At 38.9% G+C, this 230,686-nt stretch carries 198 protein-coding genes and 1 pseudogene (2 of these 199 cut by a window edge); 77 read left to right on the top strand and 122 right to left on the bottom strand.

Features of this window, described 5'->3' with window-relative positions; genetic code table 11:
- Window positions 1-1,144: the 5' portion of a methyl-accepting chemotaxis protein gene (locus tag ABXG98_RS04015; protein ID WP_353537389.1), read on the bottom strand. 23 nt of this gene lie to the left of the window's left edge; only the first 1,144 of its 1,167 coding nucleotides appear in the window; its start codon is at window positions 1,142-1,144; the stop codon falls past the left edge of the window.
- Between the two features lie 157 nt (window positions 1,145-1,301).
- Here ABXG98_RS04015 and ABXG98_RS04010 point away from each other — a divergent pair, with 157 nt between their 5' ends.
- Entirely contained in the window at window positions 1,302-1,466 is a 165-nt protein-coding gene (locus tag ABXG98_RS04010) for a DUF2897 family protein (RefSeq protein ID WP_353537388.1), read from the top strand.
- Between the two features lie 13 nt (window positions 1,467-1,479).
- Here the strand turns inward: ABXG98_RS04010 and ppiC are convergent, their stop codons facing one another.
- Window positions 1,480-1,758, bottom strand: a complete 279-nt coding sequence (gene ppiC, locus ABXG98_RS04005; RefSeq protein ID WP_353537387.1) for a peptidylprolyl isomerase PpiC — start codon at window positions 1,756-1,758, stop codon at window positions 1,480-1,482.
- Window positions 1,759-1,914: 156 nt separating this feature from the next.
- On the opposite strand from ppiC, the gene can reads away from it, so the two are divergent.
- Window positions 1,915-2,520, top strand: coding sequence for a carbonate dehydratase (gene can / locus ABXG98_RS04000; RefSeq protein ID WP_353537386.1), 606 nt, complete (start codon window positions 1,915-1,917; stop codon window positions 2,518-2,520).
- 88 nt (window positions 2,521-2,608) lie between these two features.
- On the opposite strand, the gene hppD is transcribed toward can, so the two are convergent.
- The 5 genes from hppD to ABXG98_RS03975 form a co-directional block, all read right to left on the bottom strand.
- Complete coding sequence (gene hppD / locus ABXG98_RS03995; protein ID WP_353537385.1) at window positions 2,609-3,688, bottom strand: 4-hydroxyphenylpyruvate dioxygenase; 1,080 nt, start codon at window positions 3,686-3,688, stop codon at window positions 2,609-2,611.
- Window positions 3,689-3,961: 273 nt separating this feature from the next.
- Window positions 3,962-5,767 (bottom strand): DEAD/DEAH box helicase, encoded by a 1,806-nt coding sequence (locus ABXG98_RS03990; protein ID WP_353537384.1) that lies wholly within the window; start codon window positions 5,765-5,767, stop codon window positions 3,962-3,964.
- A 457-nt stretch (window positions 5,768-6,224) separates the two neighbouring features.
- On the bottom strand, window positions 6,225-8,132 hold the full coding sequence (locus ABXG98_RS03985) for an MFS transporter (RefSeq protein WP_353537383.1): 1,908 nt from the start codon (window positions 8,130-8,132) through the stop codon (window positions 6,225-6,227).
- 195 nt (window positions 8,133-8,327) lie between these two features.
- Window positions 8,328-10,721: a Lon protease family protein gene (locus tag ABXG98_RS03980; RefSeq protein WP_353537382.1), complete on the bottom strand. Its 2,394-nt coding sequence runs from the start codon at window positions 10,719-10,721 to the stop codon at window positions 8,328-8,330.
- A gap of 122 nt (window positions 10,722-10,843) precedes the next feature.
- Complete coding sequence (locus tag ABXG98_RS03975) at window positions 10,844-11,329, bottom strand: zinc ribbon-containing protein (protein WP_353537381.1); 486 nt, start codon at window positions 11,327-11,329, stop codon at window positions 10,844-10,846.
- A gap of 209 nt (window positions 11,330-11,538) precedes the next feature.
- Here ABXG98_RS03975 and leuS point away from each other — a divergent pair, with 209 nt between their 5' ends.
- The 10 genes from leuS to ABXG98_RS03925 all read left to right on the top strand — a co-directional run bounded on the left by leuS (window position 11,539) and on the right by ABXG98_RS03925 (window position 22,839).
- Entirely contained in the window at window positions 11,539-14,169 is a 2,631-nt protein-coding gene (leuS, locus tag ABXG98_RS03970; protein ID WP_353537380.1) for a leucine--tRNA ligase, read from the top strand.
- 1 nt (window position 14,170) lies between these two features.
- The gene (locus ABXG98_RS03965; protein ID WP_353537379.1) at window positions 14,171-14,722 is read left to right on the top strand and encodes an LPS-assembly lipoprotein LptE; all 552 of its coding nucleotides are present in this window, start codon (window positions 14,171-14,173) and stop codon (window positions 14,720-14,722) included.
- A 31-nt stretch (window positions 14,723-14,753) separates the two neighbouring features.
- Complete coding sequence (gene holA / locus ABXG98_RS03960; RefSeq protein WP_353537378.1) at window positions 14,754-15,815, top strand: DNA polymerase III subunit delta; 1,062 nt, start codon at window positions 14,754-14,756, stop codon at window positions 15,813-15,815.
- 2 nt (window positions 15,816-15,817) lie between these two features.
- On the top strand, window positions 15,818-16,477 hold the full coding sequence (gene nadD, locus ABXG98_RS03955; protein ID WP_353537377.1) for a nicotinate-nucleotide adenylyltransferase: 660 nt from the start codon (window positions 15,818-15,820) through the stop codon (window positions 16,475-16,477).
- A 127-nt stretch (window positions 16,478-16,604) separates the two neighbouring features.
- The gene (gene rsfS / locus ABXG98_RS03950) at window positions 16,605-16,928 is read left to right on the top strand and encodes a ribosome silencing factor (protein ID WP_353537376.1); all 324 of its coding nucleotides are present in this window, start codon (window positions 16,605-16,607) and stop codon (window positions 16,926-16,928) included.
- Window positions 16,929-16,946: 18 nt separating this feature from the next.
- The gene (rlmH, locus tag ABXG98_RS03945; RefSeq protein ID WP_353537375.1) at window positions 16,947-17,417 is read left to right on the top strand and encodes a 23S rRNA (pseudouridine(1915)-N(3))-methyltransferase RlmH; all 471 of its coding nucleotides are present in this window, start codon (window positions 16,947-16,949) and stop codon (window positions 17,415-17,417) included.
- A gap of 112 nt (window positions 17,418-17,529) precedes the next feature.
- Window positions 17,530-19,500 (top strand): penicillin-binding protein 2, encoded by a 1,971-nt coding sequence (gene mrdA / locus ABXG98_RS03940; RefSeq protein ID WP_353537461.1) that lies wholly within the window; start codon window positions 17,530-17,532, stop codon window positions 19,498-19,500.
- Window positions 19,500-20,615 (top strand): rod shape-determining protein RodA, encoded by a 1,116-nt coding sequence (gene rodA / locus ABXG98_RS03935; RefSeq protein WP_353537374.1) that lies wholly within the window; start codon window positions 19,500-19,502, stop codon window positions 20,613-20,615. The genes mrdA and rodA overlap by 1 nt, the downstream gene beginning before the upstream one ends.
- 51 nt (window positions 20,616-20,666) lie before the next feature.
- Window positions 20,667-21,485: a septal ring lytic transglycosylase RlpA family protein gene (locus tag ABXG98_RS03930; RefSeq protein WP_353537373.1), complete on the top strand. Its 819-nt coding sequence runs from the start codon at window positions 20,667-20,669 to the stop codon at window positions 21,483-21,485.
- A 163-nt stretch (window positions 21,486-21,648) separates the two neighbouring features.
- Entirely contained in the window at window positions 21,649-22,839 is a 1,191-nt protein-coding gene (locus tag ABXG98_RS03925) for a serine hydrolase (RefSeq protein WP_353537372.1), read from the top strand.
- Between the two features lie 55 nt (window positions 22,840-22,894).
- Here the strand turns inward: ABXG98_RS03925 and ABXG98_RS03920 are convergent, their stop codons facing one another.
- From ABXG98_RS03920 to ABXG98_RS03900, 5 genes are all read right to left on the bottom strand, one after another.
- On the bottom strand, window positions 22,895-24,013 hold the full coding sequence (locus ABXG98_RS03920) for a beta-ketoacyl-ACP synthase III (RefSeq protein ID WP_353537371.1): 1,119 nt from the start codon (window positions 24,011-24,013) through the stop codon (window positions 22,895-22,897).
- A 234-nt stretch (window positions 24,014-24,247) separates the two neighbouring features.
- The gene (gene rraB, locus ABXG98_RS03915) at window positions 24,248-24,598 is read right to left on the bottom strand and encodes a ribonuclease E inhibitor RraB (RefSeq protein ID WP_353537370.1); all 351 of its coding nucleotides are present in this window, start codon (window positions 24,596-24,598) and stop codon (window positions 24,248-24,250) included.
- A gap of 1 nt (window position 24,599) precedes the next feature.
- Entirely contained in the window at window positions 24,600-25,322 is a 723-nt protein-coding gene (locus ABXG98_RS03910) for a 1-acylglycerol-3-phosphate O-acyltransferase (RefSeq protein ID WP_353537369.1), read from the bottom strand.
- A 154-nt stretch (window positions 25,323-25,476) separates the two neighbouring features.
- Window positions 25,477-25,971 carry a YcxB family protein gene (locus ABXG98_RS03905; protein WP_353537368.1) on the bottom strand — a complete coding sequence of 165 codons (495 nt, stop codon included), beginning with the start codon at window positions 25,969-25,971 and terminating at the stop codon, window positions 25,477-25,479.
- Between the two features lie 118 nt (window positions 25,972-26,089).
- Entirely contained in the window at window positions 26,090-26,899 is an 810-nt protein-coding gene (locus tag ABXG98_RS03900) for a crotonase/enoyl-CoA hydratase family protein (protein ID WP_353537367.1), read from the bottom strand.
- Between the two features lie 305 nt (window positions 26,900-27,204).
- On the opposite strand from ABXG98_RS03900, the gene nagB reads away from it, so the two are divergent.
- Window positions 27,205-28,011, top strand: coding sequence for a glucosamine-6-phosphate deaminase (gene nagB, locus ABXG98_RS03895; RefSeq protein ID WP_353537366.1), 807 nt, complete (start codon window positions 27,205-27,207; stop codon window positions 28,009-28,011).
- Between the two features lie 202 nt (window positions 28,012-28,213).
- On the opposite strand, the gene ABXG98_RS03890 is transcribed toward nagB, so the two are convergent.
- The 6 genes from ABXG98_RS03890 to rppH all read right to left on the bottom strand — a co-directional run bounded on the left by ABXG98_RS03890 (window position 28,214) and on the right by rppH (window position 34,218).
- Entirely contained in the window at window positions 28,214-28,738 is a 525-nt protein-coding gene (locus ABXG98_RS03890) for a hypothetical protein (protein WP_353537365.1), read from the bottom strand.
- A 22-nt stretch (window positions 28,739-28,760) separates the two neighbouring features.
- Window positions 28,761-29,612: a thymidylate synthase gene (locus ABXG98_RS03885; protein ID WP_353537364.1), complete on the bottom strand. Its 852-nt coding sequence runs from the start codon at window positions 29,610-29,612 to the stop codon at window positions 28,761-28,763.
- Window positions 29,612-30,469: a prolipoprotein diacylglyceryl transferase gene (gene lgt / locus ABXG98_RS03880; protein ID WP_353537363.1), complete on the bottom strand. Its 858-nt coding sequence runs from the start codon at window positions 30,467-30,469 to the stop codon at window positions 29,612-29,614. Before lgt ends, ABXG98_RS03885 begins: the two co-directional genes overlap by 1 nt.
- Window positions 30,470-30,522: 53 nt before the next feature.
- On the bottom strand, window positions 30,523-31,314 hold the full coding sequence (locus ABXG98_RS03875) for a sulfite exporter TauE/SafE family protein (protein WP_353537362.1): 792 nt from the start codon (window positions 31,312-31,314) through the stop codon (window positions 30,523-30,525).
- Window positions 31,314-33,617 (bottom strand): phosphoenolpyruvate--protein phosphotransferase, encoded by a 2,304-nt coding sequence (gene ptsP / locus ABXG98_RS03870; protein ID WP_353537361.1) that lies wholly within the window; start codon window positions 33,615-33,617, stop codon window positions 31,314-31,316. The genes ABXG98_RS03875 and ptsP overlap by 1 nt, the downstream gene beginning before the upstream one ends.
- A 73-nt stretch (window positions 33,618-33,690) precedes the next feature.
- A complete protein-coding gene (rppH, locus tag ABXG98_RS03865) occupies window positions 33,691-34,218 on the bottom strand; it encodes an RNA pyrophosphohydrolase (protein ID WP_353537360.1) in 528 nt (175 codons plus the stop codon).
- Between the two features lie 140 nt (window positions 34,219-34,358).
- Here rppH and mutH point away from each other — a divergent pair, with 140 nt between their 5' ends.
- Window positions 34,359-35,039, top strand: coding sequence for a DNA mismatch repair endonuclease MutH (gene mutH / locus ABXG98_RS03860; RefSeq protein ID WP_353537460.1), 681 nt, complete (start codon window positions 34,359-34,361; stop codon window positions 35,037-35,039).
- 66 nt (window positions 35,040-35,105) lie between these two features.
- Here the strand turns inward: mutH and ABXG98_RS03855 are convergent, their stop codons facing one another.
- Window positions 35,106-35,984 (bottom strand): D-hexose-6-phosphate mutarotase, encoded by an 879-nt coding sequence (locus ABXG98_RS03855; protein WP_353537359.1) that lies wholly within the window; start codon window positions 35,982-35,984, stop codon window positions 35,106-35,108.
- A gap of 185 nt (window positions 35,985-36,169) precedes the next feature.
- Window positions 36,170-37,012, bottom strand: coding sequence for an HDOD domain-containing protein (locus ABXG98_RS03850; RefSeq protein WP_353537358.1), 843 nt, complete (start codon window positions 37,010-37,012; stop codon window positions 36,170-36,172).
- Between the two features lie 254 nt (window positions 37,013-37,266).
- Here ABXG98_RS03850 and trhP point away from each other — a divergent pair, with 254 nt between their 5' ends.
- The 3 genes from trhP (at window position 37,267) to ABXG98_RS03835 (ending at window position 39,386) form a co-directional block, all read left to right on the top strand.
- Complete coding sequence (trhP, locus tag ABXG98_RS03845; protein ID WP_353537357.1) at window positions 37,267-38,685, top strand: prephenate-dependent tRNA uridine(34) hydroxylase TrhP; 1,419 nt, start codon at window positions 37,267-37,269, stop codon at window positions 38,683-38,685.
- 10 nt (window positions 38,686-38,695) lie between these two features.
- The gene (locus tag ABXG98_RS03840; RefSeq protein WP_353537356.1) at window positions 38,696-38,944 is read left to right on the top strand and encodes a YfhL family 4Fe-4S dicluster ferredoxin; all 249 of its coding nucleotides are present in this window, start codon (window positions 38,696-38,698) and stop codon (window positions 38,942-38,944) included.
- Window positions 38,945-39,053: 109 nt separating this feature from the next.
- Entirely contained in the window at window positions 39,054-39,386 is a 333-nt protein-coding gene (locus ABXG98_RS03835) for a GIY-YIG nuclease family protein (RefSeq protein WP_353537459.1), read from the top strand.
- On the opposite strand, the gene ABXG98_RS03830 is transcribed toward ABXG98_RS03835, so the two are convergent.
- Window positions 39,383-40,006 carry a LysE family translocator gene (locus tag ABXG98_RS03830; RefSeq protein WP_353537355.1) on the bottom strand — a complete coding sequence of 208 codons (624 nt, stop codon included), beginning with the start codon at window positions 40,004-40,006 and terminating at the stop codon, window positions 39,383-39,385. The genes ABXG98_RS03835 and ABXG98_RS03830 overlap by 4 nt on opposite strands.
- Window positions 40,007-40,188: 182 nt before the next feature.
- Here ABXG98_RS03830 and ABXG98_RS03825 point away from each other — a divergent pair, with 182 nt between their 5' ends.
- Window positions 40,189-40,860, top strand: coding sequence for a cyclic nucleotide-binding domain-containing protein (locus tag ABXG98_RS03825; RefSeq protein WP_353537354.1), 672 nt, complete (start codon window positions 40,189-40,191; stop codon window positions 40,858-40,860).
- A gap of 35 nt (window positions 40,861-40,895) precedes the next feature.
- Here the strand turns inward: ABXG98_RS03825 and ABXG98_RS03820 are convergent, their stop codons facing one another.
- Window positions 40,896-41,717: a M90 family metallopeptidase gene (locus ABXG98_RS03820; protein WP_353537353.1), complete on the bottom strand. Its 822-nt coding sequence runs from the start codon at window positions 41,715-41,717 to the stop codon at window positions 40,896-40,898.
- A gap of 245 nt (window positions 41,718-41,962) precedes the next feature.
- Here ABXG98_RS03820 and ABXG98_RS03815 point away from each other — a divergent pair, with 245 nt between their 5' ends.
- Together ABXG98_RS03815 and ABXG98_RS03810 are read left to right on the top strand one after the other, a co-directional pair.
- Window positions 41,963-42,931: a DUF438 domain-containing protein gene (locus ABXG98_RS03815; RefSeq protein ID WP_353537352.1), complete on the top strand. Its 969-nt coding sequence runs from the start codon at window positions 41,963-41,965 to the stop codon at window positions 42,929-42,931.
- Window positions 42,932-42,934: 3 nt separating this feature from the next.
- Window positions 42,935-43,837: a radical SAM protein gene (locus tag ABXG98_RS03810; RefSeq protein ID WP_353537351.1), complete on the top strand. Its 903-nt coding sequence runs from the start codon at window positions 42,935-42,937 to the stop codon at window positions 43,835-43,837.
- 195 nt (window positions 43,838-44,032) lie between these two features.
- On the opposite strand, the gene ABXG98_RS03805 is transcribed toward ABXG98_RS03810, so the two are convergent.
- The 6 genes from ABXG98_RS03805 to ABXG98_RS03780 form a co-directional block, all read right to left on the bottom strand.
- Window positions 44,033-47,173, bottom strand: a complete 3,141-nt coding sequence (locus ABXG98_RS03805; RefSeq protein WP_353537350.1) for an efflux RND transporter permease subunit — start codon at window positions 47,171-47,173, stop codon at window positions 44,033-44,035.
- Window positions 47,170-48,717 (bottom strand): efflux RND transporter periplasmic adaptor subunit, encoded by a 1,548-nt coding sequence (locus ABXG98_RS03800; protein WP_353537349.1) that lies wholly within the window; start codon window positions 48,715-48,717, stop codon window positions 47,170-47,172. The genes ABXG98_RS03805 and ABXG98_RS03800 overlap by 4 nt, the downstream gene beginning before the upstream one ends.
- Window positions 48,717-50,228 (bottom strand): TolC family protein, encoded by a 1,512-nt coding sequence (locus tag ABXG98_RS03795; RefSeq protein WP_353537348.1) that lies wholly within the window; start codon window positions 50,226-50,228, stop codon window positions 48,717-48,719. Before ABXG98_RS03795 ends, ABXG98_RS03800 begins: the two co-directional genes overlap by 1 nt.
- The gene (locus ABXG98_RS03790; protein ID WP_502901525.1) at window positions 50,228-50,764 is read right to left on the bottom strand and encodes a DUF411 domain-containing protein; all 537 of its coding nucleotides are present in this window, start codon (window positions 50,762-50,764) and stop codon (window positions 50,228-50,230) included. Before ABXG98_RS03790 ends, ABXG98_RS03795 begins: the two co-directional genes overlap by 1 nt.
- Before the next feature lie 170 nt (window positions 50,765-50,934).
- Window positions 50,935-51,351: a CopL family metal-binding regulatory protein gene (locus ABXG98_RS03785; RefSeq protein WP_353537347.1), complete on the bottom strand. Its 417-nt coding sequence runs from the start codon at window positions 51,349-51,351 to the stop codon at window positions 50,935-50,937.
- Window positions 51,352-51,434: 83 nt separating this feature from the next.
- Window positions 51,435-52,814 carry an ATP-binding cassette domain-containing protein gene (locus ABXG98_RS03780; protein ID WP_353537346.1) on the bottom strand — a complete coding sequence of 460 codons (1,380 nt, stop codon included), beginning with the start codon at window positions 52,812-52,814 and terminating at the stop codon, window positions 51,435-51,437.
- Window positions 52,815-53,046: 232 nt separating this feature from the next.
- Between ABXG98_RS03780 and ABXG98_RS03775 the strand changes: the two genes are divergently transcribed.
- Window positions 53,047-53,409, top strand: a complete 363-nt coding sequence (locus tag ABXG98_RS03775) for a DUF2750 domain-containing protein (protein ID WP_353537345.1) — start codon at window positions 53,047-53,049, stop codon at window positions 53,407-53,409.
- Window positions 53,410-53,481: 72 nt separating this feature from the next.
- Here the strand turns inward: ABXG98_RS03775 and ABXG98_RS03770 are convergent, their stop codons facing one another.
- The 6 genes from ABXG98_RS03770 to ABXG98_RS03745 all read right to left on the bottom strand — a co-directional run bounded on the left by ABXG98_RS03770 (window position 53,482) and on the right by ABXG98_RS03745 (window position 60,695).
- A complete protein-coding gene (locus ABXG98_RS03770; protein ID WP_353537344.1) occupies window positions 53,482-53,700 on the bottom strand; it encodes a hypothetical protein in 219 nt (72 codons plus the stop codon).
- Between the two features lie 23 nt (window positions 53,701-53,723).
- Window positions 53,724-54,185, bottom strand: coding sequence for a hypothetical protein (locus ABXG98_RS03765; protein WP_353537343.1), 462 nt, complete (start codon window positions 54,183-54,185; stop codon window positions 53,724-53,726).
- 209 nt (window positions 54,186-54,394) lie between these two features.
- Window positions 54,395-55,786, bottom strand: a complete 1,392-nt coding sequence (locus tag ABXG98_RS03760) for a diguanylate cyclase (protein ID WP_353537342.1) — start codon at window positions 55,784-55,786, stop codon at window positions 54,395-54,397.
- Between the two features lie 246 nt (window positions 55,787-56,032).
- Entirely contained in the window at window positions 56,033-57,094 is a 1,062-nt protein-coding gene (locus tag ABXG98_RS03755) for an ACP S-malonyltransferase (RefSeq protein WP_353537341.1), read from the bottom strand.
- Window positions 57,094-59,370, bottom strand: coding sequence for a dehydrogenase E1 component subunit alpha/beta (locus ABXG98_RS03750; RefSeq protein WP_353537340.1), 2,277 nt, complete (start codon window positions 59,368-59,370; stop codon window positions 57,094-57,096). Before ABXG98_RS03750 ends, ABXG98_RS03755 begins: the two co-directional genes overlap by 1 nt.
- A gap of 140 nt (window positions 59,371-59,510) precedes the next feature.
- On the bottom strand, window positions 59,511-60,695 hold the full coding sequence (locus tag ABXG98_RS03745; protein WP_353537339.1) for an acyl-CoA dehydrogenase: 1,185 nt from the start codon (window positions 60,693-60,695) through the stop codon (window positions 59,511-59,513).
- Window positions 60,696-60,875: 180 nt separating this feature from the next.
- Between ABXG98_RS03745 and ABXG98_RS03740 the strand changes: the two genes are divergently transcribed.
- Together ABXG98_RS03740 and ABXG98_RS03735 are read left to right on the top strand one after the other, a co-directional pair.
- Window positions 60,876-61,706, top strand: a complete 831-nt coding sequence (locus tag ABXG98_RS03740) for a LysR family transcriptional regulator (RefSeq protein WP_353537338.1) — start codon at window positions 60,876-60,878, stop codon at window positions 61,704-61,706.
- A 76-nt stretch (window positions 61,707-61,782) separates the two neighbouring features.
- Window positions 61,783-62,904 (top strand): HD domain-containing phosphohydrolase, encoded by a 1,122-nt coding sequence (locus ABXG98_RS03735; RefSeq protein WP_353537337.1) that lies wholly within the window; start codon window positions 61,783-61,785, stop codon window positions 62,902-62,904.
- Between the two features lie 36 nt (window positions 62,905-62,940).
- Here ABXG98_RS03735 and ABXG98_RS03730 read toward each other — a convergent pair whose 3' ends face one another.
- The 3 genes from ABXG98_RS03730 to ABXG98_RS03720 all read right to left on the bottom strand — a co-directional run bounded on the left by ABXG98_RS03730 (window position 62,941) and on the right by ABXG98_RS03720 (window position 65,363).
- Window positions 62,941-63,633 carry a substrate-binding periplasmic protein gene (locus tag ABXG98_RS03730; protein ID WP_353537336.1) on the bottom strand — a complete coding sequence of 231 codons (693 nt, stop codon included), beginning with the start codon at window positions 63,631-63,633 and terminating at the stop codon, window positions 62,941-62,943.
- 268 nt (window positions 63,634-63,901) lie between these two features.
- The gene (locus ABXG98_RS03725; RefSeq protein ID WP_353537335.1) at window positions 63,902-64,156 is read right to left on the bottom strand and encodes a hypothetical protein; all 255 of its coding nucleotides are present in this window, start codon (window positions 64,154-64,156) and stop codon (window positions 63,902-63,904) included.
- 241 nt (window positions 64,157-64,397) lie between these two features.
- The gene (locus ABXG98_RS03720) at window positions 64,398-65,363 is read right to left on the bottom strand and encodes a Gfo/Idh/MocA family protein (RefSeq protein ID WP_353537334.1); all 966 of its coding nucleotides are present in this window, start codon (window positions 65,361-65,363) and stop codon (window positions 64,398-64,400) included.
- A gap of 554 nt (window positions 65,364-65,917) precedes the next feature.
- Between ABXG98_RS03720 and trpB the strand changes: the two genes are divergently transcribed.
- Window positions 65,918-67,120, top strand: coding sequence for a tryptophan synthase subunit beta (gene trpB / locus ABXG98_RS03715; RefSeq protein WP_353537333.1), 1,203 nt, complete (start codon window positions 65,918-65,920; stop codon window positions 67,118-67,120).
- A 150-nt stretch (window positions 67,121-67,270) separates the two neighbouring features.
- Here the strand turns inward: trpB and ABXG98_RS03710 are convergent, their stop codons facing one another.
- A complete protein-coding gene (locus ABXG98_RS03710; RefSeq protein WP_353537332.1) occupies window positions 67,271-69,310 on the bottom strand; it encodes an oxidoreductase in 2,040 nt (679 codons plus the stop codon).
- A 182-nt stretch (window positions 69,311-69,492) separates the two neighbouring features.
- Between ABXG98_RS03710 and ABXG98_RS03705 the strand changes: the two genes are divergently transcribed.
- Window positions 69,493-70,107 carry a TetR/AcrR family transcriptional regulator gene (locus tag ABXG98_RS03705; RefSeq protein ID WP_353537331.1) on the top strand — a complete coding sequence of 205 codons (615 nt, stop codon included), beginning with the start codon at window positions 69,493-69,495 and terminating at the stop codon, window positions 70,105-70,107.
- A gap of 167 nt (window positions 70,108-70,274) precedes the next feature.
- Here the strand turns inward: ABXG98_RS03705 and ABXG98_RS03700 are convergent, their stop codons facing one another.
- Entirely contained in the window at window positions 70,275-73,319 is a 3,045-nt protein-coding gene (locus ABXG98_RS03700) for an EAL domain-containing protein (RefSeq protein WP_353537330.1), read from the bottom strand.
- Window positions 73,320-73,523: 204 nt separating this feature from the next.
- The gene (locus ABXG98_RS03695) at window positions 73,524-74,012 is read right to left on the bottom strand and encodes a helix-turn-helix transcriptional regulator (protein WP_353537329.1); all 489 of its coding nucleotides are present in this window, start codon (window positions 74,010-74,012) and stop codon (window positions 73,524-73,526) included.
- 155 nt (window positions 74,013-74,167) lie between these two features.
- Between ABXG98_RS03695 and ABXG98_RS03690 the strand changes: the two genes are divergently transcribed.
- The 5 genes from ABXG98_RS03690 (at window position 74,168) to ABXG98_RS03670 (ending at window position 80,727) form a co-directional block, all read left to right on the top strand.
- Window positions 74,168-75,244, top strand: a complete 1,077-nt coding sequence (locus ABXG98_RS03690) for an efflux RND transporter periplasmic adaptor subunit (protein WP_353537328.1) — start codon at window positions 74,168-74,170, stop codon at window positions 75,242-75,244.
- On the top strand, window positions 75,245-78,319 hold the full coding sequence (locus tag ABXG98_RS03685) for an efflux RND transporter permease subunit (protein WP_353537327.1): 3,075 nt from the start codon (window positions 75,245-75,247) through the stop codon (window positions 78,317-78,319).
- The gene (locus ABXG98_RS03680) at window positions 78,312-78,614 is read left to right on the top strand and encodes a DUF3240 family protein (RefSeq protein WP_353537326.1); all 303 of its coding nucleotides are present in this window, start codon (window positions 78,312-78,314) and stop codon (window positions 78,612-78,614) included. Before ABXG98_RS03685 ends, ABXG98_RS03680 begins: the two co-directional genes overlap by 8 nt.
- A 30-nt stretch (window positions 78,615-78,644) precedes the next feature.
- Window positions 78,645-79,358, top strand: a complete 714-nt coding sequence (locus tag ABXG98_RS03675; RefSeq protein WP_353537325.1) for a cytochrome b/b6 domain-containing protein — start codon at window positions 78,645-78,647, stop codon at window positions 79,356-79,358.
- 100 nt (window positions 79,359-79,458) lie between these two features.
- Window positions 79,459-80,727 carry a valine--pyruvate transaminase gene (locus tag ABXG98_RS03670; RefSeq protein WP_353537324.1) on the top strand — a complete coding sequence of 423 codons (1,269 nt, stop codon included), beginning with the start codon at window positions 79,459-79,461 and terminating at the stop codon, window positions 80,725-80,727.
- A 95-nt stretch (window positions 80,728-80,822) separates the two neighbouring features.
- Here ABXG98_RS03670 and ABXG98_RS03665 read toward each other — a convergent pair whose 3' ends face one another.
- Window positions 80,823-81,887, bottom strand: a complete 1,065-nt coding sequence (locus tag ABXG98_RS03665; RefSeq protein ID WP_353537323.1) for a branched-chain amino acid aminotransferase — start codon at window positions 81,885-81,887, stop codon at window positions 80,823-80,825.
- A 339-nt stretch (window positions 81,888-82,226) separates the two neighbouring features.
- On the opposite strand from ABXG98_RS03665, the gene ABXG98_RS03660 reads away from it, so the two are divergent.
- Window positions 82,227-82,685, top strand: coding sequence for an Lrp/AsnC family transcriptional regulator (locus tag ABXG98_RS03660; protein ID WP_353537322.1), 459 nt, complete (start codon window positions 82,227-82,229; stop codon window positions 82,683-82,685).
- A gap of 98 nt (window positions 82,686-82,783) precedes the next feature.
- Here ABXG98_RS03660 and ABXG98_RS03655 read toward each other — a convergent pair whose 3' ends face one another.
- The 8 genes from ABXG98_RS03655 to ABXG98_RS03620 all read right to left on the bottom strand — a co-directional run bounded on the left by ABXG98_RS03655 (window position 82,784) and on the right by ABXG98_RS03620 (window position 94,704).
- Window positions 82,784-83,239, bottom strand: coding sequence for a methylglyoxal synthase (locus tag ABXG98_RS03655; protein WP_353537321.1), 456 nt, complete (start codon window positions 83,237-83,239; stop codon window positions 82,784-82,786).
- Between the two features lie 121 nt (window positions 83,240-83,360).
- Window positions 83,361-83,990 carry a bifunctional 4-hydroxy-2-oxoglutarate aldolase/2-dehydro-3-deoxy-phosphogluconate aldolase gene (gene eda, locus ABXG98_RS03650; protein WP_353537320.1) on the bottom strand — a complete coding sequence of 210 codons (630 nt, stop codon included), beginning with the start codon at window positions 83,988-83,990 and terminating at the stop codon, window positions 83,361-83,363.
- Between the two features lie 3 nt (window positions 83,991-83,993).
- Window positions 83,994-84,944, bottom strand: a complete 951-nt coding sequence (locus ABXG98_RS03645) for a sugar kinase (protein ID WP_353537319.1) — start codon at window positions 84,942-84,944, stop codon at window positions 83,994-83,996.
- A 126-nt stretch (window positions 84,945-85,070) separates the two neighbouring features.
- On the bottom strand, window positions 85,071-86,369 hold the full coding sequence (locus ABXG98_RS03640) for an MFS transporter (RefSeq protein WP_353537318.1): 1,299 nt from the start codon (window positions 86,367-86,369) through the stop codon (window positions 85,071-85,073).
- Window positions 86,370-86,373: 4 nt separating this feature from the next.
- Window positions 86,374-86,715 carry a cupin domain-containing protein gene (locus ABXG98_RS03635; RefSeq protein ID WP_353537317.1) on the bottom strand — a complete coding sequence of 114 codons (342 nt, stop codon included), beginning with the start codon at window positions 86,713-86,715 and terminating at the stop codon, window positions 86,374-86,376.
- Between the two features lie 12 nt (window positions 86,716-86,727).
- On the bottom strand, window positions 86,728-88,869 hold the full coding sequence (locus ABXG98_RS03630) for an alginate lyase family protein (RefSeq protein ID WP_353537457.1): 2,142 nt from the start codon (window positions 88,867-88,869) through the stop codon (window positions 86,728-86,730).
- 120 nt (window positions 88,870-88,989) lie between these two features.
- Window positions 88,990-91,266: a polysaccharide lyase 6 family protein gene (locus ABXG98_RS03625; protein WP_353537316.1), complete on the bottom strand. Its 2,277-nt coding sequence runs from the start codon at window positions 91,264-91,266 to the stop codon at window positions 88,990-88,992.
- An 87-nt stretch (window positions 91,267-91,353) separates the two neighbouring features.
- Complete coding sequence (locus ABXG98_RS03620; RefSeq protein ID WP_353537315.1) at window positions 91,354-94,704, bottom strand: TonB-dependent receptor; 3,351 nt, start codon at window positions 94,702-94,704, stop codon at window positions 91,354-91,356.
- Between the two features lie 338 nt (window positions 94,705-95,042).
- Between ABXG98_RS03620 and ABXG98_RS03615 the strand changes: the two genes are divergently transcribed.
- Window positions 95,043-95,777 (top strand): FadR/GntR family transcriptional regulator, encoded by a 735-nt coding sequence (locus ABXG98_RS03615; RefSeq protein ID WP_353537314.1) that lies wholly within the window; start codon window positions 95,043-95,045, stop codon window positions 95,775-95,777.
- A 190-nt stretch (window positions 95,778-95,967) separates the two neighbouring features.
- On the opposite strand, the gene ABXG98_RS03610 is transcribed toward ABXG98_RS03615, so the two are convergent.
- From ABXG98_RS03610 to ABXG98_RS03575, 8 genes are all read right to left on the bottom strand, one after another.
- Entirely contained in the window at window positions 95,968-96,849 is an 882-nt protein-coding gene (locus tag ABXG98_RS03610; RefSeq protein WP_353537313.1) for an NAD(P)-dependent oxidoreductase, read from the bottom strand.
- 147 nt (window positions 96,850-96,996) lie between these two features.
- On the bottom strand, window positions 96,997-99,897 hold the full coding sequence (locus ABXG98_RS03605; protein WP_353537312.1) for a TonB-dependent receptor: 2,901 nt from the start codon (window positions 99,895-99,897) through the stop codon (window positions 96,997-96,999).
- Window positions 99,898-100,932: 1,035 nt separating this feature from the next.
- Window positions 100,933-101,334: a hypothetical protein gene (locus ABXG98_RS03600; RefSeq protein ID WP_353537311.1), complete on the bottom strand. Its 402-nt coding sequence runs from the start codon at window positions 101,332-101,334 to the stop codon at window positions 100,933-100,935.
- Window positions 101,335-101,465: 131 nt separating this feature from the next.
- Window positions 101,466-101,765, bottom strand: coding sequence for a type II toxin-antitoxin system RelE/ParE family toxin (locus ABXG98_RS03595; protein ID WP_353537310.1), 300 nt, complete (start codon window positions 101,763-101,765; stop codon window positions 101,466-101,468).
- Complete coding sequence (locus ABXG98_RS03590; RefSeq protein WP_353537309.1) at window positions 101,753-102,010, bottom strand: type II toxin-antitoxin system Phd/YefM family antitoxin; 258 nt, start codon at window positions 102,008-102,010, stop codon at window positions 101,753-101,755. Before ABXG98_RS03590 ends, ABXG98_RS03595 begins: the two co-directional genes overlap by 13 nt.
- Before the next feature lie 821 nt (window positions 102,011-102,831).
- Window positions 102,832-103,089 carry a type II toxin-antitoxin system RelE family toxin gene (locus ABXG98_RS03585; RefSeq protein WP_076420536.1) on the bottom strand — a complete coding sequence of 86 codons (258 nt, stop codon included), beginning with the start codon at window positions 103,087-103,089 and terminating at the stop codon, window positions 102,832-102,834.
- Window positions 103,061-103,240, bottom strand: a complete 180-nt coding sequence (locus ABXG98_RS03580) for a hypothetical protein (protein ID WP_353537308.1) — start codon at window positions 103,238-103,240, stop codon at window positions 103,061-103,063. Before ABXG98_RS03580 ends, ABXG98_RS03585 begins: the two co-directional genes overlap by 29 nt.
- Window positions 103,240-103,509, bottom strand: a complete 270-nt coding sequence (locus ABXG98_RS03575) for a hypothetical protein (protein ID WP_353537307.1) — start codon at window positions 103,507-103,509, stop codon at window positions 103,240-103,242. The genes ABXG98_RS03580 and ABXG98_RS03575 overlap by 1 nt, the downstream gene beginning before the upstream one ends.
- 692 nt (window positions 103,510-104,201) lie before the next feature.
- On the opposite strand from ABXG98_RS03575, the pseudogene ABXG98_RS03570 reads away from it, so the two are divergent.
- From ABXG98_RS03570 to ABXG98_RS03555, 4 genes and pseudogenes are all read left to right on the top strand, one after another.
- A pseudogene (locus tag ABXG98_RS03570) lies at window positions 104,202-104,602 on the top strand (transposase); the annotation flags it as partial.
- A 251-nt stretch (window positions 104,603-104,853) separates the two neighbouring features.
- Window positions 104,854-105,108 carry a DUF4172 domain-containing protein gene (locus tag ABXG98_RS03565; protein WP_353537306.1) on the top strand — a complete coding sequence of 85 codons (255 nt, stop codon included), beginning with the start codon at window positions 104,854-104,856 and terminating at the stop codon, window positions 105,106-105,108.
- 255 nt (window positions 105,109-105,363) lie between these two features.
- A complete protein-coding gene (locus ABXG98_RS03560; RefSeq protein ID WP_353537305.1) occupies window positions 105,364-105,612 on the top strand; it encodes an Lrp/AsnC ligand binding domain-containing protein in 249 nt (82 codons plus the stop codon).
- A gap of 198 nt (window positions 105,613-105,810) precedes the next feature.
- The gene (locus tag ABXG98_RS03555; protein ID WP_353537304.1) at window positions 105,811-106,464 is read left to right on the top strand and encodes a TetR/AcrR family transcriptional regulator; all 654 of its coding nucleotides are present in this window, start codon (window positions 105,811-105,813) and stop codon (window positions 106,462-106,464) included.
- A 135-nt stretch (window positions 106,465-106,599) separates the two neighbouring features.
- Here the strand turns inward: ABXG98_RS03555 and ABXG98_RS03550 are convergent, their stop codons facing one another.
- From ABXG98_RS03550 to ABXG98_RS03500, 11 genes are all read right to left on the bottom strand, one after another.
- Complete coding sequence (locus ABXG98_RS03550) at window positions 106,600-107,781, bottom strand: FAD-binding oxidoreductase (RefSeq protein ID WP_353537303.1); 1,182 nt, start codon at window positions 107,779-107,781, stop codon at window positions 106,600-106,602.
- A complete protein-coding gene (locus ABXG98_RS03545; protein ID WP_353537302.1) occupies window positions 107,781-109,391 on the bottom strand; it encodes a phytoene desaturase family protein in 1,611 nt (536 codons plus the stop codon). Before ABXG98_RS03545 ends, ABXG98_RS03550 begins: the two co-directional genes overlap by 1 nt.
- A 360-nt stretch (window positions 109,392-109,751) precedes the next feature.
- Complete coding sequence (locus ABXG98_RS03540; protein WP_353537456.1) at window positions 109,752-110,096, bottom strand: type II toxin-antitoxin system death-on-curing family toxin; 345 nt, start codon at window positions 110,094-110,096, stop codon at window positions 109,752-109,754.
- A 41-nt stretch (window positions 110,097-110,137) separates the two neighbouring features.
- Entirely contained in the window at window positions 110,138-110,722 is a 585-nt protein-coding gene (locus ABXG98_RS03535; RefSeq protein ID WP_353537301.1) for a virulence RhuM family protein, read from the bottom strand.
- A 548-nt stretch (window positions 110,723-111,270) separates the two neighbouring features.
- Window positions 111,271-114,201 carry an aminomethyl-transferring glycine dehydrogenase gene (gene gcvP, locus ABXG98_RS03530; protein ID WP_353537300.1) on the bottom strand — a complete coding sequence of 977 codons (2,931 nt, stop codon included), beginning with the start codon at window positions 114,199-114,201 and terminating at the stop codon, window positions 111,271-111,273.
- A 204-nt stretch (window positions 114,202-114,405) separates the two neighbouring features.
- Window positions 114,406-114,792 carry a glycine cleavage system protein GcvH gene (gcvH, locus tag ABXG98_RS03525; protein WP_353537299.1) on the bottom strand — a complete coding sequence of 129 codons (387 nt, stop codon included), beginning with the start codon at window positions 114,790-114,792 and terminating at the stop codon, window positions 114,406-114,408.
- Between the two features lie 94 nt (window positions 114,793-114,886).
- Window positions 114,887-115,975 (bottom strand): glycine cleavage system aminomethyltransferase GcvT, encoded by a 1,089-nt coding sequence (gcvT, locus tag ABXG98_RS03520; RefSeq protein WP_353537298.1) that lies wholly within the window; start codon window positions 115,973-115,975, stop codon window positions 114,887-114,889.
- Between the two features lie 346 nt (window positions 115,976-116,321).
- Complete coding sequence (locus ABXG98_RS03515) at window positions 116,322-117,608, bottom strand: FAD-dependent monooxygenase (protein ID WP_353537297.1); 1,287 nt, start codon at window positions 117,606-117,608, stop codon at window positions 116,322-116,324.
- Between the two features lie 110 nt (window positions 117,609-117,718).
- Window positions 117,719-118,978 carry a 2-octaprenyl-6-methoxyphenyl hydroxylase gene (gene ubiH, locus ABXG98_RS03510; protein ID WP_353537296.1) on the bottom strand — a complete coding sequence of 420 codons (1,260 nt, stop codon included), beginning with the start codon at window positions 118,976-118,978 and terminating at the stop codon, window positions 117,719-117,721.
- A 35-nt stretch (window positions 118,979-119,013) separates the two neighbouring features.
- Complete coding sequence (gene pepP, locus ABXG98_RS03505; RefSeq protein WP_502901533.1) at window positions 119,014-120,336, bottom strand: Xaa-Pro aminopeptidase; 1,323 nt, start codon at window positions 120,334-120,336, stop codon at window positions 119,014-119,016.
- 86 nt (window positions 120,337-120,422) lie between these two features.
- A complete protein-coding gene (locus ABXG98_RS03500) occupies window positions 120,423-121,016 on the bottom strand; it encodes a UPF0149 family protein (protein WP_353537294.1) in 594 nt (197 codons plus the stop codon).
- A 193-nt stretch (window positions 121,017-121,209) separates the two neighbouring features.
- Between ABXG98_RS03500 and ABXG98_RS03495 the strand changes: the two genes are divergently transcribed.
- Window positions 121,210-121,518, top strand: a complete 309-nt coding sequence (locus ABXG98_RS03495) for a cell division protein ZapA (protein WP_353537293.1) — start codon at window positions 121,210-121,212, stop codon at window positions 121,516-121,518.
- A gap of 665 nt (window positions 121,519-122,183) precedes the next feature.
- Here the strand turns inward: ABXG98_RS03495 and ABXG98_RS03490 are convergent.
- Window positions 122,184-123,074 carry a LysR family transcriptional regulator gene (locus tag ABXG98_RS03490; RefSeq protein ID WP_353537292.1) on the bottom strand — a complete coding sequence of 297 codons (891 nt, stop codon included), beginning with the start codon at window positions 123,072-123,074 and terminating at the stop codon, window positions 122,184-122,186.
- 193 nt (window positions 123,075-123,267) lie between these two features.
- On the opposite strand from ABXG98_RS03490, the gene ABXG98_RS03485 reads away from it, so the two are divergent.
- Together ABXG98_RS03485 and ABXG98_RS03480 are read left to right on the top strand one after the other, a co-directional pair.
- Complete coding sequence (locus ABXG98_RS03485) at window positions 123,268-123,846, top strand: cytochrome b (RefSeq protein WP_353537291.1); 579 nt, start codon at window positions 123,268-123,270, stop codon at window positions 123,844-123,846.
- On the top strand, window positions 123,827-124,411 hold the full coding sequence (locus tag ABXG98_RS03480) for a YceI family protein (RefSeq protein ID WP_353537290.1): 585 nt from the start codon (window positions 123,827-123,829) through the stop codon (window positions 124,409-124,411). The genes ABXG98_RS03485 and ABXG98_RS03480 overlap by 20 nt, the downstream gene beginning before the upstream one ends.
- 108 nt (window positions 124,412-124,519) lie before the next feature.
- Here the strand turns inward: ABXG98_RS03480 and ABXG98_RS03475 are convergent, their stop codons facing one another.
- Entirely contained in the window at window positions 124,520-124,870 is a 351-nt protein-coding gene (locus tag ABXG98_RS03475; protein WP_353537289.1) for a winged helix-turn-helix transcriptional regulator, read from the bottom strand.
- Between the two features lie 126 nt (window positions 124,871-124,996).
- Here ABXG98_RS03475 and ABXG98_RS03470 point away from each other — a divergent pair, with 126 nt between their 5' ends.
- The 3 genes from ABXG98_RS03470 (at window position 124,997) to ABXG98_RS03460 (ending at window position 127,318) form a co-directional block, all read left to right on the top strand.
- Complete coding sequence (locus ABXG98_RS03470; RefSeq protein ID WP_353537288.1) at window positions 124,997-125,779, top strand: SDR family NAD(P)-dependent oxidoreductase; 783 nt, start codon at window positions 124,997-124,999, stop codon at window positions 125,777-125,779.
- Window positions 125,780-125,809: 30 nt separating this feature from the next.
- Window positions 125,810-126,454, top strand: coding sequence for a cupin domain-containing protein (locus tag ABXG98_RS03465; RefSeq protein WP_353537287.1), 645 nt, complete (start codon window positions 125,810-125,812; stop codon window positions 126,452-126,454).
- A 63-nt stretch (window positions 126,455-126,517) separates the two neighbouring features.
- Window positions 126,518-127,318 carry a thioredoxin domain-containing protein gene (locus ABXG98_RS03460; protein ID WP_353537286.1) on the top strand — a complete coding sequence of 267 codons (801 nt, stop codon included), beginning with the start codon at window positions 126,518-126,520 and terminating at the stop codon, window positions 127,316-127,318.
- 22 nt (window positions 127,319-127,340) lie between these two features.
- On the opposite strand, the gene hemF is transcribed toward ABXG98_RS03460, so the two are convergent.
- The 5 genes from hemF to ABXG98_RS03435 form a co-directional block, all read right to left on the bottom strand.
- On the bottom strand, window positions 127,341-128,282 hold the full coding sequence (gene hemF, locus ABXG98_RS03455; protein ID WP_353537285.1) for an oxygen-dependent coproporphyrinogen oxidase: 942 nt from the start codon (window positions 128,280-128,282) through the stop codon (window positions 127,341-127,343).
- 145 nt (window positions 128,283-128,427) lie between these two features.
- A complete protein-coding gene (locus ABXG98_RS03450; protein ID WP_353537284.1) occupies window positions 128,428-129,468 on the bottom strand; it encodes a phospholipase effector Tle1 domain-containing protein in 1,041 nt (346 codons plus the stop codon).
- Between the two features lie 23 nt (window positions 129,469-129,491).
- On the bottom strand, window positions 129,492-129,917 hold the full coding sequence (locus tag ABXG98_RS03445; RefSeq protein WP_353537283.1) for a TM2 domain-containing protein: 426 nt from the start codon (window positions 129,915-129,917) through the stop codon (window positions 129,492-129,494).
- Between the two features lie 38 nt (window positions 129,918-129,955).
- Entirely contained in the window at window positions 129,956-130,210 is a 255-nt protein-coding gene (gene yidD / locus ABXG98_RS03440) for a membrane protein insertion efficiency factor YidD (RefSeq protein WP_353537282.1), read from the bottom strand.
- Between the two features lie 8 nt (window positions 130,211-130,218).
- Entirely contained in the window at window positions 130,219-130,440 is a 222-nt protein-coding gene (locus ABXG98_RS03435; RefSeq protein WP_353537281.1) for a DUF4177 domain-containing protein, read from the bottom strand.
- Between the two features lie 242 nt (window positions 130,441-130,682).
- On the opposite strand from ABXG98_RS03435, the gene ABXG98_RS03430 reads away from it, so the two are divergent.
- A complete protein-coding gene (locus ABXG98_RS03430) occupies window positions 130,683-131,408 on the top strand; it encodes a YebC/PmpR family DNA-binding transcriptional regulator (protein ID WP_353537280.1) in 726 nt (241 codons plus the stop codon).
- 93 nt (window positions 131,409-131,501) lie between these two features.
- Here ABXG98_RS03430 and ABXG98_RS03425 read toward each other — a convergent pair whose 3' ends face one another.
- From ABXG98_RS03425 to ABXG98_RS03395, 7 genes are all read right to left on the bottom strand, one after another.
- A complete protein-coding gene (locus ABXG98_RS03425) occupies window positions 131,502-132,869 on the bottom strand; it encodes a sigma-54-dependent transcriptional regulator (RefSeq protein ID WP_353537279.1) in 1,368 nt (455 codons plus the stop codon).
- Between the two features lie 30 nt (window positions 132,870-132,899).
- Entirely contained in the window at window positions 132,900-134,753 is a 1,854-nt protein-coding gene (locus ABXG98_RS03420) for a sensor histidine kinase (RefSeq protein ID WP_353537278.1), read from the bottom strand.
- Between the two features lie 78 nt (window positions 134,754-134,831).
- Complete coding sequence (locus ABXG98_RS03415) at window positions 134,832-136,229, bottom strand: TRAP transporter large permease (RefSeq protein WP_353537277.1); 1,398 nt, start codon at window positions 136,227-136,229, stop codon at window positions 134,832-134,834.
- The gene (locus ABXG98_RS03410) at window positions 136,229-136,909 is read right to left on the bottom strand and encodes a TRAP transporter small permease (protein ID WP_353537276.1); all 681 of its coding nucleotides are present in this window, start codon (window positions 136,907-136,909) and stop codon (window positions 136,229-136,231) included. The genes ABXG98_RS03415 and ABXG98_RS03410 overlap by 1 nt, the downstream gene beginning before the upstream one ends.
- A 106-nt stretch (window positions 136,910-137,015) precedes the next feature.
- Window positions 137,016-138,005: a TRAP transporter substrate-binding protein gene (locus ABXG98_RS03405; RefSeq protein ID WP_353537275.1), complete on the bottom strand. Its 990-nt coding sequence runs from the start codon at window positions 138,003-138,005 to the stop codon at window positions 137,016-137,018.
- 99 nt (window positions 138,006-138,104) lie between these two features.
- The gene (locus ABXG98_RS03400; protein WP_353537274.1) at window positions 138,105-139,145 is read right to left on the bottom strand and encodes a porin; all 1,041 of its coding nucleotides are present in this window, start codon (window positions 139,143-139,145) and stop codon (window positions 138,105-138,107) included.
- Between the two features lie 280 nt (window positions 139,146-139,425).
- On the bottom strand, window positions 139,426-141,138 hold the full coding sequence (locus ABXG98_RS03395; protein ID WP_353537273.1) for an RluA family pseudouridine synthase: 1,713 nt from the start codon (window positions 141,136-141,138) through the stop codon (window positions 139,426-139,428).
- Window positions 141,139-141,461: 323 nt separating this feature from the next.
- On the opposite strand from ABXG98_RS03395, the gene ABXG98_RS03390 reads away from it, so the two are divergent.
- The 4 genes from ABXG98_RS03390 to ABXG98_RS03375 all read left to right on the top strand — a co-directional run bounded on the left by ABXG98_RS03390 (window position 141,462) and on the right by ABXG98_RS03375 (window position 145,632).
- The gene (locus tag ABXG98_RS03390; protein ID WP_353537272.1) at window positions 141,462-142,508 is read left to right on the top strand and encodes a DcaP family trimeric outer membrane transporter; all 1,047 of its coding nucleotides are present in this window, start codon (window positions 141,462-141,464) and stop codon (window positions 142,506-142,508) included.
- A 29-nt stretch (window positions 142,509-142,537) separates the two neighbouring features.
- Window positions 142,538-143,602, top strand: a complete 1,065-nt coding sequence (locus tag ABXG98_RS03385; protein ID WP_353537271.1) for a TRAP transporter substrate-binding protein — start codon at window positions 142,538-142,540, stop codon at window positions 143,600-143,602.
- Window positions 143,603-143,692: 90 nt separating this feature from the next.
- The gene (locus tag ABXG98_RS03380) at window positions 143,693-144,241 is read left to right on the top strand and encodes a TRAP transporter small permease subunit (RefSeq protein WP_353537270.1); all 549 of its coding nucleotides are present in this window, start codon (window positions 143,693-143,695) and stop codon (window positions 144,239-144,241) included.
- A gap of 2 nt (window positions 144,242-144,243) precedes the next feature.
- Window positions 144,244-145,632: a TRAP transporter large permease gene (locus ABXG98_RS03375; RefSeq protein WP_353537269.1), complete on the top strand. Its 1,389-nt coding sequence runs from the start codon at window positions 144,244-144,246 to the stop codon at window positions 145,630-145,632.
- 137 nt (window positions 145,633-145,769) lie between these two features.
- Here ABXG98_RS03375 and ABXG98_RS03370 read toward each other — a convergent pair whose 3' ends face one another.
- Window positions 145,770-147,677, bottom strand: coding sequence for a methyl-accepting chemotaxis protein (locus ABXG98_RS03370; protein ID WP_353537268.1), 1,908 nt, complete (start codon window positions 147,675-147,677; stop codon window positions 145,770-145,772).
- 458 nt (window positions 147,678-148,135) lie between these two features.
- On the opposite strand from ABXG98_RS03370, the gene ABXG98_RS03365 reads away from it, so the two are divergent.
- Entirely contained in the window at window positions 148,136-149,809 is a 1,674-nt protein-coding gene (locus tag ABXG98_RS03365) for a methyl-accepting chemotaxis protein (RefSeq protein ID WP_353537267.1), read from the top strand.
- Window positions 149,810-149,926: 117 nt separating this feature from the next.
- Here ABXG98_RS03365 and ABXG98_RS03360 read toward each other — a convergent pair whose 3' ends face one another.
- From ABXG98_RS03360 to ABXG98_RS03335, 6 genes are read right to left on the bottom strand one after another with little or no spacing between them, the layout of a single operon-like run.
- Entirely contained in the window at window positions 149,927-150,547 is a 621-nt protein-coding gene (locus ABXG98_RS03360) for a response regulator (protein WP_353537266.1), read from the bottom strand.
- Between the two features lie 20 nt (window positions 150,548-150,567).
- Window positions 150,568-151,971, bottom strand: a complete 1,404-nt coding sequence (locus ABXG98_RS03355; protein WP_353537265.1) for a cache domain-containing protein — start codon at window positions 151,969-151,971, stop codon at window positions 150,568-150,570.
- A gap of 39 nt (window positions 151,972-152,010) precedes the next feature.
- Window positions 152,011-154,863, bottom strand: a complete 2,853-nt coding sequence (locus ABXG98_RS03350) for an FAD-binding and (Fe-S)-binding domain-containing protein (RefSeq protein ID WP_353537264.1) — start codon at window positions 154,861-154,863, stop codon at window positions 152,011-152,013.
- A 23-nt stretch (window positions 154,864-154,886) separates the two neighbouring features.
- Window positions 154,887-155,576 carry a LutC/YkgG family protein gene (locus ABXG98_RS03345; protein WP_353537263.1) on the bottom strand — a complete coding sequence of 230 codons (690 nt, stop codon included), beginning with the start codon at window positions 155,574-155,576 and terminating at the stop codon, window positions 154,887-154,889.
- Window positions 155,577-155,580: 4 nt separating this feature from the next.
- Window positions 155,581-157,068, bottom strand: coding sequence for a LutB/LldF family L-lactate oxidation iron-sulfur protein (locus ABXG98_RS03340; RefSeq protein WP_353537262.1), 1,488 nt, complete (start codon window positions 157,066-157,068; stop codon window positions 155,581-155,583).
- Window positions 157,068-157,847 carry a (Fe-S)-binding protein gene (locus ABXG98_RS03335; protein ID WP_353537261.1) on the bottom strand — a complete coding sequence of 260 codons (780 nt, stop codon included), beginning with the start codon at window positions 157,845-157,847 and terminating at the stop codon, window positions 157,068-157,070. Before ABXG98_RS03335 ends, ABXG98_RS03340 begins: the two co-directional genes overlap by 1 nt.
- Window positions 157,848-158,004: 157 nt before the next feature.
- Between ABXG98_RS03335 and ABXG98_RS03330 the strand changes: the two genes are divergently transcribed.
- Window positions 158,005-158,907, top strand: coding sequence for a LysR family transcriptional regulator (locus ABXG98_RS03330; protein ID WP_353537260.1), 903 nt, complete (start codon window positions 158,005-158,007; stop codon window positions 158,905-158,907).
- Window positions 158,908-159,021: 114 nt separating this feature from the next.
- The gene (locus tag ABXG98_RS03325; RefSeq protein WP_353537259.1) at window positions 159,022-161,331 is read left to right on the top strand and encodes a peptidase U32 family protein; all 2,310 of its coding nucleotides are present in this window, start codon (window positions 159,022-159,024) and stop codon (window positions 161,329-161,331) included.
- Window positions 161,332-161,371: 40 nt separating this feature from the next.
- Here ABXG98_RS03325 and ABXG98_RS03320 read toward each other — a convergent pair whose 3' ends face one another.
- The 6 genes from ABXG98_RS03320 to ABXG98_RS03295 are packed head-to-tail and all read right to left on the bottom strand — an operon-like array spanning window position 161,372 to window position 174,583.
- Window positions 161,372-162,985 carry an HD domain-containing phosphohydrolase gene (locus ABXG98_RS03320; protein ID WP_353537258.1) on the bottom strand — a complete coding sequence of 538 codons (1,614 nt, stop codon included), beginning with the start codon at window positions 162,983-162,985 and terminating at the stop codon, window positions 161,372-161,374.
- Window positions 162,986-162,991: 6 nt separating this feature from the next.
- Window positions 162,992-165,205, bottom strand: a complete 2,214-nt coding sequence (locus ABXG98_RS03315; protein ID WP_353537257.1) for a CHASE2 domain-containing protein — start codon at window positions 165,203-165,205, stop codon at window positions 162,992-162,994.
- Window positions 165,195-166,049 carry an MBL fold metallo-hydrolase gene (locus ABXG98_RS03310; RefSeq protein WP_353537256.1) on the bottom strand — a complete coding sequence of 285 codons (855 nt, stop codon included), beginning with the start codon at window positions 166,047-166,049 and terminating at the stop codon, window positions 165,195-165,197. The genes ABXG98_RS03315 and ABXG98_RS03310 overlap by 11 nt, the downstream gene beginning before the upstream one ends.
- A 24-nt stretch (window positions 166,050-166,073) precedes the next feature.
- Window positions 166,074-171,995 (bottom strand): cadherin-like domain-containing protein, encoded by a 5,922-nt coding sequence (locus ABXG98_RS03305; protein WP_353537255.1) that lies wholly within the window; start codon window positions 171,993-171,995, stop codon window positions 166,074-166,076.
- Window positions 171,996-172,011: 16 nt separating this feature from the next.
- Window positions 172,012-173,247: a FecR family protein gene (locus tag ABXG98_RS03300; protein ID WP_353537254.1), complete on the bottom strand. Its 1,236-nt coding sequence runs from the start codon at window positions 173,245-173,247 to the stop codon at window positions 172,012-172,014.
- 10 nt (window positions 173,248-173,257) lie between these two features.
- Window positions 173,258-174,583, bottom strand: a complete 1,326-nt coding sequence (locus tag ABXG98_RS03295) for a tetratricopeptide repeat protein (protein WP_353537253.1) — start codon at window positions 174,581-174,583, stop codon at window positions 173,258-173,260.
- 351 nt (window positions 174,584-174,934) lie between these two features.
- Between ABXG98_RS03295 and ABXG98_RS03290 the strand changes: the two genes are divergently transcribed.
- The 4 genes from ABXG98_RS03290 to ABXG98_RS03275 all read left to right on the top strand — a co-directional run bounded on the left by ABXG98_RS03290 (window position 174,935) and on the right by ABXG98_RS03275 (window position 180,028).
- Window positions 174,935-175,471 (top strand): hypothetical protein, encoded by a 537-nt coding sequence (locus ABXG98_RS03290; protein ID WP_353537252.1) that lies wholly within the window; start codon window positions 174,935-174,937, stop codon window positions 175,469-175,471.
- Window positions 175,471-177,240: an OmpA family protein gene (locus ABXG98_RS03285; protein WP_353537251.1), complete on the top strand. Its 1,770-nt coding sequence runs from the start codon at window positions 175,471-175,473 to the stop codon at window positions 177,238-177,240. Before ABXG98_RS03290 ends, ABXG98_RS03285 begins: the two co-directional genes overlap by 1 nt.
- A gap of 87 nt (window positions 177,241-177,327) precedes the next feature.
- A complete protein-coding gene (locus ABXG98_RS03280) occupies window positions 177,328-177,846 on the top strand; it encodes a Rab family GTPase (protein WP_353537250.1) in 519 nt (172 codons plus the stop codon).
- Complete coding sequence (locus ABXG98_RS03275; RefSeq protein ID WP_353537249.1) at window positions 177,827-180,028, top strand: sensor domain-containing protein; 2,202 nt, start codon at window positions 177,827-177,829, stop codon at window positions 180,026-180,028. Before ABXG98_RS03280 ends, ABXG98_RS03275 begins: the two co-directional genes overlap by 20 nt.
- Before the next feature lie 5 nt (window positions 180,029-180,033).
- Here ABXG98_RS03275 and ABXG98_RS03270 read toward each other — a convergent pair whose 3' ends face one another.
- From ABXG98_RS03270 to ABXG98_RS03260, 3 genes are all read right to left on the bottom strand, one after another.
- Window positions 180,034-180,549: a GFA family protein gene (locus ABXG98_RS03270; RefSeq protein ID WP_353537248.1), complete on the bottom strand. Its 516-nt coding sequence runs from the start codon at window positions 180,547-180,549 to the stop codon at window positions 180,034-180,036.
- Window positions 180,550-180,756: 207 nt separating this feature from the next.
- Window positions 180,757-183,900 (bottom strand): efflux RND transporter permease subunit, encoded by a 3,144-nt coding sequence (locus ABXG98_RS03265; protein WP_353537247.1) that lies wholly within the window; start codon window positions 183,898-183,900, stop codon window positions 180,757-180,759.
- The gene (locus ABXG98_RS03260) at window positions 183,900-185,138 is read right to left on the bottom strand and encodes an efflux RND transporter periplasmic adaptor subunit (protein ID WP_353537246.1); all 1,239 of its coding nucleotides are present in this window, start codon (window positions 185,136-185,138) and stop codon (window positions 183,900-183,902) included. Before ABXG98_RS03260 ends, ABXG98_RS03265 begins: the two co-directional genes overlap by 1 nt.
- Window positions 185,139-185,253: 115 nt before the next feature.
- Between ABXG98_RS03260 and ABXG98_RS03255 the strand changes: the two genes are divergently transcribed.
- The gene (locus ABXG98_RS03255; protein ID WP_353537245.1) at window positions 185,254-185,862 is read left to right on the top strand and encodes a TetR/AcrR family transcriptional regulator; all 609 of its coding nucleotides are present in this window, start codon (window positions 185,254-185,256) and stop codon (window positions 185,860-185,862) included.
- Window positions 185,863-185,865: 3 nt separating this feature from the next.
- On the opposite strand, the gene ABXG98_RS03250 is transcribed toward ABXG98_RS03255, so the two are convergent.
- Window positions 185,866-186,474 (bottom strand): hypothetical protein, encoded by a 609-nt coding sequence (locus tag ABXG98_RS03250; protein WP_353537244.1) that lies wholly within the window; start codon window positions 186,472-186,474, stop codon window positions 185,866-185,868.
- A 206-nt stretch (window positions 186,475-186,680) separates the two neighbouring features.
- Between ABXG98_RS03250 and ABXG98_RS03245 the strand changes: the two genes are divergently transcribed.
- The 15 genes from ABXG98_RS03245 (at window position 186,681) to ABXG98_RS03175 (ending at window position 198,710) form a co-directional block, all read left to right on the top strand.
- Complete coding sequence (locus ABXG98_RS03245) at window positions 186,681-187,169, top strand: DUF2878 domain-containing protein (RefSeq protein ID WP_353537243.1); 489 nt, start codon at window positions 186,681-186,683, stop codon at window positions 187,167-187,169.
- On the top strand, window positions 187,159-187,713 hold the full coding sequence (locus ABXG98_RS03240; RefSeq protein WP_353537242.1) for a chalcone isomerase family protein: 555 nt from the start codon (window positions 187,159-187,161) through the stop codon (window positions 187,711-187,713). The genes ABXG98_RS03245 and ABXG98_RS03240 overlap by 11 nt, the downstream gene beginning before the upstream one ends.
- On the top strand, window positions 187,710-188,294 hold the full coding sequence (locus tag ABXG98_RS03235) for a DUF3833 domain-containing protein (protein WP_353537241.1): 585 nt from the start codon (window positions 187,710-187,712) through the stop codon (window positions 188,292-188,294). The genes ABXG98_RS03240 and ABXG98_RS03235 overlap by 4 nt, the downstream gene beginning before the upstream one ends.
- The gene (locus tag ABXG98_RS03230) at window positions 188,294-188,878 is read left to right on the top strand and encodes an LON peptidase substrate-binding domain-containing protein (RefSeq protein ID WP_353537240.1); all 585 of its coding nucleotides are present in this window, start codon (window positions 188,294-188,296) and stop codon (window positions 188,876-188,878) included. Before ABXG98_RS03235 ends, ABXG98_RS03230 begins: the two co-directional genes overlap by 1 nt.
- A gap of 64 nt (window positions 188,879-188,942) precedes the next feature.
- Entirely contained in the window at window positions 188,943-189,587 is a 645-nt protein-coding gene (locus tag ABXG98_RS03225) for a sigma-70 family RNA polymerase sigma factor (protein ID WP_353537239.1), read from the top strand.
- Entirely contained in the window at window positions 189,580-190,266 is a 687-nt protein-coding gene (locus tag ABXG98_RS03220; protein ID WP_353537238.1) for a ChrR family anti-sigma-E factor, read from the top strand. The genes ABXG98_RS03225 and ABXG98_RS03220 overlap by 8 nt, the downstream gene beginning before the upstream one ends.
- A 12-nt stretch (window positions 190,267-190,278) precedes the next feature.
- Window positions 190,279-191,238, top strand: coding sequence for a YbgA family protein (locus tag ABXG98_RS03215; protein WP_353537237.1), 960 nt, complete (start codon window positions 190,279-190,281; stop codon window positions 191,236-191,238).
- A 19-nt stretch (window positions 191,239-191,257) separates the two neighbouring features.
- Window positions 191,258-192,634 (top strand): deoxyribodipyrimidine photo-lyase, encoded by a 1,377-nt coding sequence (gene phrB, locus ABXG98_RS03210; RefSeq protein ID WP_353537236.1) that lies wholly within the window; start codon window positions 191,258-191,260, stop codon window positions 192,632-192,634.
- Between the two features lie 92 nt (window positions 192,635-192,726).
- Window positions 192,727-193,206, top strand: a complete 480-nt coding sequence (locus ABXG98_RS03205; protein WP_353537235.1) for a nuclear transport factor 2 family protein — start codon at window positions 192,727-192,729, stop codon at window positions 193,204-193,206.
- Window positions 193,203-193,922 (top strand): SDR family NAD(P)-dependent oxidoreductase, encoded by a 720-nt coding sequence (locus ABXG98_RS03200; protein WP_353537234.1) that lies wholly within the window; start codon window positions 193,203-193,205, stop codon window positions 193,920-193,922. Before ABXG98_RS03205 ends, ABXG98_RS03200 begins: the two co-directional genes overlap by 4 nt.
- The gene (locus ABXG98_RS03195; protein ID WP_353537233.1) at window positions 193,919-195,199 is read left to right on the top strand and encodes an NAD(P)/FAD-dependent oxidoreductase; all 1,281 of its coding nucleotides are present in this window, start codon (window positions 193,919-193,921) and stop codon (window positions 195,197-195,199) included. Before ABXG98_RS03200 ends, ABXG98_RS03195 begins: the two co-directional genes overlap by 4 nt.
- On the top strand, window positions 195,189-196,007 hold the full coding sequence (locus tag ABXG98_RS03190) for a DUF1365 domain-containing protein (RefSeq protein WP_353537232.1): 819 nt from the start codon (window positions 195,189-195,191) through the stop codon (window positions 196,005-196,007). Before ABXG98_RS03195 ends, ABXG98_RS03190 begins: the two co-directional genes overlap by 11 nt.
- A gap of 55 nt (window positions 196,008-196,062) precedes the next feature.
- Complete coding sequence (locus tag ABXG98_RS03185; RefSeq protein ID WP_353537231.1) at window positions 196,063-197,304, top strand: class I SAM-dependent methyltransferase; 1,242 nt, start codon at window positions 196,063-196,065, stop codon at window positions 197,302-197,304.
- Between the two features lie 51 nt (window positions 197,305-197,355).
- A complete protein-coding gene (locus tag ABXG98_RS03180; protein WP_353537230.1) occupies window positions 197,356-197,913 on the top strand; it encodes a hypothetical protein in 558 nt (185 codons plus the stop codon).
- Complete coding sequence (locus tag ABXG98_RS03175; protein ID WP_353537229.1) at window positions 197,910-198,710, top strand: MipA/OmpV family protein; 801 nt, start codon at window positions 197,910-197,912, stop codon at window positions 198,708-198,710. Before ABXG98_RS03180 ends, ABXG98_RS03175 begins: the two co-directional genes overlap by 4 nt.
- A gap of 227 nt (window positions 198,711-198,937) precedes the next feature.
- Here the strand turns inward: ABXG98_RS03175 and ABXG98_RS03170 are convergent, their stop codons facing one another.
- The 3 genes from ABXG98_RS03170 to ABXG98_RS03160 are packed head-to-tail and all read right to left on the bottom strand — an operon-like array spanning window position 198,938 to window position 201,387.
- Complete coding sequence (locus ABXG98_RS03170; RefSeq protein ID WP_353537228.1) at window positions 198,938-200,248, bottom strand: DUF6575 domain-containing protein; 1,311 nt, start codon at window positions 200,246-200,248, stop codon at window positions 198,938-198,940.
- Window positions 200,248-200,652 (bottom strand): hypothetical protein, encoded by a 405-nt coding sequence (locus ABXG98_RS03165; RefSeq protein ID WP_353537227.1) that lies wholly within the window; start codon window positions 200,650-200,652, stop codon window positions 200,248-200,250. The genes ABXG98_RS03170 and ABXG98_RS03165 overlap by 1 nt, the downstream gene beginning before the upstream one ends.
- Window positions 200,653-200,655: 3 nt before the next feature.
- Window positions 200,656-201,387, bottom strand: a complete 732-nt coding sequence (locus ABXG98_RS03160; protein ID WP_353537226.1) for a DNA-methyltransferase — start codon at window positions 201,385-201,387, stop codon at window positions 200,656-200,658.
- A 142-nt stretch (window positions 201,388-201,529) separates the two neighbouring features.
- Here ABXG98_RS03160 and ABXG98_RS03155 point away from each other — a divergent pair, with 142 nt between their 5' ends.
- The gene (locus tag ABXG98_RS03155) at window positions 201,530-202,057 is read left to right on the top strand and encodes a hypothetical protein (RefSeq protein WP_353537225.1); all 528 of its coding nucleotides are present in this window, start codon (window positions 201,530-201,532) and stop codon (window positions 202,055-202,057) included.
- Between the two features lie 541 nt (window positions 202,058-202,598).
- On the opposite strand, the gene ABXG98_RS03150 is transcribed toward ABXG98_RS03155, so the two are convergent.
- The 17 genes from ABXG98_RS03150 to ABXG98_RS03070 all read right to left on the bottom strand — a co-directional run bounded on the left by ABXG98_RS03150 (window position 202,599) and on the right by ABXG98_RS03070 (window position 220,036).
- The gene (locus ABXG98_RS03150; protein ID WP_353537224.1) at window positions 202,599-202,790 is read right to left on the bottom strand and encodes a hypothetical protein; all 192 of its coding nucleotides are present in this window, start codon (window positions 202,788-202,790) and stop codon (window positions 202,599-202,601) included.
- Window positions 202,791-202,959: 169 nt separating this feature from the next.
- Window positions 202,960-203,286, bottom strand: coding sequence for a YbaB/EbfC family nucleoid-associated protein (locus ABXG98_RS03145; protein ID WP_353537223.1), 327 nt, complete (start codon window positions 203,284-203,286; stop codon window positions 202,960-202,962).
- A gap of 128 nt (window positions 203,287-203,414) precedes the next feature.
- Complete coding sequence (dnaX, locus tag ABXG98_RS03140; RefSeq protein WP_353537222.1) at window positions 203,415-205,742, bottom strand: DNA polymerase III subunit gamma/tau; 2,328 nt, start codon at window positions 205,740-205,742, stop codon at window positions 203,415-203,417.
- Between the two features lie 57 nt (window positions 205,743-205,799).
- Complete coding sequence (gene apt / locus ABXG98_RS03135; protein ID WP_353537221.1) at window positions 205,800-206,345, bottom strand: adenine phosphoribosyltransferase; 546 nt, start codon at window positions 206,343-206,345, stop codon at window positions 205,800-205,802.
- Window positions 206,346-206,427: 82 nt separating this feature from the next.
- The gene (locus tag ABXG98_RS03130; protein ID WP_353537220.1) at window positions 206,428-206,811 is read right to left on the bottom strand and encodes a response regulator; all 384 of its coding nucleotides are present in this window, start codon (window positions 206,809-206,811) and stop codon (window positions 206,428-206,430) included.
- A 124-nt stretch (window positions 206,812-206,935) separates the two neighbouring features.
- Window positions 206,936-208,564 carry a glucose-6-phosphate isomerase gene (gene pgi / locus ABXG98_RS03125; RefSeq protein WP_353537219.1) on the bottom strand — a complete coding sequence of 543 codons (1,629 nt, stop codon included), beginning with the start codon at window positions 208,562-208,564 and terminating at the stop codon, window positions 206,936-206,938.
- Window positions 208,565-208,587: 23 nt separating this feature from the next.
- Window positions 208,588-209,487: a UTP--glucose-1-phosphate uridylyltransferase GalU gene (gene galU, locus ABXG98_RS03120; protein WP_353537218.1), complete on the bottom strand. Its 900-nt coding sequence runs from the start codon at window positions 209,485-209,487 to the stop codon at window positions 208,588-208,590.
- Window positions 209,488-209,599: 112 nt separating this feature from the next.
- Entirely contained in the window at window positions 209,600-210,463 is an 864-nt protein-coding gene (gene rfbD, locus ABXG98_RS03115) for a dTDP-4-dehydrorhamnose reductase (RefSeq protein WP_353537217.1), read from the bottom strand.
- A gap of 442 nt (window positions 210,464-210,905) precedes the next feature.
- Window positions 210,906-211,967 carry a dTDP-glucose 4,6-dehydratase gene (gene rfbB / locus ABXG98_RS03110; RefSeq protein WP_353537216.1) on the bottom strand — a complete coding sequence of 354 codons (1,062 nt, stop codon included), beginning with the start codon at window positions 211,965-211,967 and terminating at the stop codon, window positions 210,906-210,908.
- Between the two features lie 41 nt (window positions 211,968-212,008).
- Window positions 212,009-212,557, bottom strand: a complete 549-nt coding sequence (rfbC, locus tag ABXG98_RS03105) for a dTDP-4-dehydrorhamnose 3,5-epimerase (protein WP_353537215.1) — start codon at window positions 212,555-212,557, stop codon at window positions 212,009-212,011.
- The gene (gene rfbA / locus ABXG98_RS03100) at window positions 212,557-213,435 is read right to left on the bottom strand and encodes a glucose-1-phosphate thymidylyltransferase RfbA (protein WP_353537214.1); all 879 of its coding nucleotides are present in this window, start codon (window positions 213,433-213,435) and stop codon (window positions 212,557-212,559) included. Before rfbA ends, rfbC begins: the two co-directional genes overlap by 1 nt.
- A 39-nt stretch (window positions 213,436-213,474) precedes the next feature.
- Complete coding sequence (locus ABXG98_RS03095) at window positions 213,475-214,227, bottom strand: glycosyltransferase family 2 protein (RefSeq protein WP_353537213.1); 753 nt, start codon at window positions 214,225-214,227, stop codon at window positions 213,475-213,477.
- A complete protein-coding gene (locus ABXG98_RS03090; protein WP_353537212.1) occupies window positions 214,220-215,284 on the bottom strand; it encodes a glycosyltransferase in 1,065 nt (354 codons plus the stop codon). The genes ABXG98_RS03095 and ABXG98_RS03090 overlap by 8 nt, the downstream gene beginning before the upstream one ends.
- Complete coding sequence (locus tag ABXG98_RS03085; protein WP_353537211.1) at window positions 215,281-216,054, bottom strand: hypothetical protein; 774 nt, start codon at window positions 216,052-216,054, stop codon at window positions 215,281-215,283. The genes ABXG98_RS03090 and ABXG98_RS03085 overlap by 4 nt, the downstream gene beginning before the upstream one ends.
- Before the next feature lie 293 nt (window positions 216,055-216,347).
- The gene (locus ABXG98_RS03080; protein ID WP_353537210.1) at window positions 216,348-217,589 is read right to left on the bottom strand and encodes a glycosyltransferase family 4 protein; all 1,242 of its coding nucleotides are present in this window, start codon (window positions 217,587-217,589) and stop codon (window positions 216,348-216,350) included.
- A gap of 60 nt (window positions 217,590-217,649) precedes the next feature.
- A complete protein-coding gene (locus ABXG98_RS03075) occupies window positions 217,650-218,900 on the bottom strand; it encodes an oligosaccharide flippase family protein (protein ID WP_353537209.1) in 1,251 nt (416 codons plus the stop codon).
- An 11-nt stretch (window positions 218,901-218,911) separates the two neighbouring features.
- The gene (locus ABXG98_RS03070; protein WP_353537208.1) at window positions 218,912-220,036 is read right to left on the bottom strand and encodes a CDP-glycerol glycerophosphotransferase family protein; all 1,125 of its coding nucleotides are present in this window, start codon (window positions 220,034-220,036) and stop codon (window positions 218,912-218,914) included.
- Between the two features lie 336 nt (window positions 220,037-220,372).
- On the opposite strand from ABXG98_RS03070, the gene ABXG98_RS03065 reads away from it, so the two are divergent.
- The 6 genes from ABXG98_RS03065 to ABXG98_RS03040 all read left to right on the top strand — a co-directional run bounded on the left by ABXG98_RS03065 (window position 220,373) and on the right by ABXG98_RS03040 (window position 227,111).
- Window positions 220,373-220,906 (top strand): hypothetical protein, encoded by a 534-nt coding sequence (locus tag ABXG98_RS03065; protein ID WP_353537207.1) that lies wholly within the window; start codon window positions 220,373-220,375, stop codon window positions 220,904-220,906.
- A gap of 183 nt (window positions 220,907-221,089) precedes the next feature.
- Window positions 221,090-222,265 (top strand): hypothetical protein, encoded by a 1,176-nt coding sequence (locus ABXG98_RS03060; RefSeq protein ID WP_353537206.1) that lies wholly within the window; start codon window positions 221,090-221,092, stop codon window positions 222,263-222,265.
- A 159-nt stretch (window positions 222,266-222,424) separates the two neighbouring features.
- Window positions 222,425-223,732, top strand: coding sequence for a TolC family protein (locus tag ABXG98_RS03055; protein WP_353537205.1), 1,308 nt, complete (start codon window positions 222,425-222,427; stop codon window positions 223,730-223,732).
- The gene (locus ABXG98_RS03050) at window positions 223,707-225,176 is read left to right on the top strand and encodes an HlyD family secretion protein (RefSeq protein WP_353537204.1); all 1,470 of its coding nucleotides are present in this window, start codon (window positions 223,707-223,709) and stop codon (window positions 225,174-225,176) included. The genes ABXG98_RS03055 and ABXG98_RS03050 overlap by 26 nt, the downstream gene beginning before the upstream one ends.
- An 11-nt stretch (window positions 225,177-225,187) precedes the next feature.
- A complete protein-coding gene (locus ABXG98_RS03045; protein WP_353537203.1) occupies window positions 225,188-225,895 on the top strand; it encodes an ABC transporter ATP-binding protein in 708 nt (235 codons plus the stop codon).
- Window positions 225,885-227,111: an ABC transporter permease gene (locus ABXG98_RS03040; protein WP_353537202.1), complete on the top strand. Its 1,227-nt coding sequence runs from the start codon at window positions 225,885-225,887 to the stop codon at window positions 227,109-227,111. The genes ABXG98_RS03045 and ABXG98_RS03040 overlap by 11 nt, the downstream gene beginning before the upstream one ends.
- 206 nt (window positions 227,112-227,317) lie before the next feature.
- Here the strand turns inward: ABXG98_RS03040 and istB are convergent, their stop codons facing one another.
- From istB to ABXG98_RS03025, 3 genes are all read right to left on the bottom strand, one after another.
- Window positions 227,318-228,073, bottom strand: coding sequence for an IS21-like element helper ATPase IstB (gene istB / locus ABXG98_RS03035; protein ID WP_502901532.1), 756 nt, complete (start codon window positions 228,071-228,073; stop codon window positions 227,318-227,320).
- A 6-nt stretch (window positions 228,074-228,079) separates the two neighbouring features.
- Entirely contained in the window at window positions 228,080-229,624 is a 1,545-nt protein-coding gene (gene istA, locus ABXG98_RS03030; protein WP_353537200.1) for an IS21 family transposase, read from the bottom strand.
- Window positions 229,625-230,101: 477 nt separating this feature from the next.
- Window positions 230,102-230,686, bottom strand: partial view of a bifunctional serine/threonine-protein kinase/formylglycine-generating enzyme family protein gene (locus tag ABXG98_RS03025; RefSeq protein WP_353537199.1) — the 3' portion only. 1,230 nt of this gene lie beyond the right edge of the window; only the last 585 of its 1,815 coding nucleotides appear in the window; its start codon lies beyond the right edge, outside the window — the gene reads right to left on this strand; it ends in the stop codon at window positions 230,102-230,104.

Here is a 230,686-nt window from a genome sequence, read left to right as displayed (position 1 = left end):
TACTATCAACCACCGCTGTTGTTTCTTGTTGCTTATTGGCGTGTTTCTCTACAGAAACTAATCCCTCATTAATATCGCGACTTAAGGACACTACCGCTACCATGCTGTCATTAATTGAGGCAGTTGAGTTTTGTTGCTCTTGAGTACCTTGTGCTATTTGCGAGGTTAAACTGTCAACCTGCTCAAAAGCATCACTTATTTGTTCTAACGCTGATACAACTTCTGCTGACTGATCTAAGCTATCCTGTGACAAGCGTTGGCCACGAGTTACCGCCGAAACAGCATCAATTGTTTTGGTTTGTAAACCTTCAACCATTGATTGTATCTCTACGGTTGACTCTTGAGTTCGGTGAGCTAAGGCTCTAACTTCATCAGCAACAACGGCAAAACCTCTACCTTGCTCACCCGCACGAGCAGCTTCAATAGCGGCATTAAGCGCTAACAAATTAGTTTGCTCTGCAATACCACGAATAACATCTAATACTGAACCAATGCGGGCGCTCTCCCCTTGTAACAATTCTAAATCATTGGCCATAGTGGCCACTTCAGTGGCAAAAGACTTAATGGTATTTTGGCTAGTATTTGAAGATGATATACCTTGTTTCAGTGTGGTCATCACCTCAGTAAAGGTTTCACTGACTTGCTCGGCATTACTTGATAGAACAGATGATGTAGTTGCAACTTCTTCAATAGATTGTGCCATTTGCTCGACTTGAGAAACTGATTCATCAACCGCCTTAGCTGAGGCTTGTATTCGCACAGCCAGTCGATTTGAGCCCTGACTTAATGCACTTGATTCATTTCTGATGTTGCTGATAATATCGGCCAAAGCGACAATAAAATCACTCAACTGGTTGGTAATTTCACCGAGTTCATCGGCGTTAGTATCGGTAAGTGGTCCTGAAGGGGCTTGCTCAGTGCTAACGACTAAGTCTAAATAGTGTTTTAATTTGCCTATTCGTTTAGTTAACTGCTGGTTAAAGTAGAATACGCTTAAACCCGCTTGGGTGGCAATCAACGCCAACATAATAGCCAAAACAGTGTATTTACTGAATGTATCTGCTGAAAATAAAATAACAAGACTAAAGACAATACCTACAACAACCATAGGTAAAATAAGTTTGATACTTAAATGTTTATTCATAATACGACCCTAGAAACTTTTTTTTATTATAATAGTATAATCCTAATTTGATAAGTTACCTGTAAATCATCTAATTTGCTATGATTATTACCAATTAACTAAGGTTTAGCGTAGGATTAACTAATGTAAACATAGCTAATCAAAAAGGAAGCGTCATATGTCATTTGTTGAATTAATGATCATCATTTTAGCTTTGGGCTCGATTATTGGCGCTATTATGGTCCTCAAAAAATCGGCAAAAAAGTTTGATCTTAGTGAAGAGCAACTAGCAAAAATCAAAAAGAGAAATGAAGATTTAGATCGAGAAGATCGAGAAAGTTGAGTCTTTTATAGCCTTAATTACGATACAAGGTTTTAATTAAATGGTAGCCAAATTTTGTTTTTATTGGCCCATGTACTGTTAATAACGCTTTTTTAAAGACCACATCATCAAACGCCTTTACCATCTGACCTTTGCGAAATTCACCCAAATCGCCTCCTTTCTTTTTTGATGGGCAAATGGAAAATTTTTTCGCTAATTGAGCAAAATCTGCACCGTTATCTAACTTTTGTTTTAACGCTATTGCTTCTTGCTGTGTTTTTACTAAGATATGAACTGCCGCCGCCGTTGCCATAGTTTTACTCATTAAATATAGTGTAAGGACTTATTATAGCGCTATATTAATTGACTGGTAATACCATAATTTACTTTTACTTAAGCTTTTTATGACATAAAATGTCACCAAGTCATTTTTGGCAACTGCATTTAATCTGATAGGCACTTTAATTTTATGAGCACAATAAAACATTTATTTGACAACAATAAACGTTGGGCAGACGAAATATTAGCCCAAGACCCTAGTTTTTTTAAAAACCTTTCTGAACAACAAACACCAAAATACCTATGGATAGGTTGTTCTGACTCGCGGGTACCTGCAAATGAACTGTTAGGTATGATGCCTGGCGAAGTATTTGTTCACCGTAATATTGCCAACCAAGTGATTCACACCGATCTTAACTGTCTTTCGGTAATTCAGTTTGCCGTAGAAGTTCTTAAGGTGGAAGACATCATTGTCTGTGGTCATTACCGCTGCGGTGGCATTCAAGCAGCCTATAATGACCAAAGCCTAGGATTAATTGATAACTGGCTACGTCATATTCAAAATGTTTACCGTTTTAATAAGAAAAAATTAGATGCTATTGAAGGTGATGCTGAGCGCTTAAACTTATTATGCGAGCTCAATGTCATGGAGCAAGTTGCCAATGTTGCTAATTCAACTATTCTTCGCAGTGCATGGGAAGCCAAACAGAACGTAACCGTTCATGGTTTGGTCTACAATGTCCATGATGGAATTTTGAAAGATTTAAATGTTTCTGTAAACGCGAACACTAAATAAAAAGCAATTATTATTTATCGCTAACAATAATGAGTTGGAAAAGCTTTAACACATTTTCCAACTCATATGCCACTAAGCAAATATAGTGCTATAGCACACCTCGCTCCATTTGATTTAATTCAATAGACTTAAACAGAGTCGAAAAGTTACCTTCGCCAAACCCTTGATCATTAACACGCTGAATCATTTCAATGAAAATCGGACCAAATAAATTTTTAGTGAAAATTTGTAATAAATAGGAGTTTTCACTTTGACTATCAACTAAAATTTGATGCTCTCTAATTTTATCTTTGTCTTCTTTCACCCAAGGTACGCGGTCAAAAATTTCATCATAATATTCAGGTACAATATGTAGGGTATCTATCACGCTGCGATCTAGCTTTTCTAACGAGCTAACTAAGTCATCGGTGATAAAGGCTAAATGCTGGACTCCGGGTCCATTATATTCCGACAAATATTCATCAATTTGATTATCCTTATTGCCTTTACCTTCATTAATTGGAATACAAAAAGTACCACATGGTGATTGCAGAGCGTAAGAAATTAGCGCCGTTTTAACCCCCTTTATGTCGAAATAGCGTACTTCAGTAAAGCCAAACACGTCTTTATAAAAATCAGCCCACCTAGTCATGGTTCCTTGATAGACATTATTGGTTAAATGGTCAACCGCTAAAAAGCCCTTGTCTTCTACCACAACAGGCTCATGGTGCGCTTCAAAGTCGGTGTCATAAATAACACCTTTATTTTTACCAACATTACTTTCATAAGGTGCAAAGTTTTCAATAAAATAAATTAAGCTATCACCTATCCCGTAAATAGCGGGATAAGGTAATTTATTGTCGGCATGTTCTGCGGATTTTGCACCACGTTTAACCGCTTGTTCAAACGCGAAGTTAGCGTCTTCAACACGCCAGCCCATTGAACATATTGCGGGACCATGGCTTTTGGCGAATTCTTTAGAGAAGCCTTGAGTTTCCCTATTTAGTAAAAAGTGGATATCATTTTGATTAAAATAATCAATATCACGGCCTTTAAATGTTTTAGTTTTTGAAAAGCCAAAACCATAAAAAGCTTGTTCCATAAAATCAGAGTCAGGGCTCGCATACTCGGTAAATTCTATACCACAAAGTTTTAATGGGTTATTGGTTGCAGGTTTAGCGTCAGTCATTTGATTATCTCTTCTACTATAATTCAACTTGTTATCGCTTTATTATCTAGATGTATTTGCAATTGCGAAAGCCTCTGTCAAATTGACAGCAAAATGGACATGTAAATGTATATGTACGACTAATAAGACGAAAAATGAACAGAAAGAAAGCAAGCCTATATACAGGCTTGCAGTGCGATGTAAGTGATTATTTACAGGCAAGAAAAAAGGCGCTAAAAGCGCCTTTTCATTATGCTATATCTAAACCTTAATAGGCTCAGTTTCATATAGTGGTTAGTTATGGCGTGAAGAACGCTCTTTATTGCGACGTGGAGCTTGTTGTTTCTCTATTCTCTCTTCTGAGGCACTAATAGCAATTGGTTGTCGACGAACACGCACGCCTTTTAACTGCTTGAATAAATCAGCTGGGATACCTTTAGGTAATTGCACAAAGCTATGCTTTTCATGTAAGTTGATAGCGCCAATGTAGCTGCTGTCTAGCGAAATTTCATTAGCAATAGCGCCAACGATATCACCTGGACGCGCACCGTGATCTTTACCCACTTCTAAACGATATGTCTGCCAATCAACATCATTACGGTTCACTCTTTCTTTACGTGGCTTATCATCACGAGCGCCACGGGCACCGGCACGTTCGCCACGACGATTATCACGACCACGATCGTTTCTATCTCGACCATTTCTATCGCGACTATTATTGTCGCGGGCTTCACGGCGTGGTTTCGGATCTTCTTTAGGCTGTAAAGGCTGTTTTAATTGCTTTTGATACAATAACGCAGCCGCAATATCTGTCATCGACATTTCTGATTCATTCGCCATAGATTCAACGATTTCACGCATGCTGGCTAAATCTTTAGACGCAACAATATTTGCCATATCATTGCGCGCACGTTCGATACGCTTTTTGCCAAGTTCTTGAATATTTGGCAATTCATACATTTCAACTTTGCCTGAGGTTAAACGCTCATAGTGACGAAGAGAATACATTTCACGTGGACGAACAAACGCAATAGACATACCTTCACGACCTGCACGGCCAGTACGTCCAATACGGTGAACATAAGCTTCATTGTCACCCGGCAGATCATAGTTTATCACTAAAGAAATACGCGGAATGTCTAGACCACGAGCAACCACATCAGTAGCCACCAAAATAGACGATTTACCCGATTTCATTTGTTCGATACAACGCTCACGTTGAGCTTGGTTCATATCACCATTTAACGCCAGTGCAGGATAACCTGCACTTTCTAGTTTCTCTGCTACATCAACCGTATCATTTCGAGTACGTACAAAAATAATCATCGCATCATAATCAACAATTTCAGCAATGCGTTCTAACGCAGTCATTTTAGTAATGCCGGTAACTTTCCACGCGAATTGACTGATATTAGCTTTTGCTTTTTTAACAGCTGCAATTTTAATATGCTCAGGATCTTTTAAGAAACGATTAGCTATCTTGCGAATTGCTGGCGGCATAGTCGCAGAAAATAAAGCCATCTGAGTTGTTTTAGGTAAATGATCCAAAATCCATTGAATGTCTTCTAAAAATCCCATATTCAACATTTCATCTGCTTCATCAAGCACACAAAAACGTAAATCTCCTAATTTTAAGCTTTTACGGCGTAAATGATCCATTAATCGACCCGGCGTTCCTACAACAACCTGCGCTCCGCGCTCTAATTGTTGAAACTGAGGTCCGTAAGATTGTCCACCATATAGGGTTGCTACACGTAGGCCTTTCATATTTTTACCGAAAGACTCTATTGCTTCTGCAACTTGCATTGCTAATTCACGTGTTGGTGCTAGCACCATTAACTGTGGCTTTTTAATTGAAGTATCTATTTGTGCTAATGCCGGTAAACCAAATGCCGCTGTTTTACCTGTACCTGTTTGTGCTTCACCTAATACATCTTTACCTGCTAATAAAGGTGGAATTGTCTGTGCTTGAATTTGTGTTGCAGAAGTAAAGCCTATTGAGGTTACCGCGGTTAATAAGTCGTTTGGTAAACCTAAGGTGTCAAAGCCAATGGTATTTAAGGCTTGGTCGTTTTTTTCAGTATTTATTTGTTCAGTCATTTTAATTTCATCTTTTTAGGCAGGTCTTGAAAAAATCTCTAAAAAGGAAAGGCAGCAAAAAATAAACAGCAAAAGATAGTTAGCCTTTAGACATAACAAACGTTATGAAAGCTTACTGAATTGGAATAAATTTTAATTGCTAAGTCTTAACCTGCGTACATCATACGAGGAAACCACCAGGAAGACTTAAAGCGCATAGCGTTTAGTACGCTATATTTCTGCTGGAAACGATATGTTCAGCTGGGCAAGTCTATTGGGCGGAAAACCCCCACTCATTTTCGGTGGGCGTATTCTTTTTTACTCTTAAGCTAAAAATACGCCTCGTGCTAGGGACAACTCTCAAGTAAGAGCCATCATGCGTTAGTTTACTCTAAAAACTAACATTCCTTCACCGAGGCGCGCATTATACACAAAGCATACCAGTTTGCAAGTAATAATGCGTTTTCGCCAATACTGTTTAACTCGTTAGGTAGTGAGAATGCTTTTTATCCGCCGTTAAAACATGCCCTGGAAACCATAATTTAAGCATTACCACGAGTTTTTTTAACTGGTTTTGATTGCATTGCTTCACCTTTTTCTGCCAGTCTAATATTTCTTTTTCTAACACTAAGTGACTTTGCTGGTGTGCATCAAAATCTGGACATTGATTGGCTTTAAGCAAGCTTTCTTCATAATCAAAATGTTGACGTGTCGAGACCACAAGCTCTTGTACAAGTGGTGCAAACTGCTCATAGCTTTCACCTTTGTTGACCGCAACATCAATGCGGTTAATTAAGTTCATTAAGTGCTTATGTTGCTCATCTATTGCTTCAACCCCCACACTAAACCTTTCATTCCAACTGAGTAGTGGCGATAAAAACTCATCTCCACCACCATTAAGCAAATGAGTAAACTTTTTTTCTACATCAAAAGGCACTTCTGCTTGCTTCATAATGCTGTGATGCATCCATGCAAGGCAAATTGTAGATATAGCAAACATAAACATCCATGCGCTAGTCCAAAGCCCAGTCCACTCTAGCAAATAACCAAAAATGATAGGACAAACAAAGCCACCTAAACCACCAAGGACACCCACCATACCACCAACAACACCCACCTCTTCAGGGAAATAATCAGGTATATGTTTATATACTGCAGCTTTACCTATGCCCCAAACACTACCTAATGCCACAACCATAACCGCAAAGATCCACACATTAGCCTGAAAATAGATGCGAGTAACGCCTTTAGCTAGTAATTCTTTTTTAGTGATTTCTTGACCAACGGTCACCACACTTTCTTGCCATATTTCTTTGGTTGGAAACACTAACATTTGTTCTTCTAAGTTTTCAAAACCTTGGGTTTTAACTTTTAACTGATAGACCCTGTCGTCAACCACTATTGCGTTTTCAGTGACTTGTGTCACCGTACCTGACGCCTTGGCCATGATACCTTGTCCGGTAGAGTACACTTCCATTTTCGGCACAGACAGCGCCATTGTCATAATGACTGAGAATGCCAACACCCAATACATCACTTTGCGGGCGCCCATTTTATCAGACATCCATCCGCCCAAGGCTCGAATCACACCTGAAGGAAAACTAAATAAGGCTGCTAAAATACCTGCTGTAACTAACGGCATATAATAAACATTAACAAAATACGGTACTAACCATTGCGAAAAAGCGACAAAACAACCGAACACTAAAAAGTAATATAAGCCAAAGCGCCACACACGAACGTTACTTAGTGGCTTAAGCATTTCACGCACTGGTTTATTATGTGTAGCAGGTTTTTTATTGGTGGTAAAAAAAACAAAAATAATACCCATCACGACCAAAACAGCAGCATACATTACCGGTAATTCACGCCAACCCTCAATATTTACGCCATTATCCGTCAAAGAATTCAGCATTGTCGGGGCTGTTAACGTGGTAATAGCAGCTCCCGCATTACCGGCGCCAAAAATACCTAGCGCCATTCCTTGTTTTTCTCTTGGATACCAAATCGAGGTGAAAGCAATCCCCACAGAAAAACTAGCCCCAGCTAGACCAAAGCCAAAACTACAAGCAGCAAAAAACCAGAAACTATCGGCGTGAGACAGCAGATACATTGGAATTGCACAGAAAAACAACAAACCAGCAAAGACAGGTTTACCACCAAACTTATCGGTTAAAATACCCGCAGGCAGTCGAAAGACAGCACCTGTTAAAACTGGAATACCCATCAACCAGCCAATTTCTACTGGCCCCCAGTTATACACTTGGTTTGAAGCTAAATATGTCACTAAAACGCCATTTAGCATCCACACAGCAAAACAAACTGTGAAAGCAAACGTGTTGATGAAGAGCATTTTGTGTGACTGGAAAGTTGCAGTTGTTTGCATAGCAATATCTCTTTTATTGAAGCACTATGATAAAAATGATTTAAATAGCTTTTTTTAAAAGCTTAGTATAAAAAAACAATCTAAAAACTGAAATACATGGGATGACAATTTTAGTTGAATTATTCCATGAGATTGTCAGTGTTCTATTAACAGGACAAAAAAAATCTGCTGTTAAAGCGCCAATTTGAACAAAGGCTATTCTTCAGCCCCTTCTAACAATTCAGCAAAATGAGATAGTTTAGCCAAAGCCAAACCATGAATAGATTTTTTCGGATATCTTCCCACACTATTGGTAACACCTGAGGTGGTATTCATTAACAATTCCAAGGCTTGATCGATAGTTTCAACCGCATAAATAGCAAACTCACCTCGCTCAACTGCCGCAATCACTTCGGTATTTAACATCAAGTTAATAACATTTGTTTGTGGAATGATCACCCCTTGCGTTCCGGTTAAGCCTTTGTCTTGACAAAGCTGGAAAAAGCCTTCTATTTTTTCATTAACCCCGCCAATAGATTGAACTTCCCCGTGCTGGTTAATCGAGCCAGTAATCGCTAATCCTTGATCGATAGGCAATAAGGTTACAGCTGAAATTAATGCGCACAGTTCAGCCATTGAAGCACTGTCGCCATCAATGTGTCCATAAGACTGTTCAATTGCAATGTTAGCAGAAATAGCCACAGGGAAATCTTGCCCGTATTTATGCCCTAAATAACCCGTTAAAAGTAACACCCCTTTAGAATGAATTGATTTACCTAAATCGACTTCACGCTCTATGTCTGTTACCCCTTGGCTACCGGCATAAACTGTTGCGCTAATTCTTGCAGGCGTACCAAAAACACTACCGCCAATTTCTAAAACGGTTAAACCGTTGACTTTACCGACACACTTTCCTTCTGTGCTGATCAAAACTTGCTGTTCTTTGATTTCATCGAGCCAGGTTTCGCTTAACCTGCCAGTACGGCGTTTTTTAGCTGTCAAAGCCATAGCAACGTGGGCTGCTGTTAAAGGCCCTTTTGCGCCAGTTTTTGACCAACAATAGTTAGCTTCGTCCAATAAATCATTAACTTGAACTATATTGGCAGAGATTTTTTGTTGGTGTTCGGCTCGTCTTAGTGCATAACGCACCAGCTCAAGCACCGCTTCATCTTCGATATCAGGGTAGTGATAATTAAATGCCCGTTGACGGATCAAATTACCAAAAGCGAGTAAATTGTCCTCAGTTTTTTCTAAATGGTGATCAAAATCAGCCAACACTCGAAACAGTTCAGTAAACTCTTGATCATAATCTTGTAAGGTGTAATAAATCTCAGCATCACCTAACAAAATCACTTTAACCTGTAGCGGTATTTTTTCTGGTTGTAAACTGTATGCGCCGGGTTGACTCATTTCAGTATAGGGGTTTTCTATGGTTATTTGTCCGGTTTTTAGCGCTAACTTCAAACGTGACCAAACTAACGGCTGAGTTAACAGCTTATCTGCATCAAGTAATAAATACCCCCCATTTGCCTTATGCAATGCGCCTGGGCGAATTAATCGATAGCTGCTATAGCTATTACCTTGAAAACTAGCAAAATCAACATGACCAAAAAGGTTTTGATAGGTTGGGTTTTGCTCATAAACCGTAGGGGCACCATCATCGATATTTCGCGGGACTAATAAGTTAGGTAAGAACCGCTCTACCATAAGTTTTCGTAATTCTTTATCGTTTAATGAGTCATCTTCATCATTCACTAAAATTTCGAGTGAGGCGTCAACAATATGTGCTTTAACTCGGCTTAAGTATCTGAGCACACCCTCATTTTCTTTAAACTCTTGCTCTAATTCGGTTAGATACGGTTTAATTGCTTGTTCAGCCGTGTCATATTTTAATTGTCGCAACTTATTCGACGATTCGCGTTTCCATAATGGTAGCTCAAGCAGTTGCTCTGCAAGCACCACTTCAAGCTCGGCTAATAATTGATAAAACTTAGCGCGATCTTTTTCATCTATACTAGCAAATTCTTTATCATTGAGTGGTTGACCGTTAACTAAAGGAGCAAAACCCACTTCACCATTTTCTTCATAGAGTGAAACATTATTGTTTAAAGCAATTTCCTCAACTTTAGCAATAGCTTCATCGTATTTTTTATTAAACTCACGATCAATGGCCGATTTTTGCCTTTGATAGCCTGGGTTATCAAAAATTTCAGGGAATAAGTCCATCAACTCATCAATAAATTTATTGATACGAGATAAAAGCTGCTTGCCGTCACCAGGGTTAACATATAGTTTGTGCGGCGCATGGTTTTCATCAAAATTATTGATATAACACCATTCAACCGGCGTAGCTTGGGTTTTAGCTAATTCATTTAACAATTGCTTAATCAAGGTTTGCCGGCCAATACCATGTTCGCCCATAGCAAACACATTAAACCCTACCGCTGTCATCGAAAGACCAAAGTCGAGCGCCTCTTTAGCACGATCATGACCAACAAAGGTTTGCGTTATTTTACTGGCATGGAGTTTTTGAGCGAAAAGCGCTGCAGATAACGTTGAGCTTAGTTGAGATGGTGATAGTTTACATTGCAAAGCAGGCGTTGTGGTCATGTATATCCTTGAGAAAAAATGCTTTTATTACGAGTACCTTGCTAAGTGTACTCGCTAAGCGCTTGACTAACAATAATAAGTCCAACAAATTGACTGATAACTAGCTAAAAAACAATTGAAAATTAAGGATCTAGCGGCAAACGGATAAAACTGTCACCACCGCATTCTGCACAGGCCGGCACCTCACTAAGATGGGTAATGGTTATTTGTTGATCACATTGCTGACACACTAATTCACCAAAACCAATAATATCATCTGTTTTATAGATGCCATCATGCTCAAAGTCATCCATAAGTTCAGCCCATTCCACCTGCGATTTGTCAGTTAATTGTGCTAGGTTTGACCACAATGTCTCATTTAATAACCCCAAGTAAATAGAATGTTGCGCTTGTGACTGATTTTGTTGATAAAAATCATGGAGATCATATTTCAAATTATCGGTAAATTGATTAACCTTCTCTTGCGACATGTTTTCAGCCGCCTCAATATACAACTTAGCCTGTTTAACAAGCTGAGTAATTTTCGGTTTTTGAATAGATTTCATCTCATCAAGCCAGTTATTTAACTCTTGATAAACCTCCATCAGATAGCCTTTTTTATTGCTCATAACCCCTTCCTATAACGTTTGGTTTTTATTCTTTTTATTAGTATAGACAAAATTACCAATTAAGCTTGTTGTTAACTAGTCAGATAAGGTATTCTATCGCGATAATTTATACTCTAAATATTGTGCTTTTTTATCTTCTGCTCAGCAAGAGTGATGTGAATAAACAAGTAAAATAACACCTAAATAATACAGCGTTCGAGATACCCTTAATGGAAGCCATTTATAATCCCCAAGCAATTGAAGAAACAGTTCAGACATTTTGGACTGAAAACGACACATTTAAAGCCGTTGAAGATGACAATAAAGAAAAGTTTTACTGCCTAGCCATGTTCCCGTACCCAAGTGGTCGATTACATATGGGGCATGTACGTAACTATAGTCTTGGTGATGTAATCGCTCGCTATCAGCGTATGCAAGGTAAAAATGTGATGCAACCTATGGGGTGGGATGCCTTTGGTTTGCCTGCAGAAAATGCCGCGATTAAAAATAAAAGCGCTCCTGGGAAATGGACTTATCAAAACATAGATTACATGCGCAACCAATTAAAATCACTAGGCTTTGGTTACGACTGGAACAGAGAATTAGCAACTTGTAAGCCTGATTATTATCGTTGGGAACAATGGTTTTTCACTCAATTGTTTGAAAAAGGCTTGGTATATAAGAAAAACGCGACGGTTAATTGGGATCCGGTTGATCAAACCGTTTTAGCAAACGAACAGGTCATTGATGGTCGTGGCTGGCGCTCTGGTGCGCTCATTGAAAAGAAAGAAATTCCACAATGGTTTATTAAAATTACCGATTACGCTCAAGAATTACTCGATGATTTAGATCAGTTAACTGATTGGCCAGAGCAGGTAAAAACCATGCAGCGTAACTGGATTGGACGCTCGCAAGGTGTTGATATGACCTTTGAAGTTGATGGACTCATTGAAGGCAAGACCCAAAGTTTTGATATATATACCACTCGTCCAGATACCTTAATGGGCGTTACTTATGTAGCCCTAGCGGCAGAGCATCCTCTAGCGGCCATTGCCGCGAAAGACAATACTGAGCTAGCGAACTTTATTGAAGAATGTAAAGGTAACCAAACTACCGAAGCTGATATGGCGGCAATGGAAAAAAAAGGCGTTGATACTGGCCTTAAAGCAATTCACCCGCTGACGGGTGAGTTAGTACCTGTTTGGGCAGCTAACTTTGTGTTAATGGATTACGGTTCAGGTGCTGTGATGTCAGTACCGGGTCATGATCAACGCGATTATGAATTTGCTAGCAAATACGGCCTTAAAATCACACAAGTTATCAGTAGCAGTTCAGAAAACGCCGAACAAGTGGATGATATTTCTAAAGCGGCGATTACTGAAAAAGGTACCTTGATTAATTCAGGTGAATTTGATGGTTTAAACTTTGAACAAGCGTTTGATGCTATTAGTCAACGATTAATTGATGAAAACAAAGGCAAAGTGACGACTAACTTCCGTCTTCGTGACTGGGGCGTTTCTCGACAACGCTATTGGGGAACACCTATCCCAATGATTAATCTAGCCAACGGTGAATCTGTACCTGTACCTGCAAAAGATTTACCTGTAGTTTTACCTGAAGACGTAGTCATGGATGGGGTAACGTCACCAATAAAAGACAACCCAGAATGGGCAAAAACCACCTACAATGGTGAAGCAGCATTACGTGAAACGGATACATTCGATACTTTTATGGAGTCATCTTGGTATTATGCTCGTTATTGCTCACCAAACGATGACACTCAAATGCTTGATCCTGCTAAAGCCAATTATTGGTTGCCGGTAGATCAGTATATTGGTGGCATCGAACACGCTATTTTACATTTACTGTATTCACGCTTTTTCCATAAATTACTGCGCGATGTTGGTTTAGTTAGCTGTAACGAACCGTACAAAAAATTACTGTGTCAAGGCATGGTGCTCGCTGATACTTATTATCGCGAAGCTGAAAACGGTGCTCAAGAATGGATTGCACCAAGTGATGTCAACGTAGACCGTGATGAAAAAGGCCAAGTAACTAAAGCTGTCAGTAAAATCGATGGTAATGCGGTGATTTCTGCCGGCATGAGTAAAATGTCAAAGTCAAAAAATAATGGTATTGATCCACAAGAAGTTATTAAAAAGTACGGCGCAGACACAGTTCGCTTATTTATTATGTTTACTTCACCACCAGAGCAAACACTAGAATGGTCTGACTCAGGGGTTGAAGGCGCGCATCGCTTTGTTAAACGAGTCTATAAAATCGTATTTGATTTTACTGAAACCATTAACGATGAACTGCCACCAGTACACGAGTTGAAATTAAATTCAGCGCAGAAAACACTTCGTCGTGAATTACATAAAACTATTGCTAAAGTAACTGATGATATTGGCCGCCGTAATACCTTTAATACTGCTATTGCCGCTATAATGGAGTTGATGAATCACTTAAGCAAAGCACCCATGGCTTCAGTTGAAGACCAAGCGGTTATGCTAGAATCACTTCACGCCGTTATTTTGATGTTAACGCCAATCACACCACATATGTGTCATTACTTATGGCAAGCTTTAGCGCAAAAAACTAACCGCAATCAAAATGAATCGGTTGAAAATGCGCAATGGCCAACTGTTGATGAAAACGCCTTAGTTGAAGACGAAAAGTTAATTATTGTTCAAGTCAATGGTAAGCTTCGGGCAAAAATAACAGTCGCTGCTGATGCAAGTAAAGAAACGGTTGAAACCTTAGGATTAAATGACGAAAATGTGGTTAAGTTCACTGAAGGTAACACCATTCGTAAAGTGATATATATTCCAGGTAAATTATTGAATATTGTGGCAAATTAACATGAGTTCACAACCGCATCCACGTGAAAGTCTCAAGGCGAACAAGCAGCTAAGTAAACTAGGGTTAATTATGCTATTAACCAGCTTTTTAACCGCCTGTGGCTTTCACATGCGTGGTAATTATTTACTCAGCGATGAACTACAAACAATATATGTGAGTTCAAGCGATGTTCATGGAGAGTTAACCCGTTTAGTCAAACAGCATTTATCACGTAATCAAGTCAATGTGCTTAACAGCAAAACGGCAAAATCACCTGAATTACGTATTGTTTCTGACAAACTTGATCGGAGAACCCTTTCACTATTTCAAAATGGACAAGTTGCTGAGTATGAATTGATTTATGCTGTGCATTACCAGCTTCGCTTTGCTACCAATAAACAAGGAGAGCCAAGTGATGAACGACAAGATTTTCATTTTGAATTAAACCGTGATTATCAAGACGATCCTAATTTATCATTAGCAAAATCTCGTGAGTTGTCGTTATTATTAAGTGAACTTAGGCAGTCTGCCGCAGATAAAATCTTACGTGACATGGCAAGAGTTCAACGATAACTAAATTTTTGTTTTATTGCACAAGGCTTACATGAAAATTTACCATAACAAGCTACAGCATACCCTAGCACAAGCATTTATGCCGGTATGGTTAGTGTTTGGTGATGAACCATGGCAAAAAAATGATAGCGTAGCAAGCATCATAAAACATGCTCAGCAGCAAGGCTTTAGTGAAATAATTCGTTTTAGTAGTGACAACAAGTTTGACTGGCATCAGCTCATTGACGAATATCAATCAATGAGCTTGTTTGCAAGCCAACGTATTATCGAAGTTGAATTTACAAGCATAAAAGTCGGTGATCACGGCAACAAAACCTTGTTAGCATTAAGTGAAATTCTTGAAAAAAATACAGCAATGCACGATGTTATTTTTATTTTTCATGGACCCAAGCTTGATGGCGCAAGTGCCAATCGTAAATGGTTTAAAAAACTCACACAATTAGGTTGCTACCTTCCTTTATATGATATTGACAACAAAAGCTTACCTCGATGGCTCCAAACACAAGCAAAAAGCCTAGCACTTAATTTATCGCCTGAACTCTCTTCATTATTGCTTACCCTATTTGAAGGCAATTTACCGGCTCTAGCACAAGAATTACAAAAACTTGCACTGTTGTTTCCAAATGTCCATCAAATCACCTTAGCCGATGCTGAGCAACTGGTGATCAATCAAGCAAAATTTAACCCCTTTCAACTGATGGATACGTTATTACAAGGCGATTGTCACAAGTGTATCGCCATGCTAGATCAGCTACAACAGGAAGGTGTTGCTATAAGTCAGCTAATGTGGGTGTTTCATAAAGAAATCAATCAACTTTATGCAATGTTAAATAAACTATCGCAAGGTACAACATTCAATGAACTCTATAAAGAATACCGTATTTGGGATAAACGAAAGCCTATTTACCAACACGCCCTAACAAATATGAACCTAGCAAATGTAAAACGGGCGATGGCACGGTTAGCCGACATTGATTTGATCAGTAAAAGCAGCAGTGAGTTTAATGCGTTTATTTTGTTGGCTGATCTGTGTTTGAGTCTTTATCATGGTGAAAAAATGCAACATTTTTCACTTAACTACGAATACAGTTAATCATGAAGCGGCTTGGCATTTTAGGGGGCACCTTTGATCCTATTCATCTTGGTCACACGCTACCAGCTAAAGTAGTTGCACAGCATTTATCATTAGATGAAATTTTGTTTATTCCTACCAGTATTCCTCCCCATAAAGCCTCACCAAGGGTAAGTGCTGCGCATAGAGCATCCATGGTTCAATTAGCTTGTACTGAAGAGCCACTTTTTAACTCTGATGAACGTGAGTTACATCGAGAAGGGTATTCATATACTGTTGATACTTTAAAAGCATTAGTACAAGAGTACCCACAAACACAGCTTTACTTTATTATCGGCCTAGATTCCTTATTAACCTTTACCACCTGGCATCAATACCATGACATTTTATCTTTGTGCCATTTAGTCGTTAATACCAGACCTAATTATCAACTAACTAACCTTAATCTGGCTACGCAAAATTTACTCAAACACCACAAAGTCGACGATATTGCTAGCTTAGCGACAACGAGAACAGGAAAGATATTTATACTCCCCAACGATTTACCCGACTATAAACAAGGGTTAGATCTCAATATTTCTTCTAGTGAAATAAGACAACGAATAAGCAGCCAGCAGCCCTGCGATCATCTTCTTTCAGAGAGTGTATGCGCTTTTATCAACAAAAATAAGCTTTATCGTTAACGAATACAGTAAAAAGTGTTATTATTTATCTCTTAATCTTATTTAATTGTAATTCAAACTTGGGTGCGGCAATTGTCGATGATTTACACCCAAATTAAACAATAAACCTGACACTAGGAAGAACACCTTGCAAACCGAAGAACTTAACGCATTTGTTATTGAAAAACTTGAAGACATGAAAGGCAGAGATATTGTTTCTCTTCATATTAGCGATAAAGCAAGCTTTGCCGACTATATGATAATCTGCTCTGGTAATTCCAATCGCCATGTCAAATCTATTGCACAATCAGTAGCAATGGAATGTCGAGCCGCTGGTGTAGAGCCACGAGGAATAGAAGGCAATGATGTTGGTGAGTGGTCTTTAGTAGACCTAAACGATATTATTGTGCACGTAATGACAGATGAGCAACGTGATATTTATAATTTAGAACAATTATGGGCTGAAGATTAAGTTTACTCGAGCTGATATATGAAACTCACTTTATATGCCGTTGGCACTAAAATGCCAGCTTGGGTGACCCAAGGTTTTAACGAATATGCTCGTCGCTTTCCTCGTGACTTATCGTTTAACTTAGTCGAGATTTGTGCAGGAAAACGCGGCAAGAATGCCGATATTGCGCGTATTTTAGAAAAAGAAGGTGAACAACTGCTTGCCGCTATTCCAAAAGGTAGCCATATTGTCACCTTAGAAGTAGAGGGTAAGCCTTGGACAACACCTCAACTTGCCCAACAACTTGAACGTTGGCAGTTAGACGGTCGTGATGTTGCATTACTCGTTGGCGGCCCAGAAGGATTAGCACCTGCTTGTATAAAAGCCAGCGCACAAAAATGGTCACTTTCACCGCTAACACTACCTCACCCCATGGTTCGAATTCTTATTGGTGAGAGTCTATATCGTGCTTGGAGTATTAATAACAACCACCCTTACCATAGAGAATAACCTTGGCGCCTCTTGATATGGTCATCAAAAATAATCGTAGTGTAAAACCTGTTCAAACTTACTCATCTAAGATGTTAGCCCTGCTGAATTATTGCCTGTGGTTTAAGGTCAAATAATGGCTCGTCGCGTTGTTATCAGGAACCATTCCGCCGAAGCAAACCTTTTTGCACGTCGCGCATTTATCGCTTTTTCCGGTGTATTGATTCTGCTAATAATATTATTTAGTAACCTCTACTCATTGCAAATAGCCTCGTTTGAAAAGTATCAAACCCGTTCAAATTCAAATCGGATCAAACTATTACCAGTAGCACCAAACCGCGGCTTAATTTACGATCGCAATGGCGTTATCCTCGCTGATAATAAACCGGTTTACAGTTTGGCTGTTATCCCTGAAGACACCAAAGACTTAAAAAATTCTATAACAGCAATTAGCCAATTATTGGAGATCAGTGCTGACAGGCAGAAAAAGTTTTTCAAATCGGTTAAAAGTAAACGCCGATTCAAACAAGTTGAATTGCATCCGCGTTTGAGCGAACAACAAGTCGCACTTTTTTCTGTCAATCAGCATAAATTCCCCGGGATCTTTGTTGATGCTCGACTCAAACGTTATTACCCTTTTGGCAAACTAACCACGCACAGCCTAGGCTATGTTGCTCGAATCAATCGTAAAGATGTCAATAAGCTTGAGCGTGAAGGTAAGTCAGAAAATTATGCTGCCACCCACGGCATAGGTAAGCTCGGTATTGAAAAATATTATGAAGATATTTTGCACGGCACCATTGGCCATCAAGAAGTTGAAGTGAATAACCAAGGTCGAATTATTCGCACTTTAAACTTTAACCCTCCCACCCCAGGTAAAGACTTGACCTTAACTTTAGATATCGAGCTACAAATGATCGCTAAACGTGCGCTCTCAGGGAAACGTGGTGCGGTTGTCGCTATGGACCCTCGCACTGGTGGCGTTTTAGCAATGTATTCTAACCCAAGTTATGATGGTAATTTATTTGTACACGGTATTAGCAATAAAGCTTACAACAAGTTACGCAACTCTAAAGATTCTCCTTTTATCAACCGTACTGTCCGAGGCTACCCACCAGCATCAACGGTTAAGCCTTTTCTCGCATTAACCGGATTAGAAGAAAACATCATCACCCCTGATACTAAAGTTTGGGACCCTGGTTGGTATCAACTCGAAGGACTGCCCAACAAATACCGAGACTGGAAACGTTGGGGTCATGGTTGGGTTAATTTAAATAAAGCCATTGAGCAATCGTGCAATACCTATTTCTTTAAATTGGCATTTGAGCTAGGTATTACCAAAATTAGTACTATGATGGAGCGCTTCGGCTTTGGCGATTACACCGGTATTGACATCCATGAAGAAAGTAAAGCCATCATGCCCAGTGTTTCATGGAAACGTGGTCGCTATAATCAGTCTTGGTATACGGGTGAAACACTCTCGGTAGGTATAGGTCAAAGCTACTGGACAGCTACGCCATTACAACTGACGCAAGCACTGACAACCTTGGTTAATCACGGTCACAAAAAAGTACCGCACTTTCTCCATGCCACTAGCGAGCTAGTAAGCACAGACGAAGGTGTCCAGAGTACCAATATTGAAGAAATAGTGTATGAAGAGCAGGCTCCTCTAGTGTTAAAACAAGAAAAAAATTGGAATGTAGTGCTCAATGCCATGCATCGCACAGTGCAAGTTTTTGGAGCTACTGGCCATGAAGCGTTTAAGGGAACACATTATGATGCTGCAGGGAAAACAGGTTCTGCGCAAGTGGCAAGCATTAAGCAAGATGAGGAATATGAGGCAGAAAAAACCAAAGAAAGCCAGCGAGATAACGCTATGTTTATCGCCTTCGCACCTTACAAAAACCCAGAGATTGTAGTTGCGGTCGCCATAGAAAACGTAGCAAAAGGTGGCGGCGGCACCAATGCTGGCCCCGTTGCAAGACAGATAATGGACCAGTACTTTGGTAACCGAGTCATTTCTGCTAACCAAGGTACCAACATAAAAAACAACCTGATGGTGAATCAACACCAACACTCTTCAGCAATAGTTAAGGTGCAATAATGCGAAGCCGCGGCCAAGATCACCAAAAAGAGCGAAGTTTATGGCAAAAATTACATATAGATCTACCGTTGACCTTAGGTATTCTCTCGTTAATGGCGCTAGGTTTATTTATTGTCTACAGTGCTGCCGGCCAAAGTATGGGCATCGTCTATCGCCAAGCCATTCGTTTAGGTATCGCTTTAGTGGTTATGTTACTGGTTGCACAAATTCCTCCATTATCTTATCGAAAATGGGCCGTTCCCGTTTTTATTGCCGGCCTATTGCTATTGGTTTCGGTATTACTCTTTGGTCATGTCGGTAAAGGTGCACAGCGTTGGTTAGATTTAGGTTTTATGAAGTTTCAACCTTCAGAAGTGATGAAGTTGATTGTCCCCATCATGATTGCATGGTTTGTCAGTCAAGATAATTTACCGGTTAAAATATCGACTATTTTAGTTGCGTTTATTTTAGTGTTGATACCGACACTGCTAATCGCTAGACAACCGGATTTGGGCACATCATTACTGATAGCAAGTTCAGGGATTTTTGTGATCTTTCTTGCTGGTGCCAGTTGGAAGCTCATCGGTATATGTATAGGTTTAGCCTCGGCATTCGCACCAATTTTATGGATGTTTTTGATGAAAGATTATCAAAGACAGCGAGTGATGACATTTTTAAATCCAGAACAAGATCCACTTGGCTCAGGTTATCATATCATCCAATCTAAAATAGCTATTGGCTCAGGCGGCATAAATGGCAAAGGTTGGCTGCAAGGTACACAATCTCAGCTTGAGTTTTTACCTGAGCCTCATACTGATTTTATTTTTGCAGTGTTTAGTGAAGAATTTGGTTTGATTGGTGTAGCGATATTACTGGCCGTTTATTTATTTATCGTCATGCGCGGCTTATGGATTGCTGTCAATGCACAGCATGCATTCACCAAGCTATTAGCTGGTAGTATTACCCTAACCTTCTTTGTTTATGTATTTGTTAACATTGGCATGGTTTCAGGCTTGTTGCCGGTAGTGGGAGTACCTCTACCGTTAGTGAGTTATGGCGGAACTTCAATGGTGACTTTAATGGCAGGATTTGGCATGCTAATGGCGATTAGCACACATCGTAAGTTTCACGTGTAGTGATTAATATTTTGCAATCTTAACCTTAGCCTCAACTTAAAGAGTCTCTAAATGAGCAGTATAAAAGCACTTTTAGTTATTATATCAATGACTTTGCTCTTTGCTTGTAGCACAGGACGATATCAACAAGCCCACGATAGTATTCCAACTAGGCTACCGAATCAGTCTGAATTAAAAGATGCAATCCCTCGAGCAGAACCCTACAGTCGCGGTGGCAACAAAGATTATCGTGTCCGTGGTATCGATTATAAAGTACTAAACAATGCGCTAGGCTTTGAGCAAACCGGCATAGCCTCTTGGTATGGTAATAAATTTCATGGTCATTTAACGTCAAATGGTGAAATTTACGATATGTATGCCATGAGTGCTGCCCATAAAAATTTACCTCTACCTACTTATGTTAAAGTAACCAACCTAAGCAATAACAAATCGGTTATTGTTAGAGTTAACGATCGGGGGCCCTTTCACCAAGGCCGAGTGATAGATTTATCCTACAGTGCTGCCTATAAACTTAATATGTTACAAACCGGTACCGCAGAAGTAAAAATTAGCGCAATTAACACCTTTGCTAATAAAACCACTCCAAATACAGCGGCCATTAACAATTCAACAAACGCTACGTCTGTAACAGCAAATCCCCATGCGGGTGACAAAAACTATATTCAGGTATTTGCCACCAGCAAACTTGAACTTGCTAAAAAGAAGGCTAAACTTCTTACTCAACGTTATAAGCATGCTGTTAACTATCCAAAAGAAAATGGCATTTACCGCATTCAAATTGGCCCTATATTAAATACTGAAACACTAAATCAATTATTAGAAACATTGAAGCAAAGCGACTACCCCAATGCTTACTTACGCAGTTTATAACTATTACTTTGTGGTAATGTGAGCCAATTAAAAATAATTTTACAATTAACTGCCTTTCAGCCATAGCCAAGGATATGAGAGATGGTATACTTTCTAACAATTTACTAGGCAACTATTCTCCTAATCATCTAATTGTTAAATAATTATGCTAATAAAACGACTAATGCTATCGAAAAAAACGGTTCACAAATTCTGCAAACAAGTGGCTATTTCACTACTGGGCTCAGCCTTAACTTTTTCCTCTTTGAGCTATGCCATAACGGTTACGCCAGATGCACCACAAATTAATGCTAAAGGCTTTATTTTAATTGACTTCACTACGGGCAAAGTGATCGCTGAAGGTAATGCTGACATGCAATTAGCGCCTGCTAGTTTAACCAAAATGATGACTAGCTACATCATAGGTAAAGAGCTAGAAACTGGCAATATTAGTAATAATGACAAAGTGATGATTAGCGAAAACGCTTGGGCAAAAAACTTCCCTGAGTCATCAAAAATGTTCATTGAAGTTGGAACAGAAGTGTCTGTAGATCTACTTAATCAAGGAATCATCGTTGCTTCTGGTAATGATGCTTGTGTCGCAATGGCAGAACATATTGCTGGCAGTGAGAGTGCTTTTGCTGATTTAATGAATGCTCATGCCGAACAATTGGGAATGTCTAGCTCATTTTTTGAAAATAGCCATGGCTTAGATAGCTCATCTCATATGACTACACCGCGAGATATGGCGACCCTAGCAAGCGCAATTATTCGTGAAGTACCAAACGAGTACGCAATCTATAAGCAAAAATCATTTACCTATAACAATATCAAACAATATAACCGTAACTCATTATTGTGGGATAAAAGCCTCAACGTTGATGGCATGAAAACCGGTCACACGTCGAATGCTGGCTATAGCTTGGTTACCTCTGCGACCAAGGGCGGCATGCGTTTAGTGACTGTTGTGATGGGTACAGAAAGCGAACGAGCGCGCAAGGTAGAAAGTAAAAAGTTACTCAATTACGGTTTCCGCTTTTTTGAGACCTTTACTCCTTACAACGCGGGACACAAATTTGCTACCAATCGCATTTGGATGGGTGACAAGCCAGAAGTTGATTTAGGTATAACCCTTGACACCCCAATTACTATTCCTCGTGGGCAACGTAAAAATTTAGAAGCTAATTTTGAATTAAATCAACAATTAACAGCACCTTTAGCGAAAGGAACCGTTGTTGGTAAGTTATATTTACAACTTGAAGGTGAAGATGTTGCTCAGTACCCGCTAGTGACGCTTCAAGAAATCAATGAAGGTAGCTTCTTTTCAAAGATAATGGATTACATCAAATTATTCTTCGCATCACTTTTCGAATAAATTGAATCACAAAAAAAAGAGCAGTAATGGGTAAACCATTACTGCTCTTTTTTATTTATACGTATTCTAAAATCAAACAACAAGCAGAATAGCCGGCACCAAACGAACACAACACAGCTTTATCGCCAGAGCTATAACCATCATGGTGCTTATGCAAGGCAATAATACAGCCTGCAGAGCTAGTATTAGCATATTCATCCAAGATAATCGGTGCCTCGCCTGCTTCAGGCTCTCTACCTAAAACTTTCTTAGCGATGAAGTTATTCATATTGATATTTGCTTGGTGTAAGTAAAGGCGTTTAATATCTTTTGGCGCTAATTCAACTTTAGCCATTTGCGTAGAGATTAAATTAGATACCATAGGTAAAACTTCTTTAAACACCTTACGGCCTTGTTGAATAAAGTATTTATCTACATCTTCGGCAGTATCAGGGCTACATTGATTCATATAACCAATATTACTGCGAATATTATTAGAAAATTCGGTTATTGGTTGCTCGGCAATAATTCTAAATTGGTGCTCACCTGTAGCCGTAGTTTCATCTTCGATAATGCTAGCTGTGGCCACATCACCGAAAATAAAGTGGCTATCTCTGTCACGATAATTAATTTGTGGGCTGAGGATTTCAGGATTAATCACCAATACGGTTTTAGCTGTGCCACTACGCACAGCATTGGCGGCATTAATAATACCAAAAGTTGCCGCAGAGCAGGCAACCAACATATCAAAACCCCATCCGGGACAACCAAGTGCTTGCTGAATTTCAATTGCCATTGCAGGGTATGAACGCTGAGTATAAGCACAAGCTACGATGACTAAATCAATATCTTCAGGAGTTTTATTAGCAGCTGCCATCGCTTGTTTTGCTGCGGCAACACCAATCTCAGCTTGCATTGACAATGCTTCGTTTGGTCGTTCAACAAAAAGAGGCTTCATTATATCAACGTTTAATATGGCATCTTTAGACATCACATATCGACTTTTAATACCCGATGCTTTCTCAATAAAGGCGCTGCTAGAATGCGCTAAAGCTTCGACCGAGCCATTTTCGATAGAAGATTGATTTTCTTGATTAAATTTATCAACATAATCATTAAAACAAGCGACTAGCTCATCATTGGAAATACTTTCAGGAGGGGTAAATAACCCAGTACCACTAATTACAACAGACATAAGAATTTCTCGACCAATACAGTAAGTTTGGATAAATCATAAGGTATGACCACTAGTGTATTTTATTTCACAAGATTTGTCGATTGTTGGTAATAGTTTGCCTTAATAACACTAGAGCAAAATGATGTTTGATAGGAAGGAAAACTAAAAATAACAGCCTTGAATGTTGGTAATACATCCAAGACTTAAGCATATACTTATTATAAGCTTCGCAACTGAGTAGCATGAGCATGACTACTCTTCAAAATAAGTGCCCCAGCCGTCATAGTCGACATTGCATTGCTGTGCTAACTCATACATTTTTTGTGTTTCTGCTCGCAATAAGTCAGCATTGAGCATTTGTTCAGTTACAATATCAAATGCGAAAACTTTATCGCCATTTTCGAGTTCAGCTTCTTCTGGCTCTTCCACTTCTAAACCTAGTTTAAATGCGGTAACCGCAGCCTTTTCTAGTAAGTTAAAGTCTTCACTAGCAAAATGATGCTCTATGGTATGATATACCTCATCATTGGTACCATCTTCAAGCAACTCACCCACCAAGGCATTGGTATGCTCAAACCAGCGCTGTAATTCTTCATCAATCATTTTACTTACCTTTTGCTATTTCTTCATCGAGTTGGCTAATTTTTTCTTTCATTACAGCATGTACTTGGTCGGCAACAGCACGTGCATTGGTGCTACTCTCATCGGTGATAAAAACAGGATCTAAAAGTTCAACGATAATTTTACCGTTGTCCCAACGCCCCATTTTAATGGTGCCTTCCTGATTACTGACACATACAGGTACAATAGGGACATTCGCCTGTATTGCAGTGCGAAAAGCCCCTGTTTTAAACGGTAATAGACCACGTCCTCGACTACGAGTACCTTCAGGAAACATCCAAACTGACAGTTTATTTTTAATAATTTTGTTGGCGGTAATATTTATAGTACTCATTGCCTTACTCGTGTTTTGCCGATCAATTAAGATATTACCTGTTAACCAATACATTTGGCCGAAAAGAGGAATCCACTTCAAGCTTTTTTTACCTACACTCACCGTCCCCGGTTGCACTGCACTCGCTGAGGTAAAAACATCATAATTATTCTGGTGGTTAGCTACATAAACAGCCGGACCTACATTTTTAACCGACTCAGGAATCCTGACTTCGACGTCAAATCCCAACAGCTTAGTGATTTTACCCAAATATCTAGAAGTATGATGAACATTATCACGGTGAAATGGCCTAAGTATGCTGTAAAAACAGGAAACAATACAAATAAGCAAAAAAGTAACGGACATCAAAATAAAGCGAAAAATAGTTAACAACGGGTAAGTCCTAGTAAAATCTTAGACCGCGAGTATAACAAATTAGCCCTTAGAGTTAATACTTTTATTATCAAGGTATTTGTTGTTGTGTTTGGTCTTCTGTTTGGTTGCTAAAGGCGTGGTGATTCAGTTAATAACCTAGTGACCTAATAACCTACTGACCTAATGGTTTTGAACGAATATAGTCTTGAGCTGGTGTAGATAAACAAGATTTAGAGATATAACGCTTACCTACGCTCTTACCTAAATTAAAATGTAATACAAAGCCTAAACTTGTTTCATCTATGGAGCTTATATCTTGCCATAAAATTCTATCATTTTGATAATAAGACTCGCTTAGTACGCCTTTTTCGTCAAGGGTTAAGCTAACTTCACTTCCCGAGGCTTTGCTTAGCATTTGTCTTACAACCCACCACGGCTGATGATAATACAGGCTTAGTGCTTCTAATATACCCAAGGCAACCACAAACCAACCCGCATAGGCATTGACTGGGGTAAATAATAAAATGACCATGCCAAACAAAATTAAAACACCCGATTTTAAAAAGGCGTTAGCACAAAGCTTTAGCGTTGCAGACTCGCTATAACACTCGTTAAAGTGAGCTTTATCTAGAGTAAACTTACTGGTGTAGGATACAGGTACGTTCATGAAAAAAGACTAGTGTAGTAAAAGAAAAAATATTCTAACAGAAATAACCAAGCAAAGTCATTACCTTAACCAAGCTGTCATCCCAGTACTACCGCTAAATGATAACAAGCACAACACATTAAAAACTAGTACGGTCTATAAAAGCATCGGGCTGTTTATTTTTTGACAATCCATTTTTCATGGCTATACGTTGGTTTTTCCTACCAAGCAAACGCAACTGAGTTATACGTTCCCAAAGTAATGCTGAACGTGTGTCTTTTTTCCAGGTTTTCTTAAACAAGTACTTAGCAGCAGCCACAGCATCAGGGCTTTGTTGGCAAATACTCTCTGCTAATTTTTTAGCCTCCGCTAACGGGGTATCACTTACTTTTGATACTAGGCCATATTCTGCCGCCTCAGTACCAGAGAAAAACCGACCTGTCATCGTTAGTTCTTGTGCAATATCAACACGAGTTAAACGTGACAGCGTCGCCATACCACTCATATCTGGAATCAAACCCCACTTCATTTCTAATATTGATAAGTTGGCATCTGGGGTGGCAATGCGATAATCACTCGCGAGTATAATTTGCATGCCTGCTCCAAAACAATTGCCATGAACCACTGAAATTACTGGCACTGATAAATCTCGCCATACATGAGCCACCCGCTGAAACATATTGTCTTTTCGCCAAGGCAGTTTGATAAAAAATTTAGCGATCATTGATGGGTGTTTACTGACATAGCTAAAATCCAACCCAGCACAAAAAGATGCACCAGCACCTTGTAAAATAACACAGCGTATACTTTTGTCTTTATTGATCCGTTTAGCTGCTTGAACCAAATCAACAATCATTTGCTTGTCTAAACCGTTGTGCTTTTCAGGTCTATTTAAAGTGACGTATGCTAGGTGTTGTTCAACGTTTAAGTGCACTCTTGGGCTAGTCATAATGTTTGCTTCTGTTTAAGGATTTGAGCATCAGTGTGACACATATCAACTGGTAGTACCACTATAAATTCGCCCCAACAAAAGCCGTAAAACACAAAAAATGACAACGCTGTCAATTTCGTGTTAAACTAACCTCACGCACCTAGAACAGCCTCATTGCAGTAATGCAGTTAATCAAAGATTAATCGCTTTAATAATAAATAATTTGCAATGATTTCAGATACCTTAGGATGATGTTCTTAGGGTATTTCTCCCTTAAGGCGAAAGCCACAGGGAGAGTAATTTAATTTTTCTAAGGATACACCATGCAAATTATTATTTTTGATAATACTCAAGACGTTGCCGAACATGCTGCCTTATGGGTAAAAGAGTTGATGTTAAAAAAGCCTGGCGCTGTACTTGGCTTAGCTACCGGAAGCACGCCCATAAGTCTTTACCAACAACTTGTTAGCAACCACAAAGCGGGACTACTCAGCTTTAAACACACCACCACCTTCAACTTAGATGAATACTTAGGCATTGCCCCAAACAACAGCCAAAGTTATCGCCACTTTATGAACAGCAACTTATTTGATCATGTAGACATAGATAAAAACAACACCTTTCTTCCAACCTGTAATACAGGTGAAAACCCAAGAGTACAAGGTCTGGCTTACGAAGAGAAAATCAAGCAGGCTGGCGGCATTGATTTACAAATTTTAGGTATAGGCGCAAACGGCCATATTGGATTTAATGAACCAACCTCAAGCCTTGCCTCACGTACTAGGATTAAAACATTAACTCAACAAACCCTAACCGATAATGCACGGTTATTTAATGCTGATGAATTTCAACCGACCCTAGCCATGACTATGGGTATCGCAACAATTTTGGATGCAAAATATGTATTACTTATGGCGACCGGTGAAAATAAAGCACAAGCGGTAAAAGACATGGTAGCGGGAGCAGTTTCAGCCATGTGCCCTGCCTCAGCATTACAAATGCACGAAAATACCATTGTATTACTAGATAAAGCAGCTGCGAGTCAATTAGCAGATCAAGAGTACTATCATTGGGCTAATGATCAAAATACTAAAATCAACCAAGAATTTGGTTTGTACCATAATTATTAGTTGCATCATATAGACTAAGCACAATAATCTTCCTCTGGATGAAAGAGCAACGTCGCATTGCTATAATAAAAAACTTCAATATAAAACCGGCTTATATTTAATGCCGGTTTAAACCCTACTGTTTAGGCTATCCTTGCTAAAAAATTGCCTCTGATTGCATTCGTTGGTGATAATGGAGACTCAAATGGTTCCATTAACATATCTACAGCGCTTTCAATCGAAGTGACTCAAAAGCTTTTTTATTATTAAAATAAGTCATATCGATAGTCAGTAAATCATCTGTCAAACTAATACTAGCTTTTTTGACATTTGAAAATTGTTTTAATTCTTTTCTAGCCACAAAAAGGAAAAACTTTCTTTCAAACTTTTCCAATTTAACAAAATTATCCGATGAGACAGCGCCATAGTCATAACGAATTAATGCAAAACTTACAACCGGGCTTAGTGCAACCTTAGATAAATATCTATTGTTACTAAATCCCCACATAGCTGTTTGATAAAAAACAAACATCATCCAAAAAGCAAATATACTATAAATTCTAGCTTTGGATACAATTAACCAAAGACCAAGAGAAAAAGCCCCAAAGCTAAAGACAGAGTATAACAAATCAAAGCGTTTGAAATTATCTTTTAGGAACCAAAAAAAATCTAGGTCAAACTTAAAAAAAGCGCTCCATATCACAATTGGATGTAATACCAGCGTTAACCCGATAACTTTATTTTTCATGCAAACCAATTCGAAGCATACTTTAAACCGCAAATGGGTATTTAATCGCATCGTGACATTGATAACCTTCTACCGCGAAATCATCCATAGTCACCCACGTTTCTAGATCTTTTAATGACTTAATTTCTGGATTTATAATCAACTTAGGTGAAGGTAACGGCTCACGTTTTAGCTGAACATCTCTCATTAAGGGCAGTTGGTCTTCATAAATATGAGCATTGACAATTTTATGATAGGCAATACCCGGTTTAAGCCCGGTGATCTGCGCCATAATAGCCAAAAAGAAGAACACTTGTACTTGATTAAAATTCAAACCAAGCGGCACATCACAAGAGCGCTGATAACTGGTTAAGTAAAGAGTACCATCTAAAATTGAAAAGTTATGAGTATGCATACAAGGGCGCAAACAACCCATGTGAAATTCACCCGGATTGTAAAAGGTCAAAATTTCAGCGCGATCGTCTATACCCTGACTTAAGTTATCAACTATTTTTTGCAATTGATCGAGCGCACCACCATCTGGCTTAGCCCAAGCTCGCCCTTGCACGCCATAAACGCGACCCATATCATCCTCACCTTTACGGTAAGTATTGTTAAGCCAAGCATCGTTTAAATTTGCATTAGCATCCCAAGTTTTAGTGCCTAACTTTCTAAAATCAGCGGCATTATCATAACCACGAATATAGCCGATAAACTCAGCAATTGCCGACTTAAAAAAGCTCTTACGCGTAGTGATCATTGGAAACTCATTCGCCGCAACATTATATTCTAGATCGGCATTAATAACGGTTAAACAACGTTTACCTGTACGGCTGTTTTCAACCCACTTGCCTTGCTCAACAATACGTTGACATAAATCTAAATAAGCGCGCATTATGCTTGTCCTTTATTTTTGATACCTTTGGTATTCACCATTTTTTCATTACTAATAGCTGACTTTTCTTGAATAACATAGCCGATGTAAATAATAAATATACCAGCTAAAATCATCGGAATGCTTAAGATTTGCCCTTTAGAGATAAACGAAAAATATAAACCTAAGTGGGCATCCGGCTCTCGGTAGAACTCAACGATAGATCGAAATACGCCATAACCAATTAAAAATATGCCCGACGCTAACCCAAGACTTCTTGGTTTGCGAGTAACAAAATACAGAATAATAAACAGCACTACCCCTTCAAGAAAAAACTCATAAAGTTGTGACGGATGACGCGGTAATTGTAATGAGTCCGTTGGAAATACCATGGCCCATGGTACATCGGTTTGTCGACCCCACAACTCAGCATTAATAAAGTTACCTAAACGACCCATACCTAAACCAATCGGCACAAGTGGTACAACAAAATCTCCGACAGATAAAAATGACTTATTAGCTTTACGCGCGAAAATAAACACAGCAGCTGTCACCCCTAGCAAGCCACCATGAAAGGACATTCCTCCTTGCCATATTTGGAAAAGATATAAGGGGTCTGCAAGAAAGTATTCCCATTGATAAAAAAGTACATAACCAACCCTTCCACCAAGCACAACCCCAAGAAAGCTATAAAATAATAAATCACTCACTTGCTCTCGGGTCCATAATCCGCCGCTTTTATCCGCGGCTTTATTTGCAATAAACATTGCAGCGATAAAACCAATAAGATACATCATGCCGTACCATCGCAATGCGACAGGGCCAATACTAAAAATAATAGGGTCAATCACGGGAAATTGTAAAAACTGTTCTGTCATTTGTTATCCAAAGTAGAAATTCGCGCAATCACGCACGAAGTAAAATTATATCGTTAGGTTAAAATCATCTTTATTGCGACTAGCATTAAAAATACAGCGAAAAACTTTTTCAACGTTTGCACCGGTAATTTAGCTGCGAACTTTACTCCGATTGGCGCAAATAAGGAAGAGGTTAGCACCACACCAAGCAAGGCAGGTAAATACACATAGCCTAAGCTCCATGGAGGTAATAAGGTATTATTCAATCCTGAGATGATATATCCGATAGAGCCAAAAAAGGCTACCATCACGCCACAAACAGTAGCAATGCCAATACAATGGCGAAGCGGCATACCAAAATAACTTAGCACTGGCACCAAGATAGCACCGCCAGCCATGCCCATTAAACTGGCAATCATGCCAGTACACAAACCAATAAATTGTAATACCATTTTTGAAGGCATAGCACGGTAACGTTGCACCCGAATTGACGCTAGCATATACGATGCAAGAACGATCACTGCACCTGCAAAAAAATTAGTCAGTGCCTGAGCTGACAGATGGTCGGCAATAAAAGCGCCTAACATCGCACCAAAGGCAACAATAAACATAAATGGCTTGGCTAAATCCCAAGGTATATTCAAATTTTTATGATGGGCAAGTGTTGCGCTTGACGAGGTCATAACAATCGCAGCCAATGAGGTAGCCAATGCCATTGGCATAATAACCTCATGACTAATTCCTAATTGAGATAACAAATAGACTAATGAAGGTACAACAATTAAGCCCCCTCCTATACCTAGTAAGCCAGCTAAAAAGCCTACTATTGCGCCTAGAAATACACAACTAATAAAAATAAATAACATTACATTCCAGCACGAGTAAAACCGCCCAAGCCCAGCATTTCAAGTTGTTCATTGAGATAACCATGGACTTGCTTGGCTGTGGTCAGTGTTAAGGTATGAGACAAAATTTGTTTTGCCACGTTAAAGTCAATATGACGAATAACCCACTTTATTCGCGCTATATTATGCCCATTCATACTGAGTTTATCAAAGCCCATTGCTAATAATAATAATGCACCCGCTGGCTGACCGGATAACTCACCACATAAACTTAATGGTACTGAATATTTTGCCGATTGCTTAGCTATTTGATCTAAGGCGCGAAGTACCGCCGGGTGATAAGCATCATGTAAATTAGCCACTTGCACATTATTACGATCAACAGCCAACAAGTACTGAGTTAAATCGTTACTACCCACAGAAAAAAAGTCAACCCGTTTAGCCAGCTCTTCTATTTGAAAAATTACCGAAGGCACCTCAAGCATTATACCCACTTTAGGCCGAGCTAATTTATTGACTACATGGTCATAATTCGGCCCCAATTCTGATTTTATTTCTGCTTGTACTTCAAAATAGGCTTGGTTAATTAACCGAATTGATTCATCGACTTCACTGACATTAGAAATCATCGGCAGCATAATTTCTAAGTTTTGGTGGGTTTGACTTGCTCGCATCATCGCCCGTACCTGCACCAGAAATATTTCAGGGTGATCTAAGGTAATACGAATTCCACGCCAACCTAAAAACGGGTTATCTTCAACAATAGGAAAATAAGGTAATGATTTATCCCCTCCCACATCTAAGGTGCGCATGGTTACCGTGTGTTGTGCACAACTAGCCAATATTTCAGCATATAACTGTGTTTGCTCATGCTCAGAAGGGAAGCAGTGACGGTTCATAAAAGGAATCTCGGTTCGATATAAACCTATACCTAAGGCTCCTAAATTTTCTGGCCGATCAAAACCGACAGACAAACCTGCATTAAGTTGTAACTCGATAACGTTACCGTCAGGAGTAATCGTGGGTAAATGAATTTCCTGCTGAATTTTTTCAGTTAATTCACGCTCTTGTGCGATCAAATGTTGATACTCTCGTTTCAACGTTTCATCAGGGTTAATAAAGAGCTCACCACTAAATCCATCAACAATGGCTTGTTGATGTTCAAGTTGAGCAAGCGGAACTGCTGTCAACCCCATAATAGCAGGCAATTCCAAGGCATGAGCTAATATCGCCGCATGAGAGTTAGTCGAGCCCGACATAGAAACAATGGCTTTAAGCCCTTTGTGTTGGTACTCAGCTAACATCGCAGGAGTCACATCTTGAGCGAGCAAAATAAAGGCCCCCGGCAGAGTTAATGTTTGTTTGTGCTCATTTTGAAAGTTAAGTAATACCCTATTGCCTAAGTCACGAATATCACTTGCACGTTCTCTTAAATAGCTATCTTCTATAGCTTCAAACTGCCTAACATAGTGTTCTATTACCAGTTTTAATGCACTTTCAGCCTGCCAACCCTGCGCTATTTTTTTTGACACTTCTTGGCGGATATCCGCCTGCTCAAGCAATTGAATATAAACGTCAAAAATAGCTAAGTTATCATCGGTAACAATACCCGTTAATTTTTGACTTAACTGCTCAAAGTCGAGCCTAGTTGTTGTTAGCGCCTGTTCGAAGCGCTTAACTTGCAGTTTTTGCTGTTCAGGGCTGACTTTTTGTAATGCCAAAGTAGATAAATCAGCTTTAGGCTGGCAAACCACAATTTGGCTCATCGCAATACCCGGCGCTCCGGGAATGCCGACCAGTTGTTTAACCCCGTGAACTTGCTCTACGCCTTGGCTAAATAATTTTTTCACCTCAGCATTAGCTAGGGCATTAGCTAACTGTGCAGCTAGGGTAACTAAAAAAGCCTCTTCATTTTCACTAAAGTGACGCGCATGTTGTTGTTGAATTGACAAAATCCCCAACACTTTACGTTGGTGAATAATAGGCGTACCTAAAAACGCATTAAAATGATCTTCTTTCACTTCTGGGGCATGCACATAATGCAAATGATTGCGTGCATTAGCGATGTTTAAAGGCTCTTCTCGTTGACCTACCAGACCAATCAAGCCTTCAGAAAAACCAATGGTGGTTTGTCCAAAAGAATCTTGGGCTAAACCGTCTGAAGCCATCAAAACAAAATGTTGTTGGGTATAATCGGCTAGATATATTGAGCAACAATCTGTTTTTAGGGCATTTTTGACTTGGCTAACCATACGCTCTAATGCACTTTGCATTTGCGTATCTTGACTAAACTCAAGAATGATACGGCGTAGTGTGGTTAACATAATGTCCTTTTTATATGGGTAAAAATAAAATGACCCACAATAAAGTAGGTCATTTTAAACATCATAGTAATAATTAGGCTTGTCGTTTACGTCGGTTAGCGTACTTGTCAGGACGCTTTTCAAATGAAAAAGCTAAAGCCGATGAAGCAAACTCTTTCATCACCCGACGATAAACATCACGCTTAAATGACACAACCTGTCGTACTGGATACCAGTAACTCACCCATCGCCAATCATCAAATTCAGGATGAGCGCTATGGAGTAAGTCAACAGCAGATTCAGGTGCGGTTAATTTTAATAAAAACCACTTTTGTTTTTGCCCAATACAAACAGGTTTACTGTCGTGTCTAATATAGCGTTTTGGCAATTTATACTTCAACCAATGCTTGCTTGATGCAATAATTTTCACGTGTTCAGGTTTTAAACCAACTTCTTCATGTAACTCACGATACATTGTCTGTTCAGCGGTTTCCCCTTCATCAACACCACCTTGTGGATATTGCCATGAATGTTGCCCAAACCTTCTTGCCCAAAATACTTGTCCCCTGCCATTTATTATTACTATGCCGACGTTGGCGCGGTAGCCTTCGGCATCGATCACAGGAACTCCTGGAAAACTAAAAAAATACTTGTATAGATTCAACCATATTAACGGCGACTGAGCAAATGATTACTTTGATTTTTTCACCTATTAACCCGATAATACTGCGCAATTAAAAAATGAACGGCGATTTTGCTACTATGACTATTCCTGCATCAGAACAAGAACTACTGGAAAGAGTGCAACACTTGGCGGGTTTAACATTAGCTGAAATCGCTGAAGATGCGGGTATAGAAATCCCCAAAGATTTAACACGAAATAAAGGATGGGTCGGTTTGCTACTTGAGCATGTTCTCGGGGCTAGTGCTGGCTCTCGACCTGAGCCAGACTTTCCAACCTTAGGCATAGAATTAAAAACCTTACCGATAACTAGCCAAGGAAAACCACTTGAAACTACTTTTGTCTGTGTTGCGCCTTTAACTGGCTTAGTCGGGGTTAATTGGCAAAACTGCTGGCTAAAACAAAAACTCTCTAAAGTACTCTGGGTGCCGGTAATCTGTACAAGTACTGACCAAAAAAAACTGCCTTTGGCTGAACGAAGAATTGGCAGTGCTTTTATGTGGACGCCCTCTCCCGAAGAAGAACAGCTTTTAGCCTTGGACTGGCAAGAGCTAACCGATATGATAGTGCTAGGGGAAGTTGAAAAAATCCATGGTAAGCATGGCCAAGTTTTACAGCTTAGGCCTAAAGCAGCTAACTCAAAGGCCAAAACCCAAGCCTTTGATAAGAGCGGCAAGCCCTTTATGACCTTACCCCGTGGTTTTTATTTAAAAATTCCCTTTACTCAACAGCTATTAAACAAAAAATTGCGAATAAATTAAACACGTACTTCCCTGAGTATTATCACCTAATACTATAGCTTCATTAGGCAATACATGAGCAACAACTCAGGTGCGACTGATAAATACCTCTTGCTCCATCGTCACAAATTGGCCTGCTTTAAGCAGTTGATTTTGTGTGTTAGCCGCTTCTAAACAAACAAACTCTTGTTCACCCTGAGGATGAATATCAGCCATGTTACTGGCGGTTTCCACACCGGGATTCCAAAAAACCCATTGATGAGTATTTTTTGCTTTCAAGACAATTTTACGTTGCCACAAGCGATCAACAATCGTCATAACATCACAAGTATGATAAATGCGATCAACAGGGCCAACACCATTTTCAATTGGTTGTGGCTGGGACAGTTTCCCGGTTAATTTATCATTAAAGGGCGCATGTTCTAAGGCCGCCACCTTTATATTTTCAGGTGAGCTAACTGAAAAATAACTGTGTAAAGCGCCGGTATAGTATGCATCTTGCTCACTGAGATTGTGCATTTTTAATGTTTGCTTAAATGAATCACCAAAAAATAAGCCTTGAGTTAACTGACATGGGTATGGCCAAAGTGGAGCCATATTTTCCCCTTGCCACAACAAAGATAGTTCGACCCCTTGTTCTGATATCTTAACAGCATCTAGCTGCCAAACTTGTGATCGGGCAAAACCGTGATTTCCCCATTGATTGTCACTATCATCGGGGTGCTGGCCAAACCAAGGCCAACAAAGTGGAATACCACCTCGTATCGCTTTTCCTTGCTGAAAATGACTGTTTTTTGATAGCCAGAAAACGTCTTTTTCACCACAAGGTTGCCAGCTAAGTACTTGACCACCGTACAAGCTAACTTTTGCTGTACCCTTAGCATGTTCAATAACTAATGCCGTTAGGCCTTGTGAAAGAGGTGCTTGATACACCCGACCAAATTCATTTTCAGTTAACAGCGACATTTATTTGTTTTCCATCCTGTTTTTTATAAGCCTAATACCATTAACAATTAATGGTATTAATTAAAAGCTAAGTATAAAAAAACAAAAAACTGTTTGAAAGCTTAAAAGTTTTTACTTGAAATACAATCCTGGGTAAAACCCGCGTAAAATCTGTGTTGAAAATCACCTCTTTAATGATCAAAGTATTAGACAAACATCGACTTAACTTCAAGATACTTTTCTTTAAATTGCTGGCATTGCATAAAATCTACCTCAGGTAAAATGCCTTTTTTTGCAAAGCTGGCTAACAATACCTCTTTGGTCGATTCATCATTGAAAATACCATGGTAAATTGCCCCCGCACGAATAAAATCGAGATAATGAGGCTCTTTAGGTAAAAGGGTCAGATCACTCCAGCTTTCAGCTAACAGCGTCAACTCATCTGAAAAGCCCCAGGCTCGGGTGATAGAGCCACCAATTTTGCCCGACAGTTTAATAATGGCCTGCTTTATAAATCTAGGGTTAGCAAAAACATCAGGGTGATGTTCTGCTTCGGTTATAATAGGCAATACCCCAACATTGTGTACTATGGCCGCAAGGGTAAGGGTATCAATTGATAAGGGAGAATGCTTTTGCTGTTTAAGATACAAGTCCATTAAACTAATTGCCACTGACGCAACATCAACGGTTTTTTGCCACGATTTTTTCATATACGTAGCAACAATACTGTTTTTAGAAACAAATACTTGCTGTATTGCCATAGCGGTGGCAATACTTTTTATTTGTCGTAATCCTATACGATTAACCGCTTGCGATATGGTTTCAACCTTAACACGTCGCCCAAGTAACGCACTATTAGCCACTTTAATGATGCCTAAAGACAAGGCAGGGTCATGAGAGATAAGCTCTCCCATGTGAGCCAAACTGATGTCAGGGTCATCAGCCGCTTGTCTTACCTTCAAAGCAACCTCGGGTAACATGGGTAACACTAATTCGTCTTGCTTTATTTTCTCTTTTAAAATCACATATAAAGCATTTTCAGCAGCCATAGCATGCCCCCTTTTTGATTTTTAATCTTTAATAAAAATAACACAGTTTTGATAAACACCAAGGACTTTATCAATGTTAAAAATAAACATTCTCTGTAAGTAATAATAGCTACTTACCTTATTTTATCTACTGTTTAGATTGCCCACAGACGCAGATTTTCTTATAATGCGCGACAATTACCTTGGTTCGCATCACGTTATTGCGTAACAGGGGCGCCCTTTAAAAAAGATAGATAAATAAATAGATAATTTTTATGTTAAAACCTGAATTACTTTCTCCTGCTGGCAGTCTAAAAAACATGCGCTACGCCTTTGCTTATGGTGCTGATGCTGTTTATGCAGGCCAACCACGTTACTCCCTTCGAGTACGTAATAACGAGTTTTCACTCGACAACATAAAAATAGGTATCGATGAAGCCCACGCTTTAGGCAAGAAATTCTATTTAGTTAATAACATTGCCCCCCATAACGGTAAGTTAAAAACCTTTTTAAAAGATATTACCCCTGTCATTGCCATGAAGCCTGATGCATTGATCATGTCAGATCCGGGCTTGATCATGCTAGTACGTGAACACTTTCCCGATATGTCAATTCATTTGTCAGTACAAGCCAATGCCGTTAACTGGGCAACGGTTAAGTTTTGGCAACAACAAGGCGTTGAACGCGTTATTTTATCACGCGAACTCTCGTTGGATGAAATTGAAGACATCCGTATGCATTGTCCAGAAATGGAACTTGAGGTTTTTGTTCATGGTGCATTATGTATGGCTTATTCTGGCCGCTGTTTATTATCTGGCTATATTAATAAACGCGATCCTAATCAAGGAACTTGCACCAACTCTTGCCGCTGGAAATATGACACTCACCAAGCCAAAGAAACAGAAACGGGTGATGTAATCGCAGTTAACCCTGCTGCTGAAATATATACCCCAAATTCTGACATTATTACTCCTAATAGTGATATTGCGAGCGCGATCCCTAGTAATCAACCCATCGATGATATAATACTATTACAAGAGCAAGGTCGCCCAGGTGAATATATGCCAGCTTTTGAAGACGAGCATGGCACCTACATCATGAACTCAAAAGACTTACGCGCCGTTGAACATGTCGAACGTTTAGTCAAAATGGGCGTACATTCATTAAAAATAGAAGGACGAACCAAATCTTTTTATTATTGTGCTCGAACTGCACAGGTATATAATCAAGCCATTAATGATGCCTTATCAGACAAAGCCTTTAACCCTGAGTTAAATAAAGATTTAGAACATTTAGCACACCGTGGTTATACCGAAGGATTTTTAAAGCGCCATCGCCCTTCAGACACTCAAAACTATGACTACGGTTATTCAAAAAGTGATACTCAGCAATTCGTTGGTGAAGTGATAGGTAGAAACGAACAATCTGGTTTAATTGAAATAGACGTAAAAAATAAATTTCTCGTTGGTGATTCATTAGAATTAATGACTCCCGCTGGCAATGTTAGCTTTACCTTAAACCAAATGATCCACAGCAAAACAGGTGAAGAAATTACCGATGCCAAAGGCTCTGGTCATAAAGTTGCCATCGCATTAGACACAGAGTTACCATTAGAGTTCGGTATTATCATGCGTTATTTAACAGACGGTGGCACCACACGTCATCCTTTTGCCCAAAACCAAGCCGATAAATAGGCTAACTATTATGGCTTTGTTTATTGAAGATAGCTGTATCAATTGTGATATGTGTGATCCTGAGTGCCCAAATGAGGCAATTACCCTAGGTGAACATATTTACGAAATTGATCCTGACAAGTGCACAGAGTGTTTAGGTCACTACGAGCAACCTACCTGTGTAAGTGTTTGTCCTATTGATTGTGTTAAACCTGATCCTGAGCATGTGGAAAGTGAAGCAACTTTACTGGCAAAATTTGTAAAAATGCATGGCACTTAGCTCAGACACTGAAAACATTAAATGCTATAATCAAGCTATTACTCTATTTATATCAAGCTCAATTACTATTGAATTCAAATAGTTTCATAAAAGGAGAGCATTGAGCACAATGACACAACAGGAACAGGAAAGTCACTGTAAAAAAAGTGGGCTTGGTAATGTCTATATAATGACTCACTCATTTTTCTCTGATGTGATCAGAATTGGCTGTACCTTTAACGATCCCCTAGAATACACAAAGTCACTTTCAGCAAAAACGCCTGGTGATTATACCTTGGTTTTTGCTCGCCAATGCGACAACCCTTGTCAAGTGCAACAACGCATTAAAACGCTGTTATCTGCCCAAAAATATGTCAACGAGTTTTATCATGTACCTACAAGCGTAGCCGAACGCTTACTTAAAAGAGAAAGTGCGATTATTCCCTCGCTCATGACGGCTTAGCTCACCGCTAACCATATTGCTACCATAATCATTAACGTGCCTGAAACTCTATTTAATAGCTGTACATTGCTTTGCTGCGTTAATAATTTACCTATGGTTTTACCGCCAGTGGCATATAACATCATACAAGTAAATTCAGAAAGTAAAATAATGGCCACTAGCATTGTTAACTGCGGTGTAAGCGCATAATCTTCATTGATAAAGGGCGGCAATAAAGAAATCATAAACGCCCAGCCTTTAGGATTTGCAATTGCCGTGAACAGCCCTTGATTAAACAAGCTTCGCTTACTAATGCTTGTACGGGGATCATGGTGTAATGAGATTGCTAGCTTCCCTTTAGAGCGCCACATATTAATCCCAACATAGAGAAGATAACCCGCGCCAATAAACTTTAACACGGCAAAAAGTTGCGGCAGTTGTAACATAATACTTGAAACACCGATAACAGAAGCGATAGCAACAATAGCTACCCCAAGCAGCTCCCCCCACATCATCCACAACGTATTACGAATACCGATAGACATACCTAACGTCATCGCTAAGGTCATACACATACCTGGCGTAATGGATACTACAAAAAAAGTTGGAATAAAAAGTCCAAGTAATGTGAAGTCTAACAAAGCCGATTCTCAGAAAATAAATCAATAAACGGCGATATTAACAATTAATACTGTGTTTTTATACCCACTTAGCAACCTAATATCTGACCGGATAGTTAAGCAGGTATTTTTATAAGTATTTGTTTTTATGCTAGGCTATAACTATAGGCGTAGGGCTAACGATGTAATTAACTTGAGGTTCAATGACAGATTTAACCAAACTTAAACTCATGGAAATTGCCAACCGAGTCCCTTTATTTAAGGCGCTAAACGCCCACGAAAAAGGGCAAGTAATCGCCATTGATAATATTGTAAAAGTCATCAAAAAAGACACTGCGTTTATTAACTACGGTGACCGCAATGACAACTTTTTCATCTTACTGAGCGGTAGCGCTAGTGTGTATCAACATGACCACAAGATAGCCAAAGTAAAAGGCGGGCAATTTGTTGGCGAAGTTGGCTTTATTTGTGGTGATCCCCGAACTGCCACCGTAGTTGCTGACACTGATCTGGTCACATTTTGTATTGACCGCAGTCGATTTATGTATTTACCAGCAACCTTGAGAGAAAAAATTAAAGACCGTTTGATTAATGGCTTAGTTGATCGAGTTGAATCTATGAATGAGCACATCGCCCAACTAGATAAAATAGTAAGCCACTATCAAACAAGTAACACAGAGGTAGAGCAATCATCGCAAGCACCTCAAACAGCCCAAGCAAATAAATCGCCCGCTGAAAAAAATAAAATCAACAAAAATCAAACAGCGCCAAATGAGCAAGCACCTGAGTCTGAACAATGCGAGAGCACTGTCATCACAGCTCCGACAGAGTTAAGTAAGACGTTGAAAAAAAGAAGAAAACCAACGTGGAAATAATACTAAACCCTTTACCAAAACTAAAATCATACGGTTCACCAATGTATTGGATCAACCTGATAATATTGTTTTAATTGTTGATACAAACTTGGATAATGACGATGCAGAGATTGTGCTTGTTCAAAAAACACTTCACTAGCAACTGCAAAAAACTCTGCCGGTGCTGTTGCACCATAATAATCAAATAATGACGGCTGACCAGTTTGCGCTTGTTTCTTTAGTAATTCGAATTGCTCAGAGAAAACATCTGACCAACATAGATAGCCTTGCGCTTTATCTAACACAGGCGCGCCATTCGCTGTTCCATTTTCTTGATCTAATTGATGAGCAAACTCATGAATTACCACATTTTTCCCATCATCAGGAATTTGTGCGCCCTGCATAGTATCTTGCCATGACAAAACCACCTTGCCAAAGTCCCAAGATTCACCTGCTAGAACGACTTTTTGCGTAAAATGTACACCATCTATATGATTGTTGTGTTGGTTTTTAACAAAGGCGCGAGGATAAACAAGAATGGTTTGTAATTTAGGATAAAAATCTGTGTCACGATTGAGCAACAATAAACAAGCTTGTGCTGCAACCGTTATTCTAATTTCATCGGTGATAATAACACCATTACAACCAATAAATTTTTTTTCTGCTAAAAACACCTGAATGAGTTGCTTTAGTTGTAACTGTAGATCAGCAGGCATAGTCCTAAAGTAAGGCATCCTTTGCTGAATAATTTTACGCCAGTGCTTTTTAAAAGGTTGTTTCCTTATTTTATTACGTTGATACGCACGCCAATAAGGTTTTGAAACAGAATAACCAATGAGTAAAGCTCCAATAAAAATTGGTAACCAATAAGACAACATACAGAACATAACTTGTTAGGATTTATTATGAAATAGGTACGAATAGGCTAAAAATCAAGCTGTATAAACTTTCTTTTATTTACTTAGTGACCTTGAGCAGAATGAAGCCAGCCCCTTATTGCAAATAAAGCGGCAACGAGTCATTGTTTGCTCTTTGTCAGGCTCAAAGGATGATCTAACACAATACAATTACCGCACCTTTATTAGACAATAACATCCTTGTTTACTTATCAATTCACTCTCAAATGAACACAATTCCTCAATACGCAGCGACGCTGAGCGACGGTCACCCGGTAAAAGTATACTTTGAAGAGAACATGCTAATACGCTCTTTACTACAACAATTAACAATCACAGATATCCACCAAGATTTTGAATTGTTTTTTAATCTATTCAATCAACTCGCTGAAATAGAAAAACGTTTTGCCCGTAAAGAGAACCAGCTATTTCCTTACTTAGAAAAACATGGCTGGACAGGACCAAGCCAAGGTATGTGGGCTTTTCATGATAAAATAAGAGACAGTTTCAGGGCATTACGACAGTGCATTGACACTAAAGAGTTTGCGCCGATAAACATTCATCTTGATGAAATAATTGGTGACTTACAAGGACTAATGGAGATTGAAGAACATCGATTATTTCCCAATGCCTTAGAGTTACTCGATGAAGATGAATGGAAAGATATGCGTGAAGGAGATAAAGAAATTGGCTGGATGCTCGCTAACGATCCCACCCCTTACCCGCCAGTTGCCTATGTTCATCCAGGCGAAGATCGCAGAAAGAAGCGGTTACCGTTTTCAACCGAAGATAGAATTAAGTTAAATGAAGGCTACATGACCGGCGAACAACTCAACTTAATGTTACAGTTTATGCCTGTTGATCTGACTTATGTTGATGAAAACGACAGAGTTATTTTTTATAATCGGGGTGAAAATCGTGTTTTTCCGCGTTCAGCTGGGGTTATCGGCCGTGAAGTGAAGTTCTGTCATCCACCTAAATCTGTTGATACTGTGTTAAAAATACTAGAAGAATTCAAAAAAGGCACTCAAGACACCGCTGAATTTTGGATAAACTTTAAAGATCGCAAAATTCACATTCGCTATTTTGCTATTAGAGATCAAGAAAATAATTACAAAGGCGTTATTGAAATGTCACAAGACATCACCGAAATACTTAAAATTGAAGGCCAAAACCGTCTACTAGATTGGGGGTAAACTATGTATCCGATAAGCTATATTGAACCTGTATTCCGCCCACCAAGTGAATGGAAAAGCCTAATATTACAAGTCACTAATGGTTGCTCATGGAACAAATGCACCTTTTGCGATATGTATACTAGCGATACTAAAAAGTTTAGGCCAAAAAAACGCGAGCAAATTGAACAAGAAATTATTGATGTGGCCAAATCAGGCATTACCACCCGACGCGTATTTCTCGCTGACGGCGATGCAATGATGTTGCCTTTTAACCGTTTAAAAGAAATACTCACCTTAATCAAACAGCATTTGCCACAAGTGAGTCGAGTATCAAGTTATTGCTTACCGAGAAACCTGAGTAACAAAACGGTTGAACAATTAGTTGAGTTACGTACTTTAGGGCTCAAGTTGATGTATGTCGGCTGTGAAAGTGGCGATGATCAAGTACTGAGCCTGATTGAAAAAGGCGAAACCTATCAAAGTTCATTGCTAGCGCTTAATAAAATTAAACAAGCGGGCATGAAAAGTTCGGTAATGATTTTAAATGGCTTAGGTGGCCCTGAACTTTCTCGCCAACATGCAATCAATTCAGCAAAGTTAATGAATGAAGCACAACCTGATTACCTCTCTACGCTAGTGGTGAGTTTTCCGTTAGGTGAACAGCGCTTTGCCCAAAAGTTTGACCAAGCCTCTTTGCAACCGTTTCGACAGTTAACCCAACAAGAACTTTTTAAAGAAATGGAAACACTGCTATCTGAGCTAGATTTGCGCAAAACCATTTTTCGCTCAGACCATGCCTCCAACTACCTAGTACTCAAAGGCATACTCGGTAATGATAAAGATGCTCTACTTAAACAAGTCAGACTCGCATTAAAACAACCCAGCGAGGTGAGTTTAAGGCAAGAGTGGCAACGGGGTTTGTAATGAGTAATGCCATTGCATAATATAGCCCATAAGCAATCACATTTGATTGCCTAGCTAAAGGCAATCAAATTATCTTGCATAATTTCACATAAAACTGGTTAGCTCACAGCAATATCATCGGCAAGTTGATGGGCATAGCCCATGAAAAAAACACCATGACTATAGCTTAGAGAAAACCATTTCATACACGAACTTTTAGGTGTTTTTTATTAATGACGAGCGCCATAAATAAAATAACGCAGGTAAAACCAACAAGGTTAAAATCACCGCACTTAGCATGCCACCAACCATGGGTGCTGCAATGCGGCTCATCACTTCAGAGCCAGTACCTGTACCATATAAAATAGGCAATAAACCAACAATAATGGCTGCTGCTGTCATCATCACCGGGCGAACACGTAGGCCTGCGCCATGCATTACCGCCTGAAGCACATCTTGTTTAGTGGTGGCTATTTCTTGTGCTTTATTCGCCTTAAGCATTTCTTGATAAGCTTGATTTAAATACACTAACATAATAACACCTATTTCTACCGCTACCCCCGCAAGCGCAATAAAACCAACAGCTACCGCAACAGAAAAATTAAAACCTTGCAGGTACATCAACCAGATACTACCCACCATTGCCAGCGGTAAAGTCCCCATAATCATGGCCACTTCAATGACATTCCTAAAGTTTAGGTACAGTAAAATAACGATGATAAATAACGTCAGTGGCACAACGTAGGTTAACTTGGCTTTGGCACGTTGCATATATTCATATTGACCCGCCCAAGTAATTGAGTAACCGGCAGGAAGATTGAGCTTCTCAGCCATGACCTTTTGTGCCGCCACTACATATGTACCAACATCAACGCCTTCAATATCAACAAATGTCCAACCATTCAACCGGGCATTTTCAGATTTTATGCCTGCAGGGCCGTCCTCAATAAACACATGAGCAACATCACCCAATGAAATACGCTGACCATTAGGTGTCACAATAGGTAATAAGGATAGTGTCTCTGGCGAGTCACGATAATCTTGCGGATAACGCAAACTCACGGGGTAGCGCTCTAAGCCTTCCACGGTTTTAGTCACATTCATTCCACCAATGGCAGTAGCAACAACTTGTTGAATTTCTGCAATATTGAGCCCATAACGTGCTGCTTGAGCCCGTTGAATATCAACTTTAACATAACGACCACCAGCGACACGTTCAGAGTAGACCGATGCTGTACCGGCTACCTCTTGCAGAATAACTTCTAATTGCTTGCCTATAGCTTGAATAACCGATAAATCAGCGCCAGCAATTTTGATGCCTACGGGAGTTTTAATCCCGGTTGCTAACATATCAATACGGGTTTTGATTGGCATAACCCAAGCGTTAGTAACCCCAGGTAGTTTAACTAAAGCATCTAGCTCTTTTTTCAAGCTTTCGGTAGTAACCCCCGCTCGCCATTGATCATGAGGCTTTAATTGAATAAAGGTTTCAATCATAGTTAGCGGCGCGGGATCGGTAGCCGTTTCAGCCCGCCCGACTTTGCCAAAAACAGTTTGAACTTCTGGGACTGTTTTAATCAATTTATCGGTTTGTTGCAGTAACTGCCGTGCTTTTCCTATGGAAATACCCGGGTATGTCGTTGGCATATACATTATATCGCCTTCATCAAGGGGCGGTATAAACTCACTACCAATTTGATCTAATGGGTACAAACCAATAACGAGCACTGCTAAGGCAGCTAACAAGGTGGTTTTAGGAAAACGCAACACTAACTTCAGCACCGGCAAATAGATAAAGGTTAACAACCTATTCACTGGGTTTTTATGTTCAGGTAATATTGTTCCACGAATGAAATAGCCCATTAATACCGGCACTAAAGTAATCGCCAAAGCCGCAGATGCCGCCATAGCATAGGTTTTGGTAAACGCTAACGGTGCAAACATCCGCCCCTCTTGTGCTTCTAGGGTAAAAACAGGCACAAAGCTCACCGTGATAATCAGTAAACTAAAAAATAACGCAGGGCCAACTTCACTGGCTGATGCCACTACCACCTGCCAACGGCTCTCAGAGGTTAACACCTTACCTTTTGAGGTCAGTCGCTCCATGTGCTTATGCATATTTTCTATCATCACTATAGCGCCATCAATCATAGCGCCAATGGCAATAGCAATGCCGCCCAGTGACATAATATTGGCATTTAACCCTTGAAAATGCATGATAATAAAGGCAGTTAAAATGCCTACAGGTAAGCTCACAATTGCCACCAAAGACGAGCGCAGATGGAATAGAAAAATAATACAGACTAACGCTACCACGCCAAACTCTTCCAATAATTTGTAGGCTAAGTTATCTACAGCACGTTCGATTAGCGCAGAGCGATCATAAACAGGCACAATTTCAACGCCATCAGGCAAGCCTTTTTTCAGGTGTTCAAGTTTTGCTTTGACGCGATTAATCACTTGTTGAGCATTTTCGCCATAACGCATGACCACAATACCGCCAACGGTTTCCCCCTTACCGTTAAGCTCAGCAACACCTCGTCGCATTTGTGGGCCAGTGACAATATCAGCCACATCTTTTAATAATAATGGTGTACCATTTTCATTTACCCCTAACGGAATATTTTCTAAATCTTCAACGTTTTTAAGATAACCAGTAGCACGCACCATGTATTCCGCTTCCGCCATTTCAATGACTGATGCGCCAATTTCTTGGTTACCTTGCTTGATGGCCATTTGAATATGTGACAGCGGAATGCCAAAGGCACGTAACTTGTCAGGATTAATTACCACCTGATATTGTTTCACCATGCCACCTAGGACAGAAACTTCAGAAACGCCGGGGACGGTTTGTAGTTCATACTTTAAAAACCAATCTTGAAGACTGCGCAATTGGCTTAAATCATGTTGATTGGTTTTATCTACCAACGCATATAAATAAACCCAGCCCACACCTGTTGCATCAGGCCCGAGTTGCGCCCTAGCATCTTTAGGTAAATTTGGCGCGACTTGGCTTAAATATTCAAGCACCCGCGAGCGTGCCCAATACAAATCGGTATTTTCATCAAAAATAACATACACATAAGAATCACCAAAAAACGAATAGCCCCTTACAGTAACTGCGCCAGGAACTGACAGCATTGCAGTTGTTAACGGATAAGTGACCTGCTCTTCCACCACTTGTGGAGCTTGACCGGGGTAACTGGTTTTTATAATCACCTGCACATCAGACAAATCTGGCAGGGCATCAATAGGGGTTTTCTTGACCGAGTATAAACCAACACCTACTAACAATGCTGTTGCGAGTAAAACTAGAAAACGATTTAAAACCGACCAACGAATAATAGCGCTAATCATGGCAACTCTCCCTCGCCTTTAGCTTGCTCCATTGACATAGCACTCACAATAATAAAATTGCCGTCACGAATTTCAAAAGTAAACATGACATAAGCACCAACAGTAAATAACGTCATATCCACATTCGTTTCCGCGCTGTCATCAACAATAAAGTCAACAGTTTGTGCGGGTCGATCCCATTTAGCTATAGCCTCACGGTCAATTGTCACCATGCGATGATCGGTCATAACTGACACCACAGTGCCATGAACTGTCGCCGAAGGTACACTAAGGCTCATATCCATTGTTTCGCTAGCTTCATCCATCGTTTGAATAGTAGTCATTCGCTTGAAATCAGACGATTTACTTGATTCTGAGTCTAATAAAAATTGCGCAGAGCTGACTACTTTTTCACCTTCACTTAGCCCAGCAAGGATCTCTACATGCTCACTGTCATAACGACCAACGCTAACAGCCACTGACTTAAAACTGCCCTCACCTAAGGCTAATACCACCCGGTCTTGATTACCTGTACGTATCAGCGCTTCTTTAGGGATTAATAATGCATTACCATCGCCGGTGGTGTGAATGGCAATTTGCGCAAACATATTCGGTTTAAAGTAGTTTTGATCATTGTTAAAACGCAATCTTACTTTGACGGTACGGGTTTTTGCATCTAGGGTTGGATAAATGTAATCCACTTGTCCTTGCCAAGCTTTGCCCGGCAAATAATCAAGGGTCATGGTCACAGGAGTGCCGGTTTTCACTTGTCCTGCTTGGCGCTCAAACACTTCAGCCTCAACCCACACCTCGGATAAATCACCAATAGACATTAACGTTGAACCGGGTTTAACAAAATACCCTTCTCTAATTTTTAAGTTTTCTACCACACCATTTTGCGGTGCATAAAAGGTAATACGTTGTTGCACTTTTCGGTTTTTTTGCAATTGCTCAATCGCTGACTTTGGCAGTTGCAATGCGGTTAATCGATTTTTTGCTGCGTTAATTAACCGGCGGTTATTTCTATCTAAAGCAAGTAAAAACTCCTCTTGAGCGTTCACTAACTCTGGCGAGTAAATTTCGTACAAAGGCTGATCTTTTTTAACTGGGTCACCCACTGCCGACACATGAAGCTTTTCAACCCAACCTTGAACCCTTGGATGAATATGAACCAACCGATCTTCATCATAAGTCACATAACCTACGGTATTAATTTCTGTCTGTAACGCTTTTACACTAACAACACTTGTGCGTACCCCCAAGTTATTGACAACATGAGGTGAAATTCTAATAGTGCCAACACCTTCCTCTGATTCTTTGCCCGTATCGTCATAAACGGCAACTAAATCCATGCCCATTGGCGACTTACCGGGCTTATCTCGTTTATAATTGGCATCCATTGGCGCAACCCAATACAGCGGTTTTCTCTCTACTGTTGACAAGTTAGCTGTTGGCTCTAACACTTTTGACGTTAACGTTTTGTATGCAATAACACCAATAATTGCGCCAAGCGCTAAACCGACAAGAAGTACTTTATAATGGTTACTGAGGGGATTACTGCTCATTATTTCTCTCCCGAAATTGTGGTATGTTGGCCGCTGTTCATGTCATGCTTTTGGTTTAAAGTCATTGGTTTGGCTGTGCCATCAATGCTAGCCAAAAAAAGATAATTTAGCTCAAGGTGAAGTTTTTGCTGCTCAACATTCAGCGCTAATTGCTCTATTTCAGCATTTAACACCGCAATACGGGCGCGTACCACTTCGGCAAAATCGCCATCATCATTGGTATAAGCCGTGAGAGAGGCCTCTGCTTGATCATGAATTTGCGGTAACAATCTAGTTGAATACAGTGCTTGACGCTCTTTAAGTTGCTGTAACCGCCCCTTAGCACTGGAATAAGCACCGATTAATTGTCTTAACAACAGTAACTTTTTAGTTTTAACTGCTTCTGTTTTAAAAATGGCCGACTGCACTGTTCTATCTTGTTTATTTTCAGTAAACAGAGGGAGATCAAACGAGACACCAATAGAAAAAAGATCGGCGCGACTGCTTCCCATCGCATCATCCGCGCGATAACCATAACTAGCATTGACCCCCCATTGACTTTGATACTTTTGTTCAGCGAGTTTAATACCGGTATTGCTGGCACCGATCTTTTTATCAATAGCAACTACGGCTGGGTGTTTACTCAAATAATGCACCAATTGCGCTGCGGTTAACTCTGACTGCATATCAAGTCCTCGAACCTTGGTTAATGCGATTTTTGGCAATTGTTGACTTAGCACGGTGTTTTGCAAAGAACGAGTGTTAAGCGCAATGCCCTCGGTTGACTCATTACTTGCAGCAAACTGAGTAAGCCATTGCGATAACATGCCTTGATAATGATTTTGTTGTTGCGCTAATTGCCCTAACCTATCTTCTAAACGGGTCAATTCCAGTTGTGCCCTAACAATATCTTGTTGCCGAGTTTTGCCTAATGCCGAGGAATAGCTCGCTTGGGCTACATCCGCAAGTTGTTCAAACAACATGCTATTTTTGTTAATTAACGCAATACTTTGTTGCACCCTGAAAGCATCTAGCCATAAGCTGCCCACTGTTACCGCAACTTTAGCTACTCTGTCTTGACGTTGTAAAACAAAAGCTTCACTTTCAATGCTAAGTTGTTCACTTTTAATGCTTAAGGTATCCCCACGAGGAAATACCTGTGCAATACCAATTTTGGCTTGGGTCATTCCTTCTTGAGAAAAATCAAAACCATTGGTGGGTAAATTAGCTAAGCTGAGGGTGACTTTAGGATCGGGTAAGGTATTAGCAGCAATGCTCATAGATTCAATAGCTCGTTGCTGATGTAAATTACCTGTCAGCCATGGGTCATTTGTTTGGGCTGCCTTAATCGCTTGCATAAACGATAAGATCTTTGCTGTATTTGGCTCACCGGTCTCCTTAACATTGACGTCAACATTGGCGTGAATATTAGCGAATGACGGCTGCGCACTAAAACCCCAAATAAACACCAATAACAGTAATCCTATTACATACGTTAAGTAAAACTTACGATGAGTAATATGCACTATCATTAGAACTGCTCCTGTGCCGATTGAATACTGGCATACACATCATAACTACCATCAGACTTTAAAAGTAACACCTTATAAGGATGAAACTTGTCACCTACTTCCATCCCCGGACTACCTAATGGCATGGCTGGCACGGAAAGCCCTATAACATTATCAGCATGTTGTTCTTGCAAAAATTGATGAATAAATTTAGCAGGTACATGCCCCTCAAACACATAACCTTGGCTAGAAATAGCCGTATGACATGAGCGATAACGTGGTGCGATGCCATGCTGGTGTTTGATGATTGAAATATCAGTTTGGTTATGCGCCTTTGATTGAAAGCCATTATCATCAATATGATCAATCCATTTTTTACAACAGCCACAGGTGGGGCTTTTATAGACATTTAGCATGATGGGTGTCGCGGCTTTAGTAGCTACTTGTTCAGGTACCACTGTAGTATCTGTACAGCTAGCAATTAACATAAGAAAAGTCAGTGTTATCATTAGCACAATAAATGCTAGCGGTTTTGAAAAATATTGCGTTGAAAACATAAGTCCCCCTAAGGGATATTAATTAAAAATAGAATTAATGATTAAGTTAAAAAGCGTTTTTCGCATTGCTAAACACCTCGACAACGCAGAGGCCTTTAGCAACTAAAAATGCTTAATACAGGAAGTTATCGCGTTAAATAAGCCAAATTTTGGGCCCATTTATGCTAGGTTCAGCTCAATATGGGTGGTCTATAAAGCGATGTAAGACGTTGGCTGGCTGCCAAGCTTGAAAAAGAAGATATTTTAGCTGAAAAATCCATTACGGGCTCATTAGCTAGGTGTTTAATTAAAACAGCAACTGAAGCACAGCCGCTAGTAAGGCAATCGCAGTTTTTGTCGCAACAGTCAGGGTTACTGTTGGCATCATTCATCATATGGTGGCCACTGTGATCACCATTAGTAAGAGTTTGCGATGATGAGTGAGATGAGTGTGATGATGGCTCTACAGATGACTGCGTCATACTGTTTCCCAAACTACTTCCCATACTGATCATATGATAAGACATAACCGTAGCCGACAATGCTTGGCCAAGAAAGGTCAAACACAGTAGCAATACCAGCAATGTTTTAGGAAAATTAAAAGTCACGCGCACTCACTCAATATAGCAATCAATATTATTCTAGCGAATCACTTTAGCTTATTCAATGATATTGGCGTAACAAATCACCTTTATAACTTAATATGTTGTTGGAATATGGGTAGATGTTCATCCTTACGATGGCTAACCAGTAACATGGTACTGTGCTTTTGCTCTGCTAGATGCTCTAAAAAGTTGAGGACTCTATGACGATTTAGCTCATCTAAACCTTGGGTTGGTTCATCCAAAATTAATAGATAAGGCGATTTAACCAAGGCTCTGGCAATCAACGCTAATCTTTGTTCACCATAGCTTAAGCTACGAAACGAACTGTGTTGATGAGCTAACATACCAATTTTGTTTAACCACTGTTGAGCGATGGCTATTTTATCCTGCTCAGCTTGTTGATATAAACCAATAGAGTCATAAAAACCAGAAAGTACAACCGATAATAAATCGCCGTTTACCCGATATTGTCGATGCAACTCAGCACTGACAATACCCATATCTTTTTTAAGTTCCCAAATACTTTCACCAGAACCTCGTTTAAAGCCTAATACATGCAAATCATTACTATAACATTGCGGACAATCACCGGTTATTAACTGCATTAAAGTAGATTTACCACTACCATTACCGCCAGTAATCAGCGTATGTTGTAATGGTTTAATAGACACATCTAAATCTTCAAAAACACTGACCCCTTGATACTGAACCTTGCCCTTATTCAGCTTGACTAAATAAGGGTGTGGATAATCACATAACTCTTGCATATTAGTAGGCCAACTCACATCATCCGGTACAGGCGCTAACAGTGCATCCAGTTGGCGCTTGGTTTCGTCATTTTCAAGCTTACCCAGTACTTCAAACTGTCCGCGTTCAATAAAAGCAACCTTATTACACCAGCTAGGAATATCTTGTCGATTATTTAACATCAACAACACATTGATACCGCTTTTAGCGATGTTTTCCAGGGCAGAAGACAAAGCAATGCACGAAGCTTCATCTAAACTATCAAAGGGGTTATCACAAACTAACAGCTCTACGCCATTAAATATCGCCTGTAACATTAACAGCTTTCGCCCTTCTCCTGTACTTAATTGCCGATAACCGCTTTCCAAGCGATGACTTAATCCTAACTCAGTGATCAAAGCATCATTGTGTTTATCTGCCGGTAAAAAATCTTTTGCTTTGGTGCCAATATCATTGGCATGGGTATAATCTGAGCAATCCATTTTTAATTCATGCTCGTATACAGCTTGTTGGCTTTCAAATGAAACCATACCCACCTTGTCTGCGCTAGGTAACGAGAGACTAGCAACTGATTCAGGCGATAAATCACCCGTTAACAGTTGATCAAGATATTGTTTACCCGAGCCATTTTTGCCTAAAACGCACCAGCTTTCATTGGTAACAACTTGCCAGTTTTTAATGGTTAACTGTGGGTGTTCAAAATTTGTAATAGTAATCATAGGCTTGTTTAGCTCAGTATCATCAAAGCGTAGAAATAATTGGCCAATAATACCGTTAAAGCTATGGTTTTAACACATTCATAAATAGTACATTTTCATATATCCCCCTATAAATCAGCGCTATCAGCTAAGTTAATAACTAAACAAATAATTTTTAACGATATTTTTATGCCACCTTTATTGTAATCAAGGCTATAATCTATTTACTAAACAATATTGAGCAATGTACGCTATGACCGACAATTCCAACACTCTGAACAATTTTTTAGCTCAGGTTAAACCAAAGCAAATGCTATGGGCATTACAAGACAAAACCAGTGAAGATTGGGTTGTGCTCGACTCCATTGCCTATGAAAACACCGAAGTCATGCCTTTATGGTCAAGTGCTGAATTAGCACAACAACATTGTATTGATGAGTGGGCTAGCTATATACCTTGCGCAATTTCAATATCAGACTGGTTAGAGTTTTGGCTAGAAGATTTAAATCAAGATGGCGTAATCGTAGGAGTAAACTGGCTAGACGATAATGAATATTTAGAAATGGAATTGGCAGATTTCACCCAAGCTTTAGCGACTATCGAATCGTTGAAGTAAACATCGCTTAGCCTTGCAAGTAAGAGCTGTTTAAAAACAAGGGCTCAAAGACAGTGTAAAGGTAGAGTATAGTTAATAACTCGCATTATCACTGTCAAAAAAGTCACTCAGCAGCGCAGGAAGGTACGGGCGACCGATATACATTAATAAAATACCTAACACGGCCAACAACAGAGATTGGGGGACTGTTAGCACAACAAATTCTGATGGAATTTCATCTCGAAGAAATGTAAATATAACACCAAATACGGTACAACAAATACCTAACCATGCCGAAATAAATTTTATCAAACCTCACTCCCTCAAGTTTGTTGCTAGTTAATTATTAATGATTTATTACGCCTATATTGCTCGATACTACCAGCAATAAAGCAAACTCCGACATAAAACCATACCGTACTAGCAACGACTTGCCAAATATCCCACCCCGTCGAAGTCAAAAAAAAGGGTATGGCAATGACACCTCGTACTGTACAAAGTAAAGCGATAGTCACTAACGCAGGTTTAACTAAAGGAATTTTACCAATCATACCAACAGCTGAAAAAGCAAATATGGTACAAGCAAACATTAAACTGGCAACAATGACAGTTGCAAGAGGAGCAAATAAAGTGCCTTGCTGCGCAGAATCAATAACCGATTGAGGTGCTCTTGCAAAAGCAAACCAACTTGGCCCACCAAAAAGACACAATAAATGCCACATTGCAGCTGCGCTAGCAATAACGCCTGCACTGATTAATAATTTTTCAATAAGGTTAAACTTCACTGTAAACGCCATTTTAAACTGCCTAAATTCACTTAACTGTTTTAGGGTGCTGATAATCTAGTTAAAACTCAAATGATGTTAATGGCTAGTCTCACCTGCAATCTTCGCGCTTTCACTACGGCTTTACACCCAAGCCATTTCAAAGTGAGAGCTTTATAGCCGTCTAAGCGAACTATGATCAAAACATACTGTTAAATAAAGGCTTGTGTACCCATATATAACTAGCTAGAAAAAGTGATATCAACACAATTTCTCCCTTTACTTTTAGCATTGTATAACGCTTTATCAGCTTTTTTAATTTCTTCTTCAAATAAAGACTCTTCAGTCACTAACGTAATGCTAACACCAATACTTACCGTAATATTTAACGACGTATTATCATCAAGAGTAATGCTTAAACTTGCAATTTTTTCCCTTAAACGCTCACAAATTTCAATGGCTTGCTTTTCTTCATTGAGCAGGATACAAAAGATAAACTCTTCTCCACCATAACGACCATAAACATCTTCTTGGCGAAAAAAAGTAGATAGGGTATTTGCCACTTCAATCAACATGCGATCGCCGGTATCATGGCCATGAGTGTCATTGACGTTTTTAAAATAATCTAAGTCGAGAATACTTGTCAGTAATAGTTTTTTGTCACGTTTTGCTCGGCTAAACTGTTGTTTTGCTTGTTCATAAAAACTACGCCTATTAGGAATACTGGTAAGTGCATCGTAATAAGCATGTTGATATAGTTGTTTATTAGCATCATGTAATGCTTGGGTTTTTTCTGTAATAATATGCTCTAGATTTTCTTTTATTTCTTTGAGGCTTTTATTTCTAGACTCTAATTGCTCCGCATAATACTTATCCCCCGTAACATCTCGCTCTAACGCAGCAAAATGGGTAACCTCACCATATTTGTTAGTTAATGGGAATATATTCATGCTCAACCAATAAGGATGGCCCGTTTTTGAATAATTAAGAATAGTTGAGCTGATAGGCTGTTGATTTTTTAATGCCTGACTTACCCTAGATAGCTCTTTAATATCAGTGTCTTTACCTTGCAATATCCGAGGTGTTTCACCAATAACTTCATCCTTAGAGTAACCCGTTAGTTGTTCAAATGCTTTGTTTACGTAAACAATACGTGGCCCAAGTGGTCTTTCAAGGTTATCCGCTTCTGTCACTATAATAACATCTTGTGCGTTATCAACAATTTCACTAAATGAAAAAAGGTGTTTTTGATCGGAAATATCATTAAATGTGACCACAATAAAACTATCGCCAATGTGCTGAGCTGTTTCCAAGTAAGCATTTACCATAAACCAAGTTGGTTTAAGTTGTTGACTATCGATTAAACCGAGAACTTCATTCGTTAAAGGAGCTCTAAATCGCTTAACCAGAGACACGGGAAATTTTTCATGGGGCAAAGGATGGTTGCCTTCATCAATGAAGCGCCATTGAGGGTCCATTGATTTTTTACCTATTATTTGCTCGTGAGATAATCTTAGCAGTTTTAGTGCCGTAGGGTTTGCATATACAATTGATGTGTCCCAAGCGTGAATAACGACACCAATATTAGCATTTTCAAGCAAGGCCTGAAGGGTTACACGACTAAAGCCATTCATTGATACTCCTGAGCAAAACGTTAGGTTAATTTCATCAATGAATAGATTAACTTTCCCTAAGATCTTAGTTCAACAATAGCATAAAAATTCATAAAAAGCAGATGCTCGTTTATGCATCTTGAGGTGATTTGATGTATTTAAAGGTATAATCTTGTGAAACAAAAAACACCGGCAAGAATAGACCCTATATGTATTCTGCCGGTGTTATTTAATACGGTTGCTTATTAACTCGTCGCTTTTGTTAAGTTAAACCACTAGTGTTCGTTGCTCGGGTAACCCCATAGCAAGTATAAACGGATCATTTTTTTGCATCGCAATAAAATCACCTTTACTTTTCATGTCTAACCAATGTTGGCTGATCAAACTTTGTGCTACCGCGCCACCTAAGGTCGCTCCGGGTCCCAAAATAATTAACTTGTCAGGGGCATATTCTTTCACCGCTACTTCAATTGCTTTAGTAAAATTATATGGTGCAACCACTTGCGTACCTAAAGTGTAATCATATAAGCCTTGAATATCGGTGCTATGAGGTTGCCAAATTTGTCCTAATCCATCAATAAGTGGTATCTTAGGCTGGTTAAATAAGCCTGTAGCTAATAACGATTTTGCTTTAATGGATGTGTCATTTAACAACGGGGTATGAAACGCCGCATGATTGAATAAATTCATCGGATAACGGTCTTGCACCATTGGTAATAATGCTTCTAACGCTTTCAGCCCTGCTTTATTTCCACCAAAAACAATATAGCCACCAAGGTTGATAGAGATATGCACCTCACAACCTGCTTGGCTATTAGCTTCAAGCAACCATTGCTCAATATTGGCCACTACTTGCGTATCAATACACCAATTTTCATCGGTAATTGGGTAAATCATTTGCCCACCAATTACGCCATCAGTCATCATAGAACCCATGGTATTAATAAGTTCGATAGCAGCTTCAGGAGGGAGTGCACCCGCTACCGCCAGAGCGATATACCACCCCATAGAATTGCCTGTCACGGCAACAATGTCGTATTCATCTTTATCAATAGCTTGATAGTCGCCCATGGCACAGCCATATATTAGCGCCGAGGCATTTTCACCTGCGGTATGCAAACGCATATTATATTGCCCCATTTTATCAAGCTCTGAAATAGTCACCTGACCTTGCTGATTACGGTAATTATCGATAACCTCAACTAGCTCAGGTTTATCGCTATGCAATCGCTGTAAATAACCTAGCTCTTCTTTGTTGTATGTACCACGGCCTGGGCAAATAACTACCGCTCTTTTTTTAACTTGATTTGACGAATTAGAGCTAGTCATTAGTTGTTCTCCTTATTGACCAAAGCAATTGCTGTATCAACGATTTCTTGAGTTGACGGTAATACATGATAGGCCGCAGCACCTAATGGAATAAAACAGTCTTTAGCGGTAATGCGTTTAGTATTGATCATTTTCTTATTACCTTTGACCTGTGCTTCAACCAATAAAGTGACTAATGCTTCACTGATAGACCCTGTTTGACGACATTCATCAACAATTAAAATATTGTTACACTGAAGCGCTTGTTCAATAATTCCTTGCTCATCTAAAGGCGCTAACCAGCGAAGATCAACAACTCGACAATTAATACCTTGCTCGCTTAGAATTTTTTCCGCTTGGCGTGATAAATAATAACCATTACCGTAAGTGATAATGCAAAGATCTTTACCTTCTCCAAAGGTGCTAATTTTCATCGAATTGTCGACAGAGCACTCAATTGCATCATTAGCGCTAGCTTCAGCCGGAGTAACATAATGTGAAGTCCATAAACCATCGCCTTCTTGATGAAGATCTTTGGTCATGTATAACGCGATAGGCTCTAAAAACACGACCAAACGTTGCTGTTCACGAGCCAGTTTGACACTGGTGCGCATCATTTCGACCGCATCTGTGCCATTTGACGGACAAGCCATAATAAGCCCAGGTATATCACGAAATACAGCAAAAGAGTTGTCGTTATGAAAATGACCACCGAAGCCTTTTTGATAGGCTAACCCAGCAATACGGATCACCATGGCATTACTAAATTGGCCGTTTGAGAAAAATGGCAACGTCGCCGCTTCACCTCGAATTTGATCTTCAGCATTATGTACATAGGCTAAAAATTGAATTTCTGGGATAGGTAAAAAGCCGTTATGTGCCATACCAATGGCTAAACCTAAAATGGATTGTTCATCAAGCAAGGTATTAATAACGCGGTTTTGCCCAAAGCGCTGGCTTAATTTACTGGTAACGTTATAAACCCCGCCTTTTTTTGCTATATCTTCACCGCACATCAGAATATTTTCATTTTCAGCCATTAAATCCATTAAGGCCCAATTAATTAACTTAGCACAATGCTGTTTTTTCTTAAGATTATGTTTTTCATGTGAAAAAAGTTTTAAACGCGCATCTTCATCAACCACTTTATGATAGCGACTACTGACGTTTTCAGGTAATAATGGCGGCTTAATACTCGCCATCACTTGCTCGGCATTTTCAAGCTTAGGCTTAGTCGCCACTTGCTCTGCAACATGAGCAATACGCTGTTCAATATCTAAATAGATGTTAACAATCTCTGCTTGCGTTAAAATATTATTTTCCAACAGTATGCGCGCACTGTGCAGCAGTGGATCATTAAACTCTGTCGCTTCAATATCTTTCATTTCACGGTAAACAAATTCAGCATCTGAGCCGGCATGGCCTAAAATACGCACCGTTCTCATATGCAAAAATACCGGCTTACCCTGCTCTCGTGCTATTTTTTCCGCTTGTTTCGCTTTTTGGTAGGTATCAAGTAAATTAAGGCCATCACAATAAAGATAGGTTAAACCAGCACGATCTTTATAATTTGCCGCAATCCAACCATCAGGGGTTGAGGTTGAAATACCAATGCCATTATCTTCACACACGTAAACAATAGGCATAGGAATAGATTGATAAGCCGCCCATGCAGTGGCATTTAACGCACCTTGGGTAGTTGAATGGTTTGACGAGGCATCACCAAAGTTACATACAACCAAACTGTCTTTGGGCATATTTTTCGATTGCTCATCACTCAATGCCAGCCTTTTCGCTAGTGGCACACTAAAAGCAGCGCCCATCGCTTTAGGTAAATGTGAAGCAATGGTACTGGTTTGCGGTGGAATGTTTAACGCTTTTGAGCCTAACACTTTATGACGACCACCCGAGGTTGGATCATATTTAGAGGCAGCAAAAGACAGCAACATATCATAAATGGGCGTTTGACCTGGTACTTGCTTGCTGCGCTGGATCATAAAAGCACCACTACGATAGTGCAAAAATGCCATATCAGTAGGTCGAAATGCCTTAGCGTACGCGGCATTACCTTCGTGACCAGAACTACCAATAGTATAAAAACTTTGCCCTTTCTTTTGCATAATCCGTGATTGCAAATCAAGGTGTCGGCTAATTACCTGCGTTTCAAATAAATCAATGACATCGGTATCAGATAAACCAACCTCTGCTGGTGTTAGCGTAATACTGGATGTAGGTAAATTATTGGTATTAACAGCATTGATAAAATTATCTCTTACCAATTGGTTACGATCTGACATGGTGACTCCGCAAAGGAAAGGTGCAATTATGTGTGTAGCCCGATAGGCTTGTTATCGAGGGCTACAATTTCGATGAATAGTCTTTGACTAAAGACTATTCAATATCATACTTTTTACATGGTTCTCTACAAAATATGATGTTAATAAAACGCTTGAATACCGGTTTGCGCACGGCCTAAAATCAACGCATGAACATCATGGGTTCCTTCATAAGTATTCACAGCTTCTAAGTTCATTACATGACGAATTACATGGAATTCATCACTGATACCATTACCGCCGTGCATATCACGTGCAGTACGTGCTATATCAAGAGCCTTACCACATGAATTACGCTTGATTAACGAAATAGATTCAGGCGCTAAAGTGCCAGCATCCATCATACGTCCCACTTGTAAACACGAGAATAAGCCGGTAGTAATTTCAGTTTGCATATCCGCTAACTTCTTTTGAATAAGTTGAGTAGCAGCCAATGGTTTTCCAAATTGTTCACGATCAAGGGTGTATTGGCGAGCAGCATGCCAACAGAACTCTGCAGCACCTAATGCGCCCCAAGCAATACCGTATCGCGCCTTGTTTAAACAACCAAATGGGCCAGATAAGCCTTTAGCATTTGGTAGCATATTTTCACTTGGCACAAAGACATTATCCATCACTATTTCACCCGTGATTGATGCACGTAATGAGAACTTACCTTCAATTTTTGGTGCGCTTAAGCCTTCCATACCTTTATCAAGAATAAAGCCACGAATAACCCCATCAAGTTTCGCCCAAACCACGAAAACATCTGCAACTGGCGAGTTGGTGATCCACATTTTTGTACCGGTTAAACGGTAACCTCCGTCAACAGCAACAGCTTTGGTTAACATGCTCGCTGGATCTGAGCCTGAGTTTGGCTCAGTTAAACCAAAACAGCCAATATATTCGCCTGTTGCTAATTTTGGTAAATATTTCATGCGTTGCTCTTCACTACCGTAAGCATAAATAGGGTGCATTACTAATGACGATTGCACACTCATTGCACTACGATAACCACTGTCAACACGCTCTACTTCACGAGCAACTAAACCATAAACCACATAATTAACACCAGCACAGCCATATTTTTCAGGGATAGTTGCGCCTAATAAGCCTAACGAGCCAAGCTCTTTCATAATTTCAACATCAAAAGTCTCATTACGGTTAGCTTCTAAAACACGCGGCATTAATTTTTCTTGGCAATATTGATGAGCACTATCACGGATCATACGCTCGTCTTCTGACAATAAAGAATCAAGCGACAGTGGATCTTGCCAATTAAAAGTAGGACGGTTTGCGTTAGACATAGTAAGCACCTTCTATTTTAGAAAAGTTATTAAAAAATTATCAATGAAATTAGTTATCGCTAAATAATATAAAAACCCAAGCCAAAGTTAAAATATTAATTATCTTTACTTGTTATAGCTTTTACCTATACCAAGATTTATACTTAACTAATTCTTTTCCTCGTTAGCAATAGCAACATTATGGATTTACGTAGCCTTAAATATTTTGTCGCCGTTTATGAACAGCAAAGCTTCAGCAGTGCTGCTAAATTATGTTTTGTCGCACAACCTTCTATCTCTTCATCCGTAGCTCAACTGGAAGAAAGCTTAAACACCCAACTGTTTATTCGCTATTCACGCGGGGTTAAACCAAGCCAAACCGGAGAGCGCTTATACCCCTTAGCTAAACAGTTACTCGGCCAAGCTGATGCTATCAATACGCTATTCACCGATCAAAGTATTAAACAGCCGTTTTATCTTGGGGTAACCAAAGGGTTAGGTGTTGAACGCATGAGTGTGCTACTGAAAGATTTTACAACCTCACAAAACTTAATGGAGCTGACATTAGTGTCACATAATCAAAGCTGTGACGCGCGAATAATTATCAAAGAAGAGCTTGATGAAAAAGAACATTTTGTTTCACTGTGGCAAGAAGATTACAAGCTCGCGCTGCCCTATAATCACGTATTATCACTAAAAGATAAGATTACCCTATCAGACCTAGATAGCTTACCTTTTATCCACCGTTCACCTTGTAGTGCTTGGGATAGCCTCAATGACACCTTAACCTTGGCAGGTTTTAGTGTTGATATTAGAGCCAAAATTCAAACTATTGATTACGCTTTAGGCTTGGTTCGTGCGGGCTTAGGCTGCGCGTTAGTACCGGCGCCACCGGAAGTATTGAATAAATCTGAAATTGTTTTTCGGGAAATTGAAGGCTTAACACTGATGCGAGAAATTGTTTTTGCCTATCAGCAATCGTCACCAATGATACAGCAATTAAAATCTTTAGTGATAAATCACAGGCAATAGCCCTAAATATTAATATTCCCATTCGATTCATAAATGGACTAGTATTAAGGTATATTCAACTTGATGAATCAGCAATATGGCCGAGCATTTTGATCAGCTCAATGAGCTTAATGAACGAATTTCATTACATGAAAAAATAACCGCAACACACAAATCAATAAACGCGTTATTTCCGTTTATTGCCCGTATAGCTGTTGCTATTTATGATCCTGGTTCCGGCCTAATAAAAACCTATATTCATAGCAGTGACATACCGCCTTCATTAAATCACTACCAAGCATATTTAGACGATGTTCCCTCACTAAAAAAAATAAAAGACAGGGGCTTACCGAGAGTAATTAACAACTTCCTTACCTTCGAACACAGTGGCAATGAACACACAAAACGAATTGGCCGACAAGGGTATGTTGCCAGTTATACCTTACCAATGTTTAACAACGGTGAGTTTTTTGGTTTTGTATTTTTTAATTCAAATAAGAAGAATGTTTTTACTGAAACCGTATTACAACAAATAGATATTTATGGCCACCTGATTTCATTGATGGTTATCAACGAAAGCAATATTATTCATACACTCACAGCCGCAGTTAAAACCACAGGAAACATTACCCATTTACGTGACCCTGAAACAGGTAGCCATTTAGATCGCATGTCTCGATACAGCAGACTTATTGCAATGAAACTGGCAGATGAATACAACTTAAGCGACGACTTTATTGAGCATATTTTTATGTTTTCGCCACTGCATGATATAGGTAAAATAGCCATTCCTGATAGTGTGTTGCTTAAACCAGGAAAATTAACCAACGATGAAAAAGATATCATGCAAACACATGCCAAAATGGGTTGTGAGATAATCGATGACTTATTGAAAAACTTTGATCTAGAAAACATCGAATATATCGAAATGTTAAAAAATATTATTGCCCATCATCACGAAACCATCAATGGCAAAGGCTACCCCGAAGGAATTGAAGGAGATCAAATTCCTATTGAAGCGCGCATAGTTGCTGTTGCCGATATTTTTGATGCCTTAACCAGCGTTCGCCCCTACAAACCAGCATGGAGTAACGATAAAGCCAGTACCTTATTAAAAGAGCTTGCAGGAAATACCTTAGATGAAACATGTGTTAGCGCACTACTAGATAACATGAACGAGGTTGAGGATATTCAAACGTACTTTCAAGACAGTATTTAAAGCTCTGCCCCGTATGTAAAACAACCTAACAGTACTTCAGTCTAAGTTCATTAACTCAATACTGCGATTTATTTGCGCTAGTGAATTGGGATTTTTTTTGAGGTAATCATAACTGATGTACATACCAAATGGTTTTTCAACTTCCACTACTTTTTTAAATTGAGACAATACTTGTTGGTCTAGCGCGTGTTCAAATACCGCTTCAGCAACAAAGGCCGCATCAATACGACGTGCTTTTAGCATGTCAATTAAAGCAGACGCCTCAACAGGATGGGCAATACTGTTATAACCACTTTCTTTTAGCCATTTTTCTGTGTTAGTTCCTTTTATCGAACCAACCACTGCTTGGGATTTAAAGCTGTCAGCGTTTAAATCTATGCCTGAGTCGGCCAGCATATACCAACTCCATTTATTCATCATTAACGGCTGGGTGAAAACTGCGATAGCATCACGCTCTGCATTTTGTGTCGCTAAAAACATCCCATCGGCTAACTTGGCTTTTAGCACTTGTACAACCACACCATAGTCGGCAACGATTGTAAGTTTGTATGGGATTTCGGTATTTGCAAACATACGATGTATAAGTTCTGCACCTATACTTACAACCTCTTGATTATGTTCATATGTATAAGGAGGAAAATTCGGAGAGACCAAACTCAATAAATGATTTTGATGAGCAACACTAGGCAAGCTAATCAATAAAAAAGCGAGTGTAGTTAGTATTTTCATAGCGAATATCGCTTTATTATTACGTTCAATACCTTGCAACCAATAAAAAAGGGTCGTTCAAAGTTAAAGTATAGAAGCCATATTAACCCCGTCAAGGTTTGCATTACCATTAAGAACTCCTTGAAGTGACTTAGGTACATGCGCTATGGGAAGTCTCATTGATTTATCTCAATGCTGAACTTGCTTTGAATTTTTCATAGAAGAGGTAAGTAATTCAAAAAATTGATTCTGTCATACTTGAGCTGAATTTGGTTTTTGCTATTGATTTTTAGGGGGTTAATGATGCTGACAAGCTATAACTAAGTGTTAAAAAGTACTTATCTAACTCTTGCTTCAACTGTTGAAAAAAGTCAGTATCTTGATTATTCAACAATGCTGAAACTAACATAAAATCACGTTGTTCCGATGTTGCGCCAAAACCAACCAAAGACGATCGCTCAGAAGATTGTAATAACTCAAGCAGCCTAGGCGGTAACTTATGTTTATGAACAAAAGTCTGCTCTATGGAGGAAGTAAAATTCATAATCAAAAATTCCTTTTTTTACACAAGCACGCAAGAGATAAATAGCCTAACACTCGATGCAAATGGGTACTTAAGCCCAAAATGAATACAAATACAGCCAAATATAAGCATAAACAGGCAAGGACTATAACATATATACAACCTATGTGAATGCATAAAAAAACAGCAGGCAACAAAAAAAATATTATTCACTGAAATATAAAGACATTTTAACTAAATAAGTCAGACACCTTAAACTGACTTAAAATAACCGTTTGATCATCTCCATTTGCTGTTGTAGCAAATGACTGGTGCTATGTGGCATTAATGGATGCTGAACCTGTTGGTCTTGTATTGCTTTTCCGACAGCTTGCGCTTCATAATTAAAGCCTATACTTGCGCGGTTATCACTAAAATGATCAAGTTTTTGATCCGACTTATAGAGTATGCATTGATCGGCTCGCCAAAAATTAGGGATAGCAATATAACCTTGATCACCAATAATATACGCCCAATTTTGTAACTTGCATTGAAATGATGTGGCCAGTGTTAGTTTAACCTCTCCTGCGTCTGCCAAAATAATCACGTCATCGTCAACGCCATTAGGAGCAAGATGAGATTTTACCAGTAAGTTTGACAGGGGCGATTCGCTAAAATAATTGGCGATGGCAAGTGGGTATATGCCCATGTCTAGTAAACAACCGCCGGCGAATTCTGCTTTGTATTCTCTTGATTCACTGTTGTAAGGCATTGGATAACCAAAATCAGCTTTAATGTGTTTTACTTTGCCAATTAGTCCATCGTCATGCCACTGTTTTGCTTGTTGAATTGCTGGTAAAAAGTAAGTCCACATGGCTTCCATTAAAAACAGGCGTTGCGTTTTGGCTAACGCTGTGAGGTTTATACTTTCTTCACTGCTAATCGTAATGGGTTTTTCACAAAGCACCGACTTGCCTGCCATTAAAGCATCATAAGCGTTTTGATAATGAAAACTATGTGGCGTAGCAATGTAAACCACATCAATATCGGGATCGTCAAACATGGCTTGATATCCTTGGTAGGCTTTTTCGATACCGTATTTTTTTGCAAATGTTTGGGCGTCATTAATGTTTCTTGCTGCTACCGCCGCAAGCTTGCCATTGTTAACAAAGGCCATATCTTGACAAAACTGTTGTGCAATTCTTCCGGTACTAACAATACCCCAACGTATTTTTTTGTGATCACTCATGTTGAACCCTTTTTGGCTTTTTGCTTTATTCCACCGAGACAGTTGATGGATACACCGCTATAATGTAAGCGGTTACATTATAGTAATTCAGTGTATCAAAAAAATAATGGTTTGTGCTAGCAATATGCCATCAGTCACATAGAGACATGATTACAGATTAGTGAAGTTTAACCACCGAGGACACAGGCAGGTTATATGCTCCATGCATAACCTAAGTGACCTACATCCATGTAGGCCTTGCTTCGCACTGCACAGAGGAGGGTTTCATTAGTCACGTCATCTTCGAGGTGTTTGATCGAAGATCCCTGTTTTGCCTGTTTTGTCTGGTTCTTTTGCTCTTCTCGGTGAGGACGCAGTCCCTCGGTGTTCTCTGTGGTGATATTGTTTTTGATCTAGGTGCTTTACCCTTAGGCCTTAACTTATAAATTTTATCTAGATTACTTGATTAAGATTAGCAAAATGGCTGGATTTAGCCTTGCTGTATTGTTTTGGGTTGTTTATTCTTTTTTACACTTAACGCTTTTTACACTTCAACTTAATTATCGAGGGATGCAATGAAAGAAAATTACTTTAAAAAATACCCAAATAAAGATGGCTTTTTTAATGACTATGGTGGTGCTTTTATTCCTCCTAATTTAGAGGAGGAAATGAAAAAAATTAATGATGCTTACTTTGCCATTAGTAAATCACATAAGTTTATTTCTGAGTTACGTGATATTCGAAAATACTATCAAGGTCGCCCTACCCCTGTATATCATTGTCACCGCTTATCACAAAAATATGGTGGCCAAATTTATTTGAAACGAGAAGACTTAAACCATACAGGTGCCCATAAGCTAAACCATTGTATGGGAGAAGCATTGCTGGCTAAGCATTTAGGCAAAAAGAAGTTAATTGCTGAAACTGGCGCTGGACAACATGGTGTTGCACTTGCAACCGCTGCCGCATACTTTGGCTTAGAATGTGAAATTCATATGGGTCAAGTGGATATTGAAAAAGAATACCCTAATGTGCTGCGCATGAAAGTATTAGGCGCGACAGTTATTCCGGCAACTCATGGCTTAAAAACTTTAAAAGAAGCGGTAGATAGTGCTTTTGAATCCTACCTGAAAGACCCCGACTCAACCATTTATTGCATTGGCTCAGTGGTTGGCCCACATCCGTTCCCTATGATTGTGCGTGATTTTCAGCGCATTATAGGTATTGAAGCTAGAGATCAATTTTTTGAAATGACTGGCGAATTACCAGACAGTGTGGTGGCTTGTGTTGGCGGTGGTAGTAATGCTATTGGCTTGTTCTCTGCCTTTTTAGACGATGATGAATGTCAACTCTTTGGTGTTGAACCTGCGGGTAAATCATTTAAAACCGGTGAGCATGCTGCAACAATGACATTAGGGAAGCCTGGCGTGATTCATGGCTTTAAATGTTATACTTTACAAGATGAAAATGGTGAGCCTGCCCCCGTACACTCTATCGCTAGTGGCCTAGATTACCCTGGCATTGGCCCCGAACACAGTATGCTTAAAGACTTAAACAAGGTTACTTACGAGAGCATTACCGATAAAGAATGTATTGACGCTTTTTATGAGTTAAGCCGCTTAGAGGGAATTATTCCAGCATTAGAAAGTGCCCATGCGGTTGCTTATGCCATTAAACTTGCACAACAGAACCCTGAGCGTTCAGTGTTGGTTAACCTAAGTGGTCGAGGTGATAAAGATCTTGATTACGTGGTTGATACTTATGGTGTTCCAGAATAAACACTATTAGTCATGTTTAGTGCTGTTTAGAACGGCTCTGTTCAATTCTGCTCTGTTCTATTGTGTTCAGTACCAGAGAATCAAAAAAGGTGACAAAATATTTGTCACCTTTTATTCAATAATGCTGAGTACAATATGTTGCGATTTTTATTATGATAATTGTATCGCTAGCTCTAAACCTTGTTTAATAGCACGTTTAGCATCAAGCTCTGCTGCTACATCTGCTCCACCAATTAAATGATAAGGTTTGTTTAAACCTGCCACTAGCTCTCTGGCTGGGTCTTGACCAGCACAAACAATGATATTATCAACGGCTAATACTTGTGGTTCACCAGCAATAGTTAAATGCAAACCGTCATCATCAATTTTATGATATTCACACCCGGCAAGCATTTTAACGTTTTTATGTTTAAGCCCTGTACGGTGGATCCACCCTGTAGTTTTACCTAACCCTGCGCCAACTTTACTGGCTTTGCGCTGCAATAAATAAACGTCTCTAGCTGGAGGGGTAATTTCTTTTTGCATTCCTTCAATACCTGCACGCGCTTTAAGGGTCATATCGACTCCCCACTCTTTCATGTAAGCGGCAATATCTTGGCTAGTGCCTTGCCCTGCATGCACTAAGTATTCTGATACATCAAAGCCTATGCCGCCAGCGCCAATCACGGCAACTTTTTTGCCTACGGCTTTTTTATGTTTGAGCACGTCAATGTAATTGAGCACTTTGTCGTGTTCTATACCTTCAATGACTGGGGTTCTGGGATTAATGCCGGTAGCAATAACTACATCGTCGAAATCACTGTTATTGAGTTCATTCGCAGTAACTCGGGTATTTAATTTAACAGTGACCCCGGTTAATGTTAATTGACGAGAATAATAACGAATGGTTTCATCAAACTCTTCTTTGCCTGGAACTTGTTTGGCGATATTAAATTGTCCACCTACTTGGCTTTCTCCGTCAAACAGTGTGACCTCATGTCCTGCTTGTGCCAAGGCGGTAGCGGCTGAAAGCCCGGCTGGGCCAGCACCCACAACCGCAATTTTTTTGATGCTTTTAGTCGGTATGATATTAATCTCAGTTTCGTGACAGGCTCTTGGGTTAACTAAACAACTGCTCATTTTTCCTGAGAACACATGATCTAAACACGCTTGGTTACAGCCGATACAGGTATTGATTTCATCACTTCGACCTTCGGCAGCTTTATTGACAAATTCTGCATCAGCCAAAAATGGCCGCGCCATTGAAATCATGTCTGCATCGCCATTTTGTAGCACTTGCTCAGCAACTTCAGGCGTATTGATACGATTAGAAGTAACCACAGGTATAGTGAAATGTTCCTTGTATTTGGCTGTAACCCACGTAAAAGCGGCACGTGGCACTTTGGTTTGAATAGTTGGAATACGTGCTTCATGCCAACCTATGCCAGTATTAATAATGGATGCCCCCGCTTTTTCTATCGCTTGGCCAAACTGTACCACTTCGTCAAAACTACTGCCGCCTTCAACGAGATCCATCATTGAAAGGCGGAAAATTATAATGAACTTTTCACCCACTGCTTCACGAATTCTTCGTACGATTTCAACCCCTAGTTTTATGCGATTTTCATAAGCACCACCCCAGTCATCATCACGTTGATTGGTTCTTAGGGCGGTAAACTGGTTAATGAAATAACCTTCAGAGCCCATGACTTCAACACCATCGTAATTCGCTTGCTGGGCTACTAAGGCTAAATCAACAAAACTTTGAATTTCGTGTTCGATCATTTCTACCGTACAAGCTTCTGGCTTCGCTGGGTTAATAGGTGCTTGTATTGCTGAAGGGGCTATTGGGCTTGGATTATAGGCATAGCGCCCTGTATGCAGTATTTGCATACAAATTTTACTATCGTACTTGTGTACCGCGTCGGTAATTTCTTTGTGCTTTGCAATGTCTTCTGCTGTTTCAATTCTTTTAGTATTTGGATGCGTAGCACCGCGCTCTGATGGTCCAAAACCACCAGTAACCATAAGCGCACAACCGCCTTTGGCTCGTTCGCCAAAATACGCCGCCATACGTCGAGTGCCGTCGGGGTGTTCTTCTAAACCAGTGTGCATAGACCCCATGATGATACGGTTTTTTAGGGTAGTAAAACCAAGATCCAGTGGTGCTAATAGTTTTGAAAATTGTTGTTCAGGCATTTGCTCAGACATAGCTTCTCTCTTTATAGGCAATTTATATTTTAATTATCATTGACCCATTTTTTTGAATCATTGATTTTGACCAGTCACTTTCAATAAGTTGACATTGTCAAGTTAACATAATTATAAATTACACCCAAGCTATGACGCTGTCAAGATTGATTGTTTAACAATTCGCTGCTAAATTGGCTGTTATGAAAAATACTCCAGAAAAATTAAACTATCATCACGGTGATTTGCGTACCACTTTACTACGCGTTGCCAGTGAGATGATTAAAGAACACGGTATTGAAGCCTTGTCTTTACGAAAACTTGCGGCTCAAGTTGGTGTATCAAGAACTGCGCCTTATCATCACTTTAAAGATAAAAATGCGTTGTTATGTGGTATTGCTGAAAATGGCTTTGAAAAGCTTAACCGGATAAATCAGCATGGCTTCGAAGAAACACATTTATCACCCCATGAGCGTTTTAGCCGGTTTATTCATAATTACATCAGGTTTGCCAGTAACAACGCTGAACTCTATGAATTAATGTTTGGTCGTACTATTTGGAAAGATAAAAATAGTACGCAAGAGCTTCGCGATTGTGCTTACCCATGTTTTCAATTTCAGGTGACCATGACCCAGCAATGGCAACAACAAGGATTGCTTAATGTTGATGATAATGCCTTAAGAGTATCTCAGGTTTTGTGGGGAACGGTACATGGGATCGCCAAGTTATTTATTGATGGTATCTATACTGATAATAGCAAAGTGGAAGAGATCTGTGACTATGCGGTGAATATGTTTTTAGCTGATAATAAGCAATAGTTTTCTGATATTTGGAAATAATTCAAATTAAATTGAAATAAATTGAACTTAATCTAATATGCGCACTCTTACTTAACAGTAATGTTATTCCCTTGATGTTTCATGTTTTATGCACCTATTATTTAGGTGCATTTTTTTTGCGTTTTTTTGCATTTTTTGTTTGATTTTTAGAAACTATTTATCGATTTTTTAATACTCCAACTTGCATCAGGCTGCCAATGGCTAATCCACCCAGGAATTTCATTGCCCGGCATAGGTTTAGCAATGCCATAGCCTTGTGCGAGTTCACAGCCAATTTGTAACAGCGCTACCCCATGTTCAACCGTTTCAACCCCTTCAGCAATAACTTCGCGTTTAAATGATTTGGCTAAGGCGATTACACCTTCAACAATAGCAAAATCATCGGCATCATGGAGCATGTCACGAATAAAGCTTTGATCTATTTTAATTAAGTCTGCGGGCAACCTTCTTAGGTAAGTTAAAGAGGAGTATCCGGTGCCAAAATCATCTAAAGCAAAATTGACTCCAAGCGCTTTGCAGGCATTCATTATTTTTGAACCATGGTTTACGCTTTCTAAGGCACTAGTTTCTAATACTTCAAGCTCTAAATATTGAGGTTTAATGTTGGGGTGAGCAGCTAGCAAGGATGCCAATTTTTGCGCAAAGTCTGGTTGTTGCAGTTGAACTGCGGCAATATTGACGCTAATTTTAACTGGCGCGGTGAGTACGGTAGTTTGCCACTGACTAATTTGTTGCAAGGCAGTATTAATAACCCACTCACCTAGTTCTATCATCATGGGGTTATTTTCAATTGATGGTAAAAATTCTATTGGGCTTAATAAGCCGCGTGTAGGATGTTGCCAACGAATCAGCGCTTCAACCCCAGTGACTTCTCCCGTTCTCATATTAACTTTCGGTTGATAATACAACACAAATTGCTGATTATCGAGGGCGGTGCGGATAGCTTCAAGCACTTCATGTTGTTCTTTAATGGCAACATCTTGAACCGTATCAAATAGGTGATAACGGTTTTTACCCAACTCTTTTGCTTTATACATCGCTTGATCCGCATGGCGCATCAACTGATCAGCGGCAACATTATCCTGAGGATAAAGGGTAACACCAATGCTAGCTGAAACATTGAATATCTGCTCTTCTATCGTCACTGGCGCAGACGATGCTTCTAACAAGCGTTCTAGGACAGGTTCGCAGTCTTCAACTTTAGCTAAATCAGACAGTACCGCAACAAATTCATCGCCACCAAGGCGTGCTAAACTATCGCCTTCTCGTAATGCATCTTTCATGCGAACGGACAGAGATACCAACAGTTTGTCTCCAGCATCATGACCATAAACATCATTTACTTGTTTAAAACCATCTAGGTCTAAAAACACTACCGCCATTGACAATTTATGACGATTACATTGCAACATTGACTGGGTAATGCGGTCGGTGAGCAACACGCGGTTTGGTAAGTTAGTGAGTATATCGTAATGGGCAATACGGCTAAGTTGTTCTTGCTGTAGTTTGCTTCTGGTAATATCAGTGAACATTCCGACATAATTAACGGTATTATTATCAGCATCTTTTAACACAGAAATAGTGAGTAATTCTGCATATAGTTCGCCCGTTTTTTTACGATTCCATACCTCTCCTTGCCAGTGGCCGTGCTTGTTAATGCTTTGCCACATAGCTTGATAGAAGGCTTCATCTTGCTTATTTGAACTGAGAAAACGTGGATTTTTTCCAATAACCTCTTCACGCTTGTAGCCTGTTACCTGACAAAATGCAGGGTTCACATCAACTATATGCTTATGGCTATCAGTGATAATGATGCCTTCATGGGTGTCGCTAAATACTTGTGCCGACAATTGCAATTTATCTTCTATTTTTTTGCGCTCGGTAATATCTATAGAGGCCCCTAACATAGTGATAGCTTTACCGCGATGGTCTCTAACGACATCCGCTTTTTCATTTATCCACAACACACTACCGTCAGCCAAAATAATGCGATGATCAACATTATATTCAACGCCAGATTCAATGCATTGATTGAGTGCATTAACGACTTTAGCTTTATCATCAGCATGAACATTATCAAGAAAACTTTCTAAGGTTATGGTTGCTTTTGCTGGAATTTTGCCAAATAATTTTAACGCATGGGCCGACCAAGTAATGATGTTATTTACAATGTCCCATTCCCAGGTAATTATGCCACCAGCCTTTTGACTTAACAGTAACCGTCTTTCACTTTCAACATAACGCTCAATATTGCCTTGTAAATCTTTTGTTCTTTTTATTACCATTTTTTGTAAACGTAAGTTACTCAACTTTAAACGCGTTAACAAAAAAGCTAAAAAGGTGGTTAATGAAACAAACAATAACCCTACAAATATAGAAAATACAAGTGCGGGAGTATTGCTCCAACCATCAATGGGATAAGCAATAAAGGTCCAATGGCCATTAGGAATTGGAATATTGAACACTTCAGGTGCATCAATTATTTTGGTGTTTGATGAGGCTATTATTTGTATATGGCCGGTATCAGAATGTTTTCGAGACAGTTGATAACCTATACCTGAGCTACTTAAGGATGATAAATTAGTGGTATTAAGTGCCTCAGGAAAGCGAATTAATACGGAAGAGAATCCCCAAAAAACTTGACCTTGTTTACTGTTTAAAAAAATCGGTAGTCGTGCAATTGCACCAACCCCTCCTTGAATTAAATTAAACGGACCAGCCAAAGTAAGTTTACCCGAGGAAATTGCCAGCTGCGCTTCTTTATCTTGTGTAGGATCAGATAAAAAATCATGTCCGATTGCTAACTCGTTGCCTTCAATAGGCACTGAATATTTAAGCACACCGTTGGGAGATAATTGTAAAGAGGCAATACTGGGATACAAAGCCAGCATTTCTGTTGCTAATTCGGTAAAACCTGTCACTTTACCGTTTTGAGCACGCACTAATGCTGCTAATGGATAAGCTGCTGATAAGGTTTGATTCAAATCGGTTCTAATTTGGCTAGCAAAACTAGCGGCTATTTTTTGTACCGTGATATATTTTTGTTGATAATTATATTGATAAAGTAAATGAACGGCATAGCAAGCAAACGCCATTGAAATAACAAAGGTGAGCAGTATGGCAGCTGAATGTTTAAACATTGATAAAAACAGCCCAAGCAATTGTAAATAAATTGACTTTATTACTGACATGACTCAACCGCTTGATTAAGCTATAGCTTGTAAATACTGCTCTCATTCATCCCTACCTGAAAGGTTTTTCTACAAATAATCTACTACAGGTAGCCCTTAAGTTACAAGTAGAAGATCAAAAGCTACAGTTGGTTGCTCTAGCGCTCTCGTGCCCTATGGGGAGCTTGATTTTTTAATAATATCGTTTGATTTAACACTTCAAAATCACATAAAGTCTTCTAGAAACCATGCAGCAAACTCGTGCCTACCATCAACATTAGCTTTACTGTAGATAACCGAAGCTTGTTGTCTAACCGTTTTTTCTTTGGTATTTCTGACCGCACTAATTTCTTTAAAGCTCAAGCCCTTTAATAATAACATTGCAATTTCTTGCTCACTTGAGGTGAGTGACCATAGCTCGAATTGGTTATGAATCACAGCACTGTATTCGTGCCGTGCTGTTATCATTTCATCGGAAATATTTCTAAATTTATCATCCGAAATTAATAACTCTTGTTTTAATCTTGAAATATCAGATGTTCTTGCATTTATATCCTTAATTAAAAATAACGCACCGACTCCTGAAACGATGACAATAAGGCTTTCCGATAGAATATGCCAACTAGGCACACCTAAAGATATATCGGTAAACACATCAAAAAAATTCAAAATCATTATAACAAGCAAAACTATCGCTATGAACTTATCTCTCATAAACCCTCTATTATCAGCAAGATAGAATTTCAACAGACATATGTACCATGTTAAAAGAAATATAACAAAACTGTAAAAACCAACGTATGTCTAATGTTTCAACATCATTTAAAAGTAATAATTCAATCATAAATTTTTTATAACGATTGAACTATATGACATTACCCTTCAGAAAAAAAACTATAACAAATGATGCAACACAATATACGCTATTTTGGTTCTTATTAGTTGTCCTAATTCAAGTATCTGCCGTAAATGCAGGTGAACATTTGAAAATGATCAAATTGTCTTCATTAGGTGCATTTGAAACGCAATTTTCAAAAATAGAAAAAGTTAATAAAATGAAAGGGCAAAACTTAATAGGCGACGTTAGCTATATGCCAGGAAAGAACTTTTCTGTAAGGCTCCCATTTGATACACAACAAGTCAATTATTTAGTAACCAATGGTAGTCAGGTCAAACAAGGGCAAAAAGTGGCTATGGTTGAGGGTTACGATGTGCATCATTTTATCGAATCATATAATTCATCAAAAGCACTACTAGAAATTCAAGCACATCATTTTCAAAGAAATAAACTATATTTTGAGAAAAAAACAATAAGAAGCTCACAGTGGCTTGAAATAGCTGAAAACTACTATGAAGCTAAACTAAAATTTGAACATTTACAGCACCAAATGTCTTTTTTACATATTGCTCAAAATGAGCAAGTCAGCCTTATTAGCCCTATAAATGGGGTAATACAAATACCAACCCCAGCAAGCAGTAAATTATCAGGTGAACTTTCCTTCGATGTCATAAATAAAGATGCTCTCAAAGTTCAAATTAGCATGCCGCTAATGTTAGCTTCGAGCATATCTCACTTTGAAGTTAACCCGACCTGCAACCTTGAGGTTAATTATATCGAGAATATTGCAGATAGGTTCCACCAGAGGTTGTGGGCTTCACCAACATCAACACACTGTCAATTAACGCTAGGCCAATCCATCACAGTGACTCCAATAAGGCATGTTAATGGATTTAAAGTTGCTAAGTCAGCCATTTTTGAATATGAAAATAAAGATTATATTGCTTTAAAAGTAAATGACGCTTTGTCTTTAGTTCCTATTCACCTTTTAGGTACAAACGAAGCAAATTATATTTTTACAACTAAAGAACATATTGAAAGTAAGCATGCACTTATTAGCTCGGTAAGCATTCTTCAAGGAAGTTTACTTAATTTAGGGACTGATTAAATGTTGAACCTAATCATTAAATTTTCACTGATTCAGCGTTTATTTGTTAGTATTTTCGTAGTGTTAGCAATGTTTTTTGGAGTAAAGTCTTGGTTGGGAATACCTGTCGATGCATTTCCTGAAATATCGCCTACACAAGTAAAAATAGTACTTAAGCTACCTGGCATGAATGCTTTAGAAATTGAGTCTCAAGTTACACGAATCATTGAGACTGAATTATTGGGTATCCCTGCTCAAGAAATGCTGAGATCAACAACAAAATATTCTATAACCGATATCACTCTAGATTTTAAAGATGGCACTGACATATATTGGGCAAGGCAACAAGTAAACGAGCGCTTGGCTAATATACTGCCAAGCCTCCCCTCAAATATTAGTGGTGGAATGGCTCCAATGAGTACGCCATTAAGTGAAGTGTTCATGTTTACCATCGAGCACCCTACGCTGTCACTTACCGAGAAAAGAACATTACTTGATTGGCATATTCGTCCTTTGCTGAGAACCGTATCAGGAGTAGCTGACGTAAATAGCTTAGGTGGCTTCGTAAAGACCTATAAAATAGTGCCTAATATATTGTTAATGCAGCAATACCAGATATCATTTGAAGAAATTGCATCTGTTATTGATGTTACCAACCAAAATGGTGGCATTGGGCGTATTATTAAAGGCAACGATACTCTCATTCTTAGAACTGAAGGTAAGTTTACTGATATTAATTCGATCAAAAATACCGTGGTTAAGATAGTTAAAAATAAAGTCGTTCGACTCGATGATATTGCAAAAATTCAGGTAGGGAGCTTAACAAGGTATGGTGCTGTTACCAAAAATGGTAAAGAAGCAACGCAAGGCTTAATAATAGCGTTAAAAAATAGCAATACAGCCCAAGTAGTGACTGATGTAAAAAATAAACTTAAAGAGATTGAGGCGTCACTACCGCAAGGAACAAAAATCAATGTTTTTTATGATAGATCTAACTTGATTGATACCGCGATAGACACAATCACAAATGCCTTAGGCCAAGCGGTTATTTTAGTCATAGTATTACTAGCCATATTTCTCGGAGATATCCGCTCTTCATTAGTTGTTTCATTATCACTACCTATGGCTGCACTGATGACATTTATTTTAATGAAGCAGTTTAACTTATCGGCAAACTTAATGAGCCTTGGTGGACTTGTTATTGCTATAGGTATGTTGGTCGATTCTTCCGTAGTCATTGTTGAAAACATCGTCAATAAATTAGCCGATAATCAGCATTTACCAAGGTTGCATGTTATTTTCAGGGCTTGTAAAGAGGTGGCAACCCCTGTATTTTCAGGCACTATAATAATTATCATAGTGTTTTCTCCTTTATTAATGCTGTCAGGTTTAGAAGGGAAACTATTTACTCCTGTTGCACTTACTATAGTATTTGCAATGCTAAGCGCTTTGATTTTATCACTTACTATTATTCCTATACTTTCGTCTGTTCTACTTAAAAATGAAGCTATTAAGCCACCAAAGATTATAATGCTTTTACAGAAGTTTTATGTCAATTCACTGTCAAAAACTACGGATAAACCTGCAACACTGGTTTTATTATCACTGAGTATATTGGTTGTTAGTCTAGTTCTTTTTCAATATTTAGGTAAGAGCTTCATGCCAGTGCTCGACGAAGGTGACATTATTGTACAACTTGAAAAGTCCCCTAGCATTTCCTTAGCATCATCTGTGCGTATTGATGAACAAGTTGAAAAAGAACTCTTGCAAAATATTCCTGAAATAGTACAAGTGGTTGCGCGAACCGGCTCGGATGAACTTGGTCTTGATCCTATGGGATTAAATGAAACAGACGTATTTATGGAGCTTGCACCAAAAAGTGAATGGCGCTTCGATACCAAACAGGAATTAATTGAAGATATTCGTAAAACACTGACTAAATTTCCAGGTATGGGAATCGGTTTTACCCAACCAATACAAATGCGAGTATCTGAAATGTTAACAGGTAGCACTGGTGATATTTCAATCAAAGTTTTTGGTAATGATATTTCCATACTTGCTACATTAGTAGAAAAAATAGCAATATTAGCCAATACCATAGAAGGTGCTTCTGACGTACAAATGGCAATTATTGAAGGTGGAAAGTATGTAAACATAAAACTCATTTCAGAAATTGCCAGTCAATTTGGTTTATCAACGCAACAACTAAGTCACTTCTTAACATCTCAACTTGAAGGACTACAAGTATCTTCTTTACTTGAAGGTAATCGTACCATCCCTATTGTTTTTAACAGCACACAAAATATGAGTTCAAGTCACAATGAAATATCTTCAATAACCGCATTAAAGCAAAAACTTATTTTAATGCCAAATAATGAATTATTACCCCTTGAACAAATTGCTGACATTACGTTTAAAACAGGTCCTCTTTTAATAGAAAGAGAAAAAGGAAACCGATTTGCTTCTGTCAGTGTCAATGTAACTAACAGAGATATTGTTAGTTTTGTAGAAGAATTACATACTAAAATAGACTCGGCTATCAAGCTTCCTTCAGGTTACACATTAGCTTTTGGAGGTGAATTTGAAAGCCAGCAACGAGCAACCAGAAATTTATTAATTATGATTCCTATCGCTGTTTTACTAATCTTTATTATTTTGTTTACAACCTTTAAGTCTATTGCTAAATCAGCGTTAATTATTGCCAATATTCCGTTTGCTCTAATGGGAGGAGTTATTGCATTGTATATGAGTAAGGAGTATTTATCAGTTCCCGCCTCGGTAGGTTTTATTGCCTTGCTAGGTGTTGCCGTATTAAATGGTATTGTTATGATTAGTTACTTTGAACAAACCAAGCTATCTTCGACCAACATAGTAAAGCGTGTGATTGACGGTGCAAATCGTAGGTTAAGGCCGGTATTAATGACCGCAACAACAGCAATGTTTGGTTTATTGCCTTTGGTTTTTGCAACAGGTCCAGGCGCTGAAATACAAAAACCTTTAGCTATTGTAGTTATCGGTGGACTAATAACATCAACAATTACCACACTATATTTACTCCCCATTTTTTACTGTTGGTTGGAGAAAAGATATGCTTGAAGTATCAATGTTTACTTTAATTGTTCCAGTAACATTAAAGGATGATGTGGTTGATTGTTTGATGAGTTTGCCAAAGATCTCGGGCTTTAATTTGACGAAAATGAGTGGTTATAGTAAAGAACACAGCTTATATGACATATCTGAGCAAGTAGAGGGTTACAGAGCCTTCTATCAATTTGACATACTAATAACTTCAAATGAGATAAATGCGCTTAAACATCATCTTAAACCCATTTGCCAGGGGGCAAAATTAAGATATTGGGTAACGCCTGTGACAGATAATGGTCACTTTTAACCTATACTACAACTAAAAGAGAGAGCTGATATGAGTATCGAACGTAAGCAAGTTTTTGTATGGAGTCGCAATATACGCTTATTTCATTGGATCAATGTAATAGCTATAACATTGCTGATTTTTATCGGATTAATTATTTTTAATAGTAAATTAATTGGCGTGAGTACGGATGGAAAGATCTTGTTAAAGACTATACACGTTATTGTAGGCTATGTATTTGCTGCTAATTTACTCTTTAGGTTGACCCTTGGTTTTGTTGGCAAAACATACGAACGATGGAATAAGGTATTGCCCTTTGCAAAAGGTTTTTCTAAAGAGTTAGCCGACTTTAAAGCGCATAAAAAGTCAGCTTATAAAGGGCATAACCCTGCCGGTAAATTAATGGTATTTGCTTTGCTCTCGCTAATGTTAATTCAAATGATTTCTGGCTTAGTTATTGCCGGTACAGACATTTACTACCCGCCTTTTGGCCACTATTTTTCGCAAAGTATTGCCATAGATAAGCAAAATCTTGATGCCATTAAGCCTTATTCAAAAGATAATGTTGACCAAGTTGCCTACCAAGCAATGAGAGATATTCGCAAACCCTTTATCACGGCTCATGTTTATGCATTTTATGGTTTACTGTTGCTTATTCCTCTGCACATTATAGGTGTCATCGTCGCAGAAAGAAGAGAAAGAACCGCGTTAGTCTCAGCAATGATAACTGGCTATAAACACCTTCCGACAGAAAAGGAAGAATAATCAGTAATTTCAATGAAGTAAAAACACCTTGCCTTGCACAAGCGATAGCAATTTATTTCAGTTATACTGGTCAACCCTATTTATAATGAATAACAACTGTATGAACTTATCAAAATTTGGCTCAAAATTTACCCGTCCAAATGGGATCAGTCAATTAATGACGGATTTAGGGAATGCAAAAAACAGCAAAAATCCTGATATTATTATGCTTGGTGGCGGTAACCCAGCAGTTATTCCCGAAGTTAACAGCGTATTTGTTAGCGAATTACAAAAGCTAATGACGAGTACCCAAATTGATAAGGTTATTGGCCTTTACGATCACCCCCAAGGTAATGAAGATTTTCGTGTTGCACTCGCCAATAAACTGAATGAAAACTATGATTGGGGTTTAGATAAAAACAATATAGGCTTAAGCAATGGTAGCCAAGCCAATTTCTTTGTGTTGTTTAATTTATTTGCCGGAGAGATGACTGATGGTAGCCATAAAAAGATCCTTTTTCCTTTAGCTCCTGAATATGTAGGTTATGCTGATCAAGGTTTGTCAGAGGATATGTTTATTGCGATCAAACCTGACATTGAAATTTTAGACGCCGATAGCAAGTCAAAGCAGTTCAAGTATGTGGTTAATTTTGATGCCGTAGCCCAAACATTAGCATCAGACAACGCTATTGGCGCGCTGTGCGTTTCAAGGCCAACCAACCCTACAGGTAATGTCATCACTGATGAGGAGCTAAACCAATTAGACTCACTAGCGCAACAATATAATATTCCTCTTATTGTAGACAATGCCTACGGTCACCCGTTTCCAGGGTGTATATACACTGATGCTACCCTCACTTGGAATTCAAATATTATTTTATGTATGTCTTTATCTAAATTAGGTTTAGCTGGGTTACGCACTGGCATAGTTATCGCTAACAAAGAAATTATTCAAGCGCTTGGTCATATCAATGGCAGCATGATCCTCACCCCTAATAGTTTGGGGCCTTCGTTGTTGACCCGAATGCTCAAAGATAAAGAGCTACTCAAGCTCTGCAAAAATGTGGTTAAACCTTATTATAGTGACAAGTCACAAACCGCAATTGGGTTATTCAATGAAATTTTTGCTGATAGGTCGGTGTATTTGCACAAGGTAGAAGGCGCATTTTTTATGTGGCTGTGGTTTAAAGATGCCAAAATAACGAGTGAAACACTGTATCAAAGGTTAAAAGAAAAATACGTTTATATTATCCCGGGGCATAATTTTTTTATTGGTATCGATGATGATTGGCAACATAAACACCAGTGTATTCGAATTAATTATGCTACCGACGAAACCACTTTACGAAAAGGCTTAGAAACAATTAAGCTTATTATGGATGAAGCTTAAAACATTGCCGCCCTGAACACCCATTTTATTGGTAATTAAAATGGGTGTATTTTAGCAAGTTGGCTACCTTGTTGCCCACCTAGCAGAAATTAAAACTAAACCGTTTGAATCCAACCAAACTTATCTTCTCTCGTTCCGTATTGAATCCCGGTTAATTCATCATAGATATGCTTAGATACCGGCCCAGTTTCATTATTGTTAATAATATGCTCTGCCCCTTTAAAACCTAGTTTTCCAACGGGAGAAACCACTGCTGCGGTGCCACAACCAAACACTTCTGTTATTTTTGAGCTATCAATATCGGCTAATATTGTTTCAATATCGAGTTGTGCTTCACTCACCTCATAACCAAGCGTAGGCGCTAATTTTAAAATAGAGTCACGTGTTATGCCCGGTAAAATGCTACCGCTAAGCTTAGGTGTTACAATGGTTTTCCCTTCATACACGAAGCAAATATTCATTGCGCCAACTTCTTCAATAAATCGACCTTCAACTGCATCTAACCATAACACTTGAGAAAAACCTAATTTGCTGACTTCTTCTGAAGCATAAAGACTAGCAGCATAATTTCCACCGGTTTTAGCCTCACCGACACCACCTTTAACAGCACGGCGATACTTATCGGCAACAAAAACAGAAATAGGCGTTAAACCACCACCAAAATAGCTACCTGCTGGTCCAGTTATAATAAAGTGGCTATATTGGCTGCTAGCCCCCAAACCCAGCTTAGGGCTTGTAGCAATCATTGTTGGGCGAATATACAAAGACGCACCTTGTTGATCAGGCACCCAATTTTTATCCAGTGCAACTAATGATTTTATCGCATCAAGGTGTAAGCTCTCATCAACTTCAGGCATTACCATGCGTTTGGCCGAGCGATTAAATCGCTTAATGTTTTCTTCAGGACGAAATAAATTAATTTTACCTTCACTATTACGGTAAGCTTTCAATCCTTCGAAGATTTCTTGGCTATAGTGAAAAACAGCTGCGGAAGGGTCAAGTGACAAAGCATGGTAAGGACTAATTTTTGCGTCATGCCAGCCATTTTTTTCATCAAAATCTTGTGTAAACATGTGATCAGAGAAGGTGGCACCAAAACTGAACTCTTCAGGGCAATTATTACGTTCTTCTATCGGTAGTGGGTTTATTTCTATCGTCATCGTTATCTCTTTATCGTTATAAAATTACAAATACTTAATAAATTAGCTTAAAAGAGAAGCTAATCAAATCTGCAAAACTTTGATATGCCTTAACATGCTATTTTTTAGGTCACCTTCAAACGCGCAAGGTTATTATGACTGATATTGTACAACACTCGTTTACGTTAGCATGCAATTTATTCTATATTTTTTGTCTTTGTTTTTGCTCTTTGTTTTTGATCTTTGTTAAAACCATCCTATTGTAGCCAACTTTTACAAAATGCTTTTTGCTTTGTTTAGTATTAAAGCGCAATATTTTAGGATAATATCTTTAAATAACAACGCTAATTAGGATGAGTTTTGGAATTAGACAAATTTGATAGGAAAATTCTACAAGCACTGCAAGAAAATGGTGATTACTCCATGGCAGAGCTTGGCGAAATTGCAGGTCTTTCTCATACTCCCTGCTGGCGGCGGGTTAAACGTTTGCAAGCAGAGGGGATTATTAAAGGCAAAGTCACCTTGCTCGACCCAGATAAACTTGAACTTTCAGTGACGGTTTATACTTATATTACCATCAAAAGCCATGCTGAAGAATCGCTAAACGCCTTTGAAACAGCCGTACAAAAGGTTAAAGAAATTGTGCAATGCCACTCAACCAGTGGTGATAAAGATTACATACTTAGGGTGTTAGTTAACAGCGTTAGTGATTATGAACGGCTGCTTAAGCAAACCCTAATACATTTGCCCAATGTAGCTTCCGCCAACTCCACTTTTGCATTAAAACAAATTAAGTGTACAACGCAACTGCCGATATAAAGTTGGATAAAAGCAGCCGTTGACATTTCTTTGGCATTTCGTTGATATTCATTTTTTTTTGGGGGGGGGGTAGGTAAACCTAAGCCATACCAACTAGATTACCTTCGCTCAGCAAGGTATCGTTCATAGTCAGGTACACTGCGCTCATAGCTTTTATCAAACAAGCTAGAATTAATTAAAAATTCGGCACTGGAAAGATTACATGCAACAGGAATATTCCAAACAGCTGCGAGACGTAATAGCGCCTTGACATCTGGGTCATGAGGTTGTGCCTCTAATGGGTCCCAAAAAAATACTAGCATATCGAGTTTGCTCTCGGTTATTAATGCCCCTATTTGTTGATCTCCCCCCAATGGACCGCTGATCAGTTTAGTAATGCTGAGCTGGGTTTGTTTTGTTAAAAGAAGCCCGGTTGTGCCTGTAGCATAAAGATTATGTGGCGATAGTTTTTCTTTATAAAATTGACACCATTTGACCAGCTCTTGTTTCATATTATCGTGTGCAACTAGCGCTATAGATTTTTTTGCACTGGAATTTATATTTTTATAATGCATAACAATACCTGTTGAATGAGAATAAGGATAAGTATTACTAAATTATGCATCTTAATGTCGCCTGAGTATAGACAGTTTACGTTTATAAAATCTTATAAACGTGGTTGCATCATGCTGTTATCTATACCCGCCCCACTTGATTTGAAGCAGCACAAGCAGCCGTAATTTGAGCCCAATTTTCTGACTCAACCCATTCTTTTTTCGCAACCCATGTGCCACCCACAGCAAATACGTTGGATAATGCTAAGTAATCTTGTTGATTTTTTTCATTGATACCGCCGGTTGGACAAAAAATAATATCTTGAAAAATTGAACTCATCGCATTTAAAAACGGCGTTCCTCCAGCTAATGATGCAGGGAATAACTTCAATTGTGTATAACCAAACTCACGTGCTAACAAAATATCTGCCGCATTAGCAACACCGGGTAATACAGGTACAGGACAATTTGAAAGTTCAGTTAACAACTTAGTTGAAATAGTAGGTGTAATAATAAAGTCACTACCCACTTCAAGTGCTTGCTTTAAAATAGTACCGTCGATAACAGTACCTGCACCTACGTGTAACTCAGGTAATTCTTTTTTTAATGTATTAATAACATCAAGAGAAACGTCAGTTCTCAGTACTACTTCGACTAATTGTATACCCGCAGCCACCATAGCTTTTGCGGTTTCAACGCCCTGAGATACCGTATTTGCTTGAATAATGGGCAACAGAGTTTGTTTGCCCATTAAAGTAGAAAATGAATGCATTTATTAACCTTTAATTAGGGTGTTTAAATTTTGTTTATCAATAAAGTCTTGATATGCCTGTTGTTCAACAATGGCACCTCGGTGCTGAATAACAAAGCCTGCAGCTTTAGCAGCCAGCTCTATTGCCTCACTGAGCGTAAACCCAGTTGTTCGTGCGCCAAGATATACCCCATTAAACGAGTCGCCTGCTGATGTGGTATCAATGACATTTTTAATTGGAGTAATAGGAAAATGATAAGCTAATTCATCGGCATAACAGAAAATGCCCGCTTCGCCATTTTTAATGACTAACTCTTTAAACTGATAAGGCTTACAAAAGTTGTAAACAGCCTCAGAGCTTGATAAACCATACAATTGTTCAAAGTCATCAACGCCCGGTAGAAGAATGTCTGCGTAGCTAAATGCTTGTTCAAACTGTGCTTTAGCTTGTGACTGGCTGTCCCACATACGCGCACGATAGTTAGGATCAAACACTATGCTTACACCGGCTGCTTTTAACTTTTCGATCATTGCCCAAAAATCAGTCCGCGCATCAGGATCTATTACGGCTAAAGATATGCCAGAGAAGAAAAACACATCCCCTTTAGCTAATTGATTTACTACAGCATTATCAATGAACTGCATAACTTGTCTAGCCGCTGAATTTTCACGCCAATAGGTGAAACTACGTTCACCTTGACCATCAACTTGAATCGAATATAAACCTGGAATTTTTGTGTCAGATTCAAAAACGAAGTCTGTTCCAATATTTTCTTTTTGAAAATATTGCATCATATCTAGGCTAAATTGATCTTTACCTACTGCTGTTACTAATTGCACTTTCATATCAGGGAAAGTGCGTTTTAGGTAGACAGCAGTATTAAAAACATCACCTGCAAATGATTGAATCATTGTATTTGATGATGATTTCATCAACTCAATCATACATTCGCCGAATAAAAAAATGTTTCTCATTTACAAAACCTTATTAACTTTCATTACATTTATTCAATACTATTACTCGATGCTAATGTTCGATATTAGTGTTCGATACTAATATTCGATAACTAGACTCAGTAATAGTATTGAGTGACTGACTTCTTAAGACTTAGGTTTGAGTGGCTCAATTTTTGGAATCAGTATCCAAACAGCGGCCATAGCAATAACAGCTAACGATGCGCCAATAACAAATGCAGGTGTATAATTACCGTCAGCCGTAAGAATTGGCACAAGTGCCGTTAACCCTAGTGCCCCAAGTTTTGCAGCCATGCCCGAAAAACCTGCTAGCGTACCCACAGCTTTTTTGCCGTATAAATCACTTGGAAGTGTTTGAACATTACCAATAGCGGCTTGAAAACCAAATAAAATAACCGCCATAATAATTACAGCCATAGTTGGCCCACCTGGATTCGCCATGGTAAGTAATGCTGGTAACATGATCAAACAGCCCAAGGTAATTGTTAGCTTACGTGTTTTATCGGTATTCCAGCCCGCTTTTAAGCGGTTTTGCGCAAGCAAACCACCGAACCAAGCACCCAACATTGCACCAACATAAGGAACCCAACCGTAGATACCAATCGACTTAACATCCATTGCATAGACTTCATTAAGGTAAATTGGAATCCAAAATACAAATAACCACCAAATAGGGTCTATCGCTGCAGAGGCAATAATCACGCCCCAGCTTTGCTTACGAGAAAGTAATTCACCTGTAGAAGGGTTATATTCTTCTTCATCGCAAATATCGCCAACATCGGTATTTTTCTGCCCAGTTAAAATATATTCACGTTCTTCATCAGTGATCCAAGGGTGTGATTTTGGTGGCGCTTTAACCAAAATGATCCAAGGAATAAGCCATAATAATCCAACCAAACCTATGACAACAAACACCATTTGCCAACTAAAATACACCGTTAAGTAGGCAATTAAAGGTATGGCGATAATGCCGCCAATAGCGGCACCTGAGTTAAAAATACCTTGAGCTAAGGCGCGCTCTTTTGTTGGAAACCAGTCAGCATTACTTTTAGCGGCTCCAGGCCAGTTGCCTGCTTCTGCAACACCTAAAATGGCACGAAAAATACTAAAACTTAGAACTCCTTGTGCCATTGCATGAGCAGCAGTGGCAAGAGACCAAACACCAATAGACAATACAAAGCCTAAACGTGTGCCTACCCAATCAAATATTTTGCCAAAGATGGCTTGACCAAAAGCATAAGACAAGATAAAAACAATTGAGATATTTGCATATATTTGCTTACGCTCTAATGCCGTCTCATCGGGAAAAAGCTCTTCTACAATATCAGGCCATAATACGCTAAGTGCGGAGCGATCAATGTAATTAATAACGGTCGCTAATGCGATTAGAGCAATTACCCACCAGCGCAAGTTTTTCATTTTCATATGCCTATTCCTCTAAAAAATCTTCGCGTGGAGGGCTAAAAGTATCTATTAAAATACCGCCCGTTGGACAGGTAGCCCCATGGTCTGCATGTGGCGGAATCATGCAACTATCACCAGGTTTCATTATCTTAGTTACCCCGTCAATATTGAAATGAAACTCTCCTTCAACCACATAAGTTACTTGAGAATGTCTATGCGCATGATTATAGCCAATTGCGCCTTTTTCAAACCAAATTTTCACCGCCATCAACTCTTCGTTGTAACCTAACATTTGACGTTTCAAACCACCGCCTATGTCTTCAATTTCGGTTTCATTACCAGATAAAAAATGTTCACTCTGACTCATACTTCCCCCTAATTATTTAACTTCAAACCATTTAAAACGGCCAGAAAATTGATATTTAGTGCCATTAAATAAAAATGTATTTGATTGTTTATTGTTTACGTTTTCAGCAGCATTAAACGCTAATAAATAACGCTTTCCACCTGTTGTAGTTAATTCCACTATATCGATATCTTTATTTTTTTGATGCGATAATGTTTGTACCCTGCTAACTGCATTTACAGTGAATTCTTTAGCTGGATTAAACTCGCCATGTGGCTCTAATATGCTTACAAACGTGTGATTTTTTGATGTTGCTTTACGGTTAATAAAAGCATTTTCATTTCTCAGGTTAAATAATGGATCGTTTGCTCCTATCTGAGTAAATAAAAACGATGCATCGCCATCCATAATTGAAGAACTGGTATAAAACCTGCCGTTATCATTTAACCAAGTAATTTGTGCTAGGCCGGCGTTAGGTTGGGCCTGGGCTTTTAACCACAAGTGCTGATAACCATTTGCTTCGCCTAACACTCCCAAACTGGTTAACTGTGTATCTAACTCAAAACTGGTGCTAATTAATTGCCCTTTGTAATGTACAGGCAAGTCATATTGATGGTTACTAGTTGATTTAACATCAAATACATCAATAACTAAAGATTGCTCTTGATGTTCAAGATTAATTAACGCCATAGTTCTTGTTAAAGAAACTCCTGGGTAAGCACTGTCAATTTTAGCTGAGCTAATCGTGATATTTTCATTGGTTTCAAAAAATAATAATTCTGGGTGGTGCTTGTTACCTTTTTTCACACTACCATTAAAATGCGTTTTTTCGTCAACAACTACCGTGTTATGAGCAATTGTTTGTTTTGCCCAGGTGTTATTTTCAGGTAAATAGCGCCCGCCATATTTCGCTTCAACATTTAAGAACCGAGCCGCACCATAGTCTGAAACGATTTCTTCGCCTTTATCGTAAAACTGCCATGTTAATTTATCAAAATGACCGTGTCCTAGACCTTGTGCTGCGGGTTTAAACAATAATGCTTGTTCGCCACCAACATTTTGACGCATGATAACTAAGGCACCTTGCCTACCGTCATTGCCATCACCTAAAGCAACTGAATTGAATTGATATGGTGTTGCCAAGTTATTATCTAATGCTTGTGCTACTTTGAGGCCATCGCCCGTTAATACAATTTGGTTTTGTTGTTTAGCGATATCGAGCAAACCAGTATCTGAGGTTAATCCATACGCAATTGTGACACCATTAACTAATTCAATGGTGTCTATTCCTTTACTTTTAATAGCATCATTGATCGGAAAGAATAACTGGTTGTAACTTAGCTGAATGGTGGTATCTATCGCTTTTAAGACAATCCCGTTTCGGTATTCAAAGATCTTACGCTCTGGTTGGTTGGTTTGAATAGCTTTAGCAAAAGTAACAAACGGCATTAACGCATACCGCTGGTAATATGGACCTTCATTGTAATAACCTTGCGGAGAAAACAACTCGTCAAGTTGACGTAAAAAACCGCCTTTACCTGATTTATCTAAACCATAAAGTGCTTGTTCAACCCATTCAAGCTCTCCTAACACATAACCGGTCATCCCTACAGCAGCCGTTGTCCAAGTGCCATGATTATGAACTTTGTTAAATGTTTCGGGCGACTCTACAGATAAAAACTTTACCATAGGACGAAACAACCCGTTTTCAATTGTGGCTTGTTCTTCAACGGTCAATGAAGATAAAATCAAATCGTAAGCTTGACTGGTATACACAAGCCAAACCGCTTCATTTAAACTTTGCCAAAATAGCTTGCCTGGGTTTTGTTTACCCATTTTTCTTTTTGGGTGTAGAGGTAAGGTAGGGTAAAGCTCGGCATAGGTTAATAACATATCACGCACATAATGAGCATATTGATCATCTTGCGTTAATTGATAAGTAATTCCAGTATCGTACATTAATTGATAATTTTTTTTATGCCGTTCATGAGTATAGCCACCACCACCATCTTTTGGGGTTGGCACCTCAATCGCTTGCGTTATTTGCTGATCAACAAATAATTTATTAGCGACAAACTTTCGCTTAAATTGTCCGTCTTGAGTTATCGCTACTCGCATACTTTTTACATCTGCTGTAGTTACAACTAAATTTGGACTCGTTTTAGCCATCGCCATTTGATTAGTGCCAATTACAGCAAAAATAACCACTGTAATAATGAACAACCAAGGTTTAGAACTAGCGTTATTTGCTTGTATCGTTGGGGTGAGAGTAATAGATTTCATCGATAACCTTCATTAAGATTGTTTGTTGTTTAACAGGATCGCAGTATGCGGCCCTTTAGCACGTAGTTCTTTCACCGTAGGTGCAGCTGTTTTGTGAAAAGTATTATGCTTTACTGTTGTTTGAGGCTCGCCGACGGTATGTTCAATCACAACGCTAGCAGTGTTCTCAAAAGTATTAGATTCAATATTGGTTACTTGCACACCATGCAAATAGAGACTTGAACCAATTTTATTACGCTTGCCTTTACTGCTGTTTTTAATGATATTGTTTGTCATTTCAAGATGAGGTCCGAACGTGCTTTCATCTGAACCACCCCGATATAAATTAACTAAAGCACCTTGTACATTATCAAAACTATTATTTTTTATAATCACATACTCAGCATTGTAAATGCCTAGGTCTTCAATCTCTTTATTCAAACGCAGGAAGTCACCGGTGATATTGGTAAACTCATTACCTATCAACTCAATATAATCAGCAAAGGCACCATTGCCTGAATCAAAAAAATGAAATGAGTGGTTAGTATCAAGCGCTTTAACTAGGGTGTTTTTCATAATGAAACGATAATTTTCAACCATGCCCCATTTTTTAGAGCGTATTAATGTATTACCAGAAGAGTCAGGACTATTACTGCCGCTAATGTATAGTCCATCAAGCGCTAGACTACCGCCGTCTGAAAGTTGAAATAAGGTTGAACGCTGAAATGTTATTAAAGCTTTATGCTTATGCTTAGCTTTAATTGAGAGTGTTTTGTTCACATCAATCATTTTTCTTACATCGTAATGCCCATCAGCTAGCACAAGTACATCACCATTATTAGCGGTTGATACCGCATTGAATAATGCATCATCTGATGCGTTAACATGAATAATGTTACCTGATTCAAATTCAACTAAGCTGTTGACTTTTGGGTACCAGCTTGGGCCTGTGGCAGACTTAGCCACGGGAGAAAGTGATTTTTTAGCTCCTTTATCAGCAAGCTTGGCACTGACAGGGTAAAGCAAGCCATTGTTTGCTCGCTTAAGTGTTATTTTTTGTTGGTTAATACCTGATGAAAGTTTTTCATGTGCAACGGTATTGGCAACGTTACCTGTAAATTCAATACCGCTTACATCATCAAATAAAGTAAAGGGTTGTTGTCCATTTTCATTAAACATCAAGTTGTTTCGCATGCTTGAATTAATTGGCACTGCGCTTCTTTCAGCATCACTACCAGCAGCTAGTTGAACATGAGCAACGTTGATTAAGGTATTATTTGCTACCAATGCATTTTCTACCTGATGATAGCGATTAATTTTTGAATTTGGCACACCATTCATGATGGTAAAGCCACTACCAAAACGATAGCCGGTCAAACCTTCAAGGTAATTGTTTCTAACGACTTGATCTTTGTTTATAACGCGGATGCCGCCAGTATGGTCAACTCCGTTACCGATAAATATGTTCTCTTCGATTAAATTACCATTGCCATGGCGTAATGTTAGCGTGCCTCTTGATTCAAAAAACACATTCTTTCTGATTTTATTTTGGCCTGATTTAATTGAAATAATTTCTACTTCACCATCACAACGATCAAAATAGTTATTTTCAACCACAGTAAATGAATTTGATAAAGAATAATGACTTGTACCAATACGTAATGTTTCGCCACCATTAGAGCCTAAAATAGGACGAGGGCCAAAGTAGTTATGGTCAATTTTATGATGATTTTCTTGGCTATTTTTACTATTCAGGCGAACAGCAACGGTTACGCCTTTATTTCGTTTACCTGTGAGATAATTGTGATCAAAACGATTATATTGCCCATAGATTGCAACCCAATAATCAGTTTCACGTTTATCTGGGTTATTAAAGTTATCTATCACAACTTCGGTTACCCGAGAATGATACGCTAAATGTTCTTTATTACTTCTAAACTCAATTACTGCACTGCTTGGGGTAAACCCATCTTTAAAAACTAGCCCAGAAACAACTAAATGTTGTCCCGACAATCTTAAGTTTGATTGCCCCGTAAGCACCACTTTACCTTTGGTTTGTGCTTTTAATGTGATGGGTTTTTGCTTTGTACCTTCGCCTTTAAACAGTATTTCAAAATTATGCCAAGTACCATCAGCTAAGACAATATTGTCACCAGGTTGTACTTTTTTAATCGCCTTATGGTAAGCGTTAGGCGTATCAACAACCCAGTCTTTTGCGCTAACGTGGCCAGATAATAATAACGCCAATATCACAAAAAATAGCGATAACATAATGACTTTATTGTGCGGTAATGTTTTAAGTGGGTACATGAACATCTCTTTTAAATCTATTAAAAAACAATGGCTTTCTAAACTCCGTGTAATAGAAAGCCCTAAACAACCAACATAAATACTTAATTAGAACTTAGCTTTAATACCTAAGAATAGCTTACGACCTGAATATGAGTAATCTGACACTGTACCGGGGCCACGTGTCATTACCTGCGCTTCTTCTAACAAGTTAAGCGCTTTTAAAGAGACCGATACATTCTTGCTTACCTTATATTTAACTGCCGCATCTAAGTAATCACTGTCTTCAACCCAACGATTACTTTTATGAGGAAAGGGTAAGTTATTCGGTTGGAAATAACGTGAACGATACTTATACATTAAGCGCATTGACAAATTATCACCTTCCCAATAAATAGAGCCTGAAGCAATGTTTTTTGAGAACCCAAAAAGGTTTGCATCTGGGCTAATCCCCCAGTTTGCAGGCTCTTCAGAGATAAAATCTGACACGGCATGGTTCCAAGCACCTTTGATGCCTATTCCACTTAAGATACCGGGTAATTCTGTAAAGTGCTTCTGGAATGTTAATTCAAAACCTTTAATGGTTGTCTCATCATTGACGACTTGATTAGTGGCATAAGGTATAGCATGAGAGTATTGTTCTTCAGTTACAGAGCCATCAACTGAGACTACAGTGACGGTAGGTACGCGATAGTCTGTCACCCTACTCGTACCACCAGTGAAGTTTTTCCAGTAAGTTCCCAAGGTAATTGCCGCATCTTGGCTCGGGTACCACTCTAACGATAAATCATAATTACTAGCCGTAAATGGCCTCATCATATTACCTTGGGCAACACCACCAACTAGCGCATCATCATAAGCACCACAATTATTGTCTTCACTGGTATCGGCACTATTACAGTCTGTAATTGTTTGCCCCGCAGACATGGCACTCATAGAAAAGCGTGACATTGAACGGTAAGCAGCCGCTCTAAGATACCATTCATCGTTTAATTGAAAAGTCAGGTTAAGGCTCGGTAATAGCTCTGAATAGTCGTCATCTAAAAATACTTGTGCCGTTTCAGAGCTATAGATCCATTCCAGATTTTGTGTTTCATCTTCATCAGTATCAAGATTATCCTCTTGAACATAACGTTGAGTAAGAATGGGTTTTTCTCCCCAAGATTTCGAGCTAGTTTTAGTTTGTACATAACGTACACCTACATTACCTGTTACCGGTATACCAGCTAGCTCAGAGTCAATGTTTGCCATTACATATACAGCAGTAACATCTTCTTTAACATCTTTAACCTGACCACTTTCTTTGTTAGGATCTTCTCCTATATCGTAAAATCCTATGTTAGGGTTATTACCTGCTTCGGTAAGAAAACCTACTTGACCTAAATAGGCACCAATTAAACAAGTCGAATCAAACGTAACAAAGTTACCGGCATCAGCTGCACCGCCTGAATTGTCCATAAAACCATCTAAACTATGACCATTATCACCACAAGCTTGCGCCCACGCAGTAACCTCAGCATGTTCGTCTGGATATAAACGGTCAAAATCGTTATTTTCGCCATCTCTGTCAACATGATCATCAGAATTCCAGTTATCATCGATTGGACGACGAGAGCCATCATCTACATTAAAAGCCGTTTGAATGTCAGAGTAATCATATAAATGTTCACGAGAATAGCGAACACCTGCCTCAATTGATGAAATAACTTGGTATTGATCAAACGCATACTGTGTATCAAAGTTAACAGCCCAGATATCATCATTACGATGTGTTGATTCACGACCATATTCTAAATATGCACCGCCATCGCTGCCAACAAAACTAGCCATATCACTAACATCAAATGCAGGACCGGCAAACTCAGGGTTCTCAACTAAGTTTCCATCTTCATTCATATAGTAAAAGTTAGCAATCTCTCTTTGTTCACTATCACCAAGGTATAATTTAGGTACGTCGCCTCGAGAGTCTAGCGAATATGCTGTTTGACTTTCATGACGAAATTTTGCTCGTTGGCGTAAACGGTAACGGTATGATTGTGAATAAGAAGCGCCTACCGACACGACTAAATTATCATTAGGGGTAAAATCAACATCAATACCATAACCATCATATTCATCAACTTGATTACGGTTTTCACCTTGTAAGGTCAGTTTACCCTCACCTTCTTCATAAAGTAGATTACCGTTAGCGTCAATAATCAATGTATCAGGATTCAGGTTTTTAGCTCGCTCTTGCGCTAGCTCCATACGATCTTCTGTGTACTCTAAGTTCGATGAAGCGAAGTCAACATTTATATTCCATTCGTCATTAGGCACCCATTGGAAAGTACCAACAAGATTTTGTCGTTCGTCTTTATCTGTACCTGTACGCCAATATGAATCGTCAGGAATAAAGAAAATAGAATTTGGATCAAATTTAGCTAAGTGATCAGCACCATTTTCACCGAAATATTCAGCATTAGCATTAGGTCCTAATGTTATGAGGTCATTCGAACGACCAGGGCTGACCATGGTATCGTTTTCAGGCACTCCTTTTTTCATATCACGATCGCCACAACGCTCGCCCGGATCATGTGATGTGCCACCATCCATGGTTACCAGCTCAGAGCCATCAGCCGCTCTAAAACTACAAGCAGCTAAGGTAGTGCTACTGCCATAGTTTTCTTCTGGGTTAGCAGAATTACTTTGTACATAACCCAAACTAAACCCTAAATCACCAAATGATTCTGTTTCAAAATTTTGAATGGTTGAAAGGGTAAACTTGTTGCCAAATGCAGACTGATTATCCGCTTCAGTATAGTAATCGTTATAAACCCCCTGCACTTCAACAGAGGTATTACTTTTCCCGAAATCAACAGGACGAGCAGTGCCTACATCAATAGTACCTGAAGTACCACCTTCAATTAAGTTGGCTTGTTGAGACTTATAGATAACAACTTTATCCACTAAATCTGACGGGAATTTTTTAAAATTCACTGCTCGGCCAGGCCCAGCATTAGTGATTGTTCTACCGTTAAAAGTAGAGTAACCCCAATAAGAGCCTAACCCACGAATAGATACCTCATTTTGGCTCCCTTTTAACCTGTGTGCCGAGGCACCTGAGATATTTTCGATAACATCAGATAATGATAAGCCCGGTAAGTCGCCAAAATCTGCCGCCGCTATTGCATCAACAATAGCAGTATTATGTTTTTTCTCGGTAAGCGAGCGGGTCATAGTTCCGCGCATACCGCGGACTTCAATGACTTCAATGTCTCCGGCTTTGTTTTTTACCTCTATTGAGCGACCAGCTAAGTCAGACTGAGCAACTTTCGCTTTTTCAATTTGAGATACATCAGCTTCTACTGCATATATTGGTGCAGCTATAATAGCTAGCATAGCTGAACTAAATAAAGCAGCCTTCCCTTGTTTGGTCGATTTATTCACTTTTAAAACGCTACTAATTTTATTTAATTTCATTTCAATTCCCATTTCACCGAGTGCTTAATTTTTATTATTTTTTATTTGTATTCTAAACTGCTAAACGTAAGCATTTTGACTTAGACAATTCATTGTATTTGATTTAACCAACTTAACGCCACCTTGTCAACCAAATTATATTACCAATAATAAACACAACAACCACTATTGGTAATAACACGCAGATACCACAAAAGCCTTAACTATAGGCACCCACAAACAAATTAAGATACTTAAATAGAATAAAATCGCTTAATAACTTTGCCTTAACTGGTGATTGGCGATATGATGAAATATATATAGTTTATAATTTTTCGTTAGATTGGTAAGGATATAACATGGGCAATCGTAGATTGTTTTGGAGTATAGTTGAAAAAATTGAAGCATCCATAAATGCAGGTGTTTATCCTCCTGGGAGTCGTTTACCTCCAGAAAGAGAGCTAGCCGAAACATTTAACATTAGCAGGCCTACTGTACGAGAAGCCATTATTGCTTTAGAGGTAAGAAAAAAAGTTGAAGTAAAAACAGGCTCAGGGGTTTATGTCTTAAAATCTGTAAATCAGCCAAACCTGGAAGAAAAAGTGAATGCCTTTGAGGTTACTCAGGCTAGAGCCTTAATTGAAGGTGAAGTAGCAGCCATTGCCGCTACAACAATCACTGAAAACGAGTTAGAGCGCTTACATCAAACCTTAATTGATATGGAAAATGGACAAGATATAGCTGCTGCAGATAAAGAATTCCATAAAATTATTGCTAAGGCTACCCGAAACAACGCCATGATATTATCCGCAGCAAACTTATGGAAGTTACGCTCTTCAACCCCTGAAATAATTCAAGATTATGATAGCGTATGCAGTAAAGATAACTCTAAAACACTGGCAGAGCACTATGCTATATATGAAGCGTTAAAATCAGGTGATGCTACACAAGCAAGGCAAGCAATGCATTGTCACTTTAACCGTTTAATCAATGCGTTATTTGACGCGGTAGAGTCTAGAGCATTAGAAGAAATAAAACGTAAAAACAGTGAAAAAAGAGGATTGTACTCCATCCCAAATTCTACAGTTAGCTAATATATTTTCACAAAACGCTTGTTACTGCATACCAATAAAAATATCAGTACAGAATATCAATACAAAAAAAAGCCTCTCAAGTGAGAGGCCAAATAGAATACAAGTGCTAAAATGATAACAAGCTAGTTATTTAACTTACCACACCATGACCCGTTAACAATGGCATTGATGTAGTAAGCATTAATGTAAGTTACTGCGCTAATTTAGTGAAGTAATCAAAAATTACAGGTACGTCGTTTTGCCCAAGACCTGCATCAACAGCAGCCTGTAGATTAGCTGATGTACCTTGAGCGATCAGTGATTCACTCCCTAAATCTGCAACCATTTGATTGAAATAACCAAGATCTTTATTGGCATTTGCAATAGAGAAACCTAATTTCTCTTCGCCATCTACCGCGTAAAATTTACAAAACTGCATGAATGGAGAATTAGATGGGCCTGCTGACATAATATCAAACAGTTGTTGTCCATCAACACCCGCCGCTTTTGCAACAGCAAAAGCTTGTGACATTGCAGTAACAGTTGTCATACCAATAAAGTTATTGATTAACTTAGTTGTGTGACCTGCCCCCAAGACACCAAGGTGAAAAACGTTTTCTCCCTGCTGCTCAAGTACGGGTTTAATTTTATTGAAGGTCTCTATATCTCCGGCCGCCATAATGTTCAATAAACCATCTTTAGCATGAGCTGGTGTGCGCCCCAAAGGTGCATCAATCATACCAGCGCCCTTTTTGGCAAGGTCTGCACCAATTTTACGTGTAGAAGCCGGGATAGAAGTACCAAAATCAATCAATACAGCACCTTCTTTAATTCCGGCTAAAATACCATTTTCGCCGTATACAACCATTTCAACAACGTTTGAAGTAGTCAATGCAAGCATCACAATGTCACTTTTTTCAGCTAATTCCTTTCCTGAAGTTACTTCAGTGGCATTACCTCTAGCAATAACTTTAGCAACAGCCTCTTTATTAAGATCCATTACATTTACTTGAAAACCACGTTTTTGTAGGTTTTCTACCATGTTGCCGCCCATAAGGCCAAGCCCTATAAAACCTATTGTAGGTTGTGTCATATCTAACTCCTAAATATCTTTATGTCTATTTCAAATACTAACCAAAACACCTTTTATTGTCAACCAATTATTAATAATTGGTAATAATATAAAGGTTTTTTTGTAAATGGTGACTACAAACAACCATAGACACCATTTATCAGATAGTTAGAACTTAGCGCGAACACCGATAGTGTAACGACGATCAGCTTCTGTATATAACCAAGGCGTACCGTACTCAGATTCAAATATTGACGCTTCGCCTGTTAAGTTAGTTGCATTAGCAACCACAGTGAAATGATCATCAATATCCCAACTAGCAGAGAAATCTAGCTGTCCGCGACCAGCACGGTAGTTATCAGAGAAGTTTAAAACACGTTTTTCATCTTCACTAGATAAGTACTCAGAGCGATAATTGTAAGCTAAACGAAGTGCATAACTTTCATACTCCCAAAAACCTTGTAAGTTGTAGGTATGCTCTGAAATTTCTAAAAGTGGTCTTACTGGTTCGCCATCAACTTTAGGTTGTTCACTGTCAGCATAGGTATAGTTAGCACTTAAGCCTAAACCAGACCAAAAGCTAGGTAAAAAATCAAAGTGTTGTTGGTAACCAATTTCAAAGCCTTGAACTTTGCCTGACTCTCCGTTGGTATCTTGAGTGGTATCAATACCAGTAAGCCCTTGTGCCTGTAATCCTGAAACATGGGCAAAACCTGCAGCATCATCACCGTTAGCGTAATATTCAATGTTAGGGTTATTTACACCAGCGCTATCAAGTGTACAGACAGCGTACCACTCAGTCACATTTTGTCCTGAGGTAGAAGCATCAGCAACACATGACTGCTCACTGCTTAAGAAAGATTCAACATCTTTATAAAATACAGCAAACGACACCATATTACCTTCACCAAAATAGTGCTCAACTGACAAGTCATATTGCGTAGCTCGGTAAGGGTCTAGGCCAATAGAGCCTTGAGTTGCTTTAGTAATATCATTATTTACATCAAATGCAGGACTCAGTTCACTAAAGTCTGCACGACGCATCACTTTAGCAGCAGCAAAACGCATTACCGTTTCTTCATTAACAAGATAACTAATATTTACACTCGGTAAAAAGTCATTGTAATCATTTTTACCGGTTACTTTTTCATCGTTAAGAAAAACAGAAGATTCTAAGTCTGTTTGAATATAACGACCACCTACAATAGCGTTAATATCATCAAATTCTATATAAGCTGATAAGTAGATAGCTGCTGTGTCTTCGGAAATATCACGAAAAGCACCATTTTGAAACGTTTGGTTATCACGCAAGCTACCCGTTGTAGCTAAGCTAGTGCCTTGCAGCAACGATTGTAATTGGCTGTAAACATTACTTGGATTAGCTAAACCATTAAAAATAGCTGAAGTTAACAAATCGTTTTGACCTGTAAGACCAATTTGGTCAAAAGAATTTGCATAAGTATTAACTGAGAAGCTACCAGGGAATGCAGCGTTATAATCGTCATACCATAAAGTGGCTAGCTGACCATCCTTATCGCCGCCTTCATAGAAGGCTTTTTTGTAAATGTCTTTTACTTCTTCTTTGTACTGCTCATAACTATAATCAGTTTGCGTTAGGCGAATACCCGCTTTTAATTGTGTTAACCAGTCTACTGAGAAAGGTTCATCCATAACTATGTCTAATCGTGCGGCTGTTTCTTTATTACTGGTATTTTTTAACTCACTCTTAAATGTACGTAATGCCAAGTTGTCTGGGTTAGTATAAGCATCAGCAACACTGTGAATGATGCTAGGCAGCTTGTCGCCGCTTTGATAAAAAACGCCATCATAAACATTATTAACCAACGAGCCTGATGTACCGTCAAACTCACTTCTCATCACTGGTCGTAAAGTAAATTCAGAATCTGGTCTTGTGCTTTCAGAAGATGAAACTGAAACTTCACCAGAAATTTGTATGGTGTCGGTTAGAGACCATTCAGCGCCAAGTGCATGAGAATAAGCATCAGTATCGCGGAAATCGCTGTATGTTTTAGGAATAGCAAAATCATTAGTTAAGGTGAAATCGTTAATTTGTCCTGCAGCATCGGCAGTAGTGCCTGAATGAGTTTGTAAAGAGCCAACAACGCCTAGAATTGAAGTACCTGTTTGTTCACCAGAGCGCTTGGTACCACTTAAGTCAAGATAAACCATACCGTTACCAGACTCAGGTGCCCACTGAAGTGACAAGTTAAGTGCTGTACGTTCACGGTTTTCAACATATTGTTCAACCGTATGTTGGTCTCTGACAATAAATTCACCATTGTCTGGGTTTCCTGATAAGCCATTTACATCAATATCTTGAAATAAGGTACGGCTCATAAATTGATCTTGGCGAATTTCACGATCTTGATAAGCAAGCATCACACTTGCACCAAAAGTACCAGCATCCCCTAAATTCCAATTATTACCAATTGAACCACTAAAAATAGGAGCCAAGTTTTCAGTTTTATCGGCGTACTCAAAATCTAACGACATTGCGCCTGTTAATTTATCTAACTCTAATGGGCGAACAGTTTTCATGCTTACCGTGCCACCGAGTGCGCCTTCGATCATATCAGCGGTTGGTGATTTAACCACTTCAACGGTTTTCAAGAAGCTTGACGGGTAATCTTGCAGACTGATACCGTCTCGAGAGTCACCAATAGTAGAGCGGCCGTTTAATTCAATACGGTTTTGAGGTAAACCACGAATAGAAACGCTGTCACCAACACCAAAATCAGAATTGATTGAAACACCCGTAATACGCTGTAATGCCTCTGCGATGTTATTGTCTGGTAATTTACCAATGTCTTCTGCAACAATTGCATCTACAATTCTGCCATCTGTACGTTTTAATACCGCAGCGGCTTTCATGCTTCCTAACATCCCTGTTACTTGTATAACTTCAATTTCGTATGTTTCGTTTTTAGTCTCTTCTGCAGCATATGTAGGCGCAGCTAGCATTGACACAAGTGCAGTAGTATAAAGCGCCTTTTTTATATGTACTTTATTATGACTATTCAATGCTTCACTAATTCTACTAAGTTTCATTATTAATTCCCCAGATGATTATTATCTTTTTAATTGAAGCGGAAACGCATCCACCTCCGCCACTGACCACAATTTAGACAAAAGACATGATTTTGTCAACCACTTATTATTACCAATAGTAATTAAATGAAATAATTTAACTTACCAATACGAATGTAAATAAAAACAAAACACAACAAGCATCATTAAACCAATACCTTAAAGGCATTTAAGATATTGGTATTTCATTAAGGGTTATTGATTTATGATGCAGTAAAACAAGATGCTAAGCTATTATTTTGGTATAACAGTATAATTTCATCAAAAGCCAATACCTAAGAGTACTTTTGTTAACGTATTAGAACAAAACCATCAAACAAATTGGTTAACCAATAACATGGAAAAACAAAAAGACACGTTTCCCTGACGTGACGGCAGACACTCACCTAGAATTCACCTAATCATCAGAATAAGTGTGGTTAAGGGAAATAAACAGATCACTAAACCACTTACCCTATCATTGGCTCAATATTTTTTAATAAAACAATTGCTGATTAACATGTAGTTTTGGCTGAGAGTAATTATGGGTGGCTTAGTTAATTTTTTAAAGCGGTTACAGCTAGTGCTTCACGTGGTACTGCCGCCCATAGCTCCAGCCCCCAAACAAGGGGTTTGCTGCCCTCAATGTAAAGCGTACATGACCCTATACCTGATGCGACGAGCGCAGCGCGTGATTATTGGTTACCCGATTTAGAACAAGGACGTGCCTAAGCAAACACAATTGTTGCGCCCAAAACATTCACTGAGTGAGGATTTTATTTATAAGCGAAATATAGATGACAAAAAAGAGTTACGTGACGGTATTGTTTAACTAAACTGAGTGATAGTAGACAGACTCGACTTGAAAAAAACGACAAAAAAAACACCACAAAGAGACAACCCACCTCAGTTTTATTTATTTACTTATAAAGAGTACACATCAACAACGGGCTTGTTTAACAACAGGATTAAGTTGCGGCAAGCGCAACCTATCCTTTATTTATTATGTAGCTATACTCAATCTATTTTGTGAAGTTCTTTTAAGAACTGTGTTCGGCTATTAGACTCGAATCTTGCATGCTCGCGATGGTTTAACGGGCGCTTTTTATCATCAAATGCGGGGGCAATATATCCCCACGTAGAGTTTCTAGCAAAGTAGATAACGTAATTTACATTGCTATCTTCCCATTTATTATCAACTAAATGATCTTCACCTGATGCTTCTACTGTTTTAATTTGAATACGATAATAGTTGGGGCCGTCAGATATAAGGATATCTGTTTGATGCCCATTATCTAATATTGGCGTGAAAACCTGCCATCCATCATACATGAGCCAACTAATAACCATACTTTCAAAACTCATGTTCTTCAAAGTTTGGTGAGTATGTGGTTTAGTCTGGGTTAATCTTCTTGGCATAACATCCTCTTCATGCTCAAAATTCGAGAGCTACATAGCCTCACTAAGAGGCAAATGATAGTTGGTTAAAATAAGCGACGTAGGAGCAAAAACCAACTGTTTTTGTCCTTTTGAGCGACTTATAGCCGTATTTAGCTCTGTAGCAGAAACTTACGAAGTTCTCGCTCTTGTCGCATTACGTGCAAAATGTAAACTTTATCGTTATCTATTTTATAAAAGATGCGACAAGGGTTAACAATAACTTCACGGTAATTTAAGTTAATTAACTCCTGCGGTCTTTTGCCTGACTCTGGATGATCTTCTAATCTAGATATTTTATCAAATACTTTTTTAGTCAGAACCTTAGCCGCAGAAATATTGCTTAAAGCAATATATTCAGCTATCTCGTTTAGGTCATCAAGAGCTGGTGATACCCATATTATTTCAGCCATTTGCTCATTTTCTCTTTTGCTTCCTGATTTGAGAATATTTGACCATTTTTAATGGCTTGCTCACCTCGTGCAACCCCTTCAAGAATTGCCATTCGTTGTTGCATAAATTCATAGTCTTCAACATCAACTAGATAAGCGGATGGTTGACCATGCTCAGTTATTAATACTGGTTCTTTAGATATGTGGAGATCAGCAAGAATTTTAGTAGCTTGGCGCTTAAGTGTCGTAACAAGTTCAACTCTCATGATGAGTCCTATTTAGAATTCAAATAATGTATCACAATAGTATCACATAAACTCGAGGCTACAACTATACGGCTAACGAATGATATGGACTCCCCTGACCAAACGGCATCTATGTGCCAAATTGAAAGGTGTTAAAACATTCAATAAAAGGAGAGTCCATATGTATCCAATTAAAGCAGTTGGCATCGATTTAGCCAAATTAAATTTAGTATTCACGGTGTTGATGAACATAGCAAGTGCAAATTAAGTAAAACATCTATACGAAATTGTTATCAACTGCCTGTTGTCAGATTATTGCTCTTCTGACAAAGAGAACACCAATTAGGTACCAAGGTTAGCATTCATTCTGTTACAAGCAATCAACTCATCGATGTAGGTTAGAATTTATTCTGACAAGGAACATTAAACGCCCTCTTAACTTTTACTTAGAATAATTAAGGGTGGCTTATTTATTTTAAGCGTACATGACCCTATACCTGATGCGACGAGCGCAGCGCGTGATTATTGGTTACCCGATTTAGAACAAGGACGTGCCTAAGCAAATGGAATTGTTGCGCCCAGCATATTCACTGAGTGAGGATTTTATTTATAAACGAAAAATAAGTGAAAAAAAAGAGTTACGTGACAATATTGCTCAACTAAACTGAGTGATAGTAGGCAAACTCGCCTTTAAAAAAACGACAAAAAAACACCGCAAGGTACAACCCTCCGCAATTTTATTTATTTACTTATAAAGAGTACACATCAACAACGGGCTTGTTCAACAACAGGATTAAGTTGCGGCAAGCGCAACCTATCCTTTATTTATTATGCTTGATCTATTATTTATATATAGCCTTTCTGTGACCAACTTTTACCACTAATATGATCATTTCAGAGTCGTGTATCTCATAAATTATACGGTAATCAGCTACCCTTACCCTATACTCATTAAGCCTGCCTTTTAGTTTTTTAACACCAATAGGCATAGGGTTTAAAGCTAACTCTTTAACAGCTTTTATTATTTTTTGCTGATAAGGCGGAGATACTTTTTTTAATTCTTTTTGTGCTTTATTTGCTATCTTTACTGTGAATGCCATTTGAAATTCCTTCTTTAAGTAAAAATTCGTCAAAATCCATGACGTTTTCATTATTAGTTATTTGTACTTTTGCATTAACAGCATCAGTAACATCCTGAATTTCTTCATTATTATTTACATAATCAGTATCGTGTTCATAATTAATAGGCATTATAAATCCTCATCCTTTAAGAAATCATCAAGAGTTTGAGCAGAATCCAACTCATTTTTACTATCAAAGTTATTTAAAAACTCTAAGTCTTCCTTATCTTCATCTTCTTCTACTTTTTTTAGAAAATAAGAATATGCTTCCGGAGTAATAACAACTCCTTTTAGTTCTCCTTTTTCACTTAAGATACCTATATCTTCATACATAGGATTTTCTTCTGTTATTAATTTCACGACTTCATTAGGAAGTACATTCAATTGTATTTTTCTCATAGACAACTCCATAGTTAGAGAATTTATATTAAAGCATAACGCTTTAGTATTTATGCAGCACGTAGTTTGTGTTGCATAATCGCTTGTTGAACTGAGGCGCTACCTGCTCGGTTTTTCAAAGTTGGTGTTGTTTATGCTATGGGAATTTGCTTTTATAGATTTAAACTATATCAAGCCAATTTAATGACGAGTTTGTTGCTTTTAAGTCATCCCTGCATTGCTCAGCGTTTATTATGCACACATTACACCTAATTTTTTACCATTAAGCAATCATATTTTTTAGGCACACAATCTTCTTTAGCCTGAACAATTAAGCAGGTAAATCGTTTGATTTTTAGCAGCAAGCTAGGCTGCTAACTCGTTCGTGCTATGTTATTTTTATCTACGTCTACTAAATTTATCACTCCTTTAAACCTTAGTATGCCCGTTTTACATAATTGACAAGGCCAGTGAACTAGCAATGGCTCTTTTTTTACAGGAGGCTTTACCGTTTTACACGTATGTGACTCTTGGGTTTTTATCAGAACTTTTATCAGGCCACCCACAATAACTTTTGCAACTTCCCCAACATAAACAATCAAGTATGAATAAACTTTTATCAGGCAACTTTTATCAGGCCACCCACAATAACTTTTGCAACTTTTCCAGCATAAACTACACTTAATCTACCTCAATCAAGTATGGACGCTATGATGCCTAAACCCCGCTCACAACAAATTAGTTTACTCGAAACCCCGTATTACCATATTTGCAGCCGCACCGTGCGCAAAGCCTTCTTGTGCGGTGTAGATAACACAACCGGCATCAGCTTTGAACACCGACGTAGTGGATTGAAAAACGCCTGTTTCAACTCTCACAAGTCTTTGCTATTGATATTTGTGCCCATGCTATTATGCATAATCACCTGCATTTGGTGCTACATGTGGATAGTGAGCAAATAAAACGTTGGTCAGTAATGGATGTGCTTCAACACTGGCATCGCTTATTTAAAGGCACTCTCCTCACACGGCAATACCAAAGTAACCAGCCCCTTGATAAATATCAGCTAGGGATGGTTGAAGCAACCGCCCAAACATACAAGCAACATTGCTTGGTTTTGGCAAATGGAACAATCAAAAGATAATGATAGCTGGATTTTTTAACTTTATAGAGACTGGCATCACGGATGCTGAGCTTAAGTATTGAAAAATAAGAAAGTAATTCATTAACAATACAGAAATTACTAGCAATGCCGTTTAAAGTTTACCGCAAGTATAAAAATGATGAGAATAGAAGGAATATTCTCATCAAAATCACGGGTATTTTGATGAGAATATACGAATAATTAGAATAAAGGTGACTAATATGAGCTTAAAATATAACTGGCAACATCCTAATTGGCCAAAATTCACATTTCAATCTGATGGACTTAATAAGATCATAGATGAATACACTAAAATTTCTTCTAATCTTCAAGGGCAAGTTTCTCAGCTTGATCAAAACAATAAATCTGAAGCTTATATCTACTTAATGGTTGAAGAAGCAATTAGCACCAGTGAAATTGAGGGTGAAAGTTTAAATCGTGAAGAAGTACGATCTTCAGTTAATACCAGTCTATAACTAATTGTTCTTCAGCTACAGCTACGCGTGACTTAAAAGATCTTGTTCAAAAAGATATATTAATCCCCTCTCAATCTGGTGGTCGTAGTTTGCGTTACCATATAAATCTTATTGAAGAAAAACCTGTATTCAATGTATTTCCAAAAGGTAATGATAAAAAATTGATAGAAATTAGCATTAGGAAATTATCTGATGATATTCGGCGAAATATTAATTTTCATCAGTGTCCAAATAAGCAGCTAAATAAGCTTTGAAATGGAGCGTGACAAAGCAGACATTTATCAAGTATTTAGACAATCGATTTTGAAAGCACCAGAGGTGACACAGTGCTACCAAATTTCAGGAAGCTACGATTTTATGTTGGTTGTCAAAGTAAAAGACATTCAAGGTTTTGAACACTTTGTAGAGCGTGTTTTACATACTGATTTAAATATCCGTAAGTTTCACAGTTCAGTGTCTTTACGAACAGTAAAATTTAGTACCGAAATTGAGTTAGAAGAATAGAAAAACAGGGCCTGTAGAAAAGCACCAAATATAGGGTAGAGTTATTAGTGTATTCAAGCCTAAATCAAACTAACCATATACTTAAAAGGTAATAATATAATTCAATTGCAGTACAAAGCTAACTGGGATGATTTATTAAGTTTAAATCTTTATACTATCTACAAAACGTTAGCATAAATTTTCTGGTTATTTGTAGCAATGAATGAAAAACAATATCACCATGGTGACCTAAAGGCGTCATTGGTCGCAGCCGCAAATATTATTCTCGTTAGAGATGGTGCTGACGGGTTATCACTAAGAAAAATAGCAGCTGAAGTAGGTGTTTCGCACATGGCGCCTTATGCTCATTTTAAAAATAAAAATGAACTAGTTAAAAGCCTTATAGAGTCAGGCTTTGAACAGATGACAAGTGCAATGCTCAACTGCCAAAAAGCGCTATCTCCATTAACCCCTGATCTAGCGAGCGATTTGCTTCTCGCTTACGGTGTGAGCTATTTAGAGTTTGCTTTAGCAAATCCCCAGTTATATAGACTTATGCTTGGACAAGCTAAGCTCTTTCAACCCAGCAGTAAAAGTGAAATACAGGACGATCCAAATTTAGCAACACAAACCAATTTGGAAAAAGAGCATATAAAACGCATCAATCGTCCTTTCTTATTATTGCGCGATGCCTTTGCCATGCAAGTTGATGACGTACTTATTGCTAAAACACAGGCATTAGGTGCTTGGGCAATAGTTCATGGGCTCGCAGCCCTGCTTACTGAAGGAAGAATTCAAGTTCCCCAAGGCATGAGTATTAAACAGTTTTTGGCTACCGCCAGTTCAATGAGCTTTAATTCAACTTCTTCCTAAGCACAAAATCATCTCGATTTTTTGATTTAAATAAAATTAAACCATGATGCAGTTAAACCATAATGACATAAGTCATCATGGTTTGATTGAATTGAATCGACAAGTAAGGTTTTTCAGAAACTAAGCACTGTAATCTTATAACAATATTTCTATATCACTCGTTGGAAAAGCAACACAAGAATGACACCAACCATAAGCTTCATCGGTTGAACGCAATTTCGCTTCTGCTGGATTAAATACACTACCACTTAAAATTTTAACCCTACACAAGCTGCATTCTCCAGAGCGACAGGCATTTTCAGCGCTATAACCATTACGTTCCATGCTGTTTAGTAGTGGTTCATCAACTCTGGCTTTAAAGCTTCCTTGCCCTTTTACCTTAACTTCAATAACATCAGAAGCTTTGACTTGCTCAGGCCACCCCGGAATATTTTGCGGATTTTTAGGTGGTCCATTACATTCTATACGAACTCGGCGTGCCTTCACATTAAGCTTACTGAGTAACTCCCCACAGTGGTCGTGAAACCCTGTGGTGCCACACACATAATACATTTTACTTTGCAGTTGTTGACGGTCTTCTCCAAGTAACGCCTTTAAATCGGCAAAAGTTAAACGGCCAGTTCTACCTGAATAGCTCTCATTGGGACGCGTTACTATCCAGGTTATTTTCAAGAAGTCGTGTGTTTGTTCAAGTTGCATTAACTCGTCTTTAAAAATAACATCATCTTCATAACTACTCGTGTAAATTAAATGCATTCGTTGAAGGTTTTGCTTATGCAACAAAGTATTTTTCACCATATTAAGAATCATACTTCTAGCTGGTGCAATACCAGAGCCACCTGCAATAAAAACTAAATCGTTACCATGATACAATGGATTATAATAAAAGGTTCCCATTGGTCCCGTGCTTTGCAGCTTGTCGTCGACTTTTACATCATCTAGCAAGAAATTTGAAACAAACCCGCCCTCAACACGCTTAATGGTTAGATCATAAAAATCACGGGATTGAGGAGCAGAAGAAATAGCGTATGGGCGCGCAGTACATACACCATTAATGGTAACGAACAAGTTAATGTATTGACCAGCTTGAAAAGGAGGAAGCTGTCCTTCTTGCGCTTTAAGTCGCAGTGTTTTAGTGGTTAACGTATTCTCAATTACGTCACTGACCATCAATTGCAAACGCTTTGGATGTAAACTCGCAATAGTGTTGGCGACCTCGCCTTTTTGTTCAGAAAAGTCAGTGCCTGATTTGAACAGCTCTTGTTGCTGCTTTTTGGCTTCTTGATAGCCTGTCACCGCATGTAATATATTCTTCATTATTTTAGCCTCGCTTGAATGAATTTTAGTTGCATGACAAGCATGATATTTTTCCAGGTAAACTGACTAGTAGCCTTAGGTTTAGCTACTTTAATAGACTCTCTAAATTGCTTGAGCACGTATTTCCCGGTATTTTGTCCAACCATATAGGTAGGTTGAAAACCGCCCATACCATTCCAACAACCAGCAAGGTGTAAGCCTTTAATATCAGTAATGCGGTCACGAAACATGCTTGCATCTTGAGTATTTTGTCTGAACCCATAAATTGAACCATCGGGTGTATTTAAATAGCGCATCATAGTAAGAGGCGTTGCCACTTCAATCTCTTCAATGTGCTCTTTTATCCCTGGATACACTCGCTCTGCATGATCAATAAGCGTTTGCGCTAATGCATATTTTGTTTCTGCGTACTCTTCTGCTTTAACATGCTTCCAAGGCTCACCATATTGTAAGCACAATAGTGAAATAGCTGACTTACCTTCAGGCGCAAAACTTGGGTCATCATAGTTATAACAAGTAAACATTGTGTGTTTTGGCGCGATGATTTTTTGCATATTGTCGTGAGCAACTTCTTCACTTAGGTCATCAACAATAAAGGTAGAAGCAGCCGAAACGCCTAAAGTTTGCGGTGGGCAATCTAGACCAATGTACAGTACAAATGCCGAAGTACCTATGCGGCGAGATTTAAAATCACTCACCGCCTGATTAGGCGTTGGAATATCAAGCAGCTCATTATACGTGTGCATAGGGCTAGTATTTGAAACAACCTGAGAACAACGGAAGGTTTCACCAGCTTCTGTTGTTACGCCAGTCACTACTCCATTATCAGTGTGAATGGCCGTTGCAGAACAATTAAACTTAACTTCACCTCCAGCCGCTAAAAATGACTCAAGTAACCCACTTGAAATAGCTTGAGACCCCCCTTTAATATGGCAGGGTTTAAACGCTGAATATGCGTAAAGCATAATAGCTAAATCTTGAAATGGAAATTCTTTTGGGGGTACTCCTAAGTAACACCAATACGCAGCAACAATAGCTTTAAGTTCTTTACTTACTAAAAACTCATCTAAAACCTCTTTAGCAGAACGTAAGCCATACTTCACATATAGTGGACACTTGGCCCGCAACAGCGACTCATCTTTGCTCTTACTAATTTTAGGCATTAATATAAAGCATTCAAGCGCAAGCCCTTCGCAAAGATTCAAAAATTTCTTAATCCCTGGTTTTTCGGCAGGAAACGCATTACAAAGAGTTTTCGCTAACCCTTTCCAGTTTGCAGGTAGTGTGATATCAATTTCCTCTTGAGTATCACTTTTTGGCCTGACAAAGCGATAGATATCTTGCTCTTCCACAACTTGAAGCTTATCCATAATCCCCAGTTCGGCAAACACTTTACGCATTATAAACGGGTTTTTATCGGTTCCCATGCCACTGAGTTGATGAAGCGCAACTTCAAATTCAAAATTCCCTCGTACAAACGAAGTTGCACATCCGCCTGGAATATTATGTCGCTCAAGCAGTAACGTTTTAATCCCACCACGTTGCATCGTTGTGGCAGCGGTCAAGCCTGCATTACCTGCTCCAATTACCACTGCATCATAATCTGTCATTGTAATTTCATCCTCGCCCTAAATTGAAAGACTTTCATCAATATAACTTTACACTGTAAACTTTATACTGCAAAGATAAAGTAAATTAAGCTTAATTGTCAAGAGAAAGGGCTATTATTCAGGTAAGATATTCGAGTGACACCGGCAAAGTCGCTTTAAATTGCTTCATAAAGAAAATTACTTACTTCAACAATTTAAAGCTTAGTTTTGGTTATTTGTCATGCTCTCATTAAGTATAAATCTAGGCTTAACGCTATTAGTGCTCTGTTTGGTATATTGCTAAGCGTATCTTGTTTAGCCTACCTTTAGATTTATCAGACACCGTCTCATAAGTTTCACTAACAGCTTTTACTCTAAAGCCTACAGGGAAGAACAATGTTTTTGTGAGTTGGGATATCTAGGCATTTTAACCTCCTCAATATAATGAGGAGGTGAGCCAGTATAGTTTATTACTGGCTGGTATTGTTCATTCATTAATCGTTCGTTACGATTTAGAAAATCTACAAATAAGAACGCGGCGGTGCGTTTATTTCCGTCACTAAAAGGGTGGTTCTTTACCATAAAATACAGTAAATGCGCAGCTTTACTTTCAATATTGGGGTAAGCTGATTCGCCAAATACGGTTTGGTCAAGCGCGCCCCAAATGGCAGCCAAGCCGTCTTCACGTTCTTGGGCAAATAAAGGGGTTGCTTCAGCTTTGTTAATTAACGTGTGTTTAAGCTGTGCAATAGCTGCTTTTGCATCTTTTAGTGGTGTAAGTTTGCCCCCTGCTCACCTTCAGGGTTGGTTAATAGGCCTTCATCGTACTGTTGTAACCATAAAAATGTTTGGGTGTAATTGGCAATAATGTCAACTAAGCCCGCGCCAAATTCACGGTTTTGAGGGAGTGATGCGGCGCGTTTTACTAAATGGAGTGCTTTTTCAAGTTCGTTAGCGTTTTCGGTTAAACGTTGTTTATTTAAAGTATAACCTTGTAATAAATGTTGTTTAAGGGTTTTAGTTGCCCATTGGCGAAAGCGCGTAGCTTGTGTTGAGTTTACTCGATAACCTACAGATATAATAGCATCTAAGTTGTAATGCTTTAACTTACGTTTTACTTGTCTTTTTCCTTCTTGACGAACTACCGAGAAATCCTCGGTAGTTAAATGTTTATCAAGTTCCTTGGTTTTGTAAATATTTTTTAAATGCAAACTTATATTGTCGGTACTCGTATTAAAGAGTTGAGACAATTGATTTTGCGACAACCAAAAGCTTTCATTTTGATAATGAGTCGTAAGCTGCAAACTACCATCTTCACTTTGGTATATTGCTAATGGCTTGTTGGTCCCCATGCTCCTTCGTCACAACGATAAATGTAGGTACTTCCAGCGAAGAGCTTGTTCCAAGGACGGGGATTTTATATGCGCAATATCCATCAAGATCAGATAATTTATCAATTAAAACCCTCCAGATCTCCATATCATAGGGTACATTATCAATTTCCAATGAACCTGGTAAAAATTGCATGGCCATAAAAGACTTACCTTAAAAATATTTATTATTTTTTGCTAAATACATTATGAGGTTCCATATAGCTAAATGCAATCAAATGAAAAACGTAAATAGAAATAAAAAAGGTGGCTCAAGCCACCTTTATTTTAATAAGTCAGTCACAAACTTAATTCAATTCACAAACTCTATTACAAGAGTCACAAACTTAATTGAAAGTTGACACTTGTAAATAATCTTACCTTAACTAATAATTTTTACATACAAAAAAGTGAGCTTATTTGCTCACCTTTTAAATATTCTGCAATCTAATTAGTTTCCAACTACATTTGTCGGTTTCCAACTAGATCTGATCGGTTTCCAACTTGAATTGTCGTGATCACAAAAAAAACTAGTCTTCATATGAAGATACCGGTGGGCATGAGCACACTAAGTTTCTATCGCCATAAACATCATCAATACGGTTAACGGTTGGCCAAAATTTATCAATTTTAACCGCATCAACCGGGAATACTGCGTCAGCAATGCTATATGCTCTGTCCCAGTTAGCATCGGTGATATCTGCTAAGGTATGTGGTGCATGGTGTAGTGGGTTGTTTTCTAATGTCCATTCGCCAGATTCAACTTTACGTGCTTCATTACGAATGCACACCATGGCTTCAATAAAACGATCTAGCTCAACTTTAGATTCAGATTCAGTTGGCTCAATCATCAGCGTACCCGCTACCGGGAAAGACATGGTAGGTGAATGGAAACCGTAATCGATTAAACGTTTAGCTACATCCATTTCAGTTACGCCGCAGGCTTCTTTAATTGGACGCAAATCAACAATACACTCATGGGCAACTCTACCATTTTTATCTGTGTATAAAATAGGGTAATGCTGGCTTAGCTTTGTTGCTAAGTAGTTTGCATTAGCAATAGCATATTTTGTTGCTGCGGTTACCCCTTCTTTACCTAATAATGCTATGTAAAGGTATGAAATACATAATATACCTGCACTGCCAAACGGTGCTGCCGATACTGCGCCATTACCTGCGGTGGTTTCATCAACATTAATCAAGGCGTGATCAGGTAAAAATGGTGCTAGGTGAGATTTAACACCAATAGGCCCCATACCTGGGCCGCCGCCGCCATGTGGAATAGCAAAGGTTTTGTGTAAATTAAGGTGCGAGACGTCAGCGCCAATAAAACCTGGTGAGGTAATACCCACTTGGGCATTCATGTTTGCGCCATCAAGGTAAACTTGACCACCGTTGTTGTGAATAATGTTACAAATTTCAGCAATAGTGGTTTCATAAACACCGTGAGTAGACGGGTACGTGATCATAATACAAGACAGATTGTCACGTAGCTCTTCGGCTTTAGCGGTTAAGTCAGCCATGTCTACGTTACCTTGTTTGTCACAAGCAACAACCACAACTTTCATACCAACCATCATTGCTGATGCTGGGTTAGTGCCATGCGCTGAAGCCGGAATTAAACAGATATTACGGTGAGAGTCACCACGGCTTTCATGGTATTTGTGAATAGCGATAAGGCCGGCATATTCACCTTGAGCGCCAGAGTTAGGTTGCATTGATACTTTGTCGTACCCTGTTAACTCAACTAACCAGTCGGCTAACTCGTCAATCATTTTCTTGTAACCCAGTGCTTGATCTTGTGGTGCAAACGGATGCATATTGGCAAATTCAGGCCAGCTTACCGGTAACATTTGTGCCGTAGCGTTTAGCTTCATGGTACAAGAGCCAAGTGAAATCATTGAATGATTTAATGCTAAATCTTTGTTTTCAAGACGCTTAATATAACGCAACATTTCCGTTTCGCTGTGATACGAATTAAATACGGGGTGGGTTAATATCTCTGAATCACGTACTAACGACGCTGGAATTGAAGAGTGACCACATTCAACAATTTTATCATCAAGGACAGCAACGTCTAAGCCGTGTCCTTCACCGAGTAATACGTCAAATAAGTTAGCAACATCAGCACGGGTAGTTGTTTCATCCAGAGAAACACTGATTTGACCATCAACATCGGTACGTAAATTAATACTGGCTGCTAAAGCACGCGCAACAATCTCTGCTTTGCTGTTACCTTCAAGAGAAGCAACATTAAAGGTTAAGGTATCAAAGTAATTTGCGTGAATAGCCGTTAAGCCTTTAGTTGCCGTACCTAAACACAAAATATCAGTAAAACGATGAATGCGGTTGGCAATAGTTTTCAAGCCTTGAGGGCCATGATAAACCGCGTAGAACGCTGCCATGTTGGCTAATAATACTTGTGCTGTACAAATGTTTGAGTTGGCTTTTTCACGACGAATATGTTGTTCGCGTGTTTGCATTGCCATACGCAGTGCATTGTTACCACGGGTATCTTTAGATACACCTATAATTCTGCCCGGTAGTGAGCGCTTGTATTTATCACTGGTGGTGAAAAATGCTGCATGAGGACCACCGTAGCCCATTGGCACACCAAAGCGTTGGCTTGAGCCAATAACCGCATCAGCGCCTAATTCGCCTGGTGATTTAAGCATAACTAAACTCATGATATCGGCAGCAACAGCAACAATGCCTTTTTTTGCATGAATATTAGCAATCAGATCGCTAATATCTGTAACTTCACCTGTGGCACTTGGGTATTGGAGAAGTGCGCCAAAGATATCATGATCAGCGGCTTCATTGGCTGGCGCTACCACAATGTCAAAATCAAACATTTCTGCACGTTGTTTAACTAGGTCAATGGTTTGCGGAAAAACGTCATTGGCAATAAAGAATAAGTTTGATTTTTTATTTTTTGACACCCGTTTTGCTAATGCCATGGCTTCTGCCGCTGCGGTACCTTCATCTAATAATGACGCACTCGCAAGCGGTAAACCCGTTAGGTCAATACACATTTGCTGATAATTAAGCAATGATTCTAAACGGCCTTGGGCAATTTCAGGTTGATATGGCGTATAAGCCGTATACCAGCCGGGGTTTTCTAAAACATTACGTAAAATAACATTGGGGGTTAATGTGCCGTAATAGCCTAAACCTATATAAGTGGTGTTAACTTTATTTAAGTTTGCAACAACTTTTAAGTCGGCAAGCGCTTGCACTTCTGTTTTGCTATCACCAATGGCAGGCAAACTATCTAAACGTATGTCGCTCGGGACTATTTCATCAATAAGCGCATCCATTGATTCACTACCAATGTCATTAAGCATGGTTTGAGTTTGTGATTCACTAGGACCAATATGGCGACGGATAAAGTCTTGGGTTTGTTCTAGTTGTGCTAACGACATAGCGGCCAGCGAGTTAGCAGGTGATTGAGCAGTCATAACAGTTTCACTTAAATAGTTTTACAAATAAAAAGAAAGCCGCAAACATTGAGTTAGTGGCTTAATCATTGATGATTTGTTCTTGGAAAATAGCTAACCTTTAATAAAACGCTAGCGGATGAGATTATCACCACTTAAGGGGAAAAGTGATGTAACCACAAACGCTAGCAAGTTAGCACCGAAGCATATGCTACAGACAGTAGCCTATTCTTCAATAGAGTTTGCGTAGCCTTCAGCATCTAGTAAGTTGTCTAACTCATTCGCATCTTCCATTTGTATTTTGAACAACCAACCTTCACCAAAAGCGTCAGAGTTAACTAATTCTGGTGAGTCTTCAAGCTCTTCATTTACTTCAATAATTTTACCCGATACTGGCGCATAAATATCTGAGGCAGCTTTAACTGATTCAGCAACACAAATGTCATCACCAGTGCTAACTTCATCGTCTACATCAGGTAGTTCAACAAATACCATATCGCCTAAAAGATCTTGCGCATGCTCGGTAATACCTACAGTAACAATACCGTCACCTTCGTTGCGAACCCACTCATGAGAAGTTGCATATTTTAATTCTGAAGGAATGTTGCTCATTTTAGTTTTCCTATGTGTTAAATTTTTAATTTGTTATTAAATTCAGTGTTCCGTTAATATAGAACATCTGCGGGTATTTTCAATCAATTGCGTATTAAAATACTTTCTTACCGTTACGCACAAAGCTAGGTTTGGTGACTTGTACTTTCACCAATTTTTTACGCATTTCAACTTCAACTACATCGCCCACTTTTACACTTCTTGGCACGCGTGCTAGTGCAACACTATGGCCTAATGTGGGTGAGAAAGTCCCCGAGGTGATTTCGCCGTTACCAAATTCTGTTACTACCACTTGGTGTGAACGTAACACGCCTTTTTCTGTTAGGACTAAACCAACAAGCTTAGGTTGATCGCCTGCCGCTTTTTGTGCGGTTAATACATCACGACCAATAAATTGTCTTTCTTCTGGCTCCCAGCTAATCGTCCATGCCATGTTTGCGGCTAATGGCGACACTGTTTCGTCCATATCTAAACCGTAAAGATTCATACCCGCTTCTAAACGTAAAGTATCACGAGCACCTAAACCACAAGGGGTTACTCCGGCATCAATTAATTTTTGCCAGAAATCTTCTGCAGCGTGATCAGGAACGATAATTTCGTAACCTTCTTCACCGGTATAGCCTGTGGTAGCAATAAATAAATCACCCACTTGCACACCAAAGAATGGTTTCATACCTTCAACCGCAACAATTTGTGCTGGTGTTAATAAATTAGCAACTTTGGCTTTTGCTTCAGGGCCTTGTACAGCAATCATACCAAATTCAGGACGTTCTGTGATGGTGATATCAAAATCTTGCGCTTGCTTATTCATCCAAGCAAGATCTTTTTCACGTGTGGCTGAGTTAACCACTAAACGGTAATTAGTGTCAGAAAAGAAATATATGATCAGGTCATCAATCACGCCACCTGCTTCATTAAGCATTCCGGTGTAAAGAGCTTTACCAGCAACCGTTAATTTTGCTACATCGTTAATAACTAAACGGCGCAAAAACGCTTTTGCTTGTGCGCCTTGTACATCAACAATGGTCATGTGTGAAACATCAAACATACCTGCCTGTTCACGCACAGCATTATGTTCTTCTATTTGAGAGCCATAATTGATTGGCATTTCCCAGCCGTGAAAATCAACCATTTTAGCGCCAGAGGCTAAGTGTTTTGCATGTAGTACAGTTTTATTAGTCATCAGTTATACCTAAAGAAGTGAAGATGCTGATCAAATTTGCATTGATTATAGCCGCAGTGACTGACTAACTCAACAAAAAACAGCGCCCTATTCAAATAAAAAACCGACTTAACAAATAAAACAGAATTTAATTTTTTAAAACAACCTGATTGTAAATATAAATCGAATAGGCACCGCGTTATAAGAACATAGCTGAAATAAATTTTATCCCTTTCATAGCATGCTTACTTGGTTAGCTTTATATTGTTTGTTTTAGTTTCAAGCTGCGTAGTTAAGGTCTAATGGCTAAGATCATCTTTGAAGTCTTTTATCGAAGATCTATAGTATTAAATCCCAAGCATTTCTTCTATGAATCCACTTTTTGTGTTGCTAATGCGGGCAAGTCGCTTTTTAATCCTAACGCTTGCTCAATTAATCTTTTTTTAACGGGTTTAACTTGATTGAGCAAACTCAAACCAATACCACGTAGAAATTGTAACCCTGGCTGTTGTACTGCAAACGTTTGTTTAATGGCTTCCATTGCGGCAATCATCTCAACCGCTTCGCTTTTACGATAGCGAGCAAAGGCTTTTAGCCGTTTTGCATCAGCAATATCTAGTGCGTCTTTGTTATGCTCATCTTTTGCCTCTACCAAAGTTTGCGCTAGTGCTGCAGCATCTAACAATCCTAAATTCACTCCTTGCCCTGCTAAGGGGTGAATGGTATGTGCTGCATCGCCAATAAGCACAAGTCGGTCTTTGACAAAGTCTTGCGCCAAACGCATAGTTAATGGGTAAGTGAAACGTTCACTGATTAACTCTATAGCACCTAATTTGCCATCACTGGCAGCAGTTAATTCTTTAGAAAATTCAACAGCAGAAAGTGCGGTCAACCGTTTTGCATCTTCTGGTGAGGTAGAATAAACAATAGAGCAAATATCTTTGCTTTGTGGGAATACAGGTAAAAAAGCCAAAGGCCCTGTCGGTAAAAAAACTTGCCAAGCAGTGTTTTTGTGGCCTTGTGGGCATTTTACTGTAGCCACAATGGCATGATGATCGTAATCACGGGTGATCATCGCCATATCCATTTGCTTGCGTAACCAAGAATTAGCGCCATCAGCACCAACGACTAGCTTGGCAATAAGTGGCGTTTGCATAGCACTAGTTGAAGGGGTATTTTCATTGGCTGCTGGCATTTCAAAGCTAGCGAACGCTTCACTTTCGCCAACCGCAATATTAGCTAGCTTATGCGAGGTAAAAAAGCTGATGCCTTCATCGGTCTGTGCTTGTTGCCATAGTGCATTACGAATAACTTTATTTTCAATAATCCAACCTAGATCGTCATTTCTAGGGAGCCCGTCGATATCGTCTGCGGTAAAATCTAGTTTTCCGCCCCCTGCTTTATCCCAAATATGCATGTGTTGATAAGCTTGGGTGCGCAAGGCGATAATTGCTGGCCAAACACCTAATTGTTCAAATAGGGTTTTACTAGCAACATTTATTGCGCTAACTCGTACTTCGGGTTCATCGGTTAACTCTGTTATGGTTAGAGTATCTGCGATGGCAATTGTTAAATTACTTGATTTCCTTAACGCGAGCGCCAGGGTTAAGCCCACCATGCCAGCACCAACGATTAACACATCAAATTTTTGCATTTTTTTCTCTTATTTTTCAAAAAATAGCATCTAAAAGCTATTTCAATAGATCTATTTAGGTTCAGATTAATATTCGGTTGGGCTTTATTCAGACAAATAACATCAGTAAATCAATAGCCCATTAGTTTATTCACTAACGGGGTTTTTAACGCAGAGACATAATTCATAACTTTTAAGCCTATATTTCGCCCTGCAATCAAAGGCGGTAGATCACTTGAAAACAAGGTCACTAGTGAATCAGTAAGCTCTATCACTTGCTGTTGATCTAATTGCCGCTGTTGTGCATAACTATTTAGCAGGCTAAAACTGCCAATGTCTCGTTCCGCTTGCAAACTCTCTCTCAATAAACTTGCCATAACTTGCACATCCCTTAGGCCTAAATTAAAGCCTTGGCCAGCAATGGGGTGAATAGTATGGGCGGCATTACCGATTAGTGCCATTCGATGATACGTTTGCTGGGTTGCTTGTGATAAAACTAACGGATAAGCAGCTCGCTTGCCTACCAATGTGATCACCCCAAGCCAGCTACCAAATGCACGTTCAAGTTGTTGCTTAAATTCATCATCACTTAATGCTAAAACCCGCTCACTTTGCTCTGGTGTCATCGTCCATACTAAAGAACAGCGATTATCGCTGTTTTGATGATGGCTAAGCTCATCTTTTAACTGACTTTTAACCCTAGTAAGGGGTAACATAGCCAAAGGACCAAACTCGGTAAAGCGTTCAAAAGCCTTGTTGTTATGCGGATTTTCTGTAGCAACATTCGCAATGAGTGCCACTTGCTGATAGTTTCTGTGACGTACAGTTATCCCAGCTAATTGCCGACAAGGAGAATTAGCGCCATCGCACGCTAACAATAAATTCGCTTGCACATATTGTCCGGTGTCGAGCTTGATTTCTACCCTGTCTTCTTGTTCGGCTTGCCAGTTAATATCGATAATACGATCTGGGCACAGCCACTGCACATTAGGCTTACTAGCAAGCACTTTTAATTGCGCCTTTCCAATTAAGGCCATTTCTATCACATAACCTAACGCACTAACGCCATGTGATTGCGCGTCAATACGTGCTTTACCATAATGACCACGATCAGAAATATCTATCTTTTTAATCGCACAAGCATCATTAGCCAGATACTGCCAAACGCCCATTTTTTTTAGGTAGTCCGCACTGCCATGTGATAATGCAAGCACTCGATCATCAAAGCGCGGTGTGCTAGTTACGGTGCTGTCCTGCGTAGCTTCAACGATGGCAATTGACAACAAACGGCCATCTGCTTTGGTTAAGTCCGCCAAGCTTAATGCCAGTAAACATCCAGCAAGCCCTCCACCAGAAATGACGACATCAAAATGATTTTTATTATTTTTCATACTCTTACTCAACAAGCATTTTTACAGCTATGACCTTATCTAGCCATTAATGCTTCAATGTCATTAATGGTTTCAGGACAGTCAGCCGTTAAATTTTCATAACCTTGCTCAGTCACTACAATGTTATCTTCAATGCGAATACCTATTCCACGCCACTGAGCATCGAGTTCGGTATCATCAAGTGGCATATATAAGCCGGGCTCTATGGTTAACACCATACCCTGGGCAAACTCACGTAATTGCGCTTTGTCTTGGTTGATGTGATAGTCGCCAACATCATGCACATCTAAACCTAACCAGTGACCTAAGCCGTGAATAAAGTATTTTTTACACGCTTTTTCTGCAATCAAGGTTGCTAAATCACCAGATAAAATACCGAGATTATACAAGCCTGTTGTTAACTCTTGATTGGCAATTTCGTTCAATTTAGCAAAGGTAACACCCGGCTTAATCGCTTCTATAACGCTGCTTTTGCTATCTAATACCAGTTGATATAGCGCTTTTTGTGGCGCAGTAAATTTGCCATTGACGGGGAACGTACGGGTGATGTCAGCTGCATAGCCTGCAAGCTCTCCTCCGGCGTCAATCAATAATAACTCGTTATCATTGAGCGTCTCACTATTGTCGGTATAGTGTAAAATATTGGCGTTATCGCCGCCTGCAACTATGGTGGCATAAGCCGCATAGCGTGCGCCATGGCGGGTAAACTCATGGCGTATTTCATTTTCTATTTGATATTCATATAAACCAGCTTGAGTTTTTTCCATGGCCCTTTGATGCGCTAAGCAAGAAATATAATTAACTTGGCGCATTACTTCAATTTCATTGTCGCTTTTAATCAAACGTAATTCATTAATGATTGGGCTAGCATCAACAACTTTGCTAGGCGCCTTAGTGCCTTGGCGAATAGTTGCTCTTACTTTAGCAAGCCAAGCAAACACTGTTTGAGTGAGTGGCTGATCATCAAAGGTAAAATATACCTGCGTTATACCATTTAAGTACTCAGCAATATGCTGATCTTTTTCGTCCAAGGTAAAGCACTGATCGACACCATAAACGCTGCAGGCTTGCTCTTGCCCTACACGCCTACCATGCCAAACTTCTTGGTTTTTATCTTTGGGTAATGAAAACAAAATAGTTTGTTGGCTGTGCTCTCGCTTAAGCAACACCAATAAGGCGTCTGGCTCATTAAAACCGCTTAAATAGTAGAAATTTTTATTTTGGCAAAAAGAAAACTCTGTATCATTACTGCGAGTAACTTCAGTGGCGGCAGCAAAAAATGCAATGGAATTATCAGCCATGTTGGCAAAAAAACTATCACGATGTGCTTTAAAATCTTGTGTAGATAAACTGGCAATACCCGGTAAGTGTTTGCCATTAGCATGCGCTGAGGCTTGCTGGTTACTATTGTCTTTGGTTTGATTAGATATTGTCATAACTCGCTCTAATGAATGGTGCTATCGTTTTGATCGTTGCCGCCAGCGTTAATAGGTAATGTACCTAACTCGCTAAAACATAACAAAGCAGAAATACGCACGTATTCACTGATTTCAAAAAAAGCTTGTTCGGTATCTTCATCTTCTTCCATTTCATTAGACAAATTGGCGATTTCAGCAAAATCAGTGAGTACTTCTTTTATTTCTTCTGACGCCACCGGTTTGTCTTTTTGCTGCAAGCCAAAGCCTAGGTTAAACCCTTGTACCCAAACCCCTAAAGCGTGTCCACGTTCAACGAGGGATTCATCGTCATCAGGAAGCATCATTTGAAAACTATAATTGTCATCTAAGATATCGGTCCACAGCTCGCTAAATAGTTGCTTAACAATATTTTTCACGGCTGCAGGAAAAGGCTCTGAGTTGTTAAACAAATCATTTAGCATTGCTAAATATCCTTGATCTTCAAACGGAAAACCAGCGCAAATCAATCCGGCTAAAACCCCTTGTATTTCACTGGTATGGGCTTGTACATTTTCAGTAGTAATAGTGGCTTGGGCACTAGCAAAGTCTAATTTGTTACCTAGAGTTGAGGTTTGAGTCATAACGAGTCGCTATCTATAAGGAAATCTAATGTCGTTATCCTAACATTGACGCAGTTAAAAGGCATGAGAAAAATAACAGAAAAATGGTCAATTGCTTGCATAGCAAAATTAGCACAGTTATAGTGCAAGTTACGCTGCAATAAAATCTATCTATTGTATGCTATGTTATTAAATACGCTTGGAAAAAACCTAAATGACTCAACGCACCGTTGAAATCAATGTAAATGATCGCAAACTAAAAGTTGCTTGCCCTATTGGACAAGAAACGGCTTTGTTGGGCGCGGCAGAAGAGTTAAGCAAGCGTTTAGCTGTTGCTAATAGCAATAAATCTATTGCTACCCCAGAACAAGCTTTGCTGATGACAGCATTAAATTTAGCCAATGATCTCCTCACTGCCCAACAACAACTCGCCGCAGAGCAAAAAGAGAACAAACAAAAAATTGCCTTGTTGCAATCAACTATTGAGCAAGCATTAACTCCTACCAATAAAAAACACGCATAAAATAATCTTGTTGTTGGAATACGCTACATGGATTTAGCTTATTAGAGAATGCAGGACGCACATTCTCCTGAATTCCGCCCTACATTTTACGGCGATTTTTCAGTTGTAGGGGGTAATTCATTGCCCGCTTTTTTGTCGGATTACGCTACATGGATGTAGCTTATTAGAGAATGCAGGACGCACATTCTCCTGAAATCCGCCCTACATTTTACGGTGCTTTTTCAGTTGTAGGGGGTAATTCATTGCCCGTTTTTGTCGGACTAAAATCCGCCCTACATTTTACGGCGCTTTTTCAGTTGTAGGGGGTAATTCATTGCCCGCTTTTCGTCGGATTACGCTACATGGATGTAGCTTATTAGAGAATGCAGGACGCACATTCTCCTGAAATCCGCCCTACATTTTACGGCGCTTTTTCAGTTGTAGGGGGGTAATTCATTGCCCGCTTTTCGTCGGATTACGCTACATGGATGTAGCTTATTAGAGAATGCAGGACGCACATTCTCCTGAAATCCGCCCTACATTGTATGGTGTTTTCTCAATTGTAGGGGGTAATTCATTGCCCGCTTTGATGTCGGATTACGCTACATGGATGTAGCTTATTAGAGAATGCAGGACGCACATTCTCCTGAAATCCGTCCTACATTTTATGGGAACTGTATTATTCCTTAAATATTATCTAGTGCTGCTAAGTTATTCCATAGTTTAGTAGCTACAGGCCCAAGTAACTTAGACTTTAATTTTATTGCTTGATAATTAAGGGCAATATTACTATCAAAGTCTTGCAACTGAACAGCAACAAGTAAGTTACTTTGCAGTTCTTCCTTAATCATATAGTCGGGTAATCGTCCCCAACCTATCCCACTCATAATTAATGTTTTCTTGGTACTAAAATCATTAACATACCAACACCGCTGCCCAGCTTGTACACTATAGCTTATCCCCTTGCTACTTTGCCCTGAATCTTGAACAACAATTTGATATTCATCTTTTAACGCTTCCACTGATGCCAGTTCAACATGGCGCTTTAATAATTTTGGTGATACCACATTACATAAATACCCTTGATACAGTTTAATCGCTTCATATTGACCTGAGTGCAAGGCTAAATTATCTATTGCGGTAAGGGCCAAATCAGCTTGGTCAGACTTAATCGCTTCTAACGCACCATTAATGTATTCTTGCTTTAGAATAATTTGAGTGTGAGGGTACTCATTTTGGGTCATTTCAAGAACGGGTAATATTTTTTTTAAATCATAAGAAGCTTCTATTGCTAAGGTAACCGTCGCTTCATTACCTTTTGTTAAAAAAGTAGCTAACTGCTCTATTTGTTGTGCTTCATTGAGCAACCTCAGCGCATGTTGATATATTTGTTGGCCGTTATCAGTTAATAATAAACGATAGCCTTGGCGGTTAAATAACGATAAACCCAATTGCGACTCTAACTGCTTTATGCCTTGGCTAATGGCTGGCTGGGTTTTATAAAGTACCTCACTCGCGCCTTTAAGGCTTCCTAATTCAGCCACTTTTACCAACATTTTTAATTGCTCTAAGGTCATTTATCTGGGTCTACTTAAGTGAATGAGAAGAATTGTTACAATTTTAGTTAAGTAAAACTTAACAAGTTATAAATAAAGCTTCAATATTAATTTAACTAAACTATTGCCATACTGTTTTCATCAACTAGCAACATCATCTAAAAAGCATGTCAATTTAGCTTTTAACAAAAAGAGCGTTTACGGAGCGTAATAATTGAACAACACTAGCGACAACTATGGCTATATCAGTATTTTTTTACACTGGATTTGTGCATTTAGTATTATTGGTTTATTTGGTCTAGGCTATTACATGGTTGATTTAGGTTACTATCATCAATGGTATACATCTGCACCTAAGTTACACAAAAGTATTGGTATTGCTTTATTTGCTTTAATGCTAGTTAGATTGATATGGCGCTCTAAGCAAGTTCAGCCTAACCATTTAGACAGTCATACTATACTTGAGCAAAAAGCGGGGAAAATAACACACACACTGCTTTATTGGTTGGTATTCATCATTATGATAACTGGTTATTTAATTTCAACAGCCGATGGTAGAGGCATTGAAGTGTTCGAATTGATAACTATACCAGCTATTGGCTCAATTATTGAAAACCAAGAAGACATAGCTGGTGTTATTCATAAATGGCTTGCCTATTTATTAATTGCAACTGTGCTATTACATGCACTAGCCGCATTGAAACATCACTTTATTGATAAAGACAACACCTTAAACAGAATCATTGGCAGACGCCAAAAATTGGAGAATACAAATGAAAAAACAGTTAACTAAACTAGCCTTAACATCAGCATTTGCTGCCGCGATGTTTATACCAACAGCCAATGCTGCTGACTATGTAATTGACACTAAAGGCGCGCATGCTTCTATAAACTTTAAAATACAGCACTTAGGTTACAGTTGGTTGACAGGCCGATTCGATAAGTTTAGTGGCAATTTTAGTTATGATTCAAACAACATTGGTGCATCAAAAATTGAAGTAAACATTGATACTAGCAGTGTTAACTCTAATCATGCCGAACGTGACAAACATTTGAAAAGTGATGACTTTTTAGATGTGAGTAAATTTGCTAATGCAAAATTTGTAAGTGACTCAGTCACAGACAAAGGAGAGGGTAAATTAGCCATCACCGGCACATTGACCTTGCACGGAGTGAGCAAAAAAATCACTATTGATGCCCAAAAAACTGGTGAAGGTAAAGATCCATGGGGTGGTTACCGTGTTGGTTTTAGTGGCACCACTAATATCGCATTAACTGACTTTGCTATTGAAAAGAATTTAGGGCCCGCCTCAAAGAATGTTGAATTAAACCTTTATATCGAAGGTATTAAACAGTAAAAAGTAGTAAACCATAAAACATTTGCATTTAACCCACTTCACGCTGCACACCTTTCAAACTTGGCTTGAAGTGGGTTCTTTAAAAACTAACTAACGCACACTGTTATGTCAACATTGGGGGCGATCAGCATCAATTTCATTTTGTAGTGCTTCTAAACTATCAATAACTTTAATAAACTTGCGCCCAAACGGTGTAACACTATATTCGACTCGTGGTGGTATTTCATTAAAGTTTTGTCGGGCTAAAATACCAAATTCGATATTTTTCTTTAAACAAGTATTAAGTACTTTGGTCGTTAATCCCTCAACATTTTTGACCATTTCTCCTGGTCGGGTAATATCACTTTTTAGTAATTGGTAAATAGTTAAAGACCACTTACAACCTACAATGGCTTCAACCATGCGTGCAGAACGCTCAGGCGTTGATTTTCTTAAATATATTTTTTCTTTTAAATTCATAAAGATGTACCAAAAAGTTCCTACTGCACCTATTTGTACTTACTATTTTTAAATTTTGCTAGCCCTTAATATTACCACAGCAAAACATCCTTAAACACAACATAAAACGTAAATTGGAGATAGACAATGTTTACATCAACTACACTGTTAAATAAATCTGGCATCGCGTTAATTATTGGTGGCTCTAGTGGTATGGGTTACGCAACAGCAAAAAAATTATTACAAGAAAATGTTCAAGTAGTGATTGTTGGGCGACAGCAAGACAAACTACTTAACGCATGTAATGAGTTAAAAGCGTATGGCAATATTTCGAGTATTCAAGCAGACTTATATCAAACAAACGATTTAAATAAAGTACTTAGTTTTATTAATTCAAGTGATGAAAATATTGGCTACTTAGTTAATGCCGCCGGTTACTTTAGCCCAAAAGCATTTGTTGAACATGATGATAATGATTATGATATTTATATGGATCTTAATAAAGCAACCTTTAAAATATCTCAAGCAGTTGCTAAAAATATGATCCGCAACCAAGGTGGTAATATTGTAAATATTGGCTCTATGTGGGCGAAGCAAGCAATAAAAGCAACACCTTCTTCAGCTTATTCTATGGCTAAAGCAGGTTTACATGCACTAACTCAGCATATGGCTATGGAATTAAGTGAATTTAATATTCGCGTTAATGCTATCGCTCCTGCGGTTGTTAAAACGCCCATATATAAATCTTTTATTAACGAGAGTGACTTTGATAGCGTATTAGCAGGGTTCAACAGCTTTCATCCTATCGGTCGTGTAGGAACAGCTGAAGATATCGCCAATGGTGTGGTATTTTTATTATCTGAACAAGCAAGTTGGGTGACCGGCGCAATTTGGGATATTGATGGTGGCGTAATGGCTGGCCGTAATTAGATTAAATTAGGTTTAATTAAGAGAAGTACTATGCTAAATATGAATTTTGATACGAGAGTTGTCATTAATACCGCTTCACAAGAGTGGCAACCCAGTCCAATCGCTGGTGTTTTTCGAAAGCCTTTAGCGCGTGAAGATGCCGAGCGAGGCCATGCAACTAGCATAGTTCGTTATGATGAAAATACGAGATTTCGCGAACATGGGCACCCTTTAGGCGAAGAAATATTTGTATTAGAAGGCATTTTTTCAGATGAAACAGGTAACTTCCCTGCGGGAAGTTACCTACGCAACCCTGATGGTTTTATTCATAGTCCTTTCAGTAAAGAAGGATGTCTGCTGTTAGTAAAATTACATCAATTTAAAAGTGGAGATAATGAACAAATCCGTGTTAACACGCATACAACTCCATGGTTACCGGGTATAGGTAATCTAGAAGTAATGCCTTTACATAGCTATAAAGGTGAATCAACTGCTTTAGTACACTGGCCTGCTGGTGAAAAGTTTCAACATCATGTTCATGCCGGTGGTGAAGAGATTTATGTGCTTAAGGGTGAGTTTATTGATGAACATGGCCGTTACGGCGCCGGAACTTGGATAAGAAGTCCACATATGAGCCATCATACTCCGTATGTAGAGCAAGATACTATTATTTTAGTAAAAGTAGGTCATCTCTAACGAGTATTTTACTGTTAACATAAGCACATACTAATTACTTCTTTTTCAACTGAGTAAAAAACAATGTTTAACAAATTCATCTTTATTTTATTTACGCTGTTAACTGTAGCTTGTGCTGATAGTAAACATCATGCGGGGGAAGAACCGTCCGTGTTAACCGAGTATGTTTTTACTCCTACAACACATCTTAACGCACAAATAACAGACACTCTTTCAACTGCAAAAGCTCAAAATAAAAGCGCATTATTTGTACTTGGCGCACAATGGTGCCATGACAGTAAAAGCTTAGCGCAACAGTTTTCAACGCCAGACATGCAAAAAATACTCACTGAACATTACCAAGTGCTATTTGTAGATGCTGGATTTTTTGATAAAGGCTTTGAATTAGTGCAACAATTTAGTTTACCCGTTTATTACGGCACACCTACCGTGATGGTGGTAGATGCTAACGAGAATAAAATACTAAATAAATCATCAATGAAGAAATGGGTTAACGCTAATAAGGTGCCATTAAGTGAGTATATTGAGTATTTCACTCACTTTGCTACAAACAATAAACAACCGATGAAAGTAAGCTCTGCAATGCAAACTTACTTAACCGAAATTAATCATTTTGAGCAACAGCAAGCCATCAGATTAAAAAAGGCTTACGGCGTTGTAGGCCCTTTATTGAAGCAATATATGCAGAGCGATGATAAACAAGCATCAGCTAAATTTACTGACAAATGGGAACAAGTGAGTAGTTTTCGCTCTCGCATACCAAATGATATCGAGTTACTGATCACTCAAGCAAAAAACCATGTTGCTAACGGCTCTACAGCGCCATTAGTATTACCGACTTATCCAGCATTTACTTGGGAGTGATGGTAACTGTCAATAAAGTAAATTATTGAGCAGACAGTTCTGTCAGCCAGTCTCGTGGGACTAAGTAGTGGTTTAATTTGGCTTCATTACTGTTTTCATCTGCTTGATAATTGTACTCCCAACGCGCTAATGGTGGCATCGACATCAAAATAGATTCGGTTCTGCCGCCAGATTGCAAGCCAAATAAAGTACCACGATCAAATACCAAGTTAAATTCGACATAACGACCTCGACGGTATAGCTGAAACTGTCGTTGTTGCTCATTGTATTTATCATGTTTTCGACGGTTTATAATAGGAATATAGGCATCTATAAACCCTTGCCCAACCGCTTTTATGTAATCGAAACAGCGGTCAAAATCCCACTGATTTAAATCATCAAAAAATAAACCACCGACACCACGCGTTTCATCTCTGTGTTTTAAGTAAAAGTATTCATCACACCATTTTTTGTAGTCGGCATAAACGTGTTCGCCAAAAGGCAGGGATAAATCGCGCGCGGTTTGATGCCAATGTAATACATCTTCATCAACCGGATAAAATGGCGTTAAATCAAAACCGCCGCCAAACCACCAAACAGCTGGCTCTCCTGGTTTTTCTGCAATAAAAAACCGAACATTAGCATGCGCCGTAGGAATATGAGGGTTTTTAGGGTGGATCACCAAAGAAACGCCACACGCTTGCCATGTACGACCGGCTAGCTCAGGCCTGTGAGCTGTTGCAGACGGGGGTAATTTATCACCTGAAACAACCGAAAAATTAACGCCGCCCTGCTCTATTACACTACCATTGGTCATAACTCGCGTGCGACCACCACCGCCCTCTTTTCGCTGCCATTTATCTTCAACGAAAGCGCCATTGCCATCTGTTTTTGCTAGTGCATGGCAAATTTGATCTTGCAGTGTTTTTAAAAACTCAATAACAACTGAGATATCGGGGACGGTTGAAGAGGTTTGGTCATTCATAATTAGGTAATCCAGAACTAAAAAGCAACGAGAAGATAGAGGAATATTGTAACAGCTGCTTAATCTCCAAACCACGCTAGGCCTTATATTTCAACAGAAAAAATAAGACCATGGTTAATTTATGGTAATAGTTGCAATAAGAATATTAAAGATTCAAACTAGCAATACCATGCTGTAATTCCCCGACCTTTCCTTGTTGATCAAGCATTCTGAAATGAAGATCGCGCAAAGCATAAGGACGATAACCGCACACCTTGTTAAATCGTGTGGCAACACTATGGTGAATAATTGGAGCAAGCTCAGACTTTACGTCGTTAATATTTACCCGAACCAATCTGGGTGCCAGCATAGATGAATTGGTTTTGGTGCGTTTTTGACTATGTAAAGTACCATCACATAATGGCTTAATATTAAGATCATCTACACAAATAGCGTCTTGAGCTCCGGTGATCTTTAGGCCGTCATAATCAATTTCATCTACGGTTAAAATCGTTAATTTATCACTAACTGTCTCGAGCATAAATTGCAATGCTATATCTGATAAACCATCAAACCAGTAACTTCCGCCGATATCTGAATGCACTCCGGCAAACCAAACTTCTGTCACTCGGGGATCATCATTAAAAAGCGTTGGCTGAAACAAAATGCGCTTTTCGTCTAACGATAACAAATGCAGTGCTTGTTCAATATGATCGCCTAGCGTGCCATTTTCAAAAACGATGCCGCTAGCAGGGTAGGTATCAGGGTTGAGATCTAAAGAGCCGCGCGTTGCTGCCACCGTATCAAAAACACCTAAAAATTTTACCTTGTATGGTAAATGCGCAGCAAACATACGGGCAATAGCGGCACCACGACTGAAACCAAAAATAAAGATTTCATCGCCTTTTACATAATGCTTGGTTAAATCGGCTTTGGCTTCATCTAAAATATCATCCATGTCACCATAAGGTGGGGAGAACATGGCATTAAACTTACGTTTGAGCCAATTTCCTCGTGTACCAACACCACTGTAGTAAAAGCTATGTTGGTGTTTTAATTTAGGGTTTATTCCATTTAATGGATTAAGTTTTCCGCCTAGATAAGCATGTATTTTCAATATATTACTTATACTACTATCTTGAAAAAATTCTTCACTATCGTCTGGGGAATTGCAGGTACCGTCAAAACAAAAAATTAATTTTTTCATCGTCTATTCAACTCATCGTTAATTTAAACGTTAGGATTTAATTGTTTTAATATACTTCTCATTAACTGGTTGTTATATCGATAAATAATACGTTCGCTATTAAATAACTGTGGGAGTTCGATAACAAACACAAACGCAACAACTGCGATACCAATCAAAGGAAAGGTGCCAGAAAAGTAAAGCAAAATGCCGATGATCATCAAGGTTAAGTTAACTAAACCTCGTTGCCATTTGCCTAAATAGAAATGATGCAACCCCATAACACAAATCCAATTGAGAGCGGCATAAGTGTCGGGATCTTTCATATGTTTGACTTCTTGGGCGTAATATTGTCTTTTTTGCTCAATAGAAAGCGAAGCGATCTGCTCTCTCAATTCATTTTCTTCTAAGCGGAGGTTTTCTTTTTTTAGTGTTTCTGTCTCTAGTGTTATGTCTTTTAATAATGCCATGATTGAAATCCTTTTATTATTATCAATTGCTTTTATTATCAACTACATTTATTGATAGAGATGGGCACTGGATCATTTTTGATATGAACACAATCCCTCTCATTACATCGCCTAATTCGCTTTATTCCTAATTTACTGCCTGACATCACTCCAAAACGTTCAATCGCTTGATAAGTATAATGCGAGCAAGTGGGCGTAAAGTTACAAGAAATTGCAAAATGCTTTTGCGAGCCACCCGTTTTTTGATAATAACGAATGGCCTTTAGTATAGCTTTTTTAATCACGCTTGCCATTTACACGACTAATTTCGGCTACGGCCAAGGGTTAATATGACCGCTTCGCGAGACCAAAACAACCAAAAGCGTTTTTGCTCAATCACTTGAAACACCAATTGCCAGCCTTCACTAGCTTCTTGGTTAAGTGTTGCTTCTAAACGCTTCAAAGGCAAGCCACTTGAGCCAAGAAAAATTGTGCCACACCCACCTTCGGTTACATAAATTACTTTGTATTCATCAAATTGCATTAGATTTAATTCCTTGTTGTTTTTAACTTTTATTATTGTTCATTGTATCTGGAAAGACTTATCCGTACTTCATCTAAAGTATAAAAAAGGCTTACACTAAGCAAGTGTTTTATTTTTGAAATAAATCAACAAAGAGCTAATTAATGTTTTAATTTTTATGGCTTGCACTAGTCAACGCCCTACTCCCCCTGATAGAATCTAGCGCATTATTTTTTAACATCATCAAAATGAGAAGCTGAATAATGGGCAGAGCTTACCAAAATCGTAAATTATCCATGGCGAAAACCGCCGGGGCAAAAACCAAAGTTTATTCAAAGTACGGTAAAGCAATTTACGTTTGCGCTAAAAATGGCGGAGTAGATCCAGACGGTAATTTAGCGTTACGTGGTTTAATTGACAAAGCCAAAAAAGACCAAGTACCCACACATGTTATTGAAAATGCGATAAAAAAAGCATCTGGGGCTGGTGGTGAAGATTTTGAAGAAGCACGTTATGAAGGTTTTGGACCAGGTAACTGCATGGTTATTATTGACTGCTTAACAGATAACGGTAACCGTACTATTAAAGATGTTCGTCAATGTTTTACTAAAACCCACTCAAAAATAGGTTCATCTGGCACTGTCTCACATATGTTTGATCACCAAGCAGTATTTGCTTTTAAAGGTGAAGATGATGAGAGTGTATTAGAAAACCTTATGATGGCAGATATTGACGTGACTGACGTTGAATTAGAAGACGGCATCATTACGGTATATGCCCCCCATACTGAGTTTTTCAAAATTAAAACTGAATTTGCTAACTCAATGCCAGAGTATGATTTAGAAGTAGAAGAAATCACTTGGGTGCCGCAAACTTATATTGATATTGAAGGTGAAGAAGACGTTGCCAATTTTGAGAAGTTTATTGCAATGTTAGATGATTGTGATGACGTTCAAACCGTTTATCACAATGCAGAAGTTAAAGATTAGCAGAATTCTACTCCTTGTTTTTTAAAGAAAAGCCCGTCTTCGTGATGGGCTTTTTTATATCCGGATAAGGGAGGGTAAATGAAAAAATAGAAATTAAGATAGAAACTCTTTTCGAACTAAACCATATTTTTTCATTTTATCGTATAAGGTTTTACGCGCTAGCATCAGTTCATCCATGGCACCTTTGATACTGCCATTGTTATTACTCAGCGCCTCTTCAATCAAAGAGCGCTCAAAAAATTCGACCCGTTCGAGTAAACTCATGGTCGGTTTTTTTTCATCATCACTATTGCCTTGTATATTAAACGCGGCATATTCTCCTAACAATACAAAGCGCTCTGCTAAATTTCTTAACTCTCGCACATTACCTGGCCAATCATGGCTAATTAACCGTGCTTTGTTTTCTTGAGATAAAGGAATTAATTCTCTGTGATATCGCGCCGAAGCAATTCTGGCAAAGTGCAAAAATAACAAGGGGATATCCTCAATTCGCTCGCGCAGTGGTGGAATATCTATTTTAACTAAGTTCAAACGATAATAGAGATCATGGCGAAAATGACCTTGGTCACATAAGGCTAGTAAGTCGACCTTAGTGGCACCAATAATACGAATATCAAGTTCAATACTCTGATTAGAGCCGAGTCTAACGACCTTACGCTCTTCAAGCACACGTAGTAGTTTTACCTGTAATGACATCGGTGTGCTTTCAATTTCATCTAAAAAAATGGTGCCGCCATTAGCATGTTCAAATTTACCAATCCGGCGTTTATCTGCCCCAGTATAAGCGCCTGACTCAGCGCCAAACAATTCACTTTCAATAATATTTTCAGGTATCGCGCCGCAATTAAGCGCAACAAAGTTATGGTTTTTACGAATACTGTGATCATGTAAATAACGGGCAACTAATTCTTTACCACAACCGGTTTCACCATCAATCAATATATCAGCAGGTGCATCCATCACTTGATTAAGTAAATTACGCATGTGGATGATTGAAGGAGCATGTCCAATAATTCTTGGCCCCGGTGAACCATGATTTTCAAGCTCTTTTTTTAAGTGGCGATTCTCCAGTATTAATGCCCGTTTATCTAAGGCTCGCTTGACGGTATCAAGCAGGTGTTCATTATTAAAAGGTTTTTCAATAAAGTCATACGCACCTTTTCGTATGGCATTGACTGCCATGGTGATATCACCAAAACCTGTTAATAAAATTATCGGTATATCAGCATCAATTTTATGTACCTTGTTCATCAATTGATGACCATCAATTTTAGGCATATTGATATCACTAATAATAATGCCGTGCCAATTGATTTCTATTTTATTTAACAGCACTTCGGCACTGGTAAAGGTTTGTACGCTAAATCCTTGCAGATCTAACATTTGCTCGATGGCGGAACAAATATGTTCTTCATCATCGATGACGTAAATTGTGCCTAAATTATTATTATCATTTGTCATAGTTATCGTCATCTCAGTGTTGTAACTAGGTTAACGGGGTTTCGCATTGGCTTGCTCATACCTAGGTAACACAATTTTAAATTCTGCGCCGCCATTTTCATGATTACGCACGCATAAATCTCCTTCCATAGATTCAATAATACGTGATGAAATTGATAACCCAAGTCCTAAACCCATTCGCTCTTTCGTGGTAAAAAATGGTTCAAATATCTTCTTGATGTTGCCTTCTAAAATGCCTGGCCCCGTATCTCTAATCAAAATAACTGCCTGACCCTTTTCTAAATATAGTTCAATATAAAGTTGCTTATTTTGTTCATTACTCATGGCCTGCATGGCATTGTTAAATAAATTGACCAACACTTGCTCTAGGCGAATGTCATCGCCTAATATAAAAATCTTTTGCTCAGGGATATTTAGTTTTAACTGTACTAATTCATTTTGTGCTTGGTGCTTAATCAAGCTGATAGCCTCATCAATACAACTTTGTAGGCAGACATGAGCCGCAACGCCCATACTTTTTTTAGAAAAGTTTTTAAACTGACTGACAATATCAGAAAGTCGGTCTACTAGGGTGATAATTAGCTGTAAATTATTACTGGCTTTTTCTTGTTGATTACGCTCTAGGTAGCTTAACGCATTTTGTGAGTAACTGCGCAATGCAGTTAAAGGCTGATTAATTTCATGATTGATACTGGCCGACATATTACCAATAACCGCTAATTTTGCCGATTGAATAAGCTCATTTTGCGTTTCATTAAGTTGTGTTTGTGTTTGCTTTCTTTGTTCTATCTCATCAGATAATTTAGCATTAGTTGCGGTTAAATCAGCAGTGCGCTCTTTTACTTTTTGTTCAAGCAACAGCCGAGCGTTGTGTTGATTTTTAGCATTACGCATTCGCTCTTTAGAGAATAATATTAAAAACAATAGCAGTAGATAGCCACTGGCACTAATAATCGTTAAGAATGATTTTTGTTGTTCTATGCTTTCCAGTGACGTCCATAAATGCACACGCCAGCCTACATCAAACATTTGTTTTTGTTGAGCAAACACCAGTTGAAAATCATCTTGGTGATGTACTTTATACAAGGATCCTGACATTCCATACGCTAGATAGGAACTTTTTACCTTTTCAACAGGTAGCGCCTGAATTTCTCTACCTGAATAACGCGGTGATTGTTTCAATCGTTGGGTTTTAGCTTCATCAAAAGCACCGATAGTTTTTAAACGCCACTTTTCTTCATCAGAAATAAAAACCACATCGTCAGGAGCCACAATTAAAAAGTTATAATTATTCTCACCGACGGCTTCTTTATGCTGATTCTCAATTTCATCAATGCTTATTTTCACCGCAATAACACCAACAACGTCAGTGTTACTTTTGACCGGATAAGCAAAGTAATAACCACGCTTATTGCTACTGAGCCCTACAGCGTAATACCGAGCCAAATCGCCTTGCAGCGCTTGTTGGAAATATGGCCGAAAACTAAAGTCCATTCCAATAAAAGTGCGGTCACTTTGCCAGTTACTGGCAGCGATAGTTATCCCAGCTTTATCAATTAAATAAATATCTGATGCTTGAGTTACCCCGCCTATTTCTTCAAGCAGCACATTCAATCGTTCACGGTTGCTAGTGTCTTTAGAGCTTAGCAGTACTTGTTGTAATAAGGGATGTTTTGCTAACACTTCAGGTATTTTTTCAAAACGCCCTAAAGTGCTTTCAATGTAAAAAATCAAGTGATTTAAGTGACTATTTGATTGTTTATCTAGCTCGCTATAAGCAATACGCAAGCCAATTAGCTGTACAATTTTGATGGTGAAGACAAAACCAAGCATTAACATCAGCAACACAAAGTAGCGCTTGGCTTTCATCTTTTGAATCTTCATGTAAACCTCTTTGTATGCGAGATGATAAACAACAAAACCCTGCAACAAGTGCAGGGCTTTTAATGACAGCTGGTAGAACTAGTAACCGTTAAGTTTATCTATATATTCAGGCAAAAATAACGATATCTGTGGTACATAGGTTATGAGTATTAAGAACATTAACAATAAACCTAACCAAGGTAAACATGCTTTGATAACCCAGCCCATACTGCGCCCCGTAATACCTGAGGTGACAAATAAATTCAGTCCCACTGGCGGCGTTAACATACCTATTTCCATATTAACCACCATGATAATACCTAAGTGAATAGGATCTATCCCTAACTGAGTGGCAATAGGGAATAAAATCGGTGCCATAATTAACAATATAGCTGAGGGTTCCATAAAGTTACCGGCGATCAGCAACAAAATATTCATGATGATCAAAAAGCCCCATGCAGGTAAGCCCCAACTAACGATAGTTTCAGCAATAATATGTGGTATACGCTCGGTGGTTAAAACGTGAGCAAACAACATGGCATTAGCAATAATAAACAACAACATGATGCTTACTTTAGCGCCATCAAGCACCACTTTTCTTACTTCTTTATCAGTAAAGCTTTTCGGTAATGCTAAAGTCATTAACGACACATTTCTAATAATGGCTTGAAACAATGCTTCTTTATGATTACGCCACTTAACTGCTTTGAGTGGGCCAATATCACGATAACCAAATACCGAAACCAAATACGCATAAACCGTAGCTACTGCTGCGGCTTCCGTTGGACTAGCGACACCGCCATAAATAGCACCTAAGACAATAAATATTAGCATTAAGCCGCCCATCGCAATAATAGCCGAGCGTAAGAACACTTTAATACCCGGAAACGGTTGCGCTGGTAGCTTCTTGACACGCGCGACAATGTAGATAGCAATCATTAAGATGCTGCCCATCATTACACCGGGAATCAAACCTGCCATAAACATTCTTGAAGCTGATACTTCCGTGGCCGCTGCATACACTAGCATCACAATAGATGGCGGAATTAAAATACCTAAAGTACCGGCATTAGTAATAACCCCAGCAGCAAAACTTTGAGGATAACCCGCACGCACCATACCGACAATACAGATTGAGCCAATCGCCGCAACCGTTGCAGGAGAGGATCCAGAAACCGCAGCAAACAGCATACATGCCAATACAGAGGCCATCGCTAAACCACCGCGAATATGACCAACGCTCGCTACTGCAAAATCAATAATGCGTCTAGCCACACCACCGGTTGAAAGAAAAGCAGAAGACAAGATAAAAAACGGGATCGCTAGCAAAGTATAATGCTCTGAGGTCGCTTCATACATTTTAAGGGCAACAGAGGCAAGTGAGTCACTAGAAAAAAACAGTATGGTCACCATACTTGAGAAACCTAACGCTACCGCAATGGGCATGCCAATCAGCATACACCCTAATAACGTGATAAAAAGCGTAGCAATAGTCATTAGCGTTTCTCCTTAGTATCTTGCGCTGAAATATCGTCTGCTTGAGCCGATTCATTCTCTGGTACGTCATTTTCTGACGACTCATTTTGTACTAAGTGCATACTCTCTTCTGCTTCATCAGCAAATTTGAAGCCTTCAGCTTTGCCTGAAATAATCTTGAGTAGAAGTTGAAAAAAGCGGTAAAAAAGTGAAGCAAAGCCAATCAATAAAACTGATTGAGCAATCCATAACGGCATTAATGGCTCTTCACTGTCAATGCGAAATATTTCCCATAAGGTTTCGTCATCAAACAGTTCAACCAACATTTGCGGGACATGAACATCTTCCATGGTTATACCGATACTGTACATTTTGGCTAAGTAAGTCCAACTGCCACTGATAAACAAACAACAATACGCTAAGCATAAAACTACCGCGGCAATAGCGGTTGTTTTTCGTGCTTTTTTTGGCAAAGACTGTACAAAAGCGTCAACACCTATATGCGCGCCAACCTTCACCCCATAAGAGGCACCAAAAAGCACAAACCATGCTCCTAGGGTTAAGGTAACTTCTTCAAGCCATTGAAAACCTATATTAAATACAAAACGGGAAACAACCTCAAAAAATACCAGTAACGTCATAGCAACAAGCAATAAACTGACAAAACTTTCTTCAATGGTATTTGATCGTTTAGAAAACATGATAAAACCAACCTAAATTAATTAGCTGAACGTCCCTGTTTTTTGGCTAATAATACGAATAAAAAAGGCTGACTAGACTAAGCTCAGCCAAAGTAAGAAACTGATATTACTGATTTGACGATACCGCAGCCTCAAGATAATCTTTGCCAATTTTACGTTCAAAACGTTTCCACACTGGCTTCATTGCATTTACCCATTGTTGACGCTGCTCTGGTGAAATATTGATTATTTGTGAACGTTTAGAGTCAATAATTAACTGCTTATCTTGCTCTGCTTTTTTCGCGGCAATGTCATTACCATAAGCAATGGCTTCATCTAACGCTGATTTCACTTCGGTGCGTAACGCTTTTGGTAGGCTATCCCAAAAACTTTTTGAGGTAACCACCATATAATCTAAAACACCATGATTACTTTCGGTAATGTACTCTTGTACTTCAAAGAATTTCTTAGAATAGATGTTTGACCAGGTATTTTCTTGGCCATCTATAGCTTTAGTTTGTAATAAAGTAAAAACTTCTGAAAACGGTTTTTTCACCGGCATCGCATCTACGGCCTGAAATTGTGCTGCTAATACATCAGAAGACATAATACGGAATTTTTTTCCTTTAGCATCACTAGGCACTCTCAAAGGCGCGCTAGCAGACAGTTGCTTCATACCATTATGTAAATAACCTAAACCGATAAGCCCTTTACGCTCCATTGAACGTAATAATCTAATACCAACCGCCCCTTTTTGGAAACGTTCAACGCTTGCCATATCTTCAAACAAGAAAGGTAAATCAAATATTTGCAGCTTTTTAGTGTACTTTTTAAATTTTGACAATGATGGTGCTGCCATTTGCACATCACCTAATTGCATCGCTTCTAATACTTTATTATCGCCAAATAACTGAGAGTTTGGAAACACACTAACAGTTACTTTTCCAGGTAGTTTTTCGGCCACTAATTCCTTGAATTTAATTGCCATTTTTCCTTTTGGCGTGTTTTCAGCAACCACATGTGAGAATTTAATTTCAATGGGCTCGGCGTGGGCAACAGCTGATAACGAACACAAAATACCTGTAGCTAAACCAATTAATTTTTTATTTAATAACATAATTTTTCCTAATTGTTTTATCGACCAACTTAACCTAATAGTTTTATTGCAGCACCTGATATCAAGCTGGCCTTAATGATTGTTTTATTTTAATTAAGATTAAAAATCGAAACGAGCACCGAACTGTAACTCAGACATATCTTCACCCGTTGAAGGTAATCTGCTGTCATCACTGTCCATTTGCTCGTAAGCTGCCCATACTTTGAATTTTTTCGATAAAGCACGAACATACTCCACTTTAACTGAACTAACATCGCCTTTAATATCACAACTGTTTATTGCATAACGGGCATGAATTTGGTTTTTACCTGACTTCCATTTACCATAAAGGCCGGTTGTTGAACGCTCTTCTGTTTTACATGCAGTAACACTACCAACATTACCCGACTCTTCGGTACTTTTTAAGTTAACATTGCCTGATGAATTACCACCATAAATGTCAAAATCTTCTTCGGCTAAATGATAAAATGCCGAAACCGTGACCTTATCTGAAACGTTATACCAAGCTCTAACGCCGTATAAGTTACCGGTATTTTCACCACGTTGGTCGGCAGCTAAAGCGGCTTGAAGTTTCACCGGGCCTGCTTTGTATTGTGCGGCAAGTTGGTATTGGTCGAACGAATCACCATCTTGCTTTTCAGTTTGCAATGCCGCACCAAAACGCCAGTTTCCTGAAGTTTTTTCCCATTGTAAAAAGTCATCATCACGAATAGCGCCTTGGCGAAGTGAATCTAAGCCATCTGAAAAATAAGCACCACGCACAAACTTGTGCCATAGAATTGTTTGCGAGCCATAGGTAACCGTACCAAAATCACCTTTTACGCCAACAAAAACTTGGCGTAAACCGGGTTTATTATTTTGTGCAAAGTTGACATTGTCATCACCACGAAGCCCGTACTCCACTTTAGCAATACCGGTTAATGAATCGGTTAATGCAACTGAAGACTTCACACCAATGCGACTTAAATAATCTCGCCCGTTGGCAGCATCATCATTTGTACCAGCATCGACATAATCTACGCCTAAGCGCAATGAACCATAAAATGATGTTTTCACATCTTGTGCGCATACTGTGCTTGATGTTGCGATTAGCGCACCAACTAAACAGGCTTTTTTTGCGATAACTTTATTGAATCTCATTTGTACTTTCCCCTTGTTATAGTATTTATTGAAGGAATGAATACGGTTTTGGTAAACTCGTTTCACTCTCACTAGCTATATCGCAAGGTTTACGCCAACTTAATTAAAAACAAAAACAATTAACTAAGCCATTAATAACAAATGATTTATTTAGCTTTTACAATGAAAGCCGCATTGTTTACACTGTTTAAAATGGGTGGATTTCCACACAATGATGAAAATTAATAGAGGGGAAAACCGCCTGTTTTACACGGTTAATGACTGCTTATTCCTGAGCAGACTAAAAATCAGCATCTACTTCAAAAGTCATCACTTCTTTGGTTATCGGGTGATGTAAAATTAACCGTTGTGCATGTAAATGCAGCCGTTGATCTTTATTTTCTGCATCTTGTCGACCATATAAATCATCACCTAAGATAGGAGTATTTAAGCCGTTAGGGTGCGCACAATGCACTCGCAGTTGGTGGGTTCGCCCTGTTTCAGGATAGAGGTACATTCGGGTTTGCTTATTGACTGTTTCAATAACTTCCCAGTAAGTTCTTGATGCCTTACCATGCTCAAAACATACGAGTTGTCTGGGCCTATCATCAAGATCGCCACGCAAAGGTAAATTGAGCTCACCTGATATTTCATTTACCGATTCACCTTGATTTTCAGCTAAAGCGCTTGCTATTGAGCCAGCTAAAATAGCGACATAACGTTTTTTTATTTGGCGCTTGATAAACTGTTGTTGTAAACTTTTTTGCGCTCGTTGAGTTAAGGCTAGCACCATCAAGCCAGACGTCGACATATCTAATCGGTGCACTATAAGCGAGCCCGTGGCCTCTGGAAATTGTTGTTTAATGCGTGCATAAACCGAGTCTTCAATGTTTTTACCCGGTACAGATAAAAACTCGTTGGGCTTATTTACCACCACAATCGCATCGTCTTGATAAACAATCTCAAGATTTTTCCCTTGAGCAGGGTTGAGCAGCAGCGGGTTTTCATCAATTGCCATACCGTCAAGCATATGAGGTAAGATTGGCTGGCATTTACCCGAACATGCCCCGTAAAAGTTTTTATGTTGGCGAATTTCAGATTTAGGTGCTTTTCCCCACCAAAATTCGGCCATTGCAACTGGCTGATACTGTTGTTTAAACGCGTATTGTAATAATTTAGGTGCTGCGCAATCACCTGCTCCCGCTGGAGGGATAGGATAAGCGGTAGGTTCAAACAGCTCAATTAAGTCTTTTTCTACCCCGTGGCGATTTAATAGCCGGTACTGCTTAAACAATTTTTTTTGTAGTTTGGTTGAGCGTTGTTTACGCTTTTTCTTAATTTCATCTATTTCATCGGTTAACGCCGTTAGCTGCTGTTGTATTTGAGCAATTAAATCGGCCCAATAAGCTTTTATATCACGCAGCTGGTTTTTATCATCAACGCTTTGTTGTGCTAACTGTTTTAGCTGTAGTGCTAAATCATCCCCAGTTAAGTTATTTTTTGCTTGGCTGCGCTGCACTTTTCTAACTTGTCTATTGAGTGTCATCTGGTTTCGGTGTTTTGATAACTGTTGTGCTTGTTGCTCTAGCATAACGCTAAGTGATTGCTGATACTTTGCCAATTCAGGGTTAGCGATTAATGCCTCTAACTCACGATTAAGTCTGTTAATAATTTTATTTTCAGCATGAAAAAAGTCAGTTTTCGCATCAAGTTCAAACACGGGTGGCACAAAATTAATCTGGTGTGAAGTGGGGAGTTGTTGCCCCGAAAAAGCACTTAAATAGCCCAGTTCATTTTGTTGGTTTCTAACAACTAACACCCCAAACATTTTGCCATTTTGTTCAAGGCTTTGCTCAAGTAACAGATCACTTTGTAATTGCTGCTGCAGCTGCTCAGCTGCAACTAAACAAAGTGGGTGAGGATGGTAACAAAATGGAAACGTAAACCGCTTGGGCAACGTATAGTGCTCAATATTCGCAGTAAAGGGCGTAAAGCAACGTTGCTGATTAATCATATTTCCCCAAAAACACTTTATTTATTATTCACAAATTATCATAAGCAGATTTTATCTGATTTATTAACCTAAACAAAACGCTTAGATCACGTCATTCACCAATACCACAAAAAAAAACACAGTAGATTGATTATTATAGCTTATTTCAATAATGATAATAAGAATCAATTGCCTCTAAATAAAAACTAAGGGTAAACACGTAGAAAAAATACGCGCATACGCCGATTACCTCAGGGCAAAATATTACATAAGGTAGATATCGCAATAAGCAAGATGGTTCCTTGAAACACTAACCATCTCATATCAACTAAAAAGGAAATAAAATGAAAACTATAATTAAATCCGGTTTACTGTTGACAGCATTGGTATCTGCACCTTCTTTTGCTGGTTATACTATCGATTTGACAGGGGGAGATAAAATTACGTTTGGCGGTTATATTAAAGCCGATGCCCGTTATACCGACGGCTCTATAGGCGCCAGAGATTACTGGATTGGCGGTGGCACAGTGCTAGATAGCAGCCAATCAAACTTCGCTATTTCAGCAAGAGAAACTCGTTTCAATACCAAATACCAACACGGTGATGTAACTGGTTTTATCGAAATGGATTTTGACGGTGGTGGCGGTAATGAAGTGATTTCTAACTCAGCTCACCCGCGTTTACGTCATGCTTTTATCAAATATAAAAACATCTTAGCCGGTCAAACTTGGTCAACCTTTATGAACACTAGTTCAATCGTTGAAGCGGTTGACTTTGGTGGTCCACTGGTTTCAACAGCGTTTATCCGTCAAGGCCAAATTCGATACACCAATGGTGGCTTGCAGTTAGCCATTGAAAACCCAGAAACCTACGGTGGTTACCGTGGCAGTGCAACAACGCTAGATGATTCAGTACCTGACTTTGTTGCCAAATACACCTTCAAAGGTGATTGGGGTAATGTTGCGGTATCTACAGTAGCACGCCAATTGAAAAGTTTAACCAACGAATCACAGTCAGCGCTAGGTTACGGCATTTCAGGCCGTATTAAAACCGTGGGTAAAGATGACTTCCGCTTCCAAATACACGGTGGTGAGGTTGGCCGCTATGTTGGTGCTACCTCTTCATTAGATATGGTCGGCGAAGAAGTTGAAGAAACTACTTCAGTATTAGTTGCTTACCGTCATTTTTGGTCAGACGATATGAGAAGCACTGTATTTTATGGCAACACTGAAAATGATGTAAGTGACAGAGATCGCACACACTGGGGCGTAAATTTATTCAACAATGTGACTAAGCAATTATCTTTTGGTGTTGAAGTAGGTAATTTTGAAATGGCTGAAGCGAGTGCCGATTCTGATTACGTTCAATTTACTGCTAAATACGTGCTTTAACTTTTCACCTAATTCCACTGGAGAATACTATGAAAAAATTACCTTTATTACTATTAAGTACACTAATTGCTAGTAGTTTTTCTTGCTCAGCGATGGGTGAAAAGAAAATGCTGCTTAAAACCCCTATTTATTATAACTCCGTACTTCCGAGTTTAGGTTCAACCATTAAATATGTGTCTGACAATATGCAGACATTAAGTGGCAACAGCTTAAAAATGAAAATTTATGAGCCAAACAAGCTAGTCAATCCAAAAGAAATTCTTGATGCCGTTTCAACCGGTAAAGTTCAAGCAGGCTATGCTACGGCAGGTAACTGGGGCGGAAAAATTCCAGCAGCACGCTTATTTTCAGCCGTACCCTTTGGCCCTGAAGCACCAGAATATTTAGCTTGGTTCTACCATGGCAATGGCAATAAATTACACCAAGAACTTTATGACAACAACAACCTCAATGTCAAAGTACAAGTTTGTGGTGTGTTAGCCCCAGAAACCTCAGGTTGGTTCAAAGATGAAATCAACAAACCTGAAGATTTAAAAGGCTTAAAAATGCGCTTCTTTGGTTTAGGCGCACTGGTTATGGAAAAATTAGGGGTAAGCACTGTTGGTTTACCTGGCGGGGAAATTTTCCCAGCCATTGAAAAAGGGGTTATTGATGCCACTGAATTTTCAATGCCTGTTGTTGACAAGCGCATTGGTTTGAAGAAGTTACTAAAATATAACTACTTCCCAGGTTGGCATCAACAAGCCACGATAATGGAATTAATTATCAATAAAGATACTTGGAAGAAAATGAGTGAACGCCAACAATCAGTTATTGAACACTTATGTAAATCTGCAACCTTAGAAGCCATTGCATTAGGTGAAGCAATTCAAGCACCTGTGATGAAAGATAATGTGAAAGATGGCGTAATCAATAAGTATTGGTCTCCTGAAATGCTAACAACGTTTAAAGCAAAATGGGATGAAGTTGTCACTGAGCAATCAGCGGCCGACCCGGCGTTTAAGAAAATTCATGACGACCTAGCCGAGTTCCGTAAAAACTACGACTTATGGGAATCAAACGCATTCTTACCTCGTCCAAAACCTAGCCTTTAAGTTAACGACTTACTTACGTGCAATAATCCCCATTCTTGCACAGCCTAGAACCTTCGGGTTCTAGGTTTTTTATTGAATTAGGAGAATCGTATGACTGATTCATCTTCCAATCCTACGAGCGCTTTTGCTCAACTAATGCTTAAAATAGCAGACGTTTTCGAGTCAATTATTCTTAAAGTCTCTGCTGTTTGTTGCTGGTCATCAGCGTTATTAATCGTTGTAATTATTGCTAACGTGACTATGCGTTACGGTTTTGAAAATGGCCTTATTATATTTGAAGAAATTCAATGGCACTTATATGCCATTGGTATCATGTTCGGTTTATCGTATGCCGAAATTACAAACTCTCAAGTGAGAGTTGACGTTGTAGCCTCAATGTTAAAACCAAAAACGGTGCTGAAATGGGAGATATTTGGCACGATCGTTTTTGTTTTCCCCACCATTTTTGTCATTTTATTTAATAGTTTTGATTATGTCGCTAATTCATACGCCTTAGGTGAAAGTTCGTCATCACCATTAGGTGTGCCATTTAGATGGCTAATTAAATCGGCGATACCAGCAAGTTTCATTTTATTAGCTATGGCGGTACTCGCGCGAATGTTCCGAAATATTATTACCCTAACTAAGAAGGAGTCATAATCATGGATGTTAATGAAATTCTCGTTATAAGCATGTTTTTAACCTTCATTGTCTTTTTGTTTACCGGCATACCCATTGCTTATGTTCTAGCAGGTGTTGGTGTACTCTATGGTGGTATTGGTTATCTCTCAGATATGCACCTAGATACCTTTACCGGCCTTGATTTAAATGTATTAGGTTTAGTGGTTTCTCGGATTTTTTCCTTAATGGAAAACTGGGTGCTGGTTGCCCTGCCCATGTTTATATTTATGGGCTTAATGCTTGATAAATCGGGTGTTGCTGAGCGCATGATGATGGCGATGCAAGAGCTATTTGGTCGAGTGCGTGGTGGCTTAGGTATTACGGTTACACTAATCGGTATTATTTTAGCCGCGTCTACCGGCATTATCGGCGCTTCTGTTGTGTTACTTGGTTTGCTTTCAATTCCTGCGATGATGAAGCAAAATTATTCAAAAACATTTGCTACTGGCATTGTTTGTAGTGCTGGCTGTTTAGGTATTCTAATTCCACCGAGTATTATGTTAGTGATCATGGCCGATCAACTAGCACTTTCTGTGGGTGATTTATTTACTGCTGCGGTTTTCCCCGGCTTAATGTTAGGTGTTGTTTATCTAGCTTATATTTTAGGTTTATCTTACTTTAAACCGGAAGTAGCTCCTGCACCTGAAGATCGTCGACCATTAACCTGGACGGTAATCAAAGAAGTTATTCGCGCAATACTCCCCCCAATTACCCTTATTATTGCAGTATTAGGCTCGATTTTTGCTGGTATTGCCACCCCAACTGAAGCCAGTGGCGTTGGTGCTTTAGGTGCTACAATATTAGCGGCTGTAAATAAAAAGTTAAATTTTAAGGTGCTACATGAAGTACTAATGGCGTCATATAAAACCACTGCCTACATCTTTGCTATTTTTATTGGTGCAACGGTTTTTTCATTGGTTTTACGTGAACTAGGTGGCGATGAGTTTATATCAAGCATGCTAACTGGCTTGCCCTTTGGCCCCTTTGGTATCTTGTTAGTGATACTAGGTATCGTATTTTTATTAGGCTTTTTATTAGACTGGATAGAGATCACTTTAATTGTATTACCCTTATTAGCGCCGGTTATTAGTACCTTAGACTTTGGCATTGGTGCTGTAGGCGGTTTAGATCAACCCGTACTAGTGTGGTTTGTGATGCTGATAGCCCTTACCTTGCAAACATCGTTTTTGACACCGCCAGTAGGCTTTGCTTTGTTCTATTTAAAAGGTGTTTGCCCACCCGAAATTAAATTAACCGATATTTATAAAGGCGTTATCCCTTTCATTATTTTACAGCTACTTGGCCTAGGGGCGTTAATCGTATTCCCAGAAGTGGCATTATGGTTACCCTCAGTGGTTTACGGGGATTAACTAAAAACAATGGCTCACTAGCACATTAATAAAAATGTGCTAGTGAAACTCTACACTAACCAATTGATTAACACGTTTGATATAGTTTCATTCAGAGTTCAAGTCTAATAGTCTTATAAGGTGTAAGTGCATTACAATTACCCTTTAAATAACTTAAACCGGCCAGTTAATTTTCCTAACATTTCAGCTTGGGCTGATAATTGATGAATATGCTCAGCCATCACCAAACGTGTTTCTTTTGTTCCTTCACTTTGAGTGCAAATCTCTTTAATTTGACTGGTGATGTCTTTTGTATTCTCAGAAATATCATCTACGGCAACTACCACCTGATCCATTTCAACAGTAACTTTTTGAATCGACTCTTCTATACTCTCAAATGATACTTTTGCATTATTTGCATTTTCTTGCCCTGATGACGCTAACTCAATCCCTTTTTCCATTAAACTTGTCATTCGGCTGGACTGCGCGTTAAAACCTTGAATAATGTCATCTATGCTACTTGTTGCGCTGACTGTTTTTTGCGCTAAGGCGCGAACTTCATCTGCAACCACTGAAAACCCTCTACCTGCTTCCCCTGCTCTTGCTGACTCAATAGCGGCATTTAGTGCCAATAAATTTGTTTGGTCTGCCAAGCTGTTAATTACGTCAATAATACCTAACATTTTAGTGTTAGATTGAGACAATTGTGCTACTTCTTCATGGGTTTTTTCGATTAAATCAACAATATCCTTCATAGACAAAACACAATCAATGATAGTTTCTCCCCCTTTTTTTGTTGCATGAGAAGCAATTTTAGCCGTTTCACTGACATCCACAGAGCGTTTGGCTACATCATTTACAGCATTTGATATGTGTTGCGTAGCAACCGTTGACTGTTGTGTTTTTTGCTCAACGTTTTCGCTGGTTATTCCTAATTGCTCAACCTCATTTTCTAATTGCTCTCGAATAACTAACAAAAATTTACTGCCATCAACAACTTGAGATATAACATTGGAAATATCGTGTACCATATGATTAGAGGTTATTCTCAGCTGGGTAAACTCATCTTTTGTATTCGTATTAATGGCGAGATCTTTAGCAAAATCACCTGCAGCAATGCTTTTTAAAAAAATATGCATATGTTTTAGTTGATTATTCAATTGTCTAGAAAAACGCCCTAAATTAATGAATATAATGAGCCCTACAACTATAGCAATGGCAGAAATGATACTTATTGCAGCTTTACGTGTTTCATTTGCTTCTAAAGCCACTTGTTTAATAATTGTTTCCTCTAAAAAGTCATCCTGACTTTCAACCAATGCTGTTAAATCAGCCAATATTGATGTCAATGCCGAAGCAATCTCAGCTTCTTGTTTAACAAGGCCTCTAGCAGATTCAAACGCTTGACGGTAAGCGAGAATTACTTTGCCTACGATATTTTCCTGCCAATCCATGTCAATAACCACTAACTCAAGCTCTCTTACATATTTTTCAATATCCACTTCTGAGTTTAACTCTTTTGAAACTGTATACTTCCCTTGACTAAAAACTAAGTTACTTACTGTGTCGTCTATCATTGAAAATGACACTTTTTTCAACTCAGACAGTGCTTCATTTAGCTTAGCGAGATTACCTTCTTCAGGGTTAAACCCTAAAACTCGCCCGTTTTTCAACCAGCGCTGTCTTAAATCAATGTATTTTATAGTGAGCTGTTGTAATTGACTGGCGTAATTAATCAAGTCTTGGTAGCCAAGCATATTGGCTTGTTGTTGCATTGTTTCAGCGAGTTGTTTCAGTGACGCCAGATTAGCGGTAAAGCTTGGGATCTTTTCTGCGTTGAAATTAGCATCTGAAGATTTCAGCCTCAACAAACGAATGGTGAGTGCTTGAGAGTTTTGTTTATAATCAACAGCAGCGCCTTGCTTCTCAAAACTACTAATTACACTGTTTAAGCTGATAAAAGCTGAACCTGCAACTGTTACTAAACCTAATAACGTAATGGCAATAATAATGGTTAACTTCTGTTTCCAAGAAAGGTTTACAAATACATTCGGTTTTGTTGACATATTAATCACTTATTGTCTTAGTCAACCAGTTTTTAACAAAAACCATTCAACTAACAGGGCTATTTGATAAATTTAGTATAGACTAAAAAAATATTATGCAACTCACCTGTAAGTATTTGGATATTAATCAATAGCTCATTAGGTTCAGTCACTTTACCCTTTAGTGTAATAATTGTCGGATTCGGGTTGCAAAAAATCAAATTAAAATACCAATAACCATTCATTAATATTAACTCTATCATCTAAAATTTCATGCCACTATGATGACCCTCGGTAGTTTGTAGGGACTACCACATTAGATAAAAGTTATAATTATTAATGCATGCAACTTAAAACAAGCTACACTATAAATTAGAAGACACCTAAACGCTCAAATAACAAACAATCATATAATTTGCTTTTAGGTCACTTTTATTATAATAAAACAATAAGTTAATTCATTTTACTGAGGTAGTTGTATGTTTAAATCGCTTCGAGTCCAAATTTACTCACTAGTATTCGCGCCATTATTAATTGTGGCATTACTGGGTATTTTCCTTCAGTTTAGCGCGTTAAAAGGATTTGGCAGCGATGTTACTAAGTTGACAGAAGACACTATATTAGCCACCGAGAAGTCCCGACTAAAAACCATCATGGATTCGGTAGAATCTATGATACAGCCTCTAGTTGATAAGCCCGGTACTGAAGGCTATGAAGAAGCTTTAGCCTTGCTTTCAAACATTAGCTTTGACAATGGCTCTGGTTATATTTTTGGCTATAAAGCAGATGGTGAACGGGTGCTTCTTGGGAAGAGCCAGTCTGGTTTAGGCAAAAATTATTGGGATCTTCAAGATAAAAAAGGGCAATACATTGTTAGAGATTTAGTGCAAAAAGGTAAGCAAGGCGGTGAGTTTTATACTTATTGGTTTCCAAAGCCTAACCAAAGTGAAGCATCTCCTAAATATAGCTATGCCATCTATGTGGATAAATGGAATTTAATGCTGGGTACAGGCTTTTACATTGACTCTATTGATAAAGTGATTGCAACCATTGATAAGGATATTAGCAGCGCACAAACCAGCAACACAACCAATAGCATACTCACCACTTTGGTGGTTGCCATAGTAGTTGCTTTTATTGTTACATTTGCAATTAATGTTATTTACAATGCACTGAAAAACCTTTCGTCTTCGGTGGAAGCATTAGCTAATGGTGAAGGTGATTTGACCCAAACCATAGTAGATAGCCCTATTGATGTGCTCAATGAAATTGCCAGCAACTTTAATCGCTTTTTAACTACCTTGGCAGGTGATGTTTGTAATATTAAGCAAACCAGTGAAAACTTGTCTGACATGGCAGAGCAATCAACCCTACGACAACGCAAACTGGAAGAGTCTTCTGAACAGCAAAAACATGAAACTACCCAAGTGGCTACTGCGGTTGAAGAAATGGCCTCGACCTCAGCAGAAATTGCCAATAGTGCTGAAGTGACTCGTACTTCAGCAGAAAGCGCTGAAACCGAAATGCAAAATGTACTGACCCAAGTACAATCATCTAACCAACGTATGGATGAGCTTAATTCGCTATTAGAAAATGTTGAGAACTCAGTTCAAGAATTAGGTGGTAATGTTGAATCAATCAACTCAGTATTAGGTGTGATACAAAGCATTTCTGAGCAAACCAATTTATTAGCACTAAATGCCGCTATTGAAGCTGCCCGTGCGGGTGAACAAGGACGCGGTTTTGCCGTAGTAGCTGATGAAGTGCGTACGTTAGCGCAACGTTCTCAACAAAGTACCATTGAAATTTCAGATATTTTAGATAGCTTGAAAAACAGCTCGCAACGTACTATCCAAGATATGGGTGAATCAGCTGACAAAAGAGCTGCGGTGTCAGATGCCATGTCAACTATCCGCGCATTGATTGATTCAACGTCAGATTCTATTAAACAATTGACTGAAATGAATATTCAAGTGTCAACAGCGGCGTCTGAGCAATCAATGGTTGCAAGCCAAGTAGCAGAAAGTATCAGTGGCATTGCGACCTTAGCTGAAGAAATTGGTGAAGGCTCTTCTGTGTCTCGTGAAAAATTTGAAGAGCTTGAGAGTTTATCGCATGAATTAAACCAAGTGTCTGATAAGTTTAAGGTTTAATAAGCTACATCTTACTATAGCGAAAGCTGTAATAGTAAATGTATTAGTTGGAAAAGGTTTTAGTTGAAAAAGGCATTAGTTAAGGCGGTTATATTGCCTTAACTAATACATCTTGACCTAGCGATCTAAACCATAATCTATGGCATAACGCATTAACCCTAAAGTTGAATCGATACCCAGTTTTTGTTTGATATTACGTTTATGGGTTTCAACTGTTCGTACGCTAACATTAATTTCTTGGGCAATGCGTTTATTGTTAAGCCCTTGAGCAATAAGCCTTAATACTAATTGTTCACGCCGAGTAACTATGCCCCGCTGCTCTCCAGCCAGCTCTTTTGATAGAATTTCAGTGACTTCTGAGCTGAAATAATGCTTACCTGCAATGATTTTTTTAATAGCGTCAATGAGTTCCTTTCCTGGAACATCTTTTAGAATATAACCATCAGCGCCATGACGCATCGCCCCTAAAATATATTCTTTATCATCGTGCATACTTAACATTAGCACTTTGCAATCAATATCTTGCTCTTTAATTAACTCTAGTACATACATGCCATCCATCTCAGGCATATTAATATCCATTAAGACAATATCAAGTTCGAGACTGTTAATAAGCTCTAACGCGTGTTTACCATTTTCAGCTTCGGCGATCACATCTAAATCAGGATCTAGGCTTAAACGATATCTTAAGCCTTCGCGAAATAGTGGATGATCGTCGACTAACAAAACTCTAATCATGTTCTTTCCCCTTTCTTCAGTTACGATTCTCCAGCAGTGCTAGCATTGTAACGAAGTTGCGCTTGTGGAATGCGTGCACATATAGTTGTGCCAGTTTTTTCAGATTGTACTTGTAGTTCTCCTTGATAAAAATTTAATCGTTCCTTCATATTTCTTAAGCCTATGCCATGATAAACCGCTGTTTTATTATTTTCAGCACAGTCGTATTGCTGGTAATCAAAGCCATGACCATTATCGCGAATTTTTAGTACCAACCAACCCGGCTTTAATTTTAATGTTAAAAGTATTTCAGATGCATCAGCATGTCGTTCAATATTGGTTAGTGATTCTTGCGCAATACGGTATAAAGCGGTTTTAACTTCGGTTGATAATACATTACGAATGGAAAGCCGCTCTACCTTAACACTAATGCCCGTTCTTTGGGTAAAGTCTCTACCCAGCTCTTCTAACGCAGCACCTAGACCAAAATCTTCTAATATACCCGGATGTAGCTGGTGTGAAATACTGCGAATATCGCCCATAATTTGACAAATCAACTGCATTGAGCGATCAAGCTCTTTCGATGAATCATCATTGTTTTGTTGCTTTAATTGGGCAGTTTCGAGAGAAAATCTTGCAGCGGCAATGGTTTGACTAATGCCATCGTGCAATTCGCGAGACACACGTTTACATTCTTCTTCTTGGGTTTGAAAAATGCGTTCATTAAGCTCGCGTAATTTTCGATTGGCTAATTTTTTTTCACTAAAACGAATAAACTGACCAGAAAAAAAGATGGCTATAACAGCAACAACACCAATGATTAAAGTCATAATGAAGGTACTACGGATATGCTTGCTGATCGAGGCATTTAAGTGTGCAATTTCTTGGTCGATATCATCAATATAAACACCTGTACCTATCATCCATTGCCAATCATCTAACGCGCGAGCATAACCAATTTTTTTGGCGACTTCACCGCCTTTCGAGGGTTGATTAAAGACATAATTTAAATAGCCGCCGCCCGCTTTAGCCCCTTCAATAAGCCCTTGAATCAGCTTTACCCCATTTCTGTCTTCAAGCTCTAACCAGTTTTTACCCAAGCGCCATTCTTGGCCAGGTAATACCAGCGCAGTACCTTCAAAGTCATATGCATAAAAATAGCCATCTTTGCCAAAACGCATATTTGAAAGTGTTTCTTTAACTAAGGTTTGCGCCGCTTGTTTATCTAAGTTTTCATCTCGATAAATATGCTCAGTTGCCCCTTCTGCAAGCTTGACATAATTGTGTAGCTCTTTTTTTCTATGCTTAATAACACTTTGTCTATATTCATCCACTGTTTGCTTTGAAAGTGACTGGTATTGTATTTGAGTAACAAACAACACGGCTGAAAGTGCAAGTAATAAAGGAACTATAGTAACCAATTGCAGTTTTGTATTTATGTTCACTTAACCCCCTATTATTAATTCATGCTCTTTTAAGTCGGCTTAAACTCTTGCTGTTGTTGCTTTATCAACTAAATACAGTATGGATTGATAATCAATGCCTGCATGATGCGATAAACCAATTTCACAGGTTCTGCTATTACTATAGCCGTTAACACACCCCTTAGGCACCTGCTTCTTTAATGGTGCTAATGCATTTTCATTTAATTCAGGCGTAGTAAAGCCCTTATCGCCAGCAAAACCACAACACTGAATATGCTCAGGTATTATCACCTGGCTGCTACAGCGCTGTGCCAGTTGTTGCATTTTATCCGCTAAGCCCATTTTTTGGCTGGTACAAGTTACATGTAGCATCACAGGTTCATCAATGGGGGAAAAATCTAAGTGATTCACCAAAATATCTTCTACAAAACCCACTGGCTCGTAAATGGATAAAAGGCTGGTTTGTTCTTTATTTTCAATCAGCATAGATTTGCATGGGCTAGTATCCATAAGAATAGGATATTTTCCTTGCTCACTTAATTGCGCTAATTTATCAAGCATAGCATTTCTTTTCTGGTTAGCTTGTTCAAACATACCTTTGCTGTTAAATGGCATGCCACAACATTCACCGGTAAGATCAGGACTTATCACATCAAAGCCAGCTTTTTCTATTAACGCAAAAGTGACCTCTGTCAGCGAACGTTGATCGCTTGCCGATATCGATTGCCCCATACTTCGACTAGCACAGCTTGGGATATAAACCACTTTCGTTCGAGCCTGATGTGCTTGGCCTTCGTCAGCGACTAAATGTTTTTGCACTTTAGGTTGATAGTTGGCTTTTTGTGGTAAATATTTACTCCACAATGGAATTTTATTTGCCGAAAGTTTTCTTATGGTACCTGTAATTCCCCCCATGGCTCTACTGCCAATTAAGCGATGACTGCCACCCATGACCGCAAGCGAAACACGGGTAGCTTTTTCAACCTTGCTAAAGTGGTTAGCAATAACCTTTGATACGCCTTGGTAACCTTTATTTTGAGTATGGCGTAGCTCACGAATAAGGTCACCGGTATTAATGCCTACGGGGCATCGCTGCGCGCATAATCCAGTTGCAGCACAGGTATCAATACCTGAATAGCCAAACTCTTTTTCCAGTTCAGCTAACAATTTAGGATCTTCATTGGTTTTTCTTAGGCGACTAATTTCTCGATAAGTGGTAATGCGCTGACGCGGGGTAAAGCTTAAACCATTAGACGGACATACAGGTTCACAAAAACCACATTCTATGCATTTGTCGACAATGGGATCAGCTGCGGGTAATGCTTTTAAATTTTTAATATGTGCTTGAGCATCATCATTAATAATAACCCCTGGATTGAGTAAGCTTTGCGGATCAAATAATTGCTTTATTTGCTGCATTAACGCTAGGCCTTGTTTGCCCCATTCAAGTTCAACAAAGGGCGCCATATTTCGTCCTGTGCCATGTTCTGCCTTGAGTGAGCCCTGGTAATCGACAGCAACCAGTTGGCAAACATCGTCCATAAACGCCTGATAACGATCAACCTCAGCTTGAGTTGAAAAGTCTTGAGTAAAGACAAAATGTAAATTCCCCTCCAAAGCATGACCAAATATAATCGCTTCATCATACTGGTATTTATCAAATAAACGCTTTAAGTCAGCTACTCCGTTAGCAAGTTGCGCTACCGGAAAAGCAACATCTTCGATAATAACCGTGGTGCCATTTTCACGAACCGCGCCAACTGCTGGAAAGGTCCCTTTTCTGATCGCCCAAAGTTGTGAATATTCATTAGCAACATCAGTGAATTTAATGCAATCACTTTGTTCAAAAGCATCCAACATAGCTTCAAGTTCAATGACTTGTTGCTCTAGCAATTCAGCGTTTGACGCACGTGTTTCAATCAGTAAAGCACCAACATTTTCATCAAGATCTTTAATAAAGGGAGGGAGTCCTTTCATATCACTCACTGATGCTAAAGCCCGCCTGTCCATTAACTCTACCGCTGAAACATTTGCCGTTGCTAATGCAGTAACAGCACGGCACGTGGTTTCCATATCTGGAAAAAACACTAACGATGAGGCTCGGTACTTATGCTCTACTACAGTGTTATAGGTGATAGATGAAATAAAACCTAATGTACCCTCAGAGCCAATCATTAAGTGGGCAAGAATATCAATAGGATCATTAAAATCAACGAGCGAGTTAATGGCATAACCCGTGGTGTTTTTTAGTCGGTATTTATGAGAAATTAATTGACTGAGTTCTTTATCAAAGGCGGTATTTATCGCCAAGGTTTTTAAGTTATCAAGTAAGCTCTGGTGTGATTGTTTAAAAGCGGCAACACTGTTTTCATCGCCAGTATCTAACACAGTACCGTCATGCAAAACCACTCTAATACTATCTAAAGTATGATAACTATTTTGCGCAACACCACAACACATGCCACTGGCATTATTAGCGGCAATACCTGCCACTTTACAAGTATTAATTGAAGCCGGATCTGGCCCTATTTTTCGTCCATAAGGTAATAAGTATTTATTAGCATCAGCACCAATAACCCCCGGACCAAGTTTAATTTTAAGGCCAAGCGCCAGGATTTCATGATCACGCCAACTAGTGGTTAACAAAATTAAAATAGAATCCGACTGTGCTTGCCCTGAAAGGCTAGTACCTGCGGCTCTAAAGGTTACCGGCAACTTAGCAGTGGCGGCTAATTTTAATACCTTTACTACTTCATGTTCAGAGTCTAGCATCAGCACTATTTTGGGTACTAACCGATAAAAGCTGGCATCTACACCAAAGGCTAGGCGTTTAGCATAACTAGAAACAATGCGCTCTTTTGGCAAAAATAACGCTAATTTTTTAGCAAAATCTTGGTAATGTGGTTCTAACATATCAATTCTCGTAACAACGTTTATTAACTATTTAACAGCAAAACAATCAGCTCTTTTGGGCCATGAGCACCATAGGCTAAGGTTTGTTGAATATCAGCCGTTTTTGAAGGCCCAGAGATAAAAACGACATTAGTGGGTAAGTTTTTTTGCCACTGCTGTTGCTCAATTAAGCTTTGAAAGTCTGGGTACAGGGTATTGGCATCGACAATAACAAAATGCACTGGCGGTACTAAAGATAAAGTACGCGGCTCATTTTCATCAGGCCATAAAACTATACTACCGGTTGCTGAAATAGCACAACGTGAACTAGAAACAGCCGCGGGATAGTCATTAAAAAGCGATGCTTTGTGATCATCAATCGAAAAATCGTACGCCTGCAATTGCAGCTGCGGTGCGAGTGACGCCATCGACGTAGCATAATCGGTGTTTTTTCCATAAAGTAAAGATGTAATGGCTCTTTTATTCAGCTCGGCTGAAATCACTGACGCTAAATCTGCTTCAGCTAGTTTAATGACTTGCGCATGATTTGCTTCTAAGTGCAGGTAAAATTGTGCCAATTGCTCTGTTTTATTTAAGGTAGGATAAACAAACGCATTTTCTTGAGGCAGTTTGTCATAATCCGCACCAACAACTTGCGCTTTTATTTTAGCTAAAATACTCGCTCTAGCTGAGGTGCTGATATCCTCAATATTAGGTTTTTCACTATGCTTCATATGCTTATCCTCGCCCAGTGCTTGCTTGGCTTTTTCGATTTTTTAGCTGTTCATGTAGGGTCTTTGCCGCAGGTTTAGGAGCCGTTCTGACACGCGTCCATGGACCGAGGTTTTTCGGCATTAAAAATCTAAACCGAGTCAGCGACCACATTGACAACTGATAAAGTAATGATGATTTATGCACTAACGCCCAAGCCTTCCAAATAAAAGCTTCGGTGGCAGAGCGACCAGCTCCTTGGCCTTTCATCACCTCACCAGCAGCATCTTTAGGCTTAACACTTTCTTTGCGTAATCGTAATAACAGTTTTGGGATAGGAATTTTAACCGGGCACACTTCGCCACAAGCGCCACACAAACTTGAGGCCGTTGGTAAATCACTGGTGGCTTCTAACCCTAACATATGAGGTGAAATCATTTTACCAATGGGACCCGGATATACTGTGCCATAAGCATGGCCGCCAATACGTGTATAAACAGGGCAATGATTCATACAGGCACCACAGCGAATACATTGCAAAGTTTGCCTTAGCTCTTCATCAGCAAAGGCTTGACTGCGGCCATTATCAAGTAATACTAAATGTACTTCTTTAGGACCATCCTTTTCTCCTACTTTTCGGGGTGAAGTGATCATATTGAAATAGGTCGAAATTGCTTGTCCAGTCGCACTGCGCGTTAATAAGCTTAACAAGGGCGGCACATCAGCTAAATGTTCAACCACTTTTTCAATCCCTGTAATGGCAATATGCAAATCAGGTACTGTGGTGCACATACGGCCATTGCCTTCATTTTCGACTAAACATAATGTACCGGTTTCTGCGACAGCAAAATTAACGCCCGATAGCCCAACATCAGCAGAGCAAAACTTGTCTCTAAGTATCGATCGACCTTGTTGAATTAAGGTGTCAACATCCGTGTTATAGTTAAAACCCTCAATATTTTCAGCAAAAAGTTTAGCAACTTGTTGCTTGTTTTGATGAATGGCAGGCATGATAATATGTGAGGGATGCTCTTTGGCTAACTGAACAATATATTCCCCCATGTCTGACTCTAAACATTCTACTTGACGCTGCGCCAGGTAATCATTAAGTGCCGTTTCTTCAGACACCATAGATTTACCTTTAACCACTGACTTACCTTTTTTGGCTTCGATCAGTTGCGCGATGATTTCATTGGCTTGGGTCGTCGTTTCAGCCCAATGCACCTTAATGCCATTTTGCGTTAACTTGTCTTCTAATTGTTCAAGTAAAATTGGCAGCTTGGCTAAACAGCGTTGTTTGATTTGTTGGCACTGAATGCGCAGTGTTTCTAATTCAGTCTCCTCACAAAACGCGGCTTTGCGCTTGTCCATTAAATAATCCATGGCACCACGAAAGTTTGAGCGCAATTCGCTATTAGCCAGATCACGGGTAACATTGTCTCGAAACGCTCGTGCAGATTTAGCGTATTTACTTTCTTGTTCTTCAAGTTGAGGCGAAGCCTGTTGATCAGTCATTATTTAGCCGCCTTATCCGCTTGGGTTCTACGCAACAAATAACTCGCAATATGCTCGCCGCGTAAGGATTGCTTTTGATACGCTAATGCGCCGTTGATATTCATCATACAGCCATGATCGGCACTGACATACTGCACTACATCAGCATTAAGTAAATGTTTGGTTTTATCTGCGACCATTGCTGCTGAAATATCACCGTGCTTCACTGAAAAAGTGCCACCAAAACCACAGCACTCACTTTCATAATCATGGGTGATAAGTTCGACATTATCGAGTTGAGCAAGTAACTGGTTGCCTGTGATATGCACCCCCATTTCACGTCTTGCGGCGCAAGATGTGTGTAACGCCACACGCTCAGGTTGTCCTTGATCGGTAAGTTTTAGATGCAATGCATGAATAAGAAATTCGGTAAACTCAAATATGCGCTCGCAAAATGCGCTTATTTCTGGTACATCATCAAGTAGTTCAAGATAATGATGACGCATCATGCCGCCGCAGGAGCCAGATATCACCACAATTGGAATATCTAAGGGAAATTGCCGCACTTGCGCTAAGGCAACGGCTTTAGCTTCATCTTGATAACCAGAATTATAGGCCGGTTGACCACAGCAGCTTTGCCCTTGTGGAAATAACACCTCAATACCTTGCTGTTCAAGTAAGGTGATTGCATCCATGCCTGAATCAGGAAAAAAACTATCAACCAAACAGGTACCAAACAAATAGACTTGCTTGGGCTTGTTAGGATACTGTCGAAGATGTTGGCTGTTTAGTTGTGTCATTTGGGTACACCATAGAGTCAATTACGCTGCTTTAGTTAAGTATAGATACAAGCGCCAATTAATTTATTATTTCAAGGTAACATTCAATTTATACGCAAAGACATTATTAATAAATAGCGCTATAATTAATTTATTATTTCCCAAAAGAGCATAATAGATGCCAAATGCGAGTGAACTTGCCCTGTTTGCCTTAATTGTAGACGCACAATCGTTTAACAAAGCGGCACAGCTTGCCAATATTTCTCCTGCTGCCTTAAGTAAGAAGATTTCAAAACTTGAACAAAGTTTAGAAACACAGTTGTTATATAGAACCACTCGGCGCTTAAGTTTAACAGAAGCCGGTGAGATTCTTTATCAGCATGCCAAAGGCATTAATAACCAAGTGAATGATGCCATAAGTGCCATTAGTAACTTTAGTGATGGGCTGACCGGCACCATCAAAATGACAGTGCCAACCATTTCAGGTGAATTACTGTTAGCAGAAGCAATCGCGGAGTTTTGCCAATTACATCCAAATTTAGCAATAGATGTTCGCCTAGAAAATGAATTTGTTGATTTAGTCAAAGAAGGACAAGACCTAGCGATTAGAACCGGCGTGTTAAGTGATTCAAGCTTAATTGCCAAACCCTTAATTCAATCAAGTTGGATTATTTGTTGTGCGCCTAAGTATCTTGAAAACAAAGAAGCCCCTAACAACCCACAAGAACTAAGTACGCACAATTGCTTAGCCTACACCTATCAAGCTGAAGGCGCTTATGATTGGCGTTTCACCCAAAACCAGCAAGAGTTTTGTATCAAAATATCGGGTAATTTTGCCACTAACAATTCCCAAGCACTTCGCAAAGCAGCACTTGCTGGATACGGTATTGTTTATGTGCCACGCTGCAGTGTTTATGAAGATCTGCAAAAAGGTGATTTAATTCCATTGTTAACCCAATATAAAGCCCGCTCGCTCGGTATTTATGCAGTTTACCCTTATACACGACATCAACCACAAAAAATAAAGCTACTCATTGAACACTTAAAAAAAGCCTACTTGGCTAAAGCACAATACTTTTAGGCTGATAACAAAGACTCGCTTTAAAACAGTTATCGCTATTCATTCACTTAAGATACGGGTAAAATCCCCACCTTTTAAAGTTTTCCCTCTGAGAGCTGAGTAATAGGTTATAAAATGCGTTCTGAAATTGAATTATTAGCCCCTGGTGGTGATGTTGATGCGATCAAAGCGGCGATTATTGCCGGTGCTGATGCAGTATATTGCGGCCTAGATACCTTTAATGCCCGTAACCGTGCGGCTAACGTTTCTTTTGATGAATTAGTTGGTGTCATTCGATTAGCCCATCAATACCAATGCAAAATCTTCTTAACCTTAAATATTGTTATCTTAGAGCGCGAGTTTAAATCGCTGGCAGTTTTATTAAGCAAATTAGTCAACACCTCTTTAGATGGGGTGATAGTGCAAGATATTGGGATGTTTAACCTGATCACAAAGCACTTTCCCCGTTTAGATATTCACGCATCAACACAGCTGACTACCCATAATAAAGGGCAACTATTGTTCTTAAAAAAATTAGGGGCTTCACGGGTAAATTTATCAAGAGAATTAAATCTTCGAGAGATCACCGCACTCACTGAGGTGGCTCAAGCACATAACATCTTAGTAGAAGTGTTTGTGCATGGTTCACTGTGTATTGCTTTTTCTGGCTTATGTTATTCAACCTCTGCAAGTGTCGGTAACTCTGGCAACCGAGGCCGCTGCAGCCAAGCCTGCCGAGAAGAATACCAAACAACACCTTCTGGTAATAATTTCCCTTTAAATATTAAAGATAATTCTGCCTTTTTCGATTTACCTGCTTTAATTGACGCAGGTGTTCATTCATTCAAGGTTGAAGGGCGAATTAAAGGCGCCAACTATGTGCATACTGTGATTGATAGTTTTCGTAAACAAATTGATGGTTATCTTAATACCGGTGAGCTAACCCAAGATGGTGAGCGTCTTTACCAAGTATTTAATCGCGATTTTTCCAATGCATTTTTGAGAGGCGATTTAAATCAGTCAATGTTTATTGATAATCCTCGTGATAATTCTACCCAACACGCTGTTGATAAGAGCCAAGCAATTTCTGTGGTACAAATACATCAAGTAGAACAAAAGCTTCATCAGCAAAATAAAGACATTAAAGCAACAGTCTTTGATAAAATAAAACACTTAAGTATTGAAAAGCCCAGCTTATCGCTACACTTTTCTGGAACAGCTAATGAGCCGTTAACACTTGTTGCAACATTATTAACCCCTAGCACGCTAAATACCAACCATGACAGCCAAGTACTGACTTTACAATCAAATAGCGTATTGGTTGAGAGCGAACAAGCGAGTATTGATGCAGACGTTATAAATAAACGCTTTAAAAGCTTTAATAATAGTCATTTTCGTTTAATTGAGATCAACAGCCAAACACTCGGTCATGGCTTAGCGCTGCCTTTTAGTGAGTTAACAGCGTTAAAAAAACAACTCGCAACATTATTACACAACAATAAAGCCGTATTACCTGAAGTTAAACTACCTGTACTTGTTCACCAATCAAAGCCGCAAGTACGTGATTTGGACAAAAACCGTCCACAGTTGTCATTACTCATTTGCGAGCAATCGGATAGCTATTTGAGCAAACATACTGACGCTAACGTTTACTTTAAATTGCCTGATGCTTTTAAACGAGGCTGTACAAAATATGTCGACTTTTTTAAAGCAAACCCTCAATTAATTCCGTGGTTCCCTTCAGTATTAATTGGCAAGGATTATGATGTTGCGGTAAATATTTTACAGCAAGTTAAACCTAATTTAATTGTCACTAATAATACCGGCATTGCTTATGAAGCCTATCAACTGGGAATAAAGTGGATTGCAGGCCCTTTTTTAAATACCACTAACTCATATGCATTAATGGCATTAAAAGAATCCTTTGATTGTAGTGGTGCTTTTATTTCAAATGAAATTAACAAACAACAAATGCGTAACATTGTCAGACCAAGCGTCACAGGATCGGCAGAGCACTTTAAGTTGTTTTATAGCATTTACCACCCAATTTTGTTAATGACCAGCAGGCAATGCTTTTTCCAACAAAGTGTTGGCTGTGAAAAGCCACGCATTGATAATGGTTGTATGTTGTCATGTGATAAATCTACCAGCATAACCAACCTCAAAGGCGATAGTTTTGCCATTGACAAACAAAAAGCTGGCTACCCAAGTATCTATAATCAAGATCAATTTTTAAATACTGATATCATTAACGATTTAGGTGATTTATTTGATGGGTTTATGGTTGATTTAACCAATATTGGCGCAGGTGATAAAGCATCGCCAGATAAGCTAGACCTGATAAAGCGTTTTGAGCAATTGATCAGGGGAGAAAATAACGCTCAGCAATCGCTTGATGACTTAGTGCCACAATCAACCAACAGCCAATATTACACAGGTTTGTAGTTTATTTATCCTTAGACCTTATAGATCTTAGCTACAAAACCTATGTCGTTGGTAATATCGCTTCGATATTGAAATCATCAATTTGTTTAGGGTCTGCAAATTTATGTATATATTTTTCATAAACCTTTGAGCGGACAAAAATGGTGAATAAGTCAGGGTCTAGGTGATTATTTTTAACCATATTAGACATAATGGTTAAACACTCACTGACTGGTTTTGCACTTTTATAGGGTCTATCAGATGCAGAGAGTGCTTCAAAAACATCTGCAATTGCCATTAACCTTGCTGGTACAGACATTTGCGCTTTCACTAAACCTCTGGGATACCCTTTGCCATCCATGGTTTCATGGTGTCCTAAGGCATATTCGGCCACATTCGCTAAATGCTTAGGGAAAGGTAATGCCTCAAGAATGTTTAACGTTACATCCATGTGCTTTTGAATAATACTTCGTTCTTCGTTATTTAAGGTGCCTCGTTTGACACTTAAGTTATCAATTTCGTTGGTTGTTAATACGTTTTGCCGCTCACTATCTAAGGTTATCTGATATCGTGTAGCAATAGTATGAATCATCTGTGCTTGTTCATCAGTTAAAAACTCCCCTCCGATATTCACTCTGAGCAAAAAAGCTTTGTCGAGCTGTAATTGCTTTTGAGCCACCTCTCTTTTTCTCTCAAGCTGTTGCACCTGAACTGTTTTGCCTAGTTTTAACGCGGCAATTATTTCATCCTGTACAGCAAGGTCGATGTCCCTACTTGCAATTTCTAATTTTGCGCTGACATAATGAATACGATCAAATATGGTTTGTAGTTTTCTTGACTTTTCAATGACATGATCTGGCGTCGCAATTTTACCACAATCATGTAACCAACCTGCAATATTGAGTTGATGTCTTTCTTCATCGGAGAGTTTGAACGTTGCTAGAGGCCCTTCATCATAATCATGCACCGCATCTGCAATCATCAGTGTAAGTTCAGGTACACGTTTACAATGCCCTCCTGTGTGTGGCGATTTTGCATCAATTGCCGCCGCTATCGTTTTAGCAAAAGACTCAAACAGCTGTTCCATATTAAAAATCAAGGCTTTGTTGGTTAATGCAATAGCCCCTAACGAAGCAAATGATAATATTTGATTTTCTACTTGTTTAGAAAAGCTTATAATTTCATTGCCTTCCATTGCGTTAATCAGTTGAATAACACCAACAATGTCATCAGTATGATCTTTTAGTGGAAAGGTCAACATGGATTTAGTGCGGTAGCCTGTTTTAGTATCCATGGTTCTTGCTGCGCTAAAATCATAAGGCAATGCGTCGTACACATCCTCTATATTAATCACTTCACCTGAATTGGCAGCATGAGCAACTATCGCGGTACGATTTGGTTTATCATCAACAAATAAAGGAACACTCGGGAAGGTGATTTTTTCAGCGGAGCTGCCACCAAGATGTAAGCCCATACTGTCGTTGTAGACCGTACGAAACTCTAATTCTTTACTTTGATTAACTAAATAAATAGAACCAGCGTCGGCATTAGATATTTCTACCGAAGCCATCAATATTTTCTCCATCAAAATATCGATATTACTTTCTTTACTGATTTGAACACTAATATCGAGCAAGTGCTCAAATGCTGCTTGTTGTGATGCTTTAATTTTCATAGTTATTTACTTGCTATCATGATTGAAAATTCCATCCCAATTGCCGATATCCTGCATGCCTTTTAAGTTAGCTATTCGCTCATTATATATAGTATAAATTTTAGTAGAAAAATGCTGACTTTGTTGTAATTGCTTAAATAATTGCTGCGCTTGTTGCCAATCACCAGCCAAATATGCCTCAAATGCTTGATGATGCAGAATTAAGTCGTTATCCATGGTTTGATTAATGTCTGCTTTAAAAGCCAATGGCTGATAGATGTCTACCGCAGTATGCTTACCTTTAACACGGATCCTGTCAATTTTCCTACAAGTAATTTTATGTTTAATTTGCTGATAAGTAGGACTTGAAACCAAAATATCAACGCCATAGTATTTAGTTAATGACTCAATTCTAGCCCCTAAATTGACAGCATCACCCAAAACTGTATATGCTTTTCGGTAAGTTGAGCCCATATCTCCAACCACCATATTACCACTACTAATACCAATACCTACTCGAATTGCCGGCCAATTTCTTTCCTTAAAAACCTCAGTCAACTCATCGGTTAATGCAATTAATTTCAATGCGCTGACCACAGCGTTTTGTGCATGGTCAGGATCGTCTAATGGTGCATTCCATAGCGCCATAATCATATCACCCACATATTTATCAATAGTGCCTTTATTGTCAAAAATCACCTGAGTTGCACCCGTTAAATACTCATTAAGAAACTCACTTAACTCTTCAGGAGTGAATTGCTCAGAAAGAGTGGTAAAACTTCTGATATCAGCAAACAGTACTGACATGTCTTTGCGCTCAGGCAACACTGCTACGCCGTTAGTCGATTGAATTAATTTATCGATATAAGCAGGAGGTACATATTGATCAAACATACTTTTAATGCTTCTTCGCTTTAGCTTTTCAGCAACAAAACCAACGCCTCCATAATAGATAGTTAGCACAATAATCAACAAGATAATTTGAAATAAAGGTAAGCTAACTTTTAATATACTCCAGCAATACCAGTTAATACCTAAGTGTAAAATAAAAGCGGTGACACAATACACCAGTATGGCACCAGGGCCCTGCTTCACCATCAATAAAGAAAGGATAATGCCCGTAAACAGTAGCAAAGCAAACATAATTGCCAAGGTAGTATCTAACTCAACCGGAATGATCTCTGGATGAATTAAGCCTTCAAAAACATTGGCATGTACTTCTACTCCGGGATATTGCACACCAACAGAAGTGGTTCGTAGATCGGCAAGGCCGACTGCTGAGGTGCCAACAAAAGCTACTGCGCCGTCTAATAAATGTTTCGCAACGCGGTTATTTAACACATCGGTGGCAGAGATGTAATCAAAGCTATGTTTTTTCCCCCTATACGGGATGTATATTTGGCCTTTTTCATTGGTGGGAATAAATTTTTCACCAATACGCAAACCTTGTAACCAGCTGATATTTTTACTTACTTTGCTTGAAGTGGTAATTGTATCAGCCAAGGTGTACACCCTTGCAGCTTCTAACGCTAACGAGGGGTAAAGCTTGCCCTGATAGTTAAGCACTAATGATGCTTTTCGAATAAAGCCATCACTTTCTGGAACTGAGTTAATAAACCCTGCTCCCGTGGCTGAAGATTGCAATACAGGTATGTTAGCCAGTACATTATCAAATACAGCAATTTGTGACGATACGGGTGTATCGCTTGACCACTGCACTTTATTTTTAGGCAGCTGGCCTGAAGTTTGTGCACTATTGTCAAACAAAAAACCTAGAACTACTTCAGCATTGCTCAGAGTTTTTGCAAACTCTTCATCAAAATTGACTGAATCTGCATAGCTTTGTAGTTCAGTACGTGCGTCACTGTTGAGCTGTTTATTTTTTTGTAGAATGACATCAACCGGATTATGTTCTGCTTCAGCAAAAAAAATATCAAAGGCAACAACGACAACACCTGCGTCCATTAACTTTGCCACCAAATCACTAATTTTACTTCTACTCCAAGGATAACGCCCTTGCTCACGCATACTTTTTTCGTCAATATCAATAATAATAACGTGTTCGTCAAATTGACGTTGTTGCTCTGGTAGCGTCAATAACAAGCGAGCGTCGTATAAAATACCTTCGATGCGTTGAAATACTTTTTGTACATTATCGACCTTGATATAATTGATACCGATCACTAAAAAGGTGAAGAGTAAACCAACCAAAAAATTTTTCGAGCGCAGTTTATTGACCATTAATATCCATACTTTCTAAATCAACAATCACGCCCTCTCTTGCACAGTTTACTCGTAAGCTTTCACCAAATTTTTCCTGCAATATTTTCTCAACACTAATAAGCTCCTCATCAGTTCTAGCAGGATCGTGACTAATGATAAATAAGGATTTCACCTTAGCTTCCACAGCTAATTGAGCAACTTGCGTGAAAATACTATGCCCCCAGCCATGCTTTAATGGCAAATCTGCTTCAGTATATTGCGCATCATGAATAAGCATGTCTGCTCCATCAATAAAATCAAGCCATTGCTGCCAAGATGTCCTTGGCTCGTCTGGTGGTGCTAATTCATTATCGGTAACATAGGCTAGTTTTTTATCATCACCATAGAGACAATAAGCCGTTCCGCCATCAGGATGGTTCAAGGCTTGCGTTTTAACATTAAAACCGCCAATATCAAACGCCTTTTTCAATGCTAAACTTTCATTAACGCATATATTAGCGGGTAATTGGTCATACTTAACAGGGTGGTTTGAACCTGACATTTGTCTGAGCACCATATCTTTATCATCACAGTCTACAGCACCAGGGATTAGCAGAATATTTCGCTCTGGTTGAAATATTGGCCTAAAATATGGAAAGCCTTGAATATGATCCCAGTGGTTATGAGTTAATACTATGGTAATTGGCCGAGCATCATTAATTAACCTGTCACCTAAAGCAATAATACCTGTGCCGGCATCAAGAATAATATCATCACCATTTTGCAACCACACATAGACACAAGAGGTATTACCACCAAATACCAAGGTATGTTTACCCGGTGTCGGCACCGAGCCTCTTACGCCATAAAATTGTACTTTCATATCATCACTTATTGCTATAAAAATTTAATCGAGTTGATACTGACTTAATTCAATGTTGTTTTTGGAAGAAGCATTAATATAACATTGACCAGCAACCACCAAAGAGCTGTTATTTAACAAGATCACTGACTCTAACTGCGCGGTATTGGCACAACTGGTAACACTATAGAAACCGAAAAGATTAAAAGATGTATCAAGGCTGCCGTTGGGTTTGATTCGTCCTATCATACCAGCATTAGTGCCCAACAATTGGCCAAAACCAACCACCACAACATTGTCATTATTATCAATAACCGCATCTGTGACACCAGCATTTGCCAGCAGCGGAGCCATAATAAAACTGGCAACACCATCACCATCAAAACTAGTATCAAGCCCCCCTGAAGGTGAGATTTTTACCACACTCACCCGTTGCTGAGCCGCAAAATTATTCCCTATGATATAGAGATCATTACTGCTATCAAAAAGTACGCGAGTAGCATAATCATCTGATGATGCATTTACATCTATCGTTAGTATGCCATCACCACTAAAGGAGGTATCAAGAGCGCCTGTATTGGCATATTTTACTATTAGCATTTCCTTGTCGGTATCAAGGCGACTACCGGCAGCATAAATATCGTTATTGCTATCGATTAATAAGCTTAAATATTCATCGGTATTACTGCCAATACGATAACCAATGGAATTAAAGCTGGTATCAAGTTGCCCTGAGCCATCAAGCCTGATAATAAAGGAACTGTTGCTGGAGTTATCAATTTGCCCGACAGCAACAATATTACCATTACTATCAATAGCGGCCTGGCTAAACTCAATGGTGGAAGCACTAATAGCTGTTGTGGTATAAATACCATTATTAGCAAAGGTACTATCTAAATTCCCATTATTATCAAGGCGTGCGATAAAACCATCAACATCAGCGCCTTCGGTGACATTACCATACACAATAAATTTGCCACTAGGTAATTCAAACAAACCGTTAACCAGTGCACTGGTACCAATTTGTATCTGTTTATGGCCATCGTCACTAAAACTGGTATCTAGTGCCCCTGCCGCCGTCAGCCGCGTTAGCACCACTTGATCATTTGTACCATCATTGGCCACTGCCGCCAGTAAAAATTTATTGGCATGAACACCAGCATTAATTTGAATAATTTCACTAGCGTTATCATTTGAGGCAAGGCTACTATGGGTAAAGGTTTGCATGCCATCAGAAAAATCAAATTTACAATCTTTATTACACAATGTGCCGTCTTTATCAACCGCACTAATAATCATATTGGTATCAGCACCGGATTCAACATACCCTGGTAGCCACATGGTTTCATCACCATCAAGGCTCATGCCTAGCGCGAAGGCATTGTCTGTGGCATAACTAATTTTCCGGTAACCATTAGCATCGCCGAAATTGACGCTATCAATAGCGCCATCAGCTTCAAAAACACGGCTAGCAAAGGGTTTATTTTGTCCATCAAATAAAGTGCCACTGAGATACAGCTCCTCATCATGATAATCAATGCCAGTAAATTCAGCATTTCCAGCGCCTAAATCAACATCATAGGTAGCAATACCATTAGTGCCAAAAGAGGTTTCTAAAGCTCCAGTTTTATTTATGGCAATAATAGCCGCCTCTTTATTACCACCAATAACGGTTGAGCCCACTAAATGTGCCGTGTAGTTACTTTTTCTTTTACCGCCAATGGCATTTACCTTATCGTCTGTGGTACTGATATCATAAAGCCTAGGATTACCACCATTAAAGCTGTTAATGGCATCACCATCCTTATCCAGTAACCAAGCAAACATATCGGTATCACCAGCAGCAGTCATCGCATGCCCGGCCACCATGATATCATTCCCCTTAGGGCTATATATAGCAAAGCCTTCATCGTTTAACCCTGAACCACTGACATCACGGATAATATGCGGTGAATCATTTGTATCTGCAGGAGTATGATCAATAAAAACGCCATCGTTATCGATTTGTATAATTAACAGATCATCATCACTGCCTTGTACTTTGCCGACAGCGAATACGTCACCACTACTATAAAAGCTATCATTTATCGCTAAGGTTGATTGCTCCGTGGTACAGCGAATGCCATTTGAGCCAAAGCCAGTGATTAAATCACCATGATCATCGATTTTTATAAAACACACTTCGGTAAAGGTGCCATTATCACTGGTAAAAGTGATGTAAAATTTGCCACCTTCTTCAACAATGCCACGGGCGTGCTCATCATGACCAAAATCAAAAGATGCTTTGCCACCGCTACCAAAACTATTATCTAAGGTGCCATCTTTATTATAGGCAATGAGGTAAATATCCTTATCCAGGTTGTCTATTTCGCCAACAAAATATAGTTTGCTTCCCTTAGTTGCTGAGTCAGTTAATTTGGCTTTGGTTTTTACTCCGGTTAACTCTAAAAAGCCAATAGCTGGACGGCCGAAGCTGGCGACTTCATTAAAAACACCCACCTCAACGACATCATTGACATTGATAGTAACAGTAATATCCGTTGATTCGGCACTAGGCGTGCCATCATCAGTTATAGTCACAGTAATAGTGTGTTGCGTATTGGTTTCATAATCTAGCGGTTTAACCCCGTTTACCGTGATTGCACCAGAACTGGCATTGATATTAAATAAATTAGTATCGCCAGCCGTTAAGGCAAAACTAAGGGTATCTGATTCTTTGTCTGTTACTACTACAGTGCCAACAACATCGCCATGTGTTTTATCTTCATTGATGCTAAAGGTTTGGTTAGCTGCAACCGGCGCATCATTGACCGCTAAAATAGTCAAATCTACACTGGCTTGATCGGTGCCGCCATTTCCATCATTAATTTCATAGGTAAACGCATCTGCACCGTTAAAGTCAGCATTTGGCGTGTAACTAAACGAGCCATCGCCATTAAGGGTTAAACTGCCTTGAGTGACGTTGGTGACTAAACTCACCGTTAAGCTATCATCATCAGCATCATTGTCATTACTTAATAGCTGATTTGCATCAGTTTCCTGAATGTTTAAAATACTGTCCTCATTAAGGGTGTAAAGATCTGGCGATGCAACAGGTGCATCATTGACCGCGCTAACAGTAATAGTGACATTGGCTTGTGCACTACCGCCATTACCATCACTAATTTGATAAGCAAAGCTATCTATGCCACTAAAGTCGGCAGTAGGGACATAAACAAAAGAGCCATCATTATTTAACGTTAAACTGCCGTTGCTGACATCGGTAATAGGGGTTGTATTAACGGAAAGTGTCGCACCTTCAGGGTCGGTATCATTAACCAATAAATGATTGGCTGCTACATTGGTTATGGTGAGTGTATTATCTTCAACCACGGTATAACTATCTGAAACCGCAACTGGCACATCATTTAAGTCCGCAATAGTGAGTGTCACATTGGCTTGTGACACTTCACCACTAGCATCACTTATTTGATAGGTAAAACTATCAACACCAGTGAAGCCAATGCTAGGCGAATAAACAAACGAGCCGTTGCTATTAAGGGTTAAACTACCATTTGAGACATTACTTATTGGCGTGGTATTCACCGTTAATACATCACCATCAACGTCAATGTCATTACTTAATAACTGCTGTGAGTGCGATACTGACACATTCAATACTTTATCTTCATCACTAAGATAACTATCATTATTTGCTAGTGGTGGATCGTTTATTGGTGAAACTGTAACAATTAACAGCCCCTCACTACTTGCACCAAAATTATCTGCAACACTATAGTTGATGCTTAGCTCACCAAAAAAGTCTGCTGGTGGAGTAACACTTATACTATTATTAACAATTAGCGCAGTGCCTTCTTCAATGTCAACAGAGGTTAATATCAGGTTATCTCCCTCTTTATCAGTATCATTTGCTAGCACATCAACCATAACATCACTGTCTTCATCAACTACAGCATTATCGTTTATCACTGTGGGAGCATCATTAACGGCCTCAACGGTAATATTGACATTAGCACTGCTAGTTAAATTATTTTCACTAACTAGTTGATAAGTAAAACTATCAATACCATTAAAGTCTGCCTCTGGAGTATAAGTAAAACTGCCATCTTCAGCTAATATTAAGCTACCCTTGAGTGGCGCAGTTAATGGCGTGGTATTAATCCGCAAAGCTCCCTTGTCTAAATCAACATCGTTGGCTAATAAGCCCGTTACGCTATCTAGCTGTAATATTGCATCTTCTAATGTTTGAAAGTTATCATTCAAAGCAACTGGTACATCAGGTAATGGGTTAACTGTAAGTGTCACCATGGCAGGGACAAATACACCGCCAGCGTTATAAATTTGATATTGAAATTGATCAACACCAAAAAAATCACTGTCAGGAATATAAGTAAAAGTACCATCTAGTGATACATTTAGCTGCCCATGTTCAGGCGCTGAGACTAGCACTTCAGCTAAGCTAAATGACAAATTATTTGGATCACTATCATTGCCCAAGAGCCCTAAGCTGACTGAGTCAATCACCAGTGTATTGTCTTCATCAACTTGGTAAGCATCATTTTGTGCTATTGGCGCTTGTATATCTTCTCGGGCTAAAATAGTGACGGTTGCATTAGCTGTACCGCCATTTTCATCGACAACTTGATAGACAAATTGCACACTCTCAGCTAAAACTTCATCGGTTTGATAAGAAAAACTACCATCAGCGTTAATGATCAAAACCCCAATTGCTGGCGCTTCAACAGGCTCGGTAACAATAGTCAAAGCATCGCCATCTATGTCTGTATCATTGGCTAATAAATTAGTTGTAGAAGCATCTAAATTGCCTTGGATATCAACACCATAAAAATCAGCAATAGCAATGGGGTTATCATTGACAGGTAATACTTCAATGATAACCACTGCCTCTGATGAAGCGCCTTCGCTATCTTCAATCTGATAACTAAAACTGTCTTTACCGAAGAAATTAATATCTGGGTTGTAAGTTAAGTTACCCTGTTCATCAATAACCACCTTGCCATTAGCTGGCGCACTGACAAGTGCAACAAAACGCAATAATTGCCCTTCTGGATCGCTATCATTATCCAAAACATTGACAGAGAGAACTTCATCCTCATTAACGATAAGGTTATCGTTGACCGCATTCGGAGCTTGGTTGGAGGTACCATCAACTCGAGGAAGTGTATAAAGACTTGATAAGCCACTTTCACCACCACCGTCTATACCCGTAACTAGTATGTGATAATCTTTGCTTGGATCAACATCAGGAAATTGCACCGAGGTAGCATTAATGGCAAGCTGTTGAAAACCATTATCTAGATTTAATGCGTTCGATGCATCTAACCCTGATTGTGTCGCTGCATATACATTATAACGGTTCAGGCTTGAATTGCCTGACCAAGAAACAGAAATCACATCATTTTCACGAGTCGCATTGACTGCTGAAATTTGCAACGGTTGCCAATTTAAATTTAACGCATCAACAACCACACTATTGCCAGCACCATCTTCAACAACAAGCTCAATCCGCAACGCACCTGCAGGAGCACCAGCCAATTGAGGAGAGAACCCTGTGATGGTTGCTTGATAATTTGCAGCACAATTAGCTGAGCATAAGGTGAGCGTTTTATTGACACTCGGCAGATAAATAGAGACTTTGGTTAATTCATCACTGTCCGCAGCCGTAACGCCTAATGTTAAATACCCTTGAACACTTGTGCCTGAGCTTGCATGTCGCAAAGTACCAATCGCATTAGCAAAACGGCTATTAACCACAGCGCGACCAACCTTTGCAGCCCCTTGGATTTGTTGTGCCGACAATAACGAGGTGCCATTATTACCAGACAAGTTAACGTTAACCGTTTCTACAACCGTATTAGCTGGCAAAGGTGCTGTTGTTTCCTGTGAATCACCACATGCGGTAAGTGAAAGTAAGGAAATAACAGTGATAATTCTAGTACAACGCATTATAGGCCCCCAGATTTTATGGCTTAATTTTAAAAGAACCATCAGCAGTTACAGACGGGTTATTGATCTCATGCAGATTAAAGCCTCCGGTAATTTCATCCAAACCGTTGGTAAATCCGGCAAAAATACTTCCTTGTGCTTTTTGATTGCCATGTGAGGCAAAGTTTATTCCTAAGTCCAACCGGTCAACATTAATCAATCCAGAATAAGCCGCAAACCATTCACCCTGAGCATCGGAAAAACTTAATGAGCCACTTGGAACAGAGCCATTATCAAAATCTATAGACATATTCATAGCGAAATTACTGACTTGACCTGCGCTTGAGTTAATTGCGCTATCGGTCACATTTTGGTAAGTAGTTATTCCGGTTCGAACTGCTAATAATTCAGCAATAGGCGAATTACTCACGCCTTGCCATTGTGACTCTTTATAAAGTTCAGACTCGTTGACATTTTGATCTTCAACTTGCTGTTTGTCATTAGCACCATCAGATGAGTTTTCAACCGTTAATCCTGAAAATTGCGCTGAATCTGTTGAACTTTCACCTGAGCTACCATTTAAACTATCGTCAGCACCGTTATCTGAATTACCTTCTTCAAAATCATTACTTGAAAAGCCTAGTGATATTGCCTCAGGCGCTTGCGTCATAGGAGTAACAACGCCTTGAGCATTTACCGAGGCAAAAGCAAAGTTTTCAGACACCCCTAGCGATAGCGTTTGCTGATTATTCAGGTTAACATCAATGTTACCGCTATACACTGCAAAAAAAGTTTCACCTTCAATGACATTCACCGCAAAATGTGTGCCTCGAATGCCAATACTCCCCACAGGTGTTTTAACTTGATAATCCCCCCCTGATTTTTTAATCAAGCCACTAATAGAGCGCAAGCCTCCAGTAACGACTTCTAGGGTTGCCGAGGCTTCACCTGCTGCTTGATCATACTTATAATTACTAACCAGAATTTCTGTGTTTTCTTTTAAGGTGATCAAACCACCATCTGACATACTAAACTGAGCTTTACTTTTTTCACCCGTTGTAATGGTATCGACTTCAAATATTTCTGAGCGACGACGAAGTTTTCTTTTTTCTTGGCTGTCTTGACTTACCGCTTCAACAGTTCCTTTGGCAAGAATTGTTTTACCTGCTGCATTACTAGCAAAAACAGGGTTTTGCAAGGCTGATATTAGTAGCAAACTGATGATTAAAAGGTAGGCTCTGTAACTGACGTTTAACACGTTAACATTGTTCATGGCATTGCTCCTAAAAGCTCATACTAACAGAAAAGCTGATATCTGATCGTTGATAGGAAAAAAGAGGGATATTGCTATCCTTATCCTGAATATTAGCACTAATACGATAAATCCACACGTTTGAGTACTGATATTGAATTGAGGTGCCTAGCAGCCACATATCATCTGAGCGCGTTTCTAAGAAAAAGGGTTGTTTATCCTGATAGGCTTGATGCTGATAACCAATATTTACACTTGCTAACCACTGCGGATTGATCAGCCAAAGTGATGAATAATTTATAGCCTTGGTTTGTTTATCATTATGACTATTTTCTAGGTGTTCACTTTGTTCTTGGGAAACAGCAAACGATAACGTATGACGCCAATTTACCAAAGCGAACTGCGCAGCCATTTGCAATGATAAGTCACTAGTATTTAATTGTTCATTAACACTATTATTGGTTTTTCCAAGATAAGCCTCAGTAGAAACAAACCACTGATTATTGATTTGTTTATTAATGGCTATAGTGCTACCAAATTGGGTGCGATAATAGCTATCATCAAGCCAAAGTGGGGTGACCTTCAACCCAACACTGGTAGTGAAGTTTTCAAACTCTTTTTGATAGTTAACACGAGCATCAACCAATAAACGATTATAATTAGACTCATTAGCAAAAGCATGTAACTGACCTAAACCTGAAAAAACTAGCTTAGAGGTTTGCGTTAACGCTTTACTACCAATGAGTTGATAATCAAGGGCTAAATAATTGTCACTATTTTCACGGCTCTCGTTTGATAACAGTATATCTTCACCTAAAATATTATCTTCTGCCAAAATATTCTCTTCTCGGGTACCGGCATTAATATTTGAGTCATAGCCTAATTTCGCGGCTAATGAATGATTAACGTAAACGGCTTGTTTGTTTAATTGGCTAACTGACATTGCTTGAAGTTTGGCGAACGAGGCCTTTAAATTATCAGGAATATTTTCAATTAGACTAATCGCATTAACGATGTCAATGACCCCATGATAGTTTTTCATTTTAAAGTAGCCATTGGCTAGATAATATCGTGCATCCAACCAGTTAGGTTTATTAGCAACCACCCTTTCAAACGCATAAACCGCACGCTCAGTTTCATTAACTCGCAATGCAATGAGTCCATATAAAAAATCAAAATCAGCATCGCCTAAATATTCAGCTTCAAGTGTTTTAGCATAGTGCCAGGCACTGCTTTGTTCATTAGCTGTGATTAGCTGTTTTAATTGAGTAAATGCAGCGTCTTCCTTAAATGTGTTAGCTTCAATAGCAAATGCAGTTGTGATTAATACGATAAAACATAAGGTGTGTTTGCCCACTAATAATTCGTCCTATATATAAAAAAGATTAACTTAGCTACTATTCAAGCCTAAAACACCTATAAATACAATGTTTGTTTATCCAGTTTTACTTGGTGAAGTGATCGAGCGTCCATAACAAAAACCTAAACTAATCGCCAAAAAAAGCCAAAGAACAAGCCAAAGAAGAAGCTAAAGCAAAAGTTGTGCATAAATAACGTGGTGGTTAACCAGCATTAATGTCATTGAGTATCAATTTTTACGCAATGTATTGGCTTTTCTACATAAATTGGAATGAATACAGGCGAATCTGAAAGTTTAGACTATACTTATAATAATCGCTAATGAGTCTATGAAAATGGAATGCGGACAATGAAAAAAAATAATAATACACCGGAACAATCAGATAAAACTGCCCCTGTCTTGGGAGAGCTTGAACAACTTAGACACATTATTTTTGGTGAGGCACAGCAACAGCTAATATCCCAGCTCAACACTATGCACACTGAGTTAACACAAGCCTTAAAAACACAAGCACATAACTTTTCCAACCGCTTAAATGAAATGAACAATACCATTGAGCAACAGTTTACCAACATGGATAGACGTATGGTTTCTCTTGATAAAACCCAAGATGAACAACAAGCCAACTTAACGAAAGATATTTCAGACTTAGCCTCTGAACATGAAATGCTTGCAACCACCACGCAGCAAGATTTTAAACATTTACAACAATCTCTCGACAGTGAAAGTGACACTCTAGCGAGTAACTTCCATGAGCAATTAGAACAATTAAAAGCGCATTTAGAGGATGTATCAAAAGAGCTGAGTTCATCGAAAACCGATCGAAAAACACTGGCTAAGCTACTGGCAACTATGGCAACCAATTTGGAAGATGATAAGTTATAATGCCTAAAAAAACATCGTCAGATGATGTTAAAACTGATCCACAGATAGCCCAAGTCAGAACGCTAATACTGGGTAAAGATAGCCAGCATGTTACGGCTAGTATTGAAAAACAAGCTAGAAACATGGTTGCTGATGTCTTAACTGAGGCATTACACGATAGACAAAAACGTGATCGCTCCGTAAACAAAGTACTTAGGCCAATAATTGAAGATGCTGTGCAGCAGTCAGTTACACACAGTAGTGAACGTTTAGTCAGTTCATTGTACCCACTAGTAGGCAGTTTAGTGAGAAAATCCGTATCTGCTTTTCTCACTAACTTTATGGAAAAAACCAATCAACTACTTGAAAATAGCCTAACCATAAAAGGCTTAACTTGGCGAATAAAAGCAAGGCAGGCGGGTGTGAGCTTTGCGCAATATGCCGCGTCACAAATTTTTATCTATCGGGTTGAGCATGTCTTCTTAATTCACCGTGAAACAGGGCTGCTACTTAATAGCGTCAATCTAGACAAACATGACAACAGTGATGCTGAACTTATTTCTTCGATGTTATCCGCCATTAATGATTTTGTAGGCGACTCATTTTCAACCAACCAAGACGGCTTAAAAGAACAATTACAGTCAGTCAGCACAGATAACTTTAACTTACTGATCAAAGCAGGGCCTAGCGCACTTGTTGTTGCCGCAGTGATAGGTCAGCCCCCGCAACAGGTCAAGGACCAACTCCAGCAAACATTAGAAGATATACATAGCTTATATTTTGAAGAACTTAATCACTTTGATGGCAACAATCTGATATTTGAAAATACCAGTACTCTGCTAGAGCAATGCTTATTGGCTGAGCAAAAAACGCTTGCCACTCACAAAAAAAAGCCTTGGTTTGCTTGGCTTTTACTTTTATTTGTTATCATTTTCAGCACTTACCAAACCTTGCATTGGTTTGAAAACAGCCAACTAGCAGAGAAAATTATGCAGATTGATTTACAACCAGGCATAGTGGTAAAACAACTAAAAGTAACCAATAATAATGTCATGCTTGATATAATGCGGGACCCAGACGCGATAGCCATAGAAAACTGGCTTGAAACCACTCATTTATCAAATAGAAAGCTCAACATAACTGAACGTCATTATTATTCATTAGCACCAGAGTTAATAGTGGCTAGAGCTAAAAAAATCCTAACTCAATACCCTAAAGTATCATCACGTTGGGACAAAAATACCTTAACTCTTTCTGGCGCATTACCCTTGAGTGAATTAGAACAATTAATCAATCAACTCTCAAGCTCTGGTTTTAGTGGCTCAAAAAACCTAAACACTGAACAATTACAGACCACATCATCTGAGCCAATAACCCACACAAAGGCGTTTAAAAGGCAACTTTTCAACGATCTTATTGGACGTATATCAGCAATTCAGCTAGATTTTACTATAGCAAGTGAAGAAATCACTGCAAAAATGCAGTTAACGCTGCAACGTTTATATCAACAATTACAGCAATTAGACCAAGTGGCTAAAGCATTAAATATTAGTTTTGGGCTAGTTATTATTGGTACTAGTGATAGCTCTGGCAATAAAAGTGCTAACCAACAATTGAGTATGAAAAGAGCAAACAATGCCGCTCAGGCTCTACAGGCTATGGGGTTAAGCAAAGACAATATATATGTTTCTGGTTTAGGACAAATTGACATTTCAGGATTGAATAATACCTCAAGAAAAGTAATGTTTAATGTGCTATTTATAGATAAAGATACTTCAGCCCCGAATTAACAGGTTACTTATGACGCTTCGTCAGATTTGAGTCAAACCTAACTAGGCACTAAGAAGTAATACAAGTCAAACAATGGAGGTGACGCCTTGATTCAAAAAAAAATATGCCTGTTAGGTGCGTCTAGCGTCGGAAAAACAAGTTTAATAAAACAATTTGTAGAGGGTATTTTTAATGAAAAATACTTAACCACCATTGGCGTTAAAATTGATAAAAAAAAGGTCTCTGTTGAGAATGAACAGGTGCAATTGTTGATTTGGGATATTGAGGGAAATGATCGCTACAATGCCTTCCAGGAACGTTATTTACGGGGTGCTGCTGGCTATATTATAGTAGTTGACCAAACGCGCGCAGCGTCATTATCTGAAGGTCTGGATATACACGCCTTAGCGCGCCAAGTCACGCAATGCCCAGCGGTTTTAGCTATTAACAAAAATGACCTAGACCAAGCTTGGAACCTAAACGATAGCGAGATTATTGACGATAAAAACCAATTCGATTTGCATTTTTCTACCAGCGCAAAAACAGGTGAACGAGTGGATGAGATGTTTGAAGCGCTAACCAAGCTATTACTAAGGAGTGAAAGCAATGACCTCACTTCTGAGTAACGTGCTTAATGCCATGAAACAAGTGGTACTTGAAGTTGTTGATAGTCACACGGGTACCTTTAAGTTATTGGAAGGCGCTAGCCCGTGGGTCAAAGATTTATTTCCTCAGGCTAACAAACAAGTCTTCATTATTGACGATAATATTCCTTTTTTACATGATTTTTTAATCGATGCTCGGCTTATTTGGCAGAAACCGCAAAACGGTCAACTTCGCTCAGGATACTGGACTGAGATAACAAGCAACCAAACAGAGCTGCATTTAGAAGCCATTGCAATTAAACAAGAGCAACAATGCTTACTGATTGTCGGTAATCAATGTGATGAGTTTAAAAACATTCAACATACCAAACAATTAGCACGCGACCTGCTGTTATCTAATGATCGTTTGTATTTACAAAATGAGTATTTGCATACACGACTTCATGCCATTCTAAAACACACTTCTGAGCCAAATAATATCTATAACGCGTTAACCAAAGTGATACAGAATGCTGAATTTGCCATTGTTATTGCAGACAAAAATTTTAGTACTGTGATAGAGAACACAGCAGCTCTCACCTTATTTGAACGTAATAAGAAAGTTATTCCCTTGGGCTCAAGACCAATTAACATCATTTGTGAGCTGATGAAAACACAGTTACCCGAATATGAGCGAATTATATCAACCAAATCCAGTTGGGACGGTGAATTGTGCTGGATAAATCCACCAACCACCTTAAAGTGGCTAAAAATCGCCCTTTATCCAGTAAAAAACAATGTCAACGAAATTGAACACTGGATTGTCTTTGCCAACGACATCAGTACCATTAAACATTTAACACAGCGCAATGAACAACTGGCGCTGCAAGATATGCTGACACAATTACCGAACCGTTTTTCCTTTTGCCAAACACTAGAGAAGCATATAAAAGCCAACAAGGCGTTTTATTTATTATATGTCAACATCAACGAATTTAAACGACACAAAGAATTCTATGGTCATAATGAAGGCGATAAGTTACTGGTCGAATTCAGCCAACGCATGCAAGGTATTGTTAAGCATTCAGACTTTATTGCGCGCATTTGTGGCGATGAATTTGCCATTATTTTAACTAGAATTGACAACCAAGCCCTTTGTGAAAGCACTGTTGAGCATATTTTTAAGCGTATTAACAAACCATTCTATACTAACAATCTAGACAGTTTTAAAATTAGTATTAGTGTGGGTGCCGCACATTTTCCAGTCGATGCCAATAGTGTCGATCAACTAATGAAATTTGCTGACTTAAGCTTATATCATGGCAAACAAAACCGCACACACCAAGCAAAATGCGGTAATGTATTACAGTTTTATTCGAACGCCATGGTAGACATTTCTCATCACTTTAGTGAAGTTGAGCAAGAATTAAGACAAGCAATAGCGAATGAAGAATTTGAACTATTTCTTCAACCTATTATTGATTTAGACACTAAAAGAATACATAAAGCAGAAGCTTTAATTCGTTGGAATCACCCAAGCAAGGGCATGATCAATCCAGATCAGTTTATCCCTATCGCCGAGAAAACAGAGCTGATTAACATTATTGGTGAGTGGGTCATCAAAAACAGCTGTAAGATTTTAGCAAAAATCACTGAAGTTAATAACAGTATAAAATTATCAATCAACCTCTCTCCTTCACAAGTTAGTGACAGTAAGTTATTTTCTTATTTACTCTCAAGCATCGAAGATTACAACATAGACCCCTGCTTATTAGATATTGAGGTAACTGAGGGTGTATTGATTGCAGATTATGCCGTGGCAACTAAGTTATTAAGCAAAATCAGAGCTATAGGTATGAGTGTCTCGGTGGATGATTTTGGCACCGGCTATAGCTCCTTGACCTATTTAAAAAAATTACCACTAGATTCACTAAAAATAGATCAATCTTTCATTAAAGATCTTGCCACTGATAACGATGATAAAGCTATTGTTCGGGCAGTGATTGTGATGGCACATAGCTTAAACTTATCTGTTATTGGTGAGGGTGTTGAATTAAAAGAGCAACTCGACTTTCTTATCAAAAACTCCTGCAACTCGGCTCAAGGCTATCTATTTAGTCGCCCTGTTAACCTTGAAAATTTTATCGCTTTGTTGCACCAACAAGTTAATGACAATAATAGCGCATGTAATAACCAAGAGAGCAAAACACCAGAAAAACATTAAAGGTATTAAGCTAAAGCCTGTGCTAACAATGCCTTACGGTGTTTTTCATTAGCTGGAGTCCAGGTGCTTTCGAAGTCATAAAACTGCGCAAACACTTGGCTACTAGATGAAAGTTGCACCCAAGGCTGCTTAGAGCTAGTGTAAATATGAACATCGGGAGGAAATTGGTCAGGGTTATCTAGTGTACCCACCCGAATAAAACGAATAAGCGCTTTTATTCCCCCCATATAGTAGTTACTCCAAACGGCCACTTTACACTGCGGACAACGTGCAATTGTTTGCCCGCGACCACTAGGTGAAGGGGTGATCAAGGTTTCAACCGTGCCACTAATAATGGTAATTTGGTCAGCATCAAACAAGGCATTTAACGCAAATGCTGAGCCCGTTTGTCGTTGACAGTATCGGCAATGACAACAATGTGTGATCAGTGGCTTTGACCGCACTTGATAACGAACAAAGCCGCACCCACAACCACCTTCACAAACATCACCAACTGTATTTGAGAGCGTATTAGTATCCATTACAAGCCTCTTTTTATCGCTTCTTTATCTCTGTTGATACAAGCTATTATAGACGATTAATTGAATTACCTTCTTGCCCTATTACCTTAGCGTAATTGGACAATAAAATACCGGTTGCATTAATCACTATGCTTTTATCGCGAGAATAATATTGATTACATCTTAATCAGCTAAATTAGCATTAATGGATAAAAAAATCTCATTATATTAAACACCGTTGCGTTTTGTTATCTCATCATTGATGTCTTGCTGGTTTCTTAGCTCTGATACCTTACGCTCTGTTAACCAATAAAAAAACAAAGGAACAAAGAATATCGCGAGGAATGTTGCGGCCATCATACCGCCCATCACCCCAGTACCAACACTGTGACGCGCTCCTGCTCCAGCTCCTGAGCTAAAGACCAAAGGAACGACCCCTAAAATAAAGGCAAGGGATGTCATGATGATGGGTCTAAATCGCAAACGCGCAGCTTCTAACGCGGCCGCACCGGTTGTCCAACCTTCTTGTTTTTTCATTAACGCATACTCAACAATCAGTATAGCATTTTTGCTTGCTAACCCTAGTAAGGTCACTAAGCCTATTTGAAAATAAACATCACTGGTCATTTTGGCAACCCATACTGCAACTAATGCCCCAAAAATACCAAAAGGTAACGCTAGCAATACTGACAAGGGTAAAGACCAACGCTCATACAGGGCTGCTAAAATCAAAAACACCATGATTACTGCTAAACCTAAGGCTAATGCTGTAGAGCCAGAACTTCTTTTTTCTTGATACGCTGTACCTGTCCATTCAAAGCTCATATCCGAAGGTAAAACCTCTTTAGCAATACGTTCGATTTCCGCAATGGCTTGGCCTGAGCTGTACCCTTGCGCTGCATTACCCATTAACTTTACGGCTGACAAGTTGTTATATCGATCTAAGCTGTCAGGGCCACTACTGTAGCTAATATCTGCAAAAGCAGAAATAGGCACCATATTACCTTGGGTACTTTTCACATAAATACGAGATATATCTTTAGGGCTCATTCTAAATTCCGGCTCTGCTGACATAAGCACCTGCCAAGTTCGGCCAAATTTATTAAAGTCATTTAAATAATAAGTTCCTAATGTGCCTGCCAAAGCATTGAAAGCATGATTAATAGGTATACCCATAGCACGGGCTTGTTCACGGTCAATTTTCACCGACAATTGTGGTGTATCTGAACGCCAAAGTGATTGCACGCCAGCAAGTACCGGGCTTTGTTGCGCTGCTCCCATCATCGCTTGCATACTCTGTTTTAATCTTTGTACCCCGCCATCACCACGGTTTTGTAAGTAAAACTCAAACCCGCCGGTATTCCCTAAGCCGGGAATAGCTGGTGGATTAAAAGCTAACACTAATGCTTGGTTAATACTGGCGGTTTTCATAAACAACTCACCAACTAATTGCTGAGTGCTTACTTCTCTTTCATCCCAATGTTTTTGAGTAACAAAAATTGTTGCAGCATTATTTTTATAACCGCCACCTAAGAAATCAAATCCAGTAAATGAAACTACATTTTCATTGGCAGGATTTGATTTGATAGCCGCAACCACCTCGTCCACCACTTTTGTTGTTCTTTGTAGTGAGGCACCATCTGGTAAAAATACCGCTGAAATATAAAAACCTTGATCTTCATCTGGCACCAATGAACTTGGTGTGTTTAACCACATGTTTGCTGTTATTGCTACCATGCCTAAAACCAGCATTAAAGCCAATAAACCCCGACGAAGAAAGAAGCTAACCCCGGTAACATAATGCCCAGTTATTTTATTGAACAGCTGATTAAAACCCTTAAAAAAAGCATTAGACTTTTTGTCTTCATGTTTTAATATCAACACACATAATGCTGGTGTCATTGTTAATGCAACTAGGCCTGATAAGCTTACTGAGATAGCAATAGTGATAGCAAACTGACGGAATAACTCACCGGTTAACCCACCTAAAAAAGCAATAGGCACAAACACTGAACATAGCACCAATACAATGGCAACTACCGGACCACTTACCTCTTTCATTGCTTTGATAGCAGCATCACGAACAGAGCGCTCTTCTTGGTGCATGATGCGTTCTACGTTTTCAAGCACCACAATAGCATCATCAACAACAATGCCGATAGAAAGCACCATTCCAAATAAGGTCAGCGTGTTAATAGAGTAACCTAACATATAAAGGCCAGCAAAAGTGCCCAACAAGGATACCGGTACCGCCATTATCGGGATCAAGGTCGCTCGCCAATTTTGTAAAAAGATAAAAACAACTAAGAAAACCAAGATCATAGCCTCAGCTAGTGTTTTCAATACTTCCCTAATAGACACTTTGACAAAACGAGTTGTATCATAAGGCAGTATATGTTTTAACCCAGTTGGAAAGCGCGTTTTTAATTCAGCTATGGTTGCATTTACTTCATCAGCCACATCAAGTGCATTTGCACCTGGTTGTAAGAATATTCCTAGTAAAACAGCTTTTTTACCGTTAATACGACCATCAAAATTATAGTCTTTTGAACCTAACTCTACCCGAGCGATATCTTTCAAACGCAATGAGCTACCATCCGTATTAGCGCGAATAATAATATCTTCAAACTCTTTTGCACTGGTTAATCGGCCTTGTACTTTAACACTGTAAACCAATGACTGAGGACTTACTGAAGTGGGCGTTGAACCAATTTTACCCGCTGCATATTGCGAGTTTTGTTCACGTACTGCATTACTGATTTCTTCTACCGTTACACCAAGCTGGCTCATTACATCGGGGCGTAACCAAATACGCATAGCATAATCCTTGGCTCCAAAAATTTGCACATTAGTGGTGCCAGGAATACGTTTAACTTTATCAAGAATATTTAAAGTCACATAATTTGAAGTCCACAGCGCTTCACGGCTATCATCTGGTGAATAAAACGCATGCACATGTAAAAAACTTGAAGAGCCTTTGGCTACCACTACTCCTTGCTGACGCGTTTGTGTTGGTAATCGCGCCTCAACTTGCTTTACTCGGTTATTAACATTGACGGATGCTTGATCGGGATCTGTGCCGATTTCAAACGTTACTGTGATGGTGGTTGCACCTGAACTGGTTGATGTTGAAGACATATACATCATGCCTTCCACACCGGTAATAGCATTTTCTAATGGAGTCGCTACCGTTTGTTCTAGTACTTCAGCAGAAGCGCCAGGGTATAGAGCTGTAACTTGAACAACAGGGGGTGACATTTCGGGATATTGCGCAACTGACAAACTGCGCATTGCTGCAAGCCCGGCTAAAACGATAAAAATAGAAATGACAAAAGCAAAGATTGGCCGATCAATAAAGTAACGTGAAAACATTAATTCACCCCTTCATGCTGTGCTTCAGCATTTGTAGATTTATCATCGGTTAAACGCACTGGCATCCCAGGAAAAAAAATGCGAGCCATACCATCAATAATCACTTGATCACCACTTTTCAATCCTTCACGAATGATCCAACCATTATCGATACCCTTTACATTAGTGACCCATTCACCAACAACTACAGGCGCAGGTAACGCTACAGTTATCCCTTTGTCATTTGTTGTCATAACATAAACATACTTGCCCAATCCATTGTCTAACACCGCTCTTTGTGGCACTACAAAAGCATTTTCACGTACCGCTCCTTCTAATATAATGCGTACAAATTGACCGGGTCTTAAAGTGAAATTAGGGTTGGGAGTAATAGCCTGTAGTTCGCTAGTGCCTGTTTTGCTATTGATACGAATATCGCTGAAGTTAACTTGGCCAATTTGTGGATGTATTGAGCCATCAAACAATTTGATTTTGGTTTTCCAATGTCCTTCAACAGGCAAAGTAAGCTTACCCGCAGCTTCGTCTTTTCGCATTTGTAGTTGTTCACGTTCAGACAAACCAAAACGCACACGAATAGGGTCAATTTGTGTCAGCTGAGTCAGCAGCACTTCAGGCCCCGACACATAGGTGCCCTCTGACACTAATTCACGGCCAACCACACCAGTAACTGGCGAGCTGACTTTAGTATAATCTAATCGAAGTTGTGCTTGTGCTAACTTGGCTTGCATTGATTTAACATCGGCAAGGTAAATTTCAACCGTAGAAATGGCATTATCTAATTCTCGTTGTGATATGGCATTTTTAGCACGTAAAGGCTTTATGCGCTTAACTTCTCGTTGCGCTTGTTCAAGGCGAACTTTTGCGGCATTTAATTCGGCTTTACTTCTTTCTAAATCCGCAGCATATGTACTTGCATCTAAACTAAATAAAGACTGACCTTTAGTTACTTTATCGCCTTCACTAAAGTTTCTTGTTTGCAAAATACCTGAAACTTGAGCGCGAATTTCGACTTCTTTGGCACCCGATAAAGTGGCAGGTAATTCAATACTAAAAGGAACAGATTGGCTTGTCATTTTTAACACAGAGACCGCAGCAGCTGGCATACCTGCATGTGTTTGCTGCGGTTGCTGCTCACAACCTGTTAAGTTACACACAAGCAGTGCGCTTGCTGATAACAGAAAGAAACCACGAACAAGTGGCCTTAATTGGCCACTAAACATTGTACGAAACGTTGACATAAAAAAAAATCCATATAGAAAAGTAAACTACTCGGTGCAGTTTACCAATTTATATTGAAAAGTAAACTAAACCGTGTAGTATTTATGTATAATTCTAAATTACCTTAATAACTGTATGGATAAATCATTAACGCTAACAGCACAAAAACGTTTAGCTATTTTAGCGGCAGCACAAGAAGAGTTTAAAGAAAAAGGCTTTCTAGGGGCAAGTATGGACTCGTTAGCAAAACGAGCTGAAGTATCAAAGCGTACCGTTTATAATCATTTCCCTAGTAAAGATATTTTATTCCATAACATTGTAAAAGAGCTTTGCGACTCTTTTAGCCAAGCAGTTAACATTGAATATCATCCCAATAAAACACTAGAGCAGCAATTATTAACTGCTGCTATGAGTGAGTTGCAACTACTGGGCTCTGAATGTTTTTTTGATTTAAATCGTATTACCCTTGCTGAGTTTATTCGTTCTCCTGAATTAGCTTCAAGTACTATAGACCATTTGGGTCAGCAAACAGATGGCTTACATGTTTGGATACAACACGCAATAAATGACGGCCGCCTAAAATCGGTAGATCCCGAGTATGCAACACAGCAGTTTTTAGGCTTAATTAAAGCGACCGCTTTTTGGCCGCAGTTATTAATGAATCAAGAATTCCCATCGGTAGAGCAACAACAAATCATTGCTGAAGATGCTGTTTTGATGTTTTTAGCTCGTTATAAGATCTAAACTCTACTTTTCAGAATAACCCCATGGGGTCACAGGTTGTTCAATTGAGTGGGTTAAATCAAAATCCACTCTAAATTCTCGCCCTTGGCGCGTCAATCTATAGGTAAATGTGTCAGGGTAAATATACATCTGCCAGCTGTTACCTATTGATTGCGGTATCTTAAGCTTAACGAAAAGTGCTTTTGAATATTCATCTGCAGGGAACGTTTGTACTTGGGGCCAGCCAGCATCAAGCGTGTGACCACCATACATGGTAGAGACATCACTACTACCATCTTTATGACGATGATCATGCTTTAAACTTAGACCACTGCCCGTTTTAGTAATGATCCAAGTGCGCGAAGCATCGTCACCTACATGGAACGGAATCTGCAATTCTGTGTCAGAACATTTGCGGATATGCATCACCAATTTGCTGGTATTAAAGCTACTTGGTGGCGCATTATCCACCACAACTTTGCCCAAAAAAGATTGTCCGCATAAAGATTTTATTTGCTCAAAAAAAGCATCTTGACTCGGTATTGAAACTAACGGGGCTTGTGCTAACGCACTGTTAGAAAAAGCTATTAAGCCACATACAATTGGTGTGAGTACATTGATGTTATTATTCATATGGTTCCTATTTAACATGATAAAATTATTAATTAAAATTGACTTGATAGATTTGATTGAATTCGACATGGGCCAATAAATTCCTTCCCCAATGATAGGTTTATACCCAAACCACTTCAGTAAAGATACTCATTTTTTTACCAATGAATTAAACCCAATCGTCATTCTATCCGTATACCTACTAAAGAGATTAGTTAGGGGATGGTTTGAAAAACATTATAGGCTTTAATATTACATGGTTTGGTTTAGTCTATTTTGGCAATAATTTTATTGCTGTTGCGATTGCATTTTTGCTGATCCACACCCTGTTTTTTATACAAAACCCACGTGAGTTAGCTCTATTACTATCAGTATCCATTATAGGTATTGGTGTCGATACCTTACTACAACACTTAGCAGTTTTTATATTTAATCAAAGCGCTTTTATTCCACTTTGGCTAATGGTGTTGTGGCCCTGCTTTGCCACTACACTGTCACATAGTTTGCGGTTTTTAGGCAAATCTATTTGGTTTCAATACTTAGCTGGCTTAGCAGCACCTTTGAGTTACATTGCAGGTCATCAATTAGGTGTCGTAAATTTTGGTTATTCTATCACCATGACTTATTGCATTTTAGCCATCATCTGGTGCTTGCTGTTTATGGTTTTTTTCCAGTTACAATCGGCACTTTTTAACAATGAGGCCTATGATGATTAAGCGTATATTACTCATTACCTTGCTGGTTTCACTACCATGTTTTGGCGCAGCCCATTCCAATAAAGAAGTGCCTAGCTCTGAACGTAACCTTTACCCAAAGCAACAAGGCTTTCAAGTGGTTGGTGAAACGACGTTTTCCGTTTTGTTCTGGGATATTTATCAAAGTAAATTACTAACCACCACAGGAGAGTACCCACTGGATTACCAATATGGCACTTTGCTATATGAAATTCATTACCTCAAAGACATATCAAAGAAAGATTTACTTAAAAGAACAATAGAACAATGGCAACACCTAGGTGTGCCAGAAAAGTCTTATAACCTTTACATACCTCTACTTACCAACATTTGGCCAAGCATTAAACGTGGCGACTCTCTTTCATTAGTAGTCAATCACATGGGAAGTACTTTTTATTTTAATCAACAGTTTATCGGTACTATCGATGCCCCCGAGTTTGGCCCACTTTTTCTTGATATATGGCTTTCAGTAAACACCAGCCAACCAAAATTGCGCTCACAACTACTAGGAGAATACACCCCATGATTAATTACGCTAAGTATACGCTGGCCTGCTTCGCAAGCTACTTTCTAGTTGGCTGCAGTACCAACATTGAGGACTATCAAACCGCCAACGCGAGCTTTGATATTAAACGCTACTTCTCAGGTAATGTCATCGCTTGGGGAATAATTGAGGATTATAGCAACAAGGTTAATCGTAGGTTTTGTGTTGAAATTAATGGCACTTGGCAAGGTGATACAGGGGTGCTCGCTGAAAAATTTTATTATGACGATTCAGAGATCAGCTATCGCAATTGGCAGTTAACGAAACACACTGATGGGTCTTATACAGGCAAAGCTGAAGATGTTATCGGCACAGCAAAAGGTGTGCACCAAGGTTTTGCCTTTCAGTTTAACTATACCCTCGCCCTTGAAATTGAAGATAATACTTATCAGGTCAATATGGATGACTGGATGTATCAGCTCGATGAATATCGCGTGATGAATAAAACTACACTGTCTAAATTTGGTATTGACCTCGCTCAAGTGACAATATTTTTTGACAAACAAACGCCGTTTCAAAGCTGTCAAGCAATAACCCCTTTGCAAACAAAAGTGAACATTTAATGACAATACAAACATTACAATTACCTATTTTTCCATTGCCGGTGTTTCTTTTGCCCGGTGGTATTACCCGATTACGCATTTTTGAAGCTAAATACCTTAAAATGATCCCCATGGCTATTAAGGGACAAGGCTTTGTTATTTGCTTTAATGAATTATCAAACAACTTATCAAGTATCAATAATAACAAGCAATGGGGCAGCTGGGTTGAGGTGATTAATTTTCATCAAGGACTTGATGGCATTTTAGAAGTAGACGTAAAATGTCAATCGTTAGTCAACATTCATGCGATTACTGAGGACAAAAATCAGCTATATCGTGGCGATGTTAGTTGCTTTGAACATTGGGCTAACACTAATTTAAACGCAGGTACTGATGGATTATCGACATCCTTAGTTGATGTGTTTGAAAGTAGCCCTTTACTGGAGGAGTTATATAGCGATATCCCCAAAAACAATGCTCATTGGGTAGTGGCACGGTGGTTAGAACTATTACCACTTGAGCAGATAGAGAAAAATGAATTTGTTGATAAATATAATTTTTTTCAAGCAAAAAAGTTTATTCACGATATTATTTTCAAATCTTGATAAAAAATGTGATCTTTATTTGTTTTTTACTCGTAACTCCTTATATATTTAATAAAGAGACGCTATGATGAAAGCTATGCAAACTGATTTGCGAAGTAACTATTTACGAAGTAATAAAGTGAACGATAAACATAGTGATATAACAGAACAACTCGATCACGCACAGCTTTGCCAATGGCTCAGCGATGTTGCCAATAATAGAGATAAACAAGCATTTACTCACTTGTTCAAGTTTTTTGCACCCAAAATTTTACGTATCGCTCGCAGTAAACTTAATAGTGATGCACAAGCCAGCGAAGTGGTGCAAGACACCATGAGTAATGTTTGGCGTAAAGCTCATCTTTTTGACGCGTCGAAAGGTGCAGCTACTACTTGGGTTTACACCGTTATGCGAAATGTTAGCTTTGATCTTCTGAGAAAGGTAAAAGCGAACAAAGAAGACACCCTCAGTGACGATATTTTTCCCATGGCTGAAAGCACTATTTCTGACGATGACACATTTGCTGATCATCTTCAAAATAAACGGCTTTTAGGCGGCATTGGCCAATTACCAGAAAACCAGCAACAAGTGGTTAAAGGTTTTTATTTAATGGAGATGTCGCAAGAGCAACTGGCACAGCAACTCAACTTACCCCTTGGCACAATTAAATCGCGGTTACGTTTAGCTTTAGCCAAACTAAAAGTACAGTTAGGAGAAAGCAATGATTAAACATCACCCTACTTTTGCATTAATACAATCTTTTGTTAAAGGCGAATTACCAGCCTCATTATCTGCAGGAATTGCTATTCACGCTGACATGTGTCCCACATGCCAACAACAGATTGCCCAACTAACAGAGCAGATTGCTCAAGCAAGTTTCGAAGAAACCTTTTTAGACCGTTTTATCATCGATGATACCACCCCTCTAGAAAGCGTTAACTCTGTCGATTTTGATCAAATGATTGCAGACATTACTGACAGTAGCGACATTGAATTGCAACCAACAAAAATTGAGAAATCAATTACCTTTAATGATACTAGTTATGTTTTGCCATCCGCATTAAATAATATGGCATTGAGCAAAACCGCTCGTATTGGTAAATTGGCTCGCACTCGGGTACAACTTGATGAAAATGAAATTCATACCAGCTTACTGCATATAGAGCCTGGTGGTGGCGTACCTGAGCACACTCACAAAGGTTTTGAGCTAACATTGTTGTTAGCAGGTTCATTTCATGATGAACAAGGTGAATACGTAAAGGGTGATTTTATTATGCTTGATGCTTCTCACCAGCATCACCCGGTTTCTACACATGGCTGTCTTTGTTACACCGTAGCCAATGACGCTTTGCATTTTACCCAGGGTATTAATAAATTACTAAACCCTATTGGCGCACTTATTTATTAGCAGGTCAACATTATGATCCACAACGTTGAAAAAGAAGATTTAAAAATTGGCATTAGTGCTTGTCTCATTGGTGAGAAGGTACGATTTGATGCTAGCAACAAACCCTCTAAGTTTTGTATTAGTGAACTGGGTGAACATGTGACTTATCAATCATTTTGCCCTGAAGTAGCGATTGGCTTACCTATTCCTCGGCCAACAATTCGGCAAATAAAGCAAGGTGACATTATTCGTGTTTCTCAGCCCGATGGCAGTGGAGATGTTACCGATGCATTAAAAGCCTACGGAAAAAAAGTCGCTAAGATGACTTCACACCTCAGTGGTTATATTTTTTGCGCTAAAAGTCCCAGTTGTGGTATGGAGCGAGTGAAAGTGTATTCACCTGAAGGTAATGCCTTGCCTGCCATGGGTATTGGTGCCTTCGCCGAGCAAATTATGGCGGCTAACCCACTATTACCATGTGAAGAAAATGGTCGTTTAAATGATCCCTTACTTCGTGAAAACTTTGTTGCCCGTATTTACGCCTACAAACACTGGCAAAGCCTTAATGAATCTGGTTTAACCAAACATAAGTTAACCACTTTTCACAGCCAATATAAGTATACAGTGATGAGTCATGACCTAGTGGCATACAAAGCCTTAGGGCAACTTTTAGCACGGGCAGATCTACCATTAGATGAAATGGCTGACGCTTATATTTCGGGCTTAATGGCTGCACTTAAAATTAAAGCAACACGTAAAAAACACGCCAATACTCTAGCGCACATTCAAGGGTATTTTTCCAAACATTTGCAGCCCCATGAACGCAAAGAACTGTGCGAGCAAATAAACGCTTACCGTGAGGGATTAATACCGCTAATAGCACCCTTGACCTTAGTGAACCACTATTTATTGCAATACCCTAAAGAGTATTTAACTAAGCAAGCTTATTTGTCACCCTATCCTGACGCACTCAAACTCAGATATTCATATTAATATCATATAAGGAACGCTCTTGTTACTTTGGTTTCGAAACGATTTAAGAACACACGACAATCCCGCCTTACATCACTTTATGAGTATACGTAGCTCATCATCTCCTGGTAAGGCGATTTTTTTCATTTCTGAAAAACAATGGCAAATACATGATTGGTCACCAATAAAAATTGATTTTATCTTGCGCCATGCCCATGATTTAGTGGCACAACTGGCTCAGTTAGATATTACCCTTGAGTTAATCAAAGTGCCTGATTTTTCAGCACAAGTTACCTATTTAAAAAAATACTGCCTTACCCATAATATTCAGGAGGTTATTGCTAACAGCGAGGTTGAATTTAATGAGCAAACAAGAGATCAAGCCTGTATTGACCAAGGGATATCATTGACCTTGTTTGAGTCAGATGTTATTGCCCCAAAAGGTAAAATACTCAATAAATCTGGAGAAATGTTTAAAGTATTCACGCCATTTAAACGGGCATGGTTGCATCATATTAAAACATTTGGTTTTGACTACCTAGGTAAGCCTATTCTAAATACAGTTGCAGCAGACACTCAATCAAAAGCGCCAAGTTTATCAAGTGGCTGGCCACTAGCCACTGATTATGAAAAGCATACCTTAGGTACTTTTTTTCAAGATAAACTAATAAATTATCAACAAGATAGAGATATGCCATTCATTAAGGGGACATCAGGAATATCCCCTTACTTAGCGGCTGGGGTCATTAGCCCTAGGTATGTGTTAAGGGCATTACAGCATCGCTCACCAGATATTTTATTGGCTATTGATAGCCCAGAATTTGCCTGGTTAAACGAAATTATTTGGCGTGATTTTTATCGACATTTAATGTATCACCAACAAAAATTATGCAAGCATCAGTGCTTTAACAGCAAATATGATGCCGTTCATTGGTTAAATAACGAGTCACTGTTTAATGCTTGGTGCCAAGGAAAAACCGGTTACCCCTTGGTTGATGCCGCTATGCGCCAGCTTAATCAAACCGGCTGGATGCATAATCGCCTCAGAATGGTGGTGGCAAGCTTTCTCACCAAACACTTATTAATTGATTGGCGCAAAGGTGAAAAATACTTTATGCAGCACCTTATTGATGGAGATCTAGCCGCAAATAACGGCGGTTGGCAGTGGGCTGCAAGCACTGGTTGTGATGCTCAACCCTATTTTCGAATATTTAATCCGATAAGACAAAGCGAAAGATTTGATCCAAAAGGCGAGTTTATCCGTAAGTACATACCAGAGCTAGTTGATATACCTAATAAGGATATTCATTTTCCTCATGGGTATATCAAAAAAAATGGTATAGAGCGCTACTGGCCAGCCATAGTTGACCATAAAACGGCACGAGAAAATGCATTAGCATTTTATAAAGTGTTGTAGGGGGAATTTATTGCCCTTTGGCGGTTTATCTGTAGCAGTAATTCAGCCAGTTAGGCAATTAATTTATTGAACTGAGATAAAAGGGAACAATTTTGCAGCCAACACCCGATAATGATCAATTAAAACAAACACAAGTCTTGTCAGACAAGCCAGTTTGGCTAGATAATTTTATTAATATTTATCAATCCCTTGCTATTGATAACCTAGCGAGCTTAGCTCAATTATATCATCACGATATCACCTTTGAAGATCCCCTTCATGTTATCAACGGATTCAGTGACTTAGCTGCATACTTTGATAACCTTTACCAGCATGTTACTCGTTGCGACTTTGTAATAGACCAAGTCATTCACACCGGTAATCAGGCAGGCATCTATTGGACCATGACCTATGTTCACCAACATCTCAATACTGGTAAAGCTATTACCGTACAAGGGCACTCCTTAATCATGGGCGATAATGATAAGGTTGTTTATCACCGTGATTATATTGACTTAGGGCAAATGCTATATGAAAACGTGCCCGTATTAGGCGCAATTATCCGCTGGTTAAAAAGGCGTATTAACCAATGAAAAAAGTTATGATTACCGGCGCAACCTCGGGTATAGGGCAAGCCTTATTGAGTAAATATCATGGTGAAGGGCATCAAGTTATTGCCTGTGGCCGAGATAAAAGCAAACTGGCAGCGATAGAAAATAGTTGTAGTAAAACCTGTTTATTTGACCTAACCAAACAAGATGAAATCTCCAGTGCCCTAGCGTCAATTGAAGCGCTAGATATACTCATCCTTAATGCAGGTAATTGCCGTTACATTGATGATGCTAAACAATTTGATGCTGAGTTATTTGCTGACGTTATCTCAACCAACCTAACCTCGTTAGGCTGGTTACTGCAATCACTTTTGCCTAAAGTAAAAAAAGGTGGGCAAGTGGTTTTTGTGAGTTCAAGCGCAACTATTTTACCTTTTCCACGCAGTGAAGCTTATGGCGCATCAAAAGCTGGTATAGATTATCTGGCGAACAGTTTGCGTTTGGATCTACTCCAGCATGGTATCGGCGTTACCCTAGTACATCCGGGCTTTATCAAAACCCCTTTAACTGATAAAAATGATTTTGATATGCCGTTTTTACTGAGCAGCGAAACAGCCGCAACACGTATTTATAATGGGGTGATGGCTAAACGCCAATACCTACACTTTCCAAAACGATTAACTTGGTTACTCAAGTTATTCTCATTACTCCCTTCGTCATTATGGCAGTCACTTATTTTAAGGAAACACAACGGATGAAGCATATTGCTATTATTGGCTCAGGTATTTCAGGACTGACCGCCGCCTACCTGCTATCTAAAAAGCATCAGGTTACTGTATTTGAAAAAAACAATCGCGTTGGTGGCCATACCGCCACTGTAGATATTGAAAAGTCAGGTAAAAACTACGCGATAGATACCGGCTTTATTGTCTTTAACGACAAAACTTACCCTAACTTTTTAGCGCTACTCTCAGAAATAGGTATCAGCAGACAAGCCACTGAAATGAGTTTTTCAGTGCATAATTGTCAAACAGGAATGGAATACAACGGCCATAACCTCAACACCTTATTTGCCCAACGTCGTAACCTGTTTCGACCCAAATTTTGGTTACTGATAAAAGATATTTTAAAGTTTAACAAGCTATGCAAAGCTATCTTTGAACAGCAAAATTATCAAGACGGATACACTTTAGGGGCTTTTCTGACAGATAATGACTTTAGTGATTTTTTTGCCGAGCACTATATCTTACCTATGGGTGCTGCAGTTTGGTCTAGTTCATTGGCACAAATGGAAAATTTTGACTTTCGTTTTTTTGTTCAGTTTTTTCACAACCACGGTTTATTAAATATTGCCGATAGACCTCAATGGTACGTAATACCAAAAGGCTCACGCAGCTATTTAACACCTTTGTGTAAACCCTTTGAGCACAACATAAAATTAAATGCTGACATAACCGCTATTACTCGTGAAAATGATAAAGTCTCGATACATTTCAACCAAGGCGCAAGTGAAGTCTTCGATGAAGTAGTGCTAGCATGTCATTCAGATCAAGCGCTTGCCCTATTAAGTGATGCTTCGCACGATGAAAAAGCACTTTTATCAGCAATGCCGTACAGTGAAAACTCTGTGATTTTACATACAGACCAACGATTACTCCCTGAGCGAACTAAGGCTTGGGCTAGTTGGAATTATCAACTGAGTAACGATCGCAGCAAAGCGGCTAGTGTCACTTATAATATGAACATATTACAAGGCATTAAAAGTGATGATACTTTCTGCGTGACCTTAAACCAAAAGGACGCTATTGCACCCGAGCATATTTTAAGAGAATTTACTTACCACCACCCTATTTTCTCTAGCGACTCAATTAAAGCTCAACAGCAAAGAAACCGCATTTGTGGTGTTAATCACACCCACTTTGCCGGTGCTTATTGGTATAACGGTTTTCATGAAGATGGCGCCCGAAGTGCCATTGATGTAGCAAAACGTTTTGGCTGTTATTTAGCAGCTCATGAGGCCGACAATGCTAAGTAACGCAAACAACCAGACACAAAGTATCGATAGCGATAATAGCCTCAATAGCTGTATTTATAAGGGACAAATTCGACATAGACGCTTTAGTCCACGAGAAAATCATTTTACCTATAAGCTACATATGCTTGCTATTGATGTAGATGAAATAGGCACTCAGCTTAATCGAATCGGGCCTTTCGGCTTTAATTGGTTTTCCCCGATGCGGTTTAATGAAAAAGATTATATAAAAAATGATCCATTACCATTAAAAACCCGTATTAACAATAAAGTGCATGCTTTGGGTCAGGTTGGCGATATAGATAAAATTATTATGCTGGTACAAGTTCGCTGTTTGGGTTTTTATTTTAGCCCTGCTAACTTTTATTTTTGTTATGACAGCAATAACAAATGCCAATCTGTTTTGGTTGAAGTGAGCAATATTCCTTGGAATAAAAGGCATTATTACCTCATTGATATGCAAACAGTGGCTGGAAAGGTGACCGAAAAAGACTTTCACGTCTCACCTTTTATGGATTTGGCGATGAATTATCATTGGATAATTAAGCCGCCCGAAAAAAATAAAAAACAATTATTGATTCATATTGATAATAAAGTAAATACTAATGACCAACGAGGTGATAACAAAGTATTTGATGTTACCCTTGCAATGAAAAGAACAGAGTTATCAACAAATAAGGTGTTCGGGTTATGGCTGACCATGCCGATAATGACCTTTAAAATTGTCGCAGGTATTTACTGGCAAGCACTAAAACTGTATGTAAAGCGGGTGCCGTTTATTTCATACCAAGAGTCAAAAAAGCATAAATAACATAAATAACATAAATAACTTGAATAACAACACAAGTACGAAAGGAGAAGTTAGCGTGGAAAATATTTCAAATATTACTTTAAGTAACGAAATCACTTGGTTTGAGAAACGTTGCCGGAATATTGTCTTTAACACCTTAGCTAAGATCAGCTACGGCTCATTAGTAATAATCGAGAAAGCTGAACGATTCACCTTTGGCGCTAACACATCAACCGATAACGCAGTTGATATATTGCAAGGCAAACTCATTGTACGTGACATGAGTCTTTACAAAGATCTTGTACTTAAAGGTAGTATTGGTGCGGCAGAAGCCTATATTGAAGGTAAATGGACATCACCGGATCTAACCGCTGTCATTAGGATATTTGCCAAAGCCCAGCAATTAACCGATCAATTGGAAGGTAAAAAAGGCTGGCTTAGCCGAGTAAAAAACACCTTAATACATCGCGCTAATCGTAATACCCACAAAGGCTCTAAAAATAATATTGCCGCGCATTATGACATAGGCAATGAATTATACACCCGTTTTCTTGATTCAAAAATGATGTATTCCGGTGCCATCTATCCACATTCAAAAGCCAGTTTAGAAGAAGCGCAACTGAATAAATTAAATACCATTTGTCAACGACTTGAGCTAACAGAAAATGATCATTTATTAGAAATAGGCACAGGCTGGGGGGGCTTAGCAATACATGCTGCACAATTTTATGGCTGCAAAGTAACCACAACCACCATTTCAGAAGAACAATACGAATATGCCCAACAAAAAGTGCATGAGTTAGGGTTAACTGACAAGATAACCTTACTGAAAAAAGATTATCGTGATTTAGACGGTAGCTACGACAAATTGGTATCAATTGAAATGATAGAAGCTGTTGGTTATGAGTTTCTTCCAAGCTTTTTCAAACAATGTAACCAATTACTTAAACCCGGCGGTAAAATGTTACTGCAATCCATCACTATCGCCGACCAACGCTTTGAACATTATCGTAATAGTGTAGACTTTATTCAGCGCTATATTTTTCCAGGTGGTTTTTTACCTTCAGTAACTGAAATATCTAAACGCACCACACGTCATACTGATATGATCATAGAGTCGATGCATGATATTGGCCTAGACTATGCTCAAACGTTGGCTCATTGGCGTGAAAACTTTTTAGCCTCATGGAATGAACTAACCAACTTTGGCTACGATGAAAAATTCAAGCGGTTATGGTTATATTATTTAGGCTATTGTGAGGGAGCTTTTTTGGAACGAGCCACCAGCACCGTTCATGTGATTATGCGTAAACAGTAACGGTATTGTTGTTAACATGCTGATAATTTGTGATATCTATAGGATAAAAAAATGCGTTTATTTTTGCTTATGATAACCCTAGTGTTAAGTGGTTGCAGTACCACTTACACCAATAAAAATGTACAAGGCATGGTTGTGCCAACAATGACGGGAGAAACCTTAACTCAAAAAACCGTCACCTTGCCTAGCGTTTTTGACTCGCCCCTGTCTTTATTATTAGTGGGTTACAAACAAGACTCACAGTTTGATATTGACCGCTGGCTAATTGCCTTAGATATGACCGAAACTAATATTACCGCTTACGAAATACCGGCAATACAAGGCATGTTTCCTCGCATGTTTAGTACCTTAATCAATAATGGTATGCGCGCTGGTATACCAAAAGAGTTATGGGGTGGTGTGATAACCTTATATGCTGATGGCGACCAATTACAGCAATTTACAGGCAACGAACAACCAAATAATGCTCGTGTTTTGCTGATAAACAATCAAGGTGAAATACTATACTTTTACGATCGAGGCTTTGCGGTGAATGCCCTAAATGAAGTCAGAGACCTTATCGAGACCAACACAGAACAGAGCCAAAATAACCAGAGGGATCAAAATTGATTAAAATACTAACACTTACCTTATGTATTTTTTACTCCGGTAGCATTATTGCCAACGCTAATAAACCCGAGCAATCGAGTGAGTCACACTCAGCTGCGACACAACAAGCAAGCAACAAAGAAAAACAGCGGGGTTTTTTATACGGCATGGGCATTGCTTTTAACCAAGAGATTTATCAAGGCTACAATAAACGAATTATCCCCATACCTTTTATAGGTTATCAAGGCGAAAAACTTAAAGTGCTTGGCCCTTTTATCAGTTATGACATCGCCAGCAGTGACAATGCTACCATTGCTGTAATTGTTGCTCCAACATTTAAGGGATTTGATGAGTCTGACAGTGATGTATTTATCGGCATGAAAAAGAGAAGTTCTTCGGTGGCCGCAGGTATTGGTTTGCGATACAACTGGCACAATTGGAAGGCCAACATCGCAAACACTCATGATATTCTAAGTAAGTCAAACGGGCATATTATCACAGCCAGTTTAGCGAGAACGTTTAACAAAGGACCTATTTTCATTGAGCCTTCTTTGACGCTAACTTACCAAGACAGTAATTATGTTGATTATTACTATGGCGTCAAGCAACATGAGCAGCTTGCATCAAGAGTGGCATACACTGGGCAAAGTGCGTTAAATACATCCCTAGGTTTATCCATCTCAACACCGATATTTTTCAATGGTTTTACCCGTTTATCGACCCAATATACACGATATGATTCCAGCATCACTAATAGCCCCTTAGTAGACGAAGAGGCAAGCTTAAGTGTGACCTTACTCTTTAGTCGATTTTTTTAACAAAGCAAGCTCATTTAACACAGGTAAATCAATACTTGGCTGAATTAGTTGGATAAAACTTAGCTAAAAATGACAAAAAAAACCAATTTAAACCAGCATTAACCATGATTACTCAAAAGAAGAATATCCTTTATTATTAGATGATTACGAAATTTTGTTTATCATTATTCATAATTATTTAAATTTTATTCCCTCTGTATACTTTGATATTTCAAAATGAAAGTATTTTATAGTTCTTGATTGTTCATTATCTCTGTATAACTTCTTCTATGACCTTGAAGCAATTTTAACCAACTGATTAATGTAGTTGCCCTTCTCTTCTTAGTTTTTTCACTCAAACCTTTTACAGAGTCTTGTATAAATTTATGAGCAGTTTCAGGTCTTAATTCAGTCATATTATTTACTTTTGACCATTTCAACCAAGCCCAACCAAATTCACTAGATTCAAAGCGATCAGCCAAGTATTCATATTTGGCTTCTTTTGTTTCTTTAAACACTAAGCAACGACCAGAAGATGTAATTGTCCTATTTTTATTTAATAACCCTAAACAATATGCAGCATCAGTATGATAAGTAACTTGCCTTTCATTACCAATTCCTTCAATGTTTTCATGGAATAAAACTTCACCTTTCAGTCTTCGCTCAACAATTTCTATAACACGATCTAAATTATTAGCCTGAGGAACCTTAGATGAGTCGACTAATATGGTCGTACTTTCTTCTAATTTATTAATAGTGGCCGATAAGTCTTGCTTTCCCATATAAATCGGCTTTTTCAAATATATTTTGGTCTTTGGCTTTAAAGTTAAAGTCAATTTGTCTTGATTAACTATATCCAATAAATCTTTTAATTTATAAGGATCTAATTCAAGTTCTTTTAATTTTTGGTCAAAATCTTCTTCATCAGAAAGTATTGAATTAAGTTGTTCAATAGCAACTGAAGCTTTTTCATTATCATTTGTTCCCAACTTTAATACGAAAGAGCCTGGGACAGCGCTCACAGGGTATAGTTTAGGTTGGCTTCTCGAACCATCCACCATCAGTGACTCAATAATTTCACTTAAAGAGTCCATAATCTTTGTAACCATTCCTCGATCAGGAGATGCTTTAGACTTTTTAGCTATTCGTAACTCAAAGTTCCAATCAGCTTCCTCATCTTTCACTTGTATTTCATCAGGTTCAATAAAGAAAGAATCAGGCGGTAAATTATAATTCTGTAAATTTTCTTTAGTTACAAAATTTAATTCATCAATATTTTCATTACTAAAAGTACTTATATGATAAATCATTTGCTCTGGGTTTATATAAACTTCACGTATAGAAAATTCTTCTCTTCGTAGTTGATCTAATCTTTTGTGAGATATCGGTGTATATAACCAAGTAGACTTAGATTCATTGATGTAATCGCCACACCAATAAACTAAATAGACTTGCTCTAACTTATCCTTAACAGAAAAGCATTTAGGTCCTTCGAAATCATCATAGATTTCATAGTACTTCAAGTAACCTAACATAGTATTTTTAGGTAAAATATTCATCAAGTTATCTCTTCACATATTTGTAAATGAGGTTCAGCCCCTTCTTGACTCCATAGAGTAACATGCCCTTCATTTACTGTACATGCATACATTAGTCCTAAATCATCAGTTAATTCCCCACCAACAATTGTCTTATTCCCAAACTGTTCTGGGCTTGGGTACCTCTCTTTTTCACGAACAATTCTTGACAACTCTGACCAAACTGAAACACCATAAGAGAATGGAATTTTGTCTTTAGTAAAGTGAATATCAGGTCTATCTTCACGATACATTTGAAAATCTTGCTCTGTGGGAGGAATATTTTTAACAAGCCGATATACCTTACCTGAAGCTGGAATCGCTTCTTCAATAGGTACGCCTGGAGGAAAGCCATCGGGCCACTCATAATTTGCTTTACTAACCACTAACTACTCACTCCTTTGATTTTTAGACTCTTTTTCAAGGTTATTTAACGCTATTTTATATCCACTTTCTGATAAATCGCAGCCGGTAAAATTTCTACCGTTTTTAATAGCCGCTCGACCAACAGAAGCAGTTCCCATAAATGGATCACAAACCACTTCCTTTTCCACGGTACTCTGACATATTAATATTTCAGATAACTCTACTGGTTTTTCGGTCGGATAACCTCTATGTATACGTTTGACTTCTAGAATATCGGGTATTGAAAGATCATTAATCTTTCTTTTTCCTTTTTCAAAAAACAAAATAAATTCATATCTAGCTCTATAATGGTAACCCATGCCAATATTTACTTTGTCCCAAACTATAGGCTTCCAAAACTTAAAGCCTACACTCTCAGCTATAGGTTTAATGATAAAAGCAGTCTCTTGGTCACAAAATAAATAAAAATGAGAATTATTTTTTAAAACTCTATAAATCTCTTTTAGTAACTCTTCAAATCTAGAGTTAGGAAAAATATCAAACCATTTGTTACTCGATGATTTACTTTGTTTTAACCTAGTAGTTGTACCTATCGCTCTATGCTTTTCCAAAGACTCATATGGAGGATCTGTAACCACAAGGTCAATCGAACTACTTGATTGTTGTTTAAGCCAAGCTACCGCATCCAAATTACTTATTGCAAATAAAGGAGATGATGCTTCTAACCGTAAATAGCCATCATTACCTTCAAGCATAATAAACCAGTTTAATAATATTCATTTGTAGCCTAGATTAATCTTAAGATGTTAACATCCTAATAAGTTATTAGTCTACATAGATTTATCTGAAAATTAATTGTACTTTCATATTTAATAATAATAAATTAAGGAATAATAAGTGTCATCTGAACAACAAAGCTACAGTACTAATGGTCTTGCTCAATTAATATGTAATATATTTATTCTTATTTATATTTTTTCTTACAGTTTATTAAGTATATGGCTTCTGTTTGACGGTTGGATAAATCAATTTTCCTCGCTGCACTGGATGTGGGGAATTAACGAGGGTAATGGTTTTTCCAATGCAATACTTCTAGTATTATTTTCATTATTAGGTGCAATTTTAGGCGGTGCTATTTTAAGCATCACTTCATTTCACAGATATGTTGCTATAGAGAAAAACTTTGACCTAGACCATATCTGGGGCTTTATTTATACGCCAATTTTATCTTCTATTGTTGGCATTACTGTTTTTGCGTTAGTTCAAAGTGGGTTATTGGTCTTAAATGGATCGTTTGCTGAAGGTGAGCAATCAATAAGCGCTACAATGGGCTTTACCGCTATCGGTTGCATCTCTGGATATAATTGGGATGTTATAATAGCCAAACTTCAAGAGCTATCTAAAGGAATTTTCAAAAAAGAATAGCACCTAGTGAAAACTTTTCTGTAGTCTATATGAATAAAAAGGTAATTATATAACTTTAACTTAACAAGCCAATAATCACCTTTTTGAAAAATAATCATAAAAAATAGACGCTCTGTTAAATGAAATAAAAATGAGTTATCCCAACGAAAGTTCCCAACGCTTATTTTTTTCAAAGTCTTTATTTCTTTCAATTTTCACCTGTTCTATATGCTGTACTTTAGATTTTTCAAATTTATAACTTTTAATTAGACCAAACTCTTTTAATGACTTTAGTGCCTCTTTTACTTTCCTTATTTTCTCACTTGAGGAGGTGACATTTTTTGCAATTCGTTCAAGAAGAGTATCAACATTTACAAAAACAGTTTTTTATTACGGTATTTCATTGTCTCAAGAAATAAAAATAGTGCTTTGTCATACTCATGTTTTAGCGATAAATAAAAACGTAAATCAACCAGTTCAAAGTAAGTATTTTCTACATTTTCTTGTAAAAGCTTTTTGCTCATCACTATATTAATGATTTTATTTTCTCTATCCCGTCAGCTTATAAAATTAAGCTTGTTGTAAAGTAACGCCTGAGTTCACCATCAACACCTTTATGGATAATATCAATATTACAGCGCTTTAATTTCTTAAGACGAAATTCCAAATCATTTATAAGAGATTTTCGTGATTGTCGATTAAGTGCAGAAAACAACTGTTTTTCAGTGATCTGATACTCCAAATTTTTCGTCATTTGAGCATGACTAACTAGAATCGAAAAGAGTGGAAAATCTAAATTTGTGTCCAGCGCATAGCCGTCGTAAGTGAAAGTGAACCAATAAAAAAGTCACTTAATTTATTCCCTCTGTATTCCAGAGACTAAAAAGCCGACAATAAAGTCGGCTTTTTCATATACTTACAAGCTAAAACGGCATTTTCATCCCTGGTGGCAATTGCATGCCGCCAGTTAATGCGCCCATTTTATCTTTATTTTGCTCTTCAACACGACGTACCGCGTCATTTACTGCTGCTGCAAGTAAATCTTCAATCATGTCTTTGTCATCTTCCATTAAACTTTCATCAAGCTCAACTCGGCGTACGCTGTGGCTACCTGTCATTGTTACTTTAACCATACCAGCGCCAGCTTCGCCAACAACTTCCATATTTGCTAGCTCTTCTTGTGCTTTTTGCATTTTTGCTTGCATCTGTTGGGCTTGTTTCATTAAATTGCCCATGCCACCTTTCATCATTACGTTTCTCCGGTAAGTTTTTTTGCTAACTGTGTTCAAAAATAAAATCTGTTGTTGATAGTATATCAAGATGCCGTTCAGTGAACATTAAAAAATATTGCTTTACCAGCCAACTTGCGTCTTTTTTCTTATAACGCTGCGATACTTTCATCATCTAATGTTGCTTGAAATCGCTGCCCTAGTGCTTGAACTATATCATCACTTTTTAATAGCGCTTTAGCATAGTCATATCGCTTATCATTGATATGTGATTGAATTTGATAAGGATCGGCTATCGTTTGCTCCACTATCGTAATTGTAACCTGCACTGCACGGGATAAAAATTGACTAATGCTTTGCTGCAATTGTTGTTGCGCAACGTCTGTATACAAGTGCTTAGTGGTTTGATTTAAACATAAAATCAAATTGTCGTCGGTCGAGTTTTCGTCAATAGTGGCATGGATTGCTAATTGCCTGAGTCGTGCGGTCAGCTCCATTGAATCTATCATATGCGCCCACTTATCCACTTGATTAGCTTTACGAATAGTCGCGGGATCAATATTTTCAGCCTGATAAGATTGCTCAGGTTTAGGTAGGGCAACTATTTCATTTTCCGTGTTTACCAACTGACTTGATGGCTGATCGCTATCATCTGACTCAACTGCACTTTTATTAATTTCAGCTTGTTCAGTAGCCACTGAGCTTTTTACATTGCTACTGACAGCATTGCTATTGACCTGACGCGCTATGGCGTCACTGGACTTTTTTCCTTGTTTGTCCAATTGTTTTTTGCGGCTACGCAGCATATTTCTAGTAGCAAGCACAGCACTGACTGGACTATCAAACGCAGAGGGTGGCTCAGACTCTTTTGATTCAGCTATTGTTGGTGCTGGTACTACTGGTTCTGATGTTGGCTCTGGTGTTGACTCTGATACTGCTGGCTCACTATTGCTGACCTCATTCCCTGCGCCACTGAATTGCTCTACCTGCTGAGAAGGCATCGTTTGCTGGTGTTGCGGTTCATTTTGACTAGGCGTAGCTGCTTGTAGAGCTGCTGCTTCAAGCTCTATCGCTTGCATTTGCTCAGCTAGCGCTTGCTCATCAGGAGCTAATTCAAGTGTATCTTCAAGTATATCTAAGTGGCTATCGTTAACGTGTGGTACTGCTGCCATCTGAGCATCAGCATCAGCATCAGCAATATTTTCCGCTACTTTGCTGTCAGGTGCTGTATTGCTAGTTACTTCATTGCTAGCTAGTTCATTTTTAGCTAATTGAGTGTGAGCTACTTGAGGGTTAGGCAAGGCTGGTTCGGGCAAATGCGCTGCCGATAAATCGTCATCACCAACATCAGCTAAGGATGAAGCTTGCTGTACTGGCTGCAATTGCGATTGCTGCATGGGTTTAAACGCAAACAAACGCAATATGGTCATATCAAAAGCTGCCTGTTCATCTGATGCATAAGGTAGATCTTTACGACCATTAACGCATATTTGATAATACAACTGCACATCTTCTGGCGACATCGCTTGACTAAACTTTTTCAGTAATTTGGCATGCTCTGGCGGTAAATCAAAATGCTGTTCTACTATTTGTAACATGGCAATTTGATGAAATAACTGGATTAATTCAGCAAATAATCGACTATAGCTAGGAGCAAAACTGGCAATTTCTTGTGTTAACGACATTAAGCTAGTGCCATCTTGTTTTAATAACGCTATAACAATTTTATAAACCCAGTTTTGATCAACACCACCTAACATTTGCTGAATGTTAGCTAAGGTGATATTACCTTGTCCCTGCGCAATCGCTTGATCGGTCAGGCTTAACGAGTCACGCATACTGCCGCGCGCAGCTTTGGCAAGTAACGTTAAAGTACCAGCAGCATGTGTTACCTGTTCATGGCTTAAAATTTCACTGAGCTTTGTTTCTATTTGGTTAACCGTCAAGGCTTTTAAATGAAATTGTAAGCAACGCGATAATACGGTCACTGGCAGTTTTTGAGGGTCTGTAGTCGCTAAAATAAATTTTACATGCTCTGGCGGCTCTTCTAGCGTTTTTAATAAGGCATTAAAACTACTACGTGAGAGCATATGCACTTCATCGATTAAATACACTTTATAACGACCACGTGTGGGAGCGTACTGTACGTTATCAAGTATTTCTCGGGTGTCATCTACTTTGGTTTTAGACGCGGCGTCAATTTCAAGCAAATCAACAAACCGGCCTTGATCTATTTCCAAACAGGTATCGCATTGCCCACACGGCGTAGTGGTGATCCCTGTTTCACAATTCAAGCTTTTAGCAAAAATTCTGGCGATAGTCGTTTTACCTACCCCACGGGTACCCGTAAACAAATAAGCATGATGCAAACGTTGCTGTGCTAAAGCATTAACCAGCACAGTAACCACATGCTCTTGCCCCATAAGCTCTTCAAAGTTTTTTGGTCGCCATTTTCTTGCTAAAACTTGGTAACTCATATTTTTTAGTTCTCGTTAATAGAAACTGACAATGCGTGGTTTATTCGCCATTAAGTGTTATTCACCAGAGTATTGTAAAAGTGAGAACGGGGATAAATTCATTGCTGCAAGACGTTGTTCACCGCCTAAATCAGGTAACGAAATAACAAAACCAGCGCCTACAACTTCAGCACCTACACGGCGGATCAACTTAGTGGTTGCTTCAATAGTGCCACCTGTAGCCAAAAGGTCGTCAATAATAAGTACCTTATCTTCGGCCGATAATGCATCACAGTGGATCTCAAGGACATCTTCACCATATTCTAATTGATATGCTTGAGAAAAAGTTTCTCTGGGAAGTTTGCCCGGTTTTCTAACGGGTACAAACCCCACACCAAGTGCTAAAGCGAGTGGCGCACCAAAAATAAAGCCGCGTGCTTCAGTGCCAACAACCTTAGTGATTCCTTGGTGTTGAAATTGTTGGGATAATAGCTCTATGGTTAAGGCAAACGCTGCTGAGTTTTCTAAAAGGCTAGTTACGTCTCTAAATAAGATCCCTTCAATAGGGTAATTAGGGATAGTTTTAATTGCCGCTTGTAGTTGCGCTAATTGTTGTGCTGTCATTTTATTCTTATATCAATTTACAAAAGTTAATAGAGGTAAAGAATAAAACAATTTCACCAACATTTATAGTCGTGTACTACCTTTATAATGCTATTTTTATCGCTGAATCATTGATAATACGGTGAACCAAGGCGATAAAGTCAGCTTCTATGAGTGGTTTTTTAATCACACCATCAAATAAGCTAAATTCAGCTAAAGATTCAAGATCTTTAATTTCTTGGGTGGTCATAAATAAAAGAGGTGTTTGCGCGCAAGCAGGGGTTTGCTTAAGGTTTTTACTCAGAGTAACACCATTCATCAACGGCATTAAATGGTCAACAATATAAAGGTGAAATGGTGATTGCTGTGCTTTTTCAAAGCCATCTAAACCGTTAGCTGCCGTGCTAACACTATGACCAAACGCTGTTAACATTTTTTCAATATAATCTCTAACGCTTCTTTTATCATCAACAACTAGTATATTCATAAATAACTTTTATAAGAGAAAAACAATGGACCAAAACTAGCGACAAGCTTATTTTAGCCGCGCATATTTTAACTGATCTCGCCTCAAGAAAAAAGCTTAATATGCTTTTCTGGCGTGCGTTACTCTATTGCTGATTTGCTAAAAACGTATTAATTAATTTCACACTCGAGGGCGACATTTGATGCTCAGCACTGTTATCTGCCATGTATGCCAGTACCTGCTGGCCTAATTGTTTGCCTAGTTCAACGCCCCACTGATCGTAAGAATTAACTTGCCATAGCACACCTTGAACAAAAATTTTATGTTCATAAAGTGCTAAAATTGCCCCTAACGCTGTTGGGGTAAGCGATTGCATTAAAAGTGTATTACTTGGTGTGTTGCCTTTCATCGTTTTATGCGGTGCTAAACGGGCAATTTCTGCGCTATCTGCGCCATTATTAGCTAGCTCAGTTTCTGCCTGAGCTAAACTTTTTCCTTGCATTAATGCTTCACTTTGAGCAAAGCAATTGGCAACTAACGCACGGTGATGCTCTGTTAATGAACTTGTGCCCTGCAAAGCAACGATAAAATCGGTAGGAATAATTTCATCACTCTGATGCATTAATTGCATAAAAGCATGTTGACCATTAGTGCCTTCTTGTCCAAAAACAATAGGTGCTGTTGGCCAGTGGATCTTTTCACCTTGATTCGACACTGATTTACCATTGCTTTCCATGTCGGTTTGTTGCAAATACCCTGGCAACGCACGTAAAGCATGATCATAAGGAAGCACCGCGAGGCTTGGGTAATTAAGCCCATTTCGGTTCCAAATACCAATTAATGCCATTAACACGGGCATATTACTGGAAAAATCAGCTGTTTGAAAATGCTGATCCATTTGATAAGCGCCCGCTTTTAGCGCATTAAAATGCTGATTACCAATGGCTAATGCTAGGGGTAAGCCAACCGCTGACCATAAAGAAAAGCGTCCTCCTACCCAGTCCCACATTGGTAAAACATGGCTTTTATTTATGCCAAACGCTTGTGCTTTTGCAACGTTACTACTGATTGCAAACCATTGTTTAGTAATAACATCATCATTACCCTGCCCTGCTATCATCCATTGTTTGACCGCTTTAGCATTAAGTAATGTTTCTTGAGTAGTAAAGGTTTTAGAAATAATAATCACTAGCGTAGTATCAACACTAAGCTGGGCTAGTTTTTCGGTAACCGCAGCGCCGTCTACATTCGCTAATATATGAACGTTTAAACCGTCATAATGATAAGGATGTAAAGCACTTAATCCAACCTTTATGCCATAATATGAGCCACCAATACCTAAGGCTAATACATGAGTATATTTTTTACCCGCTGCGCTACGTAATTTACCTTGATGGACATCATCAACGATTTGCGCCATACGCTGTTCGGTGTGTTGCACCGAAGTAGCTTCATCACCTAAAACAGCCGCTTTAATACTTGCAGGTGCTCTAAGTAGAGCATGCAACACCGCTCGTTGTTCGGTATTATTAATTTTATCACCACTAAACATAGCACTAATTTTTGCCGCTAAGTCATGGCGTTTTGCCCAAGTGACTAAGTTATCAAGTTCAGTTTTAGTGATGTTTTGTTTGGAGTAATCCAAGTAAAGATCCGCTGCTTTAACACAAAAGTGGTCTGCGCGATGTGGCGTTTGAAAAAGTGCTGAAATCGAGCGTTTTTTCGCTCGTTCAGCATCTTTTGTGATGGTGTTATTGTTATTAAAAAGTGCCATGCTTTTTTAAAGAATTTCCCAAACTATTTCATTAACTCATGTAAATAGGCGTTAAATTCTTCACCTAATTCACTATGACGTAAGGCATATTCAACATTAGCTTTCATATAGCCTAGTTTAGAGCCACAATCATGTGACTTGCCTGTCATATGGAACGCTTCAACCGTTTCTTTTTCCATGAGCATGGCAATGGCATCAGTTAGCTGAATTTCATCACCGGCACCAGGGGGAGTTAGTTTTAATAAGTCCCAAATTTTTTCTGATAAAACATAACGACCAACCACTGCCAAATTTGAAGGCGCTTCTTCTACCGCTGGTTTTTCAACAATCGCGGTCATGGTTTTAGACTCTCCGGGGACAAGGTCATGGCCAGCACAGTCAACTACACCGTAGCTACTCACTTGTTCCATAGGCACTGGCTCAACCATAATTTGGCTATAGCCACCCACTTCTTTATAGCGACCTAACATGGCAGCTAGGTTTTCAGTTTTTAAATCAGCACGGGAGTCATCTAAAATAACATCAGGTAACACCACAACAAAAGGGTCATTACCTATAATTGGACGAGCCTTTAATACGGCATGGCCTAGGCCTTTAGCTTCACCTTGGCGAACATGCAAAATAGTAACATCTTTGGGGCAAATCGCTTGAATTTCATCTAAAAGTTGGCGTTTCACCCGTTTTTCTAACGTGGTTTCCAGTTCAAATGATTTATCAAAATGGTTTTCAATGGCATTTTTAGATGAATGGGTTACCAAAACAATTTCTTTAATGCCGGCAGAAACACATTCGTCAACGATGTATTGAATTAACGGTTTATCAACAATGGGTAACATTTCTTTGGGTATGGCCTTGGTAGCAGGTAACATACGTGTCCCTAACCCAGCTACAGGGATGACAGCTTTGGTAATGTGATGAAGCATTTCTATCCTTAAATGTGAAGTTTAATTAAAACTAAGTTAACTATACAATGACGCTTATTTTACAACCATTACTCATTTGATGTCATGGTTTATCTGATAGAAGAAATTATTGTTATTGTCTGGCAATTTGAGCAATACAATCTTCTAATTGTTCCCGCCAATGCATACTTTTCATGATCTCGTTGGCACCGTCTGTATTTAACAAGCTAAACCGTGGTCTTTTCGCTGGCGTTGGGTAAGCAGAGGATGCAATAGCGTCAATAGCAATTTTTTTATCAAGCAAACCATAAGTGAGTGCTAATGCTTGAATAGCGTGGGCAAAGTCAAACCATGAAGCAACACCAGCATCACTCCAATGATAAACCAGTTTCAGCTTATCATAACTAGCTAACCGCCAAAGAAACTGCGCTAACCCTTTAACATAAGTAGGACAACCAATTTGGTCACCTACTACGCCAAGCTGTTGCTTTTCTTTCATTAACCTAAGCATGGTGTGAACAAAGTTATGTCCCGAAACTGAATACAACCATGAGGTTCTAACAATTGCACTATTTTCAGGGTAAAGTTTTTCTATTGCTAGCTCCCCTGCTAACTTAGATGCACCATAAACACTGGTAGGTTTAGGCTCACTGTTAACTTGGTAAGCACAATTACTTTCACCATCAAAAACAAAATCTGTAGAGACATGTAAAAACCGGCAATGATTGCGCTTAGCTATTGTGGCTAACACCCCAACGGCAGTATCATTAATAGCATAAGCAGAAGCTATATCAGATTCTGCTTTATCGACCGCGGTATAAGCAGCAGCATTAATAATAACATCAGGTTTAAAGGCAGATATTTTAGCCTCAAGCGCTTGATGTGATGTGATATCCACTTCATTTCGCCCTAAGGCTAAATACGTTACCGCCGGTGGTAACTCATCGACTAACGCCGTTGCTAGTTGGCCGCTTTTCCCAATAATAATTACTTTCATAAATTTTTTCCCTTTTTGTCGGACTAAAGTCCGCCCTACATGGTGTGCCCTTTGTAGGGGGTAATTCATTGCCCGCTTTTTTTGTCGGAATACGCTACACGGATGTAGCTTATTAGAGAATGCAGGACGCATATTCTCCTTAATTCCGCCCTACATGATGTGCTCTTTGTAGGGGGTAATTTATTGCCCGTTTTTTGTCGGAATAAATTCCGCCCTACATTGGTTTTTCAGTTTCCGCCCTACATGGTGTGCGCTTTGTCGGGGGTAATTCATCGCCCGTTTTTTTGTCTGACTAAAGTCCGCCCTACATTGTGCGCCCTTTGTCGGTGTAATTCATTGCCCGCTTTTTGTCGGAATACGCTACACGGATGTAGCTTATTAGAGAATGCAGGACGCATATTCTCCTGAATTCCGCCCTAAACCACATCTATTACCGTAAAAATTAGTGACCTAGCCTTTCTCTTTGATAACTGCCATCTTGGACATGTTTACACCAGGACAAATTGTCCAGATACCATTCTATGGTTTTCTTAATGCCTGATTCAAACGTTTCTTGAGGCGTCCAGCCAAGGGTTTCATTAATTTTACTTGCATCAATAGCGTAACGCACATCATGCCCTGGACGGTCTGTTACATAAGTAATTAAGTCGTTAAAGCTTTCTATTCCTTGGGGTTTATCAATGATAAGCTCGTTTAAATGCTGACAAATAGTATTAACCACTTCAATATTTTGTTTTTCATTAAAGCCGCCAATATTATAGGTTTCACCTAAGGTTCCTTCACAAACCACTTTGTATAAAGCACGCGCATGATCGTCTACATAGAGCCAATCACGCACTTGTTTACCATCGCCGTAAATAGGCAAAGCTTTACCTTCAAGGGCATTTAAAATAATCAATGGGATTAATTTTTCTGGAAAATGATAAGGGCCATAATTATTAGAGCAATTCGTTATAACCACTGGCAATTGATAAGTGCGATGCCACGCTCTCACTAAATGATCAGACGCAGCTTTTGACGCCGAATAAGGTGAGCTAGGATCATAAGGCGTTGTTTCACTAAACAATCCTTCAGCGCCTAAGTCACCATACACTTCATCGGTTGAAATGTGGTGAAATCGAAAACCTTTTTGCCTATCCGCCGTTAATTTAGCAAAGTAGTCTCTTGCCACGTCAAGTAGTGCATAGGTGCCAACAACATTAGTTTGTATAAATTCGCCTGGGCTATCAATAGAGCGATCAACATGGCTTTCTGCTGCTAAATGCATAATAAAATCAGGTTGGTGCTGTGCAAACACTTGCGCCACTTTAACCTTGTCACAAATATCGCCTTGAATAAAATGATAACGCTCATTTGCTTCAATTGATTTGAGTGATTCAAGATTACCAGCATAGGTTAACTTATCAAAATTAATCACCTGATGATCTGTTTCATTAATTAGAAAACGCACCAATGCTGAGCCAATAAAGCCAGCGCCTCCGGTTACAATAATAGTTTTACTCATTAAACTTTTTCTCTCAAATAATGTGGTTAATGATACCCGTTTTAATCAAAACAGGGCGCATCGTTAAACAATAAACCATTTTCGTCTTTAGCAGATAAGGCAGGGGTTTTATCATCTACCAGCGGCCATTGAATCGCTAACTGGGGATCATTCCACAACAAAGATACTTCATGCTCTGGGGCATAATAGTCAGTACACTTATAGACAAATTCTGCAGACTCACTAATCACATAAAAACCATGAGCAAAACCTTCAGGCACCCATAGTTGGCGTTTATTTTCACCCGATAAAATCACCCCAACATGTTGACCAAAGGTAGGCGAAGTTTTGCGCATATCAACAGCAACATCATAGACTTCACCAGCAGTCACCCGAACCAATTTACCTTGTGTATTGTTGAGTTGGTAATGCAAACCACGCAAAATACCTTGGCTTGATTTACTGTGATTGTCTTGTACAAAAACACGTGAACAGCATTGTTTGTTAAATTCATCAACACGAAAAGTTTCCATGAAAAAACCGCGTTCATCACCAAACACTTTCGGCTCAATGATTTTAACATCAGGAATTACGGTATCTATATAATTCATTAAAAAACCCGCCCATCAATTAATTGCAATAGGTATTCACCGTACCCGCTTTTTCTTAGCGGTTGGGCAATTTCACGTAATTTTTCTGCGCTCAACCAACCATTTCGATAAGCGACTTCTTCAGGACAGTTCACTTTTAAACCTTGTCGTTTTTCAATTGTAGAAATAAAGTTAGCTGCGGCAAGTAAATCATCATGGGTGCCAGTATCAAGCCATGCTGTACCTCGTCCCATGATCTCAACTTTTAAGCTGCCCGCTGTTAAGTATTGCTCAATAACATCGGTAATTTCTAATTCGCCACGGGCTGATGGCTGAACATTTTTTGCCAATTCAACCACATGTTCATCAAAGAAGTACAAGCCCGGCACTGCATACTTTGATTTTGGAAACTGTGGTTTTTCTTCTATGGAGATTGCATTACCTAGCTGATCAAACTCAACCACACCATAAACCTGAGGGTTGGCAACATGATAACCAAAAACAGTGCCGCCAGAGGTTTGCGCATTGGCGTTTTGCAATGATTTAGTTAAGTCATGTCCGTAGAACATGTTATCACCCAAAATAAGTGCCGCAGGAGCGCCATCAAGAAACGCTTCAGCCAGGATAAACGCTTGTGCTAAGCCATCTGGGCTGGGTTGTTCTTTATAGGAAATAGTCACGCCAAAATTACTACCATCACCTAATAAGTTTTCAAAACGATGAATTTCTTCTGGCGTTGATATCACTAGTATCTCTTTGATGCCAGCTTGCATCAAAGTGGCAAGCGGATAATAAATCATAGGTTTATCGTATACCGGCATAAGCTGCTTACTAACAACTTTGGTTAAAGGGTACAAGCGAGTGCCACTGCCCCCAGCTAAAATGATGCCTTTGTGCATAGTTATATATTTCCCTGTTGGGTTATTCTTTTATTTTACTTAGTTGTGTATTTTACTTAATTGTTTGTTCTTATACATTTTATATCGAAGATAAATATTCGACCTAACGGCTTTAGCAATGTATTTACTTTTTGAGTCGCCGCCCAAGCCATGCTGTAAGCTAATATTGTTCACTAATACTACGGGTGCATCAACGGCATGACAACGATCACATATTTCCGTGTCTTCAGCATACATAGGAAAATTAATATCAAAGCCACCCAATTGATAAAAAAACGGCTTATTAAATATCACTGCCGCAGCAAAATACCAATAATCACCCGCTGGAGATTCGCGCTTTTTAGCGAAAATGCTAGCAAAAAACGTTACCACTTGATCAAAAAAGTCAGGCTTGGCTTTACCATTAATTTGTTTGCTACCATCTAAGTTAACCAAGGCAGGAAAAAATAGCCCATCTTCTATGCCTTGTTGCTCCATACATGCTTGTGTAAGGTAATGATGTAACGAGTCATCAATTAAGCAGATATCAGGGTTAAGTAAAACAACGTTATCATATGAGCACAAACTCACGCCAATATTATTATTGACAGAAAATGACATCGGTGAGATATTTTTAATAACCTTGAAATTAGCAATATTAAAGCGATGACACAACCCCTCAAAATCAAACCCTGAGTTGAGGTTGTCAATTAAAATGAGCTCATAAGAGAGCTTAAGATATTGAGCGAGTGATGCCACTAGTTTTTCTATATCGCTATGATGCCCATGAGACACTGTGACTATACTAATCATTTAAAATTTTCTTTAAGTTAAGTTGATACTGGTTAAATGAGTAGCGCTGGCTGTCTGTTTTAACCCGATGTTGAAGGTCTAGGTATTGTTTCTCGTTCAACTGTAATAACGTCAGCATTTTGTCTGCTAACGCATTACTATTTCCCGTTGAAAAAACAAAGGTGTTAAGCGGGTTTACTTCTTGATAAGCGCCAACATCACTTGACACTACCGGTACACCAAGCGCACCGCTTTCAATAATAGTGCGGCCAAAGGTTTCTGGTAACAATGACGGTGCAACCATAAACTTAGCTTGTTTAATATAACTTGATGGCTCGGGTTGAAAACCCACCCATTTAATCTCAATGTTTGGGTATTGAGCATCACAGCTTTTCATTTCATCGATGAGGTTTTCTTCACCTGACTTAACACCACCAACAATAATAATTCGTATTTTGTTGCGATATTGCTTTGATAATTGCCCAAGCGCCTTAAAAAGCACGCCAATTCCTTTGCGCTCACTTAGACGTCCTAAGTAAATAAAATCATATTGCTCCAAGGTATCGGCACTTAAATCATCACACGGTACGTCTATTCTATTATAAAGTAACTCAACCTTTTTCATGTCTCCAAACATGGATTTGGTGTATAGCGAATTGGCGATCAGTTTTGTACTGCACATTGACAAAAATTGTTTATAGAGCGTAAAAACCGCCCCGTAATCAATGAGACTTTCGCGAATAATAATATATAACGGAACTCTACAGCACCAACAGGCAAGATACAGCTCAGGCATCACCGAAATATTGGCAATAACTTTATCCGGTTTGTGTTGACGTAAAAACTTTATCAGCTTTAACACTGACCATACACTTGGCAATAAACGACGTTTAGAAAGAATATTAAACGCCAGTGCTTTGACATTATATTGCTGACTATACTCTTCAGGTATAGTAACCGCAGGATTCATAAATGTGGTGATACGATAATCTGATGACAATGCTTGAAACACATCACCTAAAGAACTTTCAGAGCCGTAACCGCCAGAATAATTTGAAAAAATAAAGAGTTTTTTCATGCGGTTTTCCATAACAAAGAACGATAGCCTTTTTCTTGGCTGAACATCACCACAAAAATAAAAAACATCGCGTAATAAGAGTAAAATAAATCTGCGTAAAACGAATAACCTAATGCCAGTGACGCTCCAACAAAAAACTTTTCACTTTGACAGTTTTTAATCAAGTAATACAAAAATAACGGTAACAAAGTAATGGTAAAAATAGATATAAAAGTTAAATAAGCATTGTCATAGACCTTTTCAGGATCAGCAAAAGGGAGCAAAAAATAACTATGGTAATTACTGATAAAAAACTCAATTAAGGTTTCTACACGCGCATTAAAAGTACCAAAAACAAATAACCGTTGACCTGGTGCTAAAGCGGCTATTAGTGGCCCTATTAGCGTAAAGGTAAAATAGGAAAGACCGTTACAAACCAAGGTGTAAAAAAGCAGCACCGAATAACGAGTTCTAGGGAATAGGTATTTTTTAACCCATAAAAAGAATATCAGCACCAGAAAAGCTACTAACACCCCCCTAGAGCCTGAAATTACCAACATGGTAAATGAAAGCAACATACCTAGCTTATTTTTTGAAAGCAAAAAGTAATAAAAATAAACACAGAAAAATAAGGATAGCTCAGGTGTACCAGCTAAAAATGACAAAGGTCTGACATCATCTCTGATAAAGTAGCCCTCTTCACCTACAGCACCAATGCCTGCCCTAATCCAATTAAGCTCAACAAAAGTGTATCCAAACACTTTTTGGTAAATCGCGTAAAGTATAATCAAGAAAAACAACGGCAAAAAGCATTTAAGGGTGCTGCTAAACCTTAGCCTTCTGAAGGTAGGTAAAAAAATACAAAGCAAAATAAAAGGTAAAAAATGCACTAGGCTAAAAGGAGAAACCAATAACAAATAACTGCTCAGGCAAAACCCTATCATTAACCCTTTTTTAGAAATGACAATGCCGACACTTGAAAGCAGCGCCAGTATCGACATAACTTTATAAATAACTGGTTCAAAGTAAACCAGTCTTTTAAAAAAGGGGTTGAAACAAACCCAAAAAATTCTCAAAAAATCCATTAGTGGCTTATTTTTTTATAACGTTTATAGCAAGCAAATAACCACCTAGAAAGTGTCTTAGCATATAAAAACACATGATTATTATGCTTGTCGGTAGTATTAATCTTGGCAATCAAGCTCTCGTTTAGTGGCTGTAGCTCAAGGGTAGCAATACACTGCGCTAATTCCGAGATATTTTTATTAAAGTTTAATTTGCTTTGTGCATGTGCTTTACAGTCATGCTTCAATCGCGTTAAGTCTGGCTCAGGTAAATTAATTAAGCTGGCTATTTTTTCGCTTAGCATAGTAATTGAAACCTCTGCTTCTGGCCAAAAGTAACCATCGCCTCTCACGCCTTCTGCGGCAATGTCGACTAAATATGGGTAATTCTCATACACAAACTCATTCATCGGCTGTTTGTCTGGGATCATAACAGGCAACCCAGCAGCCATAGCCTCAGCAATGGTTAACCCTATCCCTTCTAACCGAGTAGGGTAAACATAAATATCACCTAAATAATACAAACCAGGCGCAGGTACCGTTTTATGGATAAGCACCAATATATTGTTTACTATAAAGTGTTCAATTTGAGGCTGTAACTCAGGAAAGCTTTTGATCAAATCAACTTGGGTGTGTATTACCACCTGAGCTTTGGTTAACACGTCTGCATCAATACTCCCTAAAGACTTTAGCAATAGATCTGTGCCCTTTCTATGGGGGTTCATTCCTGCAGAGTGAAAAAACACCCGTTTATTGTTAGCTTTATTATATTCAGGGTTAACAGGGGCGCTACCGTATAACTCAACATTGGTTCCCCACGGGATGTATTTTGCTCCACGGTGCCAATTAAACACCGAAAAATGCCGTTTAGTGTTACACCAAAGCTGATCGTATACTTCAAACAGAGGGACAGTCTCATTAGTATAATAATCAATGTAAGCAATGGTTGGTATATTAAGCTGCTTAGTCCAGATTATCGGCGCCCAGTAATGCTGTTCATTAAAGATCACTGCATCAATATGGTTGGCACTCAACCACTCTTGATACTGTGTTTTGTCCATATCTGTATTAATTGGACTATATAAAAAAGTATTCCAAGTAACATTAGTTAACGCCCAGTTGTCATCATCATTAGCAAATTTTTCGCCACCACGGGCATAAATAAACACTTCATACCCCAATGATTGTAGCGCTTCCATAAATTGTCGGCTCACATAGGCGGCTCCGCGTTCAAACCAAGTGGTCACAATACCGATTTTCATAAAACCTCTTTGAGCAAACTAAGTCGTGTTGTCGGACTAAAGTCCAACCTAAAGGTAACGTTAAGTAAATAAGCTAAACATATTAATGCCTAACTTTTTACTGACTACCCTACTTGATAAATAACAAGTGATGATAACGCATAATCCGCTGATAGCCACAGCGCCCCATAACGGATAAAACGGAACAATAATACAGCCAATAACACTAGCAATCACACTTGATATAATAACATTATTTCGGTGGGCTTTTTCTTGCCCAGTCATAATGAGTAAATATGAAACAGAGCCAACCCAGACCGAGAAAAATTGAATTAATGCAAGCACTCGAAGAATCGACGCACTTGTTTTATATTCTTCACCAAAGAATGCCAAGATAAATTCTGGAAAAAATAGTAATAACGCTATCAAGGGAAATGTAGCTAATAACATTATCCGTTTCGAATGTGCTACAGCAATACCTAAACCAACTAAGTCATTAGCTGCATATAAAGCAGCAAACTTAGGAGCAACTACTCGATTAACGGCAAACATAATAAAACTGGTTAGCGTAGCCACTTTAATGCTAACCGCAAATAACGCCACCTCAGTATTACTCCCCCATAGTCCTAGGAACAATTGGCCGATAACGGTATTAAATTGTTGAAAGATTTGAAAAATCAAAAGCGACGAGCAACTCGCCAGTAATATTTTTGAGTCAAAATTAAGGTTATAGCTAAAGTGATTTTGTCGTAACCAATAAATAATACAGGCTGATAAGGCACATAACACACTGAAAAAGTAGTTTTGCGCAAGGCTGGTTATTTCGTGTGGCACCAATACAAAATTGATGACCAAAAAACTAAATGGTTGGATCAATCCAGCCATCATCATTGATATTGCTACTTTGCCCGTTGCTTGAATAGCATGAGAAATTAAGGCAATAACAGCCAAGCAAGGCACAGCAAAAAGAAAAAGATAATAATACTGATGGTTGTTACCGGCCACTTGAGGATAAAACACCAGCAATACTGAGGTCAACGCCACAACAACCAAACTCACGCTTGCACTCCAAATCACCGATTTATTAACGACGGCATTTAACTTTAGTGCATTTTGTTGATTGTGATAAATCGCTACATATTTTAATACCGTATTATTTAATCCTAAACCACAAACGCTGACAAACAGTATCACTAATGACGTTGCATAAAAATACAATCCCGCTTGGTCTGTGCCCAGGTTACGGGTAATACTAGCCGCTACTACAAAACTGATCAGCGCTGATAAAATCCTTAGAATCAGTGCAATGGCACTTCCCTTCAATAAATTCATATTCAATAGTACTAATTAAATTGATGATATAGGCTTTTGCCAGCAGACATTGAATGCAGTGCTGATAGCCGAGTATAAGTGGGCGATTGGAAGTTACTTTGCCAAACTGAGTCTAATTCGCTGGTGTTAATATGCCTACATTCTTGCAAAATCTCATCATAATCAAAATAACTACCACCACGGTTTTTAAAATAACCGGCTTTATCGGGTGTGTACAAAAGTATCGGCCTTGCCAGTAAACTATAATCAAAAATAATACTGGAATAATCCGAAATAAGAATATCAGCGGCTAGTAACTCTTCTTGCACGTCTTCTATAACACTAAGTTTAACATTATTGGGTAGGTTAATATTTGCAACTAATGTCCGCTCTTTAGGATGAAGCCTTAACACCAATATATCACGCGCGTGTGCAAACTCTGCAAACGAGCGTACTAAGGAAGTATAAATACCAAGTGACAGCTTGCTTTGATCTCTAAATGTTGGCGCAAACAAAAAGAGCCTAGCTTGGGATGAAGAGGCATAACAAGACCTCAAAGAGGTAATTAATTGATTATTATCTTTGTTTTCATTTAAATAATCGTTTCGTGGTTGCCCTAAAGGCAATACTTTGCTCGCTGGCAGCTTCATGCATGACATTAAAAAAGGTTTAGTTATTGGCGATGAGGCAATTAAATAATCATTTTGGCTATACGGGTTATGGGTGTCTAATGAAAATAGTGCCCTATCACTGATTGAATCATAGCCCATTTTTTTAATTGGTATGCCATGCCATAAATTAATTACTGGACAACTTTTAATAGCGAGAGCACCCAGATCTAAAAAAGAATGAGTAACAAACACATATTTGGCTCGGGCGAGAATCAATAACAGCTTAAACGAGTTTTTTTTAACAACCCTGACATTAGGGTTTTGCCCAATTAACGATTGCATCGTTTGGTAACACTGAGTATCCGTAGCAACCCAAACACAGTTAGCCCCTTGTTCTACATAGGTTAAAAACAGATATTTACTGTTATCGGTAAAGCCATATTTAGCTGAAAACACAATATATTGCTTTTGATGGGGTAGCCATAAAAACAATTGGGTGATGAAACGTGTAAAAAATTTAAGTATTACAATAGCGGTATGTCTCACTACCCTTCCTTTTTGAGAGTGTTATAGGTTTTATCTTCTATTTAAACAAGGGTAAATAGATTTAAGCAACTAAGATAAATACTATTTTATAGAATTTCATTAAAAAATTCTTTATGAATAATCCTGAGTATTATACGCAAGTTAAGCGGTGCTTTCAGTAAAAAACATGACGATTGGATTAATGATTACAAAAGATAACAACTTAGGTGTTCAAACTGCAGTGTTAATTATTAGTGTGTTCTTGGGTAAAGATAAATAAAGAAATCTACACCTTAAACTGGCTTGCGTATATACTCTTAGCTCTAACTAAAAGATTATTGAACTACAAAGGGTCTTATGAAAAAAATATTATTGACTATGAGTATGTTATGGGTACTTTTATCCGTAATAGGTTGTAAATCAACTGATACGCAGAAAATTCTAATTCCTTTTCCTTCTGAAGTATTAGCTCAGGAGCCTATAGAGGGAACCGAAGGGAAGTATGTTTTACCTTATACCTCAGATGGTGTACTAACCGAATGGGTAGAACTTGCAATAGATGCGGGTATCGGGAAAGATCTGGGTGGTTTAGTTGGTTCATTAGTTGGTCGGCAACTGGTTAGTGGCATTCCATTTATAGGCTCAACAATTGGGAACAATGTAGGCGAAAATATTGGTAAAACCATGGCGATAGATGCGATTGGTGGCATTGACGTGTTGAAAGAGAGCTCTGATTTATCGTTTGATTCGCTTGAAGCTATGTCTATATATTTATACAAGCATCATACCGACCACCCTTATTACCTACCGGCAATTAAAGCAACCATGGTGTTTTACCCAGAACTTAAAGAAGTGTATAACCAAGCCATAATAAGCGCACCGCGCTGGTAATATACGTTGAAGTGTATTATTTGTAGCAAAAGATTAATGTTTAATGTAATTCAACGGTTGCTTTGAAATTAAATTTAGTTAGAATAACGCTTGGAAATAATAATATAATAGTAATCTTCGTGACCGCAGCGCAGTTTCAAGTTATTGAAAGCATCTAGGAAACGAAAAATAAGGAATTCTCTCGTGAAATTGAAAACATTATCGCTACTTGCTTGCTGCGTATCACTTGCATCACAAGCAGAAGTTACTCATATCCCATCTGACGGCATCAAAATTGGCGAAAGAACGACAATTTCAGGTGTTTTGGATAATTCAAAAGCAATAAAGGAAGCTCGCCTTTATTTTAAATCTAATTTATCTGACTCTTTTATTTTTGTTGATTTAGATAAAAACGGACTAGTTTTACAATCTGATTTACCAGCACCAGGCCCATCAATGGGGCAAATAGATTACTTTTTTGCTGTAAAATATAAAGATGGCAGTTTTGAACGCTCTGATGTTTTTGGCACCAAGGTAAAAGGTGAATGGGATAAAGACTCCAAAAAAGCCTACTCGGATGTTTTAGAAGTTCAATCAGAGTTGGACCCAAGCAAAGTGACTACAGAAGACTTTGCTAACAACGTAACCTACGGATACCAAGCTAGCCAATTGTTAGGTAGCAGTGGCAACGCATTAAATTTATCTTCAGTCAGTGGCTACACTGTTACGGCTTCATCAAGTGCTTCAGCTGCTGGTTCTAGCGCAGCAACGGCAAGTACTGGAGCAGCTGCAGGTTCAGGAGCGGCAGCAGGTGGCTTTGCTGGTTTATCAACAACAACCATTGCTGTTGGTGTAGGTGCTGTTGCTGTTGGCGCAGGTGCTGTTGCAGCAGGATCATCAGAAACAAAAAGTGATAGTCTTGATACAACAACTGTAACCGTTGAAACAGACACCACTGTGACTGGTAATGATAATACTACACCTGGTACAGGCACTCCTATTATTGATTTACCAGGTTTAGGTAACGTTTTGGATGCCAATGGCTACGAAACCAATATGCCACCATCAAGTGCTACTTGTGGGACCCTAGTTGAAGGAAGTGGTGATATCCCTACAACCACAAATACAACTATTAACTTAAATTCTAATTCAGGCACATTCCATGTTACTTATAATTTAGGTGGCTCTATTGCAGATCAACTAGTTTTTGTACATGATGGCGTAACCTTATACGACACTGGCTGTTCGGCTATAAATGGTGGGAATTCAGGTGTTATCAATCTACCAGGAGTAGGTCCAAACACTCTTGAAGTGACCATCACGTCTAATTGTTTAAATCAAACCGGTACCTACTGGGGATTCACTGTTTCATGCCCCTGAAATAATGGTTCTTAAATCATTTCATATGGCGCAGCACTCAACATGCTGCGCTTACATATATCTATGAAGCCCTTCTACTATATATTAGTAATTATTTTTTTATTTCTTGTATTTAATTGTAAAGCAAGCGATAAGCTCACCCTAATAGACTACACCACTGTGGTGCTAAAAAAAGGTGATGATAATAAAACCATACAAGATCAGAATTATTTAGCCAAACTTGATGTGACATTGGCAGAAAGTGCATTTGACTTTCAGTATTACCCTATAGCCAGCTTTTATGAAAGTACTAGTGGCAGCAACCAAGGCATAGGTTTAGAAGTCAGAAAAAAAACCCAATACGGTAGTCAAATTACTTTAGGTTCTACCTATGATAAGTTTGAGTCTGATAGCTATTCCAGTGAGTCCCCTAAAACCTATTTACGCTTAGAGCAAGGTTTGTTTCGCCAATGGGGGTACGATATTAACGCCTTACCTTTACAGGTAGCAGAAATTGGCCAACATAAGCAAGCATTACAGTCGCAACTACAAACACAAAACCTCATTGCTCGTGCTTGTTATTTATATATTGATACCGTGGTAGCTTTTAAACAACACGCTTTATCAAAATTAACGGTCAAGCGTTCGCAATTAAATTTAGAAGTTGCAGAGTCCCGACATAGCTTAGGGCTAGTAGCTAAGACCGATGTGTACCGAGCCAAGCTATCATTCATTAGTGCCAAATCTAGAGAGCGTGATGATAGTAAAAATGTCAAAAACTTACTACGCAGCCTATCTGATTTAGCTGGTGGTGCTATATATTTTCAACAAGAGAATATTGCTGACTCTATAAATCAAATTTTTTATTCTCTACCCCGAGATTATATCGCTGTGGCAATGGGTAACCGAGGTGACATAAGAGCATTAGCATTAGATAGCAAATTGGCTCATTTATCGCTATTTAGAGCCAAAAAGCAACTTTTACCTGACATTAAGCTTACTGCAGAAATTAATAAATACTATGATGGGTTTGAAAGTGACAACGGTAGTTTCAAAGATGATCTGAACTGGAATGTTGGTTTAACCTATCGCACTGGATTTAATCTAGACAAAGAAAAAAATAACTACCAGAAACAGCGAATTGCCTATAACACATTAATTAGGCAACAACAAAGTACAAAACGCAGGGTCAAAGATGAAATCATGAACCTTGCCGACACAATACGTTTAATTCAAGAAAAACAACTGTTAAATGAGGAGCGATTAACCCAAGCAACAAGTTCCGTCGAATTAGCTAAACTTCGCTATGAACGAGGGCTTTCCAACAATCTGGATCTAATGGATGCAGAAGATGAATTACAGCAAGTACAAGTTGAGCTTATTCGTCAACAAGCAAATCTAACAAAAAACATGATAAACTTCGCCCAAGCAATGGGTATTCTATCTATCGAGTGGCTAAACAATGTCTATAAACCCAGACCTACTTAATACCATTACAGGTCGCCTTCTTCCAATAAAAAAAGTAACTCTTGGTTTAATTGCATTTGCCTTATTACTCTTAACTATTTTTGGGTTTAGCATATCAAACAGCTCAGACAGTAATGATTTAGAAATGGAGCACAAGGTTACTTATCAAACATTCCCCTCATTAGTGCAAGCCCGAGGAGAGCTTCAACCAGCTAGGGTTATTCCGATTAAATCTAATATTTCCAATGCACGCACCAAGCTTACTTTTTTGGTTGCAGATGGCAGTTCTGTTGAAAAAGGCGAGGTCGTTGCACAATTTGACAAAACAGCATTGCTAGAGGAACTTTCTGCCGTTGAACAAGGTTTGTCAGATGCAGAAGCTACGTTATCATTAGCTGAGCGCTCATTAAGCATACAACTGGAAGAATCAGAGAAATCAGCTGACAGTGCCAAAAAAACATTGGAAGTGGCTGAACTAAAAGCCAAGGAGTTACTAGAAGGTGCCAGTATACTAAAGCGAAAAAAATTAGGCTTAGAAGTGAAACAAGCTCAGCGAGAACTTGAAATAGCCAAATTGGAATTAGATGATTTTAATGTATTACTAAAGTTAGGTCATGTTAGTAATAGGGAAAAAGAAAAAGCGGCAGATAAAGTACAAAAACTAGTTGAACAAGAGGAGTTAAAGCAACAAGAATTAGAAAATTTTAGGTTATTTGAGTGGCCAAAAATGAAAAGAGAGGTTGAAATATTAAAGGAGTCAGCAGCAACAGAATATCGACGTACCTTACGAGTGTCACAGATTCAAATACAGAATAGCCGAAACGCGATTGTTAAAGCCAAGAGAGATCATCAAAGAGCGCTCAATAGAGTCAGTAAAACAAAACAAAACCTTTTAGCTTGCGAACTCACTGCCCCTATCTCTGGTACTGTGATACATAAAACCATCTCCAAAGCGGAAGGAGTTCAAAAAATTCAAGTGGGCGATAACATCTGGTCTGGGCAAACCCTCATGGATATTCCAGATACTAACCAGCTCATTTTAAATACACAAATAAGGGAGTTTGATGTCGCAAAAATCAATACTAACCTTAAAGCAAAGGTTTACTTAGACGCCTATAGCAATGCTGCATATACCGGAAGAGTATCACGCATTAACAAAGTCGTCTCTAGTGGTGAAAATGGGGTAAACCGATTTAACGTTGAAATTACTATAGATAAATCCCCCACTAATGTACACGTTGGTATGTCTGGTCGCGCTGATATTATGATAAAAGAAGTGAATAATAAATTATCAGTGCCAATTCACTTGACTGATTATGATAATGGTACATATTACGTTTGGGTGAAAGATTTTGGACAAAGAAAAAAGCAAAGCTTTCGTGCTGGCGTTAGCAACCACCAATGGATTGAAGTGCTTGATGGTATAGAGGAAGACACGGTCATCTATAGCACTAGAACCAACTAATGGTAAAATCAATGGATTCATGCAACACCACCAGCACATCAAGCTTGATGTTTGAAGTAAATAATTTGAGTAAGCGTTTTGTTGTTGGTAGTAGCATACACCAGGTCATTTCAGACATATCATTCTCTGTCAATACTGCTGAAATAACGGCATTGGTTGGCCCCTCTGGCGCAGGTAAATCGACTTTACTCTCTATATTATGCGGGTTAGAGTCACCAGATGATGGAGAGGTGAAATACTTAGGGCGCTCATTAGTGGAGATGCGCGCAGAAACATTAGCGACATTGCGAAATAGTGAGTTTGGTTTTATTTTTCAAAGTCCATTTTATCTTCCTTATAAATCCGTACTTGAGAATGTATTACTGGCTGGATCATACGCCGAACAATCAATAGAACAACTCAGAGCCGATGCTACCGAATTGTTAGCTAACGTAGGTCTAGAAACTCATTTACATAAATCACCTGCATTATTGTCAGGTGGTGAGCAGCAGCGCATGGCATTTGCAAGAGCGATGCTTCTCAAACCCAATGTGATTTTTGCTGACGAGCCAACGGCAAGTCTTGATGAAGAAAACTCAAACAATTTATTATCACTTTTATCCGAGCAGGTAAAAATAGGCCGCTCTGTCATACTTGTAAGCCACGACAAGGAAGCAATACAATGGGCAGATACCACCTTAGTGCTGAGTGACAAAGGAAAATCAATTTGTGAACGTTAAATATTTAAAAATTGACATTCATGATGCATGGCAATGTTTAATGTATAGAAAAGTTCGCACGCTACTAAGCGCCTTAGGTATAGCGATAGGAACCATTGCCCTAGTCAGTATGATAGCTATTGGAGAGGGAGCTAAAAAGGAGGCGCTAAGACAAATAATGTCTATGGGTATCACCACCGTCAGGGTAGAAAACAAGCTAAATGAATTGGTTAAATCCAACAGTTACGCGGTAAACAAAGCTGTGGGGTTAACATTAAATGATATTAATAGTCTTCAAGTTGTATTAAAAACTGCGAAAATTGGTGCTTTTTTTAAGGTAGAATCTGTCCCAATCGTAATTAGTGGTGCTACCAAGTTAGTAGATATTATTTACGCTAATGTCGATTGGGCTGAAGCAGAATCGCTTGCATCAGCAAAAGGTCGGCTGCTCAATGATGTCGACAACCACAATAGAAGTGCTTTTTGTAATATTGGCGCTAATATTTTTAACCGTAATCAAGCGTTCAAATTAGGTGAATCAATCTATTGGGAAAATGGCAGTTGCTCTGTAATAGGAAAGCTAGACAACAAACCCCAGTTATTAACTGAAGGAACGACACTCTCTGCTATAGATTTTAATCATTCGATTATATTGCCAATTTCTCGGCTCTCTAATAGCTTATCTCAATTATCAGGAATTACCTTAAATTTTGAATCAGAACAATTGTCTCACTTAGAAACAATCAGTTCTAAAGTCAGTGATATACTCGCAATATCTCATCAAGGGGTCATTGATTTTGATGTAGTTGTACCTGCGCAATTACTTGAAAAATCGAAGAAAGAGCAAGAAGTCTTCACGCTAATTATGAGTGCCATTGCTGGCCTATCCTTATTAGTGGGAGGCATTGGTATCATGAATGTTATGTTAGCCCATGTGGCAGAGCAAACGAGAGAAATCGGCTTAAGAATTGCGGTTGGTGCAACAAATGAGAGAATAATAACGCTATTTTTAGCCTACTCATTATTGATTACTATTGTAGGCTCGCTATCAGGAGTTATTGGTGGAATATCTCTGGCATTGTTAATTGAAATGTTTGTTAGTTGGCCAGTTGATATATCATTTTACACCATAATCATAGGACCTGTGTTTTCAATTATTGTGGGTATATTGTTCGGTATTCATCCAGCAATACAAGCAACTAAAATTACGCCAAATTATGCTTTAAGGGTTATGTAAATAGCGCAATAAATTACGCCCTACAAGGTAGGTTAGAATTCATTCTGACATGGCGCAATGAATTACGTTCTACAGTTAAAACCAAGTGTAGGTTGGATTTCAATCCGACAATATAAAACGCGCAATGTGCGTATTAACATGAGAAAGATCGCTTAATAACCTCCATGGAGATCGCTATCGCTCTAATCTGTAGAACCTCTTTTAATCTACTTTTTTTGATCTCCATGAGTCAATGAATTTGTCATTTTTCTCATCGATTCCCCCTGTAATTCAATTTTGATTGAACGATGAACAAGTCGATCTAGAATGGCATCAGCATGTGTTGATTCACCGATCATTTCATACCAACTGGCAATAGGTAATTGACTAACAATCAGAGTGGAGTGATGATCATATCGCCCATCAATCAATTCAAGTAAATCACTACGTTGACTGGTGTTAAGTGGCTCTAATCCCCAATCGTCGATGATGAGCAAATCTGCTTTGATAAGCTTGGTTATCAGTTTTCGGTAACTTCCTTCAGCTTGTGCCAAGTACATCTGCTCAAGCAGCTCTTTTAGTCTCAAGTAGTATACTGTTTTCCCTTGTCGACAATGCTCAGTGCCTAGCGCACAAGCCAAGTAAGTTTTACCGCAACCGGTAGCACCAGTGATAACCAGGTTGTGTGAGTGATGGAGCCAATCATTTTGGCTTAATGCTCTAACCTGAGCTTTATCCAGGTTTCTGTTGGCTTTATAAGTGAGATCACATAGCTCAGCTCGCAAGCGAAATCTAGCTTGTCGTGTTAACCGTTCAATTCGCCGCTGCTCTCGTTGGGTGAGTTCATATGCAAGTAATAATTGCAGCCGCTCAGTGAAACTGAGCTCGGCATAGGTGTTTGCTTGTGCGCGTTGTTGCTCAAGTGCATCACGTACACCGGCAAGCTTAAGTTGGTTTAACTGTAACGTTAATTCTTGCATGATTTCTCCTTAATGATAGTAACCGTTGCCACGGATATTTTGATGTTCGATCGATGATAATAAGTCAGACTGTTGCTCTGGTATTGGGGCTTTATCTAACCCTTTCTTTAATATGTTGCTGATGTTTTTTAGACGCTTCGCACCAGTAACTAAAGCGCGTTGGCAGGCATTTTCCAAACGTTCTTTGTTGTATTTTGACGACAAGTTCAGCACACCAAGGCATACACGGTAAGCCTGCTCTGGATGCTTGCGACTGGACAGATATTCTCCAATGAGTTGTAAGGTATTAGGGCCAATGCTTTTTGCCCAATGTTCAAAGCGCTCTGCTGACCATTGCTGTTTTTGATGGGCTTTGGGCATATGCTCTTCTTGCGTACTATGCCGCCCAGCCTGATACGAGCGCGGGTGTGTGGCCACCGTATTTCCTTCATGCTTGAGACAAACAAGCTGGCCACTAACATGTGCCTCCAACTGCTTTTTCACCAGAGTGTAATGCACCGAATAGTAATGCTTTTCAATCTCGACGTGATAATCGATATTAACCCGCACCTTTTTCACGAAAGTGAATTGGTAAGTGTCTTCTGGCAGTGATTTTAATGCTGGTCGGTCTAACCGCTGAAACAATGACAGTCTCGATTCATTATATTGCTGCATCACTTTTTGGTTCATCCAAGTAAGCAGTTCGGCAATACGCTGGTTGAGTTGTTTTAAGCTGAAGAAAGTTTCTTTGCGAATTCTGCCCATTATCCAGCGTTCGACGATTTGCACGCCAACCTCGGCTTTGGATTTATCTTTTGGCTTGTAAGGACGTGCTGGGATTACTGCGGTATCGTAATGCTGGGAAAGTTGATGGTAGGTAGGGTTTAAGTCTGGCTCATAGCGACACGTTTTATGCACGCCGCTTTTTAAGTTATCTGGTATTATTATTTCAGGCACGCCACCAAGAAAATCAAAACAACGCACATGGCTCATTATCCAGTCTTCAAGTTGCTGCGACCAAGTTGCCTCTGCATAGGTATAATTGCTAGCACCTAGCACTGCAACAAAAATTTGTGCAGTACGATACTCACCGGTATCAGGATTAACAATCGCCACCGTTGGGCCACAATAATCGACAAACAGCTTTTCACCAGCGTAGTGAGTTTGGCGCATAGATAAACGCAAGGTTGTGCACCATTGCCGGTACATCCGGCAATAGTGGTTATAGCTGTAATAACCTGCCGGATTTGTATCAACATATTCTTCCCACAATAATTGCAGGGTTACCAATTTACTGCCTTTAAGCTCGTCCTGAACTTTCTGCCAATCAGGTAAACTGTGTTTCTTTAACGGTGCTCGGGTTTGAAGGAAGGTATTTTTGAGCGTAACATCATCCCACCTTGCTTCAAGCGGCCAACGGGTTATGCCCATTTGCGCGGCCCGACTGGCGTAGCGAGAAACTACTGAGGGAGAAATTGATAAACTGCTAGCGATTTGTCGATGGGTAAGCTTCTGTCCGTATTTGAGTCGGAGTATATCTTTTAATTTTTTCATTGTTATAGGTGTCGTTGACATGGTTACTCTCGTCACTGTTAAAAATGACAGAGTAACGGTTAAAAATACCTACAGACTAGAAAATGAACAATAACATGCATGGGGATCGCACAATAACATTTTCACTAAAAAGTGATCTCCATGGATGTTATTGACTGATCTGCTTGCGTGTTATTGGCTGATCTCGATGGGTGTTATTAACTGATCTTCATGGGTGGTAATATGCACAATGAATTACGTTCTACAGTTAAAACCAAATGTAGGTTGGATTTCAATCCGACAATATAAAACGCGCAATAAATTACGCCCTACTTTAAAAAACAATGTAGGTTGGATTTCAATCTGACAATATAAGACGCGCAATAAATTACGCCCTACATTTAACTGCGAAATATATTACGTCCTACAGTTAAAAAACAATGTAGGTTGGATTTCAATCCGACAATATAAAACGCGCAATGAATTACGCCCTACATAAGGTTTGTAAGCATCTGAGCGCTATTTTGCCAGACGAAAACCCATCACATCAGAGCTGTAGCTCGCCAATGATGCATTTCTATAGCGACTAGAGATTTGCTCTTTTGATGAATTCCAAGCTCCTCCTCTAATAACACGCCTTTCACACTCAGGATAATCTCGGGGCTGGTTATCATTAGGGCCAGACTCATAATTATCAATATAACAATCTTGTACCCACTCCCAAACATTACCGTTCATACTATATAAACCAAGTTTATTCGGAGCAAAACTACTCACATTAACCGCTGAGCGATTATCCCACTTGCTGCCACACCCCTTACAAACGGCATTATTTCTGCCAATATACTTGCCCCATGGATATAAGTATTTATTTCCATAGCTTGCAGCATATTCCCATTCAGACTCAGACGGTAATCTAAAATTTTCACCCATAGTAGCATTAATAGTATTTATCATATCAATTGCTCCATCCCAAGAGATATTGGTAAGTGGTTTATCACTATCACTGTTTGGATTTTTTCCTATGGCAGCTAAGAACAAAGCATAATCAGCCTCAGATACAGGGAATTTAGAAAGCTGGAACGCATTGATTGATACCTGATG

The sequence above is a fragment of the Colwellia sp. KU-HH00111 genome (assembly GCF_040362745.1).
GTDB lineage: Bacteria > Pseudomonadota > Gammaproteobacteria > Enterobacterales > Alteromonadaceae > Colwellia.
The sequence above is the reverse complement of the archived record's forward strand: the minus strand, read 5'-3'. Positions and strand labels throughout refer to the sequence as shown.

Coding starts and splice junctions, on each gene's coding strand:
- ABXG98_RS04010 (WP_353537388.1), top strand. CDS start 1,302: ATGTCATTTGTTGAATTAATGATCATCATTTTAGCTTTGGGCTCGATT.
- ppiC (WP_353537387.1), bottom strand. CDS start 1,758: ATGGCAACGGCGGCGGCAGTTCATATCTTAGTAAAAACACAGCAAGAA.
- can (WP_353537386.1), top strand. CDS start 1,915: ATGAGCACAATAAAACATTTATTTGACAACAATAAACGTTGGGCAGAC.
- hppD (WP_353537385.1), bottom strand. CDS start 3,688: ATGACTGACGCTAAACCTGCAACCAATAACCCATTAAAACTTTGTGGT.
- ABXG98_RS03990 (WP_353537384.1), bottom strand. CDS start 5,767: ATGACTGAACAAATAAATACTGAAAAAAACGACCAAGCCTTAAATACC.
- ABXG98_RS03985 (WP_353537383.1), bottom strand. CDS start 8,132: ATGCAAACAACTGCAACTTTCCAGTCACACAAAATGCTCTTCATCAAC.
- ABXG98_RS03980 (WP_353537382.1), bottom strand. CDS start 10,721: ATGACCACAACGCCTGCTTTGCAATGTAAACTATCACCATCTCAACTA.
- ABXG98_RS03975 (WP_353537381.1), bottom strand. CDS start 11,329: ATGAGCAATAAAAAAGGCTATCTGATGGAGGTTTATCAAGAGTTAAAT.
- leuS (WP_353537380.1), top strand. CDS start 11,539: ATGGAAGCCATTTATAATCCCCAAGCAATTGAAGAAACAGTTCAGACA.
- ABXG98_RS03965 (WP_353537379.1), top strand. CDS start 14,171: ATGAGTTCACAACCGCATCCACGTGAAAGTCTCAAGGCGAACAAGCAG.
- holA (WP_353537378.1), top strand. CDS start 14,754: ATGAAAATTTACCATAACAAGCTACAGCATACCCTAGCACAAGCATTT.
- nadD (WP_353537377.1), top strand. CDS start 15,818: ATGAAGCGGCTTGGCATTTTAGGGGGCACCTTTGATCCTATTCATCTT.
- rlmH (WP_353537375.1), top strand. CDS start 16,947: ATGAAACTCACTTTATATGCCGTTGGCACTAAAATGCCAGCTTGGGTG.
- rodA (WP_353537374.1), top strand. CDS start 19,500: ATGCGAAGCCGCGGCCAAGATCACCAAAAAGAGCGAAGTTTATGGCAA.
- ABXG98_RS03930 (WP_353537373.1), top strand. CDS start 20,667: ATGAGCAGTATAAAAGCACTTTTAGTTATTATATCAATGACTTTGCTC.
- ABXG98_RS03925 (WP_353537372.1), top strand. CDS start 21,649: ATGCTATCGAAAAAAACGGTTCACAAATTCTGCAAACAAGTGGCTATT.
- ABXG98_RS03920 (WP_353537371.1), bottom strand. CDS start 24,013: ATGTCTGTTGTAATTAGTGGTACTGGGTTATTTACCCCTCCTGAAAGT.
- rraB (WP_353537370.1), bottom strand. CDS start 24,598: ATGATTGATGAAGAATTACAGCGCTGGTTTGAGCATACCAATGCCTTG.
- ABXG98_RS03905 (WP_353537368.1), bottom strand. CDS start 25,971: ATGAACGTACCTGTATCCTACACCAGTAAGTTTACTCTAGATAAAGCT.
- ABXG98_RS03900 (WP_353537367.1), bottom strand. CDS start 26,899: ATGACTAGCCCAAGAGTGCACTTAAACGTTGAACAACACCTAGCATAC.
- nagB (WP_353537366.1), top strand. CDS start 27,205: ATGCAAATTATTATTTTTGATAATACTCAAGACGTTGCCGAACATGCT.
- ABXG98_RS03890 (WP_353537365.1), bottom strand. CDS start 28,738: ATGAAAAATAAAGTTATCGGGTTAACGCTGGTATTACATCCAATTGTG.
- ABXG98_RS03885 (WP_353537364.1), bottom strand. CDS start 29,612: ATGCGCGCTTATTTAGATTTATGTCAACGTATTGTTGAGCAAGGCAAG.
- lgt (WP_353537363.1), bottom strand. CDS start 30,469: ATGACAGAACAGTTTTTACAATTTCCCGTGATTGACCCTATTATTTTT.
- ABXG98_RS03875 (WP_353537362.1), bottom strand. CDS start 31,314: ATGTTATTTATTTTTATTAGTTGTGTATTTCTAGGCGCAATAGTAGGC.
- ptsP (WP_353537361.1), bottom strand. CDS start 33,617: ATGTTAACCACACTACGCCGTATCATTCTTGAGTTTAGTCAAGATACG.
- mutH (WP_353537460.1), top strand. CDS start 34,359: ATGACTATTCCTGCATCAGAACAAGAACTACTGGAAAGAGTGCAACAC.
- ABXG98_RS03855 (WP_353537359.1), bottom strand. CDS start 35,984: ATGTCGCTGTTAACTGAAAATGAATTTGGTCGGGTGTATCAAGCACCT.
- ABXG98_RS03850 (WP_353537358.1), bottom strand. CDS start 37,012: ATGGCTGCTGAAAATGCTTTATATGTGATTTTAAAAGAGAAAATAAAG.
- trhP (WP_353537357.1), top strand. CDS start 37,267: ATGTTAAAACCTGAATTACTTTCTCCTGCTGGCAGTCTAAAAAACATG.
- ABXG98_RS03840 (WP_353537356.1), top strand. CDS start 38,696: ATGGCTTTGTTTATTGAAGATAGCTGTATCAATTGTGATATGTGTGAT.
- ABXG98_RS03835 (WP_353537459.1), top strand. CDS start 39,054: ATGACACAACAGGAACAGGAAAGTCACTGTAAAAAAAGTGGGCTTGGT.
- ABXG98_RS03825 (WP_353537354.1), top strand. CDS start 40,189: ATGACAGATTTAACCAAACTTAAACTCATGGAAATTGCCAACCGAGTC.
- ABXG98_RS03820 (WP_353537353.1), bottom strand. CDS start 41,717: ATGTTGTCTTATTGGTTACCAATTTTTATTGGAGCTTTACTCATTGGT.
- ABXG98_RS03815 (WP_353537352.1), top strand. CDS start 41,963: ATGAACACAATTCCTCAATACGCAGCGACGCTGAGCGACGGTCACCCG.
- ABXG98_RS03810 (WP_353537351.1), top strand. CDS start 42,935: ATGTATCCGATAAGCTATATTGAACCTGTATTCCGCCCACCAAGTGAA.
- ABXG98_RS03805 (WP_353537350.1), bottom strand. CDS start 47,173: ATGATTAGCGCTATTATTCGTTGGTCGGTTTTAAATCGTTTTCTAGTT.
- ABXG98_RS03800 (WP_353537349.1), bottom strand. CDS start 48,717: ATGAGCAGTAATCCCCTCAGTAACCATTATAAAGTACTTCTTGTCGGT.
- ABXG98_RS03795 (WP_353537348.1), bottom strand. CDS start 50,228: ATGATAGTGCATATTACTCATCGTAAGTTTTACTTAACGTATGTAATA.
- ABXG98_RS03790 (WP_502901525.1), bottom strand. CDS start 50,764: ATGTTTTCAACGCAATATTTTTCAAAACCGCTAGCATTTATTGTGCTA.
- ABXG98_RS03780 (WP_353537346.1), bottom strand. CDS start 52,814: ATGATTACTATTACAAATTTTGAACACCCACAGTTAACCATTAAAAAC.
- ABXG98_RS03775 (WP_353537345.1), top strand. CDS start 53,047: ATGACCGACAATTCCAACACTCTGAACAATTTTTTAGCTCAGGTTAAA.
- ABXG98_RS03765 (WP_353537343.1), bottom strand. CDS start 54,185: ATGGCGTTTACAGTGAAGTTTAACCTTATTGAAAAATTATTAATCAGT.
- ABXG98_RS03760 (WP_353537342.1), bottom strand. CDS start 55,786: ATGAATGGCTTTAGTCGTGTAACCCTTCAGGCCTTGCTTGAAAATGCT.
- ABXG98_RS03755 (WP_353537341.1), bottom strand. CDS start 57,094: ATGACTAGCTCTAATTCGTCAAATCAAGTTAAAAAAAGAGCGGTAGTT.
- ABXG98_RS03750 (WP_353537340.1), bottom strand. CDS start 59,370: ATGTCAGATCGTAACCAATTGGTAAGAGATAATTTTATCAATGCTGTT.
- ABXG98_RS03745 (WP_353537339.1), bottom strand. CDS start 60,695: ATGTCTAACGCAAACCGTCCTACTTTTAATTGGCAAGATCCACTGTCG.
- ABXG98_RS03740 (WP_353537338.1), top strand. CDS start 60,876: ATGGATTTACGTAGCCTTAAATATTTTGTCGCCGTTTATGAACAGCAA.
- ABXG98_RS03735 (WP_353537337.1), top strand. CDS start 61,783: ATGGCCGAGCATTTTGATCAGCTCAATGAGCTTAATGAACGAATTTCA.
- ABXG98_RS03730 (WP_353537336.1), bottom strand. CDS start 63,633: ATGAAAATACTAACTACACTCGCTTTTTTATTGATTAGCTTGCCTAGT.
- ABXG98_RS03725 (WP_353537335.1), bottom strand. CDS start 64,156: ATGAATTTTACTTCCTCCATAGAGCAGACTTTTGTTCATAAACATAAG.
- ABXG98_RS03720 (WP_353537334.1), bottom strand. CDS start 65,363: ATGAGTGATCACAAAAAAATACGTTGGGGTATTGTTAGTACCGGAAGA.
- trpB (WP_353537333.1), top strand. CDS start 65,918: ATGAAAGAAAATTACTTTAAAAAATACCCAAATAAAGATGGCTTTTTT.
- ABXG98_RS03710 (WP_353537332.1), bottom strand. CDS start 69,310: ATGTCTGAGCAAATGCCTGAACAACAATTTTCAAAACTATTAGCACCA.
- ABXG98_RS03705 (WP_353537331.1), top strand. CDS start 69,493: ATGAAAAATACTCCAGAAAAATTAAACTATCATCACGGTGATTTGCGT.
- ABXG98_RS03700 (WP_353537330.1), bottom strand. CDS start 73,319: ATGTCAGTAATAAAGTCAATTTATTTACAATTGCTTGGGCTGTTTTTA.
- ABXG98_RS03695 (WP_353537329.1), bottom strand. CDS start 74,012: ATGAGAGATAAGTTCATAGCGATAGTTTTGCTTGTTATAATGATTTTG.
- ABXG98_RS03690 (WP_353537328.1), top strand. CDS start 74,168: ATGACATTACCCTTCAGAAAAAAAACTATAACAAATGATGCAACACAA.
- ABXG98_RS03685 (WP_353537327.1), top strand. CDS start 75,245: ATGTTGAACCTAATCATTAAATTTTCACTGATTCAGCGTTTATTTGTT.
- ABXG98_RS03680 (WP_353537326.1), top strand. CDS start 78,312: ATGCTTGAAGTATCAATGTTTACTTTAATTGTTCCAGTAACATTAAAG.
- ABXG98_RS03675 (WP_353537325.1), top strand. CDS start 78,645: ATGAGTATCGAACGTAAGCAAGTTTTTGTATGGAGTCGCAATATACGC.
- ABXG98_RS03670 (WP_353537324.1), top strand. CDS start 79,459: ATGAACTTATCAAAATTTGGCTCAAAATTTACCCGTCCAAATGGGATC.
- ABXG98_RS03665 (WP_353537323.1), bottom strand. CDS start 81,887: ATGACGATAGAAATAAACCCACTACCGATAGAAGAACGTAATAATTGC.
- ABXG98_RS03655 (WP_353537321.1), bottom strand. CDS start 83,239: ATGCATTATAAAAATATAAATTCCAGTGCAAAAAAATCTATAGCGCTA.
- eda (WP_353537320.1), bottom strand. CDS start 83,990: ATGCATTCATTTTCTACTTTAATGGGCAAACAAACTCTGTTGCCCATT.
- ABXG98_RS03645 (WP_353537319.1), bottom strand. CDS start 84,944: ATGAGAAACATTTTTTTATTCGGCGAATGTATGATTGAGTTGATGAAA.
- ABXG98_RS03640 (WP_353537318.1), bottom strand. CDS start 86,369: ATGAAAATGAAAAACTTGCGCTGGTGGGTAATTGCTCTAATCGCATTA.
- ABXG98_RS03635 (WP_353537317.1), bottom strand. CDS start 86,715: ATGAGTCAGAGTGAACATTTTTTATCTGGTAATGAAACCGAAATTGAA.
- ABXG98_RS03630 (WP_353537457.1), bottom strand. CDS start 88,869: ATGGCGATGGCTAAAACGAGTCCAAATTTAGTTGTAACTACAGCAGAT.
- ABXG98_RS03625 (WP_353537316.1), bottom strand. CDS start 91,266: ATGTACCCACTTAAAACATTACCGCACAATAAAGTCATTATGTTATCG.
- ABXG98_RS03620 (WP_353537315.1), bottom strand. CDS start 94,704: ATGAAATTAAATAAAATTAGTAGCGTTTTAAAAGTGAATAAATCGACC.
- ABXG98_RS03615 (WP_353537314.1), top strand. CDS start 95,043: ATGGGCAATCGTAGATTGTTTTGGAGTATAGTTGAAAAAATTGAAGCA.
- ABXG98_RS03610 (WP_353537313.1), bottom strand. CDS start 96,849: ATGACACAACCTACAATAGGTTTTATAGGGCTTGGCCTTATGGGCGGC.
- ABXG98_RS03605 (WP_353537312.1), bottom strand. CDS start 99,897: ATGAAACTTAGTAGAATTAGTGAAGCATTGAATAGTCATAATAAAGTA.
- ABXG98_RS03600 (WP_353537311.1), bottom strand. CDS start 101,334: ATGCCAAGAAGATTAACCCAGACTAAACCACATACTCACCAAACTTTG.
- ABXG98_RS03595 (WP_353537310.1), bottom strand. CDS start 101,765: ATGGCTGAAATAATATGGGTATCACCAGCTCTTGATGACCTAAACGAG.
- ABXG98_RS03590 (WP_353537309.1), bottom strand. CDS start 102,010: ATGAGAGTTGAACTTGTTACGACACTTAAGCGCCAAGCTACTAAAATT.
- ABXG98_RS03585 (WP_076420536.1), bottom strand. CDS start 103,089: ATGGCATTCACAGTAAAGATAGCAAATAAAGCACAAAAAGAATTAAAA.
- ABXG98_RS03580 (WP_353537308.1), bottom strand. CDS start 103,240: ATGCCTATTAATTATGAACACGATACTGATTATGTAAATAATAATGAA.
- ABXG98_RS03575 (WP_353537307.1), bottom strand. CDS start 103,509: ATGAGAAAAATACAATTGAATGTACTTCCTAATGAAGTCGTGAAATTA.
- ABXG98_RS03565 (WP_353537306.1), top strand. CDS start 104,854: ATGAGCTTAAAATATAACTGGCAACATCCTAATTGGCCAAAATTCACA.
- ABXG98_RS03560 (WP_353537305.1), top strand. CDS start 105,364: ATGGAGCGTGACAAAGCAGACATTTATCAAGTATTTAGACAATCGATT.
- ABXG98_RS03555 (WP_353537304.1), top strand. CDS start 105,811: ATGAATGAAAAACAATATCACCATGGTGACCTAAAGGCGTCATTGGTC.
- ABXG98_RS03550 (WP_353537303.1), bottom strand. CDS start 107,781: ATGAAGAATATATTACATGCGGTGACAGGCTATCAAGAAGCCAAAAAG.
- ABXG98_RS03545 (WP_353537302.1), bottom strand. CDS start 109,391: ATGACAGATTATGATGCAGTGGTAATTGGAGCAGGTAATGCAGGCTTG.
- ABXG98_RS03535 (WP_353537301.1), bottom strand. CDS start 110,722: ATGGGGACCAACAAGCCATTAGCAATATACCAAAGTGAAGATGGTAGT.
- gcvP (WP_353537300.1), bottom strand. CDS start 114,201: ATGACTGCTCAATCACCTGCTAACTCGCTGGCCGCTATGTCGTTAGCA.
- gcvH (WP_353537299.1), bottom strand. CDS start 114,792: ATGAGCAACATTCCTTCAGAATTAAAATATGCAACTTCTCATGAGTGG.
- gcvT (WP_353537298.1), bottom strand. CDS start 115,975: ATGACTAATAAAACTGTACTACATGCAAAACACTTAGCCTCTGGCGCT.
- ABXG98_RS03515 (WP_353537297.1), bottom strand. CDS start 117,608: ATGCAAAAATTTGATGTGTTAATCGTTGGTGCTGGCATGGTGGGCTTA.
- ubiH (WP_353537296.1), bottom strand. CDS start 118,978: ATGAAAAATAATAAAAATCATTTTGATGTCGTCATTTCTGGTGGAGGG.
- ABXG98_RS03500 (WP_353537294.1), bottom strand. CDS start 121,016: ATGACTCAAACCTCAACTCTAGGTAACAAATTAGACTTTGCTAGTGCC.
- ABXG98_RS03495 (WP_353537293.1), top strand. CDS start 121,210: ATGACTCAACGCACCGTTGAAATCAATGTAAATGATCGCAAACTAAAA.
- ABXG98_RS03490 (WP_353537292.1), bottom strand. CDS start 123,074: ATGACCTTAGAGCAATTAAAAATGTTGGTAAAAGTGGCTGAATTAGGA.
- ABXG98_RS03480 (WP_353537290.1), top strand. CDS start 123,827: ATGAAAAAACAGTTAACTAAACTAGCCTTAACATCAGCATTTGCTGCC.
- ABXG98_RS03475 (WP_353537289.1), bottom strand. CDS start 124,870: ATGAATTTAAAAGAAAAAATATATTTAAGAAAATCAACGCCTGAGCGT.
- ABXG98_RS03470 (WP_353537288.1), top strand. CDS start 124,997: ATGTTTACATCAACTACACTGTTAAATAAATCTGGCATCGCGTTAATT.
- ABXG98_RS03465 (WP_353537287.1), top strand. CDS start 125,810: ATGCTAAATATGAATTTTGATACGAGAGTTGTCATTAATACCGCTTCA.
- ABXG98_RS03460 (WP_353537286.1), top strand. CDS start 126,518: ATGTTTAACAAATTCATCTTTATTTTATTTACGCTGTTAACTGTAGCT.
- hemF (WP_353537285.1), bottom strand. CDS start 128,282: ATGAATGACCAAACCTCTTCAACCGTCCCCGATATCTCAGTTGTTATT.
- ABXG98_RS03450 (WP_353537284.1), bottom strand. CDS start 129,468: ATGAAAAAATTAATTTTTTGTTTTGACGGTACCTGCAATTCCCCAGAC.
- ABXG98_RS03445 (WP_353537283.1), bottom strand. CDS start 129,917: ATGGCATTATTAAAAGACATAACACTAGAGACAGAAACACTAAAAAAA.
- yidD (WP_353537282.1), bottom strand. CDS start 130,210: ATGGCAAGCGTGATTAAAAAAGCTATACTAAAGGCCATTCGTTATTAT.
- ABXG98_RS03435 (WP_353537281.1), bottom strand. CDS start 130,440: ATGCAATTTGATGAATACAAAGTAATTTATGTAACCGAAGGTGGGTGT.
- ABXG98_RS03430 (WP_353537280.1), top strand. CDS start 130,683: ATGGGCAGAGCTTACCAAAATCGTAAATTATCCATGGCGAAAACCGCC.
- ABXG98_RS03425 (WP_353537279.1), bottom strand. CDS start 132,869: ATGACAAATGATAATAATAATTTAGGCACAATTTACGTCATCGATGAT.
- ABXG98_RS03420 (WP_353537278.1), bottom strand. CDS start 134,753: ATGAAGATTCAAAAGATGAAAGCCAAGCGCTACTTTGTGTTGCTGATG.
- ABXG98_RS03415 (WP_353537277.1), bottom strand. CDS start 136,229: ATGACTATTGCTACGCTTTTTATCACGTTATTAGGGTGTATGCTGATT.
- ABXG98_RS03410 (WP_353537276.1), bottom strand. CDS start 136,909: ATGTTTTCTAAACGATCAAATACCATTGAAGAAAGTTTTGTCAGTTTA.
- ABXG98_RS03405 (WP_353537275.1), bottom strand. CDS start 138,005: ATGTTATTAAATAAAAAATTAATTGGTTTAGCTACAGGTATTTTGTGT.
- ABXG98_RS03400 (WP_353537274.1), bottom strand. CDS start 139,145: ATGAGATTCAATAAAGTTATCGCAAAAAAAGCCTGTTTAGTTGGTGCG.
- ABXG98_RS03395 (WP_353537273.1), bottom strand. CDS start 141,138: ATGATTAATCAGCAACGTTGCTTTACGCCCTTTACTGCGAATATTGAG.
- ABXG98_RS03390 (WP_353537272.1), top strand. CDS start 141,462: ATGAAAACTATAATTAAATCCGGTTTACTGTTGACAGCATTGGTATCT.
- ABXG98_RS03385 (WP_353537271.1), top strand. CDS start 142,538: ATGAAAAAATTACCTTTATTACTATTAAGTACACTAATTGCTAGTAGT.
- ABXG98_RS03380 (WP_353537270.1), top strand. CDS start 143,693: ATGACTGATTCATCTTCCAATCCTACGAGCGCTTTTGCTCAACTAATG.
- ABXG98_RS03375 (WP_353537269.1), top strand. CDS start 144,244: ATGGATGTTAATGAAATTCTCGTTATAAGCATGTTTTTAACCTTCATT.
- ABXG98_RS03370 (WP_353537268.1), bottom strand. CDS start 147,677: ATGTCAACAAAACCGAATGTATTTGTAAACCTTTCTTGGAAACAGAAG.
- ABXG98_RS03365 (WP_353537267.1), top strand. CDS start 148,136: ATGTTTAAATCGCTTCGAGTCCAAATTTACTCACTAGTATTCGCGCCA.
- ABXG98_RS03360 (WP_353537266.1), bottom strand. CDS start 150,547: ATGATTAGAGTTTTGTTAGTCGACGATCATCCACTATTTCGCGAAGGC.
- ABXG98_RS03350 (WP_353537264.1), bottom strand. CDS start 154,863: ATGTTAGAACCACATTACCAAGATTTTGCTAAAAAATTAGCGTTATTT.
- ABXG98_RS03345 (WP_353537263.1), bottom strand. CDS start 155,576: ATGAAGCATAGTGAAAAACCTAATATTGAGGATATCAGCACCTCAGCT.
- ABXG98_RS03340 (WP_353537262.1), bottom strand. CDS start 157,068: ATGACTGATCAACAGGCTTCGCCTCAACTTGAAGAACAAGAAAGTAAA.
- ABXG98_RS03335 (WP_353537261.1), bottom strand. CDS start 157,847: ATGACACAACTAAACAGCCAACATCTTCGACAGTATCCTAACAAGCCC.
- ABXG98_RS03330 (WP_353537260.1), top strand. CDS start 158,005: ATGCCAAATGCGAGTGAACTTGCCCTGTTTGCCTTAATTGTAGACGCA.
- ABXG98_RS03325 (WP_353537259.1), top strand. CDS start 159,022: ATGCGTTCTGAAATTGAATTATTAGCCCCTGGTGGTGATGTTGATGCG.
- ABXG98_RS03320 (WP_353537258.1), bottom strand. CDS start 162,985: ATGAAAATTAAAGCATCACAACAAGCAGCATTTGAGCACTTGCTCGAT.
- ABXG98_RS03315 (WP_353537257.1), bottom strand. CDS start 165,205: ATGGTCAATAAACTGCGCTCGAAAAATTTTTTGGTTGGTTTACTCTTC.
- ABXG98_RS03310 (WP_353537256.1), bottom strand. CDS start 166,049: ATGAAAGTACAATTTTATGGCGTAAGAGGCTCGGTGCCGACACCGGGT.
- ABXG98_RS03305 (WP_353537255.1), bottom strand. CDS start 171,995: ATGCGTTGTACTAGAATTATCACTGTTATTTCCTTACTTTCACTTACC.
- ABXG98_RS03300 (WP_353537254.1), bottom strand. CDS start 173,247: ATGAACAATGTTAACGTGTTAAACGTCAGTTACAGAGCCTACCTTTTA.
- ABXG98_RS03290 (WP_353537252.1), top strand. CDS start 174,935: ATGAAAAAAAATAATAATACACCGGAACAATCAGATAAAACTGCCCCT.
- ABXG98_RS03285 (WP_353537251.1), top strand. CDS start 175,471: ATGCCTAAAAAAACATCGTCAGATGATGTTAAAACTGATCCACAGATA.
- ABXG98_RS03275 (WP_353537249.1), top strand. CDS start 177,827: ATGACCTCACTTCTGAGTAACGTGCTTAATGCCATGAAACAAGTGGTA.
- ABXG98_RS03270 (WP_353537248.1), bottom strand. CDS start 180,549: ATGGATACTAATACGCTCTCAAATACAGTTGGTGATGTTTGTGAAGGT.
- ABXG98_RS03265 (WP_353537247.1), bottom strand. CDS start 183,900: ATGTTTTCACGTTACTTTATTGATCGGCCAATCTTTGCTTTTGTCATT.
- ABXG98_RS03260 (WP_353537246.1), bottom strand. CDS start 185,138: ATGTCAACGTTTCGTACAATGTTTAGTGGCCAATTAAGGCCACTTGTT.
- ABXG98_RS03255 (WP_353537245.1), top strand. CDS start 185,254: ATGGATAAATCATTAACGCTAACAGCACAAAAACGTTTAGCTATTTTA.
- ABXG98_RS03250 (WP_353537244.1), bottom strand. CDS start 186,474: ATGAATAATAACATCAATGTACTCACACCAATTGTATGTGGCTTAATA.
- ABXG98_RS03240 (WP_353537242.1), top strand. CDS start 187,159: ATGATGATTAAGCGTATATTACTCATTACCTTGCTGGTTTCACTACCA.
- ABXG98_RS03235 (WP_353537241.1), top strand. CDS start 187,710: ATGATTAATTACGCTAAGTATACGCTGGCCTGCTTCGCAAGCTACTTT.
- ABXG98_RS03230 (WP_353537240.1), top strand. CDS start 188,294: ATGACAATACAAACATTACAATTACCTATTTTTCCATTGCCGGTGTTT.
- ABXG98_RS03225 (WP_353537239.1), top strand. CDS start 188,943: ATGATGAAAGCTATGCAAACTGATTTGCGAAGTAACTATTTACGAAGT.
- ABXG98_RS03220 (WP_353537238.1), top strand. CDS start 189,580: ATGATTAAACATCACCCTACTTTTGCATTAATACAATCTTTTGTTAAA.
- ABXG98_RS03215 (WP_353537237.1), top strand. CDS start 190,279: ATGATCCACAACGTTGAAAAAGAAGATTTAAAAATTGGCATTAGTGCT.
- ABXG98_RS03200 (WP_353537234.1), top strand. CDS start 193,203: ATGAAAAAAGTTATGATTACCGGCGCAACCTCGGGTATAGGGCAAGCC.
- ABXG98_RS03195 (WP_353537233.1), top strand. CDS start 193,919: ATGAAGCATATTGCTATTATTGGCTCAGGTATTTCAGGACTGACCGCC.
- ABXG98_RS03190 (WP_353537232.1), top strand. CDS start 195,189: ATGCTAAGTAACGCAAACAACCAGACACAAAGTATCGATAGCGATAAT.
- ABXG98_RS03180 (WP_353537230.1), top strand. CDS start 197,356: ATGCGTTTATTTTTGCTTATGATAACCCTAGTGTTAAGTGGTTGCAGT.
- ABXG98_RS03170 (WP_353537228.1), bottom strand. CDS start 200,248: ATGAATATTTTACCTAAAAATACTATGTTAGGTTACTTGAAGTACTAT.
- ABXG98_RS03160 (WP_353537226.1), bottom strand. CDS start 201,387: ATGCTTGAAGGTAATGATGGCTATTTACGGTTAGAAGCATCATCTCCT.
- ABXG98_RS03150 (WP_353537224.1), bottom strand. CDS start 202,790: ATGACGAAAAATTTGGAGTATCAGATCACTGAAAAACAGTTGTTTTCT.
- ABXG98_RS03145 (WP_353537223.1), bottom strand. CDS start 203,286: ATGATGAAAGGTGGCATGGGCAATTTAATGAAACAAGCCCAACAGATG.
- dnaX (WP_353537222.1), bottom strand. CDS start 205,742: ATGAGTTACCAAGTTTTAGCAAGAAAATGGCGACCAAAAAACTTTGAA.
- apt (WP_353537221.1), bottom strand. CDS start 206,345: ATGACAGCACAACAATTAGCGCAACTACAAGCGGCAATTAAAACTATC.
- ABXG98_RS03130 (WP_353537220.1), bottom strand. CDS start 206,811: ATGAATATACTAGTTGTTGATGATAAAAGAAGCGTTAGAGATTATATT.
- pgi (WP_353537219.1), bottom strand. CDS start 208,564: ATGGCACTTTTTAATAACAATAACACCATCACAAAAGATGCTGAACGA.
- galU (WP_353537218.1), bottom strand. CDS start 209,487: ATGCTTCATCACATTACCAAAGCTGTCATCCCTGTAGCTGGGTTAGGG.
- rfbD (WP_353537217.1), bottom strand. CDS start 210,463: ATGAAAGTAATTATTATTGGGAAAAGCGGCCAACTAGCAACGGCGTTA.
- rfbB (WP_353537216.1), bottom strand. CDS start 211,967: ATGAGTAAAACTATTATTGTAACCGGAGGCGCTGGCTTTATTGGCTCA.
- rfbC (WP_353537215.1), bottom strand. CDS start 212,557: ATGAATTATATAGATACCGTAATTCCTGATGTTAAAATCATTGAGCCG.
- rfbA (WP_353537214.1), bottom strand. CDS start 213,435: ATGCACAAAGGCATCATTTTAGCTGGGGGCAGTGGCACTCGCTTGTAC.
- ABXG98_RS03095 (WP_353537213.1), bottom strand. CDS start 214,227: ATGATTAGTATAGTCACAGTGTCTCATGGGCATCATAGCGATATAGAA.
- ABXG98_RS03090 (WP_353537212.1), bottom strand. CDS start 215,284: ATGAAAAAACTCTTTATTTTTTCAAATTATTCTGGCGGTTACGGCTCT.
- ABXG98_RS03080 (WP_353537210.1), bottom strand. CDS start 217,589: ATGAAAATCGGTATTGTGACCACTTGGTTTGAACGCGGAGCCGCCTAT.
- ABXG98_RS03075 (WP_353537209.1), bottom strand. CDS start 218,900: ATGAATTTATTGAAGGGAAGTGCCATTGCACTGATTCTAAGGATTTTA.
- ABXG98_RS03065 (WP_353537207.1), top strand. CDS start 220,373: ATGAAAAAAATATTATTGACTATGAGTATGTTATGGGTACTTTTATCC.
- ABXG98_RS03050 (WP_353537204.1), top strand. CDS start 223,707: ATGTCTATAAACCCAGACCTACTTAATACCATTACAGGTCGCCTTCTT.
- ABXG98_RS03045 (WP_353537203.1), top strand. CDS start 225,188: ATGGATTCATGCAACACCACCAGCACATCAAGCTTGATGTTTGAAGTA.
- istA (WP_353537200.1), bottom strand. CDS start 229,624: ATGTCAACGACACCTATAACAATGAAAAAATTAAAAGATATACTCCGA.